Consider the following 173,928-nt stretch of genomic DNA (forward strand, 5'->3'; position numbering starts at 1 on the left):
GCGGGCCCTTGGATCGCATATCCGCCCGCTTTGCCCTTCCAGTCGCCTGAGGCGAGGTACGCATTCACTTCGGGATTAGAGAGACGTTTCATCGCCACGGTCGTGACAACGTCCGTCTGCCAAATCTTATCGCCACGTTTCACCGCAACGGCAGTGATCACGCGGTGACGACGACCTGAGAGAGCAAAGAGGAACGCAGCGGCCTCAGCCTCGTCCACGGGTTTGCCCATGATGCGGCGACCCAGCGCAACCGTCGTATCGGCGCAGAGCACAACCTCCTCCGCGCCACAGGGCACAGCAGAGGCCTTATCAGCGGCAATACGATTAACATAGTCGCGCGGCTGTTCGCCCTTACGCGGATCTTCGTCCACGTCAGGCGGGCGCACCGCAAATGGCGTTACCCCGATCTGCGCCAAAAGCTCCAGTCGCCGCGGCGAACCAGAGCCCAAGATAAGCTGCAAACCGGATGTCGGTGAAACCGTGCTCACCGAAAACGATAGTTAATCCGACCTTTGGTGAGGTCGTAGGGGGTCATTTCCACCTGAACCTTGTCGCCCGCGAGGACGCGGATGCGGTTCTTGCGAAGTTTACCTGCCGTGTGTGCGATGATCGTATGGCCGTTTTCAAGCTCGACCAGGAATGTCGCGTTCGGCAGGAGTTCCTTCACGACACCGGGGAATTCGAGCAGTTCTTCCTTGGCCATGTGATCTCCGTAATTGCAAAATCCGCCATCATGAGCGGAACGGCGGTTAAATGCGCCCGATTTACCAATAATTCAAGCGCAAATCAGGCGAGGGTCGCCAAGGTGAGGTTTTGAAGCCGCGAATCCTGTTCGGCCCAATGGCTAAAGTTGCCGACCTGCCCCGAAACCCGAGGGGCCGCTATGGCCGCAGGATCAACCTCTGCAATGACCCATGCCGCCTCGTCCGTGTCACCTTGGGCGATGATCCCATTGCTCGGCAAACCGTGATCGGGTGGGCAGAAGAGCGCAGCGCGGCCTGTTCCCGTATCCAACACATCACAATCTGACACAGGACCCAAAACGGGCGATTGCACGATCAGGCATTGGTTTTCGATCGCACGCGCACGGCACGACTGACGCACCCGCGTTTGTCCCGCTGGCAGATCGGTCGCAGACGGCACGAGGATCATATCCGCGCCACCTTCGCACATCGCGCGAGCCTGCAGCGGGAATTCACTGTCATAGCAGATCAAGATACCCAATCGGCCCAAGGCGGTATCGAACAGCTTTACCGTTTCCCCGACCGACAATTGCATTTCACGGCGTTCATAGGGTGTCAGGATCAGCTTATCCTGAAACACCGCATCCCCCGATGGGCCAAGCAAATAAGACCTATTCACCATCCGCGCCCCATCCCGAACGCAGAGCGACCCCGCGAGAATATGAACGCCAAACTGCGCTGCCAGATCGGAATGAAGCGCGATCCAATACTCAGCCGCATCCGCCATTCGCCCCGCCCATTGCGCAGGCGAACAGTCGTTCGGGGTCCCGATCAGGGCCGCTTCGCACCCGCCATATTCGGGGAACACAAGCAGATCAGCTCCCTGCCCCGCAGCAGCAGACACCCAGCCCGTCAGTTTCGTCTCAAGCGATGACCACGTCGCGTGCCATTCAGGACGGTAAGCAGAAGTTGCGATTTTCATAGAGCTTTCATCCAGAATTGAAGCGGCTTTTCCGATTGTTCGGCGTCACCGTGGTCGGTCCATTTGAACCGCGCAACGACCCCGTCGAGCTTTTCATACCCGCGTTTCCGCCAAAACCCATCCAAGGGCCGATAGTCCACGGGCCGCGACGGATGATCCTCTGGCCGCATCACCGAACAAAACGCGACGTAACGGCGACCCAGCGCCTTTGCCTTTGCCTCACGCATGTCAAAAAACACATGCCCAGCGCCCTGCCCGCGATAGTCAGACAGCAACACCGATTCGGCACAGTAAAAGATGTCGGTCAGCGGGATACCCGTCGCTGCAAAAGGCGCCGCAAAATCGCTCGCGTGATCTTCCATTGGGGTGCCTGTTGCCGCGCCAACGATGCGGTCCCCATCCTTGGCTGCGACCAGAATGGCGTTTTGCGCATCGCGATAGGTCGCGACATAGTCCCGCTCGTAATCTAGCGACCCTGCATAGAGGTAAGGCCAATCGGCAAACACATCAATCCGAAGCCGCGCTAGATCATCCAGCGCCGCCGCGACCGCGTCCCCGTCTAGAACCTGATAGATCAGGGTCATGCGCTGACCTGACGGATCCAATCTGCGAGGTTGTAATAGGTAGTAACGCGGCAAATCTTGCCGTCTTTCAGCGACATGAACGACCCTGCAGGCAGGACGTATTTCTGACCCTTAGCTTCAGGCAGACCTTCGTCGGTCGAGAGATATTCTCCGTTCACCGTGAATTCAGCCGCGGCGCGGGTGCCGTCAGCCGAGCCGAAGATCACGATATCTGTCAGGCATTCGCGATAGCAGCGGTCCATGTGGTCACAAAATGCGCTAAACAGCTCTTTGCCAACGCGCACTTGGCCCTCGTTTACGTGGTGGGCCACGTCATCCGACAACTCAGCCAACATGCCAGCCTTATCGCCCGCATTGAAAGCATCAAAATAACGTTGAAGAACGGCTTTGGCGTCCATGGTCACTCCTTTGACGGGCCCCATCTGTCATGCAGGCGGGCAATTATCTGGTCACGTGTTTTACGATAACTCTCGAGCTTTTCATCCCGTGTGGTCCCCAACCCCGTCGGATCGAGGATCGGCCAATATTCAACGTCGAGATGGAAAAACCGCGTCATTTCAAGAGCCTGACGTTGACTCGCCGGCGACAACGCAACAACGAGGTCGAACGACGACAGGTCATCGCCCCATTGTTTTAGCTCGTCAAAAGACCGCGCACGGTGGCGGGATAGCTCTACGCCGACCTCTTGGCAGACGGCGATGGTAAAGCCGTCGATTTCGAGATCGCTCTTTACGCCCACGGACTGCACGTAGCATCCCGTGCCGTAGAATTTCTTCATCAATCCTTCGGCCATAGGCGACCGGACCGAATTATGATCGCAGCAGAACAGAACCGACTGCGGGAGAGGCTGATATGTCTTACCGCCCTCGTCCAAATCAGCCCCCGAAATGCAGAACGCAGATGAGGGTGAACAGGCGACGCGCGGTGTCATGATCCACAACCGCCTTACCTTCTAGCCGTTCTTGCAGAACATTGGCGCCTTCGTTGTGGATACCGCGGCGCGCCATATCGATCGTTTCAATCTGGCTCGGCGCAGCGGTTTTCACCGCATCGAAATAACTTTCGCAGATCATGAAGTAATCTTTGACCACCTGACGGAACGGCCCAAGGCTGAGGTGGAATTCACCTGCGGGGTCGTTCGCTTCGGTCTTAATCTCGAACACAAGACGGCGTTCGCGCACCGAGAGGAACAGCTTATAGGGCCCCTCAGGCACAGGACGGTCGTCCCGCGATACGAGGTCAAAGCTGTTCTCTTCGAGAAGATCAAACATCGCCACGCGGCGTTCCTGTTCGACCTCAGGTGTGGGCGGTGGCAGATTGCTGTCGTCCAGCTCTATGTGAATGATCTTTGACATTCCGCGATGCCCTATCCCTTGTTCAAACGGTCCAGACGAGCGCGGACCGACAATCCGTGCGCTTCCAGACTTTCCGACTGTGCCAGACGTTCCGCCGCGGGGCCAATAGCCAAAAGTGCCTCAGGCGTCATTCGTGACAAAGTGGTGCGTTTTACGAAGTCCATGACCGACAAACCCGACGAAAAACGGGCCGAACGCGCCGTAGGCAGCACGTGGTTTGGCCCGCCGATGTAATCGCCAATGGCCTCGGGCGTGAAGGAACCGATGAAGATAGCGCCAGCGTGGCGAATCTTTTCCGACAGCGCCTCAGCATCAGTGGTGCAAATCTCGAGGTGTTCGGGCGCGATCCGATCCGAGAGGCGCACAGCCTCTTCCATGTCACGCACAACAATCACCGCGCCAAAATCACGCCAACTCGCGCCAGCGATCTCACGACGTTCAAGCGTCTCAAGCCGCTTTTCAACGGCAGCAGCGACGGCGCGACCAAAATCAGCGTCATCCGTAATCAAAAGCGATTGCGCGCTCTCATCGTGTTCGGCCTGAGACATCAGATCAACCGCGATCCAGTCGGGATCATTGTCTTTATCCGCGATCACGAGGATTTCGGACGGGCCCGCGATCATATCGATACCGACCTTGCCGAACACACGACGCTTCGCCGCCGCGACAAAGGCGTTGCCCGGTCCAGTGATCTTATCCACGGGCGCTATGGTTTCGGTGCCATAGGCCAATGCCGCAATCGCTTGTGCGCCGCCAACACGGTAGATCTCGTCCACGCCTGCGATACGCGCGGCCAACAAAACAAGAGGGTTCGTCACGCCATCGGGTGTCGGCACCACAATCGCCAACCGATCAACGCCCGCCACTTTAGCAGGGATCGCGTTCATCAGAACGGACGACGGATAGGACGCAAGTCCACCCGGGACATAAAGCCCTGCAGCCTCAACCGCAGTCCAACGCCAGCCAAGTTGCGCACCAACTTCATCTACCCAGAGAGCATCCGCAGGCAGCTGACGTTCGTGATAGGCCCGAATACGTTCCGCCGCGAGTTCGAGCGCAGCACGATCCTCGTCCGAAACCTTTGCACATTCCGCCTCGATCTCAGCGTCCGAGAACCGCAACTGATCAGCGGTCAGTTCCATGCGGTCGAATTTCGCGGTCAGTTCCAGAACAGCCGCGTCACCACGTGCACGAACATCAGCGATGATACCCGCAACGACGGCATCCACATCAGGGCTGTCTTCACGCTTCATCCCCAACAGGGCTACAAAGTCCTGTTCGAAACCTGCATCGGTGGTGTCCAGAAAATGCGGCATGGGCGGTCTCCTTCTGAGGCTTAATAGCGCCCCATCACGACCCCTTCAATCATCGGGGCCGCGTCATTTTAGGCATAAGCCATTATTCAGGGTGCTGCGGAGCCTTATGAGACGGCGCAACATAAGGACGGGTGACATCGCGTAGGACGACTTCCAGCGCTTCGACCGACAGCGCAATGGCACCATCGCCTGCGAGGGTCAGGACGACAGTGCCTGTCCCATCTTCGCCCGCTTCAAAGCTGATGGATAAGAGCGAGAGCACAGTATCCGCGTCACCGCGCGGCACCCCTTGGGACCGAACAGCGGTGACATCCTCGATTGCGAGAACGGATTGCACCCGTTCAAAGGCACGATTGCGGGTCTGCGCCTTATCCGCATCTTCCCAACGGAAACGGTTCAACAGCAGGGCAAAGCGGCGCTCTTTGGATTTCCAAACCATTTCCGATGATGGAAACACCGAATCCTGAACGAGTGACGACACAACAGCGAGGTCGTCCACATCCAGCGCCTTTAGCCGCAGCGGTGCGTCGGCACCATCTTCGAACCGAGCATCTTGGGTCACTGGCCTTTGATCCTTTCGATCTGCGCACCAACGGCACCCAGTTTTTCCTCAACGTGCTCGTAGCCTCGGTCGAGGTGGTAAACGCGGTTCACTTGCGTTTCACCTTCCGCCGCCAGGCCCGCGAGGATCAGCGAAACCGATGCACGAAGGTCGGTTGCCATCACAGGCGCGCCCTTCATCTTATCGACGCCATGAACGGTCGCGGTGCCGCCATGAACGTCAATCTTTGCACCCATGCGGATCAGTTCAGGCGCGTGCATAAAGCGGTTCTCAAAGATTTTCTCTTCGAGCACCGATGTTCCCTCAGCAAAGCAAAGCATCGCCATCATCTGCGCCTGAAGGTCGGTCGGGAAGCCTGGGAACGGCTCTGTCGTAACATTCACCGCTTTCGGACGACCGCCGTCACAGCGCACTTTGAGGCCGCGATCTGTTTCCTCAACAGTGATTCCCGCCTCGGTCAGTTTTTCGACGAATGATTCGACGAGCGACAGTTTCCCGCCCAGACATTCGACCTCACCACCCGCAATCACAGGAGCGAGCATATAGGTGCCGAGCTCAATTCGGTCGGTGACAACAGGATGGGTTGCACCGTGCAGGCGATCGACGCCTTGAATTTCGATACGGCTGGTGCCGTCGCCTTCGATCTGTGCGCCCATCGCACGAAGACAGGTCGCAAGATCAACAATCTCTGGCTCACGCGCTGCGTTTTCGATGATTGTCGTGCCTTTGGCCAAGGTCGCAGCCATGAGAACGTTTTCGGTCGCACCAACAGAGGCAAAGCGCAGTTTCACAACGCCGCCTTTCAACCCGCCTTGGGTTGTTGCGTGCAGATAGCCGTCTTTTAGATCAATGGTCGCGCCCATCGCCTCGAACGCGGCGATATGAATATCCATCGGACGCGCGCCAATCGCGCAACCACCCGGAAGCGACACAATCGCATGACCTTCACGCGCCAAGAGCGGCCCAAGAACAAGGTTTGACGCCCGCATTTTACGAACGATTTCATAATCCGCGCGGGTCGAGTTCAGACCATGCGACGACATCGCCATGACCTTACCATCCGCCAGAGCAGAGACTTCAGCGCCCAACGACTGCAGCAGAGCAGTCATCGTTTTGATGTCAGACAGGCGCGGCGTATTAGTCAGCGTGAGGGGTTCGTCACTGAGCAAAGTCGCGGGCATCAGCGTCAGCGCGGCGTTCTTTGCGCCCGCAATCGCGATTTCACCGCGCAGCGGTTTACCGCCCGTAACCAGAATCGAATCCATAATGCCCCTACTCTTCCTCAGAAATATCTGTTGCGGTCGCTCGCGCACGCGCCTGTGCCTTGCGCTTCGCCATATTAGCTTTCAACGCAGCTTTTAACCGATCCTCACGGGTTTGCACCTTAGGATCACCAATTTTATTGCCTGTTTTCTCACTCATGACCCTTCTGATACCCGCTGATAAAAAAACCGTCCAGAGAGGGGTTGCGTATGGAATCTTTTGCAGCTAATTCCCCCGCACCGAAAAGACGCTGCAGTAGCTCAGTGGTAGAGCACTCCCTTGGTAAGGGAGAGGTCGGGAGTTCAATCCTCCCCTGCAGCACCATCCCCCCGATATCCCAATAAGATACGCCAGAGCGTGGTCGTTTCCCGTTTGTCGCGATGTCGCAGGTTCGAACGGCATTTTTTCCTAAAACCTTTTTCCCTTGGGCCGTAACCCACAGTGAAAGGCCGTGTAATCGGTCGATGAGTTAATAGGCCGGTCGGTATGAAACTGTCTCTTTCGTGGAAACTTCCACTCGCGTTCGTATTTTTCAGTGCAGTCTCTGCGAGCTTCGTTGGCATTCTGGCAACGAACCGCATGAACGCGACGATGGAAAAAGCCGCGATTGAAAACCTGACAGCCAGCCAACAGGTCATTTCTGACGCGATTATGGCTCAGATGGACAGCTATCGCGGTGCGCTGCACCTTCTTGCTGATGACATCTCTATCGCCTCAGCCCTTCGTGGTTTCTCGCGGGCGCTATCTGCGAATGACGGCCTAGAGGCGAACCTTACGACGATCCGCGACATCTACACCACCAACAACCCGAACATTTTGATGAATGATCGGTCAAAACTGCTGAACGCAGGTGACGGTAGCCACTACACAACGCTCCATTCGAACCTTCATCGCTGGTTCAACGTGGTCGCTACTGAAATGACGATCGACGACCTCCTCTTGATCGATCCTGATGGGAACATCGTTTATACCTTTGCGAAACGTGACGATTTTGCGCTCAACATCTCTGACCCAAAAATCGCAAATACGGATGTCGCAGCGATGGCGCGGGACCTTCTTTCGATGGACCTCACAACCACGCACAACACGGGCAACGGAGCCTTTTCCGATGGCACACCGATCCTGACTTCGGAATTTGGCATCTACAATTTGTCGGGCGGCGCTGTGAACGCGTTCATGGGCGCACCTGTCGTTGATGATTTCGGGAACACACTCGGCGCGCTTATTTTTGCTGTTCCAGAGACACCAATCCAAAAGGCCATGCGCCAAGAAAACGGCCTGAGCGTTGACGCACAGATCGTTCTTGTGAACCCAGACGGCAACGCTGTGATCCTTTCTGGTCTTCTTCCGTCTGGCATCCGCCAAGGTCATCACCTACGCCTGTCGCGCAATTCTCCCAACATTGCCAACGCTATAAATGGTGAAACAGGCCAGATGGTATTCGATAGCGCCGAAGGCGTGTCGCTCATGTCGTCATACGGCCCGGTTGAGATCGGTGACACCTCCTACGGCCTCGTGATCACCGTAAACCACGACATGATTTTGGCTGACGCGACCTCTCTGACGAACATCATTGCAGCACTCGTCGTCGGGATCATTATCGTGGTCGGCATCATCAGTGGGATGATGGGTCGCGCGACCGTGCGCCCGATCATTTGGGTATCACGACGAATGAGCCGTATGGCAGACGAACGCGATCTAACCAAACGTATGATGGTCGTCGAACGGGATGACGAAATGGGCGAGGCGGCCAGCGGGTTCGACCGATTGATCAAGTTCATCGCTGATACGATGAAGAAGTTCCGCAACGGTATGGATGAACTGACCTTATCTGCGCGTGACCTCGAAACGGCTGCGCAGTCCCTTGCCAACAACGCAGACATCCAATCCTCCGCTGTCGAAGAGCTGTCCAGCTCGGTCGAACAAACCGCAAGCCAAGTGAAAACCAACGCGGAGTCGGCTAAGGCGGCTGAGGAACTCGTCGAAAGCACCTCGGCTGTTGTTGAACAGGGCACGCTCAAGGTGTCGCGGATGGTCGATGCGATGGATGCGATTAACGCTTCGAGCCAAGACATCGCGAAGATCATTAAAGTTATCGACGAAATCGCGTTTCAAACGAACCTGCTCGCGCTCAACGCGGCAGTTGAGGCTGCCCGCGCAGGTCAGCATGGCCGCGGTTTTGCGGTCGTCGCCCAAGAGGTGCGCAACCTCGCAGGACGTTCGGCCAAGGCCGCACGCGAGACCAGCGAATTGATTGAAGGCAGCTCTGAACGCGTGCGCGAAGGCGTTGCTATTTCGGAGGAAACCCGCGCGTCCTTTGACCAAATCGCGGAGAACATTGCGCATGTGTCCGATCTGGTAACCACGATTTCCGCCGCAAGCGCCGAACAGTCGCGCGGCGTTGATCTGATTAACGACGCGATCCTCGATATTGCACGGATCACACGCGTTACGAGCCAGCAGGCCGATGCGTTCGCATCGACCGCGACGCAGTTGACCATGACCAACGAGGCGCTTCTGGAAGAACTCAGCAAGTTCAAACTGGACAAAGAAGACCACATCGAACCCATCGACGTGACCCCTGTCGAAGTTGAGGAAACACGAGCCCCTAAACCCGCATATGTTCCTGAGAAAAACCACGTCGCTGCAGAAACCGAATCAACGCCCGTGGCCGAGGTCGAAACCGCAAATGCGCCGAACAAACCTGCGCCATTCGTGGTCATTGACGCCGACAACGACGAACGCGGTTACGGCACCTTCTGACTAGCGCCCCTTTTCCAGACGATCAAGACGCGCTAATTCTGTCTCATCGTTGCGAAATTGAGGGTTCATCATGATCCGCTACGCACTGAAGTGCGACCAAGGCCACAGCTTTGAAAGCTGGTTCAAATCCGGAGAGGCCTTTGACACGCTTCACTCCTCCGGACTGGTCGCCTGCACGCACTGCGGATCATCGAGAGTGACCAAATCCCTCATGGCGCCGTCAGTTCGGACAGATCACGACCGTCCGCTCACCGCGACAACATCCCCCGAAGAAGAGGCGATTGCGAAACTGCGCAAAGAGGTCGAAGAGAACTCTGACTACGTCGGGATGAGCTTTGCGTCTGAAGCCCGCAAGATGCACGAGGGCGAAGCGCCGAAACGCAATATCTACGGCGAAACGAAGCCTGAAGAGGCGATCAAACTCCTCGAAGAGGGCATTCCCGTTGCGCCCCTCCCTTTCACCCCGCGCAAACAGACGAACTAGCCCAATTTACCGCCGTCTTTTGTTACAAAAATGACGCATCCTTACGTTTGGACAATTGCCCTTTATCGCAATGCCAGCTAAGGGGATCGCGATATTTTGCAAGGGACAGCCATGCCGACGCTTGTCATGAAATTCGGTGGGACTTCGGTCGCCAACCTCGACCGCATCGCCCGCGCCGCTAAACGTGTCTCTCTTGAGGTTGCCAAAGGCTATGACGTAATCGTCATCGTTTCGGCAATGTCGGGTAAGACAAACGAACTGGTTGGCTGGGTGAACGAAACCTCGCCGCTCTATGACGCGCGTGAATACGATGCGATTGTCTCCTCTGGTGAGAACGTCACCGCGGGTCTGATGGCACTGCGTCTTCAGGAAATGGGCATTCCAGCGCGCAGCTGGCAGGGCTGGCAGGTTCCAGTCAAAACCACCAGCGCACACGGGGCCGCGCGGATCGAAGAGATCCCGAGCGAGAACATCAATAAAAAGTTCGACGAAGGCATGAAGGTTGCCGTGGTCGCTGGCTTCCAAGGCATCTCGCCCGAAGGCCGCATCACCACCCTTGGCCGTGGTGGTTCTGACACCACCGCTGTTGCTTTCGCGGCTGCATTCGAAGCTGAACGCTGCGACATCTACACCGACGTTGACGGGGTCTACACCACCGACCCGCGCATCACGTCGAAGGCACGTAAGCTCGACAAAATCGCTTTTGAAGAAATGCTGGAACTGGCCTCGCTTGGTGCGAAGGTTCTGCAAACCCGTTCGGTCGAATTGGCCATGCGCTATAATGTAAAACTGCGCGTACTTAGCTCGTTCGAAGAACCGTCAGATGACGCAGGCACGCTGGTCTGCGCAGAGGAGCAAATCATGGAATCCAACGTCGTTTCCGGTGTCGCCTATTCCCGCGAAGAAGCGAAAATGACCCTCGTTACCATCGAGGACAAACCGGGTATCGCTGCCGCAATCTTTGGGCCGCTGTCCGAAGCAGGCGTGAACGTCGATATGATCGTTCAGAACATCTCTGAACAGAACTATCAGGGCCATGCTGGCGGCGTAACCGACATGACCTTCTCTTGCCCCATCGAACAAAAGATGCGTGCAGAAAAGGCGCTGAACGATGCCAAAGAAAAAGGCCTGATCAACTTTGACCGTCTCGAAGCAGACACCGAAGTTGCAAAGGTTTCGGTTGTTGGTATCGGCATGCGGTCCCACGCTGGCGTTGCAGCTAAGATGTTCGAAGTCCTGTCCAAAGAAGGCATCAACATCAAAGTTATCGCCACCTCGGAAATCAAAATCTCTGTCCTGATCGACCGCAAATACATGGAACTCGCTGTTCAAGCGCTCCACGATGCGTTCGAGCTCGACAAAGGCTAAACCAGCCTAAATCCATACGATGGGCCGCCGTGGGTTTCCACTGGCGGCCTTTTTCTTGTGCAAATACCCCATGCTGCAGCTGCGAAAAAATGCTGCGATAGCAAGAGTTTGCCGTGACACCTTTTGTCCACTCCCATTCCTTACAGAGGTCGCTTATAGATGGGCGTAACAAAAACGGATGGACCGATGGGACACAGGATCGAAAGCGACAGCCGCAAGCTGCTGGGCCGCTTGCGCGACACCATGGCCGAGGATGCCGCAGGGCAGGCTCGACTGGATAAAATCGTGCACCTGATCGCATCCTCGATGCAGACACAGGTGTGCTCGATTTACCTATTCCGTGATTCTGAAACCCTCGAACTTTGCGCGACCGAAGGTCTGGACGCGGCCGCTGTCCACCAAACACGGATGCGTTTGGGCGAAGGTCTGGTGGGCCGCGTTGCTCGCACCCGCAGCGTAATCAACACCGCTGACGCGCCCGCCGCCAAAGGGTTCCGCTATATGCCGGAAACGGGCGAAGAACGATATTCGTCCTTCTGCGGTGTGCCGATCCAGCGACTTGGCAGCGCCTTGGGCGTTCTGGTCGTTCAGTCCAAAGAAGCCCGCGAGTTTTCGGCAGACGAGGTCTACGCGCTCGAAGTTGTCGCAATGGTACTTGCCGAAATGGCAGAGCTGGGTGCCTTCGTAGGCGAAGGTTCCGCCATGACCGCCCGTCACCAACAGCCTGTATTGTTCCGTGGCACCACGGGTCAAGAAGGCGCAACCGATGGCCACGTCTATCTGCACGAACCGCGCGTTGTTGTGACGAACCCTGTCGCCGATGATCCCGACAGCGAACTGGCACGCCTGCGCGAAGCCGTTGATACGCTGCGTGTTTCTGTCGATGACATGCTGAACACGACAACGACTGTGAACACCGAACAGGTTCAGGTGCTCGAAGCCTATCGCATGTTTGCGAACTCCCGCAGCTGGATGCGCCGCATGGAAGAAGACGTGCAGAGCGGCCTATCTGCTGAAGCTGCCGTAGAGAAAGAACAATCCCTCGCTCGTAGCCGCATGAACAGCGCGGGTGACGCTTACCTGCGCGACCGTCTACATGACCTCGACGATCTGTCGAACCGTCTGCTCCGCATCCTGACGGGTCAAGGCAAAGAGACCGGCGCCGCGATGCCAGAGAACGCCGTTCTCGTGGCGCGCAACATCGGGCCGGGTGAATTGCTGGAATATGGCAAAGGTCTGCGCGGTATCGTTCTTGAAGAAGGCTCCGTCGGGTCGCACGCGGCCATCGTGGCCCGCGCATGGGCGATCCCGCTTGTCATTCACGCAAAGAACATCACCGCTGAGGCGCTCAACGGCGATCCGATCCTCGTTGATGGCGATCAGGGGATCGTTCACCTGCGGCCTGATGAAAACGTGCACAACGCTTTCCGCGATAAAATCGCGATGCAAGCCTTGGCCCAAGAACGCTACGCGTCGATCCGCGACCTACCCGCGACTGCGCTCTGCGGCACGACCGTAAATCTGCATATGAATGCAGGGCTAATGGCGGACCTACCGTCGCTGCCCTCATCGGGGGCCGAAGGCGTGGGGCTGTTCCGCACAGAGCTTCAGTTCCTCATCCGTAATCAGATGCCGAAACGTGCAGAGCTTTCGGCGCTCTATTCCCGCGTCATAGATGCGGCGAACAACAAACGCGTTGCCTTCCGCACGCTCGACATCGGGTCGGACAAGGTTCTGCCTTACATGCAGGCGCAGGACGAACCGAACCCCGCGATGGGCTGGCGTGCGATCCGCGTGGGCCTCGACAAACCGGGCGTCTTGCGGATGCAGCTACAGGCGCTGATCCGCGCTGCACACGGGCGCCCGCTGACCATTATGTTCCCCTTTGTGGCGCAGCTACAGGAATTCCGCGATGCGAAGGCCGAGATGAACAAAGCCTTGGACCGCGAACGCATCCTAGGCCACCCGCTGCCGTCCAAGATCGAAGTGGGCGCGATGCTGGAAACCCCCAGCCTTGCCTTTGCGCCTGACGCTTTCTTTGAAGAGGTGGATTTCTTGTCGATTGGCGGGAACGACCTCAAGCAGTTCTTCTTTGCCGCTGACCGTGAAAACGAACGCGTCCGCCGTCGCTATGACACGCTAAACGTCAGCTTCTTGTCGTTCCTCGAACTGGTCGTAGAACGCTGTGCCAAAGCAGGCAAACCCGTGTCGTTTTGTGGTGAAGATGCTGGCCGCCCGATTGAAGCGGTCTGCCTTGCCGCGATTGGTCTACGCACCCTGTCGATGCGACCGGCCTCGATCGGTCCAGTGAAACATCTGCTGCGCCGTGTGAACTTGAACGAAGCACGCGGCGTCATTGCCGATTCCCGCGCCCGTGGGGAACAATCGGTTCGCGAGGCGATTGGCGAATGGCTGTCCAAGCAGAGCTGATCAGCGTTTCGCGACAGATCGCCCTTTAACCGTTTCCGCATGGAAGGCCTCGATCACTTGATCGGGGTCGAATTCCCGCGCCAACTGCCGCAGCCCAAAGTGAACATGCGCCATTTCAGTGTAGTAGTTCACAAAGGCCAAATTGGTTCCCGCCCCCGCAGCTGCGCCCAGAACAGGTACCGCTTGCGTGGCGAGCTTTTGCGTTAACACAGCCGCGAATTTTGGCGCAACCTTCGCGATCAAGGAATGGATTGCAGGTCCTGTCAGGGCCACGCGCGCCCCGATGAAACTCGTATCAATCCCGTCGTCATCGGCATCAGGACCACCCGCGCTGAACACCCGCAAACACTCTGCACGGGTTTCGTCGCTGTCGATATCTTCGCCATAGGTTTGCGCCACGCCCTGCACGGCCCGAAAGATAATCGTCGTCGCAACGGGTATCTCTGCAATCGCGGTCGGTACGCCACCAACACCACCCAATGCGCCTGAAATCGCGCCAATCACTTTGTGCATACGGTCGCTGGCAACGGCCCGCTCTAACGGACCTTGCCGCGATGCTTTGGCCAAATGGAAACTGCGCTCTAACGCAGTGCGCGCGGCCCCTTCGATTTTGGTTCGGAACGCGGCGGGCAGCATTTTCATGCCGTCCTCGACCTGACCACCCACATAGGTGATCACCTGCATCAACATACCGTTTGCAGATGCCTGACGCTGCGCTAAGGCCCGCACCCTCTCACGCCCAGCAGCATCAAGAGGGTTGGTCGGGTTAATCAGTCGAGGCGGGTTTTTCGTGATCATGCCCTTTAAAATGGGGGCGACCACCGGGATTACAATCAGGGGCGGGCAGAACTTTACCCGTAACACCCGTCCATGCCGACGGACAAAGGTTATAGCCCAGAACGCGGTCAGGGTTTGTCGGCGGCGGCATCTCGACACCCTCAAGGTGGAAGAAACCGAACCGTTTATAATAGGGGTAATCTCCCACCAACATGACCCGCGACCAGCCCAGATCAAAAGCGCGGTTCAGGGTCTTACGCATCAGCGCGCCACCAACACCTTCGCCTTGACGGGTCGGGTGCACGGCCACAGGGCCGAGGAGGATCGCCAACCGATCACCCACATAGACAGGCCAGTTGCGGATCACACCCGCGAGAATTCCGTCCTGATCCCGCGCGGTAAAACAAAGCTGCGCAATAGGATCAACACCATCGCGAAGCCGATACGACGAGAGTGCCGTCCGACCAGGAGCAAAGCAGAGGTCATAAAGTGCCTCAACTTCCCACCAATCCTGCGCTGTTTCCAAAGTCAGTTGGATCATTCCGAGCTTTTTTCCGCATAAAGTCTGGAAGCCGCCCTAGCATGACGCTACCTCTGCCGCAAACCAGATAAGGGTCCTTTTAATATGTTCTATCGTCCGGCCGATGGCCACGGCCTGCCGCATAATCCGTTCAACGCGATTGTCTCTCCCCGCCCGATTGGCTGGATTTCGAGCCGTGGCGCGGATGGCGTCGACAATTTGGCCCCCTATTCGTTCTTTAACGCCGTCGCCTACACGCCGCCCCAAGTCATGTTCTCCTCCAGCGGCACAAAGGTGGACCGCGATGGCAAGGACAGCCTCGCCAATATCCGCGAAACAAGTGTCTTCTGTGTGAACATCGTTGAATACGCGATGCGCGACGCGATGAATGCGACCTCGGGCAGCCATGCGGCAGATGTCGATGAGTTCGAATTCGCTGGAATTGATAAAGCCGAGTGTGACCAGATCGCTTGCGCACGTGTCGCCAATGCGCCTGCCTCACTCGAATGCCGCCTTACCCAGATCGTAAAGCTCGAAGGGGACGAGAGCACCGCGATCTTTGGTGAGGTCATCGGCGTGCACATGCGCGATGACTGCCTTGTCGATGGTGTGTTCGATGTGACCCGTTTCCAGCCGCTCGCCCGCCTTGGCTACCGCGATTATGCGGTCGTGAAAGAGGTCTTTTCGCTCACGCGGCCCGACGATAAGGCCTAACCGTCTAACGTTCGTTCAGCCCCTTGCCCGCCAGAATACCCTCGCGAAACTTGGCGATCCGATTGATGCGAGTCGCCGTTTGTTTTGCGGCATTGAGGTTCATCACGTAGCTGCGCCGACGTCCCGGTGTCAGCGCGGCAAAGGCTTCGGCCATTTCGGGATCCGCGTCGAGCGCGTTCGCCAGTTCCTCGGGCAGCTCCAACTCTGTCGTCGTTTTTTTCTTTTCCTTGATGCCCGCCTCCGCATAGCCCATCGCCTCGGCGATATAGGCTGCTGCGATTGCAGCTTTGGCCGCCACCTGATCAGCCGCGGTAAAGCGCAGCATGTCGGGTGTCTTTGTCTCAGCACCCTGTTTTTCGAGAACACCCTCAGGGTCCTTAAGCAGACCCGCATTGAAAAAGTTCAGTCGGAAATTGTCGCGGAACGCCCCGATGATCACGATGTTGCGGCCAGCATGCGTATAACAGGCATGACCCCATTTCACCGTTTCTGTCAGCCCCGCGCTTAAACATATCTCGCGCAATTCCCGCACACCGTCGCCCCAAATTTGGGTCGAACAGTCTGGTGTCTCAAAACGGGCACAGCGACCGCAGCCTTTGGTAAAGAAATCCTCAACGTCGGTAATCATCGTAGTGCCCCCTCATCGGGCCACGATACATCCACTCTTCATCGCTGAGAAATGAAAAGGGGCCCGAAGGCCCCTAAATCAATGTCCACCCAAGATGCCAGTGCGGACACCATAGTCCACGGCGATCTCGTAATCTGGGTCATCGTCGCTATCGACCATCAAGTGCCCCGCTTTGGTCAAAAGCTTGTGGCAATCGCGGCTCAGGTGACGCAGCTGGATTTTCTTGCCCGCCTGCTCGTATTTCGCAGCAACGGTTTCAATCGCCTGCAGCGCGGATTGGTCCGCCACGCGGCTGTCGTTGAAGTCCACGATCACGAGGCTCGGGTCGCCAGCAAAATCAAACAATTCGATAAAGCCATCGGTCGAGCCAAAGAACAGTGGGCCCTGAACCTGATAGACCTTCGCCCCTTCGGGCGTGGTGTAGGTTTTCGCGTGGATACGGCGTGCGTTGTTCCATGCGTAGGCCAGTGCCGACACGATCACACCAACCACAACAGCCGTCGCGAGGTCCGTCCAAACCGTCACAACCGTCACGAGGACGATCACAAAGGCATCGGTCAGCGGCACGCGGAACAGGATTTTAAACGAGTTCCACGCAAATGTGCCGATCACCACCATGAACATCACACCAACCAGCGCCGCCAGCGGGATTTGTTCAATGAGCGGAGAGGCCACAACGATGAAGGCCAAAAGGAACAGCGCCGCAGTGATCGCCGCCACGCGGGTGCGGCCACCAGATTTCACGTTGATCATCGACTGACCGATCATCGCGCAACCGCCCATCGTGCCAAAGAAACCAGCGATAAAGTTCGCAGTGCCCTGCGCGATACACTCCTGCGATGCGCCACCACGTTTGCCAGTGAGTTCACCAACAAGGTTCAGCGTCAGGAGGCTCTCGATCAGACCAATCGCGGCCAGAATGACCGAATACGGCAGGATGATTTTGAATGTCTCAAAGGTCAGCGGCACCTGCGGGAAATGGAACATCGGCAGACCGCCCTTGATCTCTGCCATGTCACCAACGCGCGGCACATCGATGCCAAAGGCAATCACGATGATCGCGGTGATGCCGATCCCAGCCAGCGGAGCGGGAATGATGTTCGTCACCTTCGGAATACCCCAGATGATCGCCATCGTCAGAGCCACAAGGCCCAGCATCATATAAAGCTGAATGCCCGACAGCCATTCACCACCCGACATACCGTGACCTGCGGCCTCAGCACTGCCCGGAACCTGAAACTGGCTCATCTGCGCAAGGAAGATCACAATTGCCAGACCGTTCACAAAGCCCAACATAACAGGGTGCGGAACGAGGCGGATGAACTTGCCCCAATGCATTACGCCAACAATCAGCTGGATGATCCCCATCAGAACAACAGTGGCAAAAAGGTATTCAACGCCATGCTCAGCCACCAGTGCGACCATCACAACGGCCAGCGCACCCGTTGCGCCCGAAATCATACCCGGACGGCCACCGATCAGGGCCGTTACCAAACCAATGATAAACGCCGCATAAAGGCCAACCAACGGGTGAACCCCTGCCACGAAAGCAAAGGCGACCGCTTCGGGCACCAATGCCAACGCAACGGTCAGGCCCGACAGCACTTCGGTCTTGAGCTGGTTCGGGGTCAGATCGCCCTTATCGGCAATCGCGAGTTTTCCGGCCACAGCCGCCAGTCTTGCACGGGGCATTTTGGTTTTCCTATTCCTGTTCGCTTGCCGCCGCCCTAACCTGTTAGCGCCTGAAAGTGAACCCGCTCGCGCGTTCGGCGCCCATGTGTTGCGATGGCGGCACTGGCTTTGGGCTTGCGGAACGCCTCTCTGCGAGGCAGCATAACAACCATAGATTGCAAAAGGTGGGTCATGAAGACAAAAATCGGGATCATCGGCGGATCGGGCGTTTACGACATCGACGTATTGGAAAACCGCGACTGGGTGACGGTGGAAACGCCGTGGGGGATGCCGTCGGATGATCTGCTGACAGGCACGCTCGATGGGATCGAGATGGTGTTCCTACCTCGCCACGGACGCGGCCACGTTCAGACCCCATCGACGGTGAACTACCGCGCCAATATCGCTGCCCTGAAAATGCTCGGCGTGACAGATGTCTTTAGCATTTCCGCCTGCGGGTCCTTCCGCGAAGACATGGCCCCCGGTGATTTCGTGATCGTCGATCAGTTCATCGACCGCACCTTTGCCCGCGAGAAAACCTTTTTCGGTCCGGGCCTTGTGGCACATGTCAGCGTCGCGCACCCGACCTGTTCCCGCCTCATGGACGCAGCCGAAGCTGCCGCCCGTGCGACGGGAACGACCGTTCACCGTGGCGGCACCTACCTCGCGATGGAGGGGCCCCAGTTCTCAACGATGGCCGAAAGCCACCTTTACCGCCAATGGGGCTGCGATGTGATCGGCATGACCAACATGCCCGAAGCCAAGCTCGCCCGCGAAGCAGAGCTTTGCTACGCCTCCATCGCGATGATCACCGATTACGATAGCTGGCACCCTGACCACGGCGCGGTCGAAATTTCGGACATCATCCGCACGCTGCACGGCAATTCAGCCAAGGCTCGCGAAACGGTGGCTGGCCTGCCCGCCCAACTCGGCCCCGACCGCGCACCCTGCCCTTGCGGATGCGATACCGCACTCGAATTTGCGATCATGACCGCCCCAGAGAAACGCGATCCGATGATGGTCGAGAGGCTACGGACGATTGCGGCCCGCGTGTTGAGTTGATACCCAAAGGCGCAATCAGTCAGAGGCCTTTATGAAAACCGTTAAGGATTACATCCGCACCATTCCCGACTTCCCGCACGAGGGCATTATGTTCCGTGATGTGACGACGCTGTTTAGCGATCCGCGTGGTCTGCGGTTGGCGATCGATCAACTGTTGGAGCCCTATGTCGGCCAGAAGATCGATAAGGTGATCGGGTTAGAGGCGCGTGGTTTTATCCTCGGCGGTGCGGTCGCGCACCAGCTTGGCGTTGGGTTCGTGCCCGTGCGGAAAAAGGGTAAACTGCCGGGTAAGACGCTCTCGCAGGACTACAAACTCGAATACGGCGAAGCGACGGTTGAGATCCATGAGGACGCACTCGAAGCAGGCGAACGCGTGCTGATCGTGGATGATCTACTGGCCACGGGTGGCACCGCCGTTGCGGGGATCAAACTGGTCGAACAGCTCGGCGCACAGGTCGTGTCTTGCGCCTTTGTTGTCGACCTTCCCGAACTCGGCGGGCGCAAGGTTTTGGCCGATATGGGCCTCGACGTGCACACGATTTGCGATTTTGAAGGGGCGTAACGCCCCTTATTTCACGATCACTTCGTCCTTCACGAACAGGTTGGCCCATGCGCGGTCAACCAGTTCTGGGGTCATGTGATAGTGCAGGCCTTCGAATTCGCAGATCGAAATAATCTGGTCGATCAGGAACCCTGGTTGGTAGTTCGCATAGGTATTTTCGATCGTCGGGTATTTGTTTTTCAACAGATGAACCAATGACGCCTCATCCAGCGGCATCCCCTTTTTCTTTGCGATCATGGCAAAGATTTTGAGGAAGTCCTGTTTGTTCGGCCCGTCGATCTTAATCTTGTAGAAAATCCGCCGCAGCGCTGCTTGGTCAAAGATTTCGTTCGGGTGGAAGTTGGTCGAGAAAATCACGAGGGTATCGAACGGCACCTCGAATTTCTCGCCCGATTGCAGCGCGAGGATATCGCGGTTTTCCTCAAGCGGAACGATCCAGCGGTTCACCAGCTTTTGCGGTGGGTCTTCCTGACGGCCAAGGTCGTCGACGATAAACACGCCGCCCGTCGCCTTGAGCTGAAGCGGCGCCTGATAAGTCCGCGCCACAGGGTTATAAACGAGGTTCAGCATGTCGAGCGACAGTTCACCGCCCGTGATAACCGTGGGGCGCTCACACTTTACATACCGCGTGTCGAATTTACCCGACGTGCGGCGGATCGCGTTCGGATCGTCCAAATCCTCTTCGGCGGCCGAATGCACGATGGGGTCATAAACGGTGATCACCTGCCCTGCGTATTCAATCGCACGCGGCACGTAAATCTTATCGCCCAGCGCGTCCCTGATCCCGTTCGAGATCGACGACTTACCATTCCCCGGAGGGCCATACATGAGAATCGAACGGCCCGCCGAAATCGCAGGCCCTAATTCGCCGATCAGCTTCGGCGGTAGGATCAGATGCCCCATCGCCGAAGTCAGACGATCACGGGTCATTTGCAGGTTACGGATCGATTGGCGTTTCACCTGTTCGGCATAGACGGCCATCGGAACGGGCATGGCGCCATAGTATTCCGATTGGGTCAGCGCCTCTAACGCCCGCGCCTTGCCCGCGTCGGTCAATTGGTAGCTCAACTCGCCCGCCGAATTGGGGCTTAGCATCCCGATGGTTTCGATAAGCCGTTGAGAACGCGCGATTTCAATCAGTTCCTGCGTCACAGGGATCGGCAGACAAATGACCCGCGCGATGTCAGAGACGATGGTCATATTTGTGCGGAACATCGACTTGATCATGATGTCGCGCATCATGACAATAGGCAGTTGCATCCCTTCCAATGACTTGGGGGCGGGTGGTGCCATGACAGCGTTCACTTGCATATTCATCGTCGTGCCTGTGTCGTATGGGCCGCGCTGCCTGATCTGATCCAGTCAACTGGCGCTTGTAATCCTTGTGAGAAATACATGACGGGGTATTGTGGCCAAAAAATGGACAAACCATTGAAAGAGATGGGCATGAGACAGGCAAACCGGACTTCGGTCTTTATCGTATTGATGGCAGCGATCCTCGCTCTGGGTGGCATGGCCATCGCAAAGGGTGGGTTTTACCTCGGCAAGCACGAAGGTGACACGCTCCACATGGTGGAGATCGTGTCGCGCATGGCCGCTGGGCAATTGCCCCATATCGATTTCATGACCCCCATCGGCGCCTTGGCCTTTGCGCCCATCGCCCTGTTCAAGGCAAACGGGTTCGGCATCGGGATGTCTGTCCTTTGGGCGCAAGTCCTCATGGCCTTGGCGTTCGTGTTGCCCACCTTCTGGGTCGCAATCTCGCGTTTCCCGCGTCTCCTCGCAGCACCTTATGGTTTTGTTGTGATGGTATTGATCCTCGCCCTCGTCCATGGCGAGGCAGAGAGCGGCGTCTCGATTTCTATGCACTATAATCGTTGGGCATGGGCGGCGGCCTATGTCGCGATCCCTGCCGCGCTCTTTGTGCCGCAATACGCCCGCAACAGCCTATTTGACGGGATTATCATCGGCTTGATGCTCAGCGTGGTGGCGATGATCAAAGTGACGTACTTCGTCGCCTTCGCCCCTGTGATCGTCATAGCCCTGTTGATGACGGGTCAGTTGCGGGCCTTTGGCATCGCGATCCTGACAGGGTTGGGTGTCGTCGCGATCCTCACCGCTTGGATGGGGATCGGGTTCTGGCTGGCCTATATTGCGGATTTGCAGACCGTGGCGGGATCCGCCAATCGTGCCGCGCCGGGTTTACCGTTAACTTCTATCCTCGCCGCACCCGCCTACGAAGGGGGAACCATCGCCGCGATTGCTGGCGTGATTTTCCTTCGACGTGCTGGGGCGAACGCCGCTGGGATGGGCCTCCTCTTGCTGATCCCTGGGTTCATTTACGTGACCTATCAGAACTTCGGCAACGATCCGCAGTGGCTGTTGCTGATGGCGTTCATCCTCCTCGCCCATCGCCCCGACCAAGGCGACGAGCGCGCCACGATCACAGGCATTGCGCTCATGTCGATTGCATTCGCAACGCCATCCTTCCTGAACCTCGCCTACAGCCCGTTTCGGCATTTCAACGCGGATGTTGAACGCTTTACACCTCTAATCTCGGGCACCTCTGACAACGCGGACCTTTACACCCTGACCGCCCGTGCGATCCGCGTTGATGCGACCGTTGCTTTGGATACCGAAGGCCAGCCTTATGCGACATGGCAGGAACAATCGGGCCGTGACGAACCCGTTTCATTCAAAGGGGAAACCTTCGGGAATTGTGCGCTCGACAGTGGGATCACGGCCTATTTCACCGATGTATCCGCTGATTTGACCGAAGCTGGATATCAGGGGGCGAAACTGTTCGCTGCCGACTTGTTGAATTCGTTCTGGCTCTACGGAGGGTTCGAACCGCTCACCGGCGGTGCGCCTTGGTATTATGGCGGGCTAAGCGGGTTTGCCGATGCCGAGTATCTGCTCGTGCCGCTCTGCCCACTGTCGGTCGAGGCCCGTGAATTGATCCTGACGGAAATCACTGAGGCAGGCGCGGACGAAACCCTCACCGAAGTGCGCCGCACACCACTCTATGTGCTGTTCGAAAAAGGCTAATCAGCCGAAAACGATGGGCCACGCGAGGTAGCAAATCAGCGTGGTCCCAAGCGGCAATCCCATCGGGAACCGTTTGCCTGTCGTCCAGCTTTCCCAATCTGGCACCATGCGGCGAATGGGGCTGTGACGGGCGATACGGTGCACGACAAACCCAGCAAGCGTGCAGCCCGCCAGAATATACATAACCATCACCGCGTCGCCAAAGGCCACGAACGGGGCGGCGGCGGCGATGAACTTTGCGTCCCCTGCCCCCATCGCGCCTGCTGCATTCGCGACAATTCCAATGACCAACATCACAGCGAGGTGCGACCAGCGCCACGCCCAGTCTTGGACGCCAAAGGCAATGAGGCCAAAGACGGCAAACACACCAACCAAAGCGATCACAGACCAGTTGGGGATCTTCATCGCCCGCATGTCATTCCACGCGGCATAGAGGCAGATCGGCAAAACGGGCGGCAAAAGCCACAGCGCCTGAGAAGCGGTTAGGATCATCAGTTCACTACGTTATCTTCTAGCGCCCGAAGCGCCCGAACAGCCGCTTCGAAGTGTTGGGGATGGGTATCAATCGCTTCGCGCAACAGGCCCTTGGCCATCGTCACGTCACCCTGACGAACAGCCGACAGCGCAAGCGTGTGCAAGAGCTGCGCCCGCTCTGTCTGCGACATCTGGATGACAGGCAGATCGTAGTTCCGCTGCGCACCACGGGCCAGAACGAGGTTATTTTTCGCGGTGAACATCGTCGGGTCATGACGCAGCGCATCCGCGAACAAACGTTCCGCGCCCGAATAATCGCCACGGGTCAGCTTGGAAAAACCCCAGTTGTTCAGCGCGCCAGCAGGACGGGTCGTCAGGCCCACGGCGGTCTCATAGAAACTATCGGCGCGGTCCCATTCTTGATTGCTGTCCGCAACCATGGCCTCGAGCCGATACCGCTCAAAAGTCTCGTAGGTCGGCGGGATCGCATCAAGAACCTTCTCCGCCTCGGACCATTGATCCGCACGGATCAACGCATCGGCATACCCGACCTGATCCTCTGACGTGACTTCCGAATGTTCGATCACAGCTTTCCACGCGGTCACAGCATCCTCTGGACGGCCTGCACGCACCAGTGACTTTGCCAAACCGCGCAGGAAATCGATCCGACCGGGGTCATTGGCATTGGCGCGTTGGAAATAGGCGACGGCCTCATTCGGGTCGCCGACGGTCAGCATCACGTCGTTGAGGTTGGTTTCGTCAATGACGTTCACGTCTTGCATGGCGCGCGCCACTTCGGCTTCGCCATCTTTGACACAGCCCGATAGGGCCGTGGCGCCCAAAAGGGCGATGAATAGGGTCTGGCGCATTGCCTGCGTCCTTACTGCTCTGCCGTTCTAGATATCCGACAAGAGGAGGAAATCGCCTGTTCCCCGTCGGACAAGTTGGAACGTTTCATTATCGTTGGGATCAACATACGCGGAATTATCCCGTTTTGCGAGTGCCAAGCGCAGGTTGTCGCGGATCATGTCGGAATTCCCATTGTCCGTTGCATAGGCGATACGGAACACTTCTGCGGCCTCGTAAACCTCACCGCGCTCCATCAAAACAACTCCGAGGTTGTTCCAAGCCGCAGCAAAGGTTTCGTCCTCTTTGGTCGCGCGGCGCAACAGCTCTTCGGCTTGTCCGAGCCTTCCCAGCTTGAGGTTTGCAGAGCCCAGCGCAGAGAGCGTGTCGACGTTTAGCCCCTGCTGACCCGCTGCCCGCATATAGGCCCGCAGCGCCAATTCGTATTCGCCCGCCTCCATCAAACGGTGCCCAACGATCAGCCCGTCTATGTCGGATTCCCCCGCGACACCGGGGGCATAAACCCCGTCACCACGGTTTAGGCCGCCCGTGTCACAGGCGGCCAAAGCAATTAGCGATGCAATCAAAAGGATAACGCGCATGGTGCGTGTTAGTTACCACCCATGCTCATGAAAGTCATGATACCGTAGACCGAGGGGCCAATGAGAATGATCAACAGTGGCGGAACGGTCAGCATCATCGTCGCGAGCGTCATCTTGGTCGGCAGGGTGTTGGCCTTTTCTTCGGCACGCATCACACGTTTATCCCGCATCTCACCTGCATAGACCCGCAGCGCTTCGGCAATGGAGGTACCGAACTGTTGCGACTGGATCAGCACGGTGACAAACGAGTTCACGTCAGGCACACCGCAGCGTTCAGCCATGTCGCGCATCACTTGGGTACGGTCTTTACCAGCTTTTAGCTCATAGCTGACGATCTCGAACTCTTCGGCCAGTTCAGGGAAACCTGCCCGCAATTCACGCGCCACCCGCAAAATCGCTTGGTCCAGCGATTGACCCGCCTCTATACAGACCAACAGCATGTCGAGGCTGTCAGGGAAACCATTCACAATCGCATCCTGACGCTCGGCCTGACGGCGAGTCACCCAGTATTTCGGCGCCATGTAACCAACAGCACCCGGAATAAGGATCGCCAGCATCGTGTCTTGGGTCGAAGGATCACCCGTCTGCGTCTTCAAGATCGCATAGGCAACGCCAGCGATCAGCGCACCGATGCCCAATGCGAATTGGAAGAAGTAGTAGACGCGAACGGCGTTCTTTGTCCGATAGCCAGCTTGCAGAAGTTTCAGCTGGATCGCGGAAAATTCGTCTTCGTTCTGCGGCTCTAGGAAGTTGGAGTATTTCTCGAGCTTATCCTTGCCCGTGCCCTGACGCAGCTTTGCCTTTTGACGACCAGCGTCATGGCTACGCGCAGATTGCTTTAGCCGATCGAGCGGATCCTCGCGCTTTTGCACGATCATCGGGATCGCTAAGAGCATCAGGATCATAACGATCCCAGCGACCAGATAGAGCGGGCCATAGGCGCCGAATTTATCCGTCAGTAGGTCCAGAAGTGCAGTCATATCAACGCCCCCTTACACTTTGATATTCACGAGCGCGCGCATCACAAAGAGGTTCGCCGCAAGGAAGCCAGCCACAATCAGACAGCCAGGAATAAAGGCCGCCGTGTCTTTCACGCCGTCGTAGTAGTCTGGCTTTGCCACGTTGATCAGCAACAGCGCAGCCAGCGGGAAGCCCGACAGGAACATGCCCGACCATTTGGCCTCAGCCGTGATCGCCTTAACGCGGCGGAAGAGTTTGAAACGTGCGCGGATCACCTTGGCCAAACCTTCGAGGATTTCAGCGAGGTTACCACCCGATTGTTGCTGGATCGTTACCGCCACCGCGAGGAAGCGCAAATCCTGCATATCAATGCGTTCAGCCATGGTTTTTAGGCTCTCACCCATATCGCGACCATAGGCGGCTTCATCGGCGATCATGCCCATTTCCGTACCCAGCGGGTCAGCGACCTCTTTGGCCACGATGTTGACGGCAGAGGCAAACGGGTGCCCCACGCGAAGCGACCGCACCATCAGTTCAACCGCGTCAGGCAGTTGTTCTTCGAGAAGAGAAATCCGTTTCTTGGCCTTGCCGTTCACCCAGACATAGACACCACCGATGCCCATAGCGGCCGCCATCGCTGCACGCACAGGAGTGCTCGCCGAGGTGCCGACAGAGAGCGCGATGAAAGACGCAACGCCCAGCACACCCATGATCATGATCAATTGCACAGGGGTAAACGCGATGTTCGCCTTCTGCGCCTTCTGGGCCAAAAGCGAATACAGCGGGATTTGCTGCGACTTGATGTGTTGCGTCATCTCCTTGCGGAGTTGTTCCAAAACCTGCTCACGGTTCGCGCCGCGCTCCATCAGGGCCAAACGGCGATTCACGCGGCTGTTCAGGCTGATCGATTTGCCAAATACCGTGAGGTAGAGGCCTTCGACCAGAACGAGGACAGCGACGAAAACGATGCCGTAGATAAGCGGTTCAGCAGAGAGGACCATGGCTATTACTCCGCAGCGTAGGGTTCAAAGATGGACGACGGCAGGTCATAGCCCCACAGGCGGAACCGTTCGGCAAAGTGCGAACGCACGCCAGTGGCGGTGAAGTGACCGATGATTTTGTTGTCGGGCGTCAGACCAACGCGCTGGTAACGAAACACCTCTTGCATAGAGATAACGTCGCCTTCCATGCCTGTGATCTCGGTGATGGAGGTCATGCGACGCGAACCGTCCTGCAGACGCGAGGCCTGCACGATCAAGTTCACAGCAGATGAAATCTGGCTCCGCACCGCTTTGATCGGCATCTCAATACCAGCCATCGCGATCATGTTTTCCAGACGCGACACGCCATCACGCGCAGAGTTGGCGTGGATGGTGGTCATCGACCCATCGTGGCCTGTGTTCATCGCCTGAAGCATGTCGATAACCTCTTCACCACGGGTCTCACCCACGATGATACGGTCAGGACGCATCCGCAGTGCGTTGCGCAGACAGTCACGCTGGGTAACAGCACCCTTGCCTTCGACGTTCGGCGGGCGGGATTCCATGCGGCCAACGTGGGTCTGTTGCAGCTGAAGTTCGGCAGTGTCTTCGATCGTCAGAATACGTTCACTGTCATCGATGAAGGACGATAGCGCATTAAGCGTCGTTGTCTTACCAGAACCCGTACCACCCGACACGATGACGTTCAGCCGGGTCGCAACGGCAGCTTGAAGATAGGCGGCCATTTCTTCGGTGAAGGCACCGAATTTGACCAAGTCATCAATCGCCAGCTTTTCCTTTTTGAACTTACGGATCGAAACGAGCGACCCATCCACCGCAATCGGACCAACCATCGCGTTGAAACGCGAGCCATCAGCCAAACGGGCGTCCACATAGGGGTTAGATTCGTCGACGCGACGACCCACAGCAGACACGATTTTGTCGATGATCCGCAGGAGGTGCTTTTCGTCCTTAAAGGTGATGTCGGTCAGTTGCAGTTTGCCCGCACGTTCCACGAAAATCTGTTTCGGACCGTTCACGAGAATATCGTTCACGGTGTCGTCTTTCAGAAGCGCCTCGAGCGGGCCAAGGCCCGTCACTTCGTCATATAGATCCTGGCTGAGCTGAAGCCGCTCTTCACGGTTCAGAACCAGACCTTTTTCTTCGAGAGTTTCCGCGGCAATCGCGTTGATTTCCTGACGCAGATCGCTCTCGGTCGCTTTTTCAAGCGCCGCGAGGTTCAGGTTGTCCAACAGCGCCTTGTGCAGTTCGAGCTTGATCTCGGACAGGCGTTCCTTGCGCTTTTTCTCACGGTCGTCGGGGATGACCTGCGCGCTGGTCGTTGGCGCAGGGCGACGCAGTGATTTCGGAGCTTCGGGCAATGGCGAAGACGGCGCGGCGCTCGGCTCTATCGTCTTACCTTTGATCGCGGCCAAACGGGCAGCCGGCGCAGTTCCGCTCGATTTTTTATACTTCGAAAACATTCTGCGCCTCCTTATCCGTGTGCCGCATCAGCGTCGGCGGTGTTATGTTCGTGAACCGACAGAGCCAGCTTTGCGATTTCCTTGCGCAGCGGGTTTTTCGCGGCGGTTTCGGACAGTGGCGCACCGTGGTCGTTCGCTTGGGTGACGATTTTTCCGCCATCAGGCAGTTGCACCTCGATCGAGATACCGAGGCTCTCGGCCATACGTTTGACGCGGGCTTTGCCGTTCAAATCGGTGAACTTCGGCGCGCGGTTCAGCACAAACCGCAGTTTTTGGAACGGCAGTTCCTCGGCTTGCAGGGCGCGCTTCAGACGAAGCGTGTTCTGGGCGCTGCGCATGTCGAGTTCGGTCAGCGCGAAATAGACGTGCGCCGCCTCAAGAACGGACTGCGACCACTCCACCATCACGGGCGGCATGTCGATCACCACATAGTCAAAGTTTGTCCGTGCCAGTTCGATCACCCGCTCGATATCGTCGGGTGTCACGATGTCCATCGGCACCAGATCCGCAGGGGATGTCAGCACATAGAGTTTGCTCTCGAACGGCAACAGCGCCTGCATAAACGAGTCTTCGTCCATCGCTTCGGTATCGCTGAGCATTTCGAGTACAGCTTCGCGGCGCGGCATATCGAGGAAGGTCGACACCGATCCGAACTGCATACCGAAATCCAAAATCACCACACGCGGCGGGTTCTTTTTGTCGATGTTCGCCAATTCCCAGGCAAAGTTCACGGCAAAGGTCGTCGTGCCAACGCCACCCGCCATGCCCTGAACAGGGATCACCACGCCAGAACGGTCGCCCGTCGCCTTGAGCGTGTTACGCGGTTCTTGGGCTGCTGGCGGTGCAGGTGGTTCTTCGGCGAGAACGCGATCAATCGCTTGGGACAGTTCGCCTTCGGGCAACGGATAAGGGATGAATTCGTCACCACCTTCACGCAGCAACTGGTGCAGGGCTTTTGGGCTCACGTCCTCGGCAATCAGAATAACCTTGAGACCCTTTGCCTTTGCGGCGGCGATCACGTTAGAAATCAGACCAAGGTCGCCTTCGTCCTGCGCATTCAGCGCCACGGCAATAAATTCGAGAGTGTCCGCATCGGGCTGATCCAAGAACGCCAAAGCATCCTCAAACCCAAGATCACCCCAGCGTTCGCCCAGAGCGTCTTCCATGTCCTCAATCAAAAGATCAAAGAACTGCACATCGCGACTGACCGTGCAGGCTACAATCGGCTGCGGTTCTGGCTGCATGACTGCGACTTGACCCATTTTTCGTTTCCTTCGTCTCGTTCACTGGCGGCGATACCATCCGCCACAAACCACCTCGGAATCGCCGAGGACCACTTCTTTCGGACATTCATCACCCCCAATCGTGTCCAGAATTGGGCCGAAAGGATGCAATTGTGCGGAAATGAGAGACGATAAACAAAAAAGGAGGCGAATTGTTCGCCTCCTGTTTGTGTTGACTTTGGTAACGTTACCGCTCGGTTGAAATCTCTGAACCAGCGATACCAGACAACTGAGTCGAGGCTGCAGCGCTGCTGACATACTCGCGGAAAATCACGTCGGCGTAGCGGCCATCCATGATCATCTGGTTGCTTTCGACAAAGCCCGACACTTCGGTCACTGTGCGGCGGTTTGCACGCTCGCGACCCTCGGTCACGATCAAAGGCTGTTCTTCGCCATAAGACACGACAGCCTCTAGACGCGAACGGTCGATGCCTTGGGATTGGAAGTAGAGAACGACGGCCTCTGCGCGGCGCAGACCCAAACGACGGTTCGATGCAGTCGAACCGACGAGGTCGGTATGGCCGTAAACTTTGAACCGCACTTCGGGGAACTGTTTGATAAAGTCCGCTTGCGCACGCAGCACGGCGCGGGCCTGTTCATCCAAAGCGGTCGAGTTGAAGTCGAAGTTGATCATCGTCGGAACTTCGGCCTCGAACCGGCGGTTCAGGTTGGTCGCATAAGAAATCGCGCCCGTATGAACCGCGGTGTTGTTCATCGTGGCCAGACCAAAGGTGCCCGTATCCACGAGCGACCCCGCCTCACGATAAGATGCCATGACAGAGGCGTTCTGGCCGCAGGCCGTCAACGCGCCACATGCAGCGATCAGAATTGCGATCCGTTTCATGTCTGCCCCCGCCTTCATGCCATTAATCCAGAACGTAACCGTAAGAACCCGAGAAATCCTGACGCGCCACTTCACCCGCTGGGCCAGTGGTCGGCGTGCCTGTGACACGACCCATCAAGAAAAGATCCCGCTCGGACGGCAGCGGAACACGGTCCGTCGGCAGCGCGAGCGCTTCGCCACGGGTCGGTGTTACCAAATGCGCAGTCACGATAATAACCAACTCTGTCTGCTGGCGTTCGTAATCCGCACTGCGGAACAACGCGCCGAGCACTGGAATATCGCCAAGCCATGGCACCTGCGTGTTCAGGTCACGGAAATCGTCGGACATCAAGCCCGCGATCGCAAAGCTTTCGCCGTCGCGCATCTCGACCGTGGTCGAGGTTTCGCGCTTTCGGAACGCATCAATGGTAAAGCCGTTTGCAGCGGTATAGCTGTTCGACGGGTCGATGCTCGATACCGCAGCATTGAGTTCGAGGTTGATCGCATCGCCATCCAGAACACGGGGCGTAAAGTTCAGCTCAACACCGAAAGGTTTGAATTCAACGGTGATCTGGCCGTCTTTTTGGCTGATCGGAACAGGGTATTCACCACCAGCGAGGAACCGCGCCTCTTGCCCAGACAGGGCCGTCAGGTTCGGTTCAGCCAAGGTGCGCACAACGCCGCGTTCTTCCAGCGCTTCGAGCAACAGACCAACCTCGAGGCCGCCCGCGTTAAAGCCGAACAGGACCGCGCCAGCTGCTTCGCCTGCGCCGATAGTCGTGCCCGTCGCACCACCCACAGCCGTAACAGCCGTATTCAAAGAGTTTGAACCGCCCAAAACACCAACGTTTCCGCCCGAAATGCTGCCCTGCATGCCCAAGGACGACGACAGCGATTTCGCAACGGTGCGCTGCATTTCAGCAAAACGGACGCGCAGCATAACCTGCTGGGTTCCGCCCACGCTCATCAAATTCGAAACGCGTTCAGGTGCGTAACGTTCAGCCAGCTCCAGCGCGCGTTCCATACGAGCGGTCGAGGTCACTGTGCCCGACAATACGATGCCGTCGTTCGCCGTCCGCACTTCAATCGTTTCACCCGGAAGGATTTGTTCCAGCCGTTCTTTAAATTCTGTAATGTCAGGGGTGACCTGCACTTCAACGTTCGTGATCAGTCGACCATCCGCGCCCAAGAGGGTCAGCGTGGTCCGACCGGGCTCTTTGCCCAGTACATAAATCGTACGATCAGAGAGCGATGAAATGTCCGCGATCCCAGGGTTCGCGATCGACAATTCGGTAAAGGGAGTGTCGCTTTCGACAACAACTGCGCGGTTCATCGGAACCTGTAGCGCGCTCGACGGTGCGCCGCGCATCACCTGCAATGTTTCAGCCACGCCAACCGATGGCATTGCTGCGAATGCCAAAGTAAGGCTGGTCAGTGCCGCCGTGATAATACTTTTACGTGTCATTGTGACCTGCCTCTTGGATCACGCCCGTTATCGGGTCTATTGCCCGTATTTTTCTGCAGACTGCGCTGAAAAAGCATTTTTTGCAAGAATCAATACGTTGCGAGGCCAATTTTATGTGGGACTTGAGCAACAGACCCATGTCCCACGACAACGCATCAGGGTTGTAGAACCGTGTTATTCAGTGCAGGGGATCGGGATTTCGACCACATCACCGCCACGACGCGTGCGCACGGTGCAGACCTTTTCCTCGACCACTTCGGGTTCAGGTTCAGGCGCTGGCGCCGCTTCGATACCGAGCAACGTGTTCTGATCCACAACAACCGGAGCCGCGATGGTTTCGTCAAACGCACCCACAAGCGACAACATCAGGCTGCCCGTCGATTGCGCCTGAGCCAAGGCCGCAACCTGCTGCGGTGTGGCCTCAACCGTCACGGTGCGTGCAACGGTGCCAGTGTTCACCGATCCATTGATAATCTGGTCAATCGCGATGATTTTCAGGCTCGATTGGATCAATTGGGTCACGTCAGTGGTGCCCATATCGCCCACATTCATGGCTCGACCTGTCCAATAGACGTCAACACGGTCGTTCGGACGCAACAACCCCGAAACGCCCGATGCCACGTCAACGCGAATGGCAAAGGCGCGCATTCCGGGCTGCAAAAGCGAAGTAATGCCAGCGTCACCGCCCGGCTCTGTCACTTTAACGGCCAAAACAGGTTCGAGCGGTTCCATCTGGCGTAGAACAACGCGGGGTTCGTCGGCGCCGTTGGGGAACAATTCTTCGATCGTGCGGAACACACCTTCGGGCAAGAAGGGTTCTGCATAGAGGATCATGCCCACATCGTCAGGGGTCAGCGTGGCGCCATAAGGCACCATTTCTTTGACGGCGACGACCTCAATGGTGGGGGCACGTGCGGCGATTGCGGCCCGTTCGGCTGCACGGACTTGTTCTTGTTCGTCGATATAGCCCTTGACCATAAAGACGGCAAAGCCCGCGAGGCCAAGACCAATCACCAGAACCAAACCAAATACTGATCGCATGTTTTTACCCTCTGCCGCCTCAAGCTGCGTCGATCCAACGTTTTCTTAGTCTATCACTCGCAGAAAAATGCGGCGATTTGTGGACAAACAATAGCTAATGATCGTTTTATTATCGAATTCAGAGACAATCGCTAGTGGTCATACCCCTGAAACGATTTTGACCGCCCCCACGTAAGGGACGGTCAGTATTTTTAAGGCACCAAGATCAATAGTATTGATCTGCGAGCTCTGACATCTGGCTAGACATCTTATCGCCCATGGCCGTTTGGTGTTCCCCAGTCGTCGAGACAATCGAGATCCCAAGTCCCACCAACGCCGCGGCCAATACAACCCAATCGACGGTTACGGCACCTTCTTCATCCTGGCGTAGTTTTTTAAACCAAGTTGTCATGTCGAGGCTCCGCTAACCTGGGATGATCTTAGTAGGTTGCGTCTTTTTGTGCGGACAGCATGGTCGACATCTTGTCGCCCATTGCAGTGGTGCCGCCCGATACGGACGAGATAACTGCAATGCCGATACCTACGAGAGCTGCGGTCAGAACAACCCAGTCAACAGTCACTGCGCCGTCTTCGTCGTTGCGGAAGTTTTTGATGAAGTTAAGCATGATACGCTCCAGAATTTCTTTGATGATTAAATAAGGATTAGTAGGTTGCGTCTTTTTGCGCAGACAGCATGGTCGACATTTTGTCGCCCATTGCAGTGGTGCCGCCCGATACGGACGAAATTACTGCGATGCCGATACCTACGAGAGCTGCGGTCAGAACAACCCAGTCAACAGTTACTGCGCCGTCTTCGTCGTTGCGGAAGTTTTTGATGAAGTTAAGCATGATACGCTCCAGAATTTCTTTGATGATTAAATAAGGATTAGTAGGTTGCGTCTTTTTGCGCAGACAGCATGGTCGACATCTTGTCGCCCATTGCAGTGGTGCCGCCCGATACGGACGAGATAACTGCAATGCCGATACCTACGAGAGCAGCGGTCAGAACAACCCAGTCAACAGTCACAGCACCGTCTTCGTCGTTACGGAAGTTTTTGATAAAGTTCAGCATGTCGGTCCCTCCTCAGGGAAATGTAATCGCTCAGTTTTCAGTTCCTTGCGGGGGTGTTTCTCACCAGCCTCTCTGGTTCGTTTCCCGCTTTGGATGAGATGATATAGCCATCCGAATGGGGCGGGATTTGGGCAGCTTTGGTGCAATTTCTGTCCATATGAGATTTTTTAATACGAAAGGCATAAGTGACTGATTAATAAGGTATAAAAGGTTAAATTTTATATACTTTAGGGTATTCCACCCCTGAAAATACTCTACAATTAGGCTCACTCATGGCCATTGTTCCTCCTTTAGGTAGCAATTGGACAGATTTTCTGCGATAGATTTGAAAAAAGCAGAGGCAGGGCAGACCCGCATGACGCGGCGCTTCGCAATCATTTTCAGTTTGGCGACTCTTTTGGCGTCCTCGGCTTTGGCCGAGTCGAACCGTTTGCAGCCCGACTTTACCTTTAGGCGAGTCACCGCGCCGCCCGTTGGCACAACCACAAATCGTATCAATGTGCAGATCGACCCCGCAGCGCCGCGTGCGCCTAGCGCACCATCTGCACCCGCCGCCGCAGGTGAGGCTGCGATCCCTACGACGCGCACCCCTGCCCCGTCATCGAACCCGATTGAAGGTGCCGTTCCGCAAACGGGAACCCTCGATTGGTTTTGGGAGGCCGTGCCCCCTACCCTCGATGCCACCGCACCTGGACGATTGATCCTTGCCCTCGATGCAATGGCCAAAGCCCCCGAAGGCGAAGCGGTCACAGAACCTCGCCTCTCCGCTCTGCACCAGATTGCCGCTGCCCATGGCAAAGACATTATGATCAACACGATTGATACAAATGTCTCGCCCGCGCTGGCCTTGGCCGTAATCGCAGTTGAAAGCGGAGGCGACGCCAGTGCCGTGAGCCGTGTTGGGGCGCAGGGGCTCATGCAACTCATGCCAGCGACGGCTGCACGGTTTGACGTGCGCAACAGCCTCGACCCATCGCAGAACATTCGCGGCGGGATTGCCTACCTCGACTGGCTCATGTCCGAATTTGACAACGACCCAATTCTTTTCATTGCAGCTTACAACGCAGGCGAAGGCGCGATCCGTGACAGCAACGGCGTCCCGAACTTTGCCGAGACCCGCGCCTATGTGCCCAAAGTGCTGTCCGCATGGACAGTGGCACGCGCGCTCTGCGTCACGCCGCCTGAGCTGATGTCAGACGGCTGCGTCTTTAATCTAGGGGACTGACTTTGACCGTTTCAAAGCCACTTGTGCTGGATATCGACGGCACGCTTTTGCGCACTGATATGTTGTTCGAAAATGTCTGGGCGGGACTGGGCACAGATCCGATCCGAACGATCAAAGCGGGCGCATCGCTCTTTCGCAAACCCGCACGTCTGAAAGAGGCCATATATAATATAGCCGACATTCGCGTGGACCTGCTGCCCGTGAACACCAAAGTTCTGGAGTTCGCAAAGGCCGCCCAAGCCGACGGGCGCGAGGTGATCCTCGCCAGCGCGTCGGACGAACGACTGGTTCAAGCGCTTGCCGATCATCATGGGTTCGACGGGGCCATTGGGTCCAAAGACGGTCACAACCTCAAAGGCGCGAACAAAGCCACCGCATTGGTCGAACGCTACGGCAAGGGTGGGTTCGATTACGCAGGCGACGATTCATCTGACACGGCGATTTGGGATGTTGCGGATCAGGCGATCATCGTGGGAACCGCAGGCGGAGCCGCCGCACGTTACCCGTCCGAGAAGGTGACAACCTTTGACGCGCCGCACAAAACCTCTGAAGCCATTCGCGCCATGCGTCCGCATCAGTGGGTCAAAAACATCCTGTTGTTCCTGCCCATGATTGCCGCCCACCAATTTGGGCTAGCATCCTTCGGCCTGATCATCCTCGGCATCATGGCGTTCTCGGCGGCGGCATCCTGCATCTATATCGTCAACGACCTGCTCGACCTCGAAGCGGACCGCCTCCACGTCAAGAAATGCAAGCGCCCGTTCGCCGCTGGGACCGTGCCAATCAAAACGGGCATGATGATCTGCGCGGCGCTTGGGGTCTTTGCACTTGGCCTTGGCGCGTTCCTCGGCGTCGCGTTCTTTGGCGTCGTGGCACTCTATATGATCCTGTCGCTCGCTTATTCGCTGAAACTCAAACGGATGCGCTGGATCGACATTTTCACGCTCGCATCGCTCTACACGATCCGCGTGGTGGCTGGCGCAGCGGCGAGCCGTGTTGACGCCTCTGTCTTTATGTTGATCTTCATCTTCCCGATCTTTGTCACCCTCGGCTGCGTGAAGCGTTTGACCGAACTGACGCTTGCCACCAACGATGACCGCCTACCCGGGCGCGGGTATGGCCGCCCGGACAGACCAGACCTGTTGAACGTCGGCATTCTCGGGATGATCGGGGCGCTGGTGATCTTCTTCCTTTACTCGTTCAGCGAACAAGCGCGGATGCTTTACCCGTCCCAATGGCTCCTGTGGGTTGCGCTGATCCCGATTGCGGCATGGCTGAACCGCATGGTGCGTCTGGGTTGGTATGGAAAGCAGGACTACGACCCGATTGTTTTCGCCCTCAAGGACAAACGCGGGATCGGTCTTTTGCTGATCACCCTGTCGCTGATGTTCTACAGCGCAGGGCTCTGGCAAAAATGGTTCGGGTTCTGAGGGACAACCCTCAGAACGACAGTTTCTTAAAGATCGGTTCGGGGATCAGTTTGATCACGGTCATGATCGGGAACCAGATTTTCGCGGTATAGATCACGTTCCGCTTTTTCTGAACGCCCTTGAGGATGTCCTCAACCGCTGCCTCTGGCGTGGTCATCGCAGGCATTTTCATGCCCCACGTCATCGCTGTATCGACGGGGCCAGGTTTTACCGTCATCACATGAATACCCTTGCGCCCCATACGGTTACGCAGACCAGACAGGTAGGTCGTGAAGCCAGCCTTGGCCGCTCCGTAGACGTAATTGTTCAAACGCCCACGATCACCCGCAACAGAGCTAATCCCGACGACAACGCCTTGTTCGCGAGCCTCCATCACAGGAGCCAGCAGGGTTAGGAACCGCGCAGGACCGGTAAAGCTGTCGGTGACAACGCCATCGATCAAGGACGGATCAACGTCGATCTCGGCCTGATCGGGCATCGAGCCAACGAACACCGCGCAATTGATCGTACCTTCGAGGTCCTTGGCTGCCTCGATCACAGCGTCAAAGGTTGCCGCATCGCGCATATCAATCGGCATGACGGTTGCCTCAGGCGCACTACGCACCGTCGCGTCCGCAGCGGTCGCCTCCATATCAACGATGTCACGTCCGCATAGAATAAATGCCGCTCCCGCCTCGGCTTGCTTACGGATGAAGGCGCGGGCGATGGCGGAAGTTGCGCCCAAGATGATCCAAGTGTCGGTCATTTTGCACCTCGTAGGTTCAAGCGGCGAGTCATATCGGTTTCAAAACGGCGATCAGGATCGGCTTCGTTCACGGCCTCCACCCACTCCGAATATTCGGGATACATCGATTTAATGACGGCACCCGATGCGAGGCTATCTTTGGCCAGATAAATCCGACCACCAGCCGTATCCGTCAGGCTGATTAGTTCCGCGATCAGTTCAGCAGCCGCTTCACGTGCGGGGAAATCAACGGCGAGCGTATAGCCCTCCATCGGGAAGGACATGTAACCGCCCCGCCCCGCGCCCATGCGTTTCAAAACAGCTAGTGGAGAGGCCAGACCAGAAGACGCAATCGCGCTCAACATGGATTTGAGCGCATCCACTTGGGCCAAGGGCACGACGCACTGAAACTGGTGAAAGCCACGTTTGCCATAGAGACGGTTCCAATCGTGGATCTTGTCGAGCGGGAAAAAGAAATCCTCAATGCTGCGATCAACGGTGCGACCCTCGGCTGGCACGCGGCGATAGTAGGCTTCGTTGAAGGCCTTTACGATCGGCGATGACAGCGCAAATTTCGGCGCATCAAAGGGCACCTTTTTCGCCCCTTTCGGAGCAGAATAGTCACCGCCGCCGACCTCAGCTTCTTCGACGATGCCGCGACCCAGAGCATCACCCTTGGCCATTGCATCAATCCAACCCACGCAATAGGTCGCCGTGCTCGCGTCCAGCATCTCGATGTGCTGGTCCCAGTTTTGCACACGGCGTTCGGTAACGCGCATTTGGCCGCCAGTGATCGGCTTCAACCGAAGCTTTGCTGACAGGATAACACCCGTTTGCCCCAGTCCGCCAATCGTGGCTTTCCAGATCACCTCATCGGCGGGGGTAATGACACGCGTTCCGTCGGCGCCGAGCAGCGTAATTTCAGTCACATGCTGGCCAAACGATCCTTCGTTTTGGTGGTTCTTGCCGTGCACATCCATGCCAATGGATCCACCGACTGTCGCAAACCCTGTGCCGGGCATCACGGCGGGCAGATAGCCCTTGGGTGCGAAAATCCGTGCTAGGGTAGCGATGGTGCAGCCCGCCTCGACATGAACGATGTCACCGTCGAATCCGATGATCCGATCCAGCCGCGTCATATCCGTCGCCCGACCGTTATCGTTCAGCGCCGCATCACCATAACTGCGGCGGTTGCCAATCGCTGGGCCTTGGGCTGTGACCGCAGCCCGACGTTCAGGGCGTGCAAGTTCACCATCAGCAGTCAGGGCGCGGCCCCAACCAGAATAAGTCGTTGTCTTCCAAAGCATCGTATCAAAGTGCCTGTTTTAAAGAATGTCGTTCAGCAAATGGGAACACCAATAGCCCCAACCCAATCGCAAACCAAAGGGTCGTCACACGAATAATCGCCGTCGCAGGTAACGAGGTTTCAAGCGGCACGCCCTGCATCGACAAGAGCGCGACCATCGCGGCCTCGGCCCCACCGACACCACCTGGTGCGCCCGTCAGCCCGCCTGCGAGGGTCGAGAAGGTAAAAATCGTTGCGGCCATCCAAAACCCAATGTCCGCACCCATCCACATGAGCAGAAGGTGGAACGCATATCCTTCGGCAATCCAGCCCGTCAGGCCTAGAGCCAAAGTAATGATCACCGTTTTAGGGTCGGAAAATGCAGAAAGTGATCCAGCCGCACGCCGCACGCGGACCATCAAGCGTGGGAAGAATCCAGTTAGTCGGTAGGCAAATCCCGCCGCCCCAGCGAGGAGCGATGGACGCGTGGCGATAAACGCAACCAACAACGCCGCAATCGCCACAGGTAGGCCAAACGCGATACCACCCGCGCCAAAGGACAGGCCCAGCGCCAGAATGATCGCCATTGCCGCCAGATCACCAGCCCGATCCATCAGGACCAGCGGCGCGGTCCGTTCGACGGCCCAACCCGTTTCACGCTTGATCCACCGCATTCGGATCAGTTCGCCAACCCTACCAGGGGTCACGGACATCGCGAACCCACCGATGAAGTGACGGAGGTCTTGGGTTAACGTCGTCGGAAGGCCAATTTTTCGCGCCATCACGTGCCAGCGGCTGCCACGGAACACGTAGTTCACAAGGCTCAGCCCCAAGAGAACAACGAATTGCAGAAAAGAGAGACGCGACAACTGGGCAATCGTGTCTTCCCAACCCGTCGCAAGAGCAAGCCCAGCCAAACCCGCAATGACAAAACCAAATAACCCCGCCAGCAGCGCGATGTCGCGCCAACGGCGGTGTGTGGTCGAGCCTGTGTCTGGCAATCTATTTGTGCTGCTCATTGTCATTGGTCACAAAATAGCAACCGATTGGGGCCGAATTATGAAACCCAAGGCAATTTTAGAAACAATTAACACACGCGAAAGAAGAAGGGCGCCCGAAGGCGCCCGTTCCCTTAGTCTACAATCGTCGCCTCGGTCGCGGCACGAAGCTCTTCTTCGGCGACGCCATCAGCGAGCTCGACGATTTTCAGGCCGCCTTCGACCACATCCAGAACCCCAAGGTTCGAGATGATGCGATCAACGACGCTCTTACCCGTCAGCGGCAGGGTGCACGCTTTCAGAACCTTCGATTCACCGTGTTTGTTGGTGTGATCCATCACGACAACAACGCGACCAACACCCGCAACGAGGTCCATCGCGCCGCCCATGCCTTTGACCAGCTTGCCTGGGATCATCCAGTTCGCGAGGTCGCCGTTCTCGGCCACTTCCATCGCGCCAAGGATCGCCATCGCGATTTTGCCGCCACGGATCATTGCGAACGACTGCGCAGAGTCGAAATAGGCGGTGTGCGGCAGTTCGGTGATCGTCTGTTTGCCTGCGTTGATCAGGTCAGCGTCTTCTTCGCCCTCAAACGGGAACGGCCCCATGCCGAGCATCCCGTTTTCGGACTGAAGCGTCACTTCGACGCCTTCGGGGATGTAGTTCGCAACGAGCGTCGGGATACCGATTCCGAGGTTCACATACCAACCGTCTTGAAGTTCTTGCGCGGCCCGCGCCGCCATCTGGTTACGATCCCACGGCATTATGCGGACTCCTTCTTGCGGGTGGTGCGCTGTTCGATACGTTTTTCGTGTGCGCCCTCGATGATGCGATGGACGTAGATGCCCGGCAGGTGGATCGCATCTGGATCGAGCGTCCCTGCTGGCACGATTTCTTCGACCTCTGCAACGCAGATTTTACCGCAGGTCGCGGCAGGCACGTTAAAGTTCCGCGCAGTTTTGCGGAAAATCAGGTTGCCCGTTGTATCCGCTTTCCATGCCTTCACGATCGCAAGGTCGGCAAAGATACCTTCTTCCAAGATGTAGGTTTGGCCGTTGAAGTCTTTGTGTTCTTTGCCTTCAGCAATCACGGTGCCCACGCCAGTTTTCGTGTAGAAACCGGGGATACCAGCGCCACCAGCGCGCATACGTTCGGCCAATGTACCTTGCGGGTTGAACTCCAACTCCAGCTCGCCCGACAGATACTGGCGCATGAACTCAGCGTTTTCACCCACATAGGACGAGATCATTTTCTTAACCTGTTTGGTCTGCAAAAGGATGCCGATCCCGAACTCATCTACGCCTGCGTTGTTCGATGCAAAGGTAAGGTCCTTGGTGCCTGCATCTTTGATCGCGTCCAGCAAAAGTTCGGGGATACCGCAGAGGCCGAAACCACCCGCCGCGATAAACATCCCGTCAAACAAAAGCCCATCAAGGGCCTCTGCTGCACTACCGTAAATCTTCTTCATTCTCTCCCCCTCTGGGTCCGTATGGGCCACTCTTGGCAAAGAGCCTCCCTCATCATGGCGGTTAGATTACTGAAAAAATCGCCGCTGTCCCGTGGTTTTTTCTGCACCTGCAAAAGAAAGCGGCGAGCCTTGGCCCGCCGTTCTGTGTCATTCGTCGCTAGCTGCTTTTTTCGCTGGCGCTTTTTTCGCTGTGGCCTTCTTGGCGGCGGGCTTTTTCGCTGCAGCCTTTTTTGCGGGGGCCTTGCGTTTCTTGCCAGACTTCGCGGCTTTTTCGTTTACCAGTTCAATCGCTTGTTCGACCGTCACCGACTCTGGGTCTACGTCTTTGGGCAGTGTCGCGTTGACCTTCTCCCATTTGATGTAGGGACCATAACGCCCCGACATGACCGCCATAGCACCGCCATCTGGGTGATCACCCAGTTCCTTGAGCGGTTTCGCAGCTTCACGGCCACCACGACCTGCCTTTTTCAGGGCCAGCACTTCGACGGCGCGGTTCATACCGATGTCAAAGACCTCATCAACCTCTTTGAGGTTCGCATAAGTCGTGCCGTGTTTCACAAACGGACCAAAGCGACCGATGCCTGCCTCGACCACAACACCATCTTCGGGGTGCGGGCCGATTTCGCGCGGCAGGTTCAGCAGCATCAGTGCCTTATCAAGATCGATTGAGTCCGTCGTCCAGCCTTTCGGCAGACTTGCACGCGGGGGCTTCGGGAAATCCTCAGAGGCTTCACCACGTTGGACATAGGGGCCATAGCGACCATCGCGGAGTGAGATTGGATCGCCGTCATCGTGACCCAGCAATTTGCCGTCAGGACCGATGCCCGTTTGCTCCATCCCCGGAGGGCCGAACGGACGGGTAAAGCGGCATTCTGGGTAATTCGAACAGCCGATGAACGCACCACCAGACCGCGCCGTCCGCATGGACAGTCGCCCAGCGCCACAGTTCGGGCAAGCACGCGGATCGCTGCCGTCCTCTTTGGCTGGGAAGAGATGCGGTTCGAGAACCTCGTTGATCTTATCGAGCACCTCGGTGATCCGAAGTTCGGACGTTTCCGCAATCGCAGCCGAGAAGTCCTTCCAGAAGCGTTGCAGCAGGTCGTGGTAATCCACCTCGCCCGCCGACACCTCGTCGAGTTCGTTCTCGAGGCTCGCCGTGAAGTCATACTCCACATACTTTTTAAAGTAGTTCGACAGGAAGACGGTGACCAAACGGCCTTTGTCTTGCGGGATTAGGCGACCTTTATCTTTAGTCACATAATCGCGGTCCTGAATCGTGGTCACGATAGAGGCATAGGTGGACGGGCGACCAATCCCCAGCTCTTCCATCTTTTTAACCAATGTCGCCTCGGTGTAACGCGGCGGCGGCTGGGTGAAGTGCTGCTCTGGCAGAACTTCTTTTTTATCGGTTTTGTCGCCAGCAGCGAGGAGCGGCAGACGTTTGTCGTCGTCATCCACAACGCTGTCGTCGCGACCTTCTTCGTAAACGGCGATAAAGCCTTCGAACAGAACGACCTGACCCGTGGCACGCAGGATGACCTGACCATCAGCCGAAGCAATATCGACCGTGGTGCGTTCCATTTGCGCGGCAGCCATCTGGCTCGCGATGGTGCGTTTGTAGATCAGATCGTAGAGCTTCTGCTGATCCGCATCCGAGATTTTAACCTTTTCGGGCGACATAAACATATCCGTTGGGCGGATACATTCGTGCGCTTCCTGCGCGTTCTTCGCCTTGTTTTTATACATGCGCGGGCTGGACGGCAGGTATTTTTCGCCGAACTTTTCTTTGATCGCATCGCGCGCGGCCATGACCGCCTCAGGTGCCATGTCGATACCGTCGGTACGCATGTAAGTGATCAGACCAGCCTCATACAAACGCTGGGCCGCGCTCATCGCTTGGCGAGCACCCATACCGAACTTGCGCGAGGCTTCCTGCTGGAGCGTCGAGGTCATGAAGGGCGGGGACGGGTTACGGTTGGCAGGCTTTGCCTCAACCGACTGAACCGTCAGATCACGGCTCGAAATCGCAGCGGCAGCCAGTTCAGCCTGCGCCGCCGTCGAAATATCAAATTTGTCGAGCTTTTTGCCCGCGAACGATGTCAGACGCGCCTCGAACTGTTGACCGCGCGGGTTCGCAAGAACAGCCTTCACGGTCCAGTATTCTTGGGGGTTGAAGGCCTCAATCTCCATCTCGCGTTCAACGATCAGGCGCAGACATACGGACTGCACGCGGCCTGCCGATTTAGAACCGGGGAGCTTGCGCCACAGAACAGGCGAGAGGTTAAACCCAACAAGGTAGTCCAGCGCACGGCGGGCCAGATAGGCCTCAACCAGATGGGTGTCGACCTGACGCGGGTTTTTCATCGCCTCCGTCACAGCATTCTTGGTGATCGCGTTGAATGTCACGCGGCTCACGGTCGTCGATTTCTTAATCGCGCGACGCGTGGTCAGGGTCTCTTGCAGGTGCCAGCTGATGGCTTCGCCTTCGCGATCAGGGTCGGTTGCGAGAATAAGAACGTCGTCGTCCTTGAGCGCGTCAGCAATCGCCTTAACGTGCTTTTTGCTATCATTCGCGACTTCCCATTTCATCTCGAAATTGGCGTCGGTATCGACAGAGCCGTCTTTCGGAGGCAGGTCGCGGACGTGACCGTAGGATGCCAAAACCGTGTAGTCCGATCCAAGATATTTGTTGATTGTCTTGGCTTTAGCCGGGGATTCGACAACAACAACTGGCATGGGAACTCCGTAAGAAAAGGCTTTTGCGTATGGCGCGGCAACATGTGTGCTATCGCAGTGGAATGTCAATGCACCCATTTCTCACCCTTGATCAAGGTCATAGCGACACTGTCAAAATAACTTCAAACTAAGGTCTGATTGGTTGGGAGGGTATTTTGATGACTTTCAAATTCGTCACCATGGCTGCGCTTGTCGCTCTTCCGATTGGCGCGATGGCCGAGCAGGTCTTTACTCCAGAACGTGGAACTAACCTCAGATCTGAGCTGATGAACACCGCCCGCCCCTATGCGGAGTCCGTATTCGGCGCACCTGTTGAGTTCGTGGTGCACGACTTACTTGTTCAAGGCGATCACGCTTATGCGTGGCTGACGGCGCAGCGACCGGGCGGTGGGCAAATTGACCTAACCCGCGCACCCGCAGCCAAAGACATCATGTTCGGCGTGAACGACCACACCGATATAAATGTGTTCTATGAACGCAGCGGAGCGGGCTGGAAGGTCTACGACTGGGCCGCGTTTGCGACGGACGTTTGGTGGCAACGCAAGGACATTTGCGCGGGGTGGGGCAACCTGTTGGACTACGGTTGCAACTAAAGGCGCGACAACAACCCGCCAACATGTCGTTGGATCGCCCCGTCTAGTTCAAGAGCGATCAGCGCAGGCGCAATGAGGCTTGGCGCTGACTTCATGTCCCTGATCAACTGATCCTCTGCGATTGGCGATGGCCCGAGGCGGGATAAGATTTGCTTGTGCAGGGCCTTGCTGTCTTCAAAACTGCGCTGGGGCTGCGGGATCGGGGCGAGAGGCAATTCAGGCGCTTCTTCCACCAATGGCGTCAGACCCGCGATCACGTCCTCGGCCCCACGGATCAACGTCGCACCATCGCGGATTAATGCATTGCAGCCCCCTGCCCGCCCATCAAACGGATGCCCCGGAACGGCAAAGACCTCTCGCCCTTGGGCCAGAGCGTTTTCGGCGGTGATCAGACTGCCCGACTTCGCAGCCGCTTCAACCACGACAACGGCGCGACTGAGGCCAGAGATGATGCGATTGCGTGCGGGGAAATGGCGGGCTTGGGGTTGCAGGCCGATCGGTTGTTCGGACAGGCGCAGACCTTTGGCGCCGATGGCATGAAACAGTTCGGCGTTTTCGTTGGGATAGATAACATCAACGCCGCCGCCCAATACGGCAACGGTGCCCGCGTCAATTGCAGCATGATGCGCGGCAGCATCCACACCGCGGGCGAGGCCTGACACGACGACATACCCCGCCGCCGATAAGTCCGCCGCGAGTTTCCGCGCCATCCGCGTGCCCAATGAGGACGCATTGCGGGCACCAACCAGCGCGACCATCGGGCGAGTCAAAAGGGACGTATCGCCAACCGCCCAGAGGATCGGTGGGGCGTCGTCTAATGTAGCCAGTGACGCGGGATAGTCTGGATCGCCGAGGCACAGCATCCGCGCTTTGACAGCGCGGGCGGCTTTGAGTTCCGCGTGAATGACGCCTTCGGGACAGATCGCGTAATCGGTGACACCCGCTGCGCGCGCGACTTCTGGCAAAGCCTCTAGGGCGACCTCGGCAGAACCATGCTCCGCGATCAGTCGGTGAAAAGTCGCGACACCGACCCGACGAGATCGCAGCAGACGGAGACGGTTAAACCGGTCGGCTTCCGTGGTGGGTGGGAGTGGGGGGTGAGTGGAAGAACGTGGGGTTCCGGTCATCCTGTGCTCCATCTGCTGCAGGATGGAGTTCTAACCGCTCATCATTAATGTCCGGTAAACGACGCGGGACTATTCAGGATTAAATGCTTCTGGACACTGAAGGCATGGTTCGTAAGCGCCCGATCGATAGAGGGCAGGCGTTCTCCGCACCACGAGGGACAGAACACGCCGCTTAAGACGCCGCGCCGCCGACCGTCAGGCCGCCGACCATTAGCGTTGGTTGTCCTACACCTACGGGAACCCACTGACCTGCCTTACCGCAGTTGCCGATACCAGGGTCGAGAGCCATGTCGTTACCAATCGCGCGGATTTGGCCCATCGCGGTCGGACCGTCGCCGATCAGGGTCGCACCTTTAACAGGGGCGCCGACCACACCGTTTTTAACGCGGTAGGCTTCGGTGCAAGAGAACACGAACTTGCCGTTGGTGATATCCACCTGACCGCCGCCAAAGCCCACAGCATAAATGCCGTCCTTTAGATCGGCGAGGATCGCTGCGGGGTCAGCGTCGCCACCTAACATATAAGTGTTGGTCATGCGCGGCATCGGCAGGTGGGCAAAGCTTTCGCGGCGACCGTTTCCTGTTGCCTCTACGCCCATCAATCGCGCGTTTTGACGGTCCTGCATGTAGCCGACGAGGATACCGTCCTCGATCAGGACGTTTTTGCCAGACGGCGTGCCTTCGTCATCGACGGTGATCGACCCGCGACGCCCCGGAATGGTGCCGTCATCCAGAACGGTGACGCCTTTGGCCGCGACCTGCTGGCCGACACGCCCCGAAAACGCGCTGGTGCCTTTGCGGTTAAAATCACCTTCGAGGCCATGACCGACAGCCTCGTGGAGTAGAACCCCCGGCCAACCCGGCCCAAGGACAACATCCATCACGCCCGCAGGTGCTGCCTCGGCCTCCAGATTTACCAGAGCAACGCGCAATGCCTCACGTACGGCAGGTTCCCAGTGGTCGCGAGAGATCAGACCGATCAGCCCTTCGCGGCCACCACCACCGTGGCCCCCAGACTCGCGGCGCCCGTTCGCATCCTCGACGATGACAGAGACGTTTACGCGGCTCATGGGGCGAATGTCGGTAACGATGGTGCCTTCGGGCCGCAGAATCACGACCTCTTGCAGAGAGGCCGCAAGGGATGCGGTCACTTGCACAACCCGACTGTCCAAATCACGCGCAAAGGCATCAATTTCGTTCAGCACGTCGATCTTTGCCGGAAAGGTCGCCTGCGCGATGGGATCAACGTCACTATATAGTTTGACGTTGGTGGGCTTTGGACCGACCGCCAAAGTGCCGCCGCCGTCGCCCACAGCCAAACGGGCCGTCGCGACCGCTCTTTTCAGCGAAGATTCGTCGATTGTTGTCGAATGCGCGTAGCCTGCCGTCTCTCCCCGCACGGCGCGGAGGCCGAAACCCTCAGAAGAATCGTAGCTGGCTGTTTTGATGCGACCATCGTCTAAAGTCAAAACTTCCGCGCGACGCCGTTCGAGAAAAAGCTCTCCATCATCGGCCCCAGCAGTCGCTTCACGCAACAAAACAAGGGCTTGATCCTGATCCAGAGAGGTTTCGAAGGGGCGGAAGTGATCGGTTTTCATATTTTGCTTTCGTGATATTATCTTTGACATAGGTCAAAAAAGGACAATATGCCGCCCTTGTGGTTCTTGAGTTGTGTCGCAGGATATGGGACATGCAACGCTGGATACAATGGGATTCCGGAGATTGTTCTCTTGGGTACCACACTAAGGGGAGGGGCATCAGTGCCCCTAAAAGCACAGGGTTAAAGATGCGATTGACCAATTTTGTCTCCAAGCTTTCCGCTGCCGCTGGCCTTGCACTGGCTGGCGTTGCTGCGAAAGCGCAGGAAGTGAACCAACAACTTGAAGTAATCGGTGCGCCGACACCAGGTGGCATGGGCTTCCAGCCTGCTGCGTCCGAACTCGCACGTGACCTACAGTGGCTCGACGGTATGATCCTCGCGATCATCACCGTTATCACCCTGTTCGTCGTGGCTCTGCTGGCTATCGTGATTGTGCGCTACAACCGCCGCGCAAACCCGACACCAGCGACCTTCACCCACAACTCGCCACTCGAAATCGCTTGGACCGTTATTCCGATCGTTATTCTGGTGTTCATCGGTGCGTTCTCGCTGCCGATCCTGTTCAAGCAGCAGGAATTCCCTGAAGGTGACATCACCATCAAGGTCACCGGAAACCAGTGGTACTGGTCTTACGAATACGTTGATGATGGCATTGCGTTCGACAGCTACATGATCGGTCACCCGTCTTCGGTTCCGATGGGCTACGAAGGTCCGGAAATCGCTCCGTTCGTTCGCGACGAAGCTATGGATGCGCTGATGGAGAACTTCGGCTACGATCCGTCGCTCTTTGCTCTGGCTACCGATACCGCAATCGTTGTTCCGGTTGGCGCAACCATCGTGATGCAAGTCACTGGCGCGGACGTGATCCACTCCTTCGCTCTGCCGGCCATGGGCGTAAAACAGGACGCTGTTCCTGGTCGTCTGGCACAGCTGTGGTTCGCACCTGAAGTTGAAGGCATCTACTTCGGCCAGTGTTCGGAAATCTGCGGCAAAGACCACGCTTACATGCCGATCACTCTGAAAGTTGTCAGCCAAGAAGCGTACGATGAGTGGCTGGCTGCTGCGAAAGAAGAATACCCGGCCTAATCGCCGCGCGGCAGGGCCTGTCCTTGCCGACTACAGAACACGAACGGGCGGGATTTCCCGCCCTTCGCTTCACCCCATTACCTCGTAAGAAGAGCCGCGAATGACCGACGCCAGCTTGCCAGAGACCACCCGCGAAGCCAGCATGGGCGATTACATCGCTTTGCTGAAGCCCCGCGTGATGTCGCTCGTGGTGTTTACCGCGCTGGTTGGTCTGATCGTGGCTCCTGTGCCTGTGCACCCCTTCATCGCTTTTGTTGGCATCTTGTGCATCGCAGTGGGCGGCGGCGCTTCGGCGGCGCTGAACATGTGGTGGGATGCTGACATTGACCGTATCATGAAGCGCACTTCGAACCGCCCGATCCCCTCGGGCCGCGTTCAGCCCGAAGAAGCACTGGCCATCGGCCTTGCGCTCAGCGGGTTTTCGGTTGTGCTCTTGGGTCTGGCGTCGAACTGGCTGGCCGCTGGTCTGCTGGCGTTCACCATTTTCTTTTACGCCGTCGTCTATACGATTTGGCTTAAACGCTCGACACCGCAGAACATCGTGATCGGTGGCCTGTCTGGCGCGCTGCCGCCGATGATCGGCTGGGCGGTTGCGACTGGCGGCATCACCATCGAATCGGTTTTGATGGTCGCGCTGATCTTTATGTGGACCCCGCCGCACTTCTGGTCGCTGGCGATCTTTGTTAAATCCGACTACGGCCGCGCTGGCGTACCTATGCTGACCGAAACACACGGTCGCCGCGTCACCCGTAACCACATCATGGGTTACATGATTGCGCTGATCCCTGTGTCGATGGCTATCGTATTCACTTCGATCGGCGGCTGGGTTTACCTCGCAACCGCGATCATCATGAACCTGTGGTTCCTCAAGGCATGCTACGCCGTATGGCGCCGTGACGAAGAGGCTGCAGAGGCAGACAGCTTTGCTGCGGAACGTTCGGCGTTCAAAGTGTCGCTCGCCTATTTGTTCCTCCATTTTGCAGCCCTGATGATTGATGCAGCTCTGCGCACTCAAGGGATTGGTGGCTTCTAATGACTATCCGCGTTGAACACGAACTCCACACACGCCGCAAAGGCCGCAACTACGGCCTGCTGATCGTGCTGCTGGCATTCGTTGGCTTGGTCTTTGGCCTGACCGTTGTGAAGGTTCTCGAACTGGGCGACGCTCGTAAGTTCGAAAGCAACGACCACGTTTTGCGTCCGGCTCTTCTGCCGATGGACACCCCCGCTACTACGGAGGCTGGTCAGTGAAATTGTTCCCAAACATTCAAGGCGCTAAACGCACGGTGCTCCAGCTGGTGACAGTTGTGGTCGTCATGGGTGCGTTGTCTTGGGCGTCGGTTCCGTTTTACAGCTGGTTCTGTAAGGTCACTGGCTTTGGCGGCGCGACCAATGTCGTCGAAACCGCAAGCGATGTGATCCTCGATCGCGAGATGAAAATCCGCTTCGACGGGTCGACCGATCCATCCTTGCCGTGGTCATTCAAACCCGTTCAGCGCGAGATGACCGTAAAAATCGGTCAAACCGCGCTTGCCTATTACGAAGCAACCAACACCTCGAACCGCCCCGTTGCGGGTCAGGCGACCTATAACGTCGTCCCCTACGAGGCAGGTGGTTTCTTTGATAAGATCGAATGTTTCTGCTTTACCGAACAGGTTTTGCAGCCAGGTGAAACCGTGGTCATGCCCGTGAGCTTCTTTGTAGACCCCGCGATCGTTGATGATCGGGACGCAAAATACGTGCATACAATCACGCTCAGCTATACATTCTTTGAAATCCCGCTGCCGGACCAAGATACGGCAGCACTGTCCGATACGGCACCCGCCGACACCAAACTTAACTAAAGACCAGCCGCAGGGAACACTGACATGGCTCACGCTAAGAACCACGACTACCACATTCTTCCGCCGTCGATCTGGCCGTTCGCTTCGGCTGTAGCGGCCTTCATCATGCTGTTCGGCGCCGTCATGTGGATGGCGAACGACATGCCTTGGATGTTCCTGATCGGCCTCGTTGCGTCGCTCTACTCCGCAGGCGCATGGTGGGCTGACACCGTGAAAGAGAACAAAGCTGGCGACCACACCGCGGTTGTTCGCATCGGTCTGCGCTACGGCGTAATCCTGTTCATCATGTCCGAAGTTATGTTCTTCGCTGCATGGTTCTGGGCGTTCTTCAAAACCCAAATGTATCCGATGTTCACCTACGCAGGCACCTCCTACGTAGAGCCGTCCATTGTTCCGGTTGATGCATTCCACCTGCCGCTGATCAACACTCTGATCCTGCTCTGCTCGGGTGCTGCTGTGACTTGGGCACACCACGCGCTGGTGCACGAAAACAACCGCAAAGACCTCGTTCAGGGCCTGACCATCGGTATCATCCTCGGCGTATTCTTCACCATTCTTCAGGTATATGAATACTACGAACTGATCGTGCACATGGGTTGGTCGCTGTCGGGTGACGTGTTCTACAACACCTTCTTCATGGCAACTGGCTTCCACGGTTTCCACGTCGTCATCGGTACGATCTTCCTGACCGTCTGCTTGATCCGTGCAACTCGTGGACACTTCTCGCCTGAATCGCACGTCGGTTTCGAAGCAGCAGCTTGGTACTGGCACTTCGTTGACGTTGTATGGCTGTTCCTCTTCGCAGCAGTCTACATCTGGGGCCAAGCCTAAGGTTTGCGCAGGCGGGACTTGACCCGCCGCCCATGACAGGACAATGACCGCGCGGGGACTGCCTCGCGCGGTTTCGTTTACAAAGGACGTTCGGATGCGTCGAATTCTCTTTTTGTTGACCTTCGGTTTGGGTGGCTTGGCCGTCCTGCTGTCGCTCGGCACATGGCAGATGCAACGGCTCGACTGGAAGCAAGAACTCCTAGCTGAGATGGAGAGCCGCATCGCGGCCCCTGCGATCCCCCTGCCCGCCACCGCGACCGAAGCCGACGGCGAGTATATCGCTGTGACGCTGACGGGCACGCCAACCGGCCAAGAGCTACATGTTCTGTCGTCTGGCTCTGCTGCAGGCACGGGATACCGCGTGATTTCGGCATGGGTCACGAATGATGACCGTCGGATCATGGTGGATATGGGCGTGATGCCGCTGGACGCAAAATCCATTGCACCAGTGCTGACCGAACAGACCATCACGGGCAACTTGTTCTGGCCTGACGACGCGGCGGCGACCTCCCCTGCCCCAGACCTTAACGCGAATATCTGGTTCGCCCGCGACACTGCTGCGATGGCAGAGGCACTGGGGACCGAGCCCCTGATGGTCGCCCTGCGCACTACAACGGCACCAGACCCGCGTGTTACCATCGTTCCCGTAAACACAGCGGGGATCAAAAATGATCACCGCGAATATGCAATTACTTGGTTCCTGTTGGCCTTTGTTTGGGCTGTAATGACTGGGTATTTCCTCTACCGCTCCTCCAAAGATTCTAAGAAGGACTGACCGATGCGCTATATCTCGACCCGTGGACAGGCCCCCGCCCTTACGTTCGAAGAGGCGATGATGACTGGCCTTGCCCGTGATGGTGGCCTCTATGTCCCTGAAACCGTCCCGACGATGACCAAGGACGAGATCGCTGCGCTGGCTGGCAAATCCTACGAAGAGATCGCCTTTGCCGTGATGAAGCCGTTTGTCGCTGACACCTTCACCGACGAAGAGTTCAAAGGATTGATCGAAAAAGCCTACGCCGGGTTTGGTCACGACGCTCGCGCACCGCTGGTGCAACTCGCGCCGAACCACTTCCTGCTGGAACTGTTCCACGGCCCGACCCTCGCGTTCAAAGACTTCGCGATGCAGCTGATCGGTCAGATGATGCAATTCGCGCTGGCCCGTTCGGGCAAGCGGATCACTATCGTTGGCGCGACTTCGGGCGACACAGGCTCTGCCGCGATTGAGGCATTCCGTGGTCTGGACAACGTCGATGTGTTCATCCTGTTCCCGCATGGCCGCGTATCCGAGGTGCAGCGCCGTCAGATGACCACCCCGTCAGAATCGAACGTTCACGCGCTGGCTGTGGATGGCGACTTTGACGATTGTCAGGCCGCGCTGAAGGACATGTTCAACGACTTTGATTTCCGTGATGAGGTTCACCTCGCTGGGGTGAACTCGATCAACTGGGGCCGCGTTCTGGCTCAGGTCGTTTACTACTTCTCCTCCGCAGTGAGCCTCGGCGCACCGCATCGCAAGGTGTCGTTCACCGTGCCGACAGGCAACTTTGGTGACATCTTCGCGGGCTATATCGCTAAGAAGATGGGCCTGCCGATCGACCGTCTGGTCGTCGCAACGAACCAGAACGACATCCTGCACCGCACATTGGCAACTGGCGTTCAAAAGAAAGAGGGCGTGACCCCCTCGATCAGCCCGTCGATGGATATTCAGGTCTCGTCCAACTTTGAACGCGCGCTGTTTGATGCCTATGGCCGTGACGGTGCAGTGACCGCTCAGGCGATGGCTGACCTCAAGGACAAAGGGGAATTCACCATTTCCCAAGGCGCCTATGACATGCTCAAGGACACCTTCAACTCTGGCCGCGCGTCCGAGGATGAAACCCTCGCAACCATCGGTGCGCAGATCAAAGCGTCGGGCGAACTTCTCTGCCCGCACTCGGCTGTTGGCGTGAAAGTGGCCGAGGATTTCCTCGGCGCGACCCCGATGATCACATTGGCGACCGCGCATCCAGCAAAGTTCCCAGACGCCGTGGAAAAAGCGAGCGGTATTCGCCCACCTCTTCCCCCGCGCATGGCAGACCTGTATGACCGTGATGAACGGGTCACACGCGTCGCCAACGACATGGACGCCCTGCAAGCTATCATTCGGGAGCGTCGCGCGCGTTGACCATCCGCACTCACACACTATCCAACGGCTTCCGTATCGTAACCGAAGCCATGCCCAGCCTAAAATCCGCCTCTATCGGCGTTTGGGTTTTGGCAGGTGGACGCCACGAACGGATCGAACAGAACGGCATCGCGCATTTCCTTGAACATATGGCGTTCAAGGGAACGACGAACCGTACCGCGTTGCAGATTGCCGAACAGATCGAAGACGTAGGCGGCTATATCAACGCCTACACCAGCCGCGAAATGACGGCCTATTACGCGCGCGTTCTCGAAGAGGACGTGACGCTTGGGCTCGACATTATCGGCGATATTCTGATGAACCCTGTGTTCAATCCGCATGACGTGGATGTCGAACGCGGCGTGATCCTCCAAGAAATCGGTCTGTCCTACGACACGCCCGACGATATCGTCTTTGATTGGCTGCAAGAGGCCGCTTATCCCGATCAGCCGCTTGGACGCACCATCCTAGGTCCGTCTGAACGTGTGTCGGCGTTTCAAAACCATGACCTGCAAGGGTTCATGGATGAACACTACGCGCCCGACCGTATGATCCTGTCGGCTGCTGGGGCCGTGGACCATGATGCGATCGTTAAACAGGCTGAGGCGATCTTTGGCGGCATGAAATCGCGCCCGAACCTCCAGACCGTGATTCCAGCCACCTTCCGCAGCGGCGAAAAGCGCGAGTTGAAAGCGCTAGAGCAGGTCCATTTCACATTGGGCTTTGAAGGTCCGGATTATCTCGGTCGGGATATCTTTACCGCACAGATTTACTCGTCGGCTCTGGGCGGCGGTATTTCCAGCCGTCTGTTCCAAGAAATCCGCGAAAACCGTGGCCTCTGCTATTCCATTTTTGCTCAGACCGGCGCGTATGCCGACACCGGCATGATGACGATCTACGCGGGCACCTCCGCAGACGACATCGCGCAGCTGTCGCAGATCACGATGGACGAGATGAAGCGTGCCGCGGACGACATGTCCGAAGCCGAAGTTGCTCGTGCCCGTGCTCAGATGAAAGCGGGTCTGTTGATGGGTCTGGAAACACCGTCGAACCGTGCCGAACGTCTGGTCCACATGCTCTATTCCAAGGGCCGCATCATCGACCTCGAAGAAACCGTTGCGATGATCGACAACGTGTCCGTACAGGAGGTTCGCGAGTTTGCGGGCAAGATGGCGGGTGAGGCAGAGATGGCTATGGCGATCTATGGTCCTGGCCAAAATGCACCCGATCTGGACACTCTGAAATCAAGGCTCGTTGCATAATGCTGGGGCGGCGTCGCAAGGTCAGGCTGGAGACAGACCGCATGACATTGCGGCTGCCAGATCATGGCGACTGGCGCCAGTGGGCGGACCTTCGGCAAGAGAGCCGCGAGTTCCTGACCCCATGGGAACCAGAGTGGTCCAAGGACCACCTGAGCCGCAAGGCCTTTACCAACCGTGTGTATTGGTCCCAACGGTCGCTCGCTAATGGCACCGCCGTTCCGCTGTTCCTCATTCGCCGTGAGGATCAAGCGCTCCTCGGGGCGATCACGCTCGACAATATCCGCCGTGGCCCTGCCCAAGCTGGCACCGCAGGCTATTGGATCGGCCAACGCTATGCCCGCAACGGCTACATGCGCGAAGCGATTGATGCGCTGGTGCATTACGCCTTTGTCGAACTAGACCTGAGCCGGATCGAAGCGGGCTGTTTGCCCGAAAACACGCCCTCGCGCCGCTTGCTCGAAAGCTGCGGTTACAAATACGAAGGCGTCGCACAAAGTTACCTCGAAATTAACGGACGCTGGCGTAACCACGTCCTTTACGCAAACCTCCGCGCGGATCGCCGCGGTAAGGCAAATTTAGGCCAATGCTGAACTCTGCTGACGATACTTTTGTTTCCCTCCTAAAATCTGCCATCCCTGATCTGCTGATCAAGGACGATACGGACCCCTACCTGCGTGAACCGCGCGGGCGGTTCATGGGGACGGGTGTCGTTGTTGCGCCGTCCAGCACAGCAGAGGTCGCTGAGATCGTCAAACTCTGCGCCGCGCATAAGGTTGGCATCGTCCCCTACTCTGGCGGCACTGGTTTGGTCGGCGGCCAGCTGATGGAAGACGGCCCCGTGCCTGTTGTCCTCAGCCTTGAGCGGATGAACCGTGTTCGTGACATCTACCCGACTGAAAACGTGCTCGTCTGTGACGCGGGCTGCATTTTGGCGGACGTTCAGGCGGCTGCGGAGGGCGTAGAACGCCTGTTCCCCCTCTCGCTCGCCTCTGAAGGATCGGCGCGGATTGGCGGGCTGCTTGGCACCAATGCGGGCGGTTTGAACGTCTTGCGCTATGGCAACGCCCGCGCTCAGGTTCTGGGCCTCGAAGTCGTCACGGCGAGCGGCGAGGTCTGGAACGGCCTGACCCGACTGCGCAAGGACAACACAGGCTATGACTTGCGCGACCTGATAATCGGGTCCGAGGGGAGCCTTGGCATCATCACAGGTGCCGCGCTGAAACTGTCCCCGCGTCCTGCCACACATGGGACCGCGCTGATGGTTGTACCGTCGCCCGCGGCGGCGCTCGACCTTTTGGCGCTGGCACAAGCGCAAATCGGCGAAGGCATCTCTGCCTTTGAACTGATGAGCAAGCAAGGCATCGCGTTCTTGGATGAGGTCGGCCCAGAGGTCGCGAAACCCTTTGCCGAGACGCCAGAATGGTTCGTCCTCATCGACCTAGGTTTGCCAGCTGGTTTCCAGCCACAAGAGGCGCTTGAGACGCTGTTTGTCGCTGCATCCGAGGCCGATCTGGTCAGTGACGGTGTGATTGCCCAGTCTGAGGCCCAGCGTCAGGCGTTTTGGTCGATCCGCGAAAACATCCCCGAAGCGAACCGCCGCATCGGGTCGGTCTCATCGCATGACATCTCTGTGCCGCTGTCGAAAATCCCTGACTACATCGTTGAGGCCACCGCCGCCCTCGCCCAGGTCGGTGATTTCCGCATCAACTGCTTTGGCCATTTGGGCGACGGTAACCTGCACTTCAACGTTTTCCCAACCCAAGGCCGAACCCGCGCGGATTATGAAAACCTGCGCGGCGCGATAAAAACGACCGTCCACGACATGGTTCACAAATTCGACGGTTCGGTTAGTGCAGAACACGGTATTGGGCGGCTCAAGGTCGATGACCTTGAGAAATACTCCGATCCGATGAAGCTCTCGATGATGCGTGCGATCAAAGACGCGCTCGATCCGCAGGGCATTATGAACCCCGGTGCGGTTCTTCGCGCTCGGGATTAACGGGCGCGCGGTTTGGCCCGCAAGGTCGGGTCAGCCGTTGTCGGATCTTCGGGCCACGGGTGTTTGGGATATTGGCCGCGCATGTCTTTGCGCACATCTGCGTAGGAATTGGCCCAGAACCCCGGAATATCCATCGTGACCTGCACGGGCTTTTGACCCGGCGAGAGCAGCGTCACACGCAGCGGCGTTTTCCCAACGGTCGGATGGCGCGTCACACCGAACATTTCCTGCAATCGCAGTGTGATCTGCGGATGTTCCCCGTCATAATCAATCGGGATTTTTCGCCCCAGCGGCGTTTCAAAATGCGATGGGGCTGCCTGATCCAAGACCTGCAACTGGTCCCACGACAGCATGCCGCGCAGGGCGTCATGCGGGTTGAACCGTTTCCAATCATCAGCAGAGCGGACGCCGTTTAGATGCGGCAGCAACCAATCCTCTAGCCCAGACATGAGGCTATCAGCGTCCATCGCGGGCAAGTCAGCGCCGCCCGCACGCACCAATTCGACCCGCGCACAGAGCCGCGCCGCAGCCCCATCCAACCGCAAGCCGAGGTCACGCACACCGTGCAGCATCGCACGGGCAATCGCCTCTTCGCTGGCCTCGGACCACTGCCGATCATCGAGGGGGAGCGCGCCAAACATCTCAACGCGGCGCGTTTTCACCCGACGATCCCGTTTGGACCATTCGCACACATCCGTCCATGCGATCTGATCCGAAAAGAGGCCACGGAGTTCACTCTCTGAAATGGCCAGCGCCTGACGGATTTTGGCCTCACGCGGGTTTCCGTCGAGGTCGGTCGCAACGATCAACCGTTGCCCAGCGAGGCCATCGCCATCAGGCATCACAGCACCCTTGCCGCCTGACAGGATATAGCGCGGTGCATCGCCCGACCGACGTAGGCCGACACGATCAGGATAGGCCAAGGCCGCCATCTCTGCGGGTGACAACGTGGGCTTTTGCTCAGCCATTTGGGCAAAGCGTTTCGCCTCGACCTTGATCCGATCCAGCACGCTGCGGTTCACGTTGCCTTCGCCGGTTCGGATGGCACGAAGTCGCAACATGAGGTCCGTTTGCCCGCCAATCATCGGATCGCGATCCGCCAAAAGCGCGGCCAATGGCGCGGCCTGTTTACCCGCAACCGCCAGCATATGGGCGAGCCGTGGGTGCAACGGCATCGCGGCGATGAGCCTGCCGTGATCGGTGATCCGACCGTCAGCGTCCAACGCGCCCAGTTGATGCAAGAGCGCCTGCGCCTCGGCCAAGGTGCCTTCGGGCGGAGGGGTGAGGAACGGCAGATCAGCGGCGCCCCACAGCGCCATTTCCAAGGCGAGACCCGCCAAATCGGTCGCTTCGATCTCTGCTGGAGGGAAGGCTTGCAACGCGCCATCCTCACCTTTGGTCCAGAGGCGGAAACAGGTGCCCGCAGCGACGCGACCCGCACGGCCTGCACGCTGGGTCGCTTCGGCCTTGGACACGCGTTCGGTGACAAGCCGCGCCATGCCAGACGACGGGTCATAGCGCGACCGCCGCGCACGCCCCGCATCGACGACAACGCGAATATCCTCAATCGTCAGCGAGGTTTCCGCGATAGAGGTAGAGAGAACAATCTTTCTCCCGCTTAAGACAGGCGCAATCGCGGCGCGTTGCTGGGCGAAGGGCAGCGCACCATAGAGCGGTCGCACCTCGCACCCTTTGGGCAAACGCCCCTGCAACGCGGCCTCTGTCCGACGGATTTCACCTTCGCCAGGGAGAAACACCAAAACGCCGCCATCCGTTTGAGCCACAGCCTCAACGATCAGGTCCGCAGTTGCCATTTCAAGACGGCGGATTTTGTCGAGCGGACGCTCCAAATAGACCAGCTCGACGGGATAGGCGCGCCCCTCTGAGGTGATCATCGGCGCGTTGTCCAACAACCGCGCGACGGGTTCTGCATCCAGCGTCGCGGACATAACGACCAAGATCAGGTCATCACGCAGGGCTTGCCGAATTTCCCATGTCAGCGCGAGGCCAAGGTCTGCGTTCAGGCTGCGTTCGTGAAATTCGTCAAAGATGATCGCGCCAATACCCGAAAGCTCAGGATCGGATTGAATCATGCGGGTCAGGATGCCTTCGGTGACGACTTCGATCCTGCTGCCCGCCTTGCTATCGCCGCGCATTCGGTAACCGACCGTCTGGCCCGTCTTTTCACCAAGCTGTTCCGCCAAACGTTCCGCCGCTGCACGAGCCGCAAGACGACGCGGTTCAAGCATAATGATCTTGCCATCGGTGACAGAAGCCTCAAGCAGCGCCAATGGCACCCGCGTGGTTTTACCCGCCCCCGGGGGTGCCTGTAGCACGGCGCGGCCTTCGACACGGAGCGCGTCGATCAGGTCAGGCAGGGCGGAGTCGATGGGAAGTGTCATGTTAGGTGTTTAGGGGGCGCCGCTGGCGCGGCGCAAGGGGGCTCTGCCCCCTAACCCCCGAGATATTTACAGCACAAAGGCAGGACGATCAGTCCCACCAAGGGCCGTGGTGGCCAGCGCCGCCATCAATGCGTTCAAACCCGTGCATACCAAAGAAGTCACGCTGGGCTTGAATGAGGTCGGTGGTTCCACGTGCCATCGACAGGGTGTCGATGAACGAAAGCGCCGAAGCACATGCGGGCACTGGGTGGCCGTTCAGGACCGCAGCGGCGACCACACGGCGGAGCGCTGGCACAGTAGCCTTCAAGCGTTCCGCAAAGGCAGGCGCAAAGACCAGCTGTCCTTTGGGCATTTCGCCACGGAAGGCTGCGGAAATATCATCGAGCAGAGCCGAACGAATGATGCAGCCAGCACGCCAGATCTCGGAGATACGAGCGAAGTCGAGCGACCAGTTGTATTCCTCAGATGCGGCGGCCAAGAGCCGGAAACCTTGAGCGTAGGCGATGATACGTGCCGCAAGGAGCGCATCGGCGTAGTCTTGCTCTGACAGGTCAACGGCGGAGCGGGTGCCCGAAAGGATCGCTTCACCGTCGATGCGGGTTTCTTTTTCCGACGACCACGACCGCGCCGCGACAGCAGCTTCGATCGCGGAGGCCGACTGGCCGAGGCGGAGCGCTTCGATCAGGGTCCAGCGGCCTGTGCCCTTTTGACCAGCGCGGTCGAGGATCACGTCAACCGCGGGCGCTCCCGTTTTGCTATCAACGGCCTGAAGAACCTTACCCGTGATTTCCACGAGATAAGATTGCAGGGCGCCGGTGTCCCACGATTCAAAACGTGCACCGATCTCAGCAGGCGACATGCCCTGACCGTAGCGCATGATCCCGTAGAGTTCAGAGATCATCTGCATGTCAGCGTATTCGATGCCGTTATGCACGGTTTTGACAAAGTGCCCTGCCCCATCGGGGCCAAGGTGATCGGCGCAAGCCTCGCCGTTGAACTTTGCCGCAATGGCTTCGATGACGGGGCGGATACCAGCCCATGCTTGGGGCGTGCCGCCGACCATGATCGACGGACCGTGACGGGCACCTTCTTCGCCTCCCGAAACGCCCATGCCGATAAAGGTCAGGCCACGGCCTTCGACCAGAGCGGTGCGGCGACGGGTGTCGTGGAAATCGGTGTTCCCTGCGTCGATGATCGTGTCACCCGGCTCGAGAAGATCACAAAGTTCTTCGATCGAAGATTCGACGGGATTGCCCGCAGGAACCATCAAGATGATCGCACGGGGCGCTGGCATGTTGCGCGCCATATCCGTAAGGCTCGCGTGCGAGGTCAATTTTGCAGCGAGATCGCCCGCTTCGGCAACAAATTCAGCGGTGACATCGGCGGAACGGTTGGCAACATGGAGCGCAAATCCGTTGTCGAGGATATTGAGCGCAAGAGCGCTGCCCATTGTTCCGAGGCCATAGAGGCCAAGGTTGGCAATTTGAGTCATTTAAAAACGTCCTTTTCGGGTTCGTTGTTTGCCTCTCTCTGGGTGCTCTGATAAGGCTTAGCCAACGAAATATAAACGTCCCTAGGCGGATATATGGTACCCTTTTTGCGCACAGCCTGGACCGAAGTCGTGTCCCCGATGCTGAACCGCCCCGCGTTGGTTCAGATTGCGGCGCTGTGCATGCGTGAGACCAAGTCCGGTGATGAGGTGCTTTTGGTCACATCGTCTAATGGTCGTTGGATTCTTCCCAAAGGTTGGCCCATCGACGGGATGAGCGGTTCGCAGACCGCACTACAAGAAGCATGGGAAGAGGCGGGCGTCAAAAACGCGCGCGCTGCAAAGGAACCTGTCGGCACCTATGATGGGAAAAAGACGGTCGATAACGGGATAGAGCGGGACTGCCGCGTCTATGTCTACGCGATCGAGGTCGAAAAACTGGCCAACAAATTTCCCGAGAAGGACAAGCGCAAGCGCAAATGGGTGCCGTTTGACCGTGCCGCAGAGTTCGTTGAAGACGCCGATATGGCCGAATTTTTGCGAACCCTTAACGGATAGTGCCGCAAAGAAATGGTTGCAATCGTATCGGGTAATCCTTACCCGACTTGCCAATTGTAACACTTTTATGACGGGCCAATCTGATGACCTCAGAAGACAAGTCGAGCTGGAAAACCCTCGATCGCGATCTTAACCGGATTTCGACGCTCGAAACGGCAACACTGTATGTGTCGCGTCCCATGATCGGCTTCGGGCTCGGTCTGACCTTTATGGTGCTGGCTGGCTTTGCCGCGGCATTCGTGTTCGGCCTAGGCTCAGGTTCGGCTGTGGTCGTAGCTGCTGCGGTCTTTGGCGCTTACATGGCGCTCAACATCGGGGCGAACGACGTTGCGAACAACATGGGGCCTGCGGTGGGCGCGAATGCGCTGACTATGGGCGGCGCGATTGTCATCGCTGCCCTCTGCGAAAGCGCTGGCGCTCTGCTGGCTGGCGGGGATGTTGTCTCGACGATCTCAAAGGGGATTATCGATCCTGCGAGCTTTGACAGCTCGATGATGTTCATCTGGGCGATGATGGCCGCGCTGGTGTCCTCAGCGCTCTGGGTGAACCTTGCGACTTGGATCGGCGCGCCTGTGTCCACGACCCACTCTGTTGTTGGCGGCGTAATGGGCGCTGGTATCGCGGCGGCAGGTCTGGCCACCGTGAACTGGACGTCGATGGGCCAAATCGCGGCGAGCTGGGTGATTTCACCTGTGCTGGGCGGCGCGATTGCTGCGCTGTTCCTGTGGTTCATCAAAACCTTCATCATCTATCGTGAGGACAAAATCGCAGCCGCACGCCGTTGGGTGCCTGTGCTAATCGGCATCATGGCTGGCGTCTTTGCGGTTTACCTCGCGGTGAAGGGCCTGAAAAAGCTGATCTCCATCGACCTCGGGCCGGCTCTGCTGATCGGTCTGGCTGTGGGTGTTGCGACATACCTTCTGTCGTCGCCTTACATCCGCAAGAAATCCCAAGGCTTAGAGAACCGTAACAAATCGCTCAAGGTGCTGTTCGGTCTGCCGCTGGTCATCTCTGCGGCGCTGCTGTCCTTTGCGCACGGCGCGAACGACGTGGCGAACGCTGTTGGTCCGCTGGCCGCAATCGTTCACACCCAAGAGTTCGGTGAAATCGCTGGCAAAGTGCACATTCCGATCTGGGTTATGGTGATCGGTGCGTTGGGCATTTCGTTCGGCCTCGTCACCTTTGGTCCCAAGCTCATCCGCATGGTTGGCTCTCAGATCACGAAACTGAACCCGATGCGCGCATACTGTGTGGCTCTCTCTGCTGCGATCACCGTGATCGTTGCGAGCTGGCTGGGTCTGCCTGTGTCGTCGACCCACATCGCGGTTGGTGGTGTGTTCGGTGTGGGCTTCTATCGCGAATGGGATCACAGCCGCCGCGCGCGTAAGCTGAACCTCGATATGCCAGAAGCGAAACGCCTCGCCCCCGAAGAGCGTCGCCGCCGCAAACTGGTGCGTCGTAGCCACTTCATGACCATCGTCGCGGCTTGGGTCATTACCGTGCCCGCAGCGGCTGGCCTGTCGGCTGTTGTGTTCTACGTGCTCAACGGAATCTTTGGCAGCTAATCAAGACCATCAAACCAAACACAAAAGGCGGGCCATCGGGCCCGCCTTTTTCATTTCGAACTAACGACTAGATCACAGACCCAAGCACCAACGCATCACAGCCTTCTGAGCGTGTAGACGATTTTCTGCCTCGTCAAAGATCACCGAATGCGGACCATCCATCACGGCGCTGGTCGCCTCATCATCGCGGTGCGCAGGCAAGCAGTGCATGAACAACGCGTCAGGCTTTGCCGCTGCCATCAACTGTTCGTTTACCTGATAGCCCCGCAGCTGATTATGACGGCGCTCGCGTGCAGATACGGGGTCATGCATCGACACCCAAGTATCGGTGACAACCAGATCGGCACCTTCAACGGCTTTCATCGGATCGCGTTCAATCACGATATTCGCCCCTTTGGCGCGGGCCTCTTCGACAAACACTGCTTCGGGGTCGAGCGAGGACGGACCTGTGAAGGTCAGATCAAACCCGAACTGCCCAGCCGCGTGGATAAAGGACGCGCAAACGTTGTTGCCGTCACCCGACCAGACGACCTTTTTGCCCGCGATGGAACCGCGGTGCTCTTCGAAGGTCTGGATGTCAGCCATGATCTGGCAGGGGTGGGTGCGGTTGGTCAGACCGTTGATCACAGGCACGGTCGCGTACTCAGCCATCTCTAGCAGCGTTTGCTCTTCGAACGTGCGGATCATGATCATGTCCACGTAGCGCGACAGAACCCGCGCGGTGTCTGCAATCGTCTCACCATGGCCCAACTGCATATCCGCACCAGACAGCACCATCGTCTGACCGCCCATTTGGCGCACACCCACATCGAACGACACGCGAGTACGGGTCGACGGCTTTTCAAAGATCAGCGCGACCATGCGACCGTCGAGCGGTTTATCGTCGTCAGCCGATCCTTTGGGGCGACCGTTACGAGCCGCTTTCATCGCTTTGGCGTTATCAATGATCGTTCGCAGTTCTTCGGGCGAGGTGGTGTGGATATCAAGGAAGTGTTTCATAGTGTTTTCTTTCGTCGTCGGGATCGGGGCTGCGCCCTTCACCCGCGAAGGTTCAATGCCATCAGACGATCAGGCTTGCTCCAGTTTCGTTGCAGTTGTGTCGAGGCGTGTAACAGCCTCGGAAATGTCTTCGTCGGTAATGTTCAAAGCTGGCAAAAGGCGCAGCACGTTGTCACCCGCAGGAACGGTCAGAACGCCAGCGTCATAGCCCGCTTTAACCACATCGGTGTTGGTGACTTTGCATTTAAGGCCGAGCATCAGACCAGACCCACGCACGCCCTCGAATACATCTGGGTGTGCCGCGACCAAACCTTCGAGCTTTTGACGCAGCAGGGCCGCCTTACGGTTCACCTCTGCCAAAAACGCATCATCCGCGATGGCCTTCATCACCGCGTTCCCAACCGCGCAAGCAAGAGGGTTGCCGCCGTAGGTCGACCCGTGGGTGCCTGCCGTCATGCCAGATGCCGCGTTTTCAGTGGCCAGAACGGCGCCCAGCGGGAAACCACCGCCGATGCCTTTGGCGACCATCATGATGTCAGGCGTCACGCCTGACCATTCATGCGCAAAGAGTTTACCCGTCCGGCCCATGCCGCACTGAACCTCGTCGAGGATCAAAAGGATGCCGTGCTGGTCGCACAGATCGCGCAGACCCTTCAGGCACTGATCGGGAAGCGGACGAATGCCGCCCTCACCCTGAACAGGCTCGATCAGGATCGCACCGACATCAGCCTCTGCCGCCGCAGCGGTCAGCGCGTCGTGATCCCCCCATTTCAGGTGCTTGAACCCAGGCAGGAGCGGGCCAAAGCCCTTGGTCATTTTCTCGGACCCTGCCGCAGCGATACCAGCCGACGAACGACCGTGGAACGATCCTTCGAACGCAATGATGGTCGTGCGCTCTGGCTGGCCTTTTTCGTAGTGATACTTCCGCGCCATTTTCACGGCGAGTTCGCAAGACTCTGTCCCCGAGTTGGTAAAGAACACGGTATCCGCAAAGGTCGCCGCGACCAGACGGTCCGCCAATTCCTGCTGAGCCGGAATGTTATAAAGGTTCGACACGTGCCACAGCGCGTTCGCTTGGGTCGTCAGGGCTGCCACCAGATCAGGGTGCGCATGGCCAAGAGCGTTCACCGCAATCCCTGCCCCAAGGTCGAGATAACGTCGGCCCGATGCCTCCACCAGCCAAGAGCCTTCGCCAGAGACGAAAGACAGAGGTGCACGGTTATAAGTCGGCAAGACTGAGGGGATCATGGATAAACCCTTTGTAAATAGAAGCCTGATTGGTGCCGCAGGGGCAAAGGCGTGTCAATGTATAAGGAAGTCAGATGGATGCGCAAAAAGGCGCACGGCGCTAAAAATTAGCGTCGGCGTCGAATCAGTGTGATTTTCGCATTGGTCATCATGGGGCCGCGTATAGGCGACCCCGAGATATTCGCAAAGTGTTTTGTCAGGCTTTCAGGCGGTAGCCGCGCTTGAACCAATACCAGCAGATCGACATGACGACCGCACAGGCCAAGATTGCCACCCACAGGCCGCGCCATGGGCTTCCGTCCGACACACCGATCATGCCGAAACGAACACCGTCGATGATGTAGAAAAACGGGTTCACGTGGCTGAGTTTGTTCAACACAGGCGGCAGCGCGTCGATGGAATAGAACGTCCCCGACAAGAACGATAGCGGCGTCACGACAAAGTTCGAAATCGCAGCGAGCTGGTCGAACTTATTGGCGAAAATGGCTGCGATGATACCCAAGCCGCCCATAAACACAGCGCCCAGCACCACAAAAACCAGAACCCACTGCGGATGCTGCATCCCAACGCCGAGGAACAGCCAGACGCCAATCGCGATCACCACAGCCACCAAAAGGCCACGCGCAACCGCACCTGCGATGTATCCCGTCACCAATTCACCCGCCGACAAGGGCGGCATCAGCGTGTCCACGATATTGCCCTGCACCTTGGCCGAGGTAAGCGAAGAGGACGAGTTCGCAAACGCGTTCTGGATCACCGTCATGGTCAGGATACCCGGTGCGAGGAAGTGCATGAACGGCACGCCCATCACGTCACCGCGTTGCGATCCAATCGCGATGGTAAAGATCAAAAGGAACAGGCCCGCGTTGATCAACGGCGCCATAAGCGTCTGTGACCAGACGTTCAGGAATCGCAAAACTTCGCGTCGGCACAGGGTATAGAGGCCCAACCAGTTCACTTTTCCGAACCTACGCACACCCATTCCGGCATCTTGTGACATCTTTGCCTCCGTTTTCGCGATTCGAACGCTTGTATCCCGCGCCCACGTGCTTAGAATAGTTCCTTGACCAATGATGCAAGGTCGGATGCGCAGATGCGCCCGCCCAATTAGCCAAAGGAACGCAATATGTCCTGGACCGACGAACGCGTCGAGCTCTTGAAAAAGATGTGGGGCGAAGGCCAGTCGGCCAGCCAGATCGCCAAAGAACTTGGCGGGGTGACCCGAAATGCGGTCATCGGTAAGGTGCATCGTCTTGGCCTGTCGAACCGTACCACTGGTGCGGCTCCTGCAGCGCCCGCAAAACCTGCCAAAGAGGCAAAGCCCGCAGCGCCCAAGGTCGCTAAGGCAGAACCGAAACCCGCAGCCGCTGCAGCGCCCAAGCCGAAGGCAGAGCCGAAACCGGCTGAAACGACCCTCGCGCCGATCCCGATGAGCCCTGCACGCAAGGCGATCATCCCAGCGGGTCAGCCTCTGCCGCCGCAGCCGTCTGCAAATGAAATCTCGCCCGAGGCTCTGGCCAAGGTAAACGAGGTTGAAAAGACCGCAAAGAAACTGTCGCTGATGGAACTGACCGAGCGGACCTGCAAATGGCCGATTGGCGACCCAGCGACACCTGACTTCTGGTTCTGCGGTCTGCCGACCCAACAGGGCAAGCCCTACTGCGAAGCCCACGTTGGCGTGGCCTTCCAACCCATGAGCGCACGCCGCGACCGTCGTCGCTAAGCGTTCATCACAGAATATACCAAATGAAACCCGCCCGTGACGGCGGGTTTTGTTTTACAAACTGACGGATCCCATTCTAGCGTCACCGCATGACATTTAGTGACGACACCCGCACCCGCATCCGTGACAGCTTTGCCAAACAATCGGCGATGGCGTTGATCCACGCTGAAATTCCGGTGATCGAAGAGGGCCGCGCGGAGATCGAAATCCCGCATTGGGACGGCGTTCTCCAGCAGCATGGATATGTGCACGGTGGCGTCGTTGGAATGATTGCGGATTCTGCTGCGGGCTATGCTGCGATGAGCGTGGTGCCAGAGGGAACATCCGTTCTCACCGTCGAATATAAGATCAACATGGTTGCCCCTGCGAACGGCGATAAAATCGTCGCCAAAGGTTCAGTGCTGCGGGCGGGCCGGACCCTGCTGTTAACCAAGGCCGATGTATATGCGGTCAAAGATGGCACCGAAACGCTCTGCGCAGTGATGCAACAGACCATTATGGCTATGCACGGCAAGGGCGAACGCTAAACGGCGACAAACTGTTTCCCCAGCGTAAAGTCATATGCGCACACGGCCCATTTGCTATATGTAGCAGGGACGCGGCCTCAACTCTGTAGGCTCATTTGATAGGTAGTCGAATGTCGTTTCGGTGGCTTTTTGGTTTTGTTTTCATTGCATTAATAAGCTGCGGCGAAACCGCGTCTCGTGCCGAAAACGCGCGAATTCTACTTTTGGGCGATTCGATGATGGCCTTCAATCGCGGTTCTGGTACGGCCGTTTCAGATGCGATCGAGGATCAACTTGGCGAAGAAGTGGTTGATCGCTCTGTCTCTGGCGCACGGATCAACTACGCGCTCCCCGTCAGTGGTGCAGCTGGCCTTAGCATCCCGAAACAAGTGATCGACGGCCCGTGGGAATGGGTGGTCATGAATGGCTACGGCAATGACATTTTGTTCGGCTGCGGCTGCCGCGCCTGCGACCGTCAGGTGAATCGCCTAATCAGCGCGGATGGTCTGTCAGGGTCGATACCGGAGTTCGTTGCGACCCTGCGTGCCCGTGGTGCAAAGGTGATTTATTCTGGCTACCTAAGAACCCCCGGCGTTCAAGCCCCGGTCGAAAGCTGCGGCGTGGTGGGCGACGAACTAGATCGTCGTCTGGCGCTCATGGCTGCGGCAGATGACGGCGTCACCTTTGTCGCGATGTCCGACCTCGTGCCCTATGGCGACCGCAGTTATCATGGCCTCGACCTCGTCCACCCGTCGCCCAAAGGCAGCCAAGCCATCGGCGCACGGATCGCAGAAATCATCGCAGCAAACGATTAACGCCCGTTTTCCCGTTCCGCCCATTGGCGTAGCGGCTCCATCGCGGCGAGCAACCCTTCGCCCTGCGGAGTCAGCGCATATTCCACTCGCGGCGGTATCTCGGCAAAAGCCGTGCGGCTGATCAGACCATCGCGGGTCAGCTCATCCAAGGCCGAACTCAGCACCTTGTCCGACACGCCCGCCAGCGCGTCCTTCAGGTCGCCATATCGCAGCGTCCCACGGGACAGCACATCCAACACCCGCGCCTTCCAGCGTTTGGACACGAGGCCCATCGCCAGTTCATAAGGGCAGTCGGTGCTGCGGGTACGGTACGAATACTTCATTCCTTACCAATACGTGAGCGAACCGCCCCCTGTCTAGCACCACTTCCCAGATGCCATTTACAGCGCTATATGCGCCCCATGTCCCAGAACCCGCCAAACCTCCGCCCCGACCTTGCCCCGAAACCTCGCTTTTCGGAGCCGAAACGTGACGGCCAGCCGACCATCGGCATGGTGTCCCTCGGCTGCCCCAAGGCCTTGGTCGACAGTGAACGCATCCTGACCCGCCTGCGGGCCGAAGGCTATGCGATCAGCCCTGACTATTCGGGCGCGGACGCAGTAATCGTGAATACCTGCGGGTTCCTCGACTCGGCCAAGGCGGAAAGCCTTGATGCCATTGGCGAAGCCCTCGTGGAAAACGGCAAAGTGATCGTGACCGGCTGTCTGGGCGCCGAACCTGATTACATCCGTGAACACCACCCGAATATCCTCGCCGTCACGGGACCGCACCAATACGAACAGGTGCTCGACGCTGTGCATGGCGCTGTGCCGCCGTCACCCGATCCCTTCATCGACTTGCTGCCGGCCTCGGGCGTGAAACTCACCCCGCGCCACTACAGCTACCTCAAGATCTCTGAGGGCTGTAACCACAAGTGCAAGTTCTGCATCATCCCCGACATGCGCGGCAAACTCGCCTCGCGCCCTGCCCACGCTGTGATCCGCGAGGCAGAAAAGCTGGTCGAGGCGGGCGTCAAAGAACTACTCGTCATCTCGCAAGACACCAGCGCGTACGGTGTCGACATCAAACACGCGACCGAGCGGGACCACCGCGCGCATATCACCGACCTTGCTCGTGATCTGGGCAGCTTGGGCGCTTGGGTGCGGCTGCACTACGTCTACCCCTACCCGCACGTGCGTGACCTGATCCCGCTGATGGCGGACCGCCTGATCCTGCCCTATCTGGATATCCCGTTCCAGCATGCGCACCCTGACACGCTCAAACGCATGGCCCGCCCTGCGGCGGCGGCCAAAACACTGGACGAGATCGCCGCGTGGCGGTCTGTCTGCCCTGATATCACCCTGCGTTCGACCTTTATCGTCGGCTACCCGGGTGAGACCGAAGCGGAATTCCAGACGCTCCTTGATTGGCTGGACGAGGCGCAACTCGACCGCGTGGGCTGCTTCCAATACGAAAACGTGGATGGCGCACGGTCGAACGACCTGCCCGATCACGTCCCTGATGAGGTGAAGCAAGACCGCTGGGACCGCTTTATGGAAAAGGCTCAAGCCATTTCCGAAGCCAAGCTACAGTCCAAAGTCGGCAAAACCCTCGAAGCCATCGTGGACGACATAGACGAGGACGGCATCGCGACCTGCCGCACTTGGGCCGACGCCCCCGAGATCGACGGCAACCTCTTTATCGACGAAGGCACTGAAGGGTTGTCAGTGGGTGATATTGTTACCGTTGAGGTAGATGAAGCAGGTGAGTATGATTTGTGGGGTCAATTAAGAGGTTAAAAAATATTGACCTTACTCAAGAAAAGTGAATTCTACCTCCGCGTGCATAGGAGGTTGTGTTGGACTATACTTTTAACCATTCACTTACTTACGACTTTGACGATCAAGCCACGATGCGTGAGATCGCGGGCAGCTTACTAGCGAACGAAAAGTTAATTAAAGATTCATTTGAAATTCTGAAAATTTGCCATCCTGGACTTGAAATTTCTTCATTGAAAGTTCGACTATCGGTTGCACAACAACAAAGCCCTCTAAAAGAAATCATAACAGCAGCCATTGTTTTTGGGTTCCAAGAGGATTTGGAGGAGGAAGTGCCCGAATTCATTAAAGCTATCACGGGCGTTGAAATATCCGAAGCTTATGACAGCATGGTGACGACTATTGTGGTCGCAATTGCACTATGGGGAATATTAAGCCTCATTGAAAAAATTTTTAAGCGCAAAACCCAAGCCCCAGAAACCTACAGCGCATACCACAACATAACAAATGTCGCCGGCAATTTGATACAGGTCGACCCAGAAACGATCAGAACTGCAATTACAGAGCTCCACAGTGGCAAGAAAAAAAAATCAACAATTCGGAATGCTAGAGATTTTTTCCTTCCAGCCAAAAGACATCGTGCACGCAAAATTTCCGCAGGACGAACAACAATCCCTCAGTCAGTGATTGAAGAGATCCCATCTGACGTCGATGAGCAAATATTCGAGCCCGAACGCGAAGAATACAGTCTAGAGAACGTTGAGGTTCAGCTTAGGGCCCACGATTTAGATAGTGCCAAAGCAGGGTGGGCTGGCGTGGTATCCGTAGTATCAGAGAAGAGGACACGCGTACAAATCGACCCATCAATCCCGTCAGACGCTCTATTCACAAAGGAGGTCGTTCTAGCCGACTTAAGGGTTTATCTCGTCGAGAATGAGGACGGTGAAATGGAACCTAGTCTGTATATCATCAAAGAAATCCATTCGAACGAAAAAGAGTTATCCGCGACGGAAGAATAGCTGCCATAGGATTAAATCCCCTCCAAATAAACCCTGACCGCCTCCTGCACGTGGCGGAACCTGTCTCCGCCGAGGTGTTTGCCGCCGAACCAACGGGTGACGCAGATGAGGTGTCCTCGGAGGCCTTCGCGCTCTAGCATCCGCACGATCACCATGCCCGCGCCGCTTTCGCCGTCGTCGTTTTTCAGCGGCCCATCGTCAAGAAGCACGGCCCAAGTGTTATGGGTCGCCTTGGCGAATTTCTTGGTTTTGCACAGCTCTTTGATGAACGCCTTTGCGTCCTCTGCACTGCTGCAGGGCGCGCCAGAGACCGCGTATTTCGACCCGCGGTCGCTGATGACATTGTCGATGATCTTCATGCCCGCGACCCTAGTCCGTGAGGGCCGCAGGCGAAAGGGTTACTCGCTGATGGCAGCGTTATCTTGGGTCGTGATGCTCTGCAGGTAGGACAGGATAAAGTCCTGCACGACAGGATCGGTGATGCCCACGTGACGCATTTTCGTCCCCGGCATAAAGCCGTCGTTATCCTCCATCCACGCCCGCAGCGCGGCAGGGGTCCAGACGATGCCAGAGGCCGCCAGAGCGGTGGAGTAGTCGTAATCCACAACGGTCCCAGCCCCACGGCCCACAACGTTCACGAGAGGCGGGCCATAGCTCGGGTCGGTGGGGTTATCGGCGTGGCAACGGTGGCATTCCGCGTCAAAGAGTTTCTCGCCCGCGTCAACTTTGATCTCGTTGTAGGAGTCCGCGAAAACGGGGCTCGACAGAGCGATCAACGCAAGTGTCGCAGCGGTTTTAAAGTAGGTCATAGTGCCCTCCTGAATGAATGCGCCAAGGCTACGCCTCTGGGCAGCAGGAGGGTTGACCCAGATCAACGAAGACGGGTCCAAGCCTAGTCCTTTGGTCGTAGAAATCGCAATTAAAGCGCGGAAAGCACCACCCAGAGGAGGAAAACAACGGCAGCGGTGATCGCGTAGACCTCGACCCGACCGAGTTGGACCATGCGGACCTGAGGCGGCGGATTGTGGAATTCGACACGCGGTTTCGGCGGTTTGACCTCGTTCACGACGCCCTCTTTGAGTAGGGCCATCAAAAGCTGATCGCCTGTCAGGGAGTCACCATATTGGCTGCTAATCCGAACCGTCGGCCAAAGCGGGAACTGAGAGAGTTGACCGTCTTTATTCTCGACTGTCATGGCGAGGACCGCTGTATCGAGCACATCAAACCCGATGATCGTCACAGCGTCGCTTGGGCTGTCTGGCCGTCCTGCGTCGTGGATCACTTTGGCGGGCAAAAGAGATTTAACTGTGTAACTCATACCGGAACGGCCGGCCTTTCATCAGTCTATCAGCGCGGCCTTGATACGGTCCAAATGCGCGCAACCTTGCCAAACACCACACCCACTATCGACATTCATCCAACCCCGAGGTGTGTAGCGACGTGCGCAAACACGGCACTTTCTCAAAAGCTCGTCAGCCTGCACGTCGTCCACGTGCCCTTCTGCTAAGGCAGCAAGAATATCTGCCGCGCAGGGTGGAACGTGGATCATAGTAATGGCTGTCTTAAAATCTGAGTGTCTTAGATCCGTCATCTCACATCCCGCAGCCTAGCGTGTGTTTCATTTGGTTAGGGTAACGGTTCCAAAGGGAGGCATTTTACATACCACTGACAAAAAACACTGACCGAGTGAAAAATTTCGACGGACTTTCGTTTAGTCCCCGTTTCAAGGTGAGTATTTGATCAGTCAGGATTATCGCGATGAAACACCTCCGCGCCTATGCAACGCCACTCACGATCGGCACCTTCCTCATTATGGGGGCGACCGGCATTCTGATGTTTTTCCATACCAATACGACGCTGAACAAAGTCATTCATGAATATGTCGGGCTGGTCATGGTTGCTGCGGTTCTTTTGCACATTGTGCTGAACTGGCGTGCATTTCAGACCTATTTCAAACGGCCTGTCGCACTGACGCTGATGACGGCGTCTGCGGTGATGCTTGCGGCGTCTTTCGTGCCACTCGGGGATGATGCAGGTGATGCGCGTCCTGACATTGTCGCTTTGCAGATGGTTAGCTCTGCCTCGCTGACAGACCTCGCTCCGCTGATGGGCACCGACGCCGAGAGCCTCATTTCGAAACTGGCCGAACAAGGCGTGACCGCAACGGCGGATCAGACCCTGATCGACCTCTCTGATGGTGACATGCGCGGCGCGATCAGCCTACTCTCTGCCGTCAAAGGCTAAGCAGGTTCGCTCGCCAATTCGGCAAAGGACGCTTTGTTCTGACAATACTGCGGGGGCTCGTCTCCCGCGGATGCGTTTTTGAGCCAATGCTTGCAATGTTCGGGGGATGGGCACGCGCGGCAACGGGTGATGTGATCGGCATATTCCGCCGTAGAAATATGGCCTTCACGCATGGCTTCCGCCAGATCGACCTCACAATGTTTCGCCATAGCGAGGGTCAGCCAAAAATGTTCCCGAATATCGCCCAACCGCTGCATCGGTTCATCCTTTATATGTCTTAATCCAATCAAGCAGCGTTGTGCGCCAAGTCGCTGACGCCCGCATTGCGCCAGATCAAAACGGCGCACCGTTGACGCATATCAAGGCACCCTTCCGACATCAGGCCTAAAGTCCCCAATCAGACACGAACAGAGGACGACGCCATGACAGAGACCACCGCCGCGATTGCCACAGATGCTCAGGACCCCTCTGTCGAGGTCAAACCATCACCGCCTCGTCACCGCCACACACGCATGGCCCGCATTCCCTATGAGGCCGAAAAAGCCAAACTTCAGGCGGAAATGCTCAAGGTGCAGCACTGGGCCCAAGAAACGGGCCAGAAGTTCGTCATCCTGTTCGAGGGCCGTGATGCTGCAGGCAAAGGCGGCACGATCAAACGGTTCATGGAGCACTTGAACCCACGTCATGCGCGGGTTGTGGCCCTGAATAAACCGACTGAGACAGAGCGCGGCCAGTGGTTCTTTCAACGCTATATCGAACATCTTCCGACGGCGGGCGAAATGGTGTTCTACGACCGCAGTTGGTATAACCGCGCAGGCGTCGAACGGGTCATGGGGTTCTGTGAACCCAACGAATACCTGGAATTCATGCGCATGACCCCCGACCTCGAACAGATGCTCGTTCGGTCTGGCATTCGGCTTTATAAATACTGGTTCTCAGTCACTCGAGACGAACAGCTTCGCCGCTTTAAGGCCCGCGAAACCGATCCACTGAAGCAATGGAAGCTGTCCCCGATTGATAAGGCGTCGCTCGACAAATGGGATGACTACACCGAGGCAAAAGAGGCGATGTTCTTTTATACGAACACCGCCGATGCGCCTTGGACCGTGGTTAAATCGAACGATAAGAAACGGGCGCGGATTAATTGCATGCGCCACTTCCTATCGACCCTCGATTATCCAGGCAAAGACCCGTCAATCGCCGTACTCCCCGACCCCGAAATCGTAGGCTCTGCGGATAAGGTCATCCACACCGACGAACATATTCTGGGCAAGGCGCTACACCCCGAAACGCGGAAGGTTAGCCGTTCGTCACGAGCCTAAACAGGATCACGAGCCAAGCCATCCCGACGCCAACAGCAGACACCGCGACGGCGGCGCTGCCTGCGTCTTTGGCTTGGCCTGCGCGGTCACGGCGCTGGGTTGAGATGTCGTCGACAACGCGCTCAATCGCTGTGTTGATGCACTCCATCGCCAAAACGAACACACCGCCCATAATGATCAGCGCGGTTTCACCCGCCGTCAGCGGCAAAATCACGGCCAAAGGGATCGAGACCGCGTTGGCCCAAATCCACTGCATCAGCGATTGTTCGGTTTTCCAAACGTGAACCCAGCCTTGCCACGACCAAATAGCCCTTTGGCGGATACGCATAATACCTTGCATGATCTTCCCCACTGACCGCTCCTCTCTGCCGTTGGTGCAGAGAAGTCTAATTCGGCGCTCATAACAGCGCGAGTTAAAAGCTTTGTGTCAGTTTCAGATTGCACCCACGGCACGGCGCACCGCGGCAACACGGTCCGCGTTCGCGGGGTGAGAACCGAGGAACTGATCCCCCGGGTCAGGAATACGAGCAAAGAAAGCGGCCCCGCGCAGCGCATCATACCCCGCTGCTGTCACGATACGGGCGGCCATCATATCCGCCTCTAGCTCGTAATCCTTGGAATAGGCACGGGAGGCCACAGCGGCGCCAATCTCTCGCGCGGCTTGGACATTCGACGGGAGGCCCGTCCCAGCAACCCCCGCCAATTCGCCAAAGATCATCGCGCCGACCGCCGCGTTGCGTTGTGTCCGTTCCAAATGCCCAGCGATGTGGTGCGAGGCTTCATGCGCCAAAACAAAAGCAAACTCGTCCTCGTTCTGGATGTCATCCAGTAGGGCTAGCGTAAACGCGATCACAGGCCGCCCCGACCGATCCACGGTCTGAAACGCGTTGGCCTGCGCACCGGGGGTGTCATCAATCACAATACGGAAATCGCAGTTGCGACGCGCATCTGTTCGAACGCAGATATCTTCGACAAAGGGTTCCACGTCCTGCACCACGGCCACGAACATATTCGCGGTTTGGCGATCAGGCGTGACGGAAACAGCCTTGGGCGCAACGGTGGCCACGGTGATTGGTGGCATTGAACAGCCCGCCAACCCGAAAACACCGAACATGAGAATGAGGAACGCCCGCATTGGCCTCTCGCTTTGTTTTTGGGCATCATATCATTCCACCGACGGCCCGTAAGCCCCTGATGCCGCGTCCTCACGGGATTGGCATCTCCTCTTTTCAAGTCGCGATTGCAGGTCTAGGCTGATCTCATGTTTACGATTGAACACGATTTCGATGCCACCGTCGTGACCTTGGTCGACGAAGACGCAGCCTTTTTGCAAGAAGATGTTACCGTCTCGGCGTTCGAGGATTGCATCACGGTTCAGCAATTGGACCCGCGCACCGATCAGGTCGTTAAAATCACCCTGTCGCTGAGCCAGCTCCGCGATCTTGAGGCGGCATTGGATCTGCCAGAAGGTGTCTATCGTCTGCGCAAGGACAGCTAGACGATCCGAAACACCTTATCCCGCGATGTTGCGCCACGGATCAGATCGAGCCGCGTTTTGGGCACGCCCAGCGCTTTGGACAGCAGTTTGACCACCGCTTTGTTCGCTTTGCCGTCCTCAGGCACCGTGGTTACGTAGACACGGATCGCATCGTCTTCGACGAGGATACGATCACGGCTCGCCTTCGGTGTCACCCGAACAGCGATTTCAGCGCCCTCAACGGCAAGATGGGAAAGATCGGTCATAGCGACGGGTTTAATCTGCCGCTGCGTATAATTCTACCGATTGAATTCGTTCCCGTTAATGCCGATATCCCTAGTGAAGCAGGAGACTTTGATGACCGACACGACTATTCCGCCCCTCACCCGCAATGACGCCGCCGTTGATTTCCTTTTGACCCGCCGGTCGCGTCCCGCGAAAACGATCAAAGGGCCGGGGCCAGATCGTGCCGCATTGGAAACCATCCTGACTGCCGCAGCCCGCACACCAGACCACGGCGCATTGGTGCCATGGCGGTTTATCGTGTTGAGCAAAGAGGCCCTCGAAACCTACGCAGGCGCATTGCAAGCAGCAGGAGAGCGGCTGGGCATCGAACAAGGCAATATCGACAAACCCGCAACCGTCTACGCACAGTCCCCCTGTGCCGTCGTGGTCGTCTACAGCCCCAAAGACGCGGCAAAGGTGCCTGCAATTGAACAGCAGTATTCGGCGGGCGCTGTTTGCCTCAGCCTCGTGAATGCGGCACTCGCCACGGGTTGGGCTGCGTCATGGGTGTCGGGCTGGCATAGCCACGATCCACAGTTCACCGCCGAACAGTTGGGCGTCACCGCAGACGAAAAGGTCGCTGGCATCATCCATATCGGCACCGAAGGCATGGTGCCCCCAGAACGCCCCCGCCCTGACCTCAGCCAGATTGTGACGTGGAAATGATCCTCGGCGATTTCTTTAAGGCCGTCGCTCAACTGGGTGATAGCCGCTTTCAGCGGGTTGTGATGCTCGGCATCGGGCTGACCATTGCCCTGCTCGTCGCGATTTACGCGGGCTTTCTGATGCTGATCGACTGGGCAGACCCCTCTGCCCTAACGCTCCCTGGGGTAGGTCAAGTCACGTGGCTGGGCGATCTGCTGTCGTGGGGGTCGCTGATCCTGATGATCGTGGCATCTATGTTCCTGATGGTGCCTGTCGCATCTGCGATGACGTCGCTCTTTTTGGATGACGTGGCCCAAGCGGTTGAGGATCGGCACTATCCTCACCTCCCCCCAGTCCCTCATGTGGGATTCTGGGACGGCCTGCGTGACACGATCAACTTCCTCGGCGTGCTGTTGGTCGGCAACATTCTGGCGTTCGTTCTCTCGACGCTCCTGCCGATCTTCGCACTGCCGATATTCTACATGCTGAACGGCTACCTATTGGGACGAGAGTATTTCACCCTCGCCGCCCAGCGCCGTGAGGGTCGCGAAGGCGCCAAAGCCATGCGTCGGCACTACTCGGGACAAATCTGGGTCGCGGGCTGCCTGATGGCTGTGCCGCTCTCATTTCCGCTCGTGAACCTGTTCATTCCGGTACTCGGCGCGGCGACATTTACCCACCTCTATCACCGCCTTGCGTCTCGCTGATTATTCAGCGGGACGGCTCACTTCGGGTGTGCTCATTCGGTGGAACCAATCTAGGTCGCGCACCGAAATCAGGCCCGACAGGATCACACCGGCGATCACACCCCAAAGCGGAACAGCCACCATCGTGGTGATCCACGCTTTGCGCTTAAAGCTAAAGTTCGCAGGGGAGGACGCATGGGTTCCTTTGACCACCTCGCCCGCCTCACCCTGCGTTTCGAGCCGCAGCGGCAGGACGATAAAGAACACCATGAACCAGATCACGGCAAAGAGGACAAATGCGGACGTCGGAGCCATCGGACTCTCCTGTTAAAGTAAGGGGCGAAGGACCGCCCCTTTTGTTTGATGCTTACATACTCTGCTTCAGGTCAGGGGCAAGCCTTAGACCTGCTCAAGCTCGACCAAGCAGCCGTTGAAATCTTTGGGGTGCAGGAACAGAACGGGTTTCCCATGCGCCCCGATTTTCGGCTCACCTGTGCCCAGAACCCGTGCGCCTTGCTCTTTGAGCTTGTCACGCGCCGCGAGGATATCGTCGACCTCGTAGCAGATGTGGTGAATGCCGCCCGCTGGGTTCTTTTCCAAAAAGCCCGCAATCGGAGAGTTCTCGCCCAACGGATACAGGAGTTCGATCTTTGTGTTCGGCAGTTCGATGAACACAACGGTCACGCCGTGATCAGGTTCGTCCTGCGGCGGGTTCACTTTGGCACCCAAAGTATCACGGTATTGCGCCGATGCGGCCTCTAGGTCCGGCACTGCAATGGCAACATGGTTCAAACGTCCGATCATGCGATCTCTCCCTCATAGCGTTGATCACCTTATCGCGGGTTCCGCCCCCCAAGGCAAAGCTGTCGTTTCGTCGCGGATTAATCTTTCATCAACCATGCTGGTGTTTTCTGACCTCATCCAACCCCGACCAAAGGGCCTGATGATGGACAGCCAAACCGATTTTATGATGACCCTCCCCCCCACCGCCAGCCGCCCCTTGGCTGGGCTGACGCTGCTCTTGGTCGAAGACAGCCGTTTCGCGTCAGAGGCAATGCGCCTCATGACCCAGAGGTCGGGCGCACGATTGCGGCGGGCAGATACACTGGCGAGCGCCCGTATGCACCTGCGCGTCTATCGTCCTGCCGTCGTGATTATCGACCTTGGCTTGCCTGATGGCTACGGCGAAGGATTGATCACGGACCTGTCCCGCGCCCACCCCCGCGTTGATGTGATTCTCGGGACAAGCGGTGATCCAGACGGCGAAATGCGAGCCGTTGTGGCGGGGGCTGATGGGTTTCTGCCCAAACCAATGGGGTCTTTGGCCGCATTTCAGTCGCTCATCCTCAAGCACCTACCGACGGATCGGCAACTGCACGGGCTACGCGTTGTTACAAATGATAATGTCGTCCCTGATCTCGTGGCCTATGAGGATGACCTCGCCCAAGCGGCAGAGGTTCTGGCGCACTGCCATGATGGTAGGTCGCTCGACTATGTGACGCAGTTTCTATCGGGCATCGCCCGCAGTGCCGATGATCACACCCTCACCCACGCGGTCGCCGCGCTGGACCAATGCCGTCACGATGGGCAACCGATTCTCCCGTCGTTGTCGCGCGTAATGGCGCTGGTGCAGGATCGTCTATCGGCACCGTCAGGACCGAGGCTACAGTAACCAATAACCACTTCGGATTGTTGCGACGGTCCGATCAATGCCACAATCACGTGCCTAGATTCCTCAAAAAAGGCACAAACCGTCCGCCAAGCAGCCCTAGTCAGATGTCATACCTAACCTCAACGCGGCCCCCGCCGTTAAGAGAGTTAGGAGTGAGATCATGGTAAAGATTATCAACCATATTTGGTCAGAGGACAAAGGCAGCGACCTTGTAGATTGGGTCGTATTGACTGCTGGCCTCATTATGCTGGCCGTTGCTGTGGTTGCCGTGATCGATACATCGACTGGAAAATTTGCTGCGGATAGCCTCCCTCTCTACACCGCGACTGGCGTTTAAGACTTAATCCTCCACGTAAAAAGGCCGGTCAGGTTTCCCTGCCGGCCTCTTTGTTTATCTGGCGTATGCCTTACTTTTCCTGCGGAACAACACGCAGGTTCAGTTCGCGGAGCTGTTCGTTCGTCGGATCGCTCGGCGCGTTCATCATCAGGTCTTCTGCGCGCTGGTTCATCGGGAACATGATGACTTCGCGGATGTTCGCTTCTTCAGCCAAGAGCATCACGATACGGTCGATACCCGCTGCGCAACCACCGTGCGGCGGAGCGCCGTATTGGAACGCGTTAACCATGCCGCCGAAACGCTTTTCGACTTCTTCTTTGCCGTAGCCAGCGATTTCGAAGGCTTTGAACATGATCTCAGGCTTGTGGTTACGGATCGCGCCCGACACAAGTTCGTAGCCGTTACAAGCAAGGTCATATTGGAACCCACGAACGGCCAACGGATCGCCCAACAGCGCGTCCATACCACCCTGCGGCATCGAGAACGGGTTGTGTTCGAAGTCGATTTTGCCAGTCTCGTCGTCTTTTTCGTAGATCGGGAAGTCCACGATCCAAGCAAAGGCGAAGCGGTCTTTGTCGGTCAGGCCCAGTTCTTCGCCGATGACGTTACGGGCTTTGCCAGCAACCGATTCAAAGGCTTTCGGCTTACCTCCAAGGAAGAACGCCGCGTCACCGATACCGAGGCCAAGCTGCTGGCGGATCGCTTCGGTGCGCTCTGGTCCGATGTTTTTAGCAAGCGGGCCAGCCGCTTCCATTTCACCGTCAGTTTCACGCCAGAAGATGTAGCCCATGCCCGGCAGACCCTCTTTCTGAGCGAAAGCGTTCATACGGTCACAGAATTTACGGCTGCCACCTGTCGGCGCAGGAATTGCGCGCACTTCTGTGCCGTCTTGCTCGAGCAGTTTCGCAAAGATCGCAAAGCCAGACCCGCGGAAGTGTTCCGAGCAGTCCTGCATTTTGATCGGGTTGCGCAGGTCGGGTTTGTCCGAACCATACCACAGCGCCGCGTCTTTGTAAGAAATCTGGGTCCAGTCGCGGTCGACCTTTTTCCCGCCGCCGAACTCTTCAAAGATGCCAGCGATCACAGGCTCAACGGTGTCGAACACGTCTTGTTGGGTGACGAACGACATTTCCATGTCGAGCTGGTAGAAGTCGGTCGGCGAACGGTCAGCGCGCGGGTCTTCGTCGCGGAAGCACGGCGCGATCTGGAAGTATTTGTCGTAGCCCGACACCATGATCAGCTGTTTGAACTGCTGCGGTGCCTGCGGAAGTGCGTAGAATTTGCCCGGGTGCAGACGCGACGGCACGAGGAAGTCGCGTGCGCCTTCAGGCGAGGACGCCGTGATGATCGGGGTCTGGAATTCGCGGAAACCTTTGTCCCACATGCGACGACGCATAGAGGCGACAACATCAGACCGCAGCTTCATGTTGGTCTGCATCGCTTCACGGCGCAGATCGAGGTAGCGGTATTTCAGACGGGTTTCTTCGGGGTATTCCTGATCGCCAAACACCATCAGCGGAAGTTCAGCGGCTGCGCCCAGCACTTCGATGTCGCGAACAAAGACTTCGATTTCGCCAGTTGGCAGTTTCGGGTTCACCAGCTCTGGATCGCGGGCCTTCACCTCGCCATCGATGCGGATACACCATTCCGAACGAACCTTTTCGACAGCAGAGAACGCAGCCGAGTCGGGGTCGCAGAGAACCTGCGTCACGCCGTAGGTGTCACGCAGGTCGATAAAGAGGATACCGCCGTGGTCGCGCACACGGTGGACCCAGCCCGACAGGCGGACGGTCTCACCAACGTTGTCTTTCGTCAGTGCGGCGCAGGTATGAGTGCGATAGGCGTGCATAATGTCATGTCCCTTGGGTTTGCGGGGTTCCGCGCCGATACACAGGGTTCACCGCCCGATGTCAAGCAAAGGGCGCGAGTTGGACGCGGATAAGGCCTCTTAAAGCGTTCCCCATGTGGATTTCGCGGGCTTTTGACAGGTCAGAGAGGGTCAGAACCTGTTCCTCCCACCCGTTCTGGATGAGGGACTGCCGCAAGATGCCGGGCAAAAGACCAGAGGTCAGAGGCGGCGTGACCCGTCGTCCGTCCTCAGTCACGACAAAGATATTGGTGATCGTGCCTTCGCAGACTTCACCCTGTTCATTGAGGAACAGCCATTCATCAACGCCACTCGGCAAGTCAGCGCGGGCCTGATTATAGAGCGCGCGGTTGGTGGTCTTTACCAGTAGCCACGGATCGTCGGAATTTATTTGGGTGCTATGAACCGCAACGGTCCAATGCGGGGGATTGGGCGGCAGGTGGCCCGTTTCGACCACAGCATTGCCAGCCTCGTTCAGCGTCAGACGAATGCGTTCATGCTCTTCGGTCGCATCGGTCAGCGCGGCACGAACCTGAGTTTCATCAAAGGGATAACCCAGCGCCTCGGCACCGCGTTTCAACCGCGCAAGGTGGAGGTCGAGGTAGCGGATACCCTCCGCCCCACGCCCTATCGTTTCGATCAGGAGGAGGTTTTCGGGTCGATCTGTGCGAAGCGCGCTTTCCATAAGGCTTCCTCGTATTCCGATGCTGGGGTCGAATCCCATACGATCCCGCCGCCCACGTTCAATGTCGCCTGATCCCCGTCTACCATAAGCGTGCGGATCGCGACGTTGAATTCTGCGCGTCCGTCAGGCGCGAACCATCCGATGGAGCCGCAGTAAACTTCTCGTGGCGCGGTCTCGAGTTCTTCGATGATCTCCATCGCCCGCAATTTCGGCGCACCTGTGATGGACCCGCAAGGGAACAGCGCCTGCAAAATATCGGGGAAGGTCACGTCATCCATCAAACGCGCCTCAACACGGCTGATCATCTGGTGAACGGTCGCATAGGTTTCGACGTGGAACAGTTTCGGCACCTTAACCGTCCCCGCGACAGAGATTCGCGAGATGTCATTGCGGAGCAAATCCACGATCATCAGGTTTTCGGCGCGGTTCTTTTCATCCATCGACAGGAACGCCTTATTCGCGGCGTCCTCGTCTTCGGTCTTACCGCGCGGCATAGTGCCTTTCATCGGCGCGGTTTCGATCATCCCGTCTTTGATCCGGAAAAACAGTTCGGGCGAACGCGAGAGAATCGCAGGGCCGTCCTGAAGAACCAACGCCGAATGACCAACAGCCTGACGCGCAGCGAGCGCGCCATAGATGCCTTCGGGCGTTCCATCGACCGTCGTGGTGATCGGAAATGTCAGATTGGCCTGATAAATATCGCCCGCCGCGATGTAATCGCGCAGTTTCCCAATCGCATCGGCATGTTTTGGCGCATCCCAAAGCGGGGCCAAATCGCCGATTGTCCCATCGGCCTCTGGCATCACCGCGGACTTTGGCCCGCCATAGACCCCGAACCGCAATAGCGGCAGTTTACGGTTCTTTGGCATCAACGGCAAAAGCCGCGGCTCTAACGCATAGCCGAGTTCATATGAACAATAGCCAACCAGCCAGCCCTTTGCGGCCTTCAGCGCCGCGAACGCGGCGGGGATATCTTCGGGCTCCCACGCTTCAATGATTTGATGCGGCACATCAAATTCAGCCGCAGACCCATCTGGTCCTCGGTCAAACAAAACACGCATTTTTCGCACCTAAACTTTGCATGCGGGACGGATAAACCAGCCATTCAGCCAGCGACAGTACAAAAGCGACATGGTTTTCGCTAATCATACCCCTTGAACCTTGGGCGACTCTGTCTATAACGCCCAACAATTTGGGCGCGCTATGCGCTCTGCTGTCTGCTGCCATAACATATGAGGGTCCCATGCCGAAGAGAACCGACATCAAGTCGATCATGATCATCGGAGCGGGGCCAATTGTGATTGGCCAAGCTTGCGAGTTTGACTACTCGGGCGCTCAAGCGTGTAAAGCACTTCGCGAAGAAGGCTACCGCGTCATCCTCGTGAACTCGAACCCCGCAACGATCATGACCGACCCTGGTCTGGCCGATGCCACTTACATCGAGCCGATCACCCCAGAGGTCGTCGCGAAGATCATCGAGAAAGAACGCCCCGACGCGCTTCTCCCGACGATGGGTGGTCAAACTGGCCTGAACACCTCGCTCGCTCTGGCGGACATGGGTGTGCTTGATAAATTCAACGTCCAACTCATCGGCGCAAACCGCGAAGCGATCGAGATGGCCGAAGACCGTAAACTGTTCCGCGAAGCGATGGACCGTATCGGTCTCGAAAACCCGCGCGCGACGATTGTGACTGCCCCAAAAAACGAAAAGGGCAAACACGACATCGACGCTGGTGTGAAAATCGCGATGGAAGCACTGGAAGACATCGGTCTGCCTGCGATCATCCGTCCTGCGTTCACCTTGGGCGGCACAGGCGGTGGTGTTGCTTATAACCGTGAAGAATACGAATACTACTGCCGCTCGGGCATGGATGCATCGCCAGTAGGTCAGATCCTCGTCGATGAATCGCTCTTGGGCTGGAAAGAATACGAAATGGAAGTGGTCCGCGACAAAGCGGATAACGCCATCATCGTCTGTTCGATCGAAAACGTAGATCCGATGGGCGTGCACACAGGCGACTCGATCACTGTGGCCCCTGCCCTGACCCTGACCGACAAAGAATACCAGATCATGCGCACTGCTTCGATCGCGGTTCTGCGTGAGATCGGCGTTGAGACAGGTGGTTCGAACGTTCAGTGGGCTGTGAATCCAAAAGACGGTCGTATGGTCGTCATCGAAATGAACCCGCGCGTGTCGCGTTCGTCGGCTCTGGCGTCCAAGGCGACAGGTTTCCCGATTGCTAAAATCGCGGCGAAACTGGCTGTTGGCTACACGCTCGACGAGCTGGACAACGACATCACCAAGGTCACGCCGGCATCGTTCGAGCCGACCATTGACTATGTCGTCACCAAAATCCCGCGCTTCGCATTTGAGAAGTTCCCGGGCTCGGAACCCTACCTCACCACCGCGATGAAATCCGTGGGCGAGGCGATGGCGATTGGCCGGACCTTCCACGAGTCGGTCCAGAAAGCCCTCGCTTCGATGGAAACGGGCTTGACTGGTTTTGACGAAGTGAAAATTCCGGGCGCACCGGACAAGGCCGCAGTGTCGGCAGCTCTTGGCAAGGCAACCCCTGACCGTCTGCGCACCATCGCTCAAGCGATGCGCCACGGCTTTACCAACGATGAAATCATCGCGATCACTTCGTTCGATCCTTGGTTCCTCGACCGTATCCGCGAAATCATCGAAGTCGAACAGGACGTGGCTAAGAACGGCCTGCCTGTGACCGAAGATGGTCTGCGTAAGCTCAAAATGATGGGCTTCACCGACGCACGCCTTGCGAAACTAACTGGCCGCGACGAAGCTCAGGTGCGCCGCGCACGTCAGAACCTTGGCGTTACGGCTGTGTTCAAACGCATCGACACCTGCGCTGCAGAGTTCGAAGCGCAAACGCCTTACATGTATTCCACCTACGAAGCCGCAGCGATGGGCGACGTGGAATGCGAAAGCCGTCCGACCGACCGTAAGAAGGTCGTCATCCTCGGCGGTGGCCCGAACCGTATCGGTCAGGGTATCGAGTTTGACTATTGCTGCTGTCACGCATGTTTCTCGCTGACCGATCAGGGTTACGAGACCATCATGATCAACTGCAACCCCGAGACCGTGTCGACCGACTACGATACCTCGGACCGTCTGTATTTCGAACCGCTGACCTTTGAACACGTGATGGAAATCCTGCGCGTGGAACAGGACAACGGCACCCTGCACGGCGTTATCGTTCAGTTCGGCGGCCAAACCCCGCTGAAACTCGCGAACGCTCTGGAAGAAGCAGGTATTCCGATCCTCGGCACCTCGCCGGACGCAATCGACCTCGCAGAAGACCGCGAACGGTTCCAAGACCTCGTGAACCGTCTGGGCCTGAAACAGCCTGTGAACGGCATCGCGTCGACCGACGAACAAGCGTTTGCAATCGCTGCTGACATCGGCTTCCCGCTGGTGATCCGTCCGTCCTACGTTCTGGGTGGCCGCGCGATGGAAATCGTGCGTGATCAGGCGCAGCTCGAACGCTACATCGCCGAAGCTGTGGTTGTTTCGGGCGATAGCCCTGTTCTCTTGGACAGCTACCTCTCTGGCGCGACCGAAGTTGACGTCGACGCACTTTGCGACGGTAAAAACGTCCACGTCGCGGGCATCATGGAACACATCGAAGAAGCAGGCGTTCACTCTGGTGACTCCGCATGCTGTCTGCCGCCGCACACCCTGTCGGCAGAGATCGTTGCTGAAATCCGCAAACAGACCCAAGCTCTCGCGCTCGCGCTCGAAGTTAAGGGCCTGATGAACGTTCAGTTCGCTGTTAAAGACGGCGAAGTTTACCTGATCGAAGTTAACCCGCGCGCATCCCGCACCGTGCCGTTCGTTGCAAAAGCAACCGACAGCGCGATCGCATCGATCGCTGCCCGCCTGATGGCTGGCGAACCGCTGTCGAACTTCCCAGTGCGCGAACCTTATGACGAAACCATCAGCGCTGATCAGATGCAGCCGCAGGGCGACCCGTTCACCCTCGCCGATCCGAAAACACCTTGGTTCTCGGTCAAAGAGGCTGTCCTGCCCTTCGCTCGCTTCCCGGGCGTTGACACCATCCTCGGGCCGGAAATGCGCTCCACGGGTGAGGTCATGGGTTGGGACCGTTCGTTCGCACGTGCGTTCCTCAAGGCGCAGATGGGTGCAGGCACCCACCTGCCAACCGAAGGCACCGTGTTTATCTCGGTTCGTGACAACGACAAAACCGCAGGCATGGTCGAAGCCGCGAAAACAGTCTCTGACCTTGGCTTCAAAATCCTCGCGACCCGCGGCACCGCTTCGTTCCTGAGCGAAAACGGCATCGACTGCGAAATCGTCAACAAAGTTTACGAGGGTGGCCGCACCATCGTAGACCTCTTGAAAGACGGCAAAGTGGACCTCTTGTTCAACACCACCGAAGGCGCACAGGCTGTGAATGACAGCCGCGATATCCGCTCGGTCGCTCTATATGACAAGCTGCCCTATTTCACCACGGCGGCAGGTAGCCAAGCTGCGGCTCAGGCGATGAAGGCCCGCGTTGAGGACGATATCAGCGTCCGCAGCCTCCAAGGCTAATCGCACACACATCGATCAAAGGCCGGACCGTCGTGTCCGGCCTTTTTCTTTGGGTCAAACGACCTTTGGTCAATCTGGACAACTAGGGGATTAACGCCCACTCTGCCCCAACGATGTTGGAGGAACCCATGCATTCTGTCGTCCTGACCGCCACCGGCGTATTCACCCCGTCCGAAGTCATCACGAATGACGAATTGGTCGAAGCCTTCAACGCCTACGCGGACCTCCAGAACGCCCAGAACGCGGATGCAATTGAGGCGGCGACCATCGCAGCGATCCCACATTCAAGCAGCGATTTCATTCTAGCCGCCTCTGGCATCGAACAGCGGTATGTCATGTCGCGCGACGGCATCCTCGACCCGACACGCATGTATCCACGACTTCCCGAACGGTCCGACGACGAACCGTCGCTCATGGCCGAGATCGGCGTGAAGGCCGCGCAGACCGCGCTGGACCGTGCGGGGCTGACTGGGGCGGACGTTGACCTGATCCTATGCGCTGCGTCGAATATGGAACGCGCCTACCCCGCGATGGCGGTGGAAATTCAGCAGCTCATCGGCGCGGGCGGTATGGCTTTTGACATGAACGTCGCCTGTTCGTCCGCAACCTTTGGCATCCAAACCGCCGCCGACATGATCCGCGCGGGATCGGTGAAACGTGCCCTTGTGATCTCGCCCGAGATTACCTCTGGCCACCTCGAATGGCGCGACCGCGATTGCCATTTCATCTTTGGCGATGTTGCGACGGCAGTTCTGCTAGAGCGCGACGAAGGACAAGATGGGTTCAGCGTTCTCTCAACCCGCTGCGCAACGCAGTTTTCGAACAATATCCGCAATAACAACGGCTTCTTGCGACCAACCCGTGACGCAATGGAAGACCGCCGCGATATGCGGTTCATGCAGAACGGGCGCAAAGTGTTCAAAGAAGTGCTGCCATTGGTCAGCGCCCATATCGCCAATCATATGGCCGACGAAGGGGTTGAGGCGGCAGACCTCAAACGTCTGTGGCTCCATCAGGCGAACAAGACCATGAACGACTACATCGGCAAAAAGGTTCTGGGCCGCGAACCCGAAGCAGGCGAACAGCCCAACATCCTGCAGGACTACGCAAACACCTCGTCCGCAGGGTCGATCATCGCTTTCGACAAATACTCCGCCGATTTGACCAGCGGGGACACGGGCCTGATCTGTTCGTTTGGCGCGGGGTATTCTGTTGGCTCAGTAATCGTACGGCGCAAATAATCAGACCACGCGACGTTCGAGATGCACTTTCAAGCCCAATAAGGTTTTCTGTAGCGCCATCGCCTCGCGCAGCATACGGCGGGTGTCGTTCTCGGACATGTCCGCCTCAAGCGAGCGACCAAATTCAGCCATCAAAGTCGCGTATTGCTCGCTCAACCCGATCATGATCGAGCAAAGCCCTTCGGGCTGCGTCTCTGCATCACCCAGTTTGATCGCACGAATTTCGGCCAAAGCAGATGTCACATGCGGATAAGACGCGACGGCTTCTAACGCGGCCACAGTATCCACGGGCATATAACGTTCGGCATGTTCTGGAGCTTCAGAGTAATACCGACCCAAGGTCGCCTTGGACTTGCCCGAAACGCGACAGGCCACCTCGATCCCGACATCTTTGACCAAGGCCTCGGTGTGTTTTTTCAAATAACCATTCACTACGGATGAACCTCTAACGCGGTGTACATTTTATTTCGGGGAACCAACCCGATTGTTTCCCATTACACGTTATTGGTTAATTTACCATACATCAGCGTGCATAGCGTGCATTTACCGCACCGCGTGCCCCGATTCAGTTTCCAGAATGCGCTGCGGAACCGCCGCGCTAGGCCAGAGAATGCGACCCCATCCTGCGCGCTGTTGGCGGCTTGCCGATCTTCACCGCACCGCGTTCTCTGGCCGCTCTAATCACCTGAGACAGCCCTCTTGCATCTGGGCGGCCCTGCCGCTTATTCCTCTGCCATGGCAAAGCTCTATTTCAATTATTCGACCATGAACGCTGGCAAGTCGACGATCCTCTTGCAAGCGAGTCACAACTATATCGAACGCGGGATGCAGACCTATCTGCTGACGGCGCGGTTTGATGATCGTGCAGGCGCTGGTCGCATTGCGAGCCGTATCGGCATCGGTGCTGATGCCGATACCTACACGCCCGAAAGCGATCTCTTTGCCCAGATCGAAACCCGCCTGAACGAAGGCCCTTGTGCCTGTGTATTCGTGGACGAGGCGCAGTTCCTGACCGAGAACCAAGTCTGGCAGCTCGCCCGCGTGGTGGATGACCTCAACGTGCCGATCATGTGCTACGGGCTGCGCGTCGATTTTCAGGGCAAACTGTTCCCTGGTTCAGCGGCTCTGCTCGCCCTTGCAGATGAAATGCGTGAAGTGCGGACGATCTGCCACTGCGGGAAAAAAGCGACCATGGTCGTGCGCAAAGACGAAAACGGCGTCGTTGTGACCGATGGTGCGCAGGTGTCGATCGGCGGCAATGATCGCTACGTATCCCTTTGCCGCCGACATTGGCGCGAAGCCGTGGGTGATCGCGGTTAATTCACCCGCTGTGGCGGTTCGTGACCCTCGCTCCAAGCGATGATGTTATCGAGCGCCATCTGCCCCATCGCCTGACGGGTTTCGACTGTCGCAGAGCCAAGGTGCGGCAGCAGAACACAGTTTTCCAACGCCACGAGACGCGCAGGCACATGCGGTTCGTGCTCATACACGTCCAGACCGGCGCCAGCGATTTTGCCTGCCTCCAGTACATCGATCAGCGCGGCTTCATCGACCACTTCGCCACGTGCAATGTTCACGAAAATTCCGTGTGGCTGCATGGCACCCAGCACGTCGGCGTTGATCAGATACCGCGTCTCTGCACCACCTGGCACAGTCACGACGAGGAAATCGGCAGACGCTGCAAGCTCGGTCAGGCTGCTGATCTGTGTCGCAGGGAAATCTACCGATTTGGGGCTGCGGTTGTAGAACAAAACCTCCATCCCGAACCCATAGTGGCAACGACGCGCGACCGCTTGACCGATGCGGCCCATGCCGACGATACCAACGCGTTTGCCCGTCACATGAGTGCCGAGTTTTACCTTCGGGCCAAAGCCCTCCCACTGGCCCGCACGCAGCATCCGTTCGCCTTCGCCCGCACGTCGTGCGGTGGCGAGGATGAGCGTCAAACCGATATCAGCCGTCGCATCCGTCAGAACGTCAGGCGTGTTGGTGACGATCACCCCAGCCTTGGCAGCTGCGGCCGCGTCGATGTGGTTATACCCAACACCGAAATTCCCGAGGATCTTGCACCGCATTTCCCCCGCAAAAGCATCAGCGGAAAACGCATCGCCCAAGGTTGGCAGGATCGCGTCGTAAGTCGCCAAAGCCTCTGCCGCGTCTGCGACAGTCAACGGATTACCGTCCGTCCGAACAGTCAGATCAAACAGCCCCGCTGCCTGTTCGAGAACAGGTTCCGCGATTTGGCGCGTGATGAGTAGTTTCTTCAATGTAGCCTCCCCCCGACTGGCACCACGTCATCGGGGCCAACCAAAACAATGTCGCCATTTTCGTCCGGCAGCCCGAGCACCAAAACCTCAGACATGAACTTCCCGATTTGCCGAGGTGGAAAATTCACCACGCCCATCACCTGTTTCCCAACAAGCTCTTCTGGCGTGTAGTGTTTGGTCACTTGTGCCGAACTGCGACGTTCACCAATCTCTCCTCCGAAATCGATCCACATCTTAATCGCGGGTTTGCGTGCCTCAGGATAAGGTTCCGCACGGATGACACGCCCCACGCGGATGTCCACCTTTAGGAAATCGTCAAAGTCGATGTCAGCCATTGGACAGTTCCTGATCCCGTTTTACCGCAGCCTCGACCGCACGAACGAGAAGTGGCGGAAAACCATCTGTGTCGTTCATTAGAACTTGCAAGGCCTCATAGGTCACTCCGTTCGGAGAAGTCACGTTTTGGCGTAGCGTTGCAGGGTCCTCAGCGGCTTCTTCGGCCAATGCGCCTGCACCACCCACCGTCGCTTTGGCGAGCTTCATCGCCAAATCAGGCGCAAGTCCCGCGCCGACACCCGCCGCAGCCATCGCTTCGATCAGATGGAAAACATAGGCAGGGCCACAGCCAGAAATCGCGGTAACCGCGCTCATCTGATGTTCACCCTCAAGGCGCACAACCTGCCCTATCGCCGACAACAGCGCATCAGCAAGATCGAGCATTGGGCCAGACGCATGAGCATTGCCAACGATGGCCGTGATCCCACGACCGATCGCAGCGGGCGTGTTCGGCATCGCGCGAATGATTGGCGTCTGGGCACCCAACATTGTCTCATAGGTGGCAATCGTGATCCCAGCTGCAACAGACAGGAACACGGTCGTGCCATTGCCCAAGGCCTGTAAGGTCGGCAGGGCATCACCCATCATCTGCGGTTTCACCGCAACCAGAACAACCGCTGGATCAGCAGGGAGCGCTTGGTTCACGTGCACACCTTGCGCCTTTAGCCAATCGCTCGGGAATGGGTCGTTCACCCAGACAGACGTTGCGGGCAGTCCCGACTTCAACCAGCCCGCCAGCATAGCCGAACCCATTTTACCGCAGCCCAGCAAAACCAGACCGCGATGCGCAACATCATCCATATTCATGAAAATTCCCCGTGTCATTTGCACTATTGATAGCAGGCAAACGAACGGGTTCAAGGCGCGGCGGTTGATCCCGCCCCGCCGATATAGTGTTACGCGGTGCCGTAAGCCTCGGTGAGAGCGATCTGCATCGCCTCGGCCACGTCGCGTTCGGCCCAAGTGACCAGTTGGAACGCAGGATAGAACCGTTCACAGCTCATGACCGCCGCACCGATGATCGTATCGATCTGATCAGGCGTCGCGATCTGATCGGTGCCAAGCACCAGACCATAACGGAACACCATGACCTTTTGGCCTGTCCACCATGTGAAATTACCAGACCAGCACATCTCATTCGCCGCGTTCAGCGCCTCATACAAGGCGGGCTCGCGGTGTGCGGGTGGCTCCATATCGAAGGTGCAGATCAGGCGGAGGGTCTGATCATAGTGGGACCACGCGAGAGTGATAGAATAAGTGCGCCATTGGCCTTCGACTTGCATCGCGATTTGGTCGTCCGCGATACGGTCGAATTCCCATTCGTGAAATTCAGCGATGTTTTCAACGACATCAATCGGATGAATGTCACCGCTGTCTTCGAAATGCTCGGTCAGTGCCATTGCTCGGCCTCGTTCGCTATTGCGCTTGGGCATAAGCAGCGTCCCTAGCGCTTGGTGCCTGCTCAAGGACCTGTGGAATTATCCACAACCCCATACGATATATGGTGGGCCGAGAGGCGCTATTCTGTAAAGCACTTTCTTGGGGATAACGCAGCCATCGCCGAAATTTCATGTGGATGACTCAAAAAACCGCAGCGTTCGAAAACGAAAAAGGCGGCATTTACGCCGCCTCGTCCCTTATCTTGGTCTCTTAAAAACAGCTATCGCGTCAAAATCACGCCAGCCGCGCAAAGCGCGATCACCGAAGCCACCCAAAAACCCTTGCGGTTTCGCAAAGGCGTACGAGCGTTACACCAACCACAAAACTCAGATCCGAACCGGAGTTTGTGATCGCACTTCGGACATTTAAACAACCGAACTGCATCCATAATTGAAATCTCATAAATAATGGAATCTTATGAGAAATATGTATCAAGGTGAGACTAGTCTTTCAGCACGAAAATCCAAAAGGTAAGCGACGCTATCTTTTTGTGTTCAATTCCACACAGAAAATACAACTTTTAGGTTATAGCCCGCAGCCTAATTCCACTATGGCCGAATAAACGTCAGATAATGCGGCGTCCGCCCTTCACGTAGGGCTTTTTGTTCATAGCGAGTTGAATACCAATCGGACCACGGCTGGCTCCAATCCTGTGGGCCTTCGGCTTGCCAGACGAACCCTGCCTTGGGCACTTCGATCAGAGTTTGGCGCACATAGTCAGGAATATCCGTCGCCACGCGGAACTCTGCACCTAGCTTCAACACACGGAACAGCGGCTCCAGATGTTCTGCGGTCACGAACCGACGACGGTGGTGACGCTTTTTCGGCCACGGGTCGGGGTAGTTCAGGAACGCTTTGGAAATCGAATGATCCGGAAGAACGTCGAACAAATCCCGCGCATCGCCCGGATGGACAGCAACGTTCTGGGTTTGCAGCTTGCGGATTTTGCCCAAGAGCATCGCAACGCCGTTCATAAATGGTTCACAGCCGATGATCTCGATCTCGGGGTAGGTTTCACCCATGTGAACGAGGTGTTCACCCCCACCGAACCCGATCTCGAGCCAAACTGGTTTACCCTTAAACCGCGCGTCCATATCAATGGGGTCACGATTAGGGTTAATGTCCCAGCTCACCGCACCTGGCGACAAGGCCTCTAGATCTTCGTCCAGATAGTCCTTCTGAGCCTGATTCAGGGTTTTCCCATGAATACGGCCGTAGAAATTGCGCCAAGGGGCTTCGGGGTGTTTGTTCGATGCGGTCATGGGCGGCGCCATAGCAACTCCGTGCTCTGCGCGCAATAAACCAAAAAGAAAGGCGACCCGAAGGCCGCCTTTTTCATTGGATCAAACCGCTTTCTTAAGCGTCTCGACCAGATCAGTCTGTTCCCACGAGAAACCACCGTCCGCCTCGGGCGCACGACCAAAGTGGCCGTAGGCCGCGGTGCGGGCATAGATCGGTTTGTTCAGGCCTAGATGTGTGCGGATGCCGCGTGGGGTCAGGTCCATCGCTTGCGCAACCGCGCGTTCGATCGCAGCCTCATCCACGGTGTTGGTGCCGTAGGTGTTTGCGTAGATCGACAGCGGCTTTGCCACGCCAATCGCATAGGACAACTGGATGGTGCATTTGTCAGCCAGTCCAGCAGCAACAACGTTCTTTGCCAGATAGCGCGAGGCATATGCTGCAGAACGGTCAACCTTGGTTGGGTCTTTGCCAGAGAACGCACCCCCACCATGCGGAGCCGCGCCGCCGTAGGTGTCAACGATGATCTTACGGCCCGTCAGACCAGCATCCCCATCGGGGCCACCAATGACGAACTTGCCTGTTGGGTTGATCCACCATTCAGTCGCGTCGGTCAGCCAGCCCTCAGGCAGCACTTCAAGGATGTAAGGCTCAACAATTGCACGTACGTCATTCGACGACAGCGATTCATCAAGGTGCTGCGTCGACAGAACCAGCGAGGTCACGCCAACAGGTTTGCCATCTCGATACTGGATCGACAGCTGCGATTTCGCATCTGGACCCAGCGCAGGCTCTGTTCCGTTTTTGCGAACTTCGGCCAGACGACGCAGGATCGCATGTGCGTATTGGATCGGCGCAGGCATAAGCGCTTCGGTTTCGTTTGTGGCGTAGCCGAACATGATGCCCTGATCGCCCGCGCCTTCATCTTTGTCCGCGGTCGCATCAACGCCTTGGGCGATATGCGCAGATTGTTCGTGAAGAAGGTTGGTGATCTCGACCGTATTCCAGTGGAATTTGTCTTGTTCGTAACCAATGTCTTTGATCGCGCCACGGACCAGGTCCGGCACGGCGTTCATGTATTCAGTAAGTTTGGACTGATCCGACAGGCCAACTTCGCCACCGATGACGACACGATTTGTGGTCGCAAAGGTTTCGCAAGCAACGCGGGCCTCGGGCTCTTCAGCCAGAAATGCATCAAGAATGGTGTCCGAGATACGGTCGCAAACCTTATCCGGATGGCCTTCGGAAACCGATTCCGAAGTGAAAATATAGTCGTTACGTGACATTGAAGTGCTCCGTTAGGGTGAACCCGCCACGCCAGGAAGCCGTTGTGGGGGCATAATGGAGGACGGCTAATCCTCGGTGCGTTTTAGGTCAACCGGATATTATCCGGCGTCGTATTGCTACGGCTGAGCATGACAAAAGGATCACTATTACCAATGGCCACGATCCAAATCGGGCAAAAATAGTCTCTGCGCGGGCTTGGGGGAGTGTCGCATCCACATATCCGACCGTTTCAAACGGCAGCGATGCGGTGACAGCACCGCGCGCATCGATCATCGCCGTTAGCCCTGTATTCCCAACGCGCACCATTGGCAGACCCTGTTCGATGGCACGCAGTCGGGCTTGAGCGAAATGTTGGCGCGGACCAGCATCGGGGCCAAACCACGCGTCATTGGTAATAAGGACCAAGGCTCTGGGACGCTCGGCGCTGGCGGACATGCTGGGGAATATCCCTTCGTAACAGATCAGGGGCAAAATACCGCCAACCTCTGGCACAGTGATCAGATCGCCCGATTGCCCCGCCGCATAGGCCGCGCCATCGGCTGCCGCCAAACCGTGGATGCCAAAACGGGCCAACAAGTCGCCAAAGGGGATGTATTCGCCGAACGGCACCAGATGCCGCTTGTCATAGATCGCATCAACCGCGCCGCCTGCACCAACCATGGCGAGGCTGTTGTAATAGAGGCCGCCCTCTTCGCGGTTCACGCCAAAAATCACTGGGGTATCGTTCGACGCATCCGCTATGTCGGTCAGGATGGGACCAGAGTAATTCAGTAGATATGGGATCGCAGTTTCAGGCCAGACCACCAGATCGACAGGCGGCTCTGCTTCGGTTGCTGCGATCATACGGCGGTAGAATGCCTCTGCCCGTTCAGGGATCCACTTTTCATCCTGCGGTGCGCTTGGCTGAACCAATCGGACCACAGGGCCATCGCTGGGTTGTGGTTCTGGCGAGTACGGAATGGCGGGCAGCAACAAGGCCGCACAGACAGGAATGATCGCCCAGCGATACCGCATCGCTGCTGCCGCGACCCCTGCCACAACGATGATCAGAACAGACAGCCCCTCTGCCCCGATATAGGCCATCAAAGGTGCGCTGATTGTATCGAGGTATCCTTGGCCAAATTGCGCCCACGGAAACCCCGTGAACAAATGCGCGCGCGCCAATTCCGCGAGGATCAGGCCCAGCGCCCATGCCGCCATGCCCCGACCAATGCGAAAGGCAACCCATACGCCCGCCGCCCAAAACGCGGCAAGTCCTGCGGGCAACAACACAGCCGCAAACGGCGCCATCCATGAATAGAGGTCAGCCTCAACATAGAACGGGTTCACAATCCACGTGAGCGTCAGCCCGAAATACCCGAACCCAACCAGCCACGCGCGACCCGCTGCCGCCCGCGCCTTTAATCCCTGCAATAGCAGGGCGAACAGAACCAGCGCAGGTAGGATCGTGACGGGGAGCGCGACAGACTCTTGTCCCAACGACAGAGCCATCCCTGCGGCCAATGGCAGGCCATAAGCCGACAGGGCACGGTTCAAGGCTTAGTCCTCGGCTTTGGAATGCAGACGCACGCGCAAACGTTTGATCCGCCGCGGGTCTGCATCGACAACTTCGAACTCTGGGCCATCAGGGTGTTTGATGACTTCACCTCGAGCGGGCACGTGACCTGCCAGCATAAAGACCAGACCACCGAGCGTATCGACCTCTTCTGCGTCAATCTCATCATGAGCCGTCAGATCGAGGCCGATCTCTTCTTCGAATTCATCGAGAAGCGTCTTGGCCTGGGCCATGTAGATGCCATTGCCCGTACGGGTGAAGGTTTCATCCTCTTCGACGTCATGTTCGTCTTCGATTTCACCCACGACCTGTTCGATCAAATCCTCGATCGTCACAAGTCCATCGGTGCCACCGTATTCGTCGATGACCAAAGCCATATGGATCCGCTCTGCCTGCATCTTTTGCAGAAGAACATGCAGCGGCATCGAAGGCGGCACATAGAGCAACGGACGCAACATCTCTTTTACGTCGAACTCTGGCGTGTCCCCGTTGAACCCATGCCGCAGGGCAAAGTCCTTGAGGTTGGCAAAGCCAAGCGGCGTGTCGAGCGTGCCATCATAGACAGGCAGACGGGTCAGGCCGCTTTCACGGAACACCTGTACCAGTTCATCTTTGCCTATGGTCGCAGAGACCGCAACGATTTCGGCCTTGGGGATGCTCACATCCTCAACGCGCATACGACGCAGGTTCGATAGACCCAATGTGGTGGTCACCGAATGCGTTTTACTACCGTTAAACTCTGCCTCAGGAAGATCATCAGACGGGCTAAGTGCGCCAATAATACGGCTGAAAAAACCACTACGTTGTTCGTCAATTTGGTCCGATTGCGCGCTCTGCGCTGCGATAGAAGGACCCTCGCTGGTGTCGCCCATTGTCTCCAAACCTATGGTCGCGGCGTCAGGGCCCGACCTTCATTCCTCTGAATATGGGTCAGCAATACCCATTTTGCCAAGTATCTCTGTCTCTAATCCCTCCATAAGAGACGCGTCACCCTCTCTTATGTGATCAAAACCCAACAGATGGAGCACGCCATGGACCATCAAATGGGTCGCATGATGCTCTAGCGACTTCCCTGCCTCGTCCGCTTCGCGAGCGCAGGTATCGTAGGAAATCGCGATATCACCCAGTTCGATTGCGCCGAATACGTCCTCTTCGGGCGGTTCGGGCAGTTCGCCTTCAACTTCGGCGGCACGTTCATCGGCAGGCCAAGACAGAACGTTTGTCGCCTTATCCTTTTCACGGAAATCGGCGTTCAATTCTTTGATTTTGTCGTCACCACAGCCGAGGATGGACAGCTCACACTCGTCAGGATCGATATCCAACCGTTCGAGAACAGCAATCGCTGCGCGCTCTGCAATGGCAGGCAGCCCCAGCGTTTCCCAACGGTCGTCGGTGATGTCGATATCAATGTCCACGGGCATGCCCTCCGGTCAGGTTGGGCGGCGCATAACAGGCCGCCCGCCCCTCTGCCAGAGATTACTTGCGCGAGGCATCCGCATCATAGGCTTCAATGATCGCAGCCACGAGCGGGTGACGCACCACGTCCTTGGCTGTGAAGTAGTTGAAGCTGATCTTTGGAATGCCCTTCAGCAGCCGTTCCGCATCGGCAAGACCCGAATCCACACCACGCGGGAGGTCGACCTGAGAACGGTCACCTGTGATCACCATGCGTGAACCTTCACCAAGACGGGTCAGGAACATCTTCATCTGCATGGTGGTCGCGTTCTGTGCCTCATCCAACACAACAAACGCATTGGACAGGGTGCGGCCCCGCATAAAGGCAAGCGGCGCGATCTCGATCTTCTTCTCTTCGATCAGTTTAGCCGTCTGTTTCCCCGGCAGGAAATCATCCAGCGCATCGTAGAGAGGCTGCATATAGGGATCGACCTTGTCCTTCATATCACCAGGGAGGAAGCCGAGCTTTTCACCCGCTTCGACCGCAGGACGGGACAGGATGATCTTATCCACGTGGCCCTGAATGAACATGGACACCCCGACAGCAACCGCGAGGTAGGTTTTACCCGTGCCCGCTGGGCCGATGCCAAACGCAAGTTCGTTTTTGAACAGGTTCTGGACATAGGCCTTTTGCGCGTCGGTGCGCGGCTCAATCACCTTTTTGCGGGTCTTGATCTCAACGGGTCCGCCCTTGAACATTTCCATCTGATCGCCTGCTTGCGGTGCGGTCTCTTTTTCAGAGTTGCCCATGCGAAGTTCGCGATCAATGTCGCCCGCATCGATGCCGCGACCGGATTCCAGACGAGAGTATAGAGATTGCAGAACCTCTGCGCCCTGTTTCTGCGAGGCTTCCTCACCGATTAAGATCAGGTGGTTACCACGTCGCGCAATCTGTATTCCCAGTCGTTCCTCAATCTTGGCCAGATTTCTGTCGTGCTCTCCACACAGGTCGATGAGCAGAAAGTTATCCGGAAATTCGATGACGAATTCGCTAGCGGGGGTCAAGATATCGACTGGCAATCACGACTCCTTACAACAGGTTGTGTACCTTCATGGTGGCAAGAACTTGGACCTGTGGCAAGCGTCTCATGCGTATGTGACAGCCGAAAGACGAAAAAGGCCGCGGATCTCACCGCGGCCTGTTCATTCTGCACATTCTCTAAACAGTTAGAGAGGGTCTGCAATCGGCGAACCATCTTTGAACGGACCAACCGCGTAGTTCGGCGGGGCAACGCCCGAACAGACAGGAAGACCATCAGGGGTCAGACGCGGCGACAGATACCCTTCGACACCGTCATCGATGATCCAGTGATCACAACCATGCGGGTCAACCCAGATGCCAGCAACCATGTCCGACAGGTGGTGTTTGTTCACGCCGTAGTCGATGCTTTTGTCAGCGCCAATGCCACCACGACCCATAAAGCCAGAGCCTTCGAACCCTTCGGCACCAATACAAGCCGAAAGCGAAGCTGCAGCAGCGAGAGCGAACGTTAGTTTAACGAGTTTCATGTCCATCTCTCCTTAGCGCAGGCAATAAATTTCGACGCGGCGGTTTTGCTGCATACCAGCTGCGGTCGAGTTGTCCGCACGCGGGCTGCGCTCACCAAAGCCACGCACATCAACGATGCGAGCACCTGTTTCAGCGCCAACGCGAGCAACAGCATTCGCGCGGTTGTTCGACAAGCGCATGTTGTATTCGTCAGACGCGCGGCTGTCGGTATGACCGTAGATCAAGAAGCCAAATACGCCGTTCTGCATCGACTGGCTAAAGAACTGCTGCAACGACGAACGACCCGCGCTGCTGATCGCATAGCGATCCGTTGCGAAAAGCTGGTCTGTCGGAACGACACCACAAATTTCGCTACGGTGACATACAGCGGACCCATCGGGACGACGATTGGCATCCATGTAACCTTCGGCGCCATCATCCATGACCCAGTGCTCACAACCATCTGGGTCAATCCAGATCGTTGGAATGTATTGTTCGCCTTCAATCACACGGGTCGGAAGCTCAATCACTTGAGCGGTTTCCGCAAAAGAAGTGGTCGCGACTGCCGCGAGCCCTAGTGCAGCAATCGAAGCGCCCCCGAACGCCTTGACCGCAATCGATCCCAATTTCATTTTCACAGCTAATGCCCTTTTTGTCCTTGCTCTGAGGTCGAGCAGACAACCTCATACGCTACGCTATCGTATATAACGACTACCTTAACTGATGTTTTAGCGAAAAAAAGCAAATTTAGTAGAATGTTGTGGCTATAACCACAACAATCGGTGCAATTCATGTAATTTTAGATCGAAATCGGCAACAAACCCGACTCAGACGAGGACGCCACCCAGAGAGTTTCGGCTGCTTTCGACGATCCGAACGCTCCGAACCTGCCCTTTTACGTCAGCAGGTGCTTCGACATAGACCGCGTGGAGGTAGTCGGATTTCCCGATCATCTGCCCCGGCATGCGCCCTGCCTTTTCGAACAAAACTTTGACCTCGCGTCCGACCATTCCGTCTTGGGCTGCGCGTTGCTGCTGGGTCAAAAGCGCCTGAAGCTCCTGCAAACGGTCGTCCATCAGGTCATCGGGCAACTGCGGTTTCTCAGCCGCGGGTGTGCCTGGACGGGTCGAATATTTAAACGAATAGGCCTGCCCGTAGTTCACCTGACGGATCAGATCGAGCGTATCCTCAAAATCCTGATCGGTTTCACCGGGGAAGCCGACGATAAAGTCGCCAGACAACAGGAGGTCAGGACGTGCGCCACGGATACGGTCGATAAGACGGAAATAATCATCCCGTGTGTGTTTGCGGTTCATCGCCTTGAGGATTTTGTCGCTCCCCGACTGCACGGGGAGGTGCAAATAGGGCATTAGCTTTTCACAGGTCGCATGGGCGTTGATCAACTCGTCATCCATGTCATTCGGATGCGAGGTGGTGAAACGAATACGCTCTAGCCCATCGATGTCAGCCAATTCCCAGATCAAACCCGCCAGACCTTTGTCATGACCGTGGTAGGCATTCACGTTTTGGCCGAGCAGCGTGATTTCACGAACGCCCGCAGCGACCAGATCAGCCGCCTCGCGCAGGATGCGTTCTTTGGGACGCGAAACCTCAGCCCCGCGCGTATAGGGCACCACGCAGAAGGCGCAGAATTTATCGCAACCTTCTTGAACGGTCAGGAACGCGGTCGGACCACGGGTGGCGCGGGGGCGTTTGTTCAAGGTGTCGAATTTGTCTTCTTCGGGAAAATCCGTATCGACCGCACGTTCACCGCGCTGCACGGCTTTTTCCATCTGTGGTAGGCGATGGTAGGACTGCGGCCCAACGATCAGGTCCACAACAGGTGCACGGGCCATAATCTCTTTGCCTTCGGCCTGCGCGACACAGCCAGCAACGCCGATTTTCAAATCAGGGTTCACGTCCTTTAGTTCTTTCAGACGACCCAGTTCGGAATACACCTTTTCCGCCGCTTTTTCGCGGATGTGGCAGGTGTTGAGCAGGATCATGTCCGCCTTATCCGCCGAGTCCACCTGCGTGTAGCCGTTTCCGCCCAGTGCTTCGACCATGCGTTCACTGTCGTAGACGTTCATCTGACAGCCATAGGTTTTGATAAACAGCTTCTTCGGCTCGGTCATGGGCGGCATCCCGTTTTACAGCGGTGGGGAAAGTCGGCGTTACCTAACGCCTCGCCCTCTGTCTTGCAATGCCGACGGATTTGACAGACCTTACAAGCGAACAATTTAAGACAGGCCCATGCGGTATTCTTCACTCAAAGATTTTTTATCCGACGCCCCTTCCGCGCTCGCCAAAGGTCCGATTGCCCTTATCATGGTCGAGGACGAGGTCGAAGTGGACAGCACCGTTCGCCACCATCTCGACCTTGGTTTCAAGAAGGTCGTTCTCTTTGCCGACCCCGATATCGAAGTGTCGCCGAAGGTCGAGACCAAGACCATTCGCGTCGATCTGGATATGCGGGGCGAACATGCGCTGACGACGGCTGTGAATGCTTGCATTGAGGCCGCGCCGAACGTCTGGATGTACTACTGCTACAACGCAGAATACCTGTTCTACCCGTTTTGCGAGACGCGCACGATCGGCGAAATGCTCGCTTTCCACACTGAAGAGCGTCGCGATGCGATGCTGACCTATGTCGTTGATCTTTATGCGGGCGACTTGGGAAAATACCCGTCGGCAGTCTCGGTCGACGAAGCGATGCTGGACAAGACAGGCTACTATGCGCTGGCCCGCAATGACCCCGCGAACCACAACCACCCCAAAGAACGACAGTTGGATTTCTACGGCGGTTTGCGTTGGAGGTATGAAGAGTTCATCCCCGCTGCTAAGCGTCGGATCGACAGGATCGCAATCTTCCGCGCCCAAAAAGGGCTGCGCCTGAACGACGACCACACGTTCAACGTCGAAGAATACAACACCTACGCATGTCCGTGGCACCACAACCTCACGGCGGCGATCTGTTCGTTCCGCACTGCAAAGGCACTGAAACGTAACCCAGGGTCGACCTTTGCGATCAACACCTTTGAATGGCGCAATTCGGTGCCGTTTGATTGGCACTCACGTCAATTGTTGGATTTCGGGCTAATCGAACCAGGTCAGTGGTTCTGATTCTTAGGACCGACGCAGGCGGATCACGACATCCACCGCAGAGATGCGCGCGCCATCAGGGGCGTCTGGCAGTCCTTCGATACGCAGTTGGTCCGCAGGCGCATCGGTCAGACGACCGTCGTCTTCCCAATAGAAATGCGGGTGGTCGGACATATTGGTGTCGAAATAGCTGCGCGACCCATCAACGGTGATCTCACGGACCAACCCTGCCTCGCTGAACGCACGCAGGGTGTTATAAACCGTCGCGAGCGATACATCGGCGTCTGCTTTGGTCGCGGCCTCATAGAGCCACTCTGCGGTCACATGCCGATCCATACCGTCACCCACCAAAACAGCCGCCAGCGCCACACGTTGCCGTGTCGGACGCAGCCCCGCCTGAGCGAGCCATTCTGTTCCGCGATTGATCCGGTCATCCAGCATGAAGGTCATCCTTATGTTGATGGGTACAATACAGCGCGGCAGCGACTTTTTTCAATCGCAAAGTCAAATTGCCCCGCGTCGCCGCTACACTTGCTCTTGTTAACCTCTGGGTGATAGACGAACGTTAATAACGCATCACTATCCCAACAAGGGGGACACATACGCATGGCCCAATACCCGAGCAGCTTTGACCGCGACGATCTGTTAAAATGTGCCCGTGGCGAACTTTTCGGCCCCGGTAACGCGCAGCTGCCGGAACCGCCGATGCTTATGATGGACCGCATCACCGAGATTTCCGAGGATGGTGGCCTGCATGGCAAAGGCCATGTTGTAGCTGAATTCGACATCAAACCAGACCTCTGGTTCTTCGACTGCCACTTCCCTGGCAACCCGATCATGCCGGGCTGCCTTGGCCTTGATGGTCTGTGGCAGCTGACGGGCTTCAACCTCGGTTGGCGGGGTTGGGAAGGTCGTGGTTACGCACTCGGCGTTGGCGAAGTGAAGCTGACTGGCATGGTGCGTCCAGAACGCAAAATGCTGACTTACAAGGTCGATTTCACCAAAGCCGTGCAGACCCGTCGCCTGACCATGGGTGTGGCGGACGGTATCGTAGAAGCTGACGGTGAAGTGATCTACGTCGTTAAAGACATGAAAGTGGCTCTGTCCGCGTCCTAAGACCGACAGAACATCAAAGACTACAAGGGAGGGTGCCTATGCGCCGTGTTGTCGTAACTGGTCTCGGGATCGTTTCACCGATCGGGAACAATGCTGCCGAGGTAGAGGCCTCTCTTCGTGCGGGTAAATCGGGCATCGAAGCCAGCCCCGAAATGGCAGAACGCGGCTTCCGCAGCCAGATCGCAGGCACCGTCAAAATCGATGTCACAGAACACGTTGATAAACGTGCTCTGCGTTTCATGGGGCCGGGCGCGGCTTATGCTTACATCTCGATGAAGCAAGCGATCGAGGATTGTGGCCTATCCGAGGATCAAGTATCCAACACCCGCACAGGTCTGATCGCGGGCTCGGGTGGCCCGTCCACCAGCGCGATGTATGCAGCGCACCAGATCGTCGACAACAACGGTTCACCCAAACGGATCGGGCCCTTCGCTGTGCCGAAGTGCATGTCCTCGACCATCTCTGCGAACCTCTCGACCCAGTTCAAGATCAAGGGCATCAACTACTCGATCACCTCCGCCTGTTCGACCTCTCTGCACTGCATCGGCAGCGCAGCAGAACAGATCATGATGGGCAAACAGGACGTTATGTTCGCAGGTGGCGCAGAAGAACTCGACTGGACGCTGTCCTGCTTGTTCGACGCGATGGGTGCGATGTCGTCGAAATACAACGACACACCGACCAAAGCGTCCCGCGCATTCGACGCTGGCCGTGACGGTTTCGTCATTGCAGGCGGCGGCGGTATCGTTGTCCTCGAAGAGCTCGAGCACGCAAAAGCACGCGGCGCAAAAATCTACGCTGAGGTCACAGGCTTTGCCGCAACTTCGGACGGTCACGACATGGTTGCCCCGTCGGGTGAAGGTGGCGAACGCGCGATGCGCCTCGCTCTCGAAACCCTGCCCGAAGGCCGCAAAATTAGCTACATCAACGCACACGGCACATCGACACCCGTCGGTGACGTGGGCGAGGTTCAGGCTGTGCGCCGCGTCTTTGGCGAAGGCACCACACCGCCGATCTCTTCGACCAAATCCATGACGGGTCACAGCCAAGGCGCAACTGGCGCATCCGAGGCGATTTACTGCCTCCTGATGCTTCAGGGCGACTTCATCGCACCTTCGATCAACGTCGAAACACTCGACCCAGAGTTGAATCCCACAGAAATAGCGACTTCTCTGGTTGAAAATGCTGGGCTAGACACCATCATGACCAACAGCTTTGGGTTTGGTGGCACGAACGGGTCGATGCTGCTCTCCAAGTTTCGAGACTAAGGACTTTTTCACATGACTATTTCGATGCAGGGCAAACGTGGCTTGATCATGGGTGTTGCCAACGAACGCTCAATCGCTTGGGGTATCGCTAAGGCAATGGCGGACGCAGGCGCAGAACTTGCGTTCTCTTATCAAGGCGAAGCCTTTGGCAAACGCGTAGAACCTCTGGCCGCGTCGGTAGGTTCTGACACCCTCATCGACGTAGATGTGACCAACGACGAAAGCATGGACCTCGCCTTTCAAACCCTGAAAGACAAATGGGGCACCATTGATTTCGTGGTCCACGCGATTGCCTATTCGGACAAAAACGAACTGACAGGTCGTTTCATCAACACCAGCCGCGATAACTTCTGCAATTCGATGGTTATCAGCTGCTATTCGTTCATCGAAGTGTCCAAGCGCGCATCGGAACTGATGCCAAATGGCGGCACGTTGCTGACGCTGACCTACGGCGGTTCCAACCGCGTGACGCCGAACTACAACGTCATGGGCGTTGCAAAGGCGGCACTGGAATCTTCGGTCCGCTATCTGGCGAACGACCTCGGCCCGCAGGGTATCCGCGTGAACGCGGTCTCTCCTGGCCCGATGAAAACGCTGGCTGGCGCAGCCATCGGTGGCGCGCGCGCTACCTTCCGCCACACGGAACAGAACGCACCGCTGCGGTCGAACGCAACGCTCGAGGCTGTTGGCGGCACCGCGGTTTACCTCGCATCCGATGCTGGCGCTTACACAACGGGCGAAATCATCCGCGTTGACGGCGGCTTCCACGTTCTGGGGATGCCACAGCAAGACCACCTCTGATCCATGGGATTACTGGCCCTTGCCCTCGGGTTTTGCTCCGCCTTTTGGCTGGCAACACGCGGGGGCTGGGCTGGACTTTCCATTGAGTGGCCCGACCGCAAGTTCTGGGCCTTTGGCGCACTCACCGCCGCAGCGATCTTCTACTTTTTCGGCCCGTTCTTTGGCCCCTGCCTGATCGCAACCTTCTATTTCCAAGAACTCGGCCACGTCGTCACACTGCGATCTTTCGGCGTGGGCGCAAAAATCCGCGCCATCCCCGTCTTTGCGAACCCGCCCAAGTGGGATTTGCACAAACTGGACCAAGGCAAAGAAGCCTATGTCGCGCTGATGGGACCTGCCTTTACCGTGCCTGCGGTGTTTCTGTGCCTCGCGATTGCGGCGATGTTGCTGAACACCTCACCGCTGATGGGGAATTACCTCGCGGGGTTTGCAGCCGTCTCGGCCACCTATGGCGCTTTCACGCTGTTACCGTTCTGGCCGCTGGCAGGAGGGCGGATCATTCGCGCGGTGTCAGAGACGTTCTGGCCAATGCTGCCGTTTGTTTTGGGGGGTGCCGCCCTCGCTGTGATCCTGACATTGGCCGCTGGCTTTACGTCATTCACGCTTGGCGCTATCGCCTTTATCGGCATTCGTGGCCTCATGGCCCTTGAACACCCGACGCCGCATCAATCCCCGATGCCCAAAGACGCCGCATGGCTATTGATCGGGGCCTATCTTGTGGTCACGGCCAGCCTGTATCGGTTCGGCTGGCCGCTCATTGTTCTCGCCTTGGGCCTTTAGGCCGCTTTGATCTCGACCAATTCGATCGCAAAGATCAGGTCTTTGCCAGCGAGCATGTGGTTCGCATCCAGAACAACCTGCTCTTCGTTCGCGTCGACAACAGTCACAGGAACAACCTGACCCGTCGGCGCTTGCATCTGAAGCTGGGTGCCGATCTCGGTTGGGATGTGATCAGGAATTTCGGAACGCGGGATCGCTTGGATCGCGTCAGCACTGGCTTCGCCGTAAGCTTCGGCGCAGGGGACTTCGACGGTTTTCTTATCGCCGACGGTCATGCCAGGCAGAGCCTTATCCAGACCAGGAATGATCTGACCAGAGCCAACGATGAACTCCAGCGGCTCACGACCTTCGCTGCTGTCAAAGGTTTCGCCAGTGGTCAGGGTGCCAGTGTAATGAATACGAACGGCGTCACCCGATTTTACTTGGGTCATAAAAATCTCCGGTCTGTCAGGGAAAGAATGAAAGAGGCCGCACTCTGCGGGTGCTCTGGGATTCGGGGGACACCCTATGGAATGCATGGCTGGATTGCAAACGGCACCCTTGTTCTTCCGCTCAGAGTTGGTCACTCTGCGCGACAGGATGGAGGACCCACATTGATCAACACCTGTATTTTTGATGCCTATGGCACATTGTTCGACGTCGCTGCCGCAGCACGGGAAGCTGCCGCAGAACCCGGACAAGAGGCACTAGCGCAAGTCTGGCCAACACTGGCTGCAAATTGGCGTCGCAAGCAGTTGGAATATTCATGGCTCCGCGCTGTGGCCCGCCAACACGTTGATTTCTGGCAGGTCACGGGTGACGGTCTGGATTGGGCGATGGAGGCTTCTGGCCTCGACGATGCCGCCCTCCGAGAACGTCTTTTGGCGCTCTATTGGGAACTGAGCGCCTATCCCGAAGTGCCCAAAATGCTCGCCACGCTGAAAGAGCGCGGGATGAACACGGCGATCCTGTCGAACGGATCGCCTGCGATGCTGGATGCGGCGGTGAAATCGGCAGGCCTGTCTGATCTTCTCGACGATGTTTTGTCGGTCGAAACGGTGGGCGTCTATAAACCGCATGACCTCGTTTACGAAATGGTCGAGAGCCGTTTTGTCTGCGAACGGAACGAAGTCCTCTTTGTCTCGTCGAACGGCTGGGACGCGGCAGGGGCATCGAAATTTGGCTATCGCACCGCTTGGGTGAACCGTAATGGCGACCCGATGGATCGGCTCTATGCCGCGCCGGAATGGGTACTCACAGACCTCAGTACGATCCCGGACCTGATCTAATGCCCTATTACAGCGCCCCCGACGGAACCCGACTGCATTACCTCGACGAAGGCGAAGGGCTGCCCGTCCTCGCGCTGGCAGGCCTAACGCGCAACGCGGCTGATTTCGACCACATCGCACCGCTGCTGGACGGGATCAGACTCATTCGGCCTGATTATCGCGGTCGGGGGAAATCGGACTGGGCATCGTCGGACACCTATTCCGTGCCGCACGAGGCGCAGGACATTCTGGCCCTTATGGATCATCTGGGGCTGGAAAAGGCTGCGATCATCGGCACATCGCGCGGTGGGATTATTGGAATGGTTCTGGCAGCAACCGCCAAGGACCGACTGCTGGGCGTTGCGCTCAATGACATTGGCCCCGTGATCGACACCCAAGGGCTGGATATCATCAGCGCCTACGTTGGCCGCAATCCCGCGCAAAAAACCTACGAAGAGGCCGCCCAATTCCGCGACCGCAACTGGGTGCATTTTAAGAACGTCCCGATGGAGCGTTGGTTGGCCGAGGTTCGTGCCCACTACGAACAGACCGCCGATGGGCTCGTCATTCGTTATGACCCAAAGCTACGCGATACTTTCAACGCGGCAGACAACAACGCCCCATCGCTTTGGCCGTTTTTCGACGCGCTCGACGGACTGCCGATTGCGCTGATCCGTGGGATGAACAGCGATTTGCTCTCGGTCGAAACAGCCGACGAAATGTCAAAGCGCCGCCCCGACATGATCCGCGCCGAGGTGCCAGATCGCGGACACGTGCCGTTTTTGGACGAACCAGAAGCCATTGAGGCACTGCGGGTTTGGCTCTCAGCTGTGAAGGACACCCAAGCATAGCGTCTGATCTAGGTCTAACGGTTGCCTTTCGGCGGAACCCGCCTCATGTATCGGGGAAACCGAGGAGGCGACCATGTCCGAACATTTCATCCAACGGGGCGATGTGACCCTCTACGCACGTGTTGACGGGGTCGATGATCCTGCTGCACCGACCGTTGTTTTCGCGAACTCGCTTGGCACCAACCTTCATCTGTGGGACGCCGTTCTGCCGCTCTTGCCCGAAGGCTTGCGTATCGTGCGGATGGACAAACGCGGGCACGGGAAATCCTCGGCCCCTGTGGCGCCCTATACAATGGGTGCGCTGATTTCCGATACAGAGGCCGTCTGTGACGCGTTGAACGTGCGCGATGCGATGTTCGTTGGTCTTTCGATTGGCGGCATGATTGCCCAAGGCTTGGCAGTCAAACGGTTCGACATTATCCGCACGCTTGTTCTTTCGAATACCGCCGCAAAGATCGGCATGCCAAAACTTTGGCAAGACCGCATCGATACCGTCCGCACCAAGGGGCTAGAGGCGTTGGTCGATGGGATCATGCAGAAATGGTTCACCCGCGATTTTCGCAATTCGCCTGCCGTGACACGGTGGCGCGATATGGTCTGCGCAACCTCGGTCGAGGGATATTGCGGGTGCTGCGCCGCGATTTCGGGCACGGATTTCTATACGCCCACCAGCGGGCTTCGCTGCCCCACGCTAGGCATCGCGGGGTCTGATGACGGGTCGACCCCTGCCGATCTGGTCCGCGAAACCATAGACGTGATCCCCGGTTCAAAATTCGAGATCATCCGCAAAGCAGGACACCTGCCTTGTGTTGAAAAGCCGGAAGAGTATACCGCGCTCCTAACGCAATTCATGAAAGACACGGGCCATATCTGATGACCGCATCCCCCTTTGACAGCGCGATTTGGCGCGACGCTCTCTTTGACCGCGACACGGCTGCGCTCTTTACCGATACGGCCGAAGTCCGTGCGATCATGATCGTGCTGGGCACCTTGGCAAAGGTTCGCGGTGAACGGGGTGAGGTTCCTGATATCGCGGCAAAGGCTATCCATCGTGCCTCGCTCGAGCTGCAGATCGACCCGTCGGGTCTGGCCAAAGGCATCGCCGTTGACGGTGATCCCGTTGCCCCTGTTATCCAATATTTCCGCGAATTGATGCAGGCGCCAGAATTCGCACCGCACGTCGGCGAAGGTGCGACCATGGCACAGATCGAGGACACGGCCCAAGCGCTCCGCCTTCGTCAGTTCCTGACGATCATGTCAGAACGTCTGGGTGCGCCCGACGCCCTTGCCCCGCTCGCTGCGCGCCTAAAGATCAGCCACATCGCGGACGAAGATTTGGCAAAGGGCCTGAACCTTGGCCTTGCTGACGCTGACACTGATGTGGCCTTTGCCGATTTCGCGGACTGGATGGTTACGACCGCTCAACAGTCAGCCGCCACACCGCCACTCGCTTCTGCACTGGTTGCCCTGATCGCTGGACTGAACCACAGCCTCCAATCCGCACGCGGCACAGACGCAGAGCGACTGACCCGCCGCATGTGCCTCCCACAAATGGCGCTTGCGCTAGGTAGGTTAAACACACTTGCAAAGTGAACCCGATGGTTTAACTCCTGTCAGGCTATTTGGAGCCTGACATGCGCTTACCTATCGTTTTCATCCTGATCACTGTTCTACTCGATGCGATGGGTATCGGCATCATCATGCCCGTCATGCCCGACCTGATCCAAGAGATCCACGGCGGCGATGTTGGCAACGCGGCGTTTTGGGGCGGCATCCTGACCGCCGTCTTTGCCGCGATGCAGTTCCTCTTTGGACCACTGATCGGCAATATCTCTGACAGCTTTGGCCGTCGGCCCGTCCTGCTGATCGCGCTTGTGATCATGGCGATGGACTACATGCTGATGGCAGTGGCGGGGACGATTTGGCTGCTGCTGGTCGGACGGATTATCGGGGGCATCACAGGTGCAACCCACACCACCGCAGGCGCCTATATGGCCGACATTTCAAAACCCGAAGAAAAGGCCGCAAACTTTGGCCTGATCGGTGCTGCCTTTGGCGTGGGCTTTGTCGTCGGGCCGATGATTGGCGGGTTCCTCGCGGACCTCGGCACACGTGCGCCGTTCTATGCTGCGGCGATCTTTGCCGCGGCCAACTTTGTCTTTGGGCTTTTTGTGCTGCCAGAGACCGTTTCAAAAGAAAACCGCCGCAGCTTTGATATCAAACGCGCAAACCCCTTGTCAGCGTTCCGTGCAATTGGGTCACTTCCTGGCCAATCGCCGATGCTCTTGATCATCTTTGTCTTTAGCGTCGCGCATTTCGTCTACCCTGCAATCTGGGCCTATTTCGGCAAAGAGAAATTCGGCTGGGACCCGACGATGATCGGCCTATCGCTCGCCGCCTTCGGTATTTCGATGGCTGTGGTTCAAGCCGTCCTGATCCGCCCGATCCTCCGCATTCTCGGGGATCGCAAAACGGTGCTCGCAGGCTTTATCGTCGATATTGTTGGGATGCTACTCGTGGTCTTTGTCGACAACGGCTGGATGGTTCTCGCGCTGACGCCTGTGATGGCCCTCGGCTCTATCTCTGGGCCGACGATCCAAGGCATCATGTCCCGCGCGACCCCCGACAACCAGCAAGGCGAATTGCAAGGCGTCGTCCAATCCATCAACGCGGTCGGCATGGCGATTTCGCCACTGATCATGACGTGGATTTTCTGGGCCTTCACGTCGGGTGGCTGGGGTTACCTCCCAGGTGCACCGTTTGTGTTGTCAGCGGTATTGGTTGCGGGATGCGTTGCGATCTTTGTCACAACCAAATCGGATCACTGATCGTCCGGGCCGCAATCCTCACCTGAATGGCGAATAATTACAATTGCCGCTGGGATGCCTAATCCGATGGCAGCGTAGAGCAATGCAGCCACGCCAATACCCGCGCCAAAGAGCCAGACCGACAGGGCCGCGCTGACTGCGCCAAAGGTCGAGAAAAAGAGGATAAGTGCTGCGGCCAAGGCTCTGTTCCTTGAAAACGAAAAAGCCGCAGCCCGGGGCTGCGGCTTTGCCTGGATCGTATTAGCGCGAGAACTTTTTGTATTTCAGGCGCTTCGGTTCTAGTGCATCGGCACCGAGACGACGTTTCTTGTCTTCTTCATAGTCCTCAAAGTTACCTTGGAACCATTCGACGTGCGCCTCACCCTCGAAGGCGAGGATGTGGGTACAAATACGGTCGAGGAAGAAACGGTCGTGCGAGATGACGACGGCGCAGCCCGCGAAATCGGTCAACGCGTCTTCGAGAGCACGGAGGGTTTCAACGTCAAGGTCGTTGGTCGGTTCGTCGAGGAGAAGTACGTTACCGCCTTCTTTGAGCAGACGCGCCATGTGAACACGGTTGCGTTCACCGCCCGACAGCAGGCCGACTTTCTTCTGTTGGTCGCCGCCTTTGAAGTTGAACGACGAACAGTATGCGCGCGAGTTCACTTCGGCATCGCCCAGCGCGATCAGTTCTGCACCGCCCGAGATTGCTTCCCAAACGGTCGCATTCGGGTCGAGGTCGTCACGCGACTGGTCAACGTAGGACAGTTTCACAGTATCACCGAGAGCGATAGAGCCCTCGTCTGGCTGTTCCTGACCTGTGAGCATTTTGAACAGGGTCGATTTACCGGCGCCGTTCGGACCGATGACGCCCACGATACCACCCGGCGGCAGGTCGAACGACAGGTCTTCGATCAACAGCTTGTCGCCCATCGCCTTTTTCAGACCAGAGACCTCGATCACCTTGCCACCCAGACGGGGGCCGTTCGGGATAACGATCTGGGCGCGACCGACCTTTTCACGCTCTGACTGTTCAGCCAGTTCGTTATAGGCGTTGATACGTGCTTTCTGTTTTGCCTGACGGGCTTTCTGACCCTGACGCATCCACTCAAGTTCGCGTTCCAGCGTTTTCTGCTTGGATTTGTCTTCGCGGGCTTCCTGCTCCAGACGTTTGGCTTTCTGTTCGAGCCAGCTGGAGTAGTTGCCTTCGTAAGGGATGCCCTGACCACGGTCGAGTTCGAGAATCCAACCCGTGATATCGTCGAGGAAGTAACGGTCGTGGGTAACGCAGAGGATCGTGCCTTTGTATTCGATCAAGTGCTTCTGGAGCCACGCAATGGTTTCAGCGTCGAGGTGGTTAGTCGGTTCGTCGAGCAGAAGCATATCAGGTGCTTCGAGCAGGAGTTTACACAGCGCCACACGGCGACGTTCACCGCCCGAGAGGTTTGCAGGCATCGCATCATCTGGCGGACAGCGCAGTGCTTCCATCGACACGTCCACTTGGCTGTCGAGATCCCAGAGGTTCTGGCTGTCGATCTCGTCCTGAAGACGCGCCATTTCGTCGGCTGTCTCGTCCGAGTAGTTCATCGCGAGTTCGTTATAACGGTCCAGAATGGCCTTTTTCGCAGCCACACCCAACATCACGTTGTCACGCACAGACAGCGTTTCATCGAGTTGCGGTTCCTGCGGCAGGTAGCCGACCTTTGCGCCTTCTGCGGCCCATGCCTCGCCCGAGAAATCCTTGTCCCAGCCAGCCATAATTTTAAGAAGCGACGATTTACCGGCGCCGTTGACACCGACAACACCGATTTTAACGCCGGGAAGGAAGTTGAGACGGATGTTCTCAAAGACCTTCTTCCCGCCTGGGTAGGTCTTGGACACGCCGTCCATGAAATAGACAAACTGGTAGCTGGCCATTGGGTGATCCTCTGAATCTGGTTTGGCCCTAGATAGCGATCATGGCGACGAGGGGCAATGCGGCGCGGCTTGCAATCCGCTTGCTCAATATCATCTTTCCGATCAAGTTAGCGCCAACACGAGGGAGGATGACATGACATACACACCAGCCGAGGACCGTTATTCGAAAATGGTCTACCGCAAGTGCGGAAATTCTGGCCTGAAACTGCCCGCGATCTCGCTCGGCCTTTGGCACAATTTTGGACATGACACACCGCATCAAACAAAGCGCGATATCTGCCAGACGGCCTTTGACCTCGGCATCACGCACTTCGATTTGGCGAACAACTACGGCCCACCCGCAGGCTCTGCCGAGGAAGCCTTTGGCGAAATCCTAAAGACCGACTTCGCAGGCTATCGCGACGAACTGATTATCTCATCCAAGGCGGGCTATGACATGTGGCCTGGCCCCTACGGCGAATGGGGAAGCCGCAAGTATCTGATCGCATCTTGTGACCAATCGCTGAAACGGATGGGTCTGGACTACGTCGATATCTTCTATTCGCACCGCTTTGACCCCGAAACCCCGCTCGAAGAAACGATGGGCGCGCTGGAGCATATCTGGCGGTCAGGTAAGGCGCTCTATATCGGCATCTCGTCCTACAATTCGCAACGCAGCCGCGAAGCTGCCGCGATCCTGCGTGACATGGGCGTGCCGCTGTTGATCCATCAGCCCAGCTACAACATGCTAAACCGCTGGGTCGAACATGACGGCCTACTGGATACATTGGATGACCTTGGCGTTGGGTCGATTGCCTTTACGCCTCTTGCCCAAGGGATGCTGACGAACAAATACCTCGGCGGTGTCACCGAAGGCCGTGCTGTTCAGGGCAAGAGCCTCGATCCGAATGTTCTGGACGAACGTGTTCTGAACAACATCCGCAAGCTCAACGAAATCGCAGAGGGCCGTGGTCAAACGCTCGCCCAAATGGCGATTGCATGGGTGCTGCGCGGTGGTCGGGTGACGACGGCGTTGATCGGTGCGTCCAAGGCCTCGCAGGTCGTGGATTGCTGCGGCGCGATCGGGAACCTCGATTTCACCGCCGATGAACTGGCGCTGATCGACACCTATGCAAATGAGGAACAGATCAACCTCTGGGCGCGGTCGTCAGAGCTGGAATAACAAACAGCGGCTTTACTTTTCAGCCGCCACACGGTTTCTGGTCAGCCATGGATCAGAGGTTTCCAGTCGCGCAAGCCGGTCAGGTGATCGGCCTTTTGGGCGGGTCATTCGACCCCGCCCACGAAGGCCATGCCCATATCACCCGCGTGGCCTTGCGCCGTTTTGGACTGGATCGCGTGTGGTGGCTCGTCTCTCCGGGGAACCCGTTAAAAGAGCACGGCCCAGCACCGTTGGACCTGCGCATTGAACGCGCCCGCAAGGTCATCAATGACCCGCGTGTGATCGTCACGGGCATCGAAGAGCGGCTCGGCACACGCTACACCGCTGAAACCATCGCTGCCCTGCAACAACGCTATCGCGGCGTGCGGTTTGTTTGGTTGATGGGGGCCGATAACCTGTCGCAGTTTGACCGTTGGCAGAGCTGGAAACAGATCGCCAATTCGGTGCCCATCGGGGTTATCGCCCGTCCGGGGTATGGCGTTCAGGCGCGGACCTCGAAAATGGCGCGGATTTTCAGAGGGGCGCAATTGGATCCCCGCGCGTCTACTGTGCTTGGCTCCCACGACGCGCCCGCGTGGTGCTATGTGAACCACCCGCTCTCGCATGCATCGAGCACCGCGATCCGCGATAAGGGCGAATGGGATCACGGCAAGGCAGGCGCATGACGGTTCGACTAACACGCCGCGCCGCCCTGATCGGCCTCTTGACGTCTAGCGCGTCTATCGTCTTGGCCGGCGCACCTACGCAGTCACCCCGTCCGATCGAACGACCAGCTTTTTGGCCACCCGCCCCGCGCCCCACGACCCGTCCAGAGGTCGAAGACCTGATCGCCGAGGCCCGATTGGGCGGAACCACAGGCTTTGTCATTGCGGACGCCCAAACGGGCGAGATCATCGAACGTGGATCGGCGCATGTGCCCCTCCCCCCAGCGAGCGTGACGAAAACCCTGACATCAGTTTACGGGCTAGAGGCGCTCGGGCCGCACTACCAATTCAGGACCACCCTTCGCGCTGAGGGCACGATCACCGATGGGGTGCTGGATGGCACGCTCATTTTGGCTGGCGGTGGCGACCCGACCTTGGTCACGGATGACCTTGCCGCGATGGCAGAGGGGCTTGCCGCGACGGGCCTGCGCGAAGTGCGAGGCGGGTTCGAGGTCTGGAACGGCGCCCTGCCCTACATCAATGAAATCGACCCAGACCAGCTTGACCATCTGGGGTATAACCCTGCGGTGTCTGGGCTGAACCTGAACTTTAACCGCGTGTATTTTGAATGGGCGCGGACGGCGGGGGACTATCGCGTCAGCCTAGACGCCCGAAGCGAACTGTACCGCCCCGAAGTGCATATGGCACGGATGCGGGTCGTAGATCGTGATCTGCCTGTTTACACCTACGATGCCGATGGCGAGGTCGATGACTGGACGGTTGCGCGGCGTGCCTTGGGGAACGACGGTTCTCGTTGGCTCCCCGTTCGGCAACCCGCGCTCTACGCGGGTGATGTGTTCCGCAGTTTTGCCAGCAGCCACGGCATCACCCTGCCCGCGCCGACGAAACGTAGCCGTGCTCCGCGTGGCGCAATACTGGTGACCCATAGCAGCGAACCGCTGACCACTGTTGTGCGCGATTGCCTCAAATACTCGACCAACCTCACGGCTGAGGCGATTGGCCTAACCGCCAGCGCCCGCCTTGCTGGAGAAGTTGAGAACCAGCACAGATCCGCCCAACACATGTGCGATTGGATCGCCCAGCGCACGGGAGCGCGGGTCGCCGTCGAAGATCACTCTGGCCTTGGAAGCGATTCGAAGGTGAGCGCGGCGCAGATGGTGAAATTCCTGACGACCGATGGGGTCGAGGCGCAACTTCGACCGTTACTGAAGTCCATTCCGATCAAGGATGAAAACGCTCGCCCGATGGAAACCCCGATTAAGATCGCAGCAAAAACGGGCACGTTGAACTTTGTCTCTACGCTTGCGGGATACATCCACACGGAGACGGGTCGCGAACTGGCATTCGCAATTTTCTCGGCCAACCTCGGGGAACGCATGGCTGCCGAAGGTAGCCTAGACGATGTGCCAGCGGGCGCGGTCGGATGGAACCACCGCGCCAAGGCGCTGCAACAAGTGCTGCTGAAACGCTGGGGCCGCTATTAGATCGTCATATGACGCGCACGCGCACCACGTTCGATTGCCGCGGCATGCAGGCGGTCGATATCCAACTCGTGGCGGATTTCTTCCAGCATACGTGCTTCGGCGCCTTCAATCCGACCGTCTGCTGCCGCAACATCGCAGGACAGCGCATAGGCCGTTTCAAATAGTTTTTCAGGCAATGCATCACGGATCAGGCCGAACAAGGCGTCCAATCCGTCTTCTTGTTCCAGCAGATCGAACACGGTCTGAGACAGGCGCGGCAGACGGATTTCATCGAATTCTGCAAATACTGGCAAATGGTTGATCATGTTATTGATCCGCACCAATTCCGCGGTGCGGATGTCGGCGTCGCTTGCGGAAACGGCAATCATCAGGGCAACCAGTGCGTCCTGAGCGGTCATTGGGGCGTCTTCGATCATTGTCGTCTCCATCGTGTTACACCCCTTCATTTATTGACGACATGGCGCTGTCGCAATAGGGAGTGCGCTTGAGACCTGCCATGGGGGCGGGCCATAAATCTGAGAGTATCACAATGACCGACGTGCGCGCAGTAGCGATGGAGAGCAAGGCATGGCCCTTTGAAGAAGCCCGCGCCCTACTCAAACGCTATGAAAAGGCGCCGCCGGAAAAGGGATACGTTCTGTTTGAGACAGGATACGGGCCGTCGGGTCTGCCGCATATCGGCACCTTTGGCGAAGTTCTGCGGACCACCATGATCCGCAACGCGTTTCACCAAATTTCGGACATCCCGACCCGTCTGATCTGTTTCTCGGACGACCTTGACGGGATGCGCAAGGTTCCGACCAACGTCCCCAATCAGGACATGCTCAAAGACCACGAGCAAAAGCCGCTGACCTCTGTGCCCGATCCGTTCGGTGAATTCGAATCCTTCGGCCACCACAACAACGCGATGCTGCGCCGTTTCCTCGATACCTTTGGGTTCGAGTACGAGTTCTATTCGGCAACTGAGTTCTACAAGTCGGGCCAGTTCGACGAAGTCCTGAAACGCGCTGTCGATAAATACGACGACATCATGAAAGTGATGCTGGCCTCGCTGCGCGACGAACGTCAGGCGACCTATTCGATCTTCCTGCCGATCCACCCTGAAACAGGCCGCGTTCTCTACGTGCCGATGAAGGAAGTGAACCGCGAAAACTACACGATCACCTTTGACGACGAGACAGGCAAAGAGTGGACGCTGCCCGTCACGGGCGGCAACGTGAAACTCCAGTGGAAGCCGGACTTTGGCGCACGCTGGGCTGCGCTTGGCGTAGACTTTGAGATGTATGGTAAGGACCACTCCACCAACACCAACATATACGACCGCATCTCGGAAATCCTCGGCGCGAAAAAGCCGAACCACATGGTGTATGAGCTATTCCTCGATGCGAACGGCGAAAAGATTTCGAAGTCCAAAGGCAACGGTATCTCCATCGACGAATGGCTGACCTATGCGTCGACGGAATCGCTGTCCTACTTCATGTTCCTGAAGCCCAAGACCGCAAAGCGCCTGCACTTTGATGTGATCCCAAAGATGATGGACGAATATCACCAGCAGCTGAACGCCTACCACGGTCAGGATGCCAAAGGTCAGCTAGCGAACCCCGTCTACCACATTCACAACGGCAACGTTCCGCAGTCCAACATGGTCGTTCCGTTCTCCATGCTGCTCAACCTCGCGTCTGTTTCGGGCGCAGAGGACAAGGGCGCAATGTGGGGTTTTATCCAGCGCTACGCACCCGACGCGGGCCCAGAGTCGCACCCCGATCTGGATCAGGCCGCTGGCTTTGCCGTGCGCTACTATCAGGACTTCGTGAAGCCTGAGAAAACCTACCGCGCGCCGAACGATCAAGAACGCGCCGCCATGGAAGATATGGTCACACGCCTCAAGGCTTGGGACGGTGGACTGGATGCCGAAGAACTGCAGTCGATGGTCTTTGCCGTTGGTAAGGACCACGAGTTCGAGAACCTTCGCGATTGGTTCAAGGCCCTCTACGAGGTGCTCTTGGGCGCATCCCAAGGTCCGCGTTTCGGTGGTTTCATCGCGCTCTACGGCGTTGAAGAAAGCATCAAGCTGATCGAAGACGGTTTGGCCGGCAACCTCGGCTAACGTCTTGAACCTGTTACGTCATGGGCGCATCATTCGCCCATGACGACAGGTTACGAACCCCTCAACACTCTCAAGACGATTGGACCAGACATCTGGATTGCAGATGGTCCGCATATCTCGTTTTACGGCCTCCCCTTCCCGACCCGAATGACGGTCGTGCGATTGGCCGATGGCGGTCTGTGGATACATTCCCCAATCAAACCCGATGACAAACTCATCGCGCAGATCAACAAAATCGGCCCCGTGCGGCATTTGATCGGGCCGAACTGGATCCACTACGCCTCGCTCCACGATTGGAAAACGCGCTATCCCGCGGCACTGGTTTGGGTGGCGCCAGGGGTTGAGGCACGCGCCGCAAAACATAATGTGCCGCTGAGCGTCGATGAACACCTTATCGACACGGCGCCCGATGCGTGGGCGGGTCAGTTAGACCAAATGATCGTGCGCGGCAGCAAAATCCACCACGAAGCCGTATTTTATCACGCGGCATCGAAAACGCTGATCCTCACCGATCTGATCGAGAATTTTGAACGTCGCACTTTGCCGTGGTGGATGCGTATCCTAACAAAACTCGCTCGCATTCAACATCCTGACGGGCAAATGCCGATTGATATGCGCCAGACTTTTAACGGCCATCGTGACCAACTGCGGACAGCGGTCAAACAGATGATTGCGTGGGGGCCTGAACAGGTGATCCTTGCCCACGGGCATTGGTATCAGCGTGACGGCTTGGCCGAACTTAAACGCGCGTTTCGATTTTTGTTCTAGGCGCAGGGGGCACCGTCACGGTGGTCTAAGCAGATGTTCAAACTGACCTGATATTTCTAGCGCAAAGCTGGAATGAAAGAGGTCATCATGAACAAAGCTATTACCGACGGTCTGGTCTTTTTGCCGCCTGAATTCGCGCTCGGTCTTTCTGTATGGTCGAGCGGGGACGGCACCCCAGGGTCGGACACCTACGACGGATCAGGACAGGGCGTCTATGTGCCCGCCGATCAGCATTTTGACGGCTGCATCGAAATTCTATCGGCCTCTGCGCTGCAAAAGCTGCGATACATGGGGCAGACCACAATCCTACCGGGATGTTATTTGCGCGTCACCGCACGGGTTAAGGCGATCTCTGGTCCGCTGCCCACTGTGCGCATTGCGGGCTGGGCTGGTGGCGCGGGCGGCAACCACGTGGCGGGTCTGACCGAGACGGGTCCAGAGGTTACGCTAAGCGCCTATGGCGAGGTGACAGAGATCAGCGCGATTGTCGGCACGGGGCCGCGTGGTGGCGTCGATATGGTCTGGCCGAACGCGATTTACGGTCACTTTGGCATCGACATCGTGAACGGCATGGGGGGCGTGGTTCGTGTCGATGACATCGTGATCGAGGACATCACCAACGTCTACATCCGCGACATGATCGGCTTTGTTGATGTGCGCGATTACGGCGCTGTGGGGGATGGCGTCACCGACGACAGCGCCGCGTTTGAAGCCGCCGATGCCGATGCGCGGGGACGTGAGGTGCTCGTCTCTGATGGCGTGTTTTACCTCGCCAACCATGTGACCATCGAGAACCAAATCCATTTCTCGGGCTCTGTTGTGATGCCTGACGACAAACGGCTCGTCCTGCAAAAGAACTTTGACTTTGCGACCTATAACGATGCCTTCCCCGACGAAGAAACCGCCTTTCGCAAGGCCTTTCAGGCGCTTTTGAACAACGCGGATCATGACTCGCTCGACCTTTGCGGACGGCGGATTCAATTGAGCGGCCCCGTAGATATGCAGGCCGCTGAGGGCACCAAAACCACCTACGCCAGCCGACGCGTGATCCGAAATGGTCAGCTTCAAGCGAATAGCTCTGCCAACTGGGACGATGTCACGGTCACATCGCAAGCGACCTATTCGGCAGCCAATTCGCGGCAACTGACGAACGTGGTGAACGTCGCCAACATCCCCATCGGATCGCACATCACCGGCAACGGGGTCGGCCGCGAAATCTATGTCAAAGACCGCAATATCGCCGCGCAAACCATCACACTCAACCAGCCGCTCTATGATGCGGAGGGGACGCAAGTCTTTACCTTTACGCGGTTCCAGTATCTGCTCGATTTTTCTGGGTTCGAGAGCATTTCGAACTTCATCATCGACGGGGTGGATTTTAACTGTCAGGGCAATGCCAGCGGCGTGATGCTCGCTATTGAGGGCAGCATTTTCCAACTCCGCGACTGCCGGATGACCAAACCCAAAGACCGCGGAATCACCTCTGTCGGTGGGGCTTGTCAGGGTCTGACCATCGACCGCTGCCAATTCCTATCGAACGAGATGGATCAACCCGTCAGCAACCGCACCACAATCGGGTTCAACGCAAACGCCAACGACGTGAAAATCCGCGATTGCCGCGTTGTGCGGTTCAAACACTTTTGCCTTTTGGGCGGGACAGGCAACCTCATCGTCGGCAACCACTGGTTCCATGGGGACGGCGAAACGGATGGTTTGCGTAAGGGCGGGATCATCTTTACCACGCCGAACGCAAAGTCGGTGATCACGGGTAATTACATCGACAACAACTTTATCGAATGGACCAATGAACACGACGAAACGCCCGCCTTGGGGCAACAGTATTCGTTTGGGGGCCTTACGATCACGGGCAATATCTTTACCGCCAATGATGTGGCCGATTGGTTCAACTATATCGTCATCAAACCCTACGGCCCCAACCACTACATCCACGGTCTATCGGTGACAGGGAACACATTCCGCGTGCTCAATGGCAGTATCCAGCGGGTCGAAAAAGTTGACACCACCTTTGCCGATCTCGACTACGGTCGGATGCGGAATGTCCTGTTCCAAGGCAACACGTTTAATGGCGTCCAAGAGGAGGTCGAAAACCCCGCGATGATCGAACATAGCCAAGATACGGCAAGCTCTGCTTGGGTCGTCGATACGGCCCCTCTCCTGCCGTTTGGCGGACGGTCCCGCACCGTGGAAAGCTGCACGCCGAATGGCGCTATCACCAACACCTCGAACGCAACTCAGTTCGTCAGCCCTTGGATCGACGCATCATATGGCACCGCGCAGAGTCAAGTCCGACTGGTCTGGCCCTCGGCGGTCAAAGGCAAGGTCTGGGTGAAGGCTCGCATGGACAAACCCCTTTGATCAAAGGGTGATCTGGATCAATGCGGCGACTCTGTGCGCGTGGTTGGTAGGGGTCAGAAACAGGAGTCTGATATGTACAAACACATCCTTGTGCCGGTCTCATTTGACGCGGGTTATGATCACCTCGATCCCTTTCCAATCGCAAAGGCTCTCGCTGAACCAGATGCGCGGATCAGCCTGATCCACGTCCTCGAAGAAGTGCCCAGCTACGCGATTTCCTACATGCCCGATGACTTCCGCGCAGAAAGCCGCGAAGCCATCCGCAATGACCTACAGGAAAGAGCCGCGGACATCCCCAACGCCGAAGTGTGGGTGGTTGATGGTCACGCCGGCCGCACGATCCTCGACTGGGCCGAGGAGCACGGCGTCGATCTGATCGTCATGGCCTCGCACCATCCTGGTCTGGGCGATTATCTGATCGGCTCGACCGCAGCGCGGGTTGTGCGCCATGCGCAATGCGCTGTGCACGTCATGCGCTGATCTTTGAAAAACATTTGGCCACGGGTTTCCTCGTGGCCAAACTTCGTGTTCTCTGAACACACAGTAGGAGACACACAATGCGCATCACCCTTGCACTGATCACCCTGACACTTCTCACCGCTTGTGGTGGCGTGCCGTTGGTGCCGTTTATCTAACGCGATTTACGACTGCGTTTGTTGCCACCGCGCTGCCCCGCGCGGCCAGCGGATGACCGACCTGATGCCTTGCGGCTTTCCTCGACGGCGTCGTCGACGGCGGACTGTCGGGCCAATGGATCGTCGGAAATCACCAGATCGACCGTCTCTAGCCGTTTGACTTCATCGCGCAGACGGGCGGCTTCCTCGAATTCGAGGTTTTCAGCGGCCTTGCGCATATCATTGCGGAGCCCTTCGAGAACGGCCTCAAGGTTCCCGCCGTGGAGCGGTTTGTCGACCGTAGCCGTGACGCGTGATTGATCGGTGTCACCTTTGTAGAGGCCTGCAAGGATATCCTCGACGTTCTTTTTAACCGTCTGCGGCGTGATCCCGTGCTCTTCGTTATAGGCCATCTGGCGGGCACGGCGGCGTTCGGTTTCGCCCAGCGCCCGTTCCATCGACCCTGTGATCCGATCCGCATACATGATTACGCGGCCTTCTGCGTTCCGCGCCGCACGACCGATGGTCTGGATGAGCGAGGTTTCAGAACGCAAGAAGCCCTCTTTGTCCGCATCGAGGATCGCAACCAATCCGCATTCAGGGATATCGAGACCCTCGCGCAAGAGGTTGATCCCGATCAGCACGTCAAAGGCCCCCAAACGCAGGTCACGCAGGATTTCGATCCGTTCAATCGTATCAATGTCCGAGTGCATGTAGCGCACGCGGATACCCTGTTCGTGCATGTATTCGGTCAGGTCTTCGGCCATGCGTTTGGTCAGGGTGGTGCAGAGCGTCCGATAACCTTGGGCCGCGACCTTGCGCACCTCGTCCAAAAGGTCATCTACCTGCATCTCAACAGGGCGGATTTCGACGACAGGGTCGAGGAGGCCCGTCGGACGAATGATCTGTTCGGTAAACACACCACCCGTTTGTTCCAGCTCCCAAGAGGCAGGCGTTGCCGACACATAGATCGACTGCGGACGCATCGCGTCCCACTCTTCGAATTTGAGCGGGCGGTTATCCATACAGGACGGCAGACGGAACCCGTGCTCTGCCAGCGTGAATTTACGACGGTAGTCGCCCTTATACATGCCGCCGATCTGCGGCACGGACACGTGGCTTTCGTCGGCAAAAACGATCGCATTATCAGGGATAAATTCGAACAACGTTGGCGGTGGCTCGCCCGGGGCGCGGCCCGTCAGATACCGCGAATAGTTTTCGATGCCGTTACAGACGCCTGTCGCCTCTAGCATCTCGAGGTCAAAGTTCGTTCGCTGCTCAAGACGCTGCGCCTCCAGCAATTTCCCTTCGTCCTGCAATTGCTTCAGACGGACTTGGAGTTCTTCTTTGATGCCCTTGATCGCCTGCTGCATCGTTGGGCGCGGGGTCACGTAGTGGCTGTTCGCGTAAATCCTTACCTTATCGAAAGTATCGGTCTTCTCGCCCGTCAGCGGGTCAAATTCGTGAATGACCTCAAGCTCTTCACCAAAGAACGACAGCCGCCATGCCCGATCATCCAAGTGGGCAGGCCAAATTTCAAGGCTATCGCCACGCACACGGAAACATCCCCGTTGGAACGCCGCATCATTGCGCCGATATTGTTGCGCAACGAGGTCCGCCATCACCTGACGCTGGTCATACATCTTGCCCGCGAACAGATCCTGCGTCATCGCTGAATAGGTTTCGACCGAACCGATACCGTAGATACACGAAACGGACGCCACGATGATCACATCGTCCCGCTCTAACAACGCCCGCGTCGCCGAGTGGCGCATACGGTCGATCTGTTCGTTAATCTGGCTCTCTTTTTCGATGTAGGTGTCCGACCGCGGCACATAGGCTTCGGGCTGGTAGTAGTCGTAGTAGGACACGAAATATTCGACGGCGTTGTCGGGGAAGAACCCTTTGAATTCCCCATATAGCTGCGCCGCGAGCGTCTTGTTCGGGGCGAGGATAATCGCAGGGCGCTGCGTTTCCTCGATCACCTTGGCCATGGTGAATGTCTTACCCGTGCCCGTCGCCCCCAACAGCACCTGATCGCGTTCGCCCTGCAAAACACCCGTCGACAGTTCCGCAATCGCCGTGGGCTGATCGCCTGCGGGTTCGAACTCTGTGCTCATGACAAACCGTTTGCCGCCTTCCAGCTTTTCGCGCTGTTGAGGCGCGCGGTGCAGCATTGGCATGTCTTGGGGGTTGTTGTTGTGCATCTGAGCTCCTTTGTCGGCCCTTATAATGTCCTCTTTTTGTTCACCTTCAAGGGGGGAGCAATCATCTGCTGACATAGCTTGAAACTGCCCGCGTTTTTCACGATAAGGAGCCAAGGAATTTGGAGGCATACCGATGCGCGCACGAATCTACCGCCCAGCAAAAACTGCAATGTCGTCTGGCACCGCCAAGATGAAGCAATGGGTTTTGGAATACGCTCCGGCGTCGGCACGCGAAGTTGACCCGCTGATGGGCTGGACCTCGTCGGGTGACACGCAAGCGCAAGTCAAACTGAAATTCGACTCCAAAGAAGCGGCAATTGACTACGCTCAGGCGCATGGCATCGACGCCATCGTCCAAGACCCCAAGACCCGCAAACCCAACGTGCGCCCCGGCGGCTACGGCGACAACTTCGCCACCAACCGCCGCACCGTCTGGACCCACTGAGTTTGTAAATCGGGGCAAAGTTGTCTCGGTTTCGGGGCAAAGATTTCGCGACGACTTTCTCAACACAAAATGTAGGCGCCCACTGGGCGCCTTTTCTATATGTTGATTATGGATGAGAAATGGCCGATTTGATGCCATCACCACGTCAGGTCGACAGGCAATAACCTAGAAATCGCTTGAAATATGCGATGGATCAGAACGCGCCTTTTACATTTTGGGCGGAAACCGGACATTCGCTGCGATAGCGAGCCAGCTAAAGGTCGGCGGTGAAAGCCGACATTTAGAATCCTGAGATCGGGCGTTTTGCTACGACGCATTCGTAGTCCGCTTCGAGCCCTTACCTCCCGAATTCTGCTTTGATCAGATGACCGCATTCGGTAAGCGCGAGGACATTCATTAGGTATTGACCTAAGTAAGGTGCCAGCCTAAGTTAGGTACATGCCTAACAATGATTCCCATATCGAAACGACTTTCAGCGCACTTGCCGATCCAACGCGGCGCGCCGTGGTCCAAGCGTTGAGCAATGGCCCAACGGCAGTCTCGCAATTGGCGAAACCTTTCGGGATGGCCCTGCCGTCCTTCACGCAGCACCTCGGCGTCTTGGAAAGTGCGGGTTTGATTGTCTCCAAACGCGAAGGCCGCAGCCGTATCTGCTCTCTCAACCCTCTGGCTTTGAAGGCTGCCGAAGACTGGATGGCCACCTATCGCCAGCAATGGGAGCGCCGCATGGATCGCTACGAGGCACACCTAAAAAACATGAAGGCTGAAAATCCCGATGACTGACAAAAAGCATGAAATCGACTCGCCGTGGACCGCACTGCAATTGGAAAGGGAAGTCGTGATGGCCCGCGTCGTCGATGCGGATTGCGAGACTGCGTTCCGCGCCTGGATCGATCCTGCACAAATTGTTCAGTGGTTCGGACCGAGCGGCTTTGAAACGCAAACCCATGAGATCGATATCCGCGTTGGTGGGGTTTGGCGGTTCGACATGACAGCGCCGGACGGAACTGTCTTCCCAAATCGCATGGAGTTTCTGCGGATCGAGCCGTCCAGGATGATAGAATTCATCCACGGGAGTGATGTAGAAAACGATCCTGACGCCTTTCGCATGCTGGTGACTTTCGACCAGCAGGCCAATGGCAAGACGGCAGTCACTCTGCGTCAGATGCACCCCTCGGCTGAACGTCGCGCTATCGTCATTGGATTTGGTGCCGTCGAATACGGGGCGCAAACCTGGGACAAATTCGCAGCGTTCGTTGCAAAGAAAAGCACCGCCGCCACGTCCTGATGCCGGGGAACTCCCTGGTCGGATTATGAAATCAGCATTCAAAGCAGGTCATGAACGGCTTCTTTGTCCGCAGACCGGCGTTTCAGCCTACAAAATGCTACACGATATACGAATGGCCGGTTTGGTGAAGCTGCACCGCAGCACTGGACGGACCAATGAACGGCAGCAATGGGCCGTTTCCTACTTTGGTGGGAGGTATCATCAGCGACCATAAAGAACTGCTGTAGTCCGCGCGACAAAGGCCACGACGTTGTAATGGATAAAAGTCGAAAGACAGTCTCTTGGGGATAACAACTACTTTCAAGTAAGTTTGCGCGAACGCTTAACAAAAAAAGAACAAGAAATTACTGAAAGCGACATCGGAAAATGAAGTCAGACTTCGGCATCGTCCTGAAGTCTTTCCCAATCCTTCAGCCTCTCGTCATATTCCTCATAAGAAATCAGCCCGGATAAGAACTTGAACCCCAGCAGGTCGTCTGGCGTCACTTCGTTGAACATGCTGAACTTCAAGAAGTCGATACGATAGTAAAGCCTCTTGAATTCATCCTGATCAACAGGCCCATGTTTGGACGCATATGACAGAGCAAGTCGAACAAGTAGATCGATGAGCTCAAGTGTTCGGTTTTCTTGAAATGGGCCATCCTCAAAATATCCGTATTCATCGAGCCTTGAAAGCTGGAACATCAGAGGATCTTCTTCATCATCATAGCCAAAGTAGTCGTCATCATCTTCATCCAGATTCAGACTTCTCAGAAACTGATCCACTGCATCCACATCTTTCTGTTCAGCAGAGCTATTTTCCTCTGATGGTCGTAAAGCGCCCTCAGCTTCAGTGGTCGTATTCTGTGAATTTACGTCCATGATGTTTTCAGTCTGATTACGACCAGGTCGTAACATCAGAATTTCAATGTCATCATCTGACTGCGATTTACGACCTCTTTCCGGAAAATGAGGAAGATCCAACACTTCTTCATCCTCCTCATCATCATCCCAACAATTTCTTTCAGGCACTTCTTGATTGAAGAATTCGTTATCTAGCTCATCAGCGTCATAACCTCCCAGTGCATGCAAAACATTTGTCATTACTTTTGTCTCCATAAATTTATCCTTTAACTTAATTTTAACCAGTTCTTACAAAGTCATTTAGTGGGGGTAGATTTCAAAAAAGTTAAAGGTCTCGGAAAGGCAAAATACGACCACCCCATGAATGGCAGTATTTAAGCAAGCCGTTCATTTCACACCCATCATCCATGATGATGTTTCATGAAGCCTGTTGGGGAAGTCCCGCAAACCCCTTTTAAAAATAAATTGGAGAAGAATATGGAAGATAAGAAAAAGCTAAGAGATATAAAGATAAGAGTCACGGAAGAAGAATATGAAGAAATCCGTCAGCGAAAAGACGAACACGGCCTTTCATTCACTGACTATGCCCGCTTTACCATGATAGGCCCAGAAGCAGCCCATAAGTTTCCTGATAGGAAAGCCTTGGCGGCAATGTTGGGCGAACTCGGTAAGATTGGCTCAAACGTCAATCAGATTGCACGAGCATACAATTTGAGCCCTATGACAGCGCACCTGCCTGAAAAAGATTTTCAGCGTATTCAGCAGAACATTCAAGCTGTGCGTGACTACATAGCGAAGGCAGTAAAGCTGTGATCCTGAAGCAAACCAGGGTGCAGGTTGGCGGTTCTGGCAGCTTGCTGGCACACATCACGAACGAAGATGACAACGACCTCGTTACCGTGCTGCATGGCAACGACAGCATCCCAGGAGATGGCGACATCATCGCCCGCATGAACAACCGCAAATACGGAAACAGGCACATCGTCATCAGTCCACAGTTTACACTGTCACCTGAACAGCTGAATTTTGTTCTGGCCCTAATTTTTGATGAGCTGGACCCTGAGGGGGGCATTGGTGACGATTACTTGCTGATACAGCATAACAAGCGCCGCCATGATGACGTACATGATGCGCCCCACTATCACCTGGTCATCAATGAGAGCACGACAGCCGGACATCAGCTCAATCAGCAGATGATGTATCTCAAGAACGAGAAAATCGCCCGTCTTTGTGAGCTCGAATTTGGGCATCCGCTGACGAAAGGTAAGCACAACAAAGCAGTTGTGAAGCATCTCGAAGAAAACGGCTATCTTGCAGAAGCAGATGCCTTGCGTGACCTCACTAATGGGTCACCAGCTTTAGCTGCATTCAGCAGCAAGCAGCTCAGAAGAGCAGAGCGCATGAAAATAGACCTGCCGGGGATCTACTACCAAATGCGAGATATTTCAGACCCCCTGCAGCTGGCAGAAGCTCTGGCACACATCGAAGAAGAGCACGAAGTGACCGTCCGATTAGGCGACACACGCAACGTGCTCATCATCGAGAAAGATGGTCAGATTATTGCTGACCTTAGAAAATTATTCAAAAATAAGGATTTAAATCATGAATACATCAACGAACATATCACAAAATACAGAACTGAACGATGCAGAGTTCAAGATAATGGTCAGCGAGATGCTGAGCAGAATTTTAGACAATCTGATAGACTTAAACAGCCCAGACGACACGCCGCCCGAGGAGCATCCCTTCAACAAATTAGTCGAGGCGATAGCAGAAATGGAAACAGCGCACGTGCAAACGCATCGGGAAATCGTCAATCATATGGTCAAGTATCAAGAACTCCTTCAGACAATCACAGACGACAGCTTCAAGACGAAAGAGTCAGTGTTCCATCTCGCTACAGCGATGCGAGACTTCTCCGACAAGTTCGAAAAAGTCATGAAAACCAAGGCAGCTTGAACTTTGGTGGGGTGGTGCAAGGGTACAGGGATACAGTGAACCTCGTGTTTTCTATCCCACCTCTTGACCATCCCGAACTGCTGAGAATTCTGGCCGAGCAAAACAGGTATCTGGGAATCCACCAAACATAAGAAAGAGGCGGGCAATGCCCGCCTCTTTCATCTCACAACGTTCACTTCCGGCTTCTTTCGTCCTGCGAAGAAGCCTCTTACGAATACTTCTTTGCCAAGCTCTCGATAGTAACGCCAGTGCGCTTGTCGATAGTGAAATGCTTTGGTGCCACCCGTCCCAGTAAAGCCATGAGCTTGACGCTTCTCCCGCACAGAGTTGCGAAAGTCTTGAGCATCGGAATGCTCACAAATGTACGTGTAATAGTTGTGCGCTTCGTAGCGACCGTTTGGTCCTCTTACATAGTCACAGTCTGAAATACGTGCGTGACGTTGCTCACCTTGTGTTGTTGGTTTTTCGAAAATAACCGACGATACGAAATATGCCAAAGACACAAAGCTTTCAATGCGACCATCTGGGTCTTTCTCTGTGGTAGCATTGTGCCGAAGTGTGACCATATCCGCCTTAATTTCCGCAACATTATGGTTTCGGAAAAAATCAAACATCAGGCTCTTGAACAATGAGCTCGTCATTGAAGCCGTGAAAATGTCCCGGTCTAAGATAAAAAATCGCACCACCGGGAAACTTTTGGCCTCTGGAACAAAGTGAATAAAAACATCAACACTTGGAATCCCTAAAGATTTTGCGTTAAGGGCCGCACAAGCGTCAAAATCAAGTTCTTTTAAGTTCTCATAAAGAGCAGAAATGCTGACAAACTTTGGGTCAGCTTCCAGACCTGCTTCTAAAACTCGAGACTGCAGAAGAAACCGTTCAGAGTTTTTCACGACCGCAACCAGATCAACAAATAAACTATATCCTGCACGTTCATCTTTGGATAGCTTGCTCTTGAATCTGCGGTATGCCCTTTTAGCAATACGTTCAGCATCTCTAAGTCTTTCATAGCTACTATTATTCATCTTAAATCCTTTCCTTAATGAATGAGCAATCTAATAATTAAATACTTTTAGAAAGTCAACAAATAATTCTTTAAATCTATAAAAAGGTTTGCTATATGCTTTTCCACAGGGAAAGCAAGAACATGAAGAAAGACACTTATAAAGATAAAGCCGTTAAGCAGTTAAAAGTAATGCAGAAAGTTGGTGTAAGTCACTTCAAGACACAACTTGTGTTTGGTGCCACACCTGCTGATGCAAAGCGTGAACCCAAGTCTACAAAGACCATGCCACCAAAAATTTTGACGCTGGATGAAGTCGAGAAGCACTTAGGATTTTGGTGGGCACGTAACATGGAAGGCTTCAATGTCTTCATTGCGCCAGCACCCCATGCAGATGGCAGCTATGCCCCTTTGGTCTTCATCGATGACATCTCAGAGCATACACTGCAGCAGATGACAGCAGATAACTGCGTGCCAGCTATCCTGATTGAAAGCTCCCCGAAGAACATGCAGGGCTGGGTTCAGCTTGAGGCTGATAGGCTATCTGCATCCGACATTCTCGAAGCCCAGAGATATCTCTCACGAAAGTATGGGCTGGATGCAGGAGCACACGGTGCAACTCAAAACGGACGCCTTGCTGGCTACCGCAATGTTAAGTCTTCATATGCACATCAGAAGATCTACACAAAGCTTGTTCATGCTTACGAGAACCCTGTAACGCTCAACATTACTGAAATCTCGAACAATGATAAATCGACACAGTTCGAGAATGTTCGGGTTCGAAATCAGAACTTCGAGAAATGTTCGAAAACTTCGAACTTTGACTTGTTTTCGATTTATTCGAACGTGCAGAGTTCCAGCAAGACAAGTCAATCTGAAATCGACTGGCACTTCTGCTTTCATGCTTTCCGTGTAGGGTTTGAAGTAAACCAGGTCACTGAGGGCATCATGCAGTTTTCACCAGATATCTCGGAACGTAAGGGAAGCACAGAAAGAGCGGAACAGTATGCTTTCTACACAGCTCAGAAAGCCTTTGTTGAGTTCCAGAAACGCCGTAAATCTTAAAGATGACCCAAGATAGCCGTGAGGCTAAAAACATCACCAAAACAAGTTTTCCGGAAACCTAACCACAGCAAGAATCCCCAGGGGAAAACATTACCAGTTCAATCCCCCCCTCCTAGGAGGGAGGAGCGTGTTAGAATAATCCCACTCACTCTTCAGAGTGATGTTATTCATAGTAAATATCTTAGTACGGATTTTTGGAAGTGTATCAAAACCCCAATTTTTATTGACTTTTCCGGGGTTTTGTCAGTGTTTCAGCGTGAACGATATGTCTGACATCGTGAACGATATGTCGAAATCACGCTACTTTCGCCCGTCTTGCTTCGATTTCGATCCATTTGTTTGGATCAACCTTGTCGAGGTGCATGATTGAAACTGCACGGTTACCGGTCAGGTCTTCGAAAACTGCCCAACCAACATGGTCAAGCTCATGAACTGCCTGTCTGACAATCTGCATGCGCTTTCTGGCCACCGTGAGCGTTTCAGACGGGCCAAACGCTATCTCAGCCAGGGTTGCCAAGCGATATGTCACAGGGAAGCTCTGTGAAGGCCTTATGCGAGCAGACAGAACTGCATGCAGCACCTGTCCAGCTGCGCTACCGATACTCCTGAGCTTTTTCAGGTCGATTTTCACATACTGTTTGCCCAAAACTCCGCTGCTGACATGCGGTGAAATCAGAACAGCAATCTGCTTACCGGTAGGATCCACAGCAAAATTTAGCAATCGTTGAAAAGCTACGGTTTTTCCGGTTTCTAGCTCAGTCACAGAGATCGAAATCTCTGACAGTTGCTGCAAGCGTGCCAGCACGGTCTTCTTGTTGCTGGTGGTCTTCGCAGACCCGCATGCAGAAACCAAGTCGAGTACGGACCCGAACCAAAGCAAGCATTTCCCATGCTCAGCGCTGCCTTGCAGTTCCGTACCCCGACGAAGTTGTTGGATGCGGTCTGACCCACCCTCTTTGGGCACAGTTTTCTTCTGCATGCCCGCCAAACCCAACACGGTTAGAAAGACACGAAGACCAATTTCATCGAGGTGATGCCCTGCATATCGATAAGCCAAATCTTTATGTTCTTTTGTAACACCCAGCACAGGCCTCGCCCCCTTGGGTAGGGAGCGAAACAAACCTGTGTTCAGGGTGACTGGATCCACCAGCGCAAACTCTGGCAGGCTTACCACGGGATTTCTCCCACGTCAGAGTCATCACCGCCCTTAAGGCGCTTTTTTGTCCGACCGCTATTTGTCGATCTCGGTGGCACTTGACCGGTGAGCACACCGTTTTCATCACGTGTCAGCCAAATATCGGTAGTGTTGGCAATGTGATTACATTTGACGAGATCAAGCTTTACCCATGATTTTCGATTGTCTTGGTCAACTTCATAATTTGCGAGTTCCGCCTCCGACATCACAGCCATATTGGCCTGCCATCTGGCGTTATCTGACCACGCAGAGCTACCACGGATTCCCTGTGCTGTGCTGTTACCATTCAAGACACTGCTCTTGTTTGCGTGGTGCAGGATGAGCGTTGCGCAGCCTACTTTTCGGTTAAGTTGCTCAAGCTGATGAAGCACTTTGGAAGCTACTGCTGAACAGCTTTCGTTCAGCCCACCAAGGGCACGGTTGAGCGTATCAATCACCAGCAAGACTGGCTTGCGAATATCCAAGTATGATTCCAGTTCTTGGAAAACCATGCTGGGCAACACACCGTCAGCCATTGTCAGCGAAAAGCCACGGCCTGATGCATCGAACACATCAAAATTTTGCTCGATGTTCAGTTTGTCTTCTTCTGTCAAATACTCACGCAGAGCATAGAGCCGATGATGAAGCACAGCCCCACCGTCTTCGAGCGACAGGAAGCAGACCGGCCCTTTTTTGAACTCCTGCCCAGCAAACAGCCCAAAGACATCACGTCCTGCAGCAATCGAGATGCAGAACTCAAGAGCCAGGAAAGATTTGCCTACAGAACCAGGTGCCACCAGTAGGCCCACTGTGCCAGACAGTAAGCCCGGAAGCACAAAATCTAGCGACTTTGGTTTAGTATCAAAAGCTTGGGAGACATCAAGTCTCCAGTTTCTAAAATTATAACTCATTTAAATACTCCATAATAAAAGTTATGGCGTATCTATATCATATTTATTTAATAAATCAATAATAAATGTTTATTAAGTTCTATTTATTTTTATTTACTATATTTATTAATTACTTACATAAGATCGGAGATCACTTTTTCTCAAGCTTTGCAAGCTCAGGGGCAATAAGCGGGTGCTTGGTGCTGAACTTTTCGTAATTAAGCTTTCTGACGTTTCGCAGATAGTCTTTAAGCCAGTTCGGGGGCGCACCCACGCCCGACCAGCCCTCGTTCTGATTGTCAGGGTTAAAATATTTGTTAGGCGCTTTGGATTTTTGAGTGTTGCCAGCATCGGCAATGCCATCTACCAACTTCAAGCCAAGTTTTCTTGCAACTTCTTCTAGCGAGAAACTACTTTTTTTCACTGCGGCAGAAATCTCATTTGCCAATACTTCAAGCTCGCTTTCCTTTTTCTTTTCAAGAACTTTTTTAGCTTCTTCGATGTGCTTCGCCAGCTCATCGGGCTGCATTTCACTAATATCTTTTGTCATGTACCCTCACCTTTCTTAAATTTTAGCATCGATTTAAACATATCCTTCAAGACTACCTTTAATCAACTGATAAACCAAGCTGCACTCCCCTAGACATGGAGCCAAGGTACTCGCCATGTAAACCGGGCCCCCATACTGAGCCCCCACATTAAGAAGTGTTCTGCTGTTTCGTGTGATGCCTCAGGAACCGCGCCTGACTGCACATGAATCCCTGGCAGATGGTATTCGGTCGCCTCAAACAATCTTCAATCTCTGGAGATTCTTCAAAAATCATTAATCACATAGGTAATAAACATTTCAGCTTCTTCCACTCGGAACATCGCAAAACTAAGAAAACGTTAACCTTTCTGAAAACTAGAACTGGTATCTTCCAGTTATGGTGCGATGCCAGACATAACACCTAGTCGGAAAACCCACTTGGAGGATCTGCATTGGAGTTAAAATATGGATGGAACCAAACTTTGATTACATAAAGGTAAAAACAAAACTACCTACTCAAAAACAAAACAAGAAGAATTTAGAAAAGCGCATTATAAGTGCATTGCATCACGTCGCCAAAGGTCTAGCTGAAGATGACCGTCTTCTGCCGATCTTCATCAGATTAGAGAATGACCTGATGCAAGTGCAAAATGAACTGGCAGCATTCGAACGCTCGAAATCATACCTAAGTCACTTCAACTAAAGTGCAATTTCCAACAAGAGCTCGTGCTTCTTATTAATTCCACCAGCATCCCCGTACTTTTCACGCCCCAAAGAATGACCAAACAATTCACGCCGGATACGGTCATCAATGCCTGCATCAAGCATCCGATCTTCAAAACTATGCCGCAGGCTATACATCACATGCTTTTGACTTTCGAGAAGGCCATTTTCACGCAGATACTTGTTTACCGTCGCCGAGAGAGTGCTTGGTTTTGCGCGATAATGGGCAAAACCCTGAGGGAAGCGACGCATTGCCTCCAGACTAATGCCAACCAATGGAATGTCTCGCTTTGAAGGATCACTCTTCAGCTGTCGATGAATATTGTTTCTGATCATGATGTAGGGCACTGGCCCATCCAGAACAATTTCGTCAGGGCTTAAGCCTGCGATTTCGCTTGGCCTACAACCAGTATTGATCATCACGAGTAGGATTGCACGTGCTTCGGGATTTAACCCATCTAGGGCACCGGGCCTGAGGATCCTCTCCACAATCCAAACGTCAGTGAACGGAGGTCTATCCGCCTTTGGTTTTTCCTTCAGTTTTTGACCGCCAAATTCCAGAACAAGGTTTAAGTTTAATAGGTCGTTTACCTTTTTTAAGACTGACTGAAGATGAACCAAATCTTTATTTGCGCTATTTGGCGTAAGGCCCTCCATCTCGATACGAGTTAGCCACCACTTTCGAAACTGCAAAAAATGACTCTTTGTAAGCTCATCGACAGGAAGATCGCCAACAACACTGATAAAATTGGCAAAAGCTTTTTTCCGGGGATTTTTCCAACGCCTAACTTGGTCAGCACTTTTCCCCAAAACCAAGTCCTGGGAATTCTCCCAAAATTTTTCCAAGACTTCTGAAAGCCTCAGATTCTGCACAGGCTCGACACCAAGAAGGGCGGATAATGTTTGTTCGTTCCTTGGCCCAATAGCACTTACAGCTGCCTCAACTCGTTCAAGAATTGCTTCGGTGGACAACTGAGCGACCTGATCAATTGGCACATAGTCAAAACCCACCCCTTGAGCGATCAGCTTAGCCGATTTCTGCCGCTCGAAAGCATCATCTGAATTACCAAGCAATTGAGCTTCCCAAGCACGCAGATGTTCCAACCAAACACGCTGGGCTTTCTCTTGCGCAAGCTTTTGCGAATCTGTCTTAAGGGAAATCCAAACTTCGTTGCGCCCCTCGACCGATGAAAACCTCGCAGGTACACGACGTCGGATGTAGTATGTCCCGTTTCGCAAGATAGGTTTCATGTGCGCTCCACTCCACGACAGGATGTGTAGCAAAAAGTGTAGCAATTTTGGAGATCAATAACACTCAGGACGGCTCAAAATCGCCCAATTCAACGTAAGTGTTTGATTTTACTCTTTATTTTTTTCAATAATAAAATTTAAATGGCGGACTGGGGAGGATTCGAACCCCCGACCCCTTGATTCGTAGTCAAGTACTCTATCCAACTGAGCTACCAGTCCGCGTCAGAGTGGGGGCGATGTATCCCCACCGTTTGGTATTGGCAAGAGCCGAAATGAAAGTTTTTACGCTTCAGGTGTAGAAAGTCTGATTTCGGCCTTTGGCAGGGTCATTTCAAAGGATGTTCCGTTCGCACCACTCTCGGCCAATTGCAGAATTCCACCGTGGCCGCGCACCAATTCGGCTGCAATCGCAAGGCCAAGCCCCGAACCACCCTTTGTTGCGCCGCCCTGAAAGGCTTGGAACAAGTGGTCTTTGGCACGCGGAGGAAGCCCTGGCCCTGTGTCAGAGACGGTGATGTGCCAGCTATCTTCGGTCTCAGCGGCATGTATGTTGATCTCACCCCCCTTCCCCGTCGCCATAATGGCCTGCCTCGCATTCCGCACCAGATTGGAAAGGACGCGGTATATCTGTTCGCTGTCCGCTCGGATCATCAGATACGCAGCAACGTCCTCGGAGAACGACAAATCGTAGTCGCCAGCTGAGAGGCGTTCACTATCGATGACGTCCGCCACAATTTCCGCCAGTGCAAAACGCGTTAGTTTTGGCGGCGCTTCTTCCGCCCGACCGAACGCCAAAGTGTTTTCACACAAATGCACGGCTCGCGTGATCGAGTTCACGAGTTTCGGGGCGAGTCGCTGAACCGCAGGATCATTCGAAACTTCGATCCGATCTGTGAACAGCTGAGCAGAGGTCAAAATATTGCGCAGGTCGTGGCTCACCTTCGCGACACCTTCGCCCAGCTGCGCCAGACGATCTTTTTGTTTGAGGGCGCCCGTGAGCTGTTCCTGCATCGTTTTTAACGCCTGTTCGGCCTCTCGCAGCTCCAGCACCCCAGCACTAGGTTCAATAAACCTACGGGCATCCTCGGGTGCTTCTGCGTAGAGCGTCATGTGGCGCACCACGCCGCGAATGGGCTTTACCAAGAACACCTGCACCGCAAAGAACAGCAAGAGCGCGGTGATAATCGAGATAACAGCCGATAAGAGAAGCACGTTCAGACCGTATTCCAGCATCGCCACGCGCAGCGGCCCCTGCTCCATCGTGACCTCGATGAGCAAGCCACCATCCTGAACTGGGTTCCCGATCACGCGGATAACGGGGTTATGCGTCGAAAGCAGCGCTGACATTGCGTCACGGATTAAGGCCAGCGCACCAGGATCGCGCATATCGTAAGTCGCTTCGACTTGTCCCGGAATGGGCGAGGACAAGGCAAGCTGCCGCACCTCATCACGCCGCAACACCACGTTAAACACGCCCGCATTGTCGAGAAGCTCCGCCTCCAACTCTGGCGTAATCATATCGTCTGCCAAAAGAGCCAAAGACGCGATCTGCGCCCGCTCAAGGCGCAGCAAAAGGTAATCCTGACGGAAGCGCGCGACAGAGGGCACGAAAATGAACACCTCTGCCAACATGACAAAGATGACGGTCAGAATCAAAAAACGCCCCGATAGCGTTTTGAACATTGCCCCTCCGTTTCGGGACTAGGGCAGCAATCGCTGCACCACCCCCACGACCCGCTTAACGAGCGGGCTTTCGAATAACTTTGGAGTAAAATAGGCACTCGCAGCGCGTTTGTTAATCTCTGCCAAGGTCGGGTAAGGCAAAACTGTATTGGCGATAAACGAAAGTTTAGACCTATTTGCGATCGCCATTGCCCACATTGCGATCAACTCGCCCGCCTGAGGGCCGACGATTGTCACACCAACAGGCCGACCTTTGACGACCATAAGTTTGAGAAAGCCCACGGTTGACCCACTGGCAACGGCGCGGTCATTGCCCGCAAATTCAACGCGATGGACCGACAGCTTAGCACCGTATTTTTCAGTGGCCTCGGCCTCCGTCGGGCCAATTTGAGCCAACTCAGGCGAAGTGTAGGTCACACGTGGAATATGTTCGGTCCGCGCCTTGGCGGGCAGACCGAACAACATTGACCGAACGATTACGCCCGCATGATAGCCCGCAAGGTGCGTGAACTGCATCCCGCCAGCAACATCGCCAATGGCATAGACATTTCGGTTGGACACCGACCGCAGTCCAGCATCGACATGGATACCTTTGAGGTCGTGGTCGACGCCACCCACTGCCAAATCGAGCTTACCGATATTTACGCGTCGTCCAGCCGCGACGAGCAAGTGCGACCCGACAATAGGACCCCGATCCGTCTGAACGGTGACGCCATTCTCGGCTGAAATGTGCACCGCTTTACAGTTCTCGAGAATCGCTACGCCCTGCTCCACCAACGAAGTCCTGATCACATCAGCCGCATCTCGGTCTTCATTTCCGAGGATTTCTGCGCCTTCAATAACGGTAACCTCGCAGCCAAACCCGCGATGCGCTTGCGCCATCTCTATCCCAATCGGACCACCACCGATGATGATCAGGTGCTTTGGCTTTTCCCTGAGATCAAAGATCGTTTCATTCGTATGCGCCTCTACAGTGTCGATGCCGTCAATTGGCGGGACAAATGGTGACGATCCCGTGGCGATCACGAATCGGCGTGCGCGGATGTGCTGTCCACCTGCGAGCACGACAGCGGGTGAAATAAAACGTGCATAGTCACGGATCACCGTGCACCCCAGCCCTTCGAATCGGTCCTGACTGTCATGGGGTTCAATCGCGGCAATCGTTCGCGCGACGTGATCTTTGGCGGAAACATAATCCTGACCCGATCGCGCCGCTGACAAAAGCGCTTTTGACGGCACGCAGCCATAGTTCAGGCAATCACCGCCCATTTTATGGCCTTCGATCAAGACGACGCTGGCCCCCATTTGCACAGCCCCCGCCGCGACCGAGAGCCCGCCAGAACCTGCGCCGATCACGCAAACATCACACCGAAGTTCATCCATTCTTTGATCTCCGAATAGCTTTGACAACGATGGGCAATGCGGCCAGCGCACATAAGCCCATCAAGGGTAGCAGCACAGATGGTTCGAACACGATCGATAAATCGGGCGATTCTCCGCGATCAAAAACCGCGCCCAAACCGTTCCCAATCGACGTGAACACCAAAGCCCCTGGGACAATGCCCAGCGCCGTTGAAATCACAAATCGGTGCAAAGGCACGCCCACTAGCGCGGGCACGAGATTCGCAACAAAGAACGGTACGGCTGGCACAAGCCGAATTAGGAACAGCATCGACCACTGGTTTTCGTCGATCCCATCTTTGATCCGCTTGATCGCGCCAGTTGACCCATCCATTTTCGCGGACAGTCGTTCTCCCAGACCCCAGCGTGCAGCTAGAAACAATGCAGACGCGCCGACAGTGGCACCGAGAACGTTATACATAACGCCAGGAAAAGTCGCGAAGAGGAACCCGCCCGTCAAAGTCGCAACTGTCGCTCCGGGCAGAGAGAACGCAACGATCACGATATAAACGATGACGAAGACAAGGACCGACAATACGGGGTTCGCATCTCGGAAGTCGATGAGAAGCTGACGGTTCCCTCGCAAGGTTTCAAAGGTCAGCGTATCGCGCAGAAACCAGACGCCAAGAATCGCGCCAACGAGAATAACGACGATGGGTAAACGCCGAAGAAGTGTTGGCTCCAGAATTGATTTCTCTATCATTTTTGCTCCGTTGGCTTTGATCTTTCATGGACAAATCCAACGCCCCCGCATAGCCATGCTCACGCGAGGTTGATGAACTGGCCTTAAATCTGGCCAGTTTTGTAACATGGGGCAGGGAATGTGACGGTTTTGTCAAAAACCTACCCCCAACCGCGTTGACAGAGTGGTGAGGCCCCTCTAAAGGCAGGGCTTCAAAGTTTCACGGCCTCGAATCTGTAAAGGTTCGGCCCATCTGACCGGAGAGAACGCGATGAAGCGCACGTTCCAACCTTCTAACCGGGTTCGTAAGAACCGTCACGGCTTCCGCGCCCGTATGGCGACTAAAGCTGGCCGCAAGATCCTGAACGCCCGTCGCGCACGTGGCCGTAAGGTCCTGAGCGCCTAATGGCGCCTGCGGGGTCCGTTGTGACACCGCAAGAGAATTCGACGCGAACCGCCGAGGCGCAGCCTGCGGCGGTTTTCGTTCGTCCGTCGGTCCTGAAAAAACGGGCCGATTTTCTGCGGGCCGCCAATGCGCGGCGTCAGGGCACATCAGGCTTTCACCTCCAAGCCCGCGAACGTGGCGACGATGCGCCGTTTCGTGTTGGCTATACCTGCTCGAAAAAGGTGGGGAACGCGGTCGCACGTAACCGCGCCAAACGACGTTTGCGCGAAATTGCCCGTCTGGTGATGCACAGCCACGCCCAAGCCGGCTGGGACTATGTCCTCATCGGCCGCAAAGAAATCACGGCAACGGCGGATTTCAAACAAATGCAAAAGGACCTGATCTGGGCTCTGCGAAAGGTGCACAAATGACACCCGCTGCTTGGGTTATATCCCTGCCCGTCAGGTTCTACCGATTGGTCTTTAGCGCATGGGTCGGACACGGCTGCCGCTTCCAGCCAACCTGTTCTGCATACGGCATGGAGGCGCTGGAAAAACACGGCGCGATCAAAGGTACCTACCTGATGATCTACCGCATTCTTCGGTGTAATCCTTGGGGTGGGTCGGGAATCGATAACGTTCCTGAACCCAAACACCGCTGCAATCACGACCACTAATCACGACAAAGGACGCGCCATGCTCGACGATCTGGACGACATCCATCCGCTTTTTCACGGCGCTCCAAAGTCGACCGAATTCAAAAAGCTGCGCAAACGCATTGTTCAAAACGTCCGTGAGGCGATCGAACAGTATGGGATGATCGAACGTGAAGCCCGCTGGCTCGTTTGTTTGTCAGGTGGCAAAGACAGCTACACAATGCTGGCTATTCTCTATGAACTGAAATGGCGCGGCCTCCTGCCTGTGGACCTTTTGGCCTGCAACCTAGACCAAGGTCAGCCGGGTTTTCCCGCGACGGTTCTACCCGAATTCCTTGAGAAAATGGGCGTTCCGCATCGGATCGAGTACCAAGACACCTATTCGATCGTGATGGATAAAGTGCCTGCAGGCCGCACTTTCTGCGCCCTGTGTTCGCGCCTACGTCGCGGAAACCTCTATCGAATCGCGCGCGAAGAGGGCTGTAGCGCGGTCGTCTTGGGTCACCATCGCGATGATATTCTCGAAACCTTCTTCATGAACCTCTTCCACGGCTCCCGCCTCGCAACGATGCCGCCGAAACTGGTTAACGAAGAAGGTGACCTGTTCGTCTATCGCCCGCTTGCACATGTCGCCGAAGCCGACTGCGAGAAGTTCGCGACCGCGATGAACTACCCCATCATCCCTTGTGATCTTTGTGGGTCGCAGGATGGGCTGCAGCGCCAACAGGTTAAGGGCATCCTAGACGGTTGGGAGAAAAACGCACCAGGCCGCCGTCAGAAAATGTTCCGCGCATTGATGAATACGCGCCCATCGCATCTGCTCGACCCAGCGATCTTTGACTTCAAAGGATTGCAGATCAATGAACAAAAACCGGACAATTTTCCGGATATTCCCGACTTACGTTAAGGTTTCACTTAGCAATTGAGCTTTAGGTTCATCCTGACCGGAAACGGGCAAAGGAATGAACTACTATGCCTAACGCAATCGTCGACGCCGTTCGCCGCAATAAGGCCCGCTGGCCCTATATCCTCATTGCGCCGCTTGGCGCTGTGGCGGGATACATTTTGGCAGGGCAACCCGGATTAATCGTCGCGACCTTTTTGGGGCCGACGTTTCTCGCCTTCATCTTGCCGAACTTGCCAGATGCGGTCCCAATCGACGCGGCCACTGGCCTCACCACACGCGACGGCCTCGTTATAGCGCTGGACAACGCTCTTCGCTCGGGCAAACAAAACGGGCTTACGACGGGCGCGATCGTCTTTGAAATTGATCGGTTTAAGTTGATTGAAGAACGCCATGACCGATCAGGGGTCGAGGCGATTTTCAAATCAGTCGCGGTGCGTCTCTCCGCGATTCTTAGGGCTGACGACATCGCTGCGAGGCTCGATGGTCCAACCTTTGCGGTAGGGCTTTCTCCGACGCGACGCTTTGACCTTGAGGCCGCGATCCAACTCGCCTCGCGCATCCAACACACTATGGCCGAACCCTTTAATATTGCGGGCATGAACGTCTATCTGACTGTCTCGATCGGGTTTGGCCTATCAGATCGCCTCGACCACAAAACGGGTGTCGCACTTTTGCAGGCCGCAAATTCGGCCCTTATCGAAGCACAACGGCACGCCCCCGCCGCCATCCGAAGCTTCTCCCCATCAATGCGAAACCGTATCGCAAATTGCAACGAGCTGTCCCAACAAGTCACGCGCGCCTTGGATAACGGTGAAATTCGTGCCTTCTTCCAACCCCAGATTTCGACACGCACCGGAGAAATCACTGGATTTGAAACCCTAGCGCGGTGGCAGCACCCGCGGCGCGGGCTGATCCCACCGTTGGAGTTCCTGCCCGCACTGGCTCAGGCTGGTCAGATGCATCGACTGGGCGAAGCGATGATCCACGACGCTTTGTCATCTCTTCGTCGTTGGGATGAGACAGGGCTGTTGATCCCCCGCGTTGGTGTGAACTTCTCAAAAGAAGAGCTAACAGATCCTCAACTTGTGGATCGGATAGAACAGCGCCTCCATGAATTTGGTCTGGACGCCAATCGGCTCGCCGTTGAGGTGCTCGAAACCGTGGTTGCTGATCATGCCGATGACATCGTGATCCGAAATCTTTCAGGCCTCGCGGGACTAGGCTGCAGCCTCGACCTTGATGATTTCGGAACAGGCCACGCATCGATTACGTCGATTCGGCGTTATTCGATCGAACGCATCAAAATCGACCGATCATTCGTGACCCGCATCGATGCCGATGATGAACAACAGAAAATGGTCGCTGCGATTTTGACGATGGCAGATCGTCTGGGCCTCGACACGCTGGCCGAAGGTGTCGAAACCACCGAAGAACGCCTAAAGCTGGCTGAATTAGGCTGCCGCCACGTCCAAGGCTTTGGAATTGCACGCCCCCTACCGCCCGAGGATGTAGACAACTGGATCAACAACTACAGCCCTATGGCGGTTGGCAGTCGCGGTTTGCGGCGAAAAGCAGGGTAAACAGCAATGTGACACGCGTCTAATCCGCCAAAACCCCTAAAACCGCTTGACCTTTGACGCTATGGCCTGTTGAACCCTGCCTGATCATTTACCTTACAAAACGGGCGGTTCAGATGGAAAATCAGAACAAGAACCTAATTCTTGCCACAGCACTTAGCTTTCTGGTTATCACAGTTTGGTTCTTCCTGTTTCCACCTGAACAACCGGCGGAAACAGCAACAGATGCAACTGTAGCAACGGAACAGACTGACGTCGCCGCTCCAGTTGCCGACGCATCGGCTGACGCTGCAGCACCCGCCGTGGCCGAAGCAGCGATGCCCGCAACGCCGCGTGTCCCCGTTGAAACCCCCGAACTGACAGGTTCTATTGCGCTTCTCGGCGGTCGCATCGATGATATCTCGTTGAAAAATTACACCGTCGCGGTCGACAGCCCTGAAATCGTTCAGCTCATGCGCCCGCAGGGTGAGAACGATGCCTACTACGCGAGCTTTGGCTGGATCGGCAATGCTGGCGTCGATGCGAATGCCGTCCCTGGCCCTGACACAATGTGGGAACTCGAAGCAGGTACCACATTGACCCCTGAGACGCCGATCACGCTGAAATGGGACAACGATGCTGGTCTGACCTTCCGCACCACCTACGCGATCGACGAAAAGTTCATGATGACCATCGACCAGACCGTCTCGAACGCGTCTGGCGACGAAGTCACCCTAACTCCTTACGGCCTCATCCGCCGCTTCACTGAACCGGATGCGCAGCGTCGCTTCTTTGTCCTACACGAAGGTCTGGTTCGCATGACTGACGGCAAGGTTGATGAGCAAACCTACAAAGACATCCGCAAAGTTGACGGCGGCGTGAGCAGCGTTGATGTCCTTCAATCAGGCTGGACTGGGTATACCGACCACTACTGGATGACGACCCTGATCCCCGATCAGAGCAAGCCGTTCACTTCGATGTCGCGCTACTTCACCACTGACGTTTACGAAGTCGACGCGATCCTCGAGTCCGAGACGCTCGCCGCTGGCGCGGAAACTTCCGTTTCGACGCGTTTCTTCGTGGGTGCAAAAGAATGGGAAACTATCCGCAACTACGAAAACAATGCGGGCGTTTCTGGCTTCATCAACTCGATCGACTGGGGCTGGTTCTTCTTCCTGACCAAGCCGATCTTCTGGCTGCTGCACAACATCAACGCTGTAATCGGCAACATGGGCTGGTCGATCATGGTCCTGACGCTCGTTCTGAAAGCGTTGGTACTGCCGCTTGCCTATAAATCCTACGTCTCGATGGCGAAGATGAAAGAGCTTCAGCCTGAGATGGAGAAGCTTAAAGAAGCAGCTGGCGATGACCGTGCTAAACTGCAGCAAGGCATGATGAAGCTCTACAAAGAGAACAAGGTTAACCCTGCATCGGGCTGTCTGCCGATGATCCTGCAGATTCCGATCTTCTTCTCGCTGTATAAGGTTATCTTCGTCACACTCGAACTGCGTCACGCTGAGTGGATCGGCTGGATCCGTGACCTCTCTGCTCCGGACCCATCTTCGATCCTGAACCTCTTTGGCCTTCTGCCTTGGGGCACTCCGGAACCGGGCAGCATGTTGTTCATTCTGTCGCTGGGCGTATTGCCCATCATTCTCGGCATCTCGATGTGGCTGCAGCAGAAACTCAATCCAGCTCCCACTGATCCGTCCCAAAAGATGATCTTTGCTTGGATGCCTTGGATTTTCATGTTCATGCTGGGATCGTTCGCTTCGGGTCTGGTTCTCTACTGGATCACCAACAATACCATCACGTTCCTGCAGCAATACGCGATCATGCGCAGCCACGGCCACCGGCCAGATGTTCTGGGCAATATCACCTCTGCGTTCAAACGTGGTAAAGCTAGCAAAGCAAAATAAACTGACAGGCTGCCTTTAGGGCGGCCTGTTCCGCCAAGAGGGTATGGTCATGCAATTAAGTTTTCCGATCGTTGAAGATCTGGACCCGACGGTCGTCGAAGCTGGTCGTATGCTGTTCCATGCTCCGATCGAGTTCCTCAAAGGTGTCGTCGCCATGGACGGCATGCCGCCTGCAGATCGGATCGAGCTTTGCTTTGCGGGTCGATCCAACGTTGGTAAATCCAGCCTGATCAACGCACTGACAGGTCGTAAAGGGCTTGCTCGTGCCTCGAACACCCCAGGTCGCACCCAAGAGATCAACTTTTTCACCGTTGGCGACGAACACTACATCGTCGACCTTCCAGGCTATGGCTTTGCCAACGCGCCTGTAGCGATCGTTGAAAAATGGCAACGGCTGCTGAAACGATACCTTGCTGGCCGCCCTACTCTGCGCCGCGTTTTTGTTCTGATCGACAGCCGCCACGGCGCCAAAGCCGTTGACGAAGAAATCATGTCGCTTCTCGATAAGGCCGCCGTGACGTTTCAGGTCGTTATGACAAAGACGGATAAGGTCCGCAAAACGCAGCTCGATCAATCGATCGAAGCCACGCGGGCCGTTTTGGCAAAGCACCCTGCCGCCTACCCTGAAATCGTATTGACGTCGTCTGACAAAGGGGACGGTATAGCCACACTTCGCGCTATTATTTATGGCATCGTTTGACCCCTATTTGGAAAGGGCCCTGCCGTGAGGAAACAAGACATGAACCGTGACTGGATCGCAACTGCCCGCACTCTGTCAGAGGCTTTGCCCTACCTTCAGCGATATTCTGGTGCGATCGTCGTGGTCAAGTTTGGCGGCAATGCTATGGGCGATCAGGATGCCATGGCTGATTTCGCACGTGATATCGTTCTTATGCGTCAGGTCGGTCTGAACCCCGTTGTCGTGCATGGCGGCGGCCCGATGATCAACGATCTGCTTGGTCGTCTTGGCATCGAATCCCAATGGGTGCGCGGCAAACGCGTAACCGACAAAGCAACTGTCGAAGTCGTTGAGATGGTTCTCACGGGCCTCGTCAACAAACGGATCGTTCAGGCGATTATGGACGAAGGCGGTCGCGCGGTTGGTCTGTCGGGCAAAGACGACGACCTGATGGTTTGTGAACCCGACGATCCAGAATTGGGGTTTGTTGGACGTCCGGTCGAAATGAACGTCCAAGTGCTGCATGACATGTTCAATGCAGGCATCATTCCAGTGATCGCGCCAGTCGCGACTGGCATGAACGACAACGAAACGTTCAACGTGAATGGTGACACAGCCGCTGGCGCCATTGCTGGCGCCCTTAAGGCCGATCGCCTGCTTTTGTTGACCGACGTATCTGGCGTGAAAAACAAAGACGGCGAAGTGATCACTCAAATGACGCCCGCTGAAGTGCGCGAAATGATTGCAGATGGCACCATTGCAGGCGGCATGATCCCAAAAACCGAAACCGCTCTCAAAGCAATTGAGGACGGTGTACGCGGGGTGGTTATCCTTGATGGTCGGGTCGCGAATGCGTGCCTGCTCGAGCTGTTCACAGAACACGGCGCTGGCTCCATGATCCGGACCACTGAACCACGTGTGAAGCCGCGCAATTCATGACAAACCTCATCGGCGACTTGGAGGGATATGGCCTGAGAATTTCAGGAATTACTCCTCCATCCGCCGATGACAATCTCCCAGACTGGGCGACGGCAGTTGTGCTGATCTCTCCACTAGAACCGGAGTTCTGGTCAGTTTTTTGCGAGTCACCAGAATGGCGCGATGGGCGAAGCGACCCCGTAGATCGTTGGTCTAAACGCGTCCTAGGCGAAGTCGCGGCCGCATATGACGGCGTCGCATATTTCCCGTTTGGTGGCGCCCCGTTCCATCCGTTTTACAGCTGGGCAATTCGTTCGGGGGCATTTTGTGCCTCCCCTGTCGCGTTCTTGGCAGACGGCACCGCAGGCTTATTCACGTCCTTTCGCGGCGCCATCGCACTTCGCGATGCACCTAAGGTCGTACTAGAGCCTCCGCCCTGTGCGACATGCCTCGCCAAACCATGCGTCACGGCTTGTCCGGCCTCAGCATTGGTGCCCGCAGGATATGATGTGGCAGCCTGTCACGGTTACCTAACGGGGACGGAAGGTGCAGACTGCCTAAACAACGGATGCGCAGTTCGACGGTCCTGCCCCATTGGGTCGTCACAACGTCCACCTGCCCAGTCTGCCTACTTCATGAGTGAGTTTCACAAATGACCCTTCGGCTTGTTCTTATTCGTCATGCCAAGTCATCTTGGGATGACTTTTCAATTGATGACCATGATCGGCATTTGAACGAACGAGGACAGCGATCGGCACCAGCCATCGGGAAATGGATCGCTGACAGAGGCGATATTCCGACGGAGGTTTTATGCTCCGACGCTAAGCGCACGAGGGAAACGCTGGACCTTATGATGGAGCAGTGGCCGACTACGCCCGCTGTGCGCTATGTGCACTCTCTCTACCTCGCGCCCGCGACGGCGATGCTAGCCGAGCTGAAAACCGCAAAGGCGCCTATCGTTGCCATGATCGGTCACAACCCAGGTATCGGAAGCTTTGCCTGTGGGCTTGTCCATGATCGCCCCGACCATCCGAAATACGCTTCATACCCGACCTGCGCGACTGCCATCATCGACTTTGATGTGGCCCAATGGTCAGATGTTACTGCTGCCTCTGGTCGCGTCGTTGCCTTTACCACTCCACGCGAGTTGCTGAACGAGTAAGGGCGGACACTAGGCCCGCCCCTTTCGAAAATTTGTCTGAACTTAGTGGCCCAAAATCTGGCTCAAGAACAGCTTTGTGCGATCCGACTGAGGATCGTTAAAGAACGCATGTGGTTCGTTTTGTTCGATGATCTGACCCTGATCCATAAAGATCACGCGGTTCGCCACAGCCTGAGCAAAGCCCATCTCGTGGGTCACGCAGAGCATGGTCATGCCTTCTTCAGCCAGCTCTATCATGGTGTCGAGAACCTCTTTGATCATCTCGGGGTCGAGAGCAGAGGTCGGTTCGTCGAACAGCATGATGCGCGGCTTCATGCACAGCGAACGCGCAATCGCCACACGCTGCTGCTGACCACCCGACAACATGCCCGGATATTTGTGAGCCTGATCGGGGATCTTCACCTTTTCGAGGTAGTGCATCGCAATATCTTCGGCCTCTTTGCGTGGGACCTTGCGGACCCAGATCGGAGCCAGCGTGCAGTTTTCTAGAATGGTCAGGTGCGGGAACAAGTTGAAGTGCTGGAAGCACATACCAACCTCAGAACGGATCTTATCGATGTTCTTGAGGTCAGAGGTCAGCTCTGTACCATCAACAATAATATCACCCGACTGGTGCTCTTCGAGGCGGTTGATGCAGCGAATGAGCGTCGATTTACCAGACCCCGACGGGCCGCAGATTACGATCCGCTCACCGCGCTGAACGGTCAAGTTAATATCACGCAACACGTGGAACTGACCGTACCACTTGTTCATGTTGTTGATCTGAATGGCGACCTCGTCAGAGATCGTCATGTGGCTGCGGTCGATTTGACGTTCGATTGCAAGTTCGGACATGGCGGTCTCCTTAGCGGTGTCCACGCTGGAGTTTTTTCTCCAGCCAGAGCGAGTAGCGGCCCATGCTGAAGCATGAGACAAAGAACAAAAGGCCGATAAAGACGAACAGTTCCCAATAGACGCCGTTCCATTCGGCGGCGGCACGGATCGAGTTCGATAGGTTGAGCGGGTCAAGTAGACCAATGATGCCAACCAGTGTGGTGTCTTTAAACAGACCGATGAAGGTGTTCACGATACCAGGTATCGAGATCTTGAGTGCCTGCGGAAGCACGATCAAACGCATCGATTTCCAGTAGTCGAGGCCAAGCGAATCCGCCGCTTCGAACTGTCCCTTCGGCAGTGCCGCAAGGCCCCCACGAATAACCTCTGCGATGTAAGCAGCGGCAAAGAGGGTCACCATGATCACAACGCGCAACACAAGGTCAAACGAGGTGCGTGGCGGCAGGAAGTAGTTCAAGAGTAGTGACGCCGTGAACAGCCAAACGATCAGCGGCACGCCGCGGATAATTTCGATGAACGCAACGGCGAACCCTTTGACGATCGTAAGATTGGCCTGACGTGCCAGCGCGAGCAAAATGCCGAGTGGCAAGGACAGCACTATACCTGCCACACCGATGATCATCGCGAGCATAAAGCCACCGAAATCACGGCTGGTCACAGGAGCTAGGCCCAGAATGCCGAGCCGTTCATAAGCGGTCTCGATGTTGGCACGCAGGTTCAGGACCGCAGTATCCGCGTCGAGATATGCACGCAGCGCGTCGACGGCTTCGGGCGATGTCCCAGCGGGCACCTGATTGACCGAAACCAGATTGTGCAGCCCGTCAGGCAGAGCTGCTTCCATCTCAGCTGCGGTCACGATGGCATTGGGCAGGTCAGCTTCCCACTGAGGCAGAGCTTCAATGTTGGCCAACAGACCGTTTGCGTCACTGATCGCTTGCTGCAGTTTGAATGCTGTAAAGCCCAGCGCCGTGTAATGACGACGCTCTACCATCAGTTCGTCCATGATCGCGTTGAATGCCGACTTTTGGTCGGACGACGGTTCAGACCCAGCCTCGCGAGCAGCAAGCATTTCAACGACCAGCACATCTTTTTCAGCGGTCAGTTCGTTGATCTTCTCCTGCACGGCGGCCTGTTCCGCTTCGATCGTATCGATTTGCGCAGGATTTGTAACAAGCGTTTCGAGTAGCTCAGCTTTCGTCCCGTCGATGCGCGACAAGGCAACGGCCTTGTGCAACGCTCCGTTGATAGATGGCATAGCAATCATCCACCAGAGCGCAGCACCCGCGATTCCGAGTGCCACAGCACCGAACGCACCCGCGAAACGGCCGCCGATTTTGAACCCTACTGCACCTACGACAAAGCCGAGGATCACAAGGATCGGAACCCAGAACGAGCCCCCCCAGAGGAGCCACGTGCCGAGGAACGGGAACAGAATCGAGAACCAGAGCAGTTGTTTCGGCAACCGAGCCGAGAACAGAATTGGCGCCAATGCGACGAACATCAGAATGAAGACAAGGATCGGGCGCCAGTAACTTTCAGCAGGGTAAAAACCAAAGAGCAGCTGAAGCCAACGGTCGCTGATGACTGCGAAACACGCGCCGCCATGGGTGGTCAGACCCTCCAAAACAGCCAGAGTTTCACGACATTCATTGAGCGATCCAGCAGTCCATACCGAATTCCAGAACCACGGAACCAGCGCGAAAAGCAACTTTACCAGAACGTAGATGGAAACGAGCGAAAGAAGCGTGTTCTTCCAGCCCGAAAACAGGTTTTCCCGCATCCATTTGACCGCACCTTGTTCCTTGAGAGGCGGTTCAGACGGTGGGATCATGGATTCGCGCACATAGCGAACGGTTTGCGCATTATCAGACATCTTAGCGCTCCTTCAGCTTAACGCGGTCATTGAACCAGTTCATCCCTGTCGAAATCGCGAGACTGAGCAGGAGATAGAACAAACCAACTAGAAGAATACCTTCAAGCTCACGCCCTGTTTGGTTCACGGTAATACCGCCCAAAGTGGAACGGACATCCATGTAACCAATGGCGATCGCGAGCGAAGAGTTCTTTGTCAGGTTCAAGAATTGAGAGATTAGCGGTGGAATGATCACGCGCAGAGCCTGCGGCAGGATCACCAAACGCATCGTGCGGTTCGGACGAAGTCCCAGTGCAAACGCCGCTTCGGTTTGGCCTTTGGACACGGCGTTGATACCGCCACGCACGATCTCTGCGATAAATGCACCTGTGTAGAGTGACAGAGCCAACCACAGCGCCAGCAAAGAGTTCCGCAGGTGCGTACCACCCGCGAAGTTAAAGCCCGACAATTCTGGTTTGCCCAGATAAAAACCAAGACCCCAGAGGAGGGCAGCGATTGGGGCAACGATAATCAGCAGATTAACCCACCACGTCGTTGGACGAACACCTGTCGCATTCTGAATATCCGCAGCGCGGGTATTTACCAGTTTAACAACAAGAAGGCTCGCCACCAGAGTAAGCAAAATAACGATCAAGTCGATGCTCACATTGAAATACAGGTCCGCAAAAATGCCACCTGGTTTGATTTCAACATCGCCCAGACCGTTAGCAAATAGGGGTTCAGGGATATAAGCACCACGGTTCGTGATCGCCACATTGTCGGCGAGTGCCATGCTCGCGACCGGATTTTCACCACGGAAATCTTTGGGCGACGGCGTGGATTCTGTCATCACCGCAAAGATCGCGATGATCCAAAGCAGCAGCGGAACGTTGCGGAAGCCTTCGACGTAGACAGCAGCCAGACGCGACACGATCCAGTTCTTCGACAGCCGCAGGACACCGAAAATAACGCCGAGGATCGTCGCGAGGACGCAGCCAAGGCCAGCGACCAACAACGTATTCAGAATGCCGACCAGAGCCGCACGTCCGTGCGTCGCGTTAGAATCGTAAGCAATCAGACGTTGGTTGATGTCGTATCCCGACCGGTTCCCAAGGAACTCGAGCGTGAAATCTTTGCCCAATGCGGTCAGGTTTGCGACGGTATTGCGCGCAAGCCACCACAGGGCCGCGACGATCAGCACAGTCGCGATCACCTGAATGGTAATCGAACGATAGCGCGTATCGTAAATAAGCTGACTTAGCCGAAAGCCTTGCTTCGGCGTATCCGTGAGCGTGGTCATAAAAGTCTCCCCGGCTCCCGACGCGACAGGAGGTCACCGGTTATCCGGTTGTTGGCAATGTCGCGGGGGGCACTTCAAGTATGAAAAGGGCGCAGATTGACTGCGCCCTTTCCGGTAGATCAACTTAACGGAACGGCGGTGCGTAGATCAGGCCGCCTTCGGTCCACTGTGCGTTCAGACCACGTGCGAGGCCGATCGGAGTGTTCACACCGATGTTCTTTTCGAACAGTTCGCCGTAGTTGCCGCCAGCAGCAATCGCGCGAACAGCCCACTGAGCGTCCAGACCGATCATCGCGCCAAGGTCACCTTCGGTGCCGAGCAGGCGGTTGATTTCTGGGTTGGTGGTCGCAGCAGCGGCCAGCTCTTCAACGTTCGCAGAGGTCACGCCGAGTTCTTCGGCAGCGATCAGAGCGTTGAGGGTCCACATTGCGATATCACCCCATTCGTTGTCGCCGTGGCGAACAACTGGGCCGAGCGGCTCTTTGGAGATGATTTCCGGAAGGATCACGTGATCGCCCGGAGCTTCGAAGGTTGCGCGAGTTGCAGCAAGGCCCGAAGCGTCAGTGGTGTAAACGTCACAAGCGCCAGCAAGGTACTGCTGCTGTGCTTCCGCGTTGGTTTCGATCGGGATCGGCTCGTAGCTGATGTTGTTGGCGCGGAAGAAGTCGGCCAAGTTCAGCTCTGTGGTGGTACCAGTTTGGATACAAACGGTTGCACCGTCGAGGTCTTTTGCCGAAGTCACGCCGAGCGATTTCGGTACCATGAAGCCTTGACCGTCGTAGTAGTTCACGCCGATGAAGTCGAGCTTCAGGTCGGTGTCGCGCGAGAAGGTCCAGGTGGTGTTACGTGCCAGAATGTCGATCTCGCCCGAAGCCAGCGCGGTAAAACGCACTTGGGTGGTGAGCGGAACGAATTCAACAGCGGTCGAGTCGCCCAATACAGCAGCAGCAACAGCGCGGCATACAGCAACGTCAAAACCTTCCCAAACGCCATTTGCGTCGGGCTGCGAGAAGCCGGTCAGGCCGGACGACACGCCACAGTTCAGTTTACCACGGGCTTTGACATCATCGAGCGTGGATGCCGATGCGCTTGCAGCGGTCAAACCAGCGACGGCCAGAGCGCCGAGCATAATGGATTTCTTCATTTCTACCTCTTCCTGAGTTCCCGATACTTACGATCGGGGTTTTCGCTTTGATAGCGTATGGCGCGGCAGGGGTACCACCACGAAGCCTTAGATTGGTCTCAAACTATCTATTTGGTCAAGGGGGACCAGACGGGAATATTCCCTTGATCTTGGGTCAACTGGCCGCAAATTTGATCTTAGGCAGGAAAAAAGCCTGCGGATTTCAGCTTCGCAACATTTGATAGATCCGCGCGGCCATTAAAAACTCGCCTTGCTTGTGGTTCGCTAACACTGTGGCCTCATCATCTGGGCCCCATTGTTCTTCTTGCCACAATTCATCGACTCGCGACTTCAACCAAGCGTCTTGTGCAGTCAAATGTCCCTCTGTTACGGCGAATGCCAGCACGAGCGACCCGCTAATTCCCACCAGATCGTGAAATGCCGCGATTTCAAAAGGGCTTAGCGCTCCAACATGGTCACGCAGAACACGCAAGTTCTCGTCAGATTGGTTCACGGGCATCACACCGAATCCACAGACCAAGCGGGTGCCAAAACGCCCCTCCGCCCAATCAAGAATCGGGTCCCATTCATCAGATTGACGCTTTGTTAATTCAACTGGGCTATCTGCCCGATAACAGAGCAAGTCGCTGCCGCCGTAGGCAGAAAGCATATCGGCCACTTCATCAAACTGGACCGAAACCTTATCCAAAGCAGCATTGGCAGACCGCGTGATCGGCATAGATTCGGGCTTCACTTCCTCGGTCTGAGCATCCCACTCGGCGGCGATGGCTTCCGCCATGGACTTGGTGGGAACAACCATGAGCGCCTTGGCGGGCGTTCTGACAGGGCGTCCATCCAACTCTACACGGTAGCCGCCCTCTACTTCGCTGATAGTTGCTTCTTTCCAGAACCGTTTTGCTTTCCAACCGCTCATGATCGGGCCTCCAGTAGTTCATTAATCGCTACGGGGAGTTCGGCAAAAGCACCGACAATCCGATCCGCGCTTAGTGTTTCGACGGCGTGATAGCCCCAAGATACTCCAATCGCAGCAACACCAGCAGCTTTGGCCATATCCATGTCGTAGGTGGTATCCCCAACCATAACAGTTCTAGACCGCGCAACGCCTGCCTCATCGACCGCCGTAAAAATCATCGAAGGGTGAGGTTTCGACGGATGGAAATCAGCGACCTGCCGCGAGACAAAATAGCCCTCTAGCCCATGCGCCTCAATCAAAGCGTCCAACCCGCGCTTTGATTTTCCTGTAGCAACGGCGAGCAGCGTCCAAGGGTCAGCACGCAACTGGTCAAGCACCTCACGCGCACCCGAGAAAAACGGGCTAGACGCAGCGGCACCCTCCGCACTTCGAAAGGTAAAGAAGGCGTCCTTGTAGGTTTGCACAATGCGCTGCGCTTCGTTGTCTGAGGCCGTTGGCGCGAGCAAAGCTACAGCGCGATCAAGTGATAACCCTACAATTCCCTTGATCGCATCACGCGAAGGCGACGGGAGGCCCACGCCATCAAAGGCAGCTTCCATCGAACAAACAATCAGTCCCTGACTATCGACCAACGTTCCATCGACATCAAAAATAACGAGGCGCAGTTCACTCATCTTCCGTCACAAAAGGATCGATAGGCGGATAGTTCACATCCCACCCAAAGAAGTCCCAAGTTTCCTGCATATGCGGCGGAAGCGGGGCTTGAAGGGTGATGATCTCTTTGGTGATCGGATGCTCGAACGAGATCATACGCGCATGGAGGTGCAGTCTTTTACTCAACTCGCCACCAACACCAGCGCCCCAACCATCGCCAAGGTTTTCAGTCGACGAACCGCCGTATTTACCGTCGCCGATAATCGGGTGACCAAGTTCTGCAATGTGCGCACGGAGCTGGTGCGTGCGGCCAGTGATTGGCGTCATCGCGACCCATGCAATCCGCGACCCTGCGAGGTCGATGGTGAAAAAGTCGGTATGGGCCCGTTTCGCGCCCTCATGCTCATCCAATTTAGCAGGGTGAACACAAACCATCTTTTCGCCTTCGCCGCCGCGGCCACGACCCGGCGCTTTCATCAGGCCGTATTTGATCGAACCAGCACGCGGCGACGGAACGCCAGCGACCGCTGCCCAGTAGATCTTGCGAACATTGCGGTGACGCAGAGCCTCAGACAACCGACGGGCAACGCGATCAGTGCGGGCCAGAAGCAAGAGGCCAGATGTATCTTTGTCCAGACGATGCACCAGCTTTGGCTTGTCTTTGTAGCCGAACATCAAAGCCTCGGCCAAAGCATCAACGTGACGGTCGCCCTGCCCCGATCCACCCTGCGACGGCAGACCCGAGGGTTTATTCAGCGCAATGATATGTTCATCTTTCCAGACCACGCAGGACTGGATCATCTCAACGTCAGATCGCGTAATTTTGCGATCAAACTTGGGCGCAGGCTTCACAGCCTCTTCGCCCATCGGCGGGATACGGACGGTTTGCCCGGCCTCAATGCGCGAATTCGACTTCACACGACCGCCATCCACCCGCAGTTCGCCCTTGCGACACATCTTTTCGATGCGGCCTTGGGTCAGGTGGGGGTAAAGCTTGCGAAGCCAGCGGTCGATCCGCTGATCGCCATCGTCTTCGCTGATTGTGATGTTTTGCACGCCGCTCATTGTAGCACCATTCGGCCAAAGGCCATTCCTGCGACCAGTGCCGCAATTCCGACGATCACCGTGCCGAGGACATAGGCACCAGCCAGCACGATTTCACCGCGATTATAAAGTGTCACAGCATCCAGCGAATAGGCCGAAAACGTTGTGAAACCACCCAAGACACCTGTCATCAAAAACGGCGCGAATTTGTTGCCGCCCTTCTCTGCTAGGACAACAACCAAAAGTCCCATTAGGAACGACCCAAAGACGTTCACCACGACCGTACCAAAGGGAAACCCAGGCCCGATCAAGCGCATGACGCCCACGTTGGTCAGATAACGTAGCGCTGCGCCTATAGCACCGCCCGCCGCGACAAAGAGAGTATTCCAGATCATCCGCGCTCCTTGGCTGTTCAGCAGCAAAGAGTCAATTCTGACGTCCCTGCCGCTTGGCCCTTAGGCCTGCGAAATAGTCTGCCCGTTTCTTTAGGTCTCGTTCAAACCCGCGATCAACGGGTTTGTAGAACGTTGGGCGTTGCATGGTCTCTGGAAAGTAGTTTTGCCCTGAAAACCCGTCCTCGGCATCATGGTCATAGGCATAGCCTGCGCCATACCCATGCTCTTTCATCATCTTTGTCGGGGCGTTGAGTATATGTTTGGGCGGCGGCTCGCTTCCCGATTTTCGCGCGGCATCTCTGGATGCCTTATAGGCCACATATCCTGCGTTGGTTTTCGGCGCGAGCGCGAGGTAGATGACCGCCTGCGCCAAAGCCAATTCGCCCTCGGGGCTTCCGAGCCGCTCATACGTCTCCCACGCATGCAGGCAAATCGTTTGAGCATTAGGGTCAGCCAGCGCGATGTCCTCAACAGCCATGCGCAAAATTCGACGTGCCAAATACCGTGGGTCTTCGCCGCCCTCTAACATGCGCGAATACCAGTAGAGCGCAGCATCAGGATCTGAACCGCGCACGGACTTATGCAGTGCCGAAATCAGGTTGTAATGCTCTTCACCAGACTTATCGTATTTCGCCGCCCGTCGCATCAGACGGGTCGTAAGCTGGTCGACACCCAAAGGCGTGGTAATTTTCCACGCGAGAACCTGTTCGATCAGGTTCAGCAATGCACGCCCGTCCCCGTCGGCCATGTCCAAGAGCGCCGTGCGCGCGGCAGGTTCGAGCAACAGCGTTTTACCCGCCTCGTCCTCTGCCCGCGCTGCCATTTTCTCAAGCTCCTCGGTCGACAAGCGATTGAGCACCAAGACCTGCGCACGGCTCAGAATAGCAGCGTTTAGTTCGAACGATGGGTTCTCGGTCGTCGCCCCAACGAGCACGATTGTGCCGTCCTCCATATGGGGCAAAAAGCTGTCCTGCTGGGCTTTGTTAAAGCGATGAATCTCGTCCACGAACAAAAGAGTGCCGCGCCCATTTGCGCGACGCAGTTTTGCCGCCTCGAACACCTTTCGAAGGTCGGGGACGCCCGTAAAAATCGCGCTGATCTGTTCAAAATGAAGTTCGGTTTCACGAGCAAGCAATCGCGCAATCGTCGTCTTACCAACACCCGGTGGACCCCAGAGGATCAAGGACGACAACGACCCCGACGCGAGCATAACACCCAATGGGCCATCGGGGCCGAGAACCTGCTCCTGCCCGATCACCTCGGCCAACGTCTGCGGCCGCAGCCGATCCGCTAGGGGACGGGATGCGCTAGATGTCTGAGGTGCAGGTGTTTCGAAAAGATCGGACATGGGCGCAATCTACGCCCGCGTCCGATCTTTGGCAAAGGGTCAGTGAAGTTTGTCCCCAAGATCAAACCAGACGGCCTGATAGTCCACGCCCCCCATATCCATCACCCGTCCTGCTGGTGAGATATCAAGCGCAGCCCGTTTGGACCAACGCGTCCAATTGGCGGGCAGTAAAGCAATCATCCGACGGGCGTTCAGTTCCCGACCAGCCGTTACAATCTGGCCTGTCAGTAACAGCCGCACGCGGAGACGGATGTTGTTGGGGATATCGTGGCCAATGAAGCCTCGTGTCACCTCCCAAATGCCCTCATCAATCGGGGCGCCCTCATACAAAAGGTCCTGCGGTATGGTTTCCAGAAGGCCTCTCTGTGCGTCGCGGATCATGTAACTGTAAACGCCACACCGCGCCGTCGTGGGTGTCATACGGGCCCCTGCCAACACGCGGCCCGTTGCATCATGCACGGCAACCCAACGTGATTGTGGCGTGTCGTATTGATCGTATTCCATACCCATCGTCTCGGGCAGGTCCCATGATCGTTTGACGATGAAAGAATCCCGCCGTGCCCGCAGGATATTCGCGAAAAGTTCGCCGTGATTGTGCATATTGGCGAACGAAAGAACGGTGCTCAGCATCAGTGCCTCCAGCGAGGGTTAAGGGTCACACAACCCTGCATCCGCATCCCGAAAAGGACGTCAGAGCAGCCTGTAATCCCTCGCTTTCTGGATGGCCTCTACCGTCGTGCGGGCCTGAAGGCTCGAACGGGCGGCGGTCAACCGCGCTTTAAATGCGCTTTGAGGAATTCCGAGTTTTGCAGCAGCCGCAGCATAACGATCCCCCTCGGCAATCCGCCGCAGGGCTTCTGTTTGGGCGTCCGTTAAGGACTCGGGGGGCTGATAAATGGTATGAAGCGCGTTGATTACATCGGCAAAAGACGCAATCTCTGTATCCGTAAACTCGCGATCTGGCCGCGAGGCCGTCGCTATGGTCCGTGAGTTGAGCGGTCCGAAAGACACTGCGATCCCAAAATTCATCCCAAATTCCTGCGCCTGTCCAAGAATGTCGAACGGGTCCGGAATATCAATTTCGCTCCAGCGGCAAGTGCCCACCCGATCAAGCCCCCACGCAATGATCGGATCACGGAGCGCGTAAGCCTCCCTAATGTAGTGATCAACCCATAGGCTCGGGTAAGTTTGATGAGTGAACAAAGGCAGCGTGTGCCGAATGTGCAGTCCGAAAAAGAAACCATTCGGCGCGATTTGATCGAGCCTCTCTAAATGTGTTCCGATTCCATATACCTGAGCCATACCGCGATATTTTCAACCTAAGGTTTATAGGTCAACCTATAATTGTATCGCAAATATTCACTACCCAGAAATGGCGAAATGAAAAACCCCGCCAGCTATGCTGACGGGGTTCCCAAAACTAGCGATGGTCGAGACTTATTCGTCGTCGCCCAGCAGGGCTTCTTCTGCTTCAAGACGTGCACGGTCTGCTGCGCCTTTTGCGTCAACATCACGGTCAACCAGCTCGATGATCGCCATCGGAGCCATGTCGCCATAACGGAAGCCAGCTTTCAGAACGCGGCAGTAACCACCGTTACGCTCTGCGTAACGCGGGCCGAGGACTTCAAACAGTTTCGCAACGTGAATGTCTTGTTTCAGCTGCGCATCAGCCTGACGGCGTGCGTGCAGGTCACCACGTTTGCCAAGAGTGATCAGCTTGTCGATGACGCGCTTCAGTTCTTTTGCTTTCGGCAGGGTGGTTTTGATTTGTTCGTGTTCGATCAACGAACCAGCCATGTTCGCAAACAGGGCTTTACGGTGTTCGTGAGTACGATTCAGACGGCGGTAACCGCGAGCGTGACGCATTTTAATTCTCCTAGCGTTTTATGCTTTGTCTGGTGGCCTATGCGTATTGGCCACTCTCCTTGGGGCGGGATTGCCCGAAAAGGCAGGACGTCTCCGCCCTGCCCACCGAAGCCAGAATTAGAACTGGTCTTCGAATTTCTTTGCGAGGTCTTCGATGTTGTCTGGTGGCCAATCCTCGACGTCCATGCCGAGGTGCAGACCCATGCCAGAGAGCACTTCTTTGATCTCGTTGAGCGATTTGCGGCCGAAGTTCGGAGTGCGGAGCATCTCTGCTTCGGTTTTCTGAATCAGATCGCCAATGTAAACGATGTTGTCGTTCTTCAGGCAGTTTGCCGAACGTACGGACAGTTCCAGTTCGTCCACTTTCTTGAGGAGAAGCGGGTTGAACTCGAGACCATCGTCGTCCGAGCCAGCGGAAGCCGATTCCGGTTCGTCGAAGTTTACGAAGATAGACAGCTGGTCCTGCAGAATGCGAGCTGCGTAAGCAACTGCATCATCCGGGGTCAGCGAGCCGTCGGTTTCAACTTTCATCGTCAGTTTATCGTAGTCGAGAACCTGACCTTCACGGGTCGGCTGAACGTCGTACGATACTTTCTTAACCGGCGAGTAGATCGCGTCGATCGCGATGAGGCCGATCGGTGCATCTTCTGGCTTGTTTTTGTCTGCAGCTACGTAGCCTTTACCGGTGTTAACGGTAAGTTCCATGTAGAGGTCAGCGCCATCGTCGAGGTGACAGATAACGTGATCTTTGTTCAGAACTTCGATGCCTGCGGATTCCGAAATATCACCGGCGGTAACAACGCCCGGACCTTTGGCCTGAACGGTCAAACGCTTCGGACCTTCGACGTCCATGCGGATCGCAACGCCCTTGAGGTTCAGGACGATGTCGGTGACGTCTTCACGTACACCAGCAACAGACGAAAATTCGTGCAGAACGTTGTCGATGTGAACTGCAGTGATCGCAGCGCCTTGCAGCGACGACAGCAGGATACGACGAAGTGCGTTGCCCAGTGTCAGACCGAAACCACGCTCGAGCGGTTCAGCAATAACAGTGGCCTGACGCTGCGGGTCATTGCCCGGTTTTACGTCAAGTTGGGTCGGCTTGATAAGTTCAGCCCAGTTCTTGTGGATCATGCGTCCCTCCATACTTGTCTGCCTTTCATGTCCCAAAAGGCAAACGCCCGAGGTTTAAAATGACGTACTGGGGCCGTGGAAAAACCACAGCCCCAGTGGGATAATCGATATTAGACGCGGCGGCGCTTCGGCGGACGGCAGCCGTTGTGTGCCAGCGGGGTCACATCACGGATCGAGGTGATGTTGAAGCCAGCAGCAGCCAGAGCGCGCAGAGCAGATTCACGACCCGAACCTGGGCCCTGAACTTCTACTTCAAGCGTCTTAACGCCATGTTCCTGAGCTTTCTTGCCAGCATCTTCTGCAGCCATCTGAGCAGCATAAGGGGTCGATTTACGCGAGCCCTTGAAGCCCATGGTGCCAGCGGACGACCAAGAGATCGCGTTGCCCTGCACGTCAGAGATCAGGATTTTGGTGTTGTTGAAGGTGGAGTTCACATGAGCAACGCCTGCTGCGATGTTCTTGGAAACTTTTTTCTTACCACCACGACGGGTATCACGAGCCATTGTCTATGCCCTCCCTTACTTCTTCTTACCAGCGATGGCCTTTGCGGGGCCTTTGCGGGTGCGAGCGTTGGTGTGGGTACGCTGACCGCGAACGGGCAGGTTACGACGATGACGCAGACCGCGGTAGCAACCGAGGTCCATCAGACGCTTGATGTTCATCGTTACTTCACGGCGCAGGTCACCTTCAACGGTGACGTTTGCGTCGATGTATTCACGGATTGTCAGAACTTCAGCATCGGACAGTTCGTTTACACGACGGGTCAGATCGATGTTGCATGCTTCGCAAATCTGGTTTGCGATGAACGGGCCGATGCCCGTGATGTAGGTAAGGGCGATTGGAACCCGCTTAGCAGTCGGGATGTTCACGCCGGCGATACGTGCCACGTTAGCTTTCCTTTTCGTTGCGATTCCGTCGTTCCGGAATCTTTTTTCACAACGGAAGCCCGAGAGGAGAAACCTTGCGGGCCACTGTTCATGAGGTGGTCATGCGAATCGGGAGCGACCCGAAAAACATGGTTGATTCCCCCAAAAGGGATGGGGCTGTTTATGGGGGCTTTTCGAACGGGTCAACCCCTTGAAGGCAAAAGGCCCGCGAAACATGTCGCAGGCCTTACACCAATGCTTAGAAGGGTCAAATTAACCCAAAATGTCAGCGATGCTTTTCGCAACATCGTCCATGCTAGCCAGACCATCGACCGACTTCAGACCGCCTTTGGCATAGTAGTAGCCGATCAGCGGGCTGGTCTGTTTGTAGTAGGCAACCAGACGAACGCGAAGTGCGTCTTCGTTGTCATCCGCACGAACTGGTTGACCTGCAGCAGCCGCAGCCTCAGCGCGACCCACGATGCGGCTCACAAGAACCTCATCATCTACCTGCAGTTCGATAACCGCATCCAGCTTCTGACCCATTTCAGACAGCAGACCGTCCAGTGCGTCAGCCTGAGCAAGAGTGCGCGGGAAGCCATCAAAGATGAATCCGCCAGCAGCGCCCTGCTCTAGTTTTTCGCGGATAAGACCGATGACGATTTCATCGGTGACAAGATTGCCAGCGTCCATGACGGCTGCAACCTTCTTACCCATTTCAGTGCCGCTTGTGCGTGCCTCGCGCAGCATGTCGCCAGTCGACAGCTGCACCATGTTGCGTTCCTCCACAAGCTTTTGAGCCTGTGTTCCCTTACCCGCACCCGGCGGTCCAAGCAGAATAATGTTCATCGACGAGCCGGTCCCCTGTTCCGTTTATTGGCACCACGTTTGCCACGCAGTTGCGATTTTTCAATGAGGCCTTCGTATTGGTGGGCGAGCAAATGAGACTGCACTTGCTGGATTGTATCCATCCCAACCGACACGATGATCAGCACTGAAGTGCCGCCAAAATAGAAAGTGAAACCGGAAAAGCTACGGATAATCTCTGGCATGAGACAAACTAACGCAAGGTAAGCCGAACCGAGCACGAGAACGCGGGTCACAACGTAGTCGAAGTATTCCGCAGTACGTTTGCCTGGACGGATGCCAGGAACAAAGCCGTTCTGGCTCTTGAGGTTCTCAGCAACTTCGTCGGTCTTGAACGCGACTTCCTTGGTGTAGAAGTAGGTGAAGAAGACGATCATCGCTGTGAAGAACAGCAGATAGAGCGGCTGACCGGGGCCGAAATAAGCGAGAACCCAAGACAGAACAGCGTTAGAGGTCTGTTCGGTGAAGGTCGCGATGGTTGTCGGCAGCAATAGGAGTGCAGACGCAAAGATCGCAGGAATAACGCCAGCTGGGTTAACCTTGATCGGGAGGTGCGAAGAACCGCCGTCATACACCTTCATACCACGCTGTTGGCGAGGGTATTGAATGTGGATCTTGCGCAGCGAGCGTTCCATGAACACCACAAATGCAAGTACGGCAGCGAGCATAACGATAACGCCGATCACAAGCATCCAGTTGCTGGTCTGCTGAGCGGTCGACAGGAATTGCGCCGCAGCGGCAGGAAGTTCAGCGACAATACCGACGAAAATGATCAGCGAGATACCGTTGCCGATGCCGCGGCTGGTGATCTGTTCACCCACCCACATCAGGAACATGGTGCCGCCAACGATCGTGATCATCGTCGATGCGCGGAAGAACAGACCCGGATCATGAGCCATATCGCCCGATTCTAGCGAAACCGCGAGGCCGTAGGCCTGGAACAGCGCCAAAACCACGGTGCCGTAGCGGGTATACTGAGCGAGCTTCCGACGACCTTGATCGCCTTCTTTCTTCAATTGCTTCCACGGTTCATACATGGAGCCCATCAACTGCACGATAATCGATGCAGAGATGTAGGGCATGATGCCAAGGGCAAAGATACCCATACGGCTCAATGCGCCGCCCGTGAACATGGCCAGCATACCGCCGATACCAGTGTTCTGAGATGCAAAGAAGTTCTGAAGCGCGTCGATATCGATCCCAGGCACGGGAATATAGGTGCCGAGGCGATACACGATCAGAAGTCCGATGGTGAAGAAGATGCGCTGACGAAGCTCTTTGGCCTTACCGAAGGTAGACCAGTTGAGGTTTGCCGCCATTTGCTCTGCTGCTGAAGCCATAAGTCGGTGTCTCTTTCATCGAAAACGCCGCCGACCGGTTTTCCCGGACGGCGGCGCAAGGAAACTAGTTAGGTAAGTAAGCGCCCGTAAGGGCACTCACAACCCTTATTCTGCTGCTGCAACAACAGTCAGCTTGCCGCCAGCCTTTTCAACCGCTTCAACAGCGCCTTTCGAAGCGCCGGTAACGGAGATGGTAGCTTTTGCGGTGATCTCGCCTTTTGCAAGAACGCGGATGCCGTCCAGTTTGCGACGGATCAGGCCCGACGCAACCAGAGTGTCTTCGTTGATGTTGGCAGCGTCGAGTTTGCCAGCGTCGATGAATTTCTGGATGAGGCCGAGGTTAACAACTGCGTATTTCTTTGCATTCGGCGTGGTGAAGCCGCGCTTAGGCAGACGCTGGTAAAGGGGCATCTGGCCGCCTTCGTAGCCGTTGATCGCTACGCCCGAACGGGATTTCTGACCTTTGATACCACGGCCAGCAGTTTTACCTTTGCCCGAGCCCGGACCACGTGCAACGCGCATGCGTTTCTTGGTTGCGCCTGCGTTATCGCGGAGTTCATTAAGTTTCATGTCGCTTCTCCTTGCCGGAACTGCCCTCCAGCGACGGAGTGGGCAAACACGGCATAATGGTTATGATTCTGGACCCAAAGCGGGCCACCGCGTGCGTATACGGCCCGAGGTTCCGTATTGCAAGCATTGGCTGAAAAAACAAAAGCCCCGATGTTTCCATCGAGGCTCAGCTTCAAACTCTAAAAGACGCTTAGTTCTTGTAAGCCGCCTGATGTGCAACGTCTTCGATCATTCCGCGCGAGATACCGATATCTGCGAGGTCCCGATCGGTCATTGCAGCCAGCTGGTTGTAAACAGCGCGGTATTCGGCGCGACGGGCCAGCGCTTCTTTCACTTCTGCAACTTTGGTACGGACGATTGCGCCAAGGTCAATGTGAGCGACGCGGGGTGCGTGGAAAGTGATGTGAGCCATTTTCGTATTCCTTTTTCAATGCCAGAGCCGGTTGCCCCGGCGAGGATGTGTTCTTGTCCTCTTCTGAAACTGAATATACGCGCACCCGTTCGCGCTAACAAATTCCCGTTCGGAACGCCCGCCATGCATTTACTGCATGACGCCGCACCGCAGCATTGGCTCAATTACCCAAACAAAAACGCCCCGCAGTAACCTACGGGGCGTTTTATAATTGCTTTGCTCTGAAGCTTAGCCGCGCTCTTCGATGATCTCGACGAGGTGCGGGATGCTTTCGACCATGCCGCGTACCGAAGGTGTATCTTCGAGTTCGCGAGTCTTATGCATCTTGTTCAGACCCAGACCGATCAGCGTAGCGCGCTGTTTAGCTGGGCGACGGATCGGAGAACCGATCTGTTTAACAACGATGGTTTTAGCCATTATACAGACTCCTTACGCTTCTGCTTCGGCTGCTGCTTCTTCCGGCTTGCGGAGGATGTCAGCAACTTTCTTGCCACGACGCGCTGCAACGGAACGAGGCGAAGCTTCTTTCTTCAGACCGTCCAGAGTTGCGCGGATCATGTTGTAAGGGTTCTGCGAACCGAGCGATTTCGAAACAACGTCTTTGACGCCAAGCATTTCGAAAACTGCACGCATCGGACCACCCGCGATGATACCAGTACCTTCAGGAGCGGTGCGCATTACTACGCGACCAGCGCCGTGACGGCCTTCGATATCGTGGTGCAGGGTACGACCGTCGCGCAGCGGTACACGGATCATCTGACGCTTAGCTTGTTCGGTAGCTTTACGGATCGCTTCAGGAACTTCCTTAGCTTTACCTTTACCGAAGCCTACGCGGCCCTTTTGGTCACCGACAACCACCAGAGCAGCGAAGCCAAAGCGCTTACCACCCTTAACGGTTTTCGAGACGCGGTTGATCGCCACGAGACGATCGGCGAATTCCGGTGCTTCGTCGCGTTCGCGACGGTCCCGGCGGTTTTCACGTTCTGCCATACTCTCGTCTCCTTAGATCTTCAGACCAGCTTCACGCGCAGCGTCGGCCAGAGCCTTCACTTTGCCGTGGAACAGGAAGCCACCGCGGTCGAAGTAAGCTTCGGTTACGCCAGCTGCTTTCGCGCGCTCTGCGATAACCTGACCAACTTTGGCTGCGGCCTCTTTGTTGTTCTTGCCGACGAAGCCCAGATCCTTTTCGAGGGTCGAAGCCGCAGCCAGGGTGGTGCCCTGGATGTCGTCGATCAGCTGGACGCTGATGTTCTTGTTCGAACGGTGAACCGACAGACGTACGCGGCCAGCGTTCACTTTGCGAAGTTTGTTCCGGACGCGCAGGCGGCGCTTTAGGAACAATTCCCGTTTGCTGTTTGCCATTTTTGCGTTCCTTACTTCTTCTTACCTTCTTTGCGGAAGATGTACTCGCCCTTGTAGCGAATACCTTTGCCTTTGTACGGCTCTGGTTTACGCCACTCGCGGATGTTAGCAGCAACCTGCCCCACCAGCTGTTGGTCGATACCTTCCACAACGATTTCGGTCTGCTTCGGTGCGGTGACAGTTACGCCAGCCGGGATATCGAAGTCGACGTCGTGCGAGTAACCGAGAGCCAGCTTCAGGGTGTTGCCCTGAATGTTAGCACGGTAACCAACACCGGTGATTTCCAGCTCTTTTTTGAAGCCTTCGGTCACACCGACAATCAGGTTTTCTACCATCGAGCGGGACATGCCCCACTGCTGACGAGCGCGCTTCGAAGTGCCACGCGGGGTCACTTTTACAGCGTTCTCTTCTACAGTGATGGTCACATCGTCGGTAGCAGAGAAGGAACGGGTGCCTTTCGGACCCTTAACTTCAATGGTCTGACCCGACACAGTGGCAGTAACGCCGCTGGGCAGCTCGACCGGTTTTTTACCAATACGAGACATCAGACCCTCCTTAGAAGATGGTGCAGAGCACTTCGCCGCCAACATTGGCTGCGCGTGCGTTTGCGTCCGACATCACACCCTTAGGGGTGGAGACAATCGACAGACCGAGGCCCTGACGGACCGACGGGATGTCCTTGACGCCCATGTAAACGCGACGACCAGGTTTAGAAACCCGCTTCAGTTCGCGAATGACAGGAGTGCCTTCGTAGTATTTCAGGCTGATTTCGAGTGTCGGGTGACCACGGTCATCCGTGCCAGCTTCGTAGCCGCGGATGTAACCTTCTGCAGTCAACACATCGAGAACCCAACCGCGCAGCTTGGATGCCGGAGTCGAAACAGTCGACTTGCCGCGCATTTGAGCGTTACGGATACGGGTCAGCATATCACCGATAGGATCGTTCATGTTCTAACCCTCCTTACCAGCTCGACTTGACCAAGCCCGGGATCTCGCCATTGGAGCCGAGATTACGGAGCATGATACGGCTGACTTTCAGCTTGCGATAATACGCATGCGGACGACCAGTCAGCTGGCAACGGTTATGAAGACGGGTGGCAGAGCTGTTGCGCGGGAGTTCCGCGAGCTTTAGGCGTGCCTTGAAGCGCTCTTCCATCGACTTGGTTTCATCGTTCGCGATTTCTTTAAGCTCTGCGCGCTTAGCAGCAAATTTTGCTACCAGATGCTCACGCTTTTTTTCGCGTTCGATCATGGATTTTTTAGCCATAGTTCTCTCTCCGCGCTTAGCTGTTGAACGGCATGTTGAAATGCTTCAACAGCGCTTTCGCTTCCGCGTCAGTTTTCGCGGTAGTGCAGATGACGATGTCCATACCCCAGACTTCATCAACTTTATCAAAGTTGATTTCCGGGAATACGATGTGTTCCTTCAGACCGGTAGCGTAGTTGCCACGGCCGTCAAACGAAGTGCCCGATACGCCGCGGAAGTCGCGGATACGAGGCATTGCGATTGTGATCAGACGATCAAGGAATTCGTACATACGGTCACCGCGGAGGGTAACTTTAGCGCCGAGCGGCATATCTTCACGAACGCGGAAACCAGCGATGGATTTCTTTGCTTTCGTGGAAACAGCCTGCTGACCTGCGATGGTGGACAGATCTTCAACAGCGGATTTGGCTTTTTTGCTGTCACGAACAGCTTCAGCACCACAACCGATGTTCAGAACGATTTTGTCCAGACGCGGGATCTGCATATCGTTTTTGTATGCGAACTCTTCTTTCAGAGCGGCTTTGATAGTCGCTTTGTAGAGGTCCTTAAGACGCGGGGAGTAGTTAGCAGTGTCAAGCATCAGATAACGTCTCCTGTTGTCTTAGCGAAGCGAACTTTCTTGTCGCCTTCCATGCGGAAGCCAACGCGAGTTGCTTTGCCATTTGCATCAACGATAGCCAGGTTCGACAGATCGATCGGCATTGCCTTAGGAAGGCGGCCGCCCTGGGCAGTCTGAGTTTGGCGAGTGTGACGGATGGCCATATTCACGCCATCGACAACGGCCTTGCCAGCAGACGGGTTAACCGAAGTGATTTCACCGGTTTTACCCTTATCTTTGCCAGCCAGAACGATGACTTTGTCACCTTTACGGAGTTTCGCAGCCATTACAGCACCTCCGGAGCAAGCGAGATGATTTTCATGAAGTTCTTAGCGCGCAGTTCGCGAACAACCGGTCCGAAGATACGGGTGCCAACCGGCTCGCCGTTGTTATTCAGGATAACAGCTGCGTTACGGTCAAAACGAATTGCGGTACCGTCTTCACGACGAACCTCTTTGGCGGTGCGAACGACAACGGCCTTACGGACGTCACCTTTCTTTACACGGCCGCGTGGGATGGCTTCTTTCACCGATACTACGATGATGTCACCAACCGACGCATAACGACGGTGCGAACCGCCGAGAACCTTGATGCACTGAACACGGCGAGCGCCGCTGTTGTCAGCTACATCCAGATTTGTCTGCATCTGGATCATGGGTTACTCCCGACCTTTGGGGGGACTTGCAGTGTTGTCCTGATCCCCAGGGTTTCGATTAAACTGGGATCACCGCAATTAGGCGGTGATGACTTCCCAGCGTTTGGTCTTCGACTTCGGTGCACATTCCTGGATACGGACGGTGTCACCTACGTTGAATTGGTTGTTCTCGTCGTGAGCGCGATATTTTTTCGACTTACGGACGGTTTTGTGAAGCAGCGGGTGCTTGAAACGACGTTCGACCAATACGGTTACGGTCTGTTCGTTCTGGTTCGAGGTGACAACACCCTGAAGGATACGTTTGGGCATGTCTTAGGCCTCCGCAGCAGCTTTTTCGTTCAGAATAGTCAGCACGCGAGCAGCGTCACGACGGACGGTGCGCATACGAGCGTTGTTTTCCAGTTGGCCGGTGGCCTGCTGGAAGCGCAGGTTAAACTGCTCTTTCTTCAGAGCGACCAGATCTTCCCGGAGCTGTTCCGGCGTCTTGGCGCGAAGTTCAGTGGCGTTCATAGCCTTTTCCTTTCTTAACACCAGAGGGCTCCGCTCGCATTATTTTGCGGGTCACCCTGTTCCTGGTGGACGAATAATAAAACACACGAATCCCGTAGACAGGAATCGTGAGATAGCGCCGTATAAGGTGCTGGTCATTGGGAGGCAAGAGGAATAGGGCATTTCCCCAAGAAAACTTGGGCAGCCGGTGCCGTCGATGCTAAACGGGGCCTAACTGCCAGATCAAGACTTTTTGCAGGAGCCCAACATGGCCAAAATCGAATCCCTTTTCGTAACCCGCTTTTACAAAGGCCGCCTAACCGAGTTCGGCCACGAGATTGACGAAGAAGAACTGCACGACAACTGCTACGCCATCATGGAAGATGATGAGGCGGGCCAGCAATGGTGCGAGGAAAACGGCTACCCTGGCTACACAAGCTACGCATCCCTGACTGACCTGCCATGGCGGTCGCCTGTGTTTGCCGCAGTCAAGGAAGCGCTCGACAAACATGTCGCTGAATTCGCCAAAGATCTTGAATTCAATCTGGATGGTCGCGAACTGGTCCTCGAAGACCTGTGGATCAACATACTCCCTGAAGGCGGTAACCACGGGTCCCACTTACACCCGCATTCGGTCATCTCTGGCACTACCTATGTTTCGATGCCCGATGATACATCGTCTCTCAAGCTCGAAGACCCGCGCCACTGCATGATGATGGCCGCCCCACCCCGTCGCAAAGATGCGCGCCGTGAATTGCAGGCCTTCATCTACCAGAAGCCAGAAATCGGCGATGTGTTCCTTTGGGAAAGCTGGCTCCGCCACGAAGTGCCCGCGAATACCTCCGAATATGACCGTGTATCGGTGAGCTTTAACTACAAGTGGGAATAATCCCCACGACCGGATCAAGAACAAAAAAGGCGCCCCAAAAGGGCGCCTTTCTTAATTCTTGTCGACTGGATTACCAGTCTTCGCGAACCACAGTGCGGGTCTTGATCGGCAGCTTCATAGCTGCCAGACGCAGTGCTTCACGTGCGATATCTTCGGATACACCGTCGATTTCGAACATGACGCGGCCCGGCTTCACTTTGCAGGTCCAACGGTCGACGGAACCTTTACCTTTACCCATACGAACTTCGATAGGCTTAGCGGTTACCGGCAGATCCGGGAAAATACGGATCCATACGCGACCTTGACGCTTCATGTGACGGGTCATCGCACGACGTGCTGCTTCGATCTGACGTGCAGTTACACGCTCGGGCTCAACAGCTTTGAGGCCGTATGTACCGAAGTTCAGATCCGAACCGCCTTTTGCTTGACCGTGGATACGGCCTTTGTGCATTTTGCGGAATTTTGTACGCTTAGGCTGTAGCATTATCTAGCTCCTTAGCGACGGCCACGATCGCCACCGCGCGGTGCGGGGCCATCTTGGGCTTCAGCTTGACGACGGTCACGAGCCTGCGGGTCGTGTTCCATGATCTCGCCTTTGAAGATCCACACTTTGATACCGATGATGCCGTACGGAGTCGTAGCTTCGAACAGAGCATAATCGATGTCAGCGCGCAGGGTGTGCAGCGGAACGCGGCCTTCGCGGTACCATTCGGTACGAGCGATTTCAGCGCCACCAAGACGACCAGCAACGTTCACACGAATGCCGAGTGCGCCCATACGCATTGCGTTCTGAACCGCACGCTTCATAGCGCGACGGAACGAAACACGGCGCTCGAGCTGCTGACCGATGCTCTCTGCAACGAGGGCAGCGTCCAGCTCAGGCTTGCGTACTTCAACGATGTTCAGGTGCAGTTCGCTTGCAGTCAGAGCTGCGAGCTTTTTGCGAAGAACTTCGATGTCAGCGCCTTTTTTACCGATGATAACACCCGGACGTGCAGCGTGAATGGTCACGCGGCATTTTTTGTGCGGGCGTTCGATGATAACGCGAGCGATACCAGCTTGTTTCGCTTCTTTCTTAACGAAGTCCTTAATTTTAAGGTCTTCAAGAAGAAGGTCACCGTAGTCTTTGGTGTCGGCGTACCAACGGCTGTCCCAGGTGCGGTTGACCTGAAGACGCATACCGACGGGGTTTACTTTGTTACCCATTAGGCTTGCTCCTCAATCTGACGCACCTTGATGGTGAGTTCCGAAAACGGCTTCATGATCTTGCCAAAACGACCACGTGCACGCGGACGACCGCGCTTCATGGTGAGGTTTTTGCCAACATAAGCCTCGGCTACGACCAGTTCATCAACGTCGAGGTTGTGGTTGTTCTCGGCGTTCGCAATTGCGGACTGAAGGCATTTCTTCACGTCCACAGCAATCCGCTTGTTCGAGAAAGTCAGGTCGGTCAGAGCCTTCTCGACTTTCTTGCCACGGATCATAGCGGCGACGAGGTTAAGTTTCTGCGGGCTAGTGCGAAGCATGCGCAGTTTTGCCATTGCTTCGTTGTCTGCCACGCGGCGGGGGTTCTGTGCCTTGCCCATGACTTACTTCCGCTTCGCTTTCTTGTCGGCAGCGTGCCCGTAGTAGGTACGGGTCGGCGAATATTCACCGAATTTCTGACCGATCATGTCCTCGGATACCAGCACAGGAACGTGCTTTTTGCCGTTATAAACGCCAAACGTCAGACCCACAAATTGGGGCAGGATCGTCGAGCGGCGCGACCAAATCTTGATCACTTCGTTGCGGCCAGCTTCGCGTGCAGCTTCGGCTTTCTTAAGCACATAAGCGTCAACGAACGGACCTTTCCATACAGAGCGAGACATATCTTAGCGCCCTTTCTTAGCGTGGCGCGAACGAAGGATAAGCTTCGACGACGCTTTTTTCTTGTTGCGGGTACGTGCACCTTTGGTCGGCTTGCCCCACGGGGTAACCGGGTGACGACCACCGGAGGTACGACCTTCACCACCACCGTGCGGGTGGTCGATCGGGTTCATAGCAACACCGCGAACCGACGGACGGATGCCTTTGAGGCGCATACGACCGGCTTTACCGAAGTTCTGGTTCGAGTTGTCAGGGTTCGACACAGCACCAATGGTCGCCATGCATTCCTGACGAACGAGACGAAGCTCACCCGAGGAGAGGCGGATCTGTGCGTAGCCACCGTCACGACCTACGAACTGAGCGTAGGTGCCAGCTGCACGAGCGATCTGACCGCCCTTGCCCGGCTTCATTTCGATGTTGTGTACGATTGTACCAATCGGCATGCCCGAGAACGGCATAGCGTTACCCGGTTTGATGTCAGCCTTCGCGGAAGCGATGACTTTATCGCCAATAGCCAGACGCTGCGGAGCAAGGATGTATGCCTGCTCACCATCTTCGTACTGGATAAGTGCGATGAATGCGGTCCGGTTCGGGTCGTACTCGATACGAACTACGACTGCCTGAACGTCAAACTTGTTACGTTTGAAGTCCACGATACGGTAGAGGCGCTTTACACCACCACCACGACGACGTGCGGTAACCCGTCCGGTATTGTTCCGGCCACCCTTGCTGGTCAGACCCTCTGTGAGAGCCTTAACCGGGCGACCTTTCCAAAGCTCCGAACGGTCGATCAGAACCAGCCCACGCTGGCCCGGCGTCGTCGGTTTATACGACTTGAGTGCCATGTTCTCTGTCTTCCGTTGCTTTGAGGGAGGTTAGTCCCCGTAGTTTAGGGCCCCGAAGGTCCCCGAAATAAACAAAAGGCACGGCCCCGGACGAATCCGGGGCCGAACCGATGTGGTCAAGTATTAGAGACCGGTCGAAACGTCAATGGTGTTACCTTCTTCGAGGGTAACGTAAGCCTTTTTGACGTCGTTGCGGGTACCAACGGTACCGCGGAAACGTTTGACCTTGCCTTTGGTGATCACAGTGTTGACCGCTTTAACCTTTACACCAAAGAGAGCTTCAACAGCTTCTTTGATCTGCGGTTTGTTGGCGTCTTTCGCCACTTCGAAAACAACTGCGCCATGCTCGGATGCCATAGTTGCTTTTTCGGTGATGATCGGCTTGCGGATCACATCGTAATGTTCAGGTTTCGCGCTCATTTCAGACGTGCCTCCAGAGCTTCGACACCAGCCTTGGTGAGCACGAGAGTGTCACTGCGGAGGATGTCGTAGACGTTCGCGCCGATGGACGGCAGAACATCAACGGTTTCGATGTTGCGCGCAGCTTTCGCGAAGTTCTCGTTTACGGCTGCATCAATGATGAGCGCGCGTTTCCAGCCCAGGTTTGCAACCTGTTTCGCCAGAGCCGAGGTTTTGACTTCGTTCAGGTCTGCGGACTCGATCACGATCAGTTCGCCAGCTTTGAGCTTTGCGGACAGTGCGTGACGCAGGCCCAGCTTGCGGAACTTCTTGGTCAGGTCGTGTGCGTGCGAACGCGGGGTCGGACCTTTGTAGATGCCACCGTGACGGAAGATTGGCGCCTTCTTGGACCCGTGACGTGCGCCACCGGTGCCTTTTTGGCGGTAGATCTTCTTGGTCGAGTATGACACTTCCGAACGACCAAGAGTCGCGTGAGTACCCTGCTGTGCCTTAGCACGCTGCCAACGGACAACGCGGTGCAGGATGTCGGCGCGCGGCTCCAGACCGAAGATTGCGTCGTTAAGTTCGACGGAACCTGCAGCGGCGCCATCAAGTTTGATAGCTTCAGCCTTCATTGTTTTCGCCTCCTTCAGCAGCAGCCTCGACCGGAGCAGCGTCCGACTTCAGCGCAGCGGGCAGAACCAGGTTGGACGGAGTCGGTTTCTTAACCGCATCCTTAATGGTGACCCAGCCGCCTTTCGAACCCGGTACAGCGCCTTTGACCATGATCAGGCCACGGTCTGCATCGGTGCGAATGACTTGCAGGTTCTGGGTGGTTACACGAGCAGCGCCCATGTGACCGGCCATTTTCTTACCTTTGAAAACGCGACCCGGATCCTGACACTGACCAGTCGAACCGTGCGAACGGTGCGAGATGGACACGCCGTGAGATGCACGAAGACCACCGAAGTTGTGACGCTTCATCGCACCAGCGAAACCTTTACCGATCGAGGTACCCGAAACGTCAACGTATTGACCTTCGAAGTAGTGATCAGCGATGATTTCAGCACCAACTGGAAGCAGGTTTTCCGGTGCAACGCGGAATTCTGCAACTTTGCGCTTAGGTTCAACTTTCGCAGTAGCGAAGTGACCACGCATAGCTTTCGAGGTGTTTTTAGCTTTGGCAGTGCCAGCGCCGAGTTGAACAGCAGTGTAGCCGTCTTTATCAGCTGTACGCTGAGCAACGACCTGCAGGTTGTCCAGGTGAAGAACGGTTACAGGGATCTGTTTACCATCTTCCATGAACAGGCGGGTCATGCCGATTTTTTTTGCAATAACGCCAGAGCGCATATCCTATGCCCTCCTTAGACTTTGATCTCGACGTCAACGCCAGCGGCGAGGTCGAGCTTCATCAGTGCGTCAACGGTTTGCGGGGTCGGATCCACGATATCAAGCAGACGCTTGTGGGTGCGGATTTCGAACTGGTCGCGCGACTTTTTGTCGACGTGCGGACCACGCAGAACGGTGAATTTTTCGATCTTGTTCGGCAGCGGGATCGGACCACGTACAGATGCACCAGTGCGCTTTGCAGTGCTGACGATCTCAGCAGTGGAAGCGTCGAGTACACGGTAGTCGAATGCCTTCAGCCGAATGCGAATGTTTTGGCTTTGTGCCATATCATTTGCCTTTCGCGGCTCTAACCGGTTGAGAGGTGGTAGAGCGCACCATTGCGTCCCCACGTCGAACCTAGAGGAATACGAATCCCTCATTAGACGTTCACCCGAAGGTGAACCCGCGCCCAATACACGCCGGCCACCTACAGATCAACAGGTAATCTTCAAGAATCTGTCACAGACAACCTGAACAGCCCTGAAGCCTTCTAAAAATAAAGGGCCGCCCTTTTCAGGACGGCCCTTCGTGATTTTAAAATCTATCGCGAATTAAGCGAGGATTTTGGAAACAACGCCCGAACCAACGGTACGGCCGCCTTCGCGGATCGCGAAGCGGAGGCCTTCTTCCATCGCGATCGGTGCGATCAGCTCTGCCGACAGTTTCAGGTTGTCGCCAGGCATAACCATCTCGGTGCCTTCCGGCAGGATGCAGGTACCGGTGACGTCAGTCGTACGGAAGTAGAACTGCGGACGGTAGTTCGCGAAGAACGGTGTGTGACGGCCGCCTTCTTCTTTGGTCAGAATGTAGACCTCAGCTTCGAACTTGGTGTGCGGGTTAACAGAACCCGGCTTACACAGGATCTGACCACGCTCAACGCCGTCACGGTCAACGCCACGC

Annotated in this window: 196 protein-coding genes, 2 tRNA genes, 1 pseudogene and 1 riboswitch (1 of these 200 cut by a window edge); of the genes and pseudogenes, 73 read left to right on the plus strand and 126 right to left on the minus strand. The window is 56.2% G+C overall.

Annotated features, from left to right (window positions below):
- The 11 genes from AC07ED_RS12140 to AC07ED_RS12190 form a co-directional block, all read right to left on the minus strand.
- Positions 1–461, minus strand: partial view of a Maf family protein gene (locus AC07ED_RS12140; protein ID WP_211096419.1) — the 5' portion only. 118 nt of this gene lie to the left of the window's left edge; the window shows 461 of its 579 coding nt (coding positions 1–461); it begins with the start codon at positions 459–461; its stop codon lies off the left edge, out of view.
- A 23-nt stretch (positions 462–484) separates the two neighbouring features.
- Positions 485–703: a translation initiation factor IF-1 gene (gene infA, locus AC07ED_RS12145; protein WP_067550718.1), complete on the minus strand. Its 219-nt coding sequence runs from the start codon at positions 701–703 to the stop codon at positions 485–487.
- An 83-nt stretch (positions 704–786) separates the two neighbouring features.
- A complete protein-coding gene (locus AC07ED_RS12150) occupies positions 787–1,665 on the minus strand; it encodes a carbon-nitrogen hydrolase family protein (RefSeq protein ID WP_105234268.1) in 879 nt (292 codons plus the stop codon).
- Positions 1,662–2,249, minus strand: a complete 588-nt coding sequence (locus tag AC07ED_RS12155) for a GNAT family N-acetyltransferase (RefSeq protein ID WP_105234267.1) — start codon at positions 2,247–2,249, stop codon at positions 1,662–1,664. Before AC07ED_RS12155 ends, AC07ED_RS12150 begins: the two co-directional genes overlap by 4 nt.
- Complete coding sequence (locus AC07ED_RS12160; RefSeq protein ID WP_105234266.1) at positions 2,246–2,647, minus strand: ketosteroid isomerase-related protein; 402 nt, start codon at positions 2,645–2,647, stop codon at positions 2,246–2,248. The genes AC07ED_RS12155 and AC07ED_RS12160 overlap by 4 nt, the downstream gene beginning before the upstream one ends.
- Before the next feature lie 2 nt (positions 2,648–2,649).
- On the minus strand, positions 2,650–3,180 hold the full coding sequence (locus AC07ED_RS12165) for an arsenate-mycothiol transferase ArsC (protein ID WP_105234265.1): 531 nt from the start codon (positions 3,178–3,180) through the stop codon (positions 2,650–2,652).
- The gene (locus AC07ED_RS12170; protein WP_105234264.1) at positions 3,125–3,604 is read right to left on the minus strand and encodes a UPF0262 family protein; all 480 of its coding nucleotides are present in this window, start codon (positions 3,602–3,604) and stop codon (positions 3,125–3,127) included. The genes AC07ED_RS12165 and AC07ED_RS12170 overlap by 56 nt, the downstream gene beginning before the upstream one ends.
- Positions 3,605–3,615: 11 nt before the next feature.
- Positions 3,616–4,920 carry a histidinol dehydrogenase gene (gene hisD / locus AC07ED_RS12175; RefSeq protein WP_105234263.1) on the minus strand — a complete coding sequence of 435 codons (1,305 nt, stop codon included), beginning with the start codon at positions 4,918–4,920 and terminating at the stop codon, positions 3,616–3,618.
- Between the two features lie 82 nt (positions 4,921–5,002).
- Positions 5,003–5,482, minus strand: coding sequence for a DUF2948 family protein (locus AC07ED_RS12180; RefSeq protein ID WP_105234262.1), 480 nt, complete (start codon positions 5,480–5,482; stop codon positions 5,003–5,005).
- Complete coding sequence (murA, locus tag AC07ED_RS12185; protein ID WP_105234261.1) at positions 5,479–6,747, minus strand: UDP-N-acetylglucosamine 1-carboxyvinyltransferase; 1,269 nt, start codon at positions 6,745–6,747, stop codon at positions 5,479–5,481. The genes AC07ED_RS12180 and murA overlap by 4 nt, the downstream gene beginning before the upstream one ends.
- A gap of 7 nt (positions 6,748–6,754) precedes the next feature.
- Positions 6,755–6,904, minus strand: a complete 150-nt coding sequence (locus AC07ED_RS12190; protein WP_167668764.1) for a hypothetical protein — start codon at positions 6,902–6,904, stop codon at positions 6,755–6,757.
- A gap of 90 nt (positions 6,905–6,994) precedes the next feature.
- Between AC07ED_RS12190 and AC07ED_RS12195 the strand changes: the two genes are divergently transcribed.
- The 5 genes from AC07ED_RS12195 (at position 6,995) to ptsP (ending at position 13,790) form a co-directional block, all read left to right on the plus strand.
- Positions 6,995–7,069: transfer RNA gene (locus AC07ED_RS12195), tRNA-Thr, on the plus strand.
- 162 nt (positions 7,070–7,231) lie between these two features.
- Positions 7,232–9,508 (plus strand): methyl-accepting chemotaxis protein, encoded by a 2,277-nt coding sequence (locus AC07ED_RS12200; RefSeq protein WP_245918110.1) that lies wholly within the window; start codon positions 7,232–7,234, stop codon positions 9,506–9,508.
- Positions 9,509–9,578: 70 nt separating this feature from the next.
- Positions 9,579–9,992: a DUF1178 family protein gene (locus AC07ED_RS12205; RefSeq protein WP_105234260.1), complete on the plus strand. Its 414-nt coding sequence runs from the start codon at positions 9,579–9,581 to the stop codon at positions 9,990–9,992.
- A 111-nt stretch (positions 9,993–10,103) separates the two neighbouring features.
- Positions 10,104–11,360 carry an aspartate kinase gene (locus tag AC07ED_RS12210; protein WP_105234259.1) on the plus strand — a complete coding sequence of 419 codons (1,257 nt, stop codon included), beginning with the start codon at positions 10,104–10,106 and terminating at the stop codon, positions 11,358–11,360.
- Positions 11,361–11,546: 186 nt separating this feature from the next.
- Positions 11,547–13,790, plus strand: coding sequence for a phosphoenolpyruvate--protein phosphotransferase (gene ptsP, locus AC07ED_RS12215; RefSeq protein ID WP_105234258.1), 2,244 nt, complete (start codon positions 11,547–11,549; stop codon positions 13,788–13,790).
- Here ptsP and AC07ED_RS12220 read toward each other — a convergent pair whose 3' ends face one another.
- Complete coding sequence (locus AC07ED_RS12220; RefSeq protein ID WP_105234257.1) at positions 13,791–14,588, minus strand: EcsC family protein; 798 nt, start codon at positions 14,586–14,588, stop codon at positions 13,791–13,793. It lies immediately after the preceding gene.
- Positions 14,557–15,108: a GNAT family N-acetyltransferase gene (locus AC07ED_RS12225; protein ID WP_105234256.1), complete on the minus strand. Its 552-nt coding sequence runs from the start codon at positions 15,106–15,108 to the stop codon at positions 14,557–14,559. Before AC07ED_RS12225 ends, AC07ED_RS12220 begins: the two co-directional genes overlap by 32 nt.
- An 84-nt stretch (positions 15,109–15,192) precedes the next feature.
- Here AC07ED_RS12225 and AC07ED_RS12230 point away from each other — a divergent pair, with 84 nt between their 5' ends.
- Positions 15,193–15,801, plus strand: a complete 609-nt coding sequence (locus AC07ED_RS12230) for a flavin reductase family protein (protein WP_105234255.1) — start codon at positions 15,193–15,195, stop codon at positions 15,799–15,801.
- A gap of 4 nt (positions 15,802–15,805) precedes the next feature.
- Here AC07ED_RS12230 and AC07ED_RS12235 read toward each other — a convergent pair whose 3' ends face one another.
- Complete coding sequence (locus tag AC07ED_RS12235) at positions 15,806–16,429, minus strand: YdeI/OmpD-associated family protein (protein ID WP_105234254.1); 624 nt, start codon at positions 16,427–16,429, stop codon at positions 15,806–15,808.
- A gap of 78 nt (positions 16,430–16,507) precedes the next feature.
- Positions 16,508–18,121 (minus strand): SulP family inorganic anion transporter, encoded by a 1,614-nt coding sequence (locus AC07ED_RS12240; protein ID WP_105234253.1) that lies wholly within the window; start codon positions 18,119–18,121, stop codon positions 16,508–16,510.
- Between the two features lie 171 nt (positions 18,122–18,292).
- Here AC07ED_RS12240 and AC07ED_RS12245 point away from each other — a divergent pair, with 171 nt between their 5' ends.
- Together AC07ED_RS12245 and AC07ED_RS12250 are read left to right on the plus strand one after the other, a co-directional pair.
- The gene (locus tag AC07ED_RS12245; RefSeq protein ID WP_245918109.1) at positions 18,293–19,162 is read left to right on the plus strand and encodes an S-methyl-5'-thioadenosine phosphorylase; all 870 of its coding nucleotides are present in this window, start codon (positions 18,293–18,295) and stop codon (positions 19,160–19,162) included.
- A 31-nt stretch (positions 19,163–19,193) separates the two neighbouring features.
- Positions 19,194–19,724 (plus strand): adenine phosphoribosyltransferase, encoded by a 531-nt coding sequence (locus AC07ED_RS12250; RefSeq protein ID WP_105234251.1) that lies wholly within the window; start codon positions 19,194–19,196, stop codon positions 19,722–19,724.
- Between the two features lie 6 nt (positions 19,725–19,730).
- Here AC07ED_RS12250 and AC07ED_RS12255 read toward each other — a convergent pair whose 3' ends face one another.
- Positions 19,731–21,041 carry an ATPase gene (locus AC07ED_RS12255; RefSeq protein ID WP_105234250.1) on the minus strand — a complete coding sequence of 437 codons (1,311 nt, stop codon included), beginning with the start codon at positions 21,039–21,041 and terminating at the stop codon, positions 19,731–19,733.
- 129 nt (positions 21,042–21,170) lie between these two features.
- Here AC07ED_RS12255 and AC07ED_RS12260 point away from each other — a divergent pair, with 129 nt between their 5' ends.
- Entirely contained in the window at positions 21,171–22,772 is a 1,602-nt protein-coding gene (locus AC07ED_RS12260) for a hypothetical protein (RefSeq protein WP_158664466.1), read from the plus strand.
- Here AC07ED_RS12260 and AC07ED_RS12265 read toward each other — a convergent pair whose 3' ends face one another.
- The 14 genes from AC07ED_RS12265 to AC07ED_RS12330 all read right to left on the minus strand — a co-directional run bounded on the left by AC07ED_RS12265 (position 22,773) and on the right by AC07ED_RS12330 (position 33,781).
- Positions 22,773–23,264: a prepilin peptidase gene (locus AC07ED_RS12265; protein WP_105234248.1), complete on the minus strand. Its 492-nt coding sequence runs from the start codon at positions 23,262–23,264 to the stop codon at positions 22,773–22,775. It lies immediately after the preceding gene.
- On the minus strand, positions 23,264–24,115 hold the full coding sequence (locus tag AC07ED_RS12270; protein WP_105234247.1) for a tetratricopeptide repeat protein: 852 nt from the start codon (positions 24,113–24,115) through the stop codon (positions 23,264–23,266). The genes AC07ED_RS12265 and AC07ED_RS12270 overlap by 1 nt, the downstream gene beginning before the upstream one ends.
- A gap of 27 nt (positions 24,116–24,142) precedes the next feature.
- Positions 24,143–24,694 (minus strand): tetratricopeptide repeat protein, encoded by a 552-nt coding sequence (locus AC07ED_RS12275; RefSeq protein WP_105234246.1) that lies wholly within the window; start codon positions 24,692–24,694, stop codon positions 24,143–24,145.
- Between the two features lie 8 nt (positions 24,695–24,702).
- A complete protein-coding gene (locus tag AC07ED_RS12280; RefSeq protein WP_105234245.1) occupies positions 24,703–25,674 on the minus strand; it encodes a type II secretion system F family protein in 972 nt (323 codons plus the stop codon).
- A 12-nt stretch (positions 25,675–25,686) separates the two neighbouring features.
- Positions 25,687–26,655 (minus strand): type II secretion system F family protein, encoded by a 969-nt coding sequence (locus AC07ED_RS12285; RefSeq protein ID WP_067550742.1) that lies wholly within the window; start codon positions 26,653–26,655, stop codon positions 25,687–25,689.
- A gap of 5 nt (positions 26,656–26,660) precedes the next feature.
- Positions 26,661–28,118, minus strand: coding sequence for a TadA family conjugal transfer-associated ATPase (locus AC07ED_RS12290; protein ID WP_105234244.1), 1,458 nt, complete (start codon positions 28,116–28,118; stop codon positions 26,661–26,663).
- Between the two features lie 11 nt (positions 28,119–28,129).
- Positions 28,130–29,380: a CpaE/TadZ family protein gene (locus AC07ED_RS12295; protein WP_211096418.1), complete on the minus strand. Its 1,251-nt coding sequence runs from the start codon at positions 29,378–29,380 to the stop codon at positions 28,130–28,132.
- Positions 29,381–29,588: 208 nt separating this feature from the next.
- On the minus strand, positions 29,589–30,245 hold the full coding sequence (locus AC07ED_RS12300) for an OmpA family protein (protein WP_105234243.1): 657 nt from the start codon (positions 30,243–30,245) through the stop codon (positions 29,589–29,591).
- A 22-nt stretch (positions 30,246–30,267) separates the two neighbouring features.
- Positions 30,268–31,689, minus strand: coding sequence for a type II and III secretion system protein family protein (locus AC07ED_RS12305; RefSeq protein ID WP_105234242.1), 1,422 nt, complete (start codon positions 31,687–31,689; stop codon positions 30,268–30,270).
- A gap of 174 nt (positions 31,690–31,863) precedes the next feature.
- Positions 31,864–32,730 carry a Flp pilus assembly protein CpaB gene (gene cpaB / locus AC07ED_RS12310; protein ID WP_105234241.1) on the minus strand — a complete coding sequence of 289 codons (867 nt, stop codon included), beginning with the start codon at positions 32,728–32,730 and terminating at the stop codon, positions 31,864–31,866.
- Between the two features lie 205 nt (positions 32,731–32,935).
- Positions 32,936–33,121 carry a Flp family type IVb pilin gene (locus AC07ED_RS12315; protein WP_105234240.1) on the minus strand — a complete coding sequence of 62 codons (186 nt, stop codon included), beginning with the start codon at positions 33,119–33,121 and terminating at the stop codon, positions 32,936–32,938.
- Positions 33,122–33,149: 28 nt separating this feature from the next.
- Positions 33,150–33,335: a Flp family type IVb pilin gene (locus tag AC07ED_RS12320; RefSeq protein ID WP_067550747.1), complete on the minus strand. Its 186-nt coding sequence runs from the start codon at positions 33,333–33,335 to the stop codon at positions 33,150–33,152.
- Between the two features lie 37 nt (positions 33,336–33,372).
- Positions 33,373–33,558: a Flp family type IVb pilin gene (locus AC07ED_RS12325; RefSeq protein WP_067550747.1), complete on the minus strand. Its 186-nt coding sequence runs from the start codon at positions 33,556–33,558 to the stop codon at positions 33,373–33,375.
- Between the two features lie 37 nt (positions 33,559–33,595).
- Positions 33,596–33,781 (minus strand): Flp family type IVb pilin, encoded by a 186-nt coding sequence (locus AC07ED_RS12330; RefSeq protein WP_067550747.1) that lies wholly within the window; start codon positions 33,779–33,781, stop codon positions 33,596–33,598.
- A 325-nt stretch (positions 33,782–34,106) separates the two neighbouring features.
- On the opposite strand from AC07ED_RS12330, the gene AC07ED_RS12335 reads away from it, so the two are divergent.
- Both AC07ED_RS12335 and AC07ED_RS12340 read left to right on the plus strand, forming a co-directional pair.
- A complete protein-coding gene (locus AC07ED_RS12335; RefSeq protein WP_478242245.1) occupies positions 34,107–35,006 on the plus strand; it encodes a lytic transglycosylase domain-containing protein in 900 nt (299 codons plus the stop codon).
- A gap of 2 nt (positions 35,007–35,008) precedes the next feature.
- A complete protein-coding gene (locus AC07ED_RS12340) occupies positions 35,009–36,436 on the plus strand; it encodes a UbiA family prenyltransferase (protein ID WP_105234238.1) in 1,428 nt (475 codons plus the stop codon).
- Between the two features lie 10 nt (positions 36,437–36,446).
- On the opposite strand, the gene AC07ED_RS12345 is transcribed toward AC07ED_RS12340, so the two are convergent.
- From AC07ED_RS12345 to topA, 6 genes are all read right to left on the minus strand, one after another.
- Positions 36,447–37,181, minus strand: a complete 735-nt coding sequence (locus AC07ED_RS12345; RefSeq protein WP_105234237.1) for an SDR family NAD(P)-dependent oxidoreductase — start codon at positions 37,179–37,181, stop codon at positions 36,447–36,449.
- Positions 37,178–38,467 carry an FAD-binding oxidoreductase gene (locus AC07ED_RS12350; RefSeq protein ID WP_105234236.1) on the minus strand — a complete coding sequence of 430 codons (1,290 nt, stop codon included), beginning with the start codon at positions 38,465–38,467 and terminating at the stop codon, positions 37,178–37,180. The genes AC07ED_RS12345 and AC07ED_RS12350 overlap by 4 nt, the downstream gene beginning before the upstream one ends.
- A 4-nt stretch (positions 38,468–38,471) precedes the next feature.
- Entirely contained in the window at positions 38,472–39,464 is a 993-nt protein-coding gene (locus AC07ED_RS12355) for a lysylphosphatidylglycerol synthase transmembrane domain-containing protein (protein ID WP_105234235.1), read from the minus strand.
- Between the two features lie 113 nt (positions 39,465–39,577).
- Entirely contained in the window at positions 39,578–40,207 is a 630-nt protein-coding gene (locus tag AC07ED_RS12360; protein WP_105234234.1) for a 3-oxoacid CoA-transferase subunit B, read from the minus strand.
- Entirely contained in the window at positions 40,207–40,911 is a 705-nt protein-coding gene (locus tag AC07ED_RS12365; protein WP_105234233.1) for a CoA transferase subunit A, read from the minus strand. The genes AC07ED_RS12360 and AC07ED_RS12365 overlap by 1 nt, the downstream gene beginning before the upstream one ends.
- Positions 40,912–41,058: 147 nt before the next feature.
- A complete protein-coding gene (gene topA / locus AC07ED_RS12370) occupies positions 41,059–43,647 on the minus strand; it encodes a type I DNA topoisomerase (protein ID WP_105234232.1) in 2,589 nt (862 codons plus the stop codon).
- A 158-nt stretch (positions 43,648–43,805) separates the two neighbouring features.
- Here topA and AC07ED_RS12375 point away from each other — a divergent pair, with 158 nt between their 5' ends.
- The gene (locus AC07ED_RS12375) at positions 43,806–44,240 is read left to right on the plus strand and encodes a hypothetical protein (protein WP_105234231.1); all 435 of its coding nucleotides are present in this window, start codon (positions 43,806–43,808) and stop codon (positions 44,238–44,240) included.
- Here AC07ED_RS12375 and dprA read toward each other — a convergent pair.
- Complete coding sequence (dprA, locus tag AC07ED_RS12380; protein WP_105234230.1) at positions 44,237–45,367, minus strand: DNA-processing protein DprA; 1,131 nt, start codon at positions 45,365–45,367, stop codon at positions 44,237–44,239. The two genes, AC07ED_RS12375 and dprA, sit on opposite strands and share 4 nt — an antisense overlap.
- 172 nt (positions 45,368–45,539) lie before the next feature.
- On the minus strand, positions 45,540–46,964 hold the full coding sequence (gene tldD / locus AC07ED_RS12385) for a metalloprotease TldD (RefSeq protein WP_105234229.1): 1,425 nt from the start codon (positions 46,962–46,964) through the stop codon (positions 45,540–45,542).
- A 188-nt stretch (positions 46,965–47,152) separates the two neighbouring features.
- Between tldD and coxB the strand changes: the two genes are divergently transcribed.
- The 10 genes from coxB to AC07ED_RS12435 all read left to right on the plus strand — a co-directional run bounded on the left by coxB (position 47,153) and on the right by AC07ED_RS12435 (position 56,155).
- Positions 47,153–48,052, plus strand: coding sequence for a cytochrome c oxidase subunit II (coxB, locus tag AC07ED_RS12390; RefSeq protein WP_105234228.1), 900 nt, complete (start codon positions 47,153–47,155; stop codon positions 48,050–48,052).
- A 100-nt stretch (positions 48,053–48,152) separates the two neighbouring features.
- The gene (gene cyoE, locus AC07ED_RS12395; protein ID WP_105234227.1) at positions 48,153–49,085 is read left to right on the plus strand and encodes a heme o synthase; all 933 of its coding nucleotides are present in this window, start codon (positions 48,153–48,155) and stop codon (positions 49,083–49,085) included.
- The gene (locus AC07ED_RS12400) at positions 49,085–49,303 is read left to right on the plus strand and encodes a hypothetical protein (protein ID WP_105234226.1); all 219 of its coding nucleotides are present in this window, start codon (positions 49,085–49,087) and stop codon (positions 49,301–49,303) included. The genes cyoE and AC07ED_RS12400 overlap by 1 nt, the downstream gene beginning before the upstream one ends.
- Positions 49,300–49,896, plus strand: coding sequence for a cytochrome c oxidase assembly protein (locus AC07ED_RS12405; protein WP_105234225.1), 597 nt, complete (start codon positions 49,300–49,302; stop codon positions 49,894–49,896). Before AC07ED_RS12400 ends, AC07ED_RS12405 begins: the two co-directional genes overlap by 4 nt.
- A 24-nt stretch (positions 49,897–49,920) precedes the next feature.
- Positions 49,921–50,727 carry a cytochrome c oxidase subunit 3 gene (locus AC07ED_RS12410; RefSeq protein ID WP_105234224.1) on the plus strand — a complete coding sequence of 269 codons (807 nt, stop codon included), beginning with the start codon at positions 49,921–49,923 and terminating at the stop codon, positions 50,725–50,727.
- 94 nt (positions 50,728–50,821) lie between these two features.
- Entirely contained in the window at positions 50,822–51,502 is a 681-nt protein-coding gene (locus tag AC07ED_RS12415; RefSeq protein ID WP_105234223.1) for an SURF1 family protein, read from the plus strand.
- Positions 51,503–51,505: 3 nt separating this feature from the next.
- Positions 51,506–52,894: a threonine synthase gene (thrC, locus tag AC07ED_RS12420; RefSeq protein WP_105234222.1), complete on the plus strand. Its 1,389-nt coding sequence runs from the start codon at positions 51,506–51,508 to the stop codon at positions 52,892–52,894.
- The gene (locus tag AC07ED_RS12425) at positions 52,891–54,156 is read left to right on the plus strand and encodes a M16 family metallopeptidase (protein ID WP_105234221.1); all 1,266 of its coding nucleotides are present in this window, start codon (positions 52,891–52,893) and stop codon (positions 54,154–54,156) included. Before thrC ends, AC07ED_RS12425 begins: the two co-directional genes overlap by 4 nt.
- On the plus strand, positions 54,156–54,746 hold the full coding sequence (locus AC07ED_RS12430) for a GNAT family N-acetyltransferase (protein WP_067550767.1): 591 nt from the start codon (positions 54,156–54,158) through the stop codon (positions 54,744–54,746). Before AC07ED_RS12425 ends, AC07ED_RS12430 begins: the two co-directional genes overlap by 1 nt.
- Positions 54,740–56,155, plus strand: coding sequence for an FAD-binding oxidoreductase (locus tag AC07ED_RS12435; protein WP_105234220.1), 1,416 nt, complete (start codon positions 54,740–54,742; stop codon positions 56,153–56,155). The genes AC07ED_RS12430 and AC07ED_RS12435 overlap by 7 nt, the downstream gene beginning before the upstream one ends.
- On the opposite strand, the gene hrpB is transcribed toward AC07ED_RS12435, so the two are convergent.
- Complete coding sequence (gene hrpB, locus AC07ED_RS12440) at positions 56,152–58,557, minus strand: ATP-dependent helicase HrpB (RefSeq protein WP_105234219.1); 2,406 nt, start codon at positions 58,555–58,557, stop codon at positions 56,152–56,154. The genes AC07ED_RS12435 and hrpB overlap by 4 nt on opposite strands.
- 88 nt (positions 58,558–58,645) lie before the next feature.
- Positions 58,646–60,049 (minus strand): NADP-dependent phosphogluconate dehydrogenase, encoded by a 1,404-nt coding sequence (gndA, locus tag AC07ED_RS12445; protein WP_105234218.1) that lies wholly within the window; start codon positions 60,047–60,049, stop codon positions 58,646–58,648.
- Positions 60,050–60,142: 93 nt separating this feature from the next.
- Between gndA and AC07ED_RS12450 the strand changes: the two genes are divergently transcribed.
- Positions 60,143–60,604, plus strand: coding sequence for an NUDIX hydrolase (locus tag AC07ED_RS12450; RefSeq protein WP_067550770.1), 462 nt, complete (start codon positions 60,143–60,145; stop codon positions 60,602–60,604).
- Positions 60,605–60,687: 83 nt separating this feature from the next.
- Positions 60,688–62,169 carry an inorganic phosphate transporter gene (locus tag AC07ED_RS12455; protein WP_105234217.1) on the plus strand — a complete coding sequence of 494 codons (1,482 nt, stop codon included), beginning with the start codon at positions 60,688–60,690 and terminating at the stop codon, positions 62,167–62,169.
- Between the two features lie 72 nt (positions 62,170–62,241).
- On the opposite strand, the gene argF is transcribed toward AC07ED_RS12455, so the two are convergent.
- From argF to AC07ED_RS12470, 3 genes are all read right to left on the minus strand, one after another.
- Positions 62,242–63,168: an ornithine carbamoyltransferase gene (argF, locus tag AC07ED_RS12460; protein ID WP_105234216.1), complete on the minus strand. Its 927-nt coding sequence runs from the start codon at positions 63,166–63,168 to the stop codon at positions 62,242–62,244.
- Between the two features lie 69 nt (positions 63,169–63,237).
- Positions 63,238–64,416 carry an aspartate aminotransferase family protein gene (locus tag AC07ED_RS12465; RefSeq protein WP_105234215.1) on the minus strand — a complete coding sequence of 393 codons (1,179 nt, stop codon included), beginning with the start codon at positions 64,414–64,416 and terminating at the stop codon, positions 63,238–63,240.
- A gap of 196 nt (positions 64,417–64,612) precedes the next feature.
- Complete coding sequence (locus AC07ED_RS12470) at positions 64,613–65,416, minus strand: ABC transporter permease (protein WP_105234214.1); 804 nt, start codon at positions 65,414–65,416, stop codon at positions 64,613–64,615.
- 126 nt (positions 65,417–65,542) lie between these two features.
- Between AC07ED_RS12470 and AC07ED_RS12475 the strand changes: the two genes are divergently transcribed.
- From AC07ED_RS12475 to AC07ED_RS12485, 3 genes are all read left to right on the plus strand, one after another.
- A complete protein-coding gene (locus AC07ED_RS12475) occupies positions 65,543–66,139 on the plus strand; it encodes a GcrA family cell cycle regulator (protein ID WP_067550775.1) in 597 nt (198 codons plus the stop codon).
- 89 nt (positions 66,140–66,228) lie between these two features.
- Positions 66,229–66,666, plus strand: coding sequence for a PaaI family thioesterase (locus AC07ED_RS12480; protein ID WP_105234213.1), 438 nt, complete (start codon positions 66,229–66,231; stop codon positions 66,664–66,666).
- A gap of 110 nt (positions 66,667–66,776) precedes the next feature.
- Complete coding sequence (locus tag AC07ED_RS12485) at positions 66,777–67,460, plus strand: SGNH/GDSL hydrolase family protein (protein ID WP_105234212.1); 684 nt, start codon at positions 66,777–66,779, stop codon at positions 67,458–67,460.
- Here the strand turns inward: AC07ED_RS12485 and AC07ED_RS12490 are convergent.
- Positions 67,457–67,783 carry a winged helix-turn-helix transcriptional regulator gene (locus tag AC07ED_RS12490; protein ID WP_105234211.1) on the minus strand — a complete coding sequence of 109 codons (327 nt, stop codon included), beginning with the start codon at positions 67,781–67,783 and terminating at the stop codon, positions 67,457–67,459. The genes AC07ED_RS12485 and AC07ED_RS12490 overlap by 4 nt on opposite strands.
- 78 nt (positions 67,784–67,861) lie before the next feature.
- Here AC07ED_RS12490 and rimO point away from each other — a divergent pair, with 78 nt between their 5' ends.
- The gene (gene rimO / locus AC07ED_RS12495; RefSeq protein WP_167668763.1) at positions 67,862–69,238 is read left to right on the plus strand and encodes a 30S ribosomal protein S12 methylthiotransferase RimO; all 1,377 of its coding nucleotides are present in this window, start codon (positions 67,862–67,864) and stop codon (positions 69,236–69,238) included.
- A 59-nt stretch (positions 69,239–69,297) separates the two neighbouring features.
- On the plus strand, positions 69,298–70,236 hold the full coding sequence (locus tag AC07ED_RS12500) for a hypothetical protein (protein WP_105234209.1): 939 nt from the start codon (positions 69,298–69,300) through the stop codon (positions 70,234–70,236).
- A gap of 11 nt (positions 70,237–70,247) precedes the next feature.
- Here AC07ED_RS12500 and AC07ED_RS12505 read toward each other — a convergent pair whose 3' ends face one another.
- From AC07ED_RS12505 to AC07ED_RS12515, 3 genes are all read right to left on the minus strand, one after another.
- Entirely contained in the window at positions 70,248–70,595 is a 348-nt protein-coding gene (locus AC07ED_RS12505; RefSeq protein ID WP_105234208.1) for a YigZ family protein, read from the minus strand.
- Positions 70,596–70,634: 39 nt separating this feature from the next.
- Positions 70,635–71,045 (minus strand): c-type cytochrome, encoded by a 411-nt coding sequence (locus tag AC07ED_RS12510; RefSeq protein WP_105236271.1) that lies wholly within the window; start codon positions 71,043–71,045, stop codon positions 70,635–70,637.
- Positions 71,046–71,155: 110 nt separating this feature from the next.
- The gene (locus AC07ED_RS12515) at positions 71,156–71,554 is read right to left on the minus strand and encodes a hypothetical protein (protein ID WP_105234207.1); all 399 of its coding nucleotides are present in this window, start codon (positions 71,552–71,554) and stop codon (positions 71,156–71,158) included.
- 440 nt (positions 71,555–71,994) lie between these two features.
- On the opposite strand from AC07ED_RS12515, the gene AC07ED_RS12520 reads away from it, so the two are divergent.
- Positions 71,995–72,480 carry a DUF4405 domain-containing protein gene (locus tag AC07ED_RS12520; protein ID WP_105234206.1) on the plus strand — a complete coding sequence of 162 codons (486 nt, stop codon included), beginning with the start codon at positions 71,995–71,997 and terminating at the stop codon, positions 72,478–72,480.
- Here the strand turns inward: AC07ED_RS12520 and AC07ED_RS12525 are convergent.
- Positions 72,477–72,737 carry a DUF6455 family protein gene (locus AC07ED_RS12525; RefSeq protein ID WP_105234205.1) on the minus strand — a complete coding sequence of 87 codons (261 nt, stop codon included), beginning with the start codon at positions 72,735–72,737 and terminating at the stop codon, positions 72,477–72,479. The genes AC07ED_RS12520 and AC07ED_RS12525 overlap by 4 nt on opposite strands.
- A gap of 255 nt (positions 72,738–72,992) precedes the next feature.
- On the opposite strand from AC07ED_RS12525, the gene ppk2 reads away from it, so the two are divergent.
- Complete coding sequence (gene ppk2, locus AC07ED_RS12530; RefSeq protein WP_245918156.1) at positions 72,993–73,802, plus strand: polyphosphate kinase 2; 810 nt, start codon at positions 72,993–72,995, stop codon at positions 73,800–73,802.
- Here ppk2 and AC07ED_RS12535 read toward each other — a convergent pair.
- Together AC07ED_RS12535 and AC07ED_RS12540 are read right to left on the minus strand one after the other, a co-directional pair.
- A complete protein-coding gene (locus tag AC07ED_RS12535; RefSeq protein ID WP_105236270.1) occupies positions 73,780–74,142 on the minus strand; it encodes a diacylglycerol kinase in 363 nt (120 codons plus the stop codon). The genes ppk2 and AC07ED_RS12535 overlap by 23 nt on opposite strands.
- 93 nt (positions 74,143–74,235) lie before the next feature.
- Complete coding sequence (locus tag AC07ED_RS12540) at positions 74,236–74,883, minus strand: M48 family metallopeptidase (protein WP_478242252.1); 648 nt, start codon at positions 74,881–74,883, stop codon at positions 74,236–74,238.
- A gap of 180 nt (positions 74,884–75,063) precedes the next feature.
- Here AC07ED_RS12540 and AC07ED_RS12545 point away from each other — a divergent pair, with 180 nt between their 5' ends.
- Positions 75,064–75,300 (plus strand): hypothetical protein, encoded by a 237-nt coding sequence (locus tag AC07ED_RS12545; RefSeq protein WP_105234202.1) that lies wholly within the window; start codon positions 75,064–75,066, stop codon positions 75,298–75,300.
- On the opposite strand, the gene AC07ED_RS12550 is transcribed toward AC07ED_RS12545, so the two are convergent.
- Positions 75,297–75,545, minus strand: a complete 249-nt coding sequence (locus AC07ED_RS12550) for a DUF167 domain-containing protein (RefSeq protein ID WP_105234201.1) — start codon at positions 75,543–75,545, stop codon at positions 75,297–75,299. The two genes, AC07ED_RS12545 and AC07ED_RS12550, sit on opposite strands and share 4 nt — an antisense overlap.
- A 91-nt stretch (positions 75,546–75,636) precedes the next feature.
- Between AC07ED_RS12550 and AC07ED_RS12555 the strand changes: the two genes are divergently transcribed.
- Positions 75,637–76,230, plus strand: coding sequence for a nitroreductase family protein (locus AC07ED_RS12555; RefSeq protein ID WP_105234200.1), 594 nt, complete (start codon positions 75,637–75,639; stop codon positions 76,228–76,230).
- Positions 76,227–76,916, plus strand: a complete 690-nt coding sequence (locus AC07ED_RS12560) for an EI24 domain-containing protein (protein WP_105234199.1) — start codon at positions 76,227–76,229, stop codon at positions 76,914–76,916. Before AC07ED_RS12555 ends, AC07ED_RS12560 begins: the two co-directional genes overlap by 4 nt.
- On the opposite strand, the gene AC07ED_RS12565 is transcribed toward AC07ED_RS12560, so the two are convergent.
- Positions 76,917–77,210, minus strand: a complete 294-nt coding sequence (locus tag AC07ED_RS12565; protein ID WP_067550792.1) for a DUF1467 family protein — start codon at positions 77,208–77,210, stop codon at positions 76,917–76,919.
- An 84-nt stretch (positions 77,211–77,294) separates the two neighbouring features.
- Entirely contained in the window at positions 77,295–77,699 is a 405-nt protein-coding gene (gene mce, locus AC07ED_RS12570) for a methylmalonyl-CoA epimerase (protein WP_105234198.1), read from the minus strand.
- Between mce and AC07ED_RS12575 the strand changes: the two genes are divergently transcribed.
- A complete protein-coding gene (locus AC07ED_RS12575) occupies positions 77,698–78,567 on the plus strand; it encodes a response regulator (RefSeq protein WP_478242255.1) in 870 nt (289 codons plus the stop codon). The genes mce and AC07ED_RS12575 overlap by 2 nt on opposite strands.
- Positions 78,568–78,727: 160 nt before the next feature.
- Entirely contained in the window at positions 78,728–78,904 is a 177-nt protein-coding gene (locus AC07ED_RS12580) for a hypothetical protein (RefSeq protein ID WP_158664464.1), read from the plus strand.
- A gap of 70 nt (positions 78,905–78,974) precedes the next feature.
- Here AC07ED_RS12580 and aspS read toward each other — a convergent pair whose 3' ends face one another.
- The 3 genes from aspS to AC07ED_RS12595 form a co-directional block, all read right to left on the minus strand.
- Positions 78,975–80,753 carry an aspartate--tRNA ligase gene (gene aspS / locus AC07ED_RS12585; protein ID WP_067550794.1) on the minus strand — a complete coding sequence of 593 codons (1,779 nt, stop codon included), beginning with the start codon at positions 80,751–80,753 and terminating at the stop codon, positions 78,975–78,977.
- 61 nt (positions 80,754–80,814) lie between these two features.
- The gene (locus AC07ED_RS12590; RefSeq protein ID WP_105234197.1) at positions 80,815–81,456 is read right to left on the minus strand and encodes an aminotransferase class IV family protein; all 642 of its coding nucleotides are present in this window, start codon (positions 81,454–81,456) and stop codon (positions 80,815–80,817) included.
- Positions 81,411–82,517, minus strand: coding sequence for an aminodeoxychorismate synthase component I (locus AC07ED_RS12595; protein WP_105234196.1), 1,107 nt, complete (start codon positions 82,515–82,517; stop codon positions 81,411–81,413). Before AC07ED_RS12595 ends, AC07ED_RS12590 begins: the two co-directional genes overlap by 46 nt.
- 182 nt (positions 82,518–82,699) lie before the next feature.
- Here AC07ED_RS12595 and carB point away from each other — a divergent pair, with 182 nt between their 5' ends.
- Entirely contained in the window at positions 82,700–86,032 is a 3,333-nt protein-coding gene (gene carB, locus AC07ED_RS12600) for a carbamoyl-phosphate synthase large subunit (protein WP_105234195.1), read from the plus strand.
- Between the two features lie 128 nt (positions 86,033–86,160).
- A complete protein-coding gene (locus tag AC07ED_RS12605) occupies positions 86,161–87,273 on the plus strand; it encodes a beta-ketoacyl-ACP synthase III (protein ID WP_105234194.1) in 1,113 nt (370 codons plus the stop codon).
- Here the strand turns inward: AC07ED_RS12605 and AC07ED_RS12610 are convergent, their stop codons facing one another.
- Positions 87,274–87,693 carry a hypothetical protein gene (locus AC07ED_RS12610; protein ID WP_245918107.1) on the minus strand — a complete coding sequence of 140 codons (420 nt, stop codon included), beginning with the start codon at positions 87,691–87,693 and terminating at the stop codon, positions 87,274–87,276.
- A 315-nt stretch (positions 87,694–88,008) separates the two neighbouring features.
- On the opposite strand from AC07ED_RS12610, the gene AC07ED_RS12615 reads away from it, so the two are divergent.
- Positions 88,009–88,593, plus strand: a complete 585-nt coding sequence (locus AC07ED_RS12615) for a thymidine kinase (RefSeq protein ID WP_105234192.1) — start codon at positions 88,009–88,011, stop codon at positions 88,591–88,593.
- Here the strand turns inward: AC07ED_RS12615 and AC07ED_RS12620 are convergent.
- From AC07ED_RS12620 to miaB, 13 genes are all read right to left on the minus strand, one after another.
- The gene (locus AC07ED_RS12620; protein WP_105234191.1) at positions 88,590–89,540 is read right to left on the minus strand and encodes a 2-hydroxyacid dehydrogenase; all 951 of its coding nucleotides are present in this window, start codon (positions 89,538–89,540) and stop codon (positions 88,590–88,592) included. The two genes, AC07ED_RS12615 and AC07ED_RS12620, sit on opposite strands and share 4 nt — an antisense overlap.
- The gene (locus tag AC07ED_RS12625) at positions 89,537–89,875 is read right to left on the minus strand and encodes a tRNA-binding protein (protein WP_105234190.1); all 339 of its coding nucleotides are present in this window, start codon (positions 89,873–89,875) and stop codon (positions 89,537–89,539) included. The genes AC07ED_RS12620 and AC07ED_RS12625 overlap by 4 nt, the downstream gene beginning before the upstream one ends.
- On the minus strand, positions 89,868–90,683 hold the full coding sequence (gene proC / locus AC07ED_RS12630; RefSeq protein WP_105234189.1) for a pyrroline-5-carboxylate reductase: 816 nt from the start codon (positions 90,681–90,683) through the stop codon (positions 89,868–89,870). Before proC ends, AC07ED_RS12625 begins: the two co-directional genes overlap by 8 nt.
- An 89-nt stretch (positions 90,684–90,772) precedes the next feature.
- Positions 90,773–91,276: a type III secretion system chaperone family protein gene (locus tag AC07ED_RS12635; protein ID WP_105234188.1), complete on the minus strand. Its 504-nt coding sequence runs from the start codon at positions 91,274–91,276 to the stop codon at positions 90,773–90,775.
- Positions 91,277–91,864: 588 nt separating this feature from the next.
- Positions 91,865–92,578, minus strand: a complete 714-nt coding sequence (trmB, locus tag AC07ED_RS12640) for a tRNA (guanine(46)-N(7))-methyltransferase TrmB (protein WP_105236268.1) — start codon at positions 92,576–92,578, stop codon at positions 91,865–91,867.
- 81 nt (positions 92,579–92,659) lie between these two features.
- Positions 92,660–93,841: a methionine adenosyltransferase gene (gene metK, locus AC07ED_RS12645; RefSeq protein WP_105234187.1), complete on the minus strand. Its 1,182-nt coding sequence runs from the start codon at positions 93,839–93,841 to the stop codon at positions 92,660–92,662.
- 5 nt (positions 93,842–93,846) lie between these two features.
- A riboswitch (SAM-SAH riboswitch) is annotated at positions 93,847–93,895 on the minus strand.
- A 34-nt stretch (positions 93,896–93,929) separates the two neighbouring features.
- Positions 93,930–95,378, minus strand: coding sequence for an apolipoprotein N-acyltransferase (gene lnt, locus AC07ED_RS12650; protein ID WP_105234186.1), 1,449 nt, complete (start codon positions 95,376–95,378; stop codon positions 93,930–93,932).
- 3 nt (positions 95,379–95,381) lie between these two features.
- The gene (locus AC07ED_RS12655; protein WP_105234185.1) at positions 95,382–96,269 is read right to left on the minus strand and encodes a transporter associated domain-containing protein; all 888 of its coding nucleotides are present in this window, start codon (positions 96,267–96,269) and stop codon (positions 95,382–95,384) included.
- A gap of 39 nt (positions 96,270–96,308) precedes the next feature.
- Positions 96,309–96,818, minus strand: a complete 510-nt coding sequence (ybeY, locus tag AC07ED_RS12660; RefSeq protein WP_105234184.1) for an rRNA maturation RNase YbeY — start codon at positions 96,816–96,818, stop codon at positions 96,309–96,311.
- Positions 96,819–96,873: 55 nt separating this feature from the next.
- Positions 96,874–97,872, minus strand: coding sequence for a PhoH family protein (locus AC07ED_RS12665; protein ID WP_105234183.1), 999 nt, complete (start codon positions 97,870–97,872; stop codon positions 96,874–96,876).
- A 147-nt stretch (positions 97,873–98,019) separates the two neighbouring features.
- Positions 98,020–98,361: a hypothetical protein gene (locus AC07ED_RS12670; RefSeq protein WP_105236267.1), complete on the minus strand. Its 342-nt coding sequence runs from the start codon at positions 98,359–98,361 to the stop codon at positions 98,020–98,022.
- Between the two features lie 12 nt (positions 98,362–98,373).
- Positions 98,374–98,973, minus strand: a complete 600-nt coding sequence (locus AC07ED_RS12675; RefSeq protein WP_105236266.1) for an OmpA family protein — start codon at positions 98,971–98,973, stop codon at positions 98,374–98,376.
- Between the two features lie 195 nt (positions 98,974–99,168).
- Positions 99,169–100,476, minus strand: coding sequence for a tRNA (N6-isopentenyl adenosine(37)-C2)-methylthiotransferase MiaB (gene miaB / locus AC07ED_RS12680; protein ID WP_105234182.1), 1,308 nt, complete (start codon positions 100,474–100,476; stop codon positions 99,169–99,171).
- Positions 100,477–100,594: 118 nt separating this feature from the next.
- Between miaB and AC07ED_RS12685 the strand changes: the two genes are divergently transcribed.
- A complete protein-coding gene (locus tag AC07ED_RS12685) occupies positions 100,595–101,464 on the plus strand; it encodes a glycosyltransferase family 2 protein (RefSeq protein ID WP_105234181.1) in 870 nt (289 codons plus the stop codon).
- Between the two features lie 3 nt (positions 101,465–101,467).
- Here the strand turns inward: AC07ED_RS12685 and irrA are convergent, their stop codons facing one another.
- On the minus strand, positions 101,468–101,884 hold the full coding sequence (gene irrA, locus AC07ED_RS12690; RefSeq protein WP_067550811.1) for an iron response transcriptional regulator IrrA: 417 nt from the start codon (positions 101,882–101,884) through the stop codon (positions 101,468–101,470).
- 165 nt (positions 101,885–102,049) lie between these two features.
- Between irrA and fabA the strand changes: the two genes are divergently transcribed.
- The 4 genes from fabA to AC07ED_RS12710 are packed head-to-tail and all read left to right on the plus strand — an operon-like array spanning position 102,050 to position 105,408.
- On the plus strand, positions 102,050–102,559 hold the full coding sequence (gene fabA / locus AC07ED_RS12695) for a bifunctional 3-hydroxydecanoyl-ACP dehydratase/trans-2-decenoyl-ACP isomerase (RefSeq protein WP_105234180.1): 510 nt from the start codon (positions 102,050–102,052) through the stop codon (positions 102,557–102,559).
- Positions 102,560–102,597: 38 nt separating this feature from the next.
- Positions 102,598–103,827: a beta-ketoacyl-ACP synthase I gene (fabB, locus tag AC07ED_RS12700; RefSeq protein WP_105234179.1), complete on the plus strand. Its 1,230-nt coding sequence runs from the start codon at positions 102,598–102,600 to the stop codon at positions 103,825–103,827.
- Between the two features lie 12 nt (positions 103,828–103,839).
- Positions 103,840–104,628, plus strand: a complete 789-nt coding sequence (locus tag AC07ED_RS12705) for an enoyl-ACP reductase FabI (RefSeq protein WP_067550814.1) — start codon at positions 103,840–103,842, stop codon at positions 104,626–104,628.
- A 3-nt stretch (positions 104,629–104,631) separates the two neighbouring features.
- Positions 104,632–105,408 carry a zinc metalloprotease gene (locus AC07ED_RS12710; protein ID WP_105234178.1) on the plus strand — a complete coding sequence of 259 codons (777 nt, stop codon included), beginning with the start codon at positions 104,632–104,634 and terminating at the stop codon, positions 105,406–105,408.
- Here AC07ED_RS12710 and AC07ED_RS12715 read toward each other — a convergent pair.
- A complete protein-coding gene (locus AC07ED_RS12715) occupies positions 105,405–105,839 on the minus strand; it encodes an FKBP-type peptidyl-prolyl cis-trans isomerase (protein ID WP_105234177.1) in 435 nt (144 codons plus the stop codon). The genes AC07ED_RS12710 and AC07ED_RS12715 overlap by 4 nt on opposite strands.
- A 162-nt stretch (positions 105,840–106,001) precedes the next feature.
- Here AC07ED_RS12715 and AC07ED_RS12720 point away from each other — a divergent pair, with 162 nt between their 5' ends.
- The 5 genes from AC07ED_RS12720 to AC07ED_RS12740 all read left to right on the plus strand — a co-directional run bounded on the left by AC07ED_RS12720 (position 106,002) and on the right by AC07ED_RS12740 (position 110,334).
- Positions 106,002–106,676 (plus strand): haloacid dehalogenase type II, encoded by a 675-nt coding sequence (locus AC07ED_RS12720; protein ID WP_245918105.1) that lies wholly within the window; start codon positions 106,002–106,004, stop codon positions 106,674–106,676.
- A complete protein-coding gene (locus tag AC07ED_RS12725; RefSeq protein WP_105234175.1) occupies positions 106,676–107,506 on the plus strand; it encodes an alpha/beta fold hydrolase in 831 nt (276 codons plus the stop codon). The genes AC07ED_RS12720 and AC07ED_RS12725 overlap by 1 nt, the downstream gene beginning before the upstream one ends.
- A gap of 73 nt (positions 107,507–107,579) precedes the next feature.
- A complete protein-coding gene (pcaD, locus tag AC07ED_RS12730) occupies positions 107,580–108,380 on the plus strand; it encodes a 3-oxoadipate enol-lactonase (RefSeq protein WP_105234174.1) in 801 nt (266 codons plus the stop codon).
- Positions 108,380–109,099 carry a lyase family protein gene (locus tag AC07ED_RS12735; RefSeq protein WP_105234173.1) on the plus strand — a complete coding sequence of 240 codons (720 nt, stop codon included), beginning with the start codon at positions 108,380–108,382 and terminating at the stop codon, positions 109,097–109,099. Before pcaD ends, AC07ED_RS12735 begins: the two co-directional genes overlap by 1 nt.
- Before the next feature lie 41 nt (positions 109,100–109,140).
- Entirely contained in the window at positions 109,141–110,334 is a 1,194-nt protein-coding gene (locus AC07ED_RS12740) for a TCR/Tet family MFS transporter (RefSeq protein ID WP_105234172.1), read from the plus strand.
- On the opposite strand, the gene AC07ED_RS12745 is transcribed toward AC07ED_RS12740, so the two are convergent.
- Both AC07ED_RS12745 and ettA read right to left on the minus strand, forming a co-directional pair.
- On the minus strand, positions 110,328–110,513 hold the full coding sequence (locus tag AC07ED_RS12745) for a hypothetical protein (protein WP_105234171.1): 186 nt from the start codon (positions 110,511–110,513) through the stop codon (positions 110,328–110,330). The genes AC07ED_RS12740 and AC07ED_RS12745 overlap by 7 nt on opposite strands.
- A gap of 61 nt (positions 110,514–110,574) precedes the next feature.
- The gene (gene ettA, locus AC07ED_RS12750) at positions 110,575–112,230 is read right to left on the minus strand and encodes an energy-dependent translational throttle protein EttA (RefSeq protein WP_105234170.1); all 1,656 of its coding nucleotides are present in this window, start codon (positions 112,228–112,230) and stop codon (positions 110,575–110,577) included.
- Between the two features lie 133 nt (positions 112,231–112,363).
- Between ettA and mgrA the strand changes: the two genes are divergently transcribed.
- Genes mgrA through dacB form a run of 3 tightly spaced genes read left to right on the plus strand, consistent with a single transcriptional unit; the run spans position 112,364 to position 115,541 of the window.
- Complete coding sequence (mgrA, locus tag AC07ED_RS12755) at positions 112,364–113,392, plus strand: L-glyceraldehyde 3-phosphate reductase (protein ID WP_105234169.1); 1,029 nt, start codon at positions 112,364–112,366, stop codon at positions 113,390–113,392.
- A gap of 47 nt (positions 113,393–113,439) precedes the next feature.
- Entirely contained in the window at positions 113,440–114,057 is a 618-nt protein-coding gene (locus tag AC07ED_RS12760; RefSeq protein WP_105234168.1) for a nicotinate-nucleotide adenylyltransferase, read from the plus strand.
- Entirely contained in the window at positions 114,054–115,541 is a 1,488-nt protein-coding gene (dacB, locus tag AC07ED_RS12765) for a D-alanyl-D-alanine carboxypeptidase/D-alanyl-D-alanine endopeptidase (RefSeq protein WP_105234167.1), read from the plus strand. Before AC07ED_RS12760 ends, dacB begins: the two co-directional genes overlap by 4 nt.
- Here the strand turns inward: dacB and AC07ED_RS12770 are convergent.
- A complete protein-coding gene (locus tag AC07ED_RS12770) occupies positions 115,538–115,957 on the minus strand; it encodes a tellurite resistance TerB family protein (protein WP_067550901.1) in 420 nt (139 codons plus the stop codon). The two genes, dacB and AC07ED_RS12770, sit on opposite strands and share 4 nt — an antisense overlap.
- A 113-nt stretch (positions 115,958–116,070) precedes the next feature.
- Between AC07ED_RS12770 and AC07ED_RS12775 the strand changes: the two genes are divergently transcribed.
- From AC07ED_RS12775 to AC07ED_RS12790, 4 genes are all read left to right on the plus strand, one after another.
- Positions 116,071–117,648, plus strand: a complete 1,578-nt coding sequence (locus tag AC07ED_RS12775; RefSeq protein WP_105236265.1) for a lysine--tRNA ligase — start codon at positions 116,071–116,073, stop codon at positions 117,646–117,648.
- A 39-nt stretch (positions 117,649–117,687) separates the two neighbouring features.
- Positions 117,688–118,416, plus strand: a complete 729-nt coding sequence (locus AC07ED_RS12780; RefSeq protein ID WP_105234166.1) for a DUF4336 domain-containing protein — start codon at positions 117,688–117,690, stop codon at positions 118,414–118,416.
- An 87-nt stretch (positions 118,417–118,503) separates the two neighbouring features.
- Positions 118,504–120,792, plus strand: a complete 2,289-nt coding sequence (locus AC07ED_RS12785) for a glycosyl hydrolase family 28-related protein (RefSeq protein WP_105236264.1) — start codon at positions 118,504–118,506, stop codon at positions 120,790–120,792.
- A gap of 72 nt (positions 120,793–120,864) precedes the next feature.
- The gene (locus AC07ED_RS12790) at positions 120,865–121,272 is read left to right on the plus strand and encodes a universal stress protein (protein WP_105234165.1); all 408 of its coding nucleotides are present in this window, start codon (positions 120,865–120,867) and stop codon (positions 121,270–121,272) included.
- A gap of 151 nt (positions 121,273–121,423) precedes the next feature.
- Here the strand turns inward: AC07ED_RS12790 and uvrB are convergent, their stop codons facing one another.
- Positions 121,424–123,613, minus strand: a complete 2,190-nt coding sequence (gene uvrB / locus AC07ED_RS12795; protein ID WP_105234164.1) for an excinuclease ABC subunit UvrB — start codon at positions 123,611–123,613, stop codon at positions 121,424–121,426.
- Between the two features lie 133 nt (positions 123,614–123,746).
- On the opposite strand from uvrB, the gene AC07ED_RS12800 reads away from it, so the two are divergent.
- The 3 genes from AC07ED_RS12800 (at position 123,747) to AC07ED_RS12810 (ending at position 125,346) form a co-directional block, all read left to right on the plus strand.
- A complete protein-coding gene (locus tag AC07ED_RS12800) occupies positions 123,747–124,058 on the plus strand; it encodes an ETC complex I subunit (protein WP_105234163.1) in 312 nt (103 codons plus the stop codon).
- A gap of 438 nt (positions 124,059–124,496) precedes the next feature.
- Positions 124,497–124,841: an ArsR/SmtB family transcription factor gene (locus AC07ED_RS12805; protein WP_105234162.1), complete on the plus strand. Its 345-nt coding sequence runs from the start codon at positions 124,497–124,499 to the stop codon at positions 124,839–124,841.
- A complete protein-coding gene (locus AC07ED_RS12810; RefSeq protein WP_105234161.1) occupies positions 124,834–125,346 on the plus strand; it encodes an SRPBCC family protein in 513 nt (170 codons plus the stop codon). The genes AC07ED_RS12805 and AC07ED_RS12810 overlap by 8 nt, the downstream gene beginning before the upstream one ends.
- Positions 125,347–125,718: 372 nt before the next feature.
- Here AC07ED_RS12810 and AC07ED_RS12815 read toward each other — a convergent pair whose 3' ends face one another.
- Positions 125,719–126,444: a hypothetical protein gene (locus tag AC07ED_RS12815; RefSeq protein ID WP_105234160.1), complete on the minus strand. Its 726-nt coding sequence runs from the start codon at positions 126,442–126,444 to the stop codon at positions 125,719–125,721.
- Between the two features lie 222 nt (positions 126,445–126,666).
- On the opposite strand from AC07ED_RS12815, the gene AC07ED_RS12820 reads away from it, so the two are divergent.
- Together AC07ED_RS12820 and AC07ED_RS12825 are read left to right on the plus strand one after the other, a co-directional pair.
- The gene (locus AC07ED_RS12820; RefSeq protein WP_158664463.1) at positions 126,667–127,002 is read left to right on the plus strand and encodes a plasmid mobilization protein; all 336 of its coding nucleotides are present in this window, start codon (positions 126,667–126,669) and stop codon (positions 127,000–127,002) included.
- Complete coding sequence (locus AC07ED_RS12825; RefSeq protein WP_158664462.1) at positions 126,999–128,279, plus strand: hypothetical protein; 1,281 nt, start codon at positions 126,999–127,001, stop codon at positions 128,277–128,279. Before AC07ED_RS12820 ends, AC07ED_RS12825 begins: the two co-directional genes overlap by 4 nt.
- A gap of 27 nt (positions 128,280–128,306) precedes the next feature.
- Here the strand turns inward: AC07ED_RS12825 and AC07ED_RS12830 are convergent, their stop codons facing one another.
- Positions 128,307–129,173: a hypothetical protein gene (locus AC07ED_RS12830; protein ID WP_105234155.1), complete on the minus strand. Its 867-nt coding sequence runs from the start codon at positions 129,171–129,173 to the stop codon at positions 128,307–128,309.
- Between the two features lie 122 nt (positions 129,174–129,295).
- Here AC07ED_RS12830 and AC07ED_RS12835 point away from each other — a divergent pair, with 122 nt between their 5' ends.
- Positions 129,296–130,216 (plus strand): DNA-primase RepB domain-containing protein, encoded by a 921-nt coding sequence (locus AC07ED_RS12835; RefSeq protein WP_158664461.1) that lies wholly within the window; start codon positions 129,296–129,298, stop codon positions 130,214–130,216.
- Positions 130,217–130,511: 295 nt separating this feature from the next.
- Here AC07ED_RS12835 and repC read toward each other — a convergent pair whose 3' ends face one another.
- From repC to AC07ED_RS12850, 3 genes are all read right to left on the minus strand, one after another.
- Positions 130,512–131,390, minus strand: a complete 879-nt coding sequence (repC, locus tag AC07ED_RS12840) for a replication protein C, IncQ-type (RefSeq protein WP_105234153.1) — start codon at positions 131,388–131,390, stop codon at positions 130,512–130,514.
- Entirely contained in the window at positions 131,384–132,301 is a 918-nt protein-coding gene (locus AC07ED_RS12845; RefSeq protein ID WP_105234152.1) for a helicase RepA family protein, read from the minus strand. The genes repC and AC07ED_RS12845 overlap by 7 nt, the downstream gene beginning before the upstream one ends.
- Positions 132,302–132,431: 130 nt before the next feature.
- On the minus strand, positions 132,432–132,830 hold the full coding sequence (locus AC07ED_RS12850) for an H-NS histone family protein (RefSeq protein ID WP_105234151.1): 399 nt from the start codon (positions 132,828–132,830) through the stop codon (positions 132,432–132,434).
- Positions 132,831–133,278: 448 nt separating this feature from the next.
- On the opposite strand from AC07ED_RS12850, the gene AC07ED_RS12855 reads away from it, so the two are divergent.
- Positions 133,279–133,512 carry a hypothetical protein gene (locus AC07ED_RS12855; protein WP_105234150.1) on the plus strand — a complete coding sequence of 78 codons (234 nt, stop codon included), beginning with the start codon at positions 133,279–133,281 and terminating at the stop codon, positions 133,510–133,512.
- Here AC07ED_RS12855 and AC07ED_RS12860 read toward each other — a convergent pair.
- The 5 genes from AC07ED_RS12860 to AC07ED_RS12880 form a co-directional block, all read right to left on the minus strand.
- Positions 133,509–134,783 carry a DUF6538 domain-containing protein gene (locus AC07ED_RS12860; protein WP_105234149.1) on the minus strand — a complete coding sequence of 425 codons (1,275 nt, stop codon included), beginning with the start codon at positions 134,781–134,783 and terminating at the stop codon, positions 133,509–133,511. The two genes, AC07ED_RS12855 and AC07ED_RS12860, sit on opposite strands and share 4 nt — an antisense overlap.
- A gap of 142 nt (positions 134,784–134,925) precedes the next feature.
- Positions 134,926–135,002 (minus strand) — tRNA-Arg (locus AC07ED_RS12865).
- Positions 135,003–135,065: 63 nt separating this feature from the next.
- Positions 135,066–136,466, minus strand: a complete 1,401-nt coding sequence (locus tag AC07ED_RS12870) for a sensor histidine kinase (RefSeq protein WP_105234148.1) — start codon at positions 136,464–136,466, stop codon at positions 135,066–135,068.
- 18 nt (positions 136,467–136,484) lie between these two features.
- A complete protein-coding gene (locus AC07ED_RS12875) occupies positions 136,485–137,849 on the minus strand; it encodes a dihydrolipoyl dehydrogenase family protein (protein WP_105234147.1) in 1,365 nt (454 codons plus the stop codon).
- The gene (locus AC07ED_RS12880) at positions 137,842–138,570 is read right to left on the minus strand and encodes a TVP38/TMEM64 family protein (RefSeq protein WP_105234146.1); all 729 of its coding nucleotides are present in this window, start codon (positions 138,568–138,570) and stop codon (positions 137,842–137,844) included. Before AC07ED_RS12880 ends, AC07ED_RS12875 begins: the two co-directional genes overlap by 8 nt.
- Before the next feature lie 250 nt (positions 138,571–138,820).
- On the opposite strand from AC07ED_RS12880, the gene rpmH reads away from it, so the two are divergent.
- The 9 genes from rpmH (at position 138,821) to AC07ED_RS12925 (ending at position 146,730) form a co-directional block, all read left to right on the plus strand.
- The gene (gene rpmH / locus AC07ED_RS12885) at positions 138,821–138,955 is read left to right on the plus strand and encodes a 50S ribosomal protein L34 (protein WP_067550427.1); all 135 of its coding nucleotides are present in this window, start codon (positions 138,821–138,823) and stop codon (positions 138,953–138,955) included.
- A gap of 20 nt (positions 138,956–138,975) precedes the next feature.
- On the plus strand, positions 138,976–139,365 hold the full coding sequence (gene rnpA, locus AC07ED_RS12890; RefSeq protein ID WP_478242265.1) for a ribonuclease P protein component: 390 nt from the start codon (positions 138,976–138,978) through the stop codon (positions 139,363–139,365).
- Positions 139,362–139,610 carry a membrane protein insertion efficiency factor YidD gene (gene yidD / locus AC07ED_RS12895; protein ID WP_105234144.1) on the plus strand — a complete coding sequence of 83 codons (249 nt, stop codon included), beginning with the start codon at positions 139,362–139,364 and terminating at the stop codon, positions 139,608–139,610. The genes rnpA and yidD overlap by 4 nt, the downstream gene beginning before the upstream one ends.
- 19 nt (positions 139,611–139,629) lie before the next feature.
- Entirely contained in the window at positions 139,630–140,496 is an 867-nt protein-coding gene (ttcA, locus tag AC07ED_RS12900) for a tRNA 2-thiocytidine(32) synthetase TtcA (RefSeq protein ID WP_105234143.1), read from the plus strand.
- A gap of 65 nt (positions 140,497–140,561) precedes the next feature.
- The gene (locus AC07ED_RS12905; protein ID WP_105234142.1) at positions 140,562–142,076 is read left to right on the plus strand and encodes a putative bifunctional diguanylate cyclase/phosphodiesterase; all 1,515 of its coding nucleotides are present in this window, start codon (positions 140,562–140,564) and stop codon (positions 142,074–142,076) included.
- 113 nt (positions 142,077–142,189) lie between these two features.
- The gene (yidC, locus tag AC07ED_RS12910) at positions 142,190–143,971 is read left to right on the plus strand and encodes a membrane protein insertase YidC (protein WP_105234141.1); all 1,782 of its coding nucleotides are present in this window, start codon (positions 142,190–142,192) and stop codon (positions 143,969–143,971) included.
- A 49-nt stretch (positions 143,972–144,020) separates the two neighbouring features.
- Complete coding sequence (gene yihA / locus AC07ED_RS12915) at positions 144,021–144,671, plus strand: ribosome biogenesis GTP-binding protein YihA/YsxC (RefSeq protein ID WP_067550438.1); 651 nt, start codon at positions 144,021–144,023, stop codon at positions 144,669–144,671.
- A 39-nt stretch (positions 144,672–144,710) separates the two neighbouring features.
- The gene (gene argB, locus AC07ED_RS12920) at positions 144,711–145,589 is read left to right on the plus strand and encodes an acetylglutamate kinase (protein ID WP_105234140.1); all 879 of its coding nucleotides are present in this window, start codon (positions 144,711–144,713) and stop codon (positions 145,587–145,589) included.
- 631 nt (positions 145,590–146,220) lie between these two features.
- A complete protein-coding gene (locus AC07ED_RS12925; protein ID WP_105234139.1) occupies positions 146,221–146,730 on the plus strand; it encodes a SixA phosphatase family protein in 510 nt (169 codons plus the stop codon).
- A 42-nt stretch (positions 146,731–146,772) separates the two neighbouring features.
- On the opposite strand, the gene AC07ED_RS12930 is transcribed toward AC07ED_RS12925, so the two are convergent.
- From AC07ED_RS12930 to rpmC, 30 genes and pseudogenes are all read right to left on the minus strand, one after another.
- Positions 146,773–147,564 (minus strand): amino acid ABC transporter ATP-binding protein, encoded by a 792-nt coding sequence (locus AC07ED_RS12930; RefSeq protein WP_067550446.1) that lies wholly within the window; start codon positions 147,562–147,564, stop codon positions 146,773–146,775.
- A 10-nt stretch (positions 147,565–147,574) separates the two neighbouring features.
- Positions 147,575–148,237 (minus strand): annotated as a pseudogene (locus tag AC07ED_RS12935) (amino acid ABC transporter permease); the annotation flags it as partial.
- 1,201 nt (positions 148,238–149,438) lie between these two features.
- Entirely contained in the window at positions 149,439–150,716 is a 1,278-nt protein-coding gene (locus AC07ED_RS12940; RefSeq protein ID WP_105234137.1) for an amino acid ABC transporter permease, read from the minus strand.
- 124 nt (positions 150,717–150,840) lie between these two features.
- The gene (locus AC07ED_RS12945) at positions 150,841–151,860 is read right to left on the minus strand and encodes an amino acid ABC transporter substrate-binding protein (RefSeq protein ID WP_105234136.1); all 1,020 of its coding nucleotides are present in this window, start codon (positions 151,858–151,860) and stop codon (positions 150,841–150,843) included.
- A gap of 202 nt (positions 151,861–152,062) precedes the next feature.
- The gene (locus tag AC07ED_RS12950) at positions 152,063–152,773 is read right to left on the minus strand and encodes an ATP12 family chaperone protein (RefSeq protein WP_105234135.1); all 711 of its coding nucleotides are present in this window, start codon (positions 152,771–152,773) and stop codon (positions 152,063–152,065) included.
- Positions 152,770–153,447 carry an HAD-IA family hydrolase gene (locus AC07ED_RS12955; protein WP_105234134.1) on the minus strand — a complete coding sequence of 226 codons (678 nt, stop codon included), beginning with the start codon at positions 153,445–153,447 and terminating at the stop codon, positions 152,770–152,772. The genes AC07ED_RS12950 and AC07ED_RS12955 overlap by 4 nt, the downstream gene beginning before the upstream one ends.
- Positions 153,440–154,492: an RluA family pseudouridine synthase gene (locus AC07ED_RS12960; RefSeq protein WP_067550457.1), complete on the minus strand. Its 1,053-nt coding sequence runs from the start codon at positions 154,490–154,492 to the stop codon at positions 153,440–153,442. Before AC07ED_RS12960 ends, AC07ED_RS12955 begins: the two co-directional genes overlap by 8 nt.
- Positions 154,489–154,866: a fluoride efflux transporter CrcB gene (gene crcB / locus AC07ED_RS12965; RefSeq protein WP_105234133.1), complete on the minus strand. Its 378-nt coding sequence runs from the start codon at positions 154,864–154,866 to the stop codon at positions 154,489–154,491. The genes AC07ED_RS12960 and crcB overlap by 4 nt, the downstream gene beginning before the upstream one ends.
- A 31-nt stretch (positions 154,867–154,897) precedes the next feature.
- Positions 154,898–156,214 carry a replication-associated recombination protein A gene (locus AC07ED_RS12970; protein WP_105234132.1) on the minus strand — a complete coding sequence of 439 codons (1,317 nt, stop codon included), beginning with the start codon at positions 156,212–156,214 and terminating at the stop codon, positions 154,898–154,900.
- Between the two features lie 39 nt (positions 156,215–156,253).
- Entirely contained in the window at positions 156,254–156,844 is a 591-nt protein-coding gene (locus tag AC07ED_RS12975; protein WP_105234131.1) for an acyl-homoserine-lactone synthase, read from the minus strand.
- A gap of 60 nt (positions 156,845–156,904) precedes the next feature.
- Positions 156,905–157,516, minus strand: a complete 612-nt coding sequence (locus tag AC07ED_RS12980; protein WP_105234130.1) for a helix-turn-helix transcriptional regulator — start codon at positions 157,514–157,516, stop codon at positions 156,905–156,907.
- A 135-nt stretch (positions 157,517–157,651) separates the two neighbouring features.
- Positions 157,652–158,080, minus strand: coding sequence for a 50S ribosomal protein L17 (gene rplQ / locus AC07ED_RS12985; protein ID WP_067550465.1), 429 nt, complete (start codon positions 158,078–158,080; stop codon positions 157,652–157,654).
- Between the two features lie 117 nt (positions 158,081–158,197).
- Complete coding sequence (locus tag AC07ED_RS12990) at positions 158,198–159,214, minus strand: DNA-directed RNA polymerase subunit alpha (protein ID WP_167668762.1); 1,017 nt, start codon at positions 159,212–159,214, stop codon at positions 158,198–158,200.
- Positions 159,215–159,324: 110 nt separating this feature from the next.
- Entirely contained in the window at positions 159,325–159,717 is a 393-nt protein-coding gene (rpsK, locus tag AC07ED_RS12995) for a 30S ribosomal protein S11 (RefSeq protein WP_067550467.1), read from the minus strand.
- Between the two features lie 15 nt (positions 159,718–159,732).
- A complete protein-coding gene (rpsM, locus tag AC07ED_RS13000) occupies positions 159,733–160,101 on the minus strand; it encodes a 30S ribosomal protein S13 (RefSeq protein WP_067550469.1) in 369 nt (122 codons plus the stop codon).
- Between the two features lie 252 nt (positions 160,102–160,353).
- Entirely contained in the window at positions 160,354–160,929 is a 576-nt protein-coding gene (locus AC07ED_RS13005; RefSeq protein WP_105234128.1) for an adenylate kinase, read from the minus strand.
- A complete protein-coding gene (gene secY, locus AC07ED_RS13010; protein ID WP_245918104.1) occupies positions 160,926–162,287 on the minus strand; it encodes a preprotein translocase subunit SecY in 1,362 nt (453 codons plus the stop codon). Before secY ends, AC07ED_RS13005 begins: the two co-directional genes overlap by 4 nt.
- 105 nt (positions 162,288–162,392) lie before the next feature.
- Positions 162,393–162,857: a 50S ribosomal protein L15 gene (gene rplO, locus AC07ED_RS13015; protein WP_067550473.1), complete on the minus strand. Its 465-nt coding sequence runs from the start codon at positions 162,855–162,857 to the stop codon at positions 162,393–162,395.
- 190 nt (positions 162,858–163,047) lie between these two features.
- Positions 163,048–163,269: a DUF1127 domain-containing protein gene (locus tag AC07ED_RS13020; protein ID WP_105234127.1), complete on the minus strand. Its 222-nt coding sequence runs from the start codon at positions 163,267–163,269 to the stop codon at positions 163,048–163,050.
- Positions 163,270–163,497: 228 nt separating this feature from the next.
- On the minus strand, positions 163,498–163,686 hold the full coding sequence (rpmD, locus tag AC07ED_RS13025; protein ID WP_067550477.1) for a 50S ribosomal protein L30: 189 nt from the start codon (positions 163,684–163,686) through the stop codon (positions 163,498–163,500).
- A gap of 12 nt (positions 163,687–163,698) precedes the next feature.
- On the minus strand, positions 163,699–164,259 hold the full coding sequence (gene rpsE, locus AC07ED_RS13030) for a 30S ribosomal protein S5 (protein ID WP_067550479.1): 561 nt from the start codon (positions 164,257–164,259) through the stop codon (positions 163,699–163,701).
- Positions 164,260–164,271: 12 nt separating this feature from the next.
- Entirely contained in the window at positions 164,272–164,631 is a 360-nt protein-coding gene (gene rplR / locus AC07ED_RS13035; RefSeq protein WP_067550481.1) for a 50S ribosomal protein L18, read from the minus strand.
- An 11-nt stretch (positions 164,632–164,642) separates the two neighbouring features.
- Positions 164,643–165,176 carry a 50S ribosomal protein L6 gene (rplF, locus tag AC07ED_RS13040; RefSeq protein WP_105234126.1) on the minus strand — a complete coding sequence of 178 codons (534 nt, stop codon included), beginning with the start codon at positions 165,174–165,176 and terminating at the stop codon, positions 164,643–164,645.
- Between the two features lie 10 nt (positions 165,177–165,186).
- On the minus strand, positions 165,187–165,579 hold the full coding sequence (gene rpsH / locus AC07ED_RS13045) for a 30S ribosomal protein S8 (RefSeq protein ID WP_105234125.1): 393 nt from the start codon (positions 165,577–165,579) through the stop codon (positions 165,187–165,189).
- Between the two features lie 13 nt (positions 165,580–165,592).
- Positions 165,593–165,898 carry a 30S ribosomal protein S14 gene (gene rpsN, locus AC07ED_RS13050; protein ID WP_105234124.1) on the minus strand — a complete coding sequence of 102 codons (306 nt, stop codon included), beginning with the start codon at positions 165,896–165,898 and terminating at the stop codon, positions 165,593–165,595.
- A gap of 16 nt (positions 165,899–165,914) precedes the next feature.
- Positions 165,915–166,478 carry a 50S ribosomal protein L5 gene (gene rplE, locus AC07ED_RS13055; protein ID WP_067550489.1) on the minus strand — a complete coding sequence of 188 codons (564 nt, stop codon included), beginning with the start codon at positions 166,476–166,478 and terminating at the stop codon, positions 165,915–165,917.
- Complete coding sequence (rplX, locus tag AC07ED_RS13060) at positions 166,478–166,783, minus strand: 50S ribosomal protein L24 (protein ID WP_067550490.1); 306 nt, start codon at positions 166,781–166,783, stop codon at positions 166,478–166,480. The genes rplE and rplX overlap by 1 nt, the downstream gene beginning before the upstream one ends.
- On the minus strand, positions 166,783–167,151 hold the full coding sequence (gene rplN, locus AC07ED_RS13065) for a 50S ribosomal protein L14 (protein WP_067550492.1): 369 nt from the start codon (positions 167,149–167,151) through the stop codon (positions 166,783–166,785). Before rplN ends, rplX begins: the two co-directional genes overlap by 1 nt.
- Before the next feature lie 78 nt (positions 167,152–167,229).
- Positions 167,230–167,460 carry a 30S ribosomal protein S17 gene (gene rpsQ, locus AC07ED_RS13070; RefSeq protein WP_067550494.1) on the minus strand — a complete coding sequence of 77 codons (231 nt, stop codon included), beginning with the start codon at positions 167,458–167,460 and terminating at the stop codon, positions 167,230–167,232.
- Between the two features lie 3 nt (positions 167,461–167,463).
- Entirely contained in the window at positions 167,464–167,661 is a 198-nt protein-coding gene (rpmC, locus tag AC07ED_RS13075; RefSeq protein ID WP_067550496.1) for a 50S ribosomal protein L29, read from the minus strand.
- Between the two features lie 247 nt (positions 167,662–167,908).
- On the opposite strand from rpmC, the gene AC07ED_RS13080 reads away from it, so the two are divergent.
- Positions 167,909–168,529: a TIGR02466 family protein gene (locus tag AC07ED_RS13080; RefSeq protein ID WP_105234123.1), complete on the plus strand. Its 621-nt coding sequence runs from the start codon at positions 167,909–167,911 to the stop codon at positions 168,527–168,529.
- 70 nt (positions 168,530–168,599) lie between these two features.
- Here AC07ED_RS13080 and rplP read toward each other — a convergent pair whose 3' ends face one another.
- The 10 genes from rplP to AC07ED_RS13130 form a co-directional block, all read right to left on the minus strand.
- Complete coding sequence (gene rplP, locus AC07ED_RS13085; protein WP_067550498.1) at positions 168,600–169,013, minus strand: 50S ribosomal protein L16; 414 nt, start codon at positions 169,011–169,013, stop codon at positions 168,600–168,602.
- Positions 169,014–169,024: 11 nt separating this feature from the next.
- Complete coding sequence (rpsC, locus tag AC07ED_RS13090) at positions 169,025–169,735, minus strand: 30S ribosomal protein S3 (protein ID WP_105234122.1); 711 nt, start codon at positions 169,733–169,735, stop codon at positions 169,025–169,027.
- Positions 169,735–170,115, minus strand: a complete 381-nt coding sequence (rplV, locus tag AC07ED_RS13095) for a 50S ribosomal protein L22 (protein ID WP_067550502.1) — start codon at positions 170,113–170,115, stop codon at positions 169,735–169,737. The genes rpsC and rplV overlap by 1 nt, the downstream gene beginning before the upstream one ends.
- A 3-nt stretch (positions 170,116–170,118) precedes the next feature.
- On the minus strand, positions 170,119–170,397 hold the full coding sequence (rpsS, locus tag AC07ED_RS13100) for a 30S ribosomal protein S19 (RefSeq protein WP_105234121.1): 279 nt from the start codon (positions 170,395–170,397) through the stop codon (positions 170,119–170,121).
- Positions 170,398–170,400: 3 nt separating this feature from the next.
- Positions 170,401–171,240, minus strand: coding sequence for a 50S ribosomal protein L2 (gene rplB, locus AC07ED_RS13105; protein WP_067550506.1), 840 nt, complete (start codon positions 171,238–171,240; stop codon positions 170,401–170,403).
- Positions 171,241–171,363: 123 nt separating this feature from the next.
- Positions 171,364–171,660 (minus strand): 50S ribosomal protein L23, encoded by a 297-nt coding sequence (locus AC07ED_RS13110; protein ID WP_067550507.1) that lies wholly within the window; start codon positions 171,658–171,660, stop codon positions 171,364–171,366.
- Positions 171,657–172,274, minus strand: coding sequence for a 50S ribosomal protein L4 (gene rplD, locus AC07ED_RS13115; protein ID WP_067550510.1), 618 nt, complete (start codon positions 172,272–172,274; stop codon positions 171,657–171,659). Before rplD ends, AC07ED_RS13110 begins: the two co-directional genes overlap by 4 nt.
- Positions 172,264–172,989, minus strand: a complete 726-nt coding sequence (rplC, locus tag AC07ED_RS13120; protein ID WP_067550512.1) for a 50S ribosomal protein L3 — start codon at positions 172,987–172,989, stop codon at positions 172,264–172,266. Before rplC ends, rplD begins: the two co-directional genes overlap by 11 nt.
- A gap of 14 nt (positions 172,990–173,003) precedes the next feature.
- A complete protein-coding gene (gene rpsJ, locus AC07ED_RS13125) occupies positions 173,004–173,315 on the minus strand; it encodes a 30S ribosomal protein S10 (RefSeq protein WP_067550514.1) in 312 nt (103 codons plus the stop codon).
- 264 nt (positions 173,316–173,579) lie between these two features.
- The coding region (locus AC07ED_RS13130; protein ID WP_478242275.1) for an EF-Tu C-terminal domain-related protein at positions 173,580–173,928 on the minus strand (349 nt) is incomplete at its 5' end.

The sequence above is a fragment of the Aestuarium zhoushanense genome (assembly GCF_056431045.1).

What these genes read in the sequence shown, in the direction of transcription:
- AC07ED_RS12605 (WP_105234194.1), top strand. Translation starts at nt 86,161, where the DNA reads ATGCATTCTGTCGTCCTGACCGCCACCGGCGTATTCACCCCGTCCGAA.
- AC07ED_RS12545 (WP_105234202.1), top strand. Translation starts at nt 75,064, where the DNA reads ATGTTTACGATTGAACACGATTTCGATGCCACCGTCGTGACCTTGGTC.
- AC07ED_RS12830 (WP_105234155.1), bottom strand. Translation starts at nt 129,173, where the DNA reads ATGAATAATAGTAGCTATGAAAGACTTAGAGATGCTGAACGTATTGCT.
- rplD (WP_067550510.1), bottom strand. Translation starts at nt 172,274, where the DNA reads ATGAAGGCTGAAGCTATCAAACTTGATGGCGCCGCTGCAGGTTCCGTC.
- ettA (WP_105234170.1), bottom strand. Translation starts at nt 112,230, where the DNA reads ATGGCCAGCTACCAGTTTGTCTATTTCATGGACGGCGTGTCCAAGACC.
- AC07ED_RS12740 (WP_105234172.1), top strand. Translation starts at nt 109,141, where the DNA reads ATGCGCTTACCTATCGTTTTCATCCTGATCACTGTTCTACTCGATGCG.
- AC07ED_RS12705 (WP_067550814.1), top strand. Translation starts at nt 103,840, where the DNA reads ATGACTATTTCGATGCAGGGCAAACGTGGCTTGATCATGGGTGTTGCC.
- AC07ED_RS12225 (WP_105234256.1), bottom strand. Translation starts at nt 15,108, where the DNA reads ATGATCCAACTGACTTTGGAAACAGCGCAGGATTGGTGGGAAGTTGAG.
- AC07ED_RS12325 (WP_067550747.1), bottom strand. Translation starts at nt 33,558, where the DNA reads ATGCTTAACTTCATCAAAAACTTCCGCAACGACGAAGACGGCGCAGTA.
- AC07ED_RS12870 (WP_105234148.1), bottom strand. Translation starts at nt 136,466, where the DNA reads ATGTTCAAAACGCTATCGGGGCGTTTTTTGATTCTGACCGTCATCTTT.
- uvrB (WP_105234164.1), bottom strand. Translation starts at nt 123,613, where the DNA reads ATGCACAACAACAACCCCCAAGACATGCCAATGCTGCACCGCGCGCCT.
- AC07ED_RS12975 (WP_105234131.1), bottom strand. Translation starts at nt 156,844, where the DNA reads ATGCTGAGCACCGTTCTTTCGTTCGCCAATATGCACAATCACGGCGAA.
- AC07ED_RS12260 (WP_158664466.1), top strand. Translation starts at nt 21,171, where the DNA reads ATGAGACAGGCAAACCGGACTTCGGTCTTTATCGTATTGATGGCAGCG.
- rimO (WP_167668763.1), top strand. Translation starts at nt 67,862, where the DNA reads ATGTCCCAGAACCCGCCAAACCTCCGCCCCGACCTTGCCCCGAAACCT.
- rplX (WP_067550490.1), bottom strand. Translation starts at nt 166,783, where the DNA reads ATGGCTGCGAAACTCCGTAAAGGTGACAAAGTCATCGTTCTGGCTGGC.
- AC07ED_RS13005 (WP_105234128.1), bottom strand. Translation starts at nt 160,929, where the DNA reads ATGAACATTATTCTGCTTGGACCGCCGGGTGCGGGTAAGGGAACACAG.
- mce (WP_105234198.1), bottom strand. Translation starts at nt 77,699, where the DNA reads ATGATCGGACGTTTGAACCATGTTGCCATTGCAGTGCCGGACCTAGAG.
- rpsQ (WP_067550494.1), bottom strand. Translation starts at nt 167,460, where the DNA reads ATGCCCAAACGTATCCTTCAGGGTGTTGTCACCTCGAACCAGAACGAA.
- AC07ED_RS12520 (WP_105234206.1), top strand. Translation starts at nt 71,995, where the DNA reads ATGAAACACCTCCGCGCCTATGCAACGCCACTCACGATCGGCACCTTC.
- AC07ED_RS12275 (WP_105234246.1), bottom strand. Translation starts at nt 24,694, where the DNA reads ATGCGCGTTATCCTTTTGATTGCATCGCTAATTGCTTTGGCCGCCTGT.
- AC07ED_RS12550 (WP_105234201.1), bottom strand. Translation starts at nt 75,545, where the DNA reads ATGACCGATCTTTCCCATCTTGCCGTTGAGGGCGCTGAAATCGCTGTT.
- AC07ED_RS13020 (WP_105234127.1), bottom strand. Translation starts at nt 163,269, where the DNA reads ATGGCTCACATCACTTTCCACGCACCCCGCGTCGCTCACATTGACCTT.
- tldD (WP_105234229.1), bottom strand. Translation starts at nt 46,964, where the DNA reads ATGAAAACCGATCACTTCCGCCCCTTCGAAACCTCTCTGGATCAGGAT.
- thrC (WP_105234222.1), top strand. Translation starts at nt 51,506, where the DNA reads ATGCGCTATATCTCGACCCGTGGACAGGCCCCCGCCCTTACGTTCGAA.
- rplQ (WP_067550465.1), bottom strand. Translation starts at nt 158,080, where the DNA reads ATGCGTCACGCTCGCGGTTACCGCCGTCTGAATCGTACTCACGAACAC.
- AC07ED_RS12265 (WP_105234248.1), bottom strand. Translation starts at nt 23,264, where the DNA reads ATGATCCTAACCGCTTCTCAGGCGCTGTGGCTTTTGCCGCCCGTTTTG.
- AC07ED_RS12245 (WP_245918109.1), top strand. Translation starts at nt 18,293, where the DNA reads ATGAAGACAAAAATCGGGATCATCGGCGGATCGGGCGTTTACGACATC.
- trmB (WP_105236268.1), bottom strand. Translation starts at nt 92,578, where the DNA reads ATGACCGCATCGAACAAACACCCCGAAGCCCCTTGGCGCAATTTCTAC.
- AC07ED_RS12780 (WP_105234166.1), top strand. Translation starts at nt 117,688, where the DNA reads ATGACGACAGGTTACGAACCCCTCAACACTCTCAAGACGATTGGACCA.
- AC07ED_RS12790 (WP_105234165.1), top strand. Translation starts at nt 120,865, where the DNA reads ATGTACAAACACATCCTTGTGCCGGTCTCATTTGACGCGGGTTATGAT.
- AC07ED_RS12980 (WP_105234130.1), bottom strand. Translation starts at nt 157,516, where the DNA reads ATGGCTCAGGTATATGGAATCGGAACACATTTAGAGAGGCTCGATCAA.
- AC07ED_RS12165 (WP_105234265.1), bottom strand. Translation starts at nt 3,180, where the DNA reads ATGACACCGCGCGTCGCCTGTTCACCCTCATCTGCGTTCTGCATTTCG.
- AC07ED_RS12805 (WP_105234162.1), top strand. Translation starts at nt 124,497, where the DNA reads ATGCCTAACAATGATTCCCATATCGAAACGACTTTCAGCGCACTTGCC.
- AC07ED_RS12430 (WP_067550767.1), top strand. Translation starts at nt 54,156, where the DNA reads ATGCTGGGGCGGCGTCGCAAGGTCAGGCTGGAGACAGACCGCATGACA.
- AC07ED_RS12485 (WP_105234212.1), top strand. Translation starts at nt 66,777, where the DNA reads ATGTCGTTTCGGTGGCTTTTTGGTTTTGTTTTCATTGCATTAATAAGC.
- AC07ED_RS12415 (WP_105234223.1), top strand. Translation starts at nt 50,822, where the DNA reads ATGCGTCGAATTCTCTTTTTGTTGACCTTCGGTTTGGGTGGCTTGGCC.
- AC07ED_RS12810 (WP_105234161.1), top strand. Translation starts at nt 124,834, where the DNA reads ATGACTGACAAAAAGCATGAAATCGACTCGCCGTGGACCGCACTGCAA.
- metK (WP_105234187.1), bottom strand. Translation starts at nt 93,841, where the DNA reads ATGTCACGTAACGACTATATTTTCACTTCGGAATCGGTTTCCGAAGGC.
- AC07ED_RS12450 (WP_067550770.1), top strand. Translation starts at nt 60,143, where the DNA reads ATGGTACCCTTTTTGCGCACAGCCTGGACCGAAGTCGTGTCCCCGATG.
- AC07ED_RS12970 (WP_105234132.1), bottom strand. Translation starts at nt 156,214, where the DNA reads ATGTCCGATCTTTTCGAAACACCTGCACCTCAGACATCTAGCGCATCC.
- crcB (WP_105234133.1), bottom strand. Translation starts at nt 154,866, where the DNA reads ATGATCTGGAATACTCTCTTTGTCGCGGCGGGCGGTGCTATAGGCGCA.
- rplF (WP_105234126.1), bottom strand. Translation starts at nt 165,176, where the DNA reads ATGTCTCGTATTGGTAAAAAACCGGTCGAGCTGCCCAGCGGCGTTACT.
- murA (WP_105234261.1), bottom strand. Translation starts at nt 6,747, where the DNA reads ATGGATTCGATTCTGGTTACGGGCGGTAAACCGCTGCGCGGTGAAATC.
- AC07ED_RS12155 (WP_105234267.1), bottom strand. Translation starts at nt 2,249, where the DNA reads ATGACCCTGATCTATCAGGTTCTAGACGGGGACGCGGTCGCGGCGGCG.
- rplE (WP_067550489.1), bottom strand. Translation starts at nt 166,478, where the DNA reads ATGCTTGACACTGCTAACTACTCCCCGCGTCTTAAGGACCTCTACAAA.
- ybeY (WP_105234184.1), bottom strand. Translation starts at nt 96,818, where the DNA reads ATGCCCGTGGACATTGATATCGACATCACCGACGACCGTTGGGAAACG.
- pcaD (WP_105234174.1), top strand. Translation starts at nt 107,580, where the DNA reads ATGTCCGAACATTTCATCCAACGGGGCGATGTGACCCTCTACGCACGT.
- rpsK (WP_067550467.1), bottom strand. Translation starts at nt 159,717, where the DNA reads ATGGCTCGTGATACCCGTCGTGGTGGTAAGAAAAAAGTTTCCAAGAAC.
- irrA (WP_067550811.1), bottom strand. Translation starts at nt 101,884, where the DNA reads ATGCTGGATGACCGGATCAATCGCGGAACAGAATGGCTCGCTCAGGCG.
- AC07ED_RS12435 (WP_105234220.1), top strand. Translation starts at nt 54,740, where the DNA reads ATGCTGAACTCTGCTGACGATACTTTTGTTTCCCTCCTAAAATCTGCC.
- ptsP (WP_105234258.1), top strand. Translation starts at nt 11,547, where the DNA reads ATGGGACACAGGATCGAAAGCGACAGCCGCAAGCTGCTGGGCCGCTTG.
- AC07ED_RS12635 (WP_105234188.1), bottom strand. Translation starts at nt 91,276, where the DNA reads ATGGCACTGACCGAGCATTTCGAAGACAGCGGTGACATTCATCCGATT.
- AC07ED_RS12410 (WP_105234224.1), top strand. Translation starts at nt 49,921, where the DNA reads ATGGCTCACGCTAAGAACCACGACTACCACATTCTTCCGCCGTCGATC.
- AC07ED_RS12285 (WP_067550742.1), bottom strand. Translation starts at nt 26,655, where the DNA reads ATGGTCCTCTCTGCTGAACCGCTTATCTACGGCATCGTTTTCGTCGCT.
- rpsN (WP_105234124.1), bottom strand. Translation starts at nt 165,898, where the DNA reads ATGGCTAAAAAATCCATGATCGAACGCGAAAAAAAGCGTGAGCATCTG.
- AC07ED_RS12670 (WP_105236267.1), bottom strand. Translation starts at nt 98,361, where the DNA reads ATGAAACTCGTTAAACTAACGTTCGCTCTCGCTGCTGCAGCTTCGCTT.
- cpaB (WP_105234241.1), bottom strand. Translation starts at nt 32,730, where the DNA reads ATGCGATCAGTATTTGGTTTGGTTCTGGTGATTGGTCTTGGCCTCGCG.
- AC07ED_RS12250 (WP_105234251.1), top strand. Translation starts at nt 19,194, where the DNA reads ATGAAAACCGTTAAGGATTACATCCGCACCATTCCCGACTTCCCGCAC.
- AC07ED_RS12150 (WP_105234268.1), bottom strand. Translation starts at nt 1,665, where the DNA reads ATGAAAATCGCAACTTCTGCTTACCGTCCTGAATGGCACGCGACGTGG.
- rpmH (WP_067550427.1), top strand. Translation starts at nt 138,821, where the DNA reads ATGAAGCGCACGTTCCAACCTTCTAACCGGGTTCGTAAGAACCGTCAC.
- AC07ED_RS12555 (WP_105234200.1), top strand. Translation starts at nt 75,637, where the DNA reads ATGACCGACACGACTATTCCGCCCCTCACCCGCAATGACGCCGCCGTT.
- AC07ED_RS12170 (WP_105234264.1), bottom strand. Translation starts at nt 3,604, where the DNA reads ATGTCAAAGATCATTCACATAGAGCTGGACGACAGCAATCTGCCACCG.
- hrpB (WP_105234219.1), bottom strand. Translation starts at nt 58,557, where the DNA reads ATGACACTTCCCATCGACTCCGCCCTGCCTGACCTGATCGACGCGCTC.
- yihA (WP_067550438.1), top strand. Translation starts at nt 144,021, where the DNA reads ATGCAATTAAGTTTTCCGATCGTTGAAGATCTGGACCCGACGGTCGTC.
- AC07ED_RS12925 (WP_105234139.1), top strand. Translation starts at nt 146,221, where the DNA reads ATGACCCTTCGGCTTGTTCTTATTCGTCATGCCAAGTCATCTTGGGAT.
- AC07ED_RS12940 (WP_105234137.1), bottom strand. Translation starts at nt 150,716, where the DNA reads ATGACCACGCTCACGGATACGCCGAAGCAAGGCTTTCGGCTAAGTCAG.
- AC07ED_RS12945 (WP_105234136.1), bottom strand. Translation starts at nt 151,860, where the DNA reads ATGAAGAAATCCATTATGCTCGGCGCTCTGGCCGTCGCTGGTTTGACC.
- AC07ED_RS12230 (WP_105234255.1), top strand. Translation starts at nt 15,193, where the DNA reads ATGTTCTATCGTCCGGCCGATGGCCACGGCCTGCCGCATAATCCGTTC.
- AC07ED_RS12490 (WP_105234211.1), bottom strand. Translation starts at nt 67,783, where the DNA reads ATGAAGTATTCGTACCGTACCCGCAGCACCGACTGCCCTTATGAACTG.
- AC07ED_RS12360 (WP_105234234.1), bottom strand. Translation starts at nt 40,207, where the DNA reads ATGCCGTGGGATCGTAACCAGATGGCGGCGCGGGCCGCGCAAGAACTT.
- AC07ED_RS12375 (WP_105234231.1), top strand. Translation starts at nt 43,806, where the DNA reads ATGACTTTCAAATTCGTCACCATGGCTGCGCTTGTCGCTCTTCCGATT.
- AC07ED_RS12255 (WP_105234250.1), bottom strand. Translation starts at nt 21,041, where the DNA reads ATGAATATGCAAGTGAACGCTGTCATGGCACCACCCGCCCCCAAGTCA.
- rplP (WP_067550498.1), bottom strand. Translation starts at nt 169,013, where the DNA reads ATGCTACAGCCTAAGCGTACAAAATTCCGCAAAATGCACAAAGGCCGT.
- AC07ED_RS12510 (WP_105236271.1), bottom strand. Translation starts at nt 71,045, where the DNA reads ATGACCTACTTTAAAACCGCTGCGACACTTGCGTTGATCGCTCTGTCG.
- AC07ED_RS12315 (WP_105234240.1), bottom strand. Translation starts at nt 33,121, where the DNA reads ATGACAACTTGGTTTAAAAAACTACGCCAGGATGAAGAAGGTGCCGTA.
- AC07ED_RS12480 (WP_105234213.1), top strand. Translation starts at nt 66,229, where the DNA reads ATGACATTTAGTGACGACACCCGCACCCGCATCCGTGACAGCTTTGCC.
- AC07ED_RS12235 (WP_105234254.1), bottom strand. Translation starts at nt 16,429, where the DNA reads ATGATTACCGACGTTGAGGATTTCTTTACCAAAGGCTGCGGTCGCTGT.
- argB (WP_105234140.1), top strand. Translation starts at nt 144,711, where the DNA reads ATGAACCGTGACTGGATCGCAACTGCCCGCACTCTGTCAGAGGCTTTG.
- AC07ED_RS12200 (WP_245918110.1), top strand. Translation starts at nt 7,232, where the DNA reads ATGAAACTGTCTCTTTCGTGGAAACTTCCACTCGCGTTCGTATTTTTC.
- AC07ED_RS12355 (WP_105234235.1), bottom strand. Translation starts at nt 39,464, where the DNA reads ATGAGCAGCACAAATAGATTGCCAGACACAGGCTCGACCACACACCGC.
- AC07ED_RS12270 (WP_105234247.1), bottom strand. Translation starts at nt 24,115, where the DNA reads ATGCGCCAGACCCTATTCATCGCCCTTTTGGGCGCCACGGCCCTATCG.
- dprA (WP_105234230.1), bottom strand. Translation starts at nt 45,367, where the DNA reads ATGACCGGAACCCCACGTTCTTCCACTCACCCCCCACTCCCACCCACC.
- dacB (WP_105234167.1), top strand. Translation starts at nt 114,054, where the DNA reads ATGACGGTTCGACTAACACGCCGCGCCGCCCTGATCGGCCTCTTGACG.
- yidC (WP_105234141.1), top strand. Translation starts at nt 142,190, where the DNA reads ATGGAAAATCAGAACAAGAACCTAATTCTTGCCACAGCACTTAGCTTT.
- AC07ED_RS12580 (WP_158664464.1), top strand. Translation starts at nt 78,728, where the DNA reads ATGGTAAAGATTATCAACCATATTTGGTCAGAGGACAAAGGCAGCGAC.
- AC07ED_RS12950 (WP_105234135.1), bottom strand. Translation starts at nt 152,773, where the DNA reads ATGAGCGGTTGGAAAGCAAAACGGTTCTGGAAAGAAGCAACTATCAGC.
- AC07ED_RS12455 (WP_105234217.1), top strand. Translation starts at nt 60,688, where the DNA reads ATGACCTCAGAAGACAAGTCGAGCTGGAAAACCCTCGATCGCGATCTT.
- AC07ED_RS12955 (WP_105234134.1), bottom strand. Translation starts at nt 153,447, where the DNA reads ATGAGTGAACTGCGCCTCGTTATTTTTGATGTCGATGGAACGTTGGTC.
- AC07ED_RS12295 (WP_211096418.1), bottom strand. Translation starts at nt 29,380, where the DNA reads ATGGGTCAAGTCGCAGTCATGCAGCCAGAACCGCAGCCGATTGTAGCC.
- fabB (WP_105234179.1), top strand. Translation starts at nt 102,598, where the DNA reads ATGCGCCGTGTTGTCGTAACTGGTCTCGGGATCGTTTCACCGATCGGG.
- AC07ED_RS12320 (WP_067550747.1), bottom strand. Translation starts at nt 33,335, where the DNA reads ATGCTTAACTTCATCAAAAACTTCCGCAACGACGAAGACGGCGCAGTG.
- rpmC (WP_067550496.1), bottom strand. Translation starts at nt 167,661, where the DNA reads ATGAACGCCACTGAACTTCGCGCCAAGACGCCGGAACAGCTCCGGGAA.
- carB (WP_105234195.1), top strand. Translation starts at nt 82,700, where the DNA reads ATGCCGAAGAGAACCGACATCAAGTCGATCATGATCATCGGAGCGGGG.
- AC07ED_RS12990 (WP_167668762.1), bottom strand. Translation starts at nt 159,214, where the DNA reads ATGATCCACAAGAACTGGGCTGAACTTATCAAGCCGACCCAACTTGAC.
- AC07ED_RS12655 (WP_105234185.1), bottom strand. Translation starts at nt 96,269, where the DNA reads ATGGGCGACACCAGCGAGGGTCCTTCTATCGCAGCGCAGAGCGCGCAA.
- AC07ED_RS12875 (WP_105234147.1), bottom strand. Translation starts at nt 137,849, where the DNA reads ATGGATGAACTTCGGTGTGATGTTTGCGTGATCGGCGCAGGTTCTGGC.
- AC07ED_RS12590 (WP_105234197.1), bottom strand. Translation starts at nt 81,456, where the DNA reads ATGGAAAGCGCGCTTCGCACAGATCGACCCGAAAACCTCCTCCTGATC.
- rplN (WP_067550492.1), bottom strand. Translation starts at nt 167,151, where the DNA reads ATGATCCAGATGCAGACAAATCTGGATGTAGCTGACAACAGCGGCGCT.
- AC07ED_RS12710 (WP_105234178.1), top strand. Translation starts at nt 104,632, where the DNA reads ATGGGATTACTGGCCCTTGCCCTCGGGTTTTGCTCCGCCTTTTGGCTG.
- AC07ED_RS12820 (WP_158664463.1), top strand. Translation starts at nt 126,667, where the DNA reads ATGGAAGATAAGAAAAAGCTAAGAGATATAAAGATAAGAGTCACGGAA.
- AC07ED_RS12465 (WP_105234215.1), bottom strand. Translation starts at nt 64,416, where the DNA reads ATGATCCCCTCAGTCTTGCCGACTTATAACCGTGCACCTCTGTCTTTC.
- rpsC (WP_105234122.1), bottom strand. Translation starts at nt 169,735, where the DNA reads ATGGGTAACAAAGTAAACCCCGTCGGTATGCGTCTTCAGGTCAACCGC.
- AC07ED_RS12210 (WP_105234259.1), top strand. Translation starts at nt 10,104, where the DNA reads ATGCCGACGCTTGTCATGAAATTCGGTGGGACTTCGGTCGCCAACCTC.
- gndA (WP_105234218.1), bottom strand. Translation starts at nt 60,049, where the DNA reads ATGACTCAAATTGCCAACCTTGGCCTCTATGGCCTCGGAACAATGGGC.
- AC07ED_RS12515 (WP_105234207.1), bottom strand. Translation starts at nt 71,554, where the DNA reads ATGAGTTACACAGTTAAATCTCTTTTGCCCGCCAAAGTGATCCACGAC.
- AC07ED_RS12190 (WP_167668764.1), bottom strand. Translation starts at nt 6,904, where the DNA reads ATGAGTGAGAAAACAGGCAATAAAATTGGTGATCCTAAGGTGCAAACC.
- AC07ED_RS12675 (WP_105236266.1), bottom strand. Translation starts at nt 98,973, where the DNA reads ATGAAATTGGGATCGATTGCGGTCAAGGCGTTCGGGGGCGCTTCGATT.
- AC07ED_RS12815 (WP_105234160.1), bottom strand. Translation starts at nt 126,444, where the DNA reads ATGGAGACAAAAGTAATGACAAATGTTTTGCATGCACTGGGAGGTTAT.
- rpsH (WP_105234125.1), bottom strand. Translation starts at nt 165,579, where the DNA reads ATGAACGATCCTATCGGTGATATGCTGACCCGTATCCGTAACGCTCAA.
- AC07ED_RS12575 (WP_478242255.1), top strand. Translation starts at nt 77,698, where the DNA reads ATGCGATCTCTCCCTCATAGCGTTGATCACCTTATCGCGGGTTCCGCC.
- AC07ED_RS12625 (WP_105234190.1), bottom strand. Translation starts at nt 89,875, where the DNA reads ATGGCTGACATCGACTTTGACGATTTCCTAAAGGTGGACATCCGCGTG.
- AC07ED_RS12560 (WP_105234199.1), top strand. Translation starts at nt 76,227, where the DNA reads ATGATCCTCGGCGATTTCTTTAAGGCCGTCGCTCAACTGGGTGATAGC.
- AC07ED_RS12615 (WP_105234192.1), top strand. Translation starts at nt 88,009, where the DNA reads ATGGCAAAGCTCTATTTCAATTATTCGACCATGAACGCTGGCAAGTCG.
- AC07ED_RS12685 (WP_105234181.1), top strand. Translation starts at nt 100,595, where the DNA reads ATGCGGTATTCTTCACTCAAAGATTTTTTATCCGACGCCCCTTCCGCG.
- AC07ED_RS12850 (WP_105234151.1), bottom strand. Translation starts at nt 132,830, where the DNA reads ATGACAAAAGATATTAGTGAAATGCAGCCCGATGAGCTGGCGAAGCAC.
- rpsJ (WP_067550514.1), bottom strand. Translation starts at nt 173,315, where the DNA reads ATGGCACAAAGCCAAAACATTCGCATTCGGCTGAAGGCATTCGACTAC.
- secY (WP_245918104.1), bottom strand. Translation starts at nt 162,287, where the DNA reads ATGGCTTCAGCAGCAGAGCAAATGGCGGCAAACCTCAACTGGTCTACC.
- AC07ED_RS12800 (WP_105234163.1), top strand. Translation starts at nt 123,747, where the DNA reads ATGCGCGCACGAATCTACCGCCCAGCAAAAACTGCAATGTCGTCTGGC.
- AC07ED_RS12845 (WP_105234152.1), bottom strand. Translation starts at nt 132,301, where the DNA reads ATGAGTTATAATTTTAGAAACTGGAGACTTGATGTCTCCCAAGCTTTT.
- rplR (WP_067550481.1), bottom strand. Translation starts at nt 164,631, where the DNA reads ATGGCAAACAGCAAACGGGAATTGTTCCTAAAGCGCCGCCTGCGCGTC.
- AC07ED_RS12305 (WP_105234242.1), bottom strand. Translation starts at nt 31,689, where the DNA reads ATGACACGTAAAAGTATTATCACGGCGGCACTGACCAGCCTTACTTTG.
- AC07ED_RS12220 (WP_105234257.1), bottom strand. Translation starts at nt 14,588, where the DNA reads ATGATCACGAAAAACCCGCCTCGACTGATTAACCCGACCAACCCTCTT.
- AC07ED_RS12400 (WP_105234226.1), top strand. Translation starts at nt 49,085, where the DNA reads ATGACTATCCGCGTTGAACACGAACTCCACACACGCCGCAAAGGCCGC.
- AC07ED_RS12565 (WP_067550792.1), bottom strand. Translation starts at nt 77,210, where the DNA reads ATGGCTCCGACGTCCGCATTTGTCCTCTTTGCCGTGATCTGGTTCATG.
- aspS (WP_067550794.1), bottom strand. Translation starts at nt 80,753, where the DNA reads ATGCACGCCTATCGCACTCATACCTGCGCCGCACTGACGAAAGACAAC.
- AC07ED_RS12160 (WP_105234266.1), bottom strand. Translation starts at nt 2,647, where the DNA reads ATGGACGCCAAAGCCGTTCTTCAACGTTATTTTGATGCTTTCAATGCG.
- yidD (WP_105234144.1), top strand. Translation starts at nt 139,362, where the DNA reads ATGACACCCGCTGCTTGGGTTATATCCCTGCCCGTCAGGTTCTACCGA.
- AC07ED_RS12960 (WP_067550457.1), bottom strand. Translation starts at nt 154,492, where the DNA reads ATGAGCGGCGTGCAAAACATCACAATCAGCGAAGACGATGGCGATCAG.
- AC07ED_RS12540 (WP_478242252.1), bottom strand. Translation starts at nt 74,883, where the DNA reads ATGCCACCAATCACCGTGGCCACCGTTGCGCCCAAGGCTGTTTCCGTC.
- AC07ED_RS12775 (WP_105236265.1), top strand. Translation starts at nt 116,071, where the DNA reads ATGACCGACGTGCGCGCAGTAGCGATGGAGAGCAAGGCATGGCCCTTT.
- AC07ED_RS12770 (WP_067550901.1), bottom strand. Translation starts at nt 115,957, where the DNA reads ATGATCGAAGACGCCCCAATGACCGCTCAGGACGCACTGGTTGCCCTG.
- argF (WP_105234216.1), bottom strand. Translation starts at nt 63,168, where the DNA reads ATGAAACACTTCCTTGATATCCACACCACCTCGCCCGAAGAACTGCGA.
- AC07ED_RS12735 (WP_105234173.1), top strand. Translation starts at nt 108,380, where the DNA reads ATGACCGCATCCCCCTTTGACAGCGCGATTTGGCGCGACGCTCTCTTT.
- AC07ED_RS12470 (WP_105234214.1), bottom strand. Translation starts at nt 65,416, where the DNA reads ATGTCACAAGATGCCGGAATGGGTGTGCGTAGGTTCGGAAAAGTGAAC.
- ppk2 (WP_245918156.1), top strand. Translation starts at nt 72,993, where the DNA reads ATGGCCCGCATTCCCTATGAGGCCGAAAAAGCCAAACTTCAGGCGGAA.
- rpsE (WP_067550479.1), bottom strand. Translation starts at nt 164,259, where the DNA reads ATGGCAGAACGTGAAAACCGCCGGGACCGTCGCGAACGCGACGAAGCA.
- miaB (WP_105234182.1), bottom strand. Translation starts at nt 100,476, where the DNA reads ATGACCGAGCCGAAGAAGCTGTTTATCAAAACCTATGGCTGTCAGATG.
- rplC (WP_067550512.1), bottom strand. Translation starts at nt 172,989, where the DNA reads ATGCGCTCTGGCGTTATTGCAAAAAAAATCGGCATGACCCGCCTGTTC.
- AC07ED_RS12715 (WP_105234177.1), bottom strand. Translation starts at nt 105,839, where the DNA reads ATGACCCAAGTAAAATCGGGTGACGCCGTTCGTATTCATTACACTGGC.
- AC07ED_RS12855 (WP_105234150.1), top strand. Translation starts at nt 133,279, where the DNA reads ATGGAACCAAACTTTGATTACATAAAGGTAAAAACAAAACTACCTACT.
- AC07ED_RS12475 (WP_067550775.1), top strand. Translation starts at nt 65,543, where the DNA reads ATGTCCTGGACCGACGAACGCGTCGAGCTCTTGAAAAAGATGTGGGGC.
- AC07ED_RS12290 (WP_105234244.1), bottom strand. Translation starts at nt 28,118, where the DNA reads ATGTTTTCGAAGTATAAAAAATCGAGCGGAACTGCGCCGGCTGCCCGT.
- AC07ED_RS12595 (WP_105234196.1), bottom strand. Translation starts at nt 82,517, where the DNA reads ATGCGTGTTTTGTTTGACCGAGGACCAGATGGGTCTGCGGCTGAATTT.
- AC07ED_RS12365 (WP_105234233.1), bottom strand. Translation starts at nt 40,911, where the DNA reads ATGAAGAAGATTTACGGTAGTGCAGCAGAGGCCCTTGATGGGCTTTTG.
- AC07ED_RS12525 (WP_105234205.1), bottom strand. Translation starts at nt 72,737, where the DNA reads ATGCAGCGGTTGGGCGATATTCGGGAACATTTTTGGCTGACCCTCGCT.
- AC07ED_RS12350 (WP_105234236.1), bottom strand. Translation starts at nt 38,467, where the DNA reads ATGCTTTGGAAGACAACGACTTATTCTGGTTGGGGCCGCGCCCTGACT.
- AC07ED_RS12930 (WP_067550446.1), bottom strand. Translation starts at nt 147,564, where the DNA reads ATGTCCGAACTTGCAATCGAACGTCAAATCGACCGCAGCCACATGACG.
- cyoE (WP_105234227.1), top strand. Translation starts at nt 48,153, where the DNA reads ATGACCGACGCCAGCTTGCCAGAGACCACCCGCGAAGCCAGCATGGGC.
- AC07ED_RS12760 (WP_105234168.1), top strand. Translation starts at nt 113,440, where the DNA reads ATGGATCAGAGGTTTCCAGTCGCGCAAGCCGGTCAGGTGATCGGCCTT.
- AC07ED_RS12300 (WP_105234243.1), bottom strand. Translation starts at nt 30,245, where the DNA reads ATGAAACGGATCGCAATTCTGATCGCTGCATGTGGCGCGTTGACGGCC.
- AC07ED_RS13110 (WP_067550507.1), bottom strand. Translation starts at nt 171,660, where the DNA reads ATGAGCGCGAAACCTGAACATTACGATGTGATCCGCAAGCCGATCATC.
- AC07ED_RS12240 (WP_105234253.1), bottom strand. Translation starts at nt 18,121, where the DNA reads ATGCCCCGTGCAAGACTGGCGGCTGTGGCCGGAAAACTCGCGATTGCC.
- AC07ED_RS12345 (WP_105234237.1), bottom strand. Translation starts at nt 37,181, where the DNA reads ATGACCGACACTTGGATCATCTTGGGCGCAACTTCCGCCATCGCCCGC.
- AC07ED_RS12505 (WP_105234208.1), bottom strand. Translation starts at nt 70,595, where the DNA reads ATGAAGATCATCGACAATGTCATCAGCGACCGCGGGTCGAAATACGCG.
- rplO (WP_067550473.1), bottom strand. Translation starts at nt 162,857, where the DNA reads ATGAAACTTAATGAACTCCGCGATAACGCAGGCGCAACCAAGAAACGC.
- AC07ED_RS12535 (WP_105236270.1), bottom strand. Translation starts at nt 74,142, where the DNA reads ATGCAAGGTATTATGCGTATCCGCCAAAGGGCTATTTGGTCGTGGCAA.
- AC07ED_RS13080 (WP_105234123.1), top strand. Translation starts at nt 167,909, where the DNA reads ATGGCCAAAATCGAATCCCTTTTCGTAACCCGCTTTTACAAAGGCCGC.
- rplV (WP_067550502.1), bottom strand. Translation starts at nt 170,115, where the DNA reads ATGGGCAAGGCACAGAACCCCCGCCGCGTGGCAGACAACGAAGCAATG.
- AC07ED_RS12905 (WP_105234142.1), top strand. Translation starts at nt 140,562, where the DNA reads ATGCCTAACGCAATCGTCGACGCCGTTCGCCGCAATAAGGCCCGCTGG.
- AC07ED_RS12880 (WP_105234146.1), bottom strand. Translation starts at nt 138,570, where the DNA reads ATGATAGAGAAATCAATTCTGGAGCCAACACTTCTTCGGCGTTTACCC.
- AC07ED_RS12785 (WP_105236264.1), top strand. Translation starts at nt 118,504, where the DNA reads ATGAACAAAGCTATTACCGACGGTCTGGTCTTTTTGCCGCCTGAATTC.
- hisD (WP_105234263.1), bottom strand. Translation starts at nt 4,920, where the DNA reads ATGCCGCATTTTCTGGACACCACCGATGCAGGTTTCGAACAGGACTTT.
- proC (WP_105234189.1), bottom strand. Translation starts at nt 90,683, where the DNA reads ATGAATATGGATGATGTTGCGCATCGCGGTCTGGTTTTGCTGGGCTGC.
- AC07ED_RS12330 (WP_067550747.1), bottom strand. Translation starts at nt 33,781, where the DNA reads ATGCTGAACTTTATCAAAAACTTCCGTAACGACGAAGACGGTGCTGTG.
- infA (WP_067550718.1), bottom strand. Translation starts at nt 703, where the DNA reads ATGGCCAAGGAAGAACTGCTCGAATTCCCCGGTGTCGTGAAGGAACTC.
- rplB (WP_067550506.1), bottom strand. Translation starts at nt 171,240, where the DNA reads ATGGCACTCAAGTCGTATAAACCGACGACGCCGGGCCAGCGTGGGCTG.
- AC07ED_RS12205 (WP_105234260.1), top strand. Translation starts at nt 9,579, where the DNA reads ATGATCCGCTACGCACTGAAGTGCGACCAAGGCCACAGCTTTGAAAGC.
- coxB (WP_105234228.1), top strand. Translation starts at nt 47,153, where the DNA reads ATGCGATTGACCAATTTTGTCTCCAAGCTTTCCGCTGCCGCTGGCCTT.
- fabA (WP_105234180.1), top strand. Translation starts at nt 102,050, where the DNA reads ATGGCCCAATACCCGAGCAGCTTTGACCGCGACGATCTGTTAAAATGT.
- topA (WP_105234232.1), bottom strand. Translation starts at nt 43,647, where the DNA reads ATGCCAGTTGTTGTTGTCGAATCCCCGGCTAAAGCCAAGACAATCAAC.
- rpmD (WP_067550477.1), bottom strand. Translation starts at nt 163,686, where the DNA reads ATGGCTAAAACCATCGTTGTTAAACAGATCGGTTCTCCGATCCGTCGC.
- rpsS (WP_105234121.1), bottom strand. Translation starts at nt 170,397, where the DNA reads ATGTCTCGCTCTGTATGGAAAGGTCCGTTCGTTGACGCTTATGTGCTT.
- mgrA (WP_105234169.1), top strand. Translation starts at nt 112,364, where the DNA reads ATGACATACACACCAGCCGAGGACCGTTATTCGAAAATGGTCTACCGC.
- ttcA (WP_105234143.1), top strand. Translation starts at nt 139,630, where the DNA reads ATGCTCGACGATCTGGACGACATCCATCCGCTTTTTCACGGCGCTCCA.
- AC07ED_RS12280 (WP_105234245.1), bottom strand. Translation starts at nt 25,674, where the DNA reads ATGACTGCACTTCTGGACCTACTGACGGATAAATTCGGCGCCTATGGC.
- AC07ED_RS12725 (WP_105234175.1), top strand. Translation starts at nt 106,676, where the DNA reads ATGCCCTATTACAGCGCCCCCGACGGAACCCGACTGCATTACCTCGAC.
- AC07ED_RS12835 (WP_158664461.1), top strand. Translation starts at nt 129,296, where the DNA reads ATGAAGAAAGACACTTATAAAGATAAAGCCGTTAAGCAGTTAAAAGTA.
- AC07ED_RS12860 (WP_105234149.1), bottom strand. Translation starts at nt 134,783, where the DNA reads ATGAAACCTATCTTGCGAAACGGGACATACTACATCCGACGTCGTGTA.